At 73.8% G+C, this 230,686-nt stretch carries 182 protein-coding genes, 6 tRNA genes, 3 pseudogenes and 1 riboswitch (1 of these 192 running past the window's edge); of the genes and pseudogenes, 87 read left to right on the forward strand and 104 right to left on the reverse strand.

All coding sequences use genetic code 11. The features are described from left to right. The 8 genes from folB to dacB form a co-directional block, all read right to left on the reverse strand. On the reverse strand, positions 1–199 hold the 5' portion of the coding sequence (gene folB, locus IEY37_RS12620) for a dihydroneopterin aldolase (protein ID WP_188941964.1). It extends 194 nt beyond the left edge of the window; 199 of the gene's 393 nt are visible here — the first part of the coding sequence; the start codon lies at positions 197–199; its stop codon lies off the left edge, out of view. After that, a complete protein-coding gene (gene folP, locus IEY37_RS12625) occupies positions 184–1,086 on the reverse strand; it encodes a dihydropteroate synthase (RefSeq protein ID WP_188942388.1) in 903 nt (300 codons plus the stop codon). Before folP ends, folB begins: the two co-directional genes overlap by 16 nt. 53 nt (positions 1,087–1,139) lie before the next feature. Next, positions 1,140–1,748, reverse strand: a complete 609-nt coding sequence (folE, locus tag IEY37_RS12630; RefSeq protein ID WP_373298336.1) for a GTP cyclohydrolase I FolE — start codon at positions 1,746–1,748, stop codon at positions 1,140–1,142. Between the two features lie 26 nt (positions 1,749–1,774). After that, positions 1,775–4,351, reverse strand: coding sequence for an ATP-dependent zinc metalloprotease FtsH (gene ftsH / locus IEY37_RS12635; RefSeq protein ID WP_229674360.1), 2,577 nt, complete (start codon positions 4,349–4,351; stop codon positions 1,775–1,777). 283 nt (positions 4,352–4,634) lie between these two features. Then, positions 4,635–5,192, reverse strand: coding sequence for a hypoxanthine phosphoribosyltransferase (gene hpt, locus IEY37_RS12640; RefSeq protein ID WP_188942392.1), 558 nt, complete (start codon positions 5,190–5,192; stop codon positions 4,635–4,637). Between the two features lie 136 nt (positions 5,193–5,328). Beyond that, a complete protein-coding gene (gene tilS, locus IEY37_RS12645) occupies positions 5,329–6,390 on the reverse strand; it encodes a tRNA lysidine(34) synthetase TilS (RefSeq protein ID WP_229674362.1) in 1,062 nt (353 codons plus the stop codon). Positions 6,391–6,487: 97 nt separating this feature from the next. Beyond that, complete coding sequence (locus tag IEY37_RS12650) at positions 6,488–7,537, reverse strand: Rv3626c family coenzyme F420 biosynthesis-associated protein (protein WP_188941965.1); 1,050 nt, start codon at positions 7,535–7,537, stop codon at positions 6,488–6,490. A 41-nt stretch (positions 7,538–7,578) separates the two neighbouring features. Next, positions 7,579–9,012 (reverse strand): D-alanyl-D-alanine carboxypeptidase/D-alanyl-D-alanine endopeptidase, encoded by a 1,434-nt coding sequence (gene dacB, locus IEY37_RS12655; RefSeq protein ID WP_188941967.1) that lies wholly within the window; start codon positions 9,010–9,012, stop codon positions 7,579–7,581. Positions 9,013–9,270: 258 nt separating this feature from the next. Between dacB and IEY37_RS12660 the strand changes: the two genes are divergently transcribed. After that, a complete protein-coding gene (locus tag IEY37_RS12660) occupies positions 9,271–9,801 on the forward strand; it encodes an inorganic diphosphatase (RefSeq protein WP_188941969.1) in 531 nt (176 codons plus the stop codon). Between the two features lie 25 nt (positions 9,802–9,826). On the opposite strand, the gene IEY37_RS12665 is transcribed toward IEY37_RS12660, so the two are convergent. The 7 genes from IEY37_RS12665 to IEY37_RS12695 all read right to left on the reverse strand — a co-directional run bounded on the left by IEY37_RS12665 (position 9,827) and on the right by IEY37_RS12695 (position 16,304). Beyond that, positions 9,827–10,156, reverse strand: a complete 330-nt coding sequence (locus tag IEY37_RS12665) for a DUF2516 family protein (RefSeq protein WP_229674363.1) — start codon at positions 10,154–10,156, stop codon at positions 9,827–9,829. Positions 10,157–10,205: 49 nt separating this feature from the next. Next, positions 10,206–11,048 carry a hypothetical protein gene (locus IEY37_RS12670; protein WP_188941971.1) on the reverse strand — a complete coding sequence of 281 codons (843 nt, stop codon included), beginning with the start codon at positions 11,046–11,048 and terminating at the stop codon, positions 10,206–10,208. A gap of 149 nt (positions 11,049–11,197) precedes the next feature. Next, positions 11,198–11,656 (reverse strand): helix-turn-helix domain-containing protein, encoded by a 459-nt coding sequence (locus IEY37_RS22670; protein ID WP_188941973.1) that lies wholly within the window; start codon positions 11,654–11,656, stop codon positions 11,198–11,200. A 123-nt stretch (positions 11,657–11,779) separates the two neighbouring features. Next, positions 11,780–12,844 (reverse strand): isopenicillin N synthase family dioxygenase, encoded by a 1,065-nt coding sequence (locus IEY37_RS12680; protein WP_188941975.1) that lies wholly within the window; start codon positions 12,842–12,844, stop codon positions 11,780–11,782. A gap of 110 nt (positions 12,845–12,954) precedes the next feature. Next, the gene (locus IEY37_RS12685; protein WP_188941977.1) at positions 12,955–13,638 is read right to left on the reverse strand and encodes a nucleoside/nucleotide kinase family protein; all 684 of its coding nucleotides are present in this window, start codon (positions 13,636–13,638) and stop codon (positions 12,955–12,957) included. 76 nt (positions 13,639–13,714) lie between these two features. After that, positions 13,715–14,902 (reverse strand): xylose isomerase, encoded by a 1,188-nt coding sequence (gene xylA / locus IEY37_RS12690; RefSeq protein ID WP_188941979.1) that lies wholly within the window; start codon positions 14,900–14,902, stop codon positions 13,715–13,717. 127 nt (positions 14,903–15,029) lie between these two features. Further along, positions 15,030–16,304 (reverse strand): DUF445 domain-containing protein, encoded by a 1,275-nt coding sequence (locus tag IEY37_RS12695; RefSeq protein WP_229674364.1) that lies wholly within the window; start codon positions 16,302–16,304, stop codon positions 15,030–15,032. 80 nt (positions 16,305–16,384) lie between these two features. On the opposite strand from IEY37_RS12695, the gene IEY37_RS12700 reads away from it, so the two are divergent. The 4 genes from IEY37_RS12700 (at position 16,385) to IEY37_RS12715 (ending at position 21,700) form a co-directional block, all read left to right on the forward strand. Next, entirely contained in the window at positions 16,385–17,551 is a 1,167-nt protein-coding gene (locus tag IEY37_RS12700) for a pyridoxal phosphate-dependent aminotransferase (protein ID WP_188941981.1), read from the forward strand. Positions 17,552–17,671: 120 nt separating this feature from the next. Further along, entirely contained in the window at positions 17,672–18,874 is a 1,203-nt protein-coding gene (locus tag IEY37_RS12705) for a dipeptidase (RefSeq protein WP_188941983.1), read from the forward strand. A gap of 63 nt (positions 18,875–18,937) precedes the next feature. After that, on the forward strand, positions 18,938–19,441 hold the full coding sequence (locus IEY37_RS12710; RefSeq protein ID WP_188941985.1) for a GtrA family protein: 504 nt from the start codon (positions 18,938–18,940) through the stop codon (positions 19,439–19,441). Between the two features lie 813 nt (positions 19,442–20,254). After that, positions 20,255–21,700: a neutral zinc metallopeptidase gene (locus tag IEY37_RS12715; RefSeq protein ID WP_188941987.1), complete on the forward strand. Its 1,446-nt coding sequence runs from the start codon at positions 20,255–20,257 to the stop codon at positions 21,698–21,700. A gap of 58 nt (positions 21,701–21,758) precedes the next feature. On the opposite strand, the gene IEY37_RS12720 is transcribed toward IEY37_RS12715, so the two are convergent. Continuing rightward, positions 21,759–22,502, reverse strand: a complete 744-nt coding sequence (locus IEY37_RS12720; protein ID WP_188941989.1) for a TetR/AcrR family transcriptional regulator — start codon at positions 22,500–22,502, stop codon at positions 21,759–21,761. Positions 22,503–23,029: 527 nt separating this feature from the next. Here IEY37_RS12720 and IEY37_RS12725 point away from each other — a divergent pair. Together IEY37_RS12725 and IEY37_RS12730 are read left to right on the forward strand one after the other, a co-directional pair. Further along, entirely contained in the window at positions 23,030–23,473 is a 444-nt protein-coding gene (locus IEY37_RS12725) for a hypothetical protein (protein ID WP_188941991.1), read from the forward strand. Between the two features lie 12 nt (positions 23,474–23,485). Further along, positions 23,486–23,707, forward strand: a pseudogene (locus IEY37_RS12730) (M15 family metallopeptidase); the annotation flags it as partial. Between the two features lie 48 nt (positions 23,708–23,755). Here IEY37_RS12730 and IEY37_RS12735 read toward each other — a convergent pair. Genes IEY37_RS12735 through IEY37_RS12745 form a run of 3 tightly spaced genes read right to left on the reverse strand, consistent with a single transcriptional unit; the run spans position 23,756 to position 26,915 of the window. Further along, a complete protein-coding gene (locus IEY37_RS12735) occupies positions 23,756–25,156 on the reverse strand; it encodes a threonine/serine exporter family protein (RefSeq protein ID WP_188941993.1) in 1,401 nt (466 codons plus the stop codon). Between the two features lie 49 nt (positions 25,157–25,205). Continuing rightward, positions 25,206–26,300, reverse strand: coding sequence for an ATP-dependent DNA ligase (locus IEY37_RS12740; protein WP_188941995.1), 1,095 nt, complete (start codon positions 26,298–26,300; stop codon positions 25,206–25,208). A gap of 57 nt (positions 26,301–26,357) precedes the next feature. Then, complete coding sequence (locus tag IEY37_RS12745) at positions 26,358–26,915, reverse strand: dihydrofolate reductase family protein (protein ID WP_188941997.1); 558 nt, start codon at positions 26,913–26,915, stop codon at positions 26,358–26,360. Positions 26,916–27,039: 124 nt separating this feature from the next. Between IEY37_RS12745 and IEY37_RS12750 the strand changes: the two genes are divergently transcribed. From IEY37_RS12750 to IEY37_RS12780, 7 genes are all read left to right on the forward strand, one after another. Then, a complete protein-coding gene (locus IEY37_RS12750) occupies positions 27,040–27,882 on the forward strand; it encodes a DUF1684 domain-containing protein (RefSeq protein WP_188941999.1) in 843 nt (280 codons plus the stop codon). A gap of 148 nt (positions 27,883–28,030) precedes the next feature. After that, positions 28,031–29,380, forward strand: a complete 1,350-nt coding sequence (locus IEY37_RS12755; RefSeq protein ID WP_188942001.1) for a purine-cytosine permease family protein — start codon at positions 28,031–28,033, stop codon at positions 29,378–29,380. Between the two features lie 78 nt (positions 29,381–29,458). After that, positions 29,459–31,021 carry a hydantoinase/oxoprolinase N-terminal domain-containing protein gene (locus IEY37_RS12760; protein WP_188942003.1) on the forward strand — a complete coding sequence of 521 codons (1,563 nt, stop codon included), beginning with the start codon at positions 29,459–29,461 and terminating at the stop codon, positions 31,019–31,021. Next, a complete protein-coding gene (locus IEY37_RS12765; protein ID WP_188942005.1) occupies positions 31,021–32,118 on the forward strand; it encodes an S-methyl thiohydantoin desulfurase family protein in 1,098 nt (365 codons plus the stop codon). The genes IEY37_RS12760 and IEY37_RS12765 overlap by 1 nt, the downstream gene beginning before the upstream one ends. Next, a complete protein-coding gene (locus tag IEY37_RS12770; protein WP_188942007.1) occupies positions 32,115–33,239 on the forward strand; it encodes an S-methyl thiohydantoin desulfurase family protein in 1,125 nt (374 codons plus the stop codon). The genes IEY37_RS12765 and IEY37_RS12770 overlap by 4 nt, the downstream gene beginning before the upstream one ends. Positions 33,240–33,299: 60 nt before the next feature. Continuing rightward, positions 33,300–34,334 carry an S-methyl thiohydantoin desulfurase domain-containing protein gene (locus IEY37_RS12775; protein ID WP_188942009.1) on the forward strand — a complete coding sequence of 345 codons (1,035 nt, stop codon included), beginning with the start codon at positions 33,300–33,302 and terminating at the stop codon, positions 34,332–34,334. Beyond that, positions 34,331–35,848, forward strand: a complete 1,518-nt coding sequence (locus IEY37_RS12780; protein WP_188942011.1) for a helix-turn-helix domain-containing protein — start codon at positions 34,331–34,333, stop codon at positions 35,846–35,848. Before IEY37_RS12775 ends, IEY37_RS12780 begins: the two co-directional genes overlap by 4 nt. A 43-nt stretch (positions 35,849–35,891) precedes the next feature. Here IEY37_RS12780 and IEY37_RS12785 read toward each other — a convergent pair whose 3' ends face one another. After that, the gene (locus tag IEY37_RS12785) at positions 35,892–36,395 is read right to left on the reverse strand and encodes a MarR family winged helix-turn-helix transcriptional regulator (RefSeq protein ID WP_229674365.1); all 504 of its coding nucleotides are present in this window, start codon (positions 36,393–36,395) and stop codon (positions 35,892–35,894) included. Between the two features lie 202 nt (positions 36,396–36,597). Between IEY37_RS12785 and IEY37_RS12790 the strand changes: the two genes are divergently transcribed. After that, the gene (locus IEY37_RS12790; protein WP_188942404.1) at positions 36,598–37,347 is read left to right on the forward strand and encodes an SDR family oxidoreductase; all 750 of its coding nucleotides are present in this window, start codon (positions 36,598–36,600) and stop codon (positions 37,345–37,347) included. A gap of 208 nt (positions 37,348–37,555) precedes the next feature. Here the strand turns inward: IEY37_RS12790 and IEY37_RS12795 are convergent, their stop codons facing one another. Beyond that, complete coding sequence (locus tag IEY37_RS12795) at positions 37,556–37,957, reverse strand: GNAT family N-acetyltransferase (protein WP_188942406.1); 402 nt, start codon at positions 37,955–37,957, stop codon at positions 37,556–37,558. Positions 37,958–38,153: 196 nt separating this feature from the next. Continuing rightward, positions 38,154–38,741, reverse strand: coding sequence for a TetR family transcriptional regulator (locus tag IEY37_RS12800; RefSeq protein ID WP_188942013.1), 588 nt, complete (start codon positions 38,739–38,741; stop codon positions 38,154–38,156). A 143-nt stretch (positions 38,742–38,884) separates the two neighbouring features. Between IEY37_RS12800 and IEY37_RS12805 the strand changes: the two genes are divergently transcribed. The 13 genes from IEY37_RS12805 to IEY37_RS12865 all read left to right on the forward strand — a co-directional run bounded on the left by IEY37_RS12805 (position 38,885) and on the right by IEY37_RS12865 (position 54,995). After that, positions 38,885–39,538, forward strand: coding sequence for an ATP-binding protein (locus IEY37_RS12805; protein ID WP_188942015.1), 654 nt, complete (start codon positions 38,885–38,887; stop codon positions 39,536–39,538). Next, positions 39,531–40,901 carry a glutamine synthetase family protein gene (locus tag IEY37_RS12810; protein ID WP_188942017.1) on the forward strand — a complete coding sequence of 457 codons (1,371 nt, stop codon included), beginning with the start codon at positions 39,531–39,533 and terminating at the stop codon, positions 40,899–40,901. The genes IEY37_RS12805 and IEY37_RS12810 overlap by 8 nt, the downstream gene beginning before the upstream one ends. Further along, positions 40,901–42,007 carry a Zn-dependent alcohol dehydrogenase gene (locus IEY37_RS12815; protein ID WP_188942020.1) on the forward strand — a complete coding sequence of 369 codons (1,107 nt, stop codon included), beginning with the start codon at positions 40,901–40,903 and terminating at the stop codon, positions 42,005–42,007. Before IEY37_RS12810 ends, IEY37_RS12815 begins: the two co-directional genes overlap by 1 nt. Next, complete coding sequence (locus tag IEY37_RS12820) at positions 42,004–42,771, forward strand: gamma-glutamyl-gamma-aminobutyrate hydrolase family protein (protein WP_188942022.1); 768 nt, start codon at positions 42,004–42,006, stop codon at positions 42,769–42,771. The genes IEY37_RS12815 and IEY37_RS12820 overlap by 4 nt, the downstream gene beginning before the upstream one ends. Further along, complete coding sequence (locus IEY37_RS12825; protein WP_229674368.1) at positions 42,768–44,258, forward strand: aldehyde dehydrogenase family protein; 1,491 nt, start codon at positions 42,768–42,770, stop codon at positions 44,256–44,258. The genes IEY37_RS12820 and IEY37_RS12825 overlap by 4 nt, the downstream gene beginning before the upstream one ends. 208 nt (positions 44,259–44,466) lie before the next feature. Then, positions 44,467–45,960 (forward strand): APC family permease, encoded by a 1,494-nt coding sequence (locus tag IEY37_RS12830; protein ID WP_188942024.1) that lies wholly within the window; start codon positions 44,467–44,469, stop codon positions 45,958–45,960. Continuing rightward, positions 45,957–48,209: a propanediol/glycerol family dehydratase large subunit gene (locus IEY37_RS12835; RefSeq protein ID WP_188942026.1), complete on the forward strand. Its 2,253-nt coding sequence runs from the start codon at positions 45,957–45,959 to the stop codon at positions 48,207–48,209. The genes IEY37_RS12830 and IEY37_RS12835 overlap by 4 nt, the downstream gene beginning before the upstream one ends. Positions 48,210–48,277: 68 nt before the next feature. Continuing rightward, a complete protein-coding gene (locus IEY37_RS12840) occupies positions 48,278–48,547 on the forward strand; it encodes a diol dehydratase small subunit (RefSeq protein ID WP_373298338.1) in 270 nt (89 codons plus the stop codon). Then, a complete protein-coding gene (locus IEY37_RS12845) occupies positions 48,544–50,253 on the forward strand; it encodes a diol dehydratase reactivase ATPase-like domain-containing protein (RefSeq protein WP_188942030.1) in 1,710 nt (569 codons plus the stop codon). The genes IEY37_RS12840 and IEY37_RS12845 overlap by 4 nt, the downstream gene beginning before the upstream one ends. After that, a complete protein-coding gene (locus tag IEY37_RS12850; RefSeq protein ID WP_188942032.1) occupies positions 50,250–50,987 on the forward strand; it encodes an SDR family NAD(P)-dependent oxidoreductase in 738 nt (245 codons plus the stop codon). The genes IEY37_RS12845 and IEY37_RS12850 overlap by 4 nt, the downstream gene beginning before the upstream one ends. 570 nt (positions 50,988–51,557) lie before the next feature. Continuing rightward, positions 51,558–52,793 carry an NACHT domain-containing protein gene (locus tag IEY37_RS12855; protein WP_229674419.1) on the forward strand — a complete coding sequence of 412 codons (1,236 nt, stop codon included), beginning with the start codon at positions 51,558–51,560 and terminating at the stop codon, positions 52,791–52,793. Further along, positions 52,794–53,492, forward strand: coding sequence for a hypothetical protein (locus IEY37_RS12860; RefSeq protein ID WP_188942036.1), 699 nt, complete (start codon positions 52,794–52,796; stop codon positions 53,490–53,492). A 1,182-nt stretch (positions 53,493–54,674) separates the two neighbouring features. Then, on the forward strand, positions 54,675–54,995 hold the full coding sequence (locus IEY37_RS12865; RefSeq protein WP_188942038.1) for a hypothetical protein: 321 nt from the start codon (positions 54,675–54,677) through the stop codon (positions 54,993–54,995). Positions 54,996–55,014: 19 nt separating this feature from the next. Here the strand turns inward: IEY37_RS12865 and IEY37_RS12870 are convergent, their stop codons facing one another. The 8 genes from IEY37_RS12870 to IEY37_RS12905 form a co-directional block, all read right to left on the reverse strand. Continuing rightward, complete coding sequence (locus IEY37_RS12870) at positions 55,015–55,809, reverse strand: Ntn hydrolase family protein (protein ID WP_188942040.1); 795 nt, start codon at positions 55,807–55,809, stop codon at positions 55,015–55,017. Further along, on the reverse strand, positions 55,809–56,168 hold the full coding sequence (locus IEY37_RS12875) for a hypothetical protein (RefSeq protein WP_188942042.1): 360 nt from the start codon (positions 56,166–56,168) through the stop codon (positions 55,809–55,811). Before IEY37_RS12875 ends, IEY37_RS12870 begins: the two co-directional genes overlap by 1 nt. Before the next feature lie 1,937 nt (positions 56,169–58,105). Further along, positions 58,106–58,300, reverse strand: a complete 195-nt coding sequence (locus IEY37_RS12880; protein ID WP_229674420.1) for a hypothetical protein — start codon at positions 58,298–58,300, stop codon at positions 58,106–58,108. Between the two features lie 5 nt (positions 58,301–58,305). Further along, positions 58,306–58,629, reverse strand: coding sequence for a site-specific integrase (locus tag IEY37_RS12885; protein WP_188942046.1), 324 nt, complete (start codon positions 58,627–58,629; stop codon positions 58,306–58,308). 142 nt (positions 58,630–58,771) lie between these two features. Further along, entirely contained in the window at positions 58,772–59,848 is a 1,077-nt protein-coding gene (locus tag IEY37_RS12890) for a DNA polymerase domain-containing protein (protein ID WP_188942048.1), read from the reverse strand. A gap of 20 nt (positions 59,849–59,868) precedes the next feature. Further along, a complete protein-coding gene (locus tag IEY37_RS12895; protein ID WP_188942050.1) occupies positions 59,869–60,828 on the reverse strand; it encodes a DNA-formamidopyrimidine glycosylase family protein in 960 nt (319 codons plus the stop codon). A gap of 111 nt (positions 60,829–60,939) precedes the next feature. Next, entirely contained in the window at positions 60,940–65,886 is a 4,947-nt protein-coding gene (locus IEY37_RS12900) for an Lhr family helicase (RefSeq protein WP_188942052.1), read from the reverse strand. Between the two features lie 61 nt (positions 65,887–65,947). Then, the gene (locus IEY37_RS12905) at positions 65,948–66,178 is read right to left on the reverse strand and encodes a DUF3072 domain-containing protein (RefSeq protein ID WP_188942054.1); all 231 of its coding nucleotides are present in this window, start codon (positions 66,176–66,178) and stop codon (positions 65,948–65,950) included. A gap of 252 nt (positions 66,179–66,430) precedes the next feature. On the opposite strand from IEY37_RS12905, the gene IEY37_RS12910 reads away from it, so the two are divergent. The 4 genes from IEY37_RS12910 to IEY37_RS12925 all read left to right on the forward strand — a co-directional run bounded on the left by IEY37_RS12910 (position 66,431) and on the right by IEY37_RS12925 (position 73,078). Beyond that, positions 66,431–67,105, forward strand: a complete 675-nt coding sequence (locus IEY37_RS12910; RefSeq protein WP_188942056.1) for a TetR/AcrR family transcriptional regulator — start codon at positions 66,431–66,433, stop codon at positions 67,103–67,105. A gap of 203 nt (positions 67,106–67,308) precedes the next feature. Further along, the gene (locus IEY37_RS12915; protein ID WP_188942057.1) at positions 67,309–69,042 is read left to right on the forward strand and encodes an ABC transporter ATP-binding protein; all 1,734 of its coding nucleotides are present in this window, start codon (positions 67,309–67,311) and stop codon (positions 69,040–69,042) included. Beyond that, the gene (locus tag IEY37_RS12920) at positions 69,039–71,048 is read left to right on the forward strand and encodes an ABC transporter ATP-binding protein (RefSeq protein ID WP_308426380.1); all 2,010 of its coding nucleotides are present in this window, start codon (positions 69,039–69,041) and stop codon (positions 71,046–71,048) included. The genes IEY37_RS12915 and IEY37_RS12920 overlap by 4 nt, the downstream gene beginning before the upstream one ends. Before the next feature lie 320 nt (positions 71,049–71,368). Then, on the forward strand, positions 71,369–73,078 hold the full coding sequence (locus IEY37_RS12925; RefSeq protein ID WP_229674370.1) for a DEAD/DEAH box helicase: 1,710 nt from the start codon (positions 71,369–71,371) through the stop codon (positions 73,076–73,078). 36 nt (positions 73,079–73,114) lie between these two features. Here the strand turns inward: IEY37_RS12925 and IEY37_RS12930 are convergent, their stop codons facing one another. From IEY37_RS12930 to IEY37_RS12940, 3 genes are all read right to left on the reverse strand, one after another. Further along, entirely contained in the window at positions 73,115–74,170 is a 1,056-nt protein-coding gene (locus tag IEY37_RS12930) for an enoyl-CoA hydratase/isomerase family protein (RefSeq protein WP_188942058.1), read from the reverse strand. Next, on the reverse strand, positions 74,167–74,733 hold the full coding sequence (locus IEY37_RS12935) for a DUF421 domain-containing protein (RefSeq protein WP_188942059.1): 567 nt from the start codon (positions 74,731–74,733) through the stop codon (positions 74,167–74,169). The genes IEY37_RS12930 and IEY37_RS12935 overlap by 4 nt, the downstream gene beginning before the upstream one ends. A gap of 96 nt (positions 74,734–74,829) precedes the next feature. Next, positions 74,830–75,168, reverse strand: coding sequence for a PASTA domain-containing protein (locus tag IEY37_RS12940; protein ID WP_188942061.1), 339 nt, complete (start codon positions 75,166–75,168; stop codon positions 74,830–74,832). 182 nt (positions 75,169–75,350) lie between these two features. On the opposite strand from IEY37_RS12940, the gene IEY37_RS12945 reads away from it, so the two are divergent. Beyond that, positions 75,351–76,838, forward strand: coding sequence for a sugar porter family MFS transporter (locus IEY37_RS12945; protein WP_188942063.1), 1,488 nt, complete (start codon positions 75,351–75,353; stop codon positions 76,836–76,838). An 87-nt stretch (positions 76,839–76,925) separates the two neighbouring features. Beyond that, entirely contained in the window at positions 76,926–77,423 is a 498-nt protein-coding gene (locus IEY37_RS12950; RefSeq protein WP_188942065.1) for a tRNA (cytidine(34)-2'-O)-methyltransferase, read from the forward strand. Between the two features lie 28 nt (positions 77,424–77,451). Here the strand turns inward: IEY37_RS12950 and IEY37_RS12955 are convergent, their stop codons facing one another. Then, positions 77,452–77,961, reverse strand: a complete 510-nt coding sequence (locus IEY37_RS12955; protein ID WP_188942067.1) for a DUF427 domain-containing protein — start codon at positions 77,959–77,961, stop codon at positions 77,452–77,454. Between the two features lie 308 nt (positions 77,962–78,269). Here IEY37_RS12955 and IEY37_RS12960 point away from each other — a divergent pair, with 308 nt between their 5' ends. Next, entirely contained in the window at positions 78,270–88,553 is a 10,284-nt protein-coding gene (locus IEY37_RS12960; protein ID WP_188942069.1) for an isopeptide-forming domain-containing fimbrial protein, read from the forward strand. 139 nt (positions 88,554–88,692) lie between these two features. Here the strand turns inward: IEY37_RS12960 and IEY37_RS12965 are convergent, their stop codons facing one another. The 4 genes from IEY37_RS12965 to IEY37_RS12980 form a co-directional block, all read right to left on the reverse strand. Then, positions 88,693–89,760: a methyltransferase domain-containing protein gene (locus tag IEY37_RS12965; RefSeq protein ID WP_188942071.1), complete on the reverse strand. Its 1,068-nt coding sequence runs from the start codon at positions 89,758–89,760 to the stop codon at positions 88,693–88,695. A gap of 309 nt (positions 89,761–90,069) precedes the next feature. Next, positions 90,070–90,146: transfer RNA gene (locus IEY37_RS12970), tRNA-Phe, on the reverse strand. Positions 90,147–90,185: 39 nt separating this feature from the next. After that, positions 90,186–90,262, reverse strand: a tRNA-Asp gene (locus IEY37_RS12975). Between the two features lie 62 nt (positions 90,263–90,324). Next, a tRNA-Glu gene (locus IEY37_RS12980) sits at positions 90,325–90,397 on the reverse strand. Between the two features lie 218 nt (positions 90,398–90,615). Continuing rightward, a riboswitch (SAM riboswitch) is annotated at positions 90,616–90,730 on the forward strand. A gap of 30 nt (positions 90,731–90,760) precedes the next feature. Here IEY37_RS12980 and IEY37_RS12985 point away from each other — a divergent pair. Then, entirely contained in the window at positions 90,761–92,251 is a 1,491-nt protein-coding gene (locus IEY37_RS12985; RefSeq protein WP_188942073.1) for an aminotransferase class V-fold PLP-dependent enzyme, read from the forward strand. Between the two features lie 207 nt (positions 92,252–92,458). Here the strand turns inward: IEY37_RS12985 and IEY37_RS12990 are convergent, their stop codons facing one another. The 4 genes from IEY37_RS12990 to IEY37_RS13005 form a co-directional block, all read right to left on the reverse strand. After that, positions 92,459–94,540, reverse strand: a complete 2,082-nt coding sequence (locus IEY37_RS12990; protein ID WP_188942075.1) for an MDR family MFS transporter — start codon at positions 94,538–94,540, stop codon at positions 92,459–92,461. Then, positions 94,540–95,244 (reverse strand): MarR family winged helix-turn-helix transcriptional regulator, encoded by a 705-nt coding sequence (locus tag IEY37_RS22145; protein ID WP_229674372.1) that lies wholly within the window; start codon positions 95,242–95,244, stop codon positions 94,540–94,542. The genes IEY37_RS12990 and IEY37_RS22145 overlap by 1 nt, the downstream gene beginning before the upstream one ends. 365 nt (positions 95,245–95,609) lie before the next feature. After that, positions 95,610–96,638, reverse strand: coding sequence for a ketopantoate reductase family protein (locus tag IEY37_RS13000; protein WP_188942077.1), 1,029 nt, complete (start codon positions 96,636–96,638; stop codon positions 95,610–95,612). 184 nt (positions 96,639–96,822) lie between these two features. Continuing rightward, positions 96,823–98,277: an MFS transporter gene (locus IEY37_RS13005; RefSeq protein ID WP_229674373.1), complete on the reverse strand. Its 1,455-nt coding sequence runs from the start codon at positions 98,275–98,277 to the stop codon at positions 96,823–96,825. Between the two features lie 281 nt (positions 98,278–98,558). Here IEY37_RS13005 and IEY37_RS13010 point away from each other — a divergent pair, with 281 nt between their 5' ends. From IEY37_RS13010 to IEY37_RS13020, 3 genes are all read left to right on the forward strand, one after another. Next, positions 98,559–98,744, forward strand: a complete 186-nt coding sequence (locus IEY37_RS13010) for a CsbD family protein (RefSeq protein ID WP_188942079.1) — start codon at positions 98,559–98,561, stop codon at positions 98,742–98,744. A 135-nt stretch (positions 98,745–98,879) separates the two neighbouring features. Further along, positions 98,880–100,718 (forward strand): glycoside hydrolase family 15 protein, encoded by a 1,839-nt coding sequence (locus tag IEY37_RS13015; protein ID WP_188942081.1) that lies wholly within the window; start codon positions 98,880–98,882, stop codon positions 100,716–100,718. A gap of 74 nt (positions 100,719–100,792) precedes the next feature. Further along, positions 100,793–101,581, forward strand: a complete 789-nt coding sequence (locus IEY37_RS13020; RefSeq protein ID WP_188942083.1) for an SDR family NAD(P)-dependent oxidoreductase — start codon at positions 100,793–100,795, stop codon at positions 101,579–101,581. A 152-nt stretch (positions 101,582–101,733) separates the two neighbouring features. Here the strand turns inward: IEY37_RS13020 and IEY37_RS13025 are convergent, their stop codons facing one another. The 7 genes from IEY37_RS13025 to hisD (IEY37_RS13055) form a co-directional block, all read right to left on the reverse strand. Beyond that, entirely contained in the window at positions 101,734–103,440 is a 1,707-nt protein-coding gene (locus tag IEY37_RS13025) for a RecQ family ATP-dependent DNA helicase (RefSeq protein ID WP_188942085.1), read from the reverse strand. Between the two features lie 67 nt (positions 103,441–103,507). Beyond that, positions 103,508–104,410: a nitrilase-related carbon-nitrogen hydrolase gene (locus IEY37_RS13030; protein ID WP_188942086.1), complete on the reverse strand. Its 903-nt coding sequence runs from the start codon at positions 104,408–104,410 to the stop codon at positions 103,508–103,510. A 32-nt stretch (positions 104,411–104,442) separates the two neighbouring features. Continuing rightward, positions 104,443–105,753, reverse strand: coding sequence for a nuclear transport factor 2 family protein (locus IEY37_RS13035; RefSeq protein WP_229674374.1), 1,311 nt, complete (start codon positions 105,751–105,753; stop codon positions 104,443–104,445). Positions 105,754–105,878: 125 nt separating this feature from the next. Beyond that, positions 105,879–107,087 carry an ABC transporter substrate-binding protein gene (locus IEY37_RS13040; protein WP_188942088.1) on the reverse strand — a complete coding sequence of 403 codons (1,209 nt, stop codon included), beginning with the start codon at positions 107,085–107,087 and terminating at the stop codon, positions 105,879–105,881. Between the two features lie 108 nt (positions 107,088–107,195). Beyond that, positions 107,196–108,329, reverse strand: coding sequence for an ABC transporter permease (locus tag IEY37_RS13045; RefSeq protein WP_188942090.1), 1,134 nt, complete (start codon positions 108,327–108,329; stop codon positions 107,196–107,198). Next, entirely contained in the window at positions 108,326–109,081 is a 756-nt protein-coding gene (locus IEY37_RS13050) for an ATP-binding cassette domain-containing protein (RefSeq protein WP_188942091.1), read from the reverse strand. The genes IEY37_RS13045 and IEY37_RS13050 overlap by 4 nt, the downstream gene beginning before the upstream one ends. Positions 109,082–109,208: 127 nt before the next feature. Beyond that, positions 109,209–110,531 (reverse strand): histidinol dehydrogenase, encoded by a 1,323-nt coding sequence (hisD, locus tag IEY37_RS13055; RefSeq protein ID WP_188942092.1) that lies wholly within the window; start codon positions 110,529–110,531, stop codon positions 109,209–109,211. 72 nt (positions 110,532–110,603) lie between these two features. On the opposite strand from hisD (IEY37_RS13055), the gene IEY37_RS13060 reads away from it, so the two are divergent. After that, a complete protein-coding gene (locus tag IEY37_RS13060; RefSeq protein WP_188942093.1) occupies positions 110,604–111,545 on the forward strand; it encodes a LysR family transcriptional regulator in 942 nt (313 codons plus the stop codon). Here IEY37_RS13060 and IEY37_RS13065 read toward each other — a convergent pair. The 5 genes from IEY37_RS13065 to IEY37_RS13085 form a co-directional block, all read right to left on the reverse strand. Next, positions 111,514–113,067, reverse strand: coding sequence for an aldolase/citrate lyase family protein (locus IEY37_RS13065; protein WP_188942094.1), 1,554 nt, complete (start codon positions 113,065–113,067; stop codon positions 111,514–111,516). The two genes, IEY37_RS13060 and IEY37_RS13065, sit on opposite strands and share 32 nt — an antisense overlap. Next, a complete protein-coding gene (locus tag IEY37_RS13070; RefSeq protein WP_188942418.1) occupies positions 113,064–113,831 on the reverse strand; it encodes an SDR family NAD(P)-dependent oxidoreductase in 768 nt (255 codons plus the stop codon). Before IEY37_RS13070 ends, IEY37_RS13065 begins: the two co-directional genes overlap by 4 nt. A gap of 86 nt (positions 113,832–113,917) precedes the next feature. Then, positions 113,918–115,258, reverse strand: coding sequence for a histidinol dehydrogenase (gene hisD / locus IEY37_RS13075; RefSeq protein WP_188942096.1), 1,341 nt, complete (start codon positions 115,256–115,258; stop codon positions 113,918–113,920). Between the two features lie 10 nt (positions 115,259–115,268). Continuing rightward, a complete protein-coding gene (locus IEY37_RS13080) occupies positions 115,269–116,441 on the reverse strand; it encodes a cupin domain-containing protein (protein WP_188942097.1) in 1,173 nt (390 codons plus the stop codon). A 111-nt stretch (positions 116,442–116,552) separates the two neighbouring features. Then, complete coding sequence (locus tag IEY37_RS13085) at positions 116,553–117,536, reverse strand: LacI family DNA-binding transcriptional regulator (protein WP_229674376.1); 984 nt, start codon at positions 117,534–117,536, stop codon at positions 116,553–116,555. Between the two features lie 282 nt (positions 117,537–117,818). On the opposite strand from IEY37_RS13085, the gene IEY37_RS13090 reads away from it, so the two are divergent. The 4 genes from IEY37_RS13090 (at position 117,819) to IEY37_RS13105 (ending at position 122,100) form a co-directional block, all read left to right on the forward strand. Continuing rightward, positions 117,819–119,267 (forward strand): FGGY family carbohydrate kinase, encoded by a 1,449-nt coding sequence (locus IEY37_RS13090; RefSeq protein ID WP_188942101.1) that lies wholly within the window; start codon positions 117,819–117,821, stop codon positions 119,265–119,267. Beyond that, positions 119,264–120,688, forward strand: a complete 1,425-nt coding sequence (locus tag IEY37_RS13095; RefSeq protein ID WP_188942103.1) for an NAD(P)/FAD-dependent oxidoreductase — start codon at positions 119,264–119,266, stop codon at positions 120,686–120,688. Before IEY37_RS13090 ends, IEY37_RS13095 begins: the two co-directional genes overlap by 4 nt. Beyond that, positions 120,685–121,932 carry an NAD(P)/FAD-dependent oxidoreductase gene (locus IEY37_RS13100; protein ID WP_188942105.1) on the forward strand — a complete coding sequence of 416 codons (1,248 nt, stop codon included), beginning with the start codon at positions 120,685–120,687 and terminating at the stop codon, positions 121,930–121,932. The genes IEY37_RS13095 and IEY37_RS13100 overlap by 4 nt, the downstream gene beginning before the upstream one ends. A gap of 95 nt (positions 121,933–122,027) precedes the next feature. Then, positions 122,028–122,100 (forward strand) — tRNA-Lys (locus IEY37_RS13105). Positions 122,101–122,478: 378 nt separating this feature from the next. On the opposite strand, the gene IEY37_RS13110 is transcribed toward IEY37_RS13105, so the two are convergent. Together IEY37_RS13110 and IEY37_RS13115 are read right to left on the reverse strand one after the other, a co-directional pair. Continuing rightward, complete coding sequence (locus IEY37_RS13110; RefSeq protein ID WP_188942107.1) at positions 122,479–123,291, reverse strand: GIY-YIG nuclease family protein; 813 nt, start codon at positions 123,289–123,291, stop codon at positions 122,479–122,481. A 191-nt stretch (positions 123,292–123,482) separates the two neighbouring features. Beyond that, positions 123,483–123,850, reverse strand: a pseudogene (locus IEY37_RS13115) (integrase core domain-containing protein); the annotation flags it as partial. A gap of 139 nt (positions 123,851–123,989) precedes the next feature. Here IEY37_RS13115 and IEY37_RS13120 point away from each other — a divergent pair. Continuing rightward, positions 123,990–128,120: a PDDEXK-like endonuclease domain-containing protein gene (locus IEY37_RS13120; protein ID WP_188942111.1), complete on the forward strand. Its 4,131-nt coding sequence runs from the start codon at positions 123,990–123,992 to the stop codon at positions 128,118–128,120. Positions 128,121–128,476: 356 nt separating this feature from the next. Here IEY37_RS13120 and IEY37_RS13125 read toward each other — a convergent pair whose 3' ends face one another. After that, entirely contained in the window at positions 128,477–129,370 is an 894-nt protein-coding gene (locus IEY37_RS13125; RefSeq protein ID WP_188942113.1) for an oxidoreductase, read from the reverse strand. A 128-nt stretch (positions 129,371–129,498) separates the two neighbouring features. On the opposite strand from IEY37_RS13125, the gene IEY37_RS13130 reads away from it, so the two are divergent. Beyond that, positions 129,499–130,347, forward strand: coding sequence for a helix-turn-helix domain-containing protein (locus IEY37_RS13130; RefSeq protein ID WP_188942114.1), 849 nt, complete (start codon positions 129,499–129,501; stop codon positions 130,345–130,347). 10 nt (positions 130,348–130,357) lie between these two features. On the opposite strand, the gene IEY37_RS13135 is transcribed toward IEY37_RS13130, so the two are convergent. Together IEY37_RS13135 and IEY37_RS13140 are read right to left on the reverse strand one after the other, a co-directional pair. Continuing rightward, complete coding sequence (locus tag IEY37_RS13135; protein ID WP_229674378.1) at positions 130,358–131,023, reverse strand: phosphoribosyltransferase; 666 nt, start codon at positions 131,021–131,023, stop codon at positions 130,358–130,360. A 109-nt stretch (positions 131,024–131,132) separates the two neighbouring features. After that, a complete protein-coding gene (locus tag IEY37_RS13140) occupies positions 131,133–132,104 on the reverse strand; it encodes a sugar-binding transcriptional regulator (protein WP_188942118.1) in 972 nt (323 codons plus the stop codon). Between the two features lie 199 nt (positions 132,105–132,303). Between IEY37_RS13140 and IEY37_RS13145 the strand changes: the two genes are divergently transcribed. The 14 genes from IEY37_RS13145 (at position 132,304) to IEY37_RS13210 (ending at position 148,461) form a co-directional block, all read left to right on the forward strand. Further along, a complete protein-coding gene (locus tag IEY37_RS13145) occupies positions 132,304–133,464 on the forward strand; it encodes a substrate-binding domain-containing protein (protein ID WP_188942120.1) in 1,161 nt (386 codons plus the stop codon). A gap of 130 nt (positions 133,465–133,594) precedes the next feature. Beyond that, positions 133,595–135,133, forward strand: coding sequence for a sugar ABC transporter ATP-binding protein (locus tag IEY37_RS13150; RefSeq protein ID WP_188942121.1), 1,539 nt, complete (start codon positions 133,595–133,597; stop codon positions 135,131–135,133). A 68-nt stretch (positions 135,134–135,201) separates the two neighbouring features. Continuing rightward, on the forward strand, positions 135,202–136,242 hold the full coding sequence (locus IEY37_RS13155) for an ABC transporter permease (protein WP_188942123.1): 1,041 nt from the start codon (positions 135,202–135,204) through the stop codon (positions 136,240–136,242). A 76-nt stretch (positions 136,243–136,318) separates the two neighbouring features. Continuing rightward, on the forward strand, positions 136,319–137,329 hold the full coding sequence (locus IEY37_RS13160) for a thiamine pyrophosphate-dependent dehydrogenase E1 component subunit alpha (protein ID WP_188942125.1): 1,011 nt from the start codon (positions 136,319–136,321) through the stop codon (positions 137,327–137,329). Continuing rightward, on the forward strand, positions 137,326–138,405 hold the full coding sequence (locus IEY37_RS13165) for an alpha-ketoacid dehydrogenase subunit beta (protein ID WP_188942127.1): 1,080 nt from the start codon (positions 137,326–137,328) through the stop codon (positions 138,403–138,405). Before IEY37_RS13160 ends, IEY37_RS13165 begins: the two co-directional genes overlap by 4 nt. Then, a complete protein-coding gene (locus IEY37_RS13170) occupies positions 138,402–138,647 on the forward strand; it encodes a biotin/lipoyl-containing protein (RefSeq protein WP_188942129.1) in 246 nt (81 codons plus the stop codon). Before IEY37_RS13165 ends, IEY37_RS13170 begins: the two co-directional genes overlap by 4 nt. A 181-nt stretch (positions 138,648–138,828) precedes the next feature. Next, positions 138,829–140,535: a glycerol-3-phosphate dehydrogenase/oxidase gene (locus IEY37_RS13175; RefSeq protein WP_229674379.1), complete on the forward strand. Its 1,707-nt coding sequence runs from the start codon at positions 138,829–138,831 to the stop codon at positions 140,533–140,535. A gap of 1 nt (position 140,536) precedes the next feature. Then, positions 140,537–142,051 carry an FGGY family carbohydrate kinase gene (locus IEY37_RS13180; RefSeq protein ID WP_188942131.1) on the forward strand — a complete coding sequence of 505 codons (1,515 nt, stop codon included), beginning with the start codon at positions 140,537–140,539 and terminating at the stop codon, positions 142,049–142,051. 32 nt (positions 142,052–142,083) lie between these two features. Further along, positions 142,084–142,974, forward strand: coding sequence for a class II fructose-bisphosphate aldolase (locus tag IEY37_RS13185; RefSeq protein ID WP_188942133.1), 891 nt, complete (start codon positions 142,084–142,086; stop codon positions 142,972–142,974). Further along, positions 142,971–143,705 carry a 2-oxo acid dehydrogenase subunit E2 gene (locus IEY37_RS13190; protein ID WP_188942135.1) on the forward strand — a complete coding sequence of 245 codons (735 nt, stop codon included), beginning with the start codon at positions 142,971–142,973 and terminating at the stop codon, positions 143,703–143,705. The genes IEY37_RS13185 and IEY37_RS13190 overlap by 4 nt, the downstream gene beginning before the upstream one ends. After that, a complete protein-coding gene (locus tag IEY37_RS13195; RefSeq protein WP_188942137.1) occupies positions 143,702–144,544 on the forward strand; it encodes a lipoate--protein ligase family protein in 843 nt (280 codons plus the stop codon). The genes IEY37_RS13190 and IEY37_RS13195 overlap by 4 nt, the downstream gene beginning before the upstream one ends. 68 nt (positions 144,545–144,612) lie before the next feature. Further along, positions 144,613–146,091 (forward strand): iron-containing alcohol dehydrogenase, encoded by a 1,479-nt coding sequence (locus IEY37_RS13200; RefSeq protein ID WP_188942139.1) that lies wholly within the window; start codon positions 144,613–144,615, stop codon positions 146,089–146,091. Beyond that, a complete protein-coding gene (locus IEY37_RS13205; protein WP_229674380.1) occupies positions 146,084–147,598 on the forward strand; it encodes a xylulokinase in 1,515 nt (504 codons plus the stop codon). The genes IEY37_RS13200 and IEY37_RS13205 overlap by 8 nt, the downstream gene beginning before the upstream one ends. 32 nt (positions 147,599–147,630) lie before the next feature. Then, complete coding sequence (locus IEY37_RS13210) at positions 147,631–148,461, forward strand: HAD-IIA family hydrolase (protein ID WP_229674381.1); 831 nt, start codon at positions 147,631–147,633, stop codon at positions 148,459–148,461. Here IEY37_RS13210 and ribD read toward each other — a convergent pair. Both ribD and IEY37_RS13220 read right to left on the reverse strand, forming a co-directional pair. After that, the gene (gene ribD / locus IEY37_RS13215; protein ID WP_188942141.1) at positions 148,458–149,579 is read right to left on the reverse strand and encodes a bifunctional diaminohydroxyphosphoribosylaminopyrimidine deaminase/5-amino-6-(5-phosphoribosylamino)uracil reductase RibD; all 1,122 of its coding nucleotides are present in this window, start codon (positions 149,577–149,579) and stop codon (positions 148,458–148,460) included. The two genes, IEY37_RS13210 and ribD, sit on opposite strands and share 4 nt — an antisense overlap. 17 nt (positions 149,580–149,596) lie before the next feature. Beyond that, a complete protein-coding gene (locus tag IEY37_RS13220; RefSeq protein ID WP_188942143.1) occupies positions 149,597–150,385 on the reverse strand; it encodes a dioxygenase family protein in 789 nt (262 codons plus the stop codon). A gap of 87 nt (positions 150,386–150,472) precedes the next feature. On the opposite strand from IEY37_RS13220, the gene IEY37_RS13225 reads away from it, so the two are divergent. Then, positions 150,473–150,988, forward strand: a complete 516-nt coding sequence (locus tag IEY37_RS13225; protein ID WP_188942145.1) for a MarR family winged helix-turn-helix transcriptional regulator — start codon at positions 150,473–150,475, stop codon at positions 150,986–150,988. A 230-nt stretch (positions 150,989–151,218) separates the two neighbouring features. Here the strand turns inward: IEY37_RS13225 and IEY37_RS13230 are convergent. Then, positions 151,219–151,294, reverse strand: a tRNA-Thr gene (locus IEY37_RS13230). A gap of 161 nt (positions 151,295–151,455) precedes the next feature. On the opposite strand from IEY37_RS13230, the gene IEY37_RS13235 reads away from it, so the two are divergent. Continuing rightward, positions 151,456–152,214 carry an SDR family oxidoreductase gene (locus IEY37_RS13235; RefSeq protein ID WP_188942147.1) on the forward strand — a complete coding sequence of 253 codons (759 nt, stop codon included), beginning with the start codon at positions 151,456–151,458 and terminating at the stop codon, positions 152,212–152,214. A 168-nt stretch (positions 152,215–152,382) separates the two neighbouring features. Here the strand turns inward: IEY37_RS13235 and IEY37_RS13240 are convergent, their stop codons facing one another. The 8 genes from IEY37_RS13240 to IEY37_RS13275 all read right to left on the reverse strand — a co-directional run bounded on the left by IEY37_RS13240 (position 152,383) and on the right by IEY37_RS13275 (position 163,901). Beyond that, positions 152,383–153,204 (reverse strand): PSP1 domain-containing protein, encoded by an 822-nt coding sequence (locus IEY37_RS13240; RefSeq protein ID WP_188942149.1) that lies wholly within the window; start codon positions 153,202–153,204, stop codon positions 152,383–152,385. Between the two features lie 40 nt (positions 153,205–153,244). After that, positions 153,245–154,426 (reverse strand): DNA polymerase III subunit delta', encoded by a 1,182-nt coding sequence (locus IEY37_RS13245; protein ID WP_188942151.1) that lies wholly within the window; start codon positions 154,424–154,426, stop codon positions 153,245–153,247. Between the two features lie 103 nt (positions 154,427–154,529). Beyond that, complete coding sequence (locus IEY37_RS13250) at positions 154,530–155,324, reverse strand: hypothetical protein (protein ID WP_188942153.1); 795 nt, start codon at positions 155,322–155,324, stop codon at positions 154,530–154,532. A gap of 45 nt (positions 155,325–155,369) precedes the next feature. Beyond that, the gene (gene topA / locus IEY37_RS13255) at positions 155,370–158,195 is read right to left on the reverse strand and encodes a type I DNA topoisomerase (protein ID WP_188942155.1); all 2,826 of its coding nucleotides are present in this window, start codon (positions 158,193–158,195) and stop codon (positions 155,370–155,372) included. 433 nt (positions 158,196–158,628) lie between these two features. Then, positions 158,629–159,324, reverse strand: a complete 696-nt coding sequence (locus tag IEY37_RS13260; RefSeq protein ID WP_188942157.1) for a hypothetical protein — start codon at positions 159,322–159,324, stop codon at positions 158,629–158,631. Between the two features lie 98 nt (positions 159,325–159,422). Next, positions 159,423–160,403: a hypothetical protein gene (locus tag IEY37_RS13265; protein WP_188942159.1), complete on the reverse strand. Its 981-nt coding sequence runs from the start codon at positions 160,401–160,403 to the stop codon at positions 159,423–159,425. 137 nt (positions 160,404–160,540) lie between these two features. Then, positions 160,541–161,377 (reverse strand): hypothetical protein, encoded by an 837-nt coding sequence (locus tag IEY37_RS13270; protein WP_188942160.1) that lies wholly within the window; start codon positions 161,375–161,377, stop codon positions 160,541–160,543. A 262-nt stretch (positions 161,378–161,639) separates the two neighbouring features. Continuing rightward, a complete protein-coding gene (locus IEY37_RS13275; protein ID WP_188942162.1) occupies positions 161,640–163,901 on the reverse strand; it encodes a sodium-translocating pyrophosphatase in 2,262 nt (753 codons plus the stop codon). 426 nt (positions 163,902–164,327) lie between these two features. Here IEY37_RS13275 and sftH point away from each other — a divergent pair, with 426 nt between their 5' ends. Further along, positions 164,328–166,790: a DEAD/DEAH box helicase gene (sftH, locus tag IEY37_RS13280; RefSeq protein ID WP_188942425.1), complete on the forward strand. Its 2,463-nt coding sequence runs from the start codon at positions 164,328–164,330 to the stop codon at positions 166,788–166,790. 88 nt (positions 166,791–166,878) lie between these two features. Here sftH and IEY37_RS13285 read toward each other — a convergent pair whose 3' ends face one another. The 8 genes and pseudogenes from IEY37_RS13285 to IEY37_RS13315 form a co-directional block, all read right to left on the reverse strand. Beyond that, positions 166,879–167,268: an Rv3654c family TadE-like protein gene (locus IEY37_RS13285; RefSeq protein ID WP_188942164.1), complete on the reverse strand. Its 390-nt coding sequence runs from the start codon at positions 167,266–167,268 to the stop codon at positions 166,879–166,881. Next, complete coding sequence (locus tag IEY37_RS13290; RefSeq protein ID WP_188942166.1) at positions 167,265–167,648, reverse strand: TadE family type IV pilus minor pilin; 384 nt, start codon at positions 167,646–167,648, stop codon at positions 167,265–167,267. Before IEY37_RS13290 ends, IEY37_RS13285 begins: the two co-directional genes overlap by 4 nt. Further along, positions 167,645–167,797: pseudogene (locus tag IEY37_RS22805) on the reverse strand (DUF4244 domain-containing protein); the annotation flags it as partial. The pseudogene IEY37_RS22805 and the gene IEY37_RS13290, both read right to left, overlap by 4 nt. A gap of 649 nt (positions 167,798–168,446) precedes the next feature. Further along, complete coding sequence (locus IEY37_RS13300) at positions 168,447–169,457, reverse strand: type II secretion system F family protein (RefSeq protein WP_188942168.1); 1,011 nt, start codon at positions 169,455–169,457, stop codon at positions 168,447–168,449. Continuing rightward, positions 169,454–170,413: a type II secretion system F family protein gene (locus tag IEY37_RS13305; RefSeq protein ID WP_188942170.1), complete on the reverse strand. Its 960-nt coding sequence runs from the start codon at positions 170,411–170,413 to the stop codon at positions 169,454–169,456. Before IEY37_RS13305 ends, IEY37_RS13300 begins: the two co-directional genes overlap by 4 nt. Next, entirely contained in the window at positions 170,407–171,579 is a 1,173-nt protein-coding gene (locus IEY37_RS13310) for a TadA family conjugal transfer-associated ATPase (RefSeq protein WP_229674384.1), read from the reverse strand. The genes IEY37_RS13305 and IEY37_RS13310 overlap by 7 nt, the downstream gene beginning before the upstream one ends. Continuing rightward, positions 171,576–172,640, reverse strand: a complete 1,065-nt coding sequence (gene ssd, locus IEY37_RS22155) for a septum site-determining protein Ssd (RefSeq protein ID WP_229674385.1) — start codon at positions 172,638–172,640, stop codon at positions 171,576–171,578. The genes IEY37_RS13310 and ssd overlap by 4 nt, the downstream gene beginning before the upstream one ends. Positions 172,641–173,645: 1,005 nt before the next feature. Continuing rightward, entirely contained in the window at positions 173,646–174,476 is an 831-nt protein-coding gene (locus tag IEY37_RS13315) for a Fic family protein (protein WP_229674386.1), read from the reverse strand. A 142-nt stretch (positions 174,477–174,618) separates the two neighbouring features. On the opposite strand from IEY37_RS13315, the gene acs reads away from it, so the two are divergent. The 3 genes from acs to IEY37_RS13330 all read left to right on the forward strand — a co-directional run bounded on the left by acs (position 174,619) and on the right by IEY37_RS13330 (position 179,324). Continuing rightward, positions 174,619–176,616 (forward strand): acetate--CoA ligase, encoded by a 1,998-nt coding sequence (gene acs, locus IEY37_RS13320; RefSeq protein WP_188942174.1) that lies wholly within the window; start codon positions 174,619–174,621, stop codon positions 176,614–176,616. A gap of 724 nt (positions 176,617–177,340) precedes the next feature. Then, a complete protein-coding gene (locus IEY37_RS13325) occupies positions 177,341–177,835 on the forward strand; it encodes a phage holin family protein (RefSeq protein ID WP_188942176.1) in 495 nt (164 codons plus the stop codon). 16 nt (positions 177,836–177,851) lie between these two features. Continuing rightward, on the forward strand, positions 177,852–179,324 hold the full coding sequence (locus IEY37_RS13330) for an alpha/beta fold hydrolase (protein ID WP_229674387.1): 1,473 nt from the start codon (positions 177,852–177,854) through the stop codon (positions 179,322–179,324). Between the two features lie 36 nt (positions 179,325–179,360). On the opposite strand, the gene IEY37_RS13335 is transcribed toward IEY37_RS13330, so the two are convergent. Genes IEY37_RS13335 through nth form a run of 3 tightly spaced genes read right to left on the reverse strand, consistent with a single transcriptional unit; the run spans position 179,361 to position 182,182 of the window. After that, positions 179,361–180,551, reverse strand: coding sequence for a MarP family serine protease (locus IEY37_RS13335; RefSeq protein WP_188942178.1), 1,191 nt, complete (start codon positions 180,549–180,551; stop codon positions 179,361–179,363). A 3-nt stretch (positions 180,552–180,554) separates the two neighbouring features. Then, positions 180,555–181,295: an NUDIX hydrolase gene (locus IEY37_RS13340; RefSeq protein ID WP_229674388.1), complete on the reverse strand. Its 741-nt coding sequence runs from the start codon at positions 181,293–181,295 to the stop codon at positions 180,555–180,557. Next, complete coding sequence (nth, locus tag IEY37_RS13345; protein WP_188942180.1) at positions 181,292–182,182, reverse strand: endonuclease III; 891 nt, start codon at positions 182,180–182,182, stop codon at positions 181,292–181,294. The genes IEY37_RS13340 and nth overlap by 4 nt, the downstream gene beginning before the upstream one ends. A gap of 195 nt (positions 182,183–182,377) precedes the next feature. Between nth and IEY37_RS13350 the strand changes: the two genes are divergently transcribed. Together IEY37_RS13350 and IEY37_RS13355 are read left to right on the forward strand one after the other, a co-directional pair. Then, on the forward strand, positions 182,378–182,620 hold the full coding sequence (locus tag IEY37_RS13350; protein ID WP_188942182.1) for a hypothetical protein: 243 nt from the start codon (positions 182,378–182,380) through the stop codon (positions 182,618–182,620). A gap of 154 nt (positions 182,621–182,774) precedes the next feature. Then, positions 182,775–183,449, forward strand: a complete 675-nt coding sequence (locus IEY37_RS13355) for a Crp/Fnr family transcriptional regulator (RefSeq protein ID WP_188942184.1) — start codon at positions 182,775–182,777, stop codon at positions 183,447–183,449. Between the two features lie 63 nt (positions 183,450–183,512). On the opposite strand, the gene IEY37_RS13360 is transcribed toward IEY37_RS13355, so the two are convergent. From IEY37_RS13360 to sp36, 4 genes are read right to left on the reverse strand one after another with little or no spacing between them, the layout of a single operon-like run. Then, on the reverse strand, positions 183,513–184,424 hold the full coding sequence (locus IEY37_RS13360) for a methyltransferase domain-containing protein (RefSeq protein ID WP_188942186.1): 912 nt from the start codon (positions 184,422–184,424) through the stop codon (positions 183,513–183,515). Next, on the reverse strand, positions 184,421–185,983 hold the full coding sequence (locus IEY37_RS13365) for an MBL fold metallo-hydrolase (RefSeq protein ID WP_188942188.1): 1,563 nt from the start codon (positions 185,981–185,983) through the stop codon (positions 184,421–184,423). The genes IEY37_RS13360 and IEY37_RS13365 overlap by 4 nt, the downstream gene beginning before the upstream one ends. A 43-nt stretch (positions 185,984–186,026) precedes the next feature. Further along, positions 186,027–186,485 carry a RidA family protein gene (locus IEY37_RS13370; protein ID WP_188942190.1) on the reverse strand — a complete coding sequence of 153 codons (459 nt, stop codon included), beginning with the start codon at positions 186,483–186,485 and terminating at the stop codon, positions 186,027–186,029. Continuing rightward, positions 186,482–186,658, reverse strand: coding sequence for a Sp36 family protein (gene sp36 / locus IEY37_RS13375; RefSeq protein ID WP_188942192.1), 177 nt, complete (start codon positions 186,656–186,658; stop codon positions 186,482–186,484). The genes IEY37_RS13370 and sp36 overlap by 4 nt, the downstream gene beginning before the upstream one ends. Positions 186,659–186,734: 76 nt before the next feature. Here sp36 and IEY37_RS13380 point away from each other — a divergent pair, with 76 nt between their 5' ends. The 3 genes from IEY37_RS13380 to bagB are packed head-to-tail and all read left to right on the forward strand — an operon-like array spanning position 186,735 to position 189,126. Continuing rightward, a complete protein-coding gene (locus IEY37_RS13380; protein ID WP_188942194.1) occupies positions 186,735–186,983 on the forward strand; it encodes a hypothetical protein in 249 nt (82 codons plus the stop codon). Between the two features lie 5 nt (positions 186,984–186,988). Continuing rightward, positions 186,989–188,014: an ATPase BagA gene (gene bagA, locus IEY37_RS13385; RefSeq protein WP_188942196.1), complete on the forward strand. Its 1,026-nt coding sequence runs from the start codon at positions 186,989–186,991 to the stop codon at positions 188,012–188,014. Next, complete coding sequence (bagB, locus tag IEY37_RS13390; RefSeq protein ID WP_188942198.1) at positions 188,011–189,126, forward strand: ArsA family ATPase; 1,116 nt, start codon at positions 188,011–188,013, stop codon at positions 189,124–189,126. The genes bagA and bagB overlap by 4 nt, the downstream gene beginning before the upstream one ends. A gap of 36 nt (positions 189,127–189,162) precedes the next feature. On the opposite strand, the gene IEY37_RS22675 is transcribed toward bagB, so the two are convergent. Then, positions 189,163–189,468, reverse strand: coding sequence for a WhiB family transcriptional regulator (locus IEY37_RS22675; protein WP_373298340.1), 306 nt, complete (start codon positions 189,466–189,468; stop codon positions 189,163–189,165). A gap of 410 nt (positions 189,469–189,878) precedes the next feature. Between IEY37_RS22675 and IEY37_RS13400 the strand changes: the two genes are divergently transcribed. The 3 genes from IEY37_RS13400 to IEY37_RS13410 all read left to right on the forward strand — a co-directional run bounded on the left by IEY37_RS13400 (position 189,879) and on the right by IEY37_RS13410 (position 193,282). Then, positions 189,879–192,227: a penicillin-binding protein gene (locus IEY37_RS13400; RefSeq protein WP_188942203.1), complete on the forward strand. Its 2,349-nt coding sequence runs from the start codon at positions 189,879–189,881 to the stop codon at positions 192,225–192,227. After that, complete coding sequence (locus IEY37_RS13405) at positions 192,220–193,134, forward strand: metallophosphoesterase (protein ID WP_229674389.1); 915 nt, start codon at positions 192,220–192,222, stop codon at positions 193,132–193,134. Before IEY37_RS13400 ends, IEY37_RS13405 begins: the two co-directional genes overlap by 8 nt. Positions 193,135–193,205: 71 nt before the next feature. Beyond that, a tRNA-Pro gene (locus IEY37_RS13410) sits at positions 193,206–193,282 on the forward strand. 88 nt (positions 193,283–193,370) lie between these two features. Here IEY37_RS13410 and IEY37_RS13415 read toward each other — a convergent pair. Beyond that, entirely contained in the window at positions 193,371–193,751 is a 381-nt protein-coding gene (locus IEY37_RS13415; RefSeq protein ID WP_229674390.1) for a VOC family protein, read from the reverse strand. 266 nt (positions 193,752–194,017) lie between these two features. Between IEY37_RS13415 and IEY37_RS13420 the strand changes: the two genes are divergently transcribed. The 4 genes from IEY37_RS13420 (at position 194,018) to IEY37_RS13435 (ending at position 198,591) form a co-directional block, all read left to right on the forward strand. Next, complete coding sequence (locus tag IEY37_RS13420; protein ID WP_188942204.1) at positions 194,018–194,224, forward strand: cold-shock protein; 207 nt, start codon at positions 194,018–194,020, stop codon at positions 194,222–194,224. 249 nt (positions 194,225–194,473) lie between these two features. Continuing rightward, the gene (locus IEY37_RS13425) at positions 194,474–195,568 is read left to right on the forward strand and encodes a fatty acid desaturase family protein (protein WP_188942205.1); all 1,095 of its coding nucleotides are present in this window, start codon (positions 194,474–194,476) and stop codon (positions 195,566–195,568) included. A 124-nt stretch (positions 195,569–195,692) separates the two neighbouring features. Continuing rightward, positions 195,693–196,481, forward strand: coding sequence for a VOC family protein (locus IEY37_RS13430; protein WP_188942206.1), 789 nt, complete (start codon positions 195,693–195,695; stop codon positions 196,479–196,481). Between the two features lie 73 nt (positions 196,482–196,554). Continuing rightward, positions 196,555–198,591, forward strand: coding sequence for a S9 family peptidase (locus tag IEY37_RS13435; RefSeq protein WP_188942207.1), 2,037 nt, complete (start codon positions 196,555–196,557; stop codon positions 198,589–198,591). A gap of 179 nt (positions 198,592–198,770) precedes the next feature. Here the strand turns inward: IEY37_RS13435 and IEY37_RS13440 are convergent, their stop codons facing one another. The 3 genes from IEY37_RS13440 to IEY37_RS13450 form a co-directional block, all read right to left on the reverse strand. Continuing rightward, on the reverse strand, positions 198,771–200,477 hold the full coding sequence (locus tag IEY37_RS13440; RefSeq protein WP_188942208.1) for an AMP-binding protein: 1,707 nt from the start codon (positions 200,475–200,477) through the stop codon (positions 198,771–198,773). Between the two features lie 96 nt (positions 200,478–200,573). Beyond that, positions 200,574–201,125 (reverse strand): NADPH-dependent FMN reductase, encoded by a 552-nt coding sequence (locus tag IEY37_RS13445; protein WP_188942209.1) that lies wholly within the window; start codon positions 201,123–201,125, stop codon positions 200,574–200,576. 100 nt (positions 201,126–201,225) lie between these two features. After that, complete coding sequence (locus IEY37_RS13450; RefSeq protein WP_188942210.1) at positions 201,226–202,518, reverse strand: hypothetical protein; 1,293 nt, start codon at positions 202,516–202,518, stop codon at positions 201,226–201,228. Positions 202,519–202,564: 46 nt separating this feature from the next. On the opposite strand from IEY37_RS13450, the gene IEY37_RS13455 reads away from it, so the two are divergent. Next, entirely contained in the window at positions 202,565–203,800 is a 1,236-nt protein-coding gene (locus tag IEY37_RS13455; protein WP_188942211.1) for a hypothetical protein, read from the forward strand. A gap of 78 nt (positions 203,801–203,878) precedes the next feature. Here the strand turns inward: IEY37_RS13455 and IEY37_RS13460 are convergent, their stop codons facing one another. Both IEY37_RS13460 and IEY37_RS13465 read right to left on the reverse strand, forming a co-directional pair. Continuing rightward, a complete protein-coding gene (locus IEY37_RS13460; RefSeq protein WP_188942212.1) occupies positions 203,879–204,940 on the reverse strand; it encodes an aspartate-semialdehyde dehydrogenase in 1,062 nt (353 codons plus the stop codon). Beyond that, positions 204,937–206,199 (reverse strand): aspartate kinase, encoded by a 1,263-nt coding sequence (locus tag IEY37_RS13465; RefSeq protein ID WP_188942214.1) that lies wholly within the window; start codon positions 206,197–206,199, stop codon positions 204,937–204,939. The genes IEY37_RS13460 and IEY37_RS13465 overlap by 4 nt, the downstream gene beginning before the upstream one ends. A gap of 434 nt (positions 206,200–206,633) precedes the next feature. Between IEY37_RS13465 and IEY37_RS13470 the strand changes: the two genes are divergently transcribed. Further along, positions 206,634–208,130 carry a pyridoxal phosphate-dependent decarboxylase family protein gene (locus tag IEY37_RS13470; protein ID WP_188942215.1) on the forward strand — a complete coding sequence of 499 codons (1,497 nt, stop codon included), beginning with the start codon at positions 206,634–206,636 and terminating at the stop codon, positions 208,128–208,130. On the opposite strand, the gene IEY37_RS13475 is transcribed toward IEY37_RS13470, so the two are convergent. Continuing rightward, positions 208,100–208,705 (reverse strand): deaminase, encoded by a 606-nt coding sequence (locus tag IEY37_RS13475; RefSeq protein ID WP_188942217.1) that lies wholly within the window; start codon positions 208,703–208,705, stop codon positions 208,100–208,102. The genes IEY37_RS13470 and IEY37_RS13475 overlap by 31 nt on opposite strands. 111 nt (positions 208,706–208,816) lie before the next feature. Here IEY37_RS13475 and IEY37_RS13480 point away from each other — a divergent pair, with 111 nt between their 5' ends. The 3 genes from IEY37_RS13480 (at position 208,817) to IEY37_RS13490 (ending at position 215,573) form a co-directional block, all read left to right on the forward strand. Next, entirely contained in the window at positions 208,817–209,572 is a 756-nt protein-coding gene (locus IEY37_RS13480) for a DNA alkylation repair protein (protein WP_188942219.1), read from the forward strand. 243 nt (positions 209,573–209,815) lie between these two features. Next, entirely contained in the window at positions 209,816–211,606 is a 1,791-nt protein-coding gene (gene leuA / locus IEY37_RS13485; RefSeq protein WP_188942222.1) for a 2-isopropylmalate synthase, read from the forward strand. 310 nt (positions 211,607–211,916) lie between these two features. Further along, positions 211,917–215,573, forward strand: coding sequence for a S8 family serine peptidase (locus IEY37_RS13490; protein WP_229674425.1), 3,657 nt, complete (start codon positions 211,917–211,919; stop codon positions 215,571–215,573). Positions 215,574–215,606: 33 nt separating this feature from the next. Here the strand turns inward: IEY37_RS13490 and IEY37_RS13495 are convergent, their stop codons facing one another. Next, positions 215,607–216,359, reverse strand: a complete 753-nt coding sequence (locus IEY37_RS13495) for an SDR family NAD(P)-dependent oxidoreductase (RefSeq protein WP_229674391.1) — start codon at positions 216,357–216,359, stop codon at positions 215,607–215,609. A 157-nt stretch (positions 216,360–216,516) separates the two neighbouring features. Next, positions 216,517–217,410, reverse strand: coding sequence for an oxygenase MpaB family protein (locus IEY37_RS13500; protein ID WP_188942228.1), 894 nt, complete (start codon positions 217,408–217,410; stop codon positions 216,517–216,519). A gap of 354 nt (positions 217,411–217,764) precedes the next feature. Here IEY37_RS13500 and IEY37_RS13505 point away from each other — a divergent pair, with 354 nt between their 5' ends. Beyond that, entirely contained in the window at positions 217,765–218,892 is a 1,128-nt protein-coding gene (locus IEY37_RS13505) for a hypothetical protein (RefSeq protein WP_188942230.1), read from the forward strand. 42 nt (positions 218,893–218,934) lie between these two features. After that, complete coding sequence (locus tag IEY37_RS13510) at positions 218,935–219,993, forward strand: PHP domain-containing protein (RefSeq protein ID WP_188942231.1); 1,059 nt, start codon at positions 218,935–218,937, stop codon at positions 219,991–219,993. Positions 219,994–220,050: 57 nt separating this feature from the next. Here IEY37_RS13510 and IEY37_RS13515 read toward each other — a convergent pair whose 3' ends face one another. After that, positions 220,051–221,403 carry an MFS transporter gene (locus IEY37_RS13515; protein WP_188942232.1) on the reverse strand — a complete coding sequence of 451 codons (1,353 nt, stop codon included), beginning with the start codon at positions 221,401–221,403 and terminating at the stop codon, positions 220,051–220,053. Positions 221,404–221,564: 161 nt separating this feature from the next. Between IEY37_RS13515 and IEY37_RS13520 the strand changes: the two genes are divergently transcribed. After that, a complete protein-coding gene (locus IEY37_RS13520; protein ID WP_188942233.1) occupies positions 221,565–222,104 on the forward strand; it encodes a TetR/AcrR family transcriptional regulator in 540 nt (179 codons plus the stop codon). Positions 222,105–222,123: 19 nt separating this feature from the next. On the opposite strand, the gene IEY37_RS13525 is transcribed toward IEY37_RS13520, so the two are convergent. From IEY37_RS13525 to IEY37_RS13545, 5 genes are all read right to left on the reverse strand, one after another. Continuing rightward, positions 222,124–223,176, reverse strand: a complete 1,053-nt coding sequence (locus tag IEY37_RS13525) for an ABC transporter ATP-binding protein (protein ID WP_188942439.1) — start codon at positions 223,174–223,176, stop codon at positions 222,124–222,126. Between the two features lie 146 nt (positions 223,177–223,322). After that, a complete protein-coding gene (locus tag IEY37_RS13530; protein ID WP_188942441.1) occupies positions 223,323–224,414 on the reverse strand; it encodes an ABC transporter ATP-binding protein in 1,092 nt (363 codons plus the stop codon). 92 nt (positions 224,415–224,506) lie between these two features. Then, the gene (locus IEY37_RS13535; protein WP_188942234.1) at positions 224,507–225,538 is read right to left on the reverse strand and encodes an ABC transporter permease; all 1,032 of its coding nucleotides are present in this window, start codon (positions 225,536–225,538) and stop codon (positions 224,507–224,509) included. Continuing rightward, positions 225,538–226,548 (reverse strand): ABC transporter permease, encoded by a 1,011-nt coding sequence (locus IEY37_RS13540; RefSeq protein ID WP_188942235.1) that lies wholly within the window; start codon positions 226,546–226,548, stop codon positions 225,538–225,540. Before IEY37_RS13540 ends, IEY37_RS13535 begins: the two co-directional genes overlap by 1 nt. 165 nt (positions 226,549–226,713) lie before the next feature. Next, positions 226,714–228,228, reverse strand: a complete 1,515-nt coding sequence (locus IEY37_RS13545) for an ABC transporter substrate-binding protein (RefSeq protein WP_229674394.1) — start codon at positions 228,226–228,228, stop codon at positions 226,714–226,716. On the opposite strand from IEY37_RS13545, the gene IEY37_RS22165 reads away from it, so the two are divergent. Then, the gene (locus IEY37_RS22165; RefSeq protein ID WP_229674395.1) at positions 228,206–228,565 is read left to right on the forward strand and encodes a hypothetical protein; all 360 of its coding nucleotides are present in this window, start codon (positions 228,206–228,208) and stop codon (positions 228,563–228,565) included. The genes IEY37_RS13545 and IEY37_RS22165 overlap by 23 nt on opposite strands. Before the next feature lie 206 nt (positions 228,566–228,771). On the opposite strand, the gene IEY37_RS13550 is transcribed toward IEY37_RS22165, so the two are convergent. Genes IEY37_RS13550 through IEY37_RS13560 form a run of 3 tightly spaced genes read right to left on the reverse strand, consistent with a single transcriptional unit; the run spans position 228,772 to position 230,479 of the window. Continuing rightward, entirely contained in the window at positions 228,772–229,380 is a 609-nt protein-coding gene (locus tag IEY37_RS13550) for a uridine kinase family protein (RefSeq protein ID WP_229674396.1), read from the reverse strand. Positions 229,381–229,414: 34 nt separating this feature from the next. Continuing rightward, on the reverse strand, positions 229,415–230,017 hold the full coding sequence (gene recR, locus IEY37_RS13555) for a recombination mediator RecR (RefSeq protein WP_188942237.1): 603 nt from the start codon (positions 230,015–230,017) through the stop codon (positions 229,415–229,417). A gap of 6 nt (positions 230,018–230,023) precedes the next feature. Then, positions 230,024–230,479 carry a YbaB/EbfC family nucleoid-associated protein gene (locus IEY37_RS13560; protein WP_188942239.1) on the reverse strand — a complete coding sequence of 152 codons (456 nt, stop codon included), beginning with the start codon at positions 230,477–230,479 and terminating at the stop codon, positions 230,024–230,026. Between the last annotated feature and the right edge of the window lie 207 nt (positions 230,480–230,686).

Below are 230,686 nucleotides of genomic sequence, written 5' to 3' on the forward strand. Positions count from 1 at the left end.
CGGCCACCACGCCGGCGGCCAGCTGCGCCACCTCGCCGTAGTGCACGGTGTCGGCCACGTCGTCCGACCGGGAGGCGGCCGTGGCGTCGAGCCACAGCGTGACGTCCACGACGAACGGCTGACCGTCGCGGCGTTCGTGGTCGTGGACGCCGTGGTATCCGATCACCCGGAGCCCGGTGAGGGTCACCCGATCCGCCACGACGCTCCTCCGATCCGTGCGGGCCGGGTGGGATGCCCGGCGGCGTCCCGCGGGGCGAGCGGCGCGGTGACCCTCCGGCGCGGGTCCCCGCCGGGCAGCGGGGCGAGCGCCGCGTGCACCGCCAGGGCGTCCCGGCTCGGCCCCGGCTCGTGCACCCGCACCCCCCACACGCCGTGCCGGGCAGCGTCCGCCGACAGCACCGCGGTCGCCACCTCGCGGCCGGACGGTGGCCGCGGGGTCCCGTCCGGTGCCGCCAGCAGGCCGCCGAGGAACCGCTTGCGCGAGGCGCCGACCAGCACCGGGAAGCCCAGCGTGGTCAGGCTGTCCAGCCGCCGCAGCAGGGCCCAGTTGTGCTCGCCGTCCTTGGCGAACCCCAGGCCGGGATCCAGCACCAGCGACCCCTCGTCGACACCCGCGGCGACGGCGGCCTCCACCCGCTGCAGCAGCTCGGCCCGGACCTCGGCGACCACGTCGCGGTAGACCGCCAGCCTGCCCATCACCTCGCTGGGTCCCCGCCAGTGCATGAGCACCCACGGCAGGCCGCGGTCCGCCACCAGCGCGGCCATCCCGGGGTCGGCCAGCCCTCCGGAGACGTCGTTCACCAGCACCGCTCCGGCGTCCACCGCGGCCGCGGCGACCGCCGCCCGGGTGGTGTCCACCGAGCAGCGGATGCCGTCCGCGGTCAGCGCGGCGACGACCGGCACGACGCGGTCGCGCTCCACCTCGACGGCGACCCGCTGCGCGCCGGGCCGGGTGGACTCGCCGCCGACGTCCACCAGGTCGGCGCCGTCCGCGACCAGCTGCCGGCCGCGGGCGACGGCGCGCTCGGTGGTGTCCCAGCGGCCGCCGTCCGAGAACGAGTCCGGCGTGACGTTGACGATGCCCATCACCCACGGACGGGCGCCGAAGACCGGCACCCCGGCCGCCGGTGTCACGGACGTCACCGTCCCATGATCAGGCTCATCGCCTCGGCCCGCGTGCTCGCACCGGTCTGGAAGACACCGCGGACGGCGGACGTGGTGGTGCGCGACCCCGGCTTGCGCACGCCGCGCATCGACATGCACAGGTGCTCGGCCTCCAGCACGACGATGACCCCGGCCGGATCCAGCCGGCGCATCAGCGCATCGGCGATCTGGGTGGTCAGCCGCTCCTGCACCTGCGGCCGGCGGGCGTACCCGTCGACCAGCCGGGCCAGCTTGGACAACCCGGTCACCCGACCGTCGCGGCCCGGGATGTACCCGACGTGGGCCTGGCCGAAGAACGGCAGCAGGTGGTGCTCGCACGTCGAGAACATCGGGATGTCCTTGACGAGCACCAGCTCCGCGTGGTTCTCGTCGAAGACGGTGTCCAGCACGCTGTCCGGCTCCTGGTGGAGCCCGGCGAACTGCTCCGCGAAGGACCGCGCGACCCGCGCCGGGGTCTGCCGCAGGCCCTCGCGGTCGACGTCCTCGCCGCAGGCGAGGAGCAACTCGCGCACGGCCGCCTCGGCGCGAGTGGCGTCGAACGTGCGGGGGCGGCCCGGCACCGCACCGTCCACCGGACCGGACACCTGCGCGGACCGGCTGCCGTCCACGGTCACCGCCGGCGGTCCCCCTCCGCGGGCGGCGCCCACGGATCCGCGGGCCCGCCGTCCTGGCCGTCGCCCGCTCGGTGCTGGCCACCCGGCCGGTACCCGCCCGTCGCCGGGCCGGACTGCTGGGTGCCGGGATGACCGGAAGGACCGCCGTCGGGGGCGGCCGGCGGGTTGATCCCCGGCGGGATCCACCCGTTGGCGTGCCCGTTGCCCGGCTGCCCGCTGCCCGGATGCCCGTTGGCGGGCTGCCCGAAGCCCGGCTGACCGTTGGCCGGCTGCCCGTACCCTGGCTGCCCGTACCCCGGCTGACCGTTGGCCGGCTGCCCGTACCCCGGCTGACCGTTGGCCGGCTGCCCGTACCCCGGCTGACCGTTCGCCGGCTGCTGGCCGCGGCCGTCCGCGCCGGGCCAGGAGCCCGGCAGCGGCGCGAGCGGGCCGGGGAGGACGCCGCCGGACCAGTTCGGCGGGGCGACGTAGCCGGCCGGGTTCGGCCCGGGGTAGCCGCCGGGCGGGGACGGCGGCTGGTAGCCCCACGGGCTGGCACCGTTGTGGCCGTTGGGGGCGCCGTTCACCGGGGCGCCCGGAGCACCGGCGCCGACCGGCACCGGAGCACCCTTGGTCAGCTGCGGCGGGGTGACCGGCTCCGGCGGCCACGGCTCGCCGCGCTCGATGGCCAGCTCGCCGGGGGTCTTGATCGGCGGCCGGTCGGACGGCGTGCGGCCGCCGAAGTCGTCGAATGTGGTGATCTTGGGACGCTTGTGGACCGAGGCGAAGACGACCTCGAGGTCGCGGCGCTCCAGCGTCTCCTTCTCCAGCAGCTGCCGGGCGAGCTCGTCCAGCGCGTCGCGGTTCTCGTTCAGCACGGCCCACGCCTCGGTGTGCGCCGCCTCGATGAGCGCGCGCACCTCGCCGTCGATCTCCGCACCGACCTCGATCGAGTAGTCCGGGTTGTGCCCGTAGGTCCGCCCCAGGAACGGCTCGTCGTCGCCGGTGCCGTACTTGACGGCGCCGAGCTTGGCCGACATGCCGTACTCGGTGACCATCGCCCTGGCGATCTTGGTCGCCTGCGCGATGTCGCTGGAGGCGCCGGTCGTCGGCTCGGCGAAGACCAGTTCCTCGGCGGCGCGGCCGCCCATCGCCATGACCAGCCGGGCGATCATCTCGCTGCGGGTCATCAGCTGCTTGTCGTCCTCGGGCACCACCAGTGCGTGCCCGCCGGTGCGGCCGCGCGGCATGATCGTCACCTTGTAGACCGGCTCCAGCCCGGGCATCGCCCAGGCGGCCAGCGCGTGCCCGCCCTCGTGGTAGGCGGTGATCTTCTTCTCCTGCTCGGAGATGATCCGGCCCTTGCGGGCGGGTCCGCCGACCACCCGGTCCACGGATTCCTCGAGCGCCGCGTTGGTGATCATGGTGCCGTGGGTGCGCGCGGTGAGCAGCGCGGCCTCGTTGATGACGTTGGCCAGGTCGGCGCCGGACATGCCGACGGTCCGCTTGGCCAGCGGCAGCAGTTCCACGTCCGGGGCGAACGGTTTGCCCTTCGCGTGCACCGCGAGGATCGCCTGCCGGCCCTTGAGGTCGGGGGTGCCCACGGGGATCTGCCGGTCGAACCGGCCGGGCCGCAGCAGCGCCGGGTCCAGGATGTCCGGCCGGTTCGTCGCGGCGATCAGGATGATCCCGCCCTTGGCCTCGAAGCCGTCCATCTCCACGAGCAGCTGGTTCAGGGTCTGCTCGCGCTCGTCGTGGCCGCCGCCCATGCCGGCGCCGCGGTGCCGGCCGACGGCGTCGATCTCGTCGATGAAGATGATCGCCGGGGCGTTGGACTTGGCCTGCTCGAACAGGTCGCGGACCCGGCTGGCGCCGACGCCGACGAACATCTCGACGAAGTCCGAGCCGGAGATCGTGTAGAACGGCACGCCGGCCTCGCCCGCCACGGCCCTGGCGAGCAGGGTCTTGCCGGTGCCGGGCGGGCCGTAGAGCAGCACGCCCTTGGGGATCTTGGCGCCGAGCGCCTGGTAGCGCGCCGGGTTCTGCAGGAAGTCGCGGATCTCGTCGAGCTCCTCGACGGCCTCGTCGGCCCCGGCCACGTCGGTGAACTTGGTGGCCGGCATGTCCTTGGACAGCATCTTGGCCTTGGACTTGCCGAACGAGAGGACCTTGTTGCCGCCGCCCTGGGCGTTGTTGAGCATCCAGAGCATGAACAGGATGATCAGCCCGATGGGGATGATGTAGATGAGCAGCGAGAACAGCGGCGACTCGCTGGTCACCTGGACGTTGTAGTTCTCCGTCGGCTTGGCGTTCTGCACGGCCTGGAAGACCTGCGCCGCGGCGGCGTCCGGGTACTGCGCGTAGATCTGCGTGGTGCCGTCGACGGGGGTCTTCAGCGTCAGGCGCAGACGCTGTTCCTTGTCGTCGATGATCGCCGAGGCGACGTTGCTGTTGGTCAGCTGGGTGATCGCGACCGACGTCGGCTCCTGCTTGTACCCCCGGGTGTCGTCGGACAGGTACGAGTAGAGGAGGTACGCGGCGAAGACCACCACGACCCACAGCAGTGGGGAGCGGAGCAGGCGTTTACGGTCCATATGGAGTTCGGCCGCCGGGCGGCCACAACCCTCCCTGGGAGCACACGGTGGCAACCGAGCCGGCGCAGGTGCCGGCTCGGGCTGGCCGCGTGTCCGCCTGGCCGACGCCTGACACGGACTGTGGACGCCGGGTCCCGCGTGCGCGACCAGTCACTTGAGCGTACCGCGCGACCGATTGGTTCCCGGGCGGTCCGACGGACCCCGATCCGGGCCCCGATCCGGGGCGTGATCTGCGTCCCAGGACCGCCGGGCGGCACCGCCGCAGCACCGTGGGCCGGTCCGGTCAGCGGTACATGTGCTCGCCGAGCAGCCCGACGAACGGCAGGTCGCGGTAGCGCTCGTTGAAGTCCAGCCCGTACCCGACGACGAAGTCGGTCGGGATGTCGAAGCCGACGTAGCGGACGTCCACGTCGACCTTGACGGCGGCCGGCTTGCGCAGCAGGGCCACGATGTCGATGGCCGCCGGGCCGCGGCTGGCGAGGTTCTTGTGCAGCCAGCTCAGGGTCAGCCCGGAGTCGATGATGTCCTCGACGATCACCACCCGGCGCCCGGTGATGTCCCGGTCCAGGTCCTTGAGGATCCGCACCACCCCGGAGCTCGAGGTCGCCGAGCCGTACGAGCTGACCGCCATGAACTCCAGCTCGGCCGGGATGGGCAGGCTGCGGGCGAAGTCGGTGACGAACATGACCGCACCCTTGAGCACGCACACCAGCAGCGGCGGCTGCTCGTGCCGGTGGTCGGCGGCGACGGCCGCGGCCAGCTGCGCCACCTTGCTCCGGACCGCGTCCTCGTCGATCAGGGTGGCGGCCAGCTCGCCGGGATAGCCGTACGGGGCGCCGATGTCCGGGTCGCCGGGGCCGGGCCGGACGGCGTCGGAAGAGGTGAGGGTGGTGGTGAGCGGAGCGGCCGCCCCGGCGGGGAGGGTCGTCGCGGAGGTCGACAGGTCGCTGGTCACGTGGCTCCTCGGTGCGTGGACGTCAGGTTCCCCGCTCGGGCGGCACTGCGCTCGCCTCCCCCGGCGTCGCGACGCCGGCTCCGGCGGCCTGGTCGACCACCGGCGAGCCCCCGTGCCCCAGCCTGCCATCCGGCCCAGCCGGCGCGCCCGCCGGGCGGCACCACAGCCGGTCCGCGGACAGCACGGCGTCCGACCCGCCGGGCAGCCGGACGGCCGCGCCGGGGCGGCCGGACCGGACCTGCCGGTCCAGCCGGGCCAGGTGGTCGGCGGTCAGCGGGCCGGCTCCGGCCGCGGCCACCCAGGTCCGCAGCACTCGCCGGCGCACCGCGGTGGGCAGCGCCCGCAGGGGTGCCCGGGACAGCCCGCCGGCGCCGTCGCCGCAGCGTCGGGCGGCCTCGGCGGCCAGCTCGTCCAGCGCGGCCAGGTCGTCGGCGAGCTGGTCGGCGGTGCGGGCCAGCGCCTCCGCGGCCCCGCCGTGCAGCACGTCCTCGAGCAACGGCAGCACCTCCCGGCGCAGCCGCACCCGGGTGTACCGGGGATCGCCGTTGTGCGGGTCCTCCCACCACGCCAGGCCGGCCGCGCGGCACGCCGCCTCGGTCTGCGCGCGGCGCACGGCCAGCAGCGGCCGGCCGAACGGCTCGCGCCACTCCCGCATCCCGGCCACCGACCGCGGCCCGGAGCCGCGCGCGAGCCCCAGCAGCACGGTCTCGGCCTGGTCGTCGAGGGTGTGGCCGAGCAGCACCGCCGCCGGCGGGCCGTCCGGCGCTGTGACCTCGGCCGCCGCCCCGGCCAGCGCCCGGTAGCGCGCCGACCGGGCGGCCGCCTCCGGTCCCCCGCCGCCGGAGACGGTGACGGCCCGGACCAGGACCCGGCGGTAGCCCAGGCCCGCCAGCTGCGCGGCCGTGGCGGCGGCGCGGTCGGCCGACCCCGGCTGCAGCCCGTGGTCGACGGTCACCGCCGACGCCCGCTCCGGGCCGGCGACCGCCAGCACGGCCACCGCCAGGGCGAGGGAATCGGCGCCGCCCGAGCAGGCGACCAGCACCGGGCGGTCGGCGGCGACGTGGCCGGCCAGCGTCCCGGCCACGGCGCGCCGGACGGCAGCCGCCGCAGCCCTGTCACCGGCCCTGTCGCCGGCCCTGTCGCCGGCCGGGTCCGTCGGCGCGTGCAGCACTGGCCCCGGCTCAGCCGACCCGGGCCAGCCAGGCGTCCGGGTCGGTGGTCTCGGCGCGGGTCGGCAGCGTCTCCGGGGACGTCCAGACCCGGTTGAAGCCGTCGACGCCGAGGCGGTCGACGACCGCCGCGACGAAGGCGGCGCCGTGGACGTACTGGGCCAGCTTGACGTCCATGCCGAGCAGGGACCGCAGCAGCCGGTCGAGCGGGCCGCGACCGCGGCGCCGGCGCTCGCCGAACCGCGACCTGATCGCGGCGACGGACGGCACGACGGACGGTCCGACCGCGTCCATCACCCAGTCCGCGTGGCCCTCGAGCAGCGTCATCAGGCCCATCAGCCGGTCGAACACCGCCCGCTGCTCCGCGGTCTGCATGGTCTCGATCCAGGAGCGCCCCTCCCGGCGGGCGGACACCGCCCGGGCCGCGCGGCGCAGCATCTCCCCGGGGTCGATGTCGGAGACCTCGGCGTACTCGGCGACCAGGCCGCGGAAGTGGTCCCGCAGCCAGGGCACGGCGGTGAACTGCAGCCGGTGGGTGCTCTCGTGCAGGCAGACCCACATGCGGAAGTCCAGCGGGTCGGCGCGCAGCTCCCGCTCGACCTTGACGATGTTGGGTGCGACGAGCAGCAACCGGCCGGGCGACGGCGCGGCGTGCCGGCCGACGGGGCCGTCGGCGTCCACCAGGGGGTCGAACTGGCCGAGCACCCGCCCGGACAGAAAGGCCAGGACGGCACCCAGCTGGGTCCCGGCGAGCGCGCCGGCGCGGGCCGGAACCCGGCTGGCCTGCGCGGTCAGCCGGCGGACGACCGGCTCGGTGAGCAGCTCCATGCCCTCCGCGGTCGCCGCGATCCAGGCCGGACGGTCGACGACGACGGCGTCCGCGACCGGCAGCCCCTGCCCCAGCCGGGCGGTGTCGCGGACCACCAGCTCGGCCCGCGCGGACAGCGACCGCAGGTCCGCGACGGCCTGCCGGGCGTCGGCCGGGGTGACCGCCGGTCCGGTGGGCGCGAGACGCCGGCCGGCGCGGACGGCGGCCTCCCAGTCGATCACGGAGTCGGCCATCCGTCCACGGTAGAGGACCCTCCCGCGGACCCGGCCGGGCCTCAGCTGCAGCCGCAGCCGCGCAGTGCCGCGGCCACCGCGTCCTGCGCGAATCGGCCCTGGTCGCCGCCCACGCCGAGCGAGTTGAACGAGAACACCAGCATCCGGCCGTCCACGTCGGGGACGTAGCCGGTGAGGGCGTAGGTCACCCCCAGGGACCCGGTCTTGGCGCGCACCCAGCCGGCGCCGGCCTTGGAGGCGGCGCTGCGGAACCGGCCGCTGTCCGGGCCGAGCGTGCCGGAGACGCCGGCCACCGGCAGGCCGGCGAGCATGCCGCCGAGGGCGGGCACCCGGCCGGACACGGCGAGCGCCATCACGTCCGCCTCGAGCGAGGCGGACACCTGGTCGCCGGGCGACAGGCCGGAGGCGTCCTCCATGACCAGGCCGACGGTGTCCAGCTTGAGGTCCTCGAGCGCCTGCACCACGGCGGCCTCGACGCCCTCGAAGGTCGTCGGCGCCCCCCGCTTGAGGGCCACCGTCCGGCCGAGTGCCTCGGCCAGCACGTTGTCCGAGTTGAGCAGGGCCTGCGACAGCAGGATCGACACCGGCTGCGACTGCACCTTCGCCAGCACCGTCGCGTCCGGCGCCGCCTGGCTGCCGGTGACCACCGGCACGTCGGGGACGCCGAGCGCGCGGGCCAGCGCCTTGGCGGCGGTCTTCGCGGGGGCTCCGGTGCGCGGCGAGTCCTCGTCGGCCGGGTCGGTGCGGTCGCCGTCGACCATCAGGGGCTGCATCCGGGTGATGTAGCCCTGGCGGGCCGCCGCGGTGCCGGTGATGTCGTCGGTGAGCCAGCCGTCGGCGAGGTCGTCGTCGGACCAGTAGGTGGTGTCGGTGAGGATCCGGGTGACCTTGACCTTCTTGGCCTTGATCTGGGCGGCCAGGTCGGCCACCGTCGGCGCGCCGTCGTAGACGGTGCCGACGCCCTCTTGCCGCGCGGACAGCGTGACGTCGCCACCGCCCACCAGGACGACGTCCCCGGGACGGCTGCCGCTGACGACCGTGGTGGTCAGCCGGGTGTCCGGGCTCATCGACGTCAGGACGGCAGCCGCGGTGAGCAGCTTCAGCGTGGAGCCGGGGATGACCGGGGTGCCCTGGTCGCGCTTCCACAGCACCGTCCCGGTGGCGGCGTCCTCGACGATGCCGCTGAACTGTGCCAGCGCCCGGTTCGAGAGCGGACCGGCCAGCCGGGCGGCCACCTTGTCCGGTTGCGGGACGCGACCCGCGGTGGCCGACAGCGGCTTCACCGCGGCGGCCGCGGGCTGGACGGGCGGGTCCACGACGTCCGCGGACGACGACGTCGTCGTCGAGGTCGTCGGGCCGGCGCTGCCCTGGTCGGACCGCGGCCACCAGACGAAGCCGGCCATCACCGCGGCCGCGACCACCAGGACGGCGACCACGACGACCACCGCCGTCCGCGACGACCTGCCCCTGCGCACCCCTGGTCCTCCCACCGCACGTCGTCCTCGGGCGCCCACCGATGCCGGAGGACGCGGGCGCGCGACGCCGGGCCCTAGGTCGGCCCGAGGACCGGTCGCGTCCCGGTCCGGCGCGCTGCCCGCCCAGACTAGAGTCCGCCGGGTCGGGCCGGCGTGTGCTGCGAACCGCACTCACCGGGCGGGTTTTGCCGCTGACCGGCCGATACGATCGCCAGGCACCGCGGGTAACGGGCGTGCAGTGCGGAAAGGGTGCAGACCGTGGAGTTCGACGTCCTCATCGAGATCCCCAAGGGCAGCCGGAACAAGTACGAGGTCGACCACGAGACGGGTCGGATCCGCCTCGACCGGACCCTGTTCACCGCCACGCAGTACCCCGCGGACTACGGGTACATCGAGAACACCCTGGGCCAGGACGGCGACCCCTTGGACGCGCTGGTGCTGCTCACCGAGCCGACCTTCCCGGGGTGCCTGGTGCTGGCCCGCGCCATCGGCATGTTCCGGATGACGGACGAGAAGGGTCCCGACGACAAGGTGCTCTGCGTCGCGGCGAACGACCCGCGGCAGGCGCACCTGCAGGACATCGGCGACATGGCGATCTTCGAGCGGCTGGAGATCCAGCACTTCTTCGAGGTCTACAAGGACCTGGAGCCCGGCAAGAGCGTCGAGGGCGCGAACTGGGTGGGTCGCGGCGACGCCGAGACGGAGATCCGGATCTCGCTCAACCGCGAGAAGAAGCGGCTGGCGGCGCTGGACGCCGCGCGGGCCGACGGGGCGGCACCCGCCCACTGACCCGCGGGTCGGCGATCCGCCGGGATCACCACCGCGAGCCGCGCTGCGCCTCCCGCAGCCGGGGCCGCACGTCCAGCAGGTAGACCAGCGTGCCGACGACCGCCGCCAGCCACAGCAGCTGCTGCGGGCCGAACGGGCTGCCCGGGTTGAGCGCACCCAGGACCGCGACGACCGCGCTGGCGACGGTGATGCCGGCCCAGACGCCCTTGCTCTGCTTGTCGGCGGCCGTGTAGGCGTCGGGCCGGCGCGCCGACGCGTCCACCGCGGCGAACACGGCGGCCAGCGCCCCCGCGATGGCCAGCACCCAGGTGATGGCCGTGATGACCGGCACCACGAGGGACAGCGGGTTCTCCACGGTTCCACGATACGGGTGCCGGATGCGGACCCGGGCGGGCCCGACCGGCTCAGCCCGCCGTCGTCCCCCGCGGCTTCGGCGTGCGCCGCGGCGTGGTCGCCGGAGATGTGGCGCGGCGCGTCGCGGCCGCGCCGGTCGCCGTCCGGCCGGCGCGGGTTGCGCGGGCCCGGGCGGTGGCCTCGACCTCGGCGGCGGCGACCCGGGCGCGCGCCTTCGAGGCGCGCGCCGATTGCGCGGAGGTGGTCGGCGTCGTGGTGGCGGCGGCGATCGCCTCGGCGACGTCGTCGGCGGCCGGCACGGGCGGTGCGGACTCGGCGACCGGCGGCTCCGCGTCCGCGGCCGGGACGGTCCCGGACGCGGCCGGTGCGGCGGAGCCGCCGTCCACGACGGTGCCGGGGCGCAGGTCGCCGGCGCGGACGTCGTGCCAGGCGCGGTCGCCGCGCTTGGCGAGGTTGCCGTAGATGATGCCGGCCAGGTGCGTGTACGCCTCGACGGTCGACCGGACGCTCGTCCCGGACACCGCCTGGCCGAACTCGGCCAGCTTGGCGGGCAGCTCCCCGATCAGCTCCTGCGCCTTGCCCGGCGCCTCGGCGGCGAACTGCTCCACGGACTGGGCCACGTCCGCGGCGATGCGCTGGGCGCGGGCGGGCAGGTCGGCGGCCGCACGCTGGGCCCGACCGGGCAGGTCGGCCGCGGCGGCCCGGACGTCGCCGGCCTCGGGTGCGGACGGCAGGGTCTCCCGCAGCGACTCGCGCAGCTCGGCGAGCCGGCGGACGGCGATGTCACCGGCACCGATCGCGGCGAGCAGCGGGCGGGGCAGGTCGGGGAACCGGGCGGCGAGCTGGTCGACGGCGCTCTCGGACACCGAGCGCAGGTCGGTGAGCAGGGACATGACGGTCTCCCTTCCGGCGGCCTGGGCCGCCGCTGTGTCGCGGGACGGGTGGTGGTGCGGTCGGTGCGGGAGTGGCGGGCTGTGGCGGGCTGCGGTCCTGGGGGGTGCGGTCGGCAGGTTCGGTGCGGGGAGCCGGTGGGTCCCGCGGGTCAGCCGGCGGTGCCGGGTTGGCGGAGGGCGGTGTAGAGGTCGATCAGTGCGGACCGGTGCCGGCCGCTGAGCGCCGGGTCCGCCCGCAGCGCAGCGACGACGGCCCGGTGCGCGGTGTCGCCGGGCGCCGTGTCGACCGGGACGGTGCCGCCGGGCAGGGTGTCGCCCGGCACGGTGCCGGTCCCGGCCGTGTGGTCGGCGGCCGGCGGCGGGGTGGGCGGGTCCAGCACGCCGGCGCGGGCGAGCAGGGACTCGGCCGAGATCGACAGCCCGCGGGCGATCTGGGCCAGGATATCGGCGCTGGGCCGCCGCAGGCCGCGTTCCACCTGTGACAGGTAGGGGTTGGACACGCCCGCCCTGGCGGCCAGCGCCCGGAGCGAGATCTGCGCCTCGGTGCGTTGTTCCCGGATGAAGGCGCCGAGATCCTTCACCGGGGTGAGCACCTCGGTCAGGTCCATGCGACGTCCCCTCGGCCGGGCCGGCGGTCGATCCGCCGGTGCACGTCCTCCACGCTAGCAGGACTGCTTGCTCCTGCAAGCAAAACCGTGAGGGCGGTGTCGAGGCCCGCCGGACGACGCGGCTCAGCGGGCGGTGATCACCCGTTGCGCCTCGCGCTCGGCGCGGGTGTTGCGGACCAGCTGTCGCGAACCGGCGAGCTTGCCGGCGATGTGCTCGGCGACGGTCACCGGCGGGTAGAGCGGCTCCTCGCCCGGGGGGACGGTGCCGGGCAGCGCCGACACCACCGCGTCGATGTTGCCGTCGTGGAAGTACGCCGCCGACCGGCGGCGTTCGATGCGCCCGTCGACAACCGGCGGCTTCACCCGGTGCAGCGTCGACCGCCACACCTCGTTCGTCCACCGGGCGGTGAGGTCGCCCAGGTTCACCAGCAGCGCGCCCGGCTCGGGCAGCACGTCGTGCCAGCGCCCGTCGTCGTCGAGCACCTGCAGCCCGGCGACCCGGTCGGCCCAGAGCACGGTGACGATCCCGTAGTCGGTGTGCTCGCCCATCCCGGTCAGGTCGGCGTCGAGCTCGATGTCGCCCGGCGGCAGGGCGTAGTTGTTCATCCGCAGCACGTCCAGCGAGTGGTCGGTGAAGGCGTCGAACCATCCCGCGGGCAGGCCCAGCGCGTCGGCGAAGATCGTGGTCAGCACCCGCGCCACCCGGCCGGCCTCGGCGAACCAGGCCAGGGTGCGCGCGGCGAACGGGCCGGCGCCGTCGGGCCAGATGTTGTCGGCGTAGTCGCCGGCGGGCAGGTCCAGCCCGGGGTGGTCGGCGGCGGTGACGCCGATGTTGAAGGCCTCGAAGAAGTCGTTCATCCGGTTCGCCGCGGCGACGCCCAGGCTGAGGCTCAGCTGCTCGGACTTCGGTGCGGTGTACCCGCGGTTGATCCCCGGCGGCGCGATCCACTGCTTCTTGACCTCCAGGGGGAGGTCGAAGAAGTCGTCGATGGCGGCGGCGAGCCCCTCGGCGACGGTGGGATCGATGCCGTGGCCGGTGATCTGGATGAAGCCGACCGTCCGGCAGGCCCGGTCCACCGCCGCCGCGGTGCGGGCCCGCGCGGCCGGGGAGCCGTCCCCGACGTACGGCGAGATGTCGACCAGCGGCACCTGGAACCTCGGCCGCTCGGTGTCGGTGGTGGGCTGCACGGGTCACTCCTGGGGGTCGGGCCGCGGGGGCCGGTGGCGCGCCGACCCGGCGCGTCGTGCCGGGCCCGCGGCGCTGCGGCCGTCGTGGGCTGCACTGTGCCCGGTCCGGATCACCGGCGCGAACCGTCCCCGTGTCGGGCATGTGACGCCGCGGCGCCGGCGGGCTGTCGGGGCCCTGCCACGGCCGGGCTGCGCGGGTGGTCGTAGGACACCACGGCCAGGGCGTCGGCCTCCGGGTCCCGCTCCGCCAGGTACCGGGCGAACGCGGGGCGCCACCACTGCCGCTCCGGTGGCAGCGCCCTGGCCAGCGTCCCGTCGGACACCCGCAGCACGACGGTGACGTCCGGCCGCACGGCGCCGGCGGTCAGCAGTGGCCCGTGCAGCACGAGCACCTCGGTGGCGCCGGCCTGCCGGTACGGCTCGCGGACCGACCGGTCGGTGGCCGGGTCCCGCAGCCGGGCCAGGAAGCGGCCGCTGCCGTCGGCGGCCCACGGATCGAGCAACTCGCGACGCAGCGCGTCGTCGTCCACCCAGGCGGTGAGCAGGCTGTCGACGTCGGTACGGCCGTGCTCCAGGCGCAGCGCGGCCGCCCGCCACCACCAGCCGGTGGACACGACGGTGGCCGGCCGACCGGAGTCCTGGAACGCCTCCGCCAGCCGCTGTGCCAGATCGGCGGTGCCGACGGCGTCGTCGCCGTCCAGGCCCACCCGGACCCGGCCGCCCGGGGCCGCGTCGGCGACCCGGTCCGCCAGCAGGGCCGGCAGCGCGGCCGGGTCGACGGGACGGAACCTCACCGTCCCAGCCTGCCAGCCGGGCCCGTCCCGACCGCCGCGGGACCGGTCCCGCCCGGAACCGGTCCCGCCGCGGACGTCAGCGCACGCCGAGCAGGTGCTCCAGCGCCAGCCGCTGCAACCGGGCGTAGCCGTAGCCCTGGTTGCGGGCGGTCTCCAGGTCGTACTCCTCGAAGGAGGACCGGTCGGCGAGCAGGTCGTCGTAGCTCTCGCCCTCGCCCAGGGTCGGCTGGGCGAGGTCGGCGACCCGCGCCGCCTCGAGCGCCTCCTGCACCTCCGGGTCGGCCCGGAAGTTGCGGGAGCGGTCGCGCAGGGTGATGTACAGCTCCATGTTCGCCCGCGCCGACTCCCAGACGCCCTCGATGCTCTCGGTGCGCAGCGGCTTGTAGTCGAAGTGCCGGTCGCCGTCGTAGGTCGGCCCGCCGCCGGGGGCGCCGTTCTCCAGGAGGTCCACGGTCGAGAACGCCTGCAGCAGGTCGCCGTAGCCGAACACCAGGTCCTGGTCGTACCGCGGGCCCTTCTGCCCGTTCAGGTCGATGTGGAAGAGCTTGCCCTGCCACAACGCCTGCGCGATGCCGTGCGTGTAGTTCAGCGAGGCCATCTGCTCGTGGCCGGTCTCCGGGTTGATGCCGATCATGTCGGCGTGCTCGCACTGCTCGATGAACGCCAGCGCGTGGCCGATGGAGGGCAGCAGGATGTCGCCCCGCGGCTCGTTCGGCTTGGGCTCGATCGCGAACCGCATGCCGTAGCCCTTGTCGATCGAGTACTGGGCCAGCATGTCGATGCCCTCGCGGTAGCGGTCCAGCGCCGACCGGACGTCCTTGGCGAAGTCGACCTCGGAGCCCTCACGACCGCCCCAGAAGACGTAGATCTGCGCACCGAGCTCGGCGGCCAGGTCCATGTTGCGCATGACCTTGCGCAGCGCGTACCGGCGCACCGACCGGTCGTTGCTGGTGAAACCGCCGTCCTTGAACACCGGGTCGCCGAACAGGTTGGTGGTGACCATCGGCACCACCAGGCCGGTGTCGGCCAGCGCCTTGCGGAACTCGTCGATGATCCGCTCACGCTCGGCCGGCAAGCTGTCCGGCGGGATGAGGTCGTCGTCGTGGAAGGTGATGCCGTAGGCGCCCATCTCGGACAGCTTGTGCACGGCCTCGGTCGCGGCCAGCACCGGCCGGGTCGCCTCGCCGAACAGGTCGCGGGCCTGCCAGCCGACCGTCCAGAGCCCGAAGCTGAACTTGTCCTCGCGGGTGGGTTGTGGCGTCATCGTGTGTGCTCCCGAGTAGTGGTTGGTGTCCGGGCCGGCCACGGCCGGCGGCGGAAGCCCGGCAGGTCCTCCGGATCGTCCCAGTCAACAGACCCCTCCGCCGGCCGTCGACCGCGGGGTCGGCCGTTCACAGGAACAGCCGGGCCAGCGAGTAGATCACCAGGCCGGCGAGGGCGCCGACGACGGTGCCGTTGATCCGGATGAACTGCAGGTCGCGCCCCACCTGGAGCTCGATCTTGCGGCTGGTGGCCTCGCCATCCCAGCGGGCCACGGTCTCGTCGATGATCCCGGTGATGGCCCTGGCGTGGTTGCGGGCCAGGTACCCAGCGGCGTCGGCCACCCAGCGGTCGATCTTGCCGGCGGTCTCCGGGTCGTCCCGCAGCCGCTCGCCGAACGACATGAGCCCGCGCACGACGGTGCGGCGCAGCTCGGAGTCCGGGTCGGCGGCGGCGGCCAGCAGGGCCTCCTTGGCCGAGCCCCAGGCGCTGGCCGCCAGCGAGCGGACCTGCGCGTTGTCGACGATGCGTTCCTTGACGGCGTCCGCCCGGTCCATCGTCACCGGGTCGTGCTGCAGGTCCTCGGCGAACTCCAGCAGGAAGCGGTCCAGGGCCTGCCGGAGCTGGTGGTCCGGGTCCTCCTTGACCGCCAGGGCGAAGGCCTCCACCTCGCGGTAGAGGCGGTCGGCCAGCAGGTCGTCGACGAACCGCGGCGTCCAGGTCGGGGCCCGCTGCGTCACCACCCGGTTCACCAGGTCGTAGTTGTCCCGGATCCACGCGTGCACCCGGTCCACGACGAAGTCCACCAAGGGGTGGTGGTCGCCGCGGGCGAACACGTCCGACGCGATCCGGCCGAGCGGCGGGCCGACCCGGGTCTCGGCGATCCGGCGGCGGGCCAGGTCCTCCAGCAGCCCGGCCACGGTGTCGTCGGACAGCACGGTGGACAGCCCGCGCACCGCGCTGGCCAGCTCGGCGGCGATCCGCTCCGCCGCCTCCGGCCGGGCCAGAAAGGCCCCGGCCCGCGAGGCCACCGAGAACCGGGCCAGCTTGTCCCGGACCACCTGCTCGGACAGGAAGTTGGCCGCCACGAACTCCGACAGCGAGGCGCCGATGTCGTCCTTGCGGGTCGGGATGATCGCGGTGTGCGGGATCGGCAGCCCCATCGGCCGGCGGAACAGGGCGGTGACCGCGAACCAGTCGGCGAGCGCGCCGACCATGCCGGCCTCGGCGGCCGCGCGCACCCAGCCGGCCCAGGGGTGGTCCTTCTCCAGCAGCCAGGCCACCACGAAGACGACCGCCATCAGCACGAGCAGGGCGGTGGCGAAGGCCTTCATGCGGACGAGCCGGCGCCGCCGCTCGACGTCCGCAGGGGTGGGCGGCAGCGAGGCACTCCAGGCGGCGGTCACCGGGTCATTGTCGGGGTCGCCGCCGCCCGGCCGGCGCGGGCGCGGCACCCAGGGGTGCCTGCGGTTGGTAGGAAGGGCGCATGCACCTGGTCCCGAGGCTGCGACCGTTCACCACGACGATCTTCGCGGAGATGTCCGCGCTGGCCGTCGCCACCGGGGCGGTGAACCTGGGACAGGGCTTCCCGGACACCGACGGCCCGGCCGGGATGCTCGAGGCCGCGCGCGACGCGATCGCCGGCGGCGTGAACCAGTACCCGCCGGGGCCGGGCATGCCGGTGCTGCGCGAGGCCGTCGCCCGCGCCCGGCTGCGCGACCGGGGGCAGCGGTTCGACCCGGACACCGAGGTGCTGGTCACCGTCGGCGCCACCGAGGCCATCACCGCCGCGGTGCTGGCGCTGGTCGAGGCGGGCGACGAGGTGGTGATGCTGGAGCCCTACTACGACTCCTACCCGGCGGCGGTCGCGATGGCCGGGGCGCGCCACGTGTCCGTCCCGCTGCGTCCGGACGCCACGGGCCGCTGGTCGCTGGACCCGGACCGGCTGGCGGCCGCGATCACCCCGGCCACCCGGCTGCTGCTGCTGAACAGCCCGCACAACCCGACCGGCACCGTGCTGACCCGCGAGGAGCTGTCGGCGATCGCCGAGCTCGCCGTCCGGCACGACCTGGTGGTGGTCACCGACGAGGTGTACGAGTACCTGACCTACGACGACGCCGTGCACGTCCCGATCGGCTCGCTGCCCGGCATGGCCGGGCGCACGCTCACCGTGTCCAGCGCCGGCAAGACGTTCAACGCCACCGGCTGGAAGATCGGCTGGGTGTGCGGGCCGGCGGAGCTGGTCGCCGCGGTGCGGGCCGCCAAGCAGTTCCTGACCTTCGTCGGCGGCGCTCCGTTCCAGCCGGCCGTCGCGCACGCCCTCGAGCACGAGATGGGCTGGGTCGACGGGCTGCGCAAGGACCTGCAGGACAAGCGGGACCGGCTGTGCGAGGGGCTGGCCGCCGCCGGTTTCGGGGTGCAGCGCCCGCAGGGCACGTACTTCGTCCCGACCGACATCCGCCCGCTGACGCCGCCGGGCACGGAGGCCGACGGGCTGCGCTTCTGCCTCGAGCTGCCCGGCCGCGCGGGGGTGGTGGCCGTGCCGCAGCAGGTGTTCCACGACGATCCCGCCGCCGGCCGGCCCTACGTCCGGTGGGCGTTCTGCAAGCGCGACGAGGTGATCGACGAGGCGGTGCGCCGGCTCGCGGGCTGAACCGGCGGGCCCGACCGGTTCGCCCGGTGGTCCCGCGGCCGGGGCCGGCGCGGTGGCACGGCCGTGGGCCGGCGCGGTGGCGCTGCCCGGCCCGTCGGCGACGGTGCGAGGATCGCCGGCATGACCGCTCCCCAGCCGACCGACGTCGCCGCCGTGCACGCGCAGGCACCGGTGTTCGACGGGCACAACGACGTCGCGTGGGCGCTCCGCAAGCAGGTCCGCTACGACCTCGACCGGCGCGACCTGGCGGTCGACCAGCCGTCCCTGCACACCGACATCCCGCGACTGCGGCGCGGCGGGGTCGGCGCGCAGTTCTTCTCCGTCTACGTGCCCGGCACCCTGCCGCCCGGCGACGCCGTCGTGGCAACCCTCGAGCAGATCGACTGCGTGGCGGCCGTCGTCGCCCGGTATCCGGACACGTTCCGCGCCTGCCGCACGGCCGCCGACGTCCGCGCCGCGATGGCCGACCGCCGCATCGCCGCCCTGATGGGCGCGGAGGGCGGTCACAGCATCGCCGGGTCGCTGGCCGTGCTGCGCACGCTGCACCGGCTCGGCGTCGGCTACCTGACGCTCACCCACAACCAGAACGTGCCGTGGGCGGATGCGGCCACCGACGTGCCGGCCGCCGGCGGTCTCACCGCGTTCGGGCGCGAGGTCGTCGCCGAGATGAACCGGCTCGGCATGCTCGTCGATCTCTCGCACGTCGCCGAGAGCACGATGAACGACGCGCTCGACGCGTCGCGGGCGCCGGTGATCTTCTCCCACTCCTCCTGCCGGGCACTCGCCGGCCACGTCCGGGACGTGCCGGACGCGGTCCTCGGCCGGCTGCCCGGCAACGGCGGCGTGGTGATGCTGACCTTCGTCCCGCAGTTCGTCTCCCGCGAGTGCGCCCGGTACGACGCCGAGCTCGAGGCCGTCCGGGAGCGGCTGGACCTGCGCACCGTGGGCGGGTACACCGCGGACGCCGGGGAGGAGCCGACGGCCGAGGCGGCGGACCCCGCGGCCGCGGCGGCGAGGGTCGCGGCGACGGCCGAGCTGGAGCGGTGGCAGCGCGAGCACCCCGCGCCGGTGGCGACGCTGGCCCAGGTCGCCGACCACGTCGAGCACGCCCGGGAGGTCGCCGGCGTGGACCACCTGGGCCTGGGCGGCGACTACGACGGCGTCGACCGGCTGCCCCAGGGGCTGGCCGACGTCTCCTGCTACCCGGCGCTGCTCACCGAGCTGGCCACCCGCGGCTGGTCGGCCGCCGACCTGAGGGCGTTGACCAGCGGCAACATCCTGCGGGTGATGGCCGACGCCGAGGCGGTCGCCGCGTCGCTGTAGGTACACAGCGACGACACAGGCTCTCGGCAGCGTGCGCACGGCCCGCGGGACCACGGTGGGGCCATGACCGTCGCCGTGACCGCCGCCAGCGGGCCCGTCCTCGCCCACCGGCACGCGCGGCGGGACGGCGCGGCGCTCGGCGCACCGGTCCGGCGACCCGCGACCACGCTGCCGCCCGCGTGGCGGGCACTGGCCGGCCAGGCGGCACGGTTCGCCGCCGTCGGCACGGCCGGCACCGTCCTGCAGCTCGTGCTGTACCTGGCCCTGGAGCGGCCGGTCGGCAGCACCGTCGCCGCGGTGCTGTCGTGGTGCGCGGCGACCGTGGTGACCAACGCCGTCCACCGGGCCGTGACCTTCGGGGTGCACGACACCGCCCGGCGGACCGGCGACCAGGTCGTCGCGGCGGGTACCTGCCTGGTCGGGCTGGTGCTGACCACCGTCGCGCTGGACCTGTCACCGGTCACCGGCGTGGCAGCAGCCGCGGCGGTGCTGGCGGTCAACGCCGGCGTCGGCGCCGGGCGGTTCGCCGTGCTGCGCTGGTGGTGGGGGCACCGGACCGGGCACTGACCGGCAGCCCCGCGGATCCGTGGACGTCCGCGAGCCGCGCAGGTGGCGGCACCGGGTTGCGGCACCGGGTTGCGGCGCCGGGTTGCGGCGCCAGGCCGGGATCGTGACCCGGTCGTGACGGCCGTGCCGTCGCTGCCTGTTGCCACCGACGGGGGCCAGGAGTATGACTGGCGTCACACGGGCGGGGTGGCCCACGCCGACGGCAATGCCGCCGGTTGGTGTCGGTCCTCCGCCCGTGAGCCGAAGGTCGGGGTACCGGACGGTCGGCGTGCGGTGGTCCCGATCGGGCCCCCGCCCGCTCCCCCGGGTGACGCCGGATGTGGGTCCGGCCCGCGACGTTCGGCGCGGTGCGCGGACGTGCACGCCGCCAGGGACAGCGTCCCGCGGCGTCCCGGCCCGGTGTCGACCGGGCCGTCCCGCGGGCCGGGCGTGCGGACGCTCCGCCGCGCCCCCCGCCGGGGCCGCCGCCGCTCGGGCCCCGGCCGGCCGCCTGCCGGCCGGGGCCCCATGACCCCAGCGCCCCGGATGCGGTGCTGTGCCGTGGCCCGGGCGTCCTGCCACAGCGAGCCGCAGCGCTCGTGGCCTGCCGGCGCACCGCACCCGGCCGGGCACGCCGTGCCGGCCGACGGCGTCCCGCCCGGGCGCCGGTCGTGAGCCCGTCCCGGTGCGCGTCCAACAGCCGGCGGAGCCGGGGAACGCAGGGCAGCCCGGCGCCGTCCGATAGGCCGACGGACCGACGCGCCAGCAGGTAGCGTCCCTTTTCCCCCGGAATGGCCGGCTCGCCGACCGGGCGCAGGATCGAGAGGATGACCCGTGTCCCCCACCCTCGGGCGCGTGCTGCGCAGCGTGGTCGCCGTGGCCGCCGCCGGCGCGCTGCTGGCCGGTTGCACCACCGCCGTCTCCGGACAGGCGGCCAAGATCGGAACGGCCACCGTGCCGTCGCAGCCGGTCGACGTCGGGCCGAGCGGGCCCAAGAACGACGTGGCACCGGCGACCGTCGCCGTCACCGCGGACGGTCACACGAAGTGGGACACGCAGGCGAAGAACACCATCGCCGACCTGTACGTCTTCTACGGCGAAGTCTTCCCCGAGAGCTTCAAGGAGCGGTTCACGCCGGCCAAGGAACTCAAGTCCTACGACTCCAACGACCCCAAGGCCACCGTCTGCGGCCGCTCGCTCTACCACTCGGTCAACGCGTCGTACAACCCCGGCTGCGACACCATCGTCTGGGACCGCGGCGTCCTGCTCCCGCGGATGGGCAAGGACGTCGGGGACCTCGGCGCGCCGACGATCCTCGCCCACGAGATGGGCCACCTGGTCCAGGCCCGCCTCGACGAGGACATGAGCGACTCGGATGACGTGATCATGCTCGAGCAGCAGGCGGACTGCTACGCCGGCGCGTACTGGCGCTGGGTCGCCGACGGCCATTCCACCTACTACGACCTCAACCGCACCTCCGGGGTCAAGGAGGTGCTGGCCGCGATGATGTCCACCGGCGACCCGGTCGGCCTGTCCCCGAAGGCCGCCCAGGCCCACGGCAGCGGCTTCGACCGCAGCTTCGCCTTCTCCCTCGGCTTCACCAACGGCGCAGTCCGGTGCAGCAAGATCGACCAGGCCGAGGTGGACGCGCGCATCAAGGAGACGGGCTTCACCGTGAAGCCTCAGAACTACGGCAACGTCAAGATCACCGACGGGTTCCTGCAGCAGATCGTCGCGGTCACCAACAGCTACTTCGCGGGCAAGGTCCCCGGGTACAAGGCGCCGACGCTCGCGCCCTACACCGGCGGCGCGCCGCCGGCCTGCGCCAGCAACGCCATGTCGACGCCGGTCGGCTTCTGCGCCGCCACCAACACGGTGGCGTACAACCTCGCCGAGCTGCAGCGGATCGGCACCCCGACGGCGGGCTGGAACTCCAGGAACGGCGACATGTCGGCGGTGATCCTGCTGGTCAGCCGCTACGCGCTGGCCGCGGCAGCGGCCACCGGCGCCCCCACCACCGGGGACCAGGCCGGCCTGCGGGCGCTCTGCTACGCCGGGTCGTGGGCGAACTGGATGCGCACGCCGCAGGGCACCGGCGACCGGAAGCTCACGCTGTCGCCGAACGACCTGGACAAGGCCGTGTACGAGGTCATGGCCTCGTCGCTGCCCGCCGCCGACGCCTCGGGCGGCACCTCCACCGGCGCCATCGACCAGGTGCAGGCGCTGTACGTCGGCGTGGTGCTGGGCCTGCAGCGGTGCACCGACTTCTACGCCGGCTGAGCCGGTCCGGTGGCTCGCGACGAGCCGCGCGGTGCACCCGGCCCGGGTGTGCTGCCGGTCAGCCGACGGACGGCGCGGCCGCCGCCGGCGCCGGCGGCAGCACGATGTCCAGGCCGGCGGCGCCGGCGGTGACCGCCACCAGCAGGTCGAACAGCCGGTCGCGGGCGCCGTCCAGGTGCTCCATCTGGTTGAAGACGTCGGAGGCCAGGATCCCCAGCAGCGACGTGTACAGCGAGATCGAGCGGACGGGCAGGTCGGCGAACGGTTCCTGCGGTACTCCGCTCGAGGCGAACCGCTGCATGTCGAAGACGCCCGCGATGTCGTAGGCGCCCGCCGCCGGTGGCCGGATGGCCCCGGCCGCGCGGCCGGCGTGGATGATCCGGCCCATCGTGGGCCAGATACCGGTGACCCGGAAGTGGCCGGGGCGGGCAGGGTCCTCCGGGGCGGCCGTGGTGCACAGCAGACCGAACAGGTGCGGGTGCGCCCTCGCCCAGTCGCGCAGGGCTCGGGCCACCGCCAGCCAGCGTTCGGCCGCGTCCCCGCCCTCCACCGCGCACGCCCGGTCCGCCGCCTCGGCGACGTCCCGGACCTCGTCGTTGACGTCCGACGACAGCAGGGCCAGCAGGGCGTCCCGGTTGGCCACGTGGCGGTACACCGTCGAGTTCGCCCAGCCGAGTCCCTTCGCCACCGCGCGCAGCGACAGCTCGACGACGCCGTCCGCCTCCAGCGCCGCGCGGGCGGCGCCCAGCAACCGTCCCAGCGCCTCGTCCCGACGGCCGGTCCGCCCCCGCCCCTGAGCCATCCTGACCTCCCCCCTGGTCGTGCGCACATGTGACCAGTCAACGACCGGCCTGCGCAAGACGGCCCGCGGGGGCGGTTTGCGCCGGGGGCATCCGTGGCCGGATCCCAGGACGTGGCCGGTGCAATGCTGGCGCGGTGACCCGGGACGGTGCTGCCCGCCCTCGCTCCGGCCGGCGCGGCGCCGTCGCCGCGGTACTGGTGACCGCGGTCCTCGCCACCGCCGGGTGCTCGGCGGCGCCGGACGCCTCCGGAACGCCGGACCGGTCCGCACCAGCCGGCACGGGTGCCGTCGCCCCGCGGTCCGCCGGCGCGGCGAGTGCGGTCGCAGCGTCGTCCTTGTCGCCGTCCGCAGCGTCGTCCGGCGGGGTGCGGGCCGGGCCGTCGCCGGCGACACCCGCGACGTCGCCCCTGTCGGGGCGGGCCGCACGCAGCCCCCTGTCGGCGCCGGATCCGCCCGTCCCGACAGGCGCCACCGGGGCGGTGCCGACGGTCGGTGCCCGGCCCTCGACGCCGACCGCTCCGTCGCCCGTGCCGGAGGTCCGCAGGAGACCTTTCGCCGGCAGCACGACCGCGAGCACGACGACCGCCCGCAGCACGACGGCCAGCACCACGACGGCAACAGTCCCGCCGGACCTGCCGCCCTATCGCTGGCGGGCCACCGGCATCGACGCCGCGCTGGCCGGCCGGATGCGGACCAGCTGGCACACCGGCTGTCCGGTGCCGCTCGACGAGCTGCGCTACCTGCGTCTGTCCTACGTGGGTTTCGACGGCCGGGCGCACCAGGGCGAGCTGGTGGTCGACCGCGCCGTGGTGGACGACGTCGTCACGGCCTTCGGCCGGCTGTACCGGCAGGGCTTCCCGATCAGGTCCCTGCGGCTGGTGGACGACTTCGGCGGCAGCGACGACGCGTCGATGGCCGCGGACAACACCTCGGCGTTCAACTGCCGGCGGACCACGTCCGGCGCCCGCTGATCCGAGCACTCCTACGGGCGCGCGGTCGACATCGACCCGGTCGAGAACCCCTACGTCAGCGGCGACCAGGTGCTGCCGCCGGGCGGTACCGCGTTCGCCGGCCGACCCGCGGCCCCGGGAGTCCTGCACGCCGGCGACGCGGCGGTCCGGGCGTGGACGTCGCTCGGCTGGACCTGGGGCGGATCGTGGACCGACCCGCGGGACACCCAGCACTTCTCCGCCGACGGCGGCTGACCTGTTCGCGCGACTGTGGCAGCCGAGCGGCGTCGGCCCCGAGTGGCGTCAGGGCACCCGCAGCCGCCACCGGGCCGGCGCCCAGCGGTAGAGCGACCGGTAGACGCCGGTCCCGGCCAGCACCCCGAGGCCGATCGCCAGCACCGTGCCGGCAAAGGCGGCCAGGCCGACGTTCGGCGAGAGGTCGGCGCCGGCGCTCTGCGTGAGCCCGATCAGTCCCGCGGCGCCGGGGGCCAGCACCCAGAACGCGGGCAGGAACGTCACGGTGGCCGGCGGCGCGCCCGGCAGGACCTGCACCACGGACGACGTCGTGGTCAGCAGCATGGCACCGAGGAAACCGCCGAACAGCGCGCCGAGTGCCTCGTTGCCCAGCACCTGCCCGGCGTAGCCGACGTAGAGCACCGCGATCAGGTACGGCAGGCAGCGCGGCGGGCCGCAGAAGTAGAAGTAGTTCCCGACGGCGAACAGCAGCACCGCCACCCACGGCGACCAGGCGCCGATGGGGCTCTGCGCGACGATCAGCGCCTGCAGCGAGTCCAGCCCGACGGCGGCGTACCCGGCGACGATGCCGAACGCCAGCAGCGCGAACTGCAGCAGCCCCGACATCATCCGGCTCGCGCCGGCGATCATGTCCCCGGCCGCGAGCTCGATGATCGCGACGGCCAGCGTCGACCCGGGCAGCAGCGAGATCAACGCGGGCACCAGCATCACCAGCGGGTTCTGCCCCCACCCGTGGGCCGCCGCGAAGAAGACCACCACCGACACGGCGAACGCTGAGGTCACCGGCAGCAGCACCGCGCTGATGGTGCCGGCCCTGGTCAGCAGCTTCAGGCCGCCGACCGCGGTGCCCAGCAGCAGCGCCACCGCCAGCTCGCCGAGCGAGGTGTGCAGCAGCACGGCGATGGCCGCGGCGCTGAGCCCGTGGCCGGTCATCCGCACCCACCACGGGAACCGCGGCGGGCGCCGCTCGAGCCGCTCCAGCTCCGCCAGGGCGTCCTCGACCCCGATCTCGGCACGACTGGCCCGGTCGACCAGGCCGAGCAGCGCCGCGGTGCGGTCGAAGCGGGCTTCCCCGGCGACGGACGAGCCCAGCGCGATCCTGGTCTCGTCCTGCCCGGGCACGGCGACGATGAGCGCGTTCGGGAAGACCAGGAGCTCGGCCGACGGGGCGCCCAGCGACACGGCCACCCGGGTGAGCGTCCGGACGACGTCCGACACCGGCAGGCCGCTGCCCACCAGGGACGCGCCCAGCGCCACCAGCAGCTGCTGCAGCCGGGCCGACGGCTCGTCGACCCGGGGCACCGGGTCCAGCGACCGGGGCGCCGGCAACCGCGGCAGCACCGCGAGCCGGCGGACGGCCCGCCGGGACCGGGCCGGCGACGCCCGGCCGCGCGCCCCCGGCTGCCCCTGCCCGCTCCCCCGGCGCTCCGGCCGTCGCGGCGTGCTCACGGCGACGCCGGGTCGGCGCGACGGCCGGCGCAGGTCGGGGCCGTCACGGTCAGCGCAGGCCGGGGACGATGTCGTCCAGGTCGTACCGCACCGGCGTCTCGAGCTGCTCGTAGGTGCAGGACGCCGGCTCGCGGTCGGGGCGCCACCGGACGAACTGCGCGGTGTGCCGGAACCGGCTGCCCTCCATGTGGTCGTACCGGACCTCGAGCACCCGTTCCGGGCGCAGCGGGACGAAGGACAGGTCCTTGCCGTTGTTCCACCGGGAGAACTCCGAGTTGCGCGGGGTGCGTCCGCCGTCGGCGCGGATCTGCTCGGCCATCGACCAGTTCCACGGGTGGTCCTCGAACGTGGTGACCAGCGGCTGCAGCTCGGTGAACAGCGCCCGCCGCTGCGCCATCGGCAGCGCGCCGACGACGCCGACGGACGCCAGGTCACCTGAGGCGTCGTACAAGCCGAGCATCAGCGACCCGACGGCGTCCGGCCCGGACTTGTGCACCCGGTAGCCGCCGACCACGCAGTCCGCGGTGCGCTCGTGCTTGATCTTGAACATGGCCCGCTTGTCCGGCTGGTACGGCGCCGACAGCGGCTTGGCGACGACCCCGTCCAGGCCCGCGCCCTCGAACTCGGAGAACCAGCGTTCGGCGACGGCGCGGTCGCCGGTGGCCGGGGTGACGTGCACCGGCGGCCGCGCGCCGCCCAGCGCCTCCAGCAGCGCGGCGCGGCGCTCGCCGAACGGCCGGTCCATCAGGTCGGTGTCGCCGACGGCCAGCAGGTCGAAGGCGATAAAGGAGGCCGGCGTCTTCTCGGCGAGCATCCGGACCCGGGAGTCGGCGGGATGGATGCGCTGCTGCAGGGCCTCGAAGTCCAGGCCGTCGGCGGTGGCGATGACGATCTCGCCGTCGACGACGCACCGCGGCGGCAGCTGGGACCGGAAGGCCTGCACCAGCTCCGGGAAGTACCGCGTCATCGGCCGCTCGTTGCGGCTGCCGATCTCCACCTCGTCGCCGTCGCGGAAGACGATCGACCGGAAGCCGTCCCACTTGGGTTCGAACAGCCCGCCGCCGCCCAGCTGCGCGTCGGTGGGCAGGCCGGGCACGGACTTGGCCAGCATCGGCGCGACGGGCGGCAGGACCGGCAGCTGCATGGGTGCATTGTGGGGGCCCGCACCGACAGCGGGCGAGGGGCGTGCCGGGCCGGCCGGTCACCGCACCCGGTAGTGGAGCCGGACGACGCCGCCGGCGAACCGGTGCTCGTCCCGCAGCTCAAGGTCCAGGCGCCGGCCGGCGGGCAGGGCGGGCAGGCGGCCGCCGAGGACGATCGGCCAGACCCACAGGACGATCTCGTCGACGAGCCCGGCGTCCAGTGCCTGGGCGGCCAGGGTGGGGCCGCCGACCAGCAGGTCGCGGTCGGCCCGCGCCTTGAGGTCGCGGACGGCGCCGGCATCGAACCGGCGTTCCAGGCGGGTCCTCGCGGTGACCGGGGCGGCGAGCGACGACGAGTGGACGATCTTGTCGGCGGCCTGCCAGGCCGCGGCGTACCGGGCGAAGGCCTCGGAGCGGCCCGCGAGCGCCGGATCGGTCTCCCAGACGGCCAGCGCCTCGTACATCCGGCGGCCGTAGAGATAGGTGCCGACCGAGGCCATGAAACCGGAGATGTCGGCGAAGACGTCCGGGTCCGGGGGCGCCCAGTCCAGGGCCCCGGCGGCATCCTGGGTCCAGCCGTCGAGCGACATGTTCGACGCGTAGATCAGCGTGGCCATGGGCGACCTCCCGGTGGGCGCGGTCCCGGGGTCCACACGGACCTCCGGACGGGACGTCCCGATCGTCGCCCGGGTCGCGACCGCCCGCGCGTCGGGCGTCGGCGGGATGACCCAGGATGACCCCATGGCCGACGCGCAGCCCGACTCCCCCACCGACCCGGTCGCCGCCCACCACGCGTGGCAGCAGGAGCGACTGGCGCAGGTGTCGGGCCCGGTCGGCAACACGGCACTGGTCGACTACCAGCCGGTCGGCGCCGAGGACGAACCCGTGCGCGGCCTGCCGGCCACCGTGCGGCGGGTGCCCGGTGAGGCCGGCGTCCGGCTCACCCCCACCGGACCGGTGGAGCTGGTCACCGCGGAAGGATCCCGTCCGGTGGACGGGGAGACCGTCGTCGGTTTCCTCGGGGCGGACGGCTTCCCCCTGCTGCGGTCCGACGACATCACCGTCGACGTGTTCAGCCTGGACGGCTCGGACGTCGAGCTGCGGGTGTACGACGCCGCGGCCCCCACCCGGCTGGCCTTCGCCGGGATCGAGGTCGCCGGGTACGACCCGCGGTGGGTGGTGCCGGCCGTGTTCCGGTCCACCGGCGAGGTGCGCCGCACACCGTGGACCTTCACCCGCACGTCGGACGACGGCCACACCAAGGCGGTGCCCGGCACGGTCGAGACCACGATCGACGGCCGGGACCACCGGTTCACCGTGTTCGCCGACGGCGCCCACCTGGTGCTCGTCTTCGCCGACGCCACCACCGGCCGCACCAGCTACGCCCCCGGACGCTTCCTTCGGTTTCCCGCCGTGCCCGACGGGGCCCGGCTGGAGCTGGACTTCAACCGCGCGATCGTCCCGCCCTGCGGCTTCAGCGACTTCTACTCGTGCCCGGTGCCGCCGGCCGAGAACCGCATCGCCGTCCCCGTCGTCGCCGGGGAGCTGCGCGCGCGGCGCCCGGAGGGCGACGCCGGCCACTGACTCGGCCTCGCGCCGCACGAGCCGGCCAAGACCTGGCACCTGTGCAGCCCGCACAGTCATGGCAATGAGACCGGCAGTCTGCACATGGTCGACGGCGCGATGTCGTCCTAGCGTGGACCGGACCGTTGCGACCACACGAGGAGCGGGCATGGCCGGCAGCGCCGCGAACAGCGCACACATCGACGACTACACCCTCGCCCGGGTGCCGACGTCGGCCCGCAACCACTGGTTCGGCATCGCCGTGCAGCGGTTCGGACAGATCTCGGCGCTCTCCCAGTTCCTGCTGGGCGCGACGCTCGGCTACGGGATGAGCTTCGCCCACGCCTTCTGGGCGATCCTGCTCGGCTCGATCATCGTCGAGGTGATCATGTGCCTGGTCGGGATCATCGCCCAGCGCGAGGGCCTCAACACCGCCCTGCTGGCCCGGTGGACCGGCTTCGGCGAGATCGGCGCCTCGATCGTCGGGCTGGCGGTCGGCATCAGCCTGATCGGCTGGTTCGGGATCCAGTCGGCCATCGCCGCCGACTCCCTGGACGCCCTGATGCCCGGTGCACTGCCGGGCTGGCTGTGGAGCCTGATCTGCGGCCTGGCCGTCACCGCCATCGTCGCGTTCGGCTTCAAGGGCATGCAGTGGCTGGCCAACGTGACCGTGCCGCTGTTCCTGGTCCTGGTCGGTTGGTCGGTGATCGCCGAGCTGTCCCGCCACGACCTCGGCAGCCTGCTCACCAGCGCCCCTGCCGGACCGCAGATCTCGGTGCTGGCCGGCTCCGGCATCGTGGCCGGCGGCGTGATCGTCGGCGCGATCATCACCGGCGACATGACCCGGTTCAACCGCACGCCCGCCGACGTGGTGAAGCAGACGGCCCTGGGCGTCAGCCTCGGCGAGTTCGTCATCGGCCTGGCCGGCGTGCTGCTGGCCCACGCGGCCCGCAGCGGCGACATCGTCTCGATCGTCACGTCGTCCATCGGGTTCGTCGGCCTGCTGATCGTCATCACCGGCACCCTCAAGATCAACGACTGGAACCTGTACTCGGCGTCGCTGGGCCTGGTGAACTTCGTGTCGGTGACCTTCCGCCGGCAGCTGCACCGCGTCTCGACCACGCTGGTCCTCGGTGTCGCCGGCACCGTGCTGGCCGCGGTCGGCATCCTGTCCAACTTCATCGAGTTCCTCACCGTGCTGTCGGTGGTGTTCCCGCCGATCGCCGGGATCATGGTCGCCGAGTACTTCGTCGTGCGGCGCTGGCGCGGCGACCTGGAGTCGAGCCGGCAGGCGAATGCGCTGCCGGTGAGCGCGCCGCGGCTGGTGCCGGCCACGCTGATCGTCTGGGCGATCTCGTCGGTCGTGGGCTACTTCGTCACCTGGGGCATCCCGTCGGTGCTCAGCCTGGTGCTGTCGATGGTGCTGTACGTCGTCGCGGGCCGGCTGGGCCTGGTCGGTGGGGTGGGCGAGACCCGCACCCCCGAGGAAGCCGCGGTCCGGACGCCGGCCACCGCCTGACCCGACCTGCCGACCCCCCCGTCGGCACCCCGCGGGCCGCATCGGCGACACCCCCACCGAGCACAGGAGATCCACCGGATGCACATCGGCATCGACGTCGGCGGCACGAACACCGACGCCGTCCTCATGGAGGGCGTCACCACCCTGGCCGGGGTCAAGCACTCGACCACCCCGGACGTGACCACCGGCATCGTGCGGGCCATCGAGGACCTGCGGGCGCAGCACCACTTCACCGGCGCGCAGGTGCAGGCGGTGATGATCGGGACCACGCACTTCATCAACGCGCTGGTCGAGGCCCAGCGGCTGGCCCCGACGGCGGCGCTCCGGCTGGGGCTCCCGGCGACGAAGTCGCTGCCGCCGCTGATCGACTGGCCGCAGCCGCTGGTCGAGGCGCTGTCCGCGCGAACCTATCTGGCGCACGGCGGCTACGAGTTCGACGGCCGGCCGATCTCCCCGCTGGACCCCGACGAGTTGCGCGCCCACGCCCGCGACATGGCCGCGCACGGCATCCGTTCCGTCGCAATCTCCAGCGTGTTCAGCCCGGTCAACCACGACCTCGAGGACCAGGCGGCGGCCATCGTCCGGGACGAGTTCGCCACCGCCGACGGCGGCGCCGAGGTGGCCGTCTCGCTCAGCCACGAGATCGGCCGCATCGGGCTGCTGGAGCGGGAGAACGCGACGATCATCAACGCGGCGCTGCGCGAGCTCGCCGGCGAGATCGTCGACGGGCTGACCTCGGCCGCCCGGGCGCAGGGCATCGAGGCGCCGATCTACCTGAGCCAGAACGACGGCACGCTGATGGACGAGGACTTCGTCCGCAGCTACCCGGTGGCCACCTTCGCCTCCGGGCCGACCAACTCCATGCGCGGGGCCGCGGTCACCAGCGGCCTGACCACCTGCGCCGTGGTCGACGTCGGCGGCACCACAACCGACATCGGGCTGCTGGTCGGCGGTTTCCCGCGCGAGACGGCCGGCGAGGTCAAGGTCGCCGGCGTGCGGACCAACTTCCGCATGCCCGACGTGCTGTCCATCGGCATCGGCGGCGGCAGCCTGGTCGACCTGGAGACGGCCGAGGTGGGACCGGGATCCGTCGGGTACCGGCTGACCACCGAGGCCCTGGTGTTCGGCGGCTCCACGCTCACCGCCACCGACATCGCCGTCGCGGCCGGGCGCGCGGACATCGGCGACGCCAGCAGGGTCGCGCACCTGGACCCCGCGTTCGTCCAGCGGGTGCTGGACCGCATCGCCGAGCGGGTCAGCGAGGCGGTGGACCGCATGCGGACGTCGCCGGACCCGATCCCGGTCGTCGCGGTGGGCGGCGGGTCGATCCTGCTGCCCGACGAGCTGCCGCTGTTCGGTGCGGCGCACCGCCCGGAGAACTACTCGGTCGCCAACGCCATCGGCGCCTCCATCGCGCAGGTCGGCGGCGAGATCGACAAGGTCGTCGCCATCGAGCCGAGCCGGCGCGAGGAGAGCATCGCCGCCGTCAAGCAGGAGGCGGTCGAGAAGGCGATCGCGGCAGGCGCGCGGCCGGAATCGGTCGACGTCGTCGACTTCGACGAGGTGCCGATCCCGTACCTGCCCGGCAACGCCACCCGCATCCGGGTCAAGGCCGTCGGCGATCTCGAGATGGGCCGCTGATGGCCTGGTCCATCGGCACCGACGCGATCGGCGACCTGGCTCGCGGGGCCGCGGTTCTCGGCACCGGCGGCGGCGGTGACCCGTACATCGGGGCGCTGCTGGCCCGGCAGGCCGTCGCCGAGCACGGCCCCGTCACCGCCGTGACCCTCGACGAGCTGGCCGACGACGCCCTGGTGATCACCGTGGCGATGATGGGCGCACCGACCGTCATGGTCGAGAAGCTGCCCACCCTCGACGAGATCATGGAGCCCGTCGCGGCTCTCGGCACCTACCTGGGACGGCCCGCGACCCACGTGGCGTGCGCCGAGATCGGCGGGGTCAACTCGACCATCCCGATCGCGGCCGCGGCGGCCCTGGGCCTGCCGCTGCTCGACGCGGACGGGATGGGCCGCGCGTTCCCCGAACTGCAGATGGTGCTGCCCACCCTGTACGGCATCAGCGCCTCTCCGCTGGCGTTCGCCGACGAGAAGGGCAACGTCGGCGTGCTGCAGACCGTCGACAACTCCTGGACCGAGCGCATCGCCCGGGTCGCCGCCGTCGAGATGGGCTGCTCGGTGATGATCTGCGGCTTTGCGATGAGCGGTGCGCAGGCCCGCGAGTCGCTGGTCCGGGACTCGCTGCAGCGCTGCATCGGCCTGGGATCCGGCATCGCGCAGGCCCGCACCGGGAAGGTCGACCCGGTGGACCGGGTGGTCGAGCTGCTCGAGGGCCGGGAGTTGTTCGCCGGCAAGGTGGTCGACGTGCAGCGCGCCACCACCACCGGGTTCGCCCGCGGTACGGCCACCGTCCGCGGTGACGACGGGGACCTGACGCTCCGATTCCAGAACGAGCACCTCATCGCCTCCGTGGCGGATGCCGCGGGCGACGAGACGGTGCTCGCCACCACCCCGGACCTCATCGTCGTGCTCGAGCACGACACCGGCGAGCCGGTCACCACCGAAGGCCTGCGCTACGGCCAGCGCGTCCGGGTGGTCGCCGCGCCGAGCGACCCGCGCTGGCACTCGCCGGAAGCCCTGGCGATGGTCGGACCGGGCTACTTCGGCTACGACGTCCCGGCCCGCCGCTTCGACGGCCGGGTCACGGAGGTGCCCGCATGAGCTGGCAGTTGACCGCGGCCGACCTGCCGGACCTGGCCCGCGGCGCGACGCTGCTGGGCACCGGCGGCGGCGGCGACCCCTACATCGGTTCCAAGCTGGTCGAGCAGGTGCTGGGGTCCGGCTCGATCACCGTGCTCGACCCGGGCGACCGGGACGACCTGCCGGACGACGCGTTCGTCATCCCGACGGCCCAGATGGGCGCCCCCACCGTCATGATCGAGAAGCTTCCCGCGGGAACCGAGCCCACGCTGGCCCTCCGGACGCTCGAGAAGCACCTGGGTCGGCGAGCGGACGCCACGATGCCGATCGAGTGCGGCGGCGTGAACTCGATGATCCCGTTCGTGGTGGCCGCCGAGACCGGCCTGCCGGTGGTGGACGCCGACGGCATGGGCCGCGCCTTCCCGGAGCTGTCGATGGAGACCTTCGCCGTCTACGGCGTGCCGGGGTCGCCGCTGGCGCTGGCCGGCGAGCGTGGCGAGCAGGTCGTCATCGACACCGGCGCGGACAACCGGCAGCTCGAGTGGCTCGCCCGGGCCGTGACGATCCGCCTCGGCGGTGTCGGGCACATCGCCGAGTACTCGATGAGCGGCGCCGACGTCCGGCGCACCGCGGTCCCCCGCACCATCTCGATGGCGCTGTCCCTCGGGCGGGCGATCCGGCTGGCCCGCGAGGCCAAGCGGTCGCCGTTCGAGGCCCTCGCGCAGGCCCTGGCGCCGACGCTGTACTCGCACGTGGTCGACCTGTTCGACGGCAAGATCGTCGACGTGGAACGCCGGACCACCGAGGGCTTCGCCCGCGGCCGGGTGCGGATCGCCCCGGTGGCGCCCGGTTCCGAGCTGGTGGTCGACTTCCAGAACGAGAACCTGACCGCCCACCGGGACGGCGAGCTGCTGGCGATCGTGCCCGACCTGATCTGCGTGCTCGACCACGAGTCGGCCGAACCGATCACCACCGAAGGGCTCCGGTACGGCCAGCGGGTGCGGGTGCTGGGCATCTCGACGCCGGACCTGATGCGCACGCCCGAGGCCCTGGCCACCTTCGGCCCGGTCGCCTTCGGACTCACCGAGACCTTCGCGCCGGTCGAGCAGCGGACCGCGGGGAGCCTGACCGCCGCCGGGTAGCCGGGTGCGGTCGGCTCGCTCGGGGCCCGGGTGGCTCCGCCGCGGCTAGGCTCTCGGCCCGTGATCCGCGTCGAGCGTGAGGACCTCGGCGCGCTCGCGCTCGGCTGCGCCCTGCTCGGCTCCGGCGGGGGCGGCGCCACCACCCAGCTCGAGCTGCTGGCGGCCGGTGGCGCCTGGCCGGTGGACGTCCACGCGGTCGACGCCGTGGACCCCGCCACCCCGTGCCTGGCGGTGGCCCTGGCCGGTTCCACCATGGTGATGACCGAGCGGCTGCCCGGTACCGACCGGCTCTCCGCGGCGGTCGCCGCCGCGGAGCGGTGGCTGGGGTGCGAGGTCCCCGCCGTCTGCACGCTGGAGATCGGCGGTCTGAACGGGCTCACCGCGCTGGTCGCGGCCGGCGGCCGCGCCGTCGTCGACGCCGACTGCATGGGCCGGGCGCTGCCCGGCATCGACCAGGTGTCGCTGCTGGTCGACGGACTGCCCGGGCTGGTGGTGGCCACCACCACCGGCGACGGCGTGGGCGTCGTCGACCGGCCCCGGCCGGCCGACGCGGAGGCCGTCGTCCGCGCGGCGCTGCGGCTGTCCGGCGGCACCGGCGCCGTCGTGGTCGCCGGGTTCACCGTCGGCGACCTGGCCGAGCACGCCGTGGTCGGCACGACGTCCCGGGCGCTGTCCCTGGGCCGGGGCTTCCTGGCCGCCCGGGAGAGCGCCATCGGCGAGCTGGCCGCCGCGGTCGGCGGGCGGCTGCTGGCGCAGGGCCGGATCCAGGCGGTGCTGACCGATCCGGTGGACCCGCAGGTGCAGGCGTTCGACCTGGTCGACCCGGGCGGTGCCGTGCACCGGCTGGTCACCCGCACCGAGACTCTGGCGCTGATGACCGACGGCGTCCTGGTCAGCGCCGCCCCGACGGTGCTGGCGGTCCTGGACGTGCGGACCCGTGCGGTGCTGCAGATCTCCGACCTGTCGCCGGCCCACCACATCGCGGTCGTCGAGCTGGCCGCCCCGACGTGGTGGACGGCACGGCCCGACCGGCTCCGGCGGGTCACGCCCGCCGCCTACGGCGTCGCCGACCTGGAACCGGACCTCGCCCGGTGACCGGCCTGGACCTCACCGCCCTGCTGGCGGAGCCGGCGAACGGTGCGCTGCGGCACGTCGCCGGGCCGGACGAGGGCGACTGGCCGACCGCGCTGCTGGCCCTCACCGAGGAGCTGCTGGAGACCGCCGGCGCAGGTCGGCTGGCCGTCGTCGCCACGCCGCTCCCCCGGGAGCCCTGGCGGGTGGACGCGCTGCTGCGTCGTGTGCACGAGCGCGGCTACTCGGCACTGGCCGTGCCCGGCGCCGAGCGGCTCGACGCCGGGGCCCGCCGGCTCGCCGCCCGCATCGGGCTGGCCGTGCTCGCGGTGGAGCGCCCGGTGGAACTGGCGGAGACCAGCTGGCGGCTCGCCGTGGCCCGCGACGCCCTGGTGCTCGACCTGGTGCGGCGGTTGACGGTGGCGTTCCGTCACCCGGCCAGGGACCTGGCCGACCTGCTGTCGCACCTGGCCGCCGCGGCGGGCGCCGGCGTCGCGCTGCTCGATGCGACGGGGGTGGTGGAGGAGCACGGCGGCGAGCTGGCGCCGTGGCTGGGCGGCCACGCCGACCTGGTGCGCTGGGACCGGTGGACGGACATCGTGGCGTCCCCGGAGATGTCCGTGGCCACCGTCCGGGTGGACAGCCCGTCGCGGCCGGGGTTGCGGTTGGCGTTCTTCGCACCGGGCATCCGCGACGCCCAGGTCGACGCGCTGGCGGTGGCCGCGGAGATCGCGATGCCCGCGGTCGCCGCCCGGATCCTGATCGACGAGGTCAACACGGTCACCGACGCATCGGTGTCGTCGGACCTGCTGCACGACTTCCTGGTCTCCGGCGACGCCCACCACGAGGACGTCGACCGCCGGATGACGGAGCGGGGGTGGCGGACGACCGGCTACCACCTGGGCTTCCGGGTCATCGGCCGGACGCGCGTCGACACCCTCGCGCTGCTGCGCGCGGTGAGCGGAGCGCTCGGACCGCTCGGCATCGAGTCGCACGCCGCCGCGCACGGCCAGGGCGTGACGGCCTGGCTGCGCTGGGTCCGGATCCCGGCCCGGCGGGACCTGGAACGACACGTCCACGAACTGCGCGCCGTGCACGAGACCCTGCGCCGTTCCTTCAACGTCGCGAGCGGCGTCGGGTCGCTGCAGGCGGAGCGGGCCGGCCTGGCCGCCACGATCGGCGAGGCCGGCGACGCCGCCCGCATCGCCGCGCAACGGTCGGCCACCAACTGGTTCGTCCGGGTCGACGGGCTGGGTCTCGAGCAACTGTTGCTGGCCCGGACCGAGAACGACACCTTCCTGCCCGCCGCCGAATCGCTGCTGGCACCGCTGCGCGGCGACGACGACGTCCTGCTCACCACTCTCACCAGCTACCTGGACCACGAGTCCGGCATCGCCGCCACCGCCGACGCTCTGGGCGTCCACCGCAACACCGTTACCGGTCGGATCCAGCGGATCCAGGAGACGCTCGGGGTCGACATGCACGACCCGAGCGTGCGTCTCGCGCTGCACCTGGCGTGCCGGGCGGTGCTGCGGTGAGTCGCGGTGGGACACCGCCGTCCGCACGTCACGTCCGGGACCGTCACCCCCGCGGCGGTTCGCGGATCGACCCGTGCTTGATCAGCTGGCCGTAGACCTTGCCGAGCGCCCGCGCGAGGTCGTCGGTGTCCCGCTCGTCCAGGACGTCGAACACCAGCCGCCGCACCAGGTCCGCGTGGCGGGGTGCGGCGGCCCGGACCGCCCGGAGCCCGTCGGGCGTCAGCACCGCGTCGGTGGCCCGCCGGTCCCGAGTCGACGGCCGCCGTTCCACCAGGTCCCTGGCGGCCATGCGGGCCAGGTGGTGCGAGAGCCGACTGCGTTCCCAGCCGATGGTCGCCGCCAGCGCGGTGAGCTGCAGGCGATGCCCGTCGGCGCCGGACAGCGCGACCAGGACGTGGTAGTCGCCGATCGACAGTCCGCTGTCCTCCTGGAGCTGGCGGTTCATCTCGTGGTCCAGGCGCAGCGTGACGGCCATCCACGCGCGCCACACCCGCTCCTGGGCGGGGCTCAGCCAGCGGTCGGTCGCGGTGCTCCGCCGTGCGGCCACGGTCACCTCCTCGCTCGCGCCGATTGTCGTCGCACCGCCGGTCCTGCGGCGCGGCGGGCCGGTTGCGTCCGGTCCGGTCCGGGTCCGCGTGACGCGGCTCACCCCGCGACCGGAATAGCGCACGTGCGGTCCCCCGGTTACGTGACATGTCATGCAAATGGCGAGCGGGCCGGACGCGGCGGATCGAAGGGACGTGGACGCCATGGGGCAGCTCGAGGGCAGGACAGCATTGGTGACCGGCGGGACGTCGGGCATCGGCTTGGCGACCGCGGTGCGCTTCGCCGCGGAGGGCGCCCGGGTGTTCGTCACCGGGCGGCGCCAGCCGGAACTCGATGCGGCCGTCGCGACGATCGGCGAGGCGGCGATCGGGATTCGCAGCGACGTCTCCGATCTCGACGACCTCGACCAGCTCTTCGCCGAGATCGCAGACCACGGGCACGGTTTGGACGTGCTGTTCGCCAACGCCGGCGGCGGCGCCTTCGGCACGCTGCAGGACATGACACCGGAGGACTTCAACCGGACCTTCGCCACCAACGTGCGCGGCACCGCCTTCACCGTGCAGAAGGCACTTCCCGTTCTCAACCGCGGGGCGTCGGTGGTCCTGACCGGGTCGACCGCCGCCACCAGCGGCACGCCGGCGTTCGGCGTCTACGGGGCGAGCAAGGCGGCGGTCCGGCAGTTCGCCCGGACCTGGGCGTCCGAGCTCGCCGACCGCGAGATCCGGGTGAACGTGATCGTCCCCGGACCGACGGACACCACCGGCCTCCGCGGGCTCGCCGGCGATCCTGCGAGTGCGTCGGCACTGGTCGATCAGCTCGGCGCGGGGGTGACGATGCGCCGGGTGGGCCGCCCGGAGGAGATCGCAGCGGCGGTGCTGTTCCTGGCATCCGATGAGAGCAGCTTCATGACCGGCAGCGAGCTGTACGCCGACGGAGGCGAGCGGCAGCAGTGACAGGGGCCGCCGCCGATCGACGGTCGTCGGCGCAGGACGACGACCACCACCGGCGGCTGCCTGCGCGCCGCGGGGCGAAGCGCACAGGAGGACGGCAGCGCGTCCATGGAACCGACCGGACCGCCGGGCCTCACGAGACATCGCGGAGCCGGCGGTCCGGGCAGCCTCACGACGACGAACGATCGGCCGCTGTCACGTGGGAACGTCGTTAGAGGTAGAGCTTGAACCCCTCGTGGGATGCCGTGAAGCCCAGTCGCGCGTAGAAGCGGTGAGCCGCGCCCCGGCGCTTGTCGGAGGTCAGCTGCACCAGCGCGCAGCCCCGACGTCGCGACTCCGCCAGCGCCCAGGTGACCATGGCGCTGCCCAGTCCGCCGGACCGGTGATCGGCGCGGACGCGCACGGCCTCGATCTGGGCACGCAGGGCGCCCCGGCGGGCCAGGCCGGGCAGGAAGCTCAGTTGCAGGGTCCCGACGACGTCATCGGAGTGCGCGGCGACGAGCAGCACGTGCGCGGGGTCGGCGTCGATCGCCGCGAAGGCGTCCAGGTACGGCTGCACGTCGTCGGGACCGGCCACCCCGTCGCGTGCGGCGCCGAGCTGGTCGTCGGCCATCAACCGCACGACGGCGGGGACGTCGCCGGCGGTGGCCCGACGCAGTGTCACGGTGCGACCGGCGGTCTCGAGCTCGGCCGGCAGGTCCACGCCGGGAGTATGCCCGGCATCCGGACGCCGATGACGGTCGGGGTCGCGCGCGCGGACGCGTCGTCCCCCGACCCGCCCGGGTGCGGGACGCCGCGCGCCGGAGCGGCTACGGACGCCGCGCCTGCGTGAAGGCGGCCAGCGCCACCTGCGCCGCGTCGATGTCGGCGGCCAGCCGGTCCGGGTCGCGGTAGCAGAACCACTGCACCGAGATCCCGTCCGCCAGCGCCACGATCAGGCGCGCCAGCGCCCCGATGCGGTCCTCCGGCTCGTCCGCCAGCCGGCCGGCACGCAGCGCCGCCTCCATGAGACCGACGTGCAGGTCGTACGTCCCGACACCCAGGGCCGCGTCCCTCCGCAGCGCCCAGAAGGTGATCTCCAGCTGGACCTGTGCGAACTCCTGGTCGGACTCGAACCAGTCGAACGTCTGCCGCAGCAGCCGGGCGGCCGTCGGCGCCAGGCCGTCCCGGTGCGCGTCGGCCTCGGCGCGTTCCTTGAGCGCACGCACCTGTTCCTCCCAGATCGCGAAGAACAGGGCCTCCTTGGACTCGAACAGGTAGTGCAGGCTGGCCAGCGACATCTCCGCCGCGGCTGCGATCCGCCGCGTGGTCGCCCCCTCCACCCCGTGCGCGGCGATCACCCGGACGGCGGCGTCGATCAACCGCGCCCGCCGCTCCGCGGGTGTGCGCCGCGCCAAACCGTCCACCTCCACGCTCTCCGCGCCCCGGCGGCCACGGACCTGCGGTCACTGTAGGGGTCGGCCCCTCGGCTGCACGGAGCCGCACACCGGCGCCGTTTGCCTCTGGACGGCACCGGACCCGTGTGCCAACATCTGGTCGCATGACCCAGTCAAATGACTCAACGCCGGTGGGGGTCGCTGCGCCGGCCGGGTCGACGGCCTACGACGTCCACGTCGAGACCGACCCGACCCCGCTGGTGTCGTGGATCGGACGGCTGCTCCGGGACGCCGCCGGGACGGCACGCGGCCGGGCCGGGCTCGCGGAGCTGGCCGGCTGCTGCGTGGGAGTGCGGCAGCGGCAGGGCCGGCAGAGCGTGACGGCGACCTTCACCTCGGACGGGTGCGCCGTCGTCCACGGCGTCCGGCCGGCCGTCACCGACGTGGTGGAGGTGGACCTGGACGACGAGCTGCGGGTCGTCGTCACCGACCAGGGCCCGTCCCGGGTACTGCAAGCCCTGCTCTGCCCGCCCCTGCCGGACTGGAGATCGGCCGCGGAAGGTTTCTGGTCACGGGTCCGTACCGATCCGGGGATGCCGGCCACCGTGCAGGTCCGCTGCCGGGACGAGTCACTCGTCCTGGGCGACGGCCTGCCGCGGTACGAGATCCTGGGCGAGGCCGATGATCTGGCGAAGTTCTTCACCGGGCGTACCCAGCTGCTGTCCGCGCTGAAGAACGGGCGGCTGAGCGTGCGCGGAACCTTTCCGCAGCTGTCGGTGATGGTCGGCGCATCCTGGAAGGCCCGCTGGAATGGCTGAGTCCGTGACGCCGGAATCGCTGCACCGGTGGCTCGAGGAGCACGCGATCACCTCGATCCGGCTGCAGGCCACCAATCTCGAGGGATCGTTCATCGGCAAGGTGCTCGCGCCGGCCCGGTTCCTGTCCGGGCTGTCGTCGGGGTTCGCCTTCTCGGACGTCTCGTTCGGCCTGGACCTGGGCAACAACCCGGTGTTCGGGTTCGCCCTGCCGTCGTGGCGCGGCGAGCTCGGCGACATCTTCCTGCACCCCGACCTGGCCACCCTGGTGGTCTGGGAGCCGGGGGTGGCCGCGGTGATCGGCGACTTCCGCACCGCCGACGGTGCGCCCCTGCCCGTCTGTCCCCGCAGCGCCGCACGTACCCAGCAGGACCGGTTGCGCGAGCTCGGTTTCGAGACGGTCGTCGCCGTCGAGATGGAGGCGTCGGTGTTCGCGACGCCCATCCAGGAGGCGCGCGACCGCAACTACCGGGACCTCGTCCCGCTCGGCGGCACCGCCGGGTCGCTGTTCCACCTGGCCAAGACGCCGGACTGGTACTCCTACATGGGCGCGGTGACCGCCCGGTTGGACGCGCTGGGCATCGAGTGGGAGGCCTGGAACGACGAAGCCGCCTGGGGTCAGGTCGAACTCAACCTGGCGCCGTGCGACCCGGTCACGGCGGGCGACAACTGGGCCAGGGCCCGCCAAGTCATGCGGGAGGTCGCCTTCGAGCGGGACTGCTGCGTCACCTTCATGGCCAAGTGGTCGGACGAGTACGGCCAGGGATCACACCTGAACCTGTCCCTGCAGCGGGACGGCGCCAACGCCTTCTTCGCCGACGGTGGCCCGTCCGACGTGATGACGCACTTCCTCGGCGGCGTCATGGCGACCCTGCGCCCGGCGACCTCGCTCATGCTGCCGTTCGTCACCTCGTACCGGCGACTGCACGACCTGGACGGGCCGCCCACCACCCTGACCTGGGGGGTGGACAACAAGACGGCGGCCGTCCGGGCCATCGCGGGTCAGTCGCGCACCAGCCGGCTGGAGTACCGCATGCCCGGCGCCGACGCCAACGTCTACCTGGCGCTGGCCACCGTGCTCGCTGCCGGGCACCTCGGTCTCACGCAGCACCTCGCGCCACCGCCCGCCACCGACGACATGGCCTGGTGCCTGCCCGAGGAGGACCTGTACATCCCCCGCACGATCAGCTCCGCCGCGGCAGCACTGCGCGAGGACACCCTGCTGTCCGGCGCTCTCGGCCGCGACCTGGTCGACTACTGGTTGGGCACCAAGCAGTGGGAGTGGCTGCAGTTCCACACGACCGGCGGTGAGCCCGATGTCGGCCTGACCGACTGGGAACTGCAACGCTACTTCGAGCTGGCCTGATGGACGCCACCATCACCGCAGCGGTGCTGAACACCGCTCCCGGACCGCTCCGGCTGGAGGAGCTCCGGCTCGACGAGCCCACCGATCGCGAGGTCCGGGTCCGCGTCGCGGCAGCCGGGATCTGCCACTCGGACCTGCACGAGATCGACGGGACCTTCCCCACGCAGACGCCCATCGTGCTGGGTCACGAGGCCGCCGGCGTCGTGGAGGCGGTCGGCAGCGCGGTCACCGGCTTCCGGCCCGGCGACCACGTCGTGAGCTGCCTGTCCGTGTTCTGCGGGGAGTGCCGCTACTGCACCAACGGCCAGCTCGTGCTCTGCACGAAGCGGGGGGACCTGTCCCACCGCCGCCCGCGCCCACGGCTGCGCAACGCCGCCGGGCAGGCGGTGCGGCCGACGGCCGGCATCGGCGCCTTCGCCACCTCGATGCTCGTCCACGAGAACGCTCTCGTCGGCGTCCCCGCGGACATCCCGCCGGCCACCGCCAGCATCCTGGGCTGCGCGGTGACGACCGGGCTGGGCGCGGTGCTCCGCACCGCGGCGGTGCGGCCGGGCCAGGACGTCGTCGTCCTCGGGGCCGGGGGTATCGGGTTGGCGGCGGTGCAGGGCGCCCGGCTGGCGGGCGCGGCGCGGATCATCGCCGTCGACATCCACGCCGCGAAGCTGGATGCCGCGCGGCACTGCGGGGCGACGGCCGGGGTCGACGCCCGGCACGTCGATCCGGTCGCCGCGGTCCGGGAGCTCACCGACGGGGGCGCCGACCACGTGCTGGAGGCCGTGGGCACGAGCCGGACCGTCATGCAGGCCCTCGAGATGCTGCGCCCGGGCGGGACGGCCACCGTCATCGGGATGGTCCCCGGCGGACGCCCCGTCGAGATCCAGGGCACCGACTTCTTCCTCCAGGAGAAGCGACTGCAGGGGTCCTTCATGGGTTCCAACCAGTTCAAGGTCGACATCCCCCGCTACATCGAGCTCAACAGACAGGGCCGGCTCATGCTCGACGAACTCGTCACCCACACCGTGACGCTGGAGACCATCAACGAGGGCGTGGCCATCCTGGCCGCCGGGGAAGCCACCCGCGTGGTCACCGTGCTGGACGCGGCATGAGCGCTCCCCTCGTCGGTATCACCGGTCGGCGGCTGTCGGCCTCGGTGATCGCCGGCATGGACGCCCGCTTCGGCGGGCGGCACATCGACATGTTCTTCTCCGACTACGCCCGCTGCATCGCCGCCGCCGGCGGCATCCCGGTCGAGCTGCCGTTCGAGACGGCCGCGACAGCAGTCGTCGAGCGCCTCGACGCCCTGGTCGTCACCGGCGGTCAGGACGTGCACCCTGCCGCCTGGGGCGGGAACCTCGACGTCGTCGACGACGCCGCGGACCCCCGGGCGGACTACTCGGTGCACGACCGGGAGCGCGACGCTTACGAGACCGCTCTGGTGCGAGCGGCCGTGGACTGCGGCATCCCGCTGCTGGCCGTCTGCCGCGGGATCCAGCTGCTCAACGTGGCCTTCGGCGGCACCCTCGTCGCCGACCTGCCGCAGGGACCCGTCGAGCACCTCGTCACCGGTGGCGCCCTGCACGACGGAGCGCCCGACCACGTCGTCACCCTCGAGCCCGGCTCCCTCGCCGAAGCGGTGTTCGGTCCCCGGCTGCAGGTCAACTCGTGGCACCACCAGGCGGTCGACCGGTGCGCCGGGGCGCTCACCGTGTCGGGACGGGCGTCCGACGGCGTCGTGGAGACCGTCGAGATCGCCGACCGCCAGGTTCTGGGCCTCCAGTGGCACCCGGAGTGGCAGTCCGCACCCGACCTGGCGTTCACCTGGCTCACCGGCGCCGCGGCGACGGCCATGACCGTGTCGAGCCGGGCATGACCGCGCCGGTCATGCCGTCCGGTGCGGCGCACTGGGACGAGCTGCGGCGCCGCACCGCGGTGCCCACCGACCTGTGGATCGACGGGCGCTGGTCCGCGGCGGCCGGGCGGACACCCCTGGTCAGCCCGCGGGACGCCGCCTGGCTGACCGACATGGCCGCCGCCGACGCCGCCGACGTCGACCGGGCCGTCGCCGGCGCCCGCCGGGCCTTCACGGAGTGGTCCGCGCTGCCCCCGCGCCGCCGCGGCGAGATCCTCTGCCGCTGGGCGGATCTGTTGGAGCAGCACCGCGACGAGCTGGCGTTGCTGATCTCGCTGGAGATGGGCAAGCCGATCAGCGACGCCTGGCGCATCGAGATGCGCACCACCATCGGGCTGGTCCGCTGGTACGGCGAGCTCGCCGACAAGCTGCTGGACGAGTCGCCCCGCGGCCGTCCGGGTGCCACCGCCCTGGTCACCCGCGAGCCGGTCGGCGTGGTCGGTGCCATCACCCCGTGGAACTTCCCGATGACGCTGAGCGCCTTCAAGGTCCCGGCCGCCCTGGCCGCCGGCAACGCCGTCGTGGTGAAACCCGCGGAGCAGTCGCCGCTGTCGATCCTCCGGGCCGCCGAGCTCGGCAGCGAGGCCGGGCTGCCGGACGGGGTCCTGCAGGTGGTGTGCGGCGCCGGGCCCGTCGTCGGCAGCGCGCTGGCCCGGCACCCCGGGGTGGACACCCTGACCTTCACCGGGTCGACCGCCGTCGGACGCCAGCTGCTCGCCGACGCCGGCGCGTCGAACGTCAAGCCGGTCTGGTTGGAGCTCGGCGGCAAGTCCGCGAACATCCTCTTCCCGGACGCGCCGGACCGGGCCGAGGCCGTCCGCACCGCCGCCTGGGCCATTGCCTTCAACGCCGGGCAGATGTGCACCGCCGGCTCGCGGCTGCTGGTGCACCGGTCCATCCACGACGAGGTCGTGGACGGCGTCGTGGAGCACCTGCGGGCGCTCCGCGCCGGGGACCCTCTCGACCCGGCCACCGAGCTCGGACCGATGGCCGGTGAGCGGCACCGTCGCGGCGTCCTGGACGAGATCGGCCGCGGCAAGGCGGACGGCGCCCGGCTGGTCACCGGGTCCGACACGGCACCGGAGGGACCGGGATTCTTCGTGGAGCCCGCCGTCTTCACCGGCGTGGACCCGGACAGCCGGCTGGCCCAGCACGAGATCTTCGGGCCGGTGCTGTCCGTCCTGCCCTTCGACGACGAGGACGAGGCCGTCCGGATCGCCAACAACAGCGTCTACGGGCTGGGCGCCGCCGTCTGGACGGCCGACCTGTCGCGGGCGCAACGCATGTCGCGTGCACTGGCCGCCGGCCTGGTGTGGGTCAACTGCTACGAGGAGGGCGACCAGTCGGTGCCCTTCGGTGGACGCAAGCTGTCGGGCTTCGGCACCGACAAGGGTGTCCACGGCCTGGAGAAGTTCACCCAGCTCAAGACGACCTGGATCGCGTTCTGACGTCCCACCCGCACGTCGCACCTCGGCTGTCCCGCACCGGCTCTGCACTGCTCCGCACCGGCTCCGTCCCGCAGTGACCCGCTTCGCGCAGTGAACCTTGTTCGCGCAGTGACTTTCGCAGTGACCTGTCCCCGCACCGCTGCCGACGCGCACGGTCCTGCACCGCAGTCCCCGTCCCCGTACCGAACTTCCGAGCCCAGGAGGACCCGTGACCGTCTCCGAGGAAGACGCACGACTCGCCGAATTCGGATACACCCAGAAACTCGACCGGTCGGTGGGGCGCCTGGCGTCGTTCTGCATCGGTTTCTCGGTCATCAGCGCCACGACCGCCGTCTACTCGAGTTTCGGGTTCGGCCTGAGCCACGCCGGACCCGCCTTCGTGTGGACGTTCCCGATCGCGGCGGCGGTCTTCTTCGTCTGGGCGGTCATCGCCGGCGACCTGGCCGCGAAGATCCCCCTCGCCGGGTACGCCTACCAGTGGACCAGCCGGCTCGTCGGCCCGACCCTGGGCTGGTTCACCGGCTTCGCCGGACTCGTCGGGTTCATCAGCGGCTTCACCGGGGTCGCCTACATCATGTCCAGTTACCTGGGCGGGCTGTTCGGCTGGGAACTCTCGGACGCCGGCCTGATCTGGGTGACGATCGCCATCGTCCTGGTCTGCGTCGTCATCAACGCCTACGGCGTCCGGTTGGCCACCCTGCTCAACAACATCGGCGTCACGCTGGAACTGGTGGTGACGCTCGCCGGGACGCTGATCGTCGCCGCCATCGTCTTCTTCGTCTCGACCCACCACCAGACCGTGTCGTTCCTGTTCACCAAGGGCGACACCGTCTCCGAGCCGTACCTGTTCGCCTGGTTGACCTCCAGCCTGGGCTGTATCTTCGGCCTGCTGGGAGTCGAGGCCTCCGCAGACGTCGCCGAGGAGACCAAGGCCGCGCGCCGCACCATCCCCCGCACGATGCTCTACGCGCTCGGGGTGTCCTCGGCCATCGAGTTCCTGATGTACATCGTGTTCCTGCTCGGCATCGACGACCCGGCAGCGGTCAGCGCCAGCGGCGCGCCCATCGCCGACATCATGAGCCGCCAGGTGGCACCGTGGTTCTCGAAGGCGGTCGTCGCCGTCGCCCTGACCAACATCCTGGTCTGCGTGCTCAGCAACATGCTGGTCGCCACCCGGCTGATGTACTCGATCTCGCGGGACAATATGGTCCCCGGAGCGCGGTTCCTGAGCCACGTTTCGCCCGGCCGCCGGACGCCGTCCGCGGCCGTGTGGTCCACCGGGATCCTGTCCATCCTGATCCTGCTGTCCGCGTTGGTGAACGCCCAGGCGTTCGCGTACATCATCGGCCTGTCGGCGCTGGGCTACTTCACCGTCTACGTGCTGACCACCGGAGGCCTGGTGCTGTCCCGCAGGCGCGGTAACCTGCCCGCCGCGGAGCCGGGCACCTTCGACCTGGGTCGGATGCGGACCCCCGTGTACACCGTCGGGCTCGTGGTCTTCGCCGCGGTGCTGGCGGCGTTGCTGCTGCTGCCCGAGTTCCGCGCCAACGGCCGGATCTTCCTCTACGTGATGATCGGAGCCGGGGTGTGGTGGGCGCTCGGTCTGCGGCCCCGGCTGCGGCGCGGCGACGCCGGACCGGCCTACTCGCTGCGCAATCGCACCGATCCGGCTCCGGACAGCATCCCGTCACGCCCGTCATGACCGGTCCGTCCCCGCGCGTGCTGGGCCGGCTGCGCGTCCTGGACGGCCGGCCGGTCAACCTGGACGGGTTCTCGGTGCCCGACGCGGAGAACGGGCTCGTCGCACTGGCCAGCCCGGACGATCCCGAACCCTCGCTGGTGGTGCGGGACGGTCGCGTCGTCGAGCTGGACGGCGTCCCGGAGGCCGACTTCGACGTCCTGGACGCCTTTCTCGCCGAGTACGGGTTGGACCTGGCGGTGGCGGACGAGGCCATGGCCGTGGACGACGTCGAGTTCGCCCGTCGGACGTGCGACTTCACCGTGCCGCGCGACGAGATCGTCCGGCTGGTCGCCGGTATGACCCCGGCCAAGCTGGCCCGCATCGTGGCCCTGATGACCCCGGTCGAGCTGCAGCTGGCCGTGGCGAAGATGCGGGTCCGCCGCACGCCGTCGATCCAGGCGCACGTGACGAACCAGCTCGACGATCCGCTGCTGCTGGCCGCGGACGCGGCCAGCGCGGTGGCGTACGGGTTCCGGGAGGTCGAGACGACCGTGCCGGTGCTCGCCGACGCGCCCTCCAACGCGGTGGCCGTGCTCATCGGCAGCCAGGTCGGCGTGCCGGGTGCGCTGGCCCAGTGCTCCATCGAGGAGGCCCTGGAGCTGCGGCTGGGCCTGCGCGGGCTGACCACCTACGCCGAGACGGTGTCGATCTACGGGACCGAGCAGGTCTTCGTCGACGGTGACGACACCCCGTTCTCCAAGGCCCTGCTCACCTCGGCCTACGCCAGCCGGGGTCTGAAGATGCGGGTCACCAGCGGCGCCGGTTCGGAAGTCCTGATGGGCGCCGCGGAGCGCCGGTCGATGCTGTTCCTGGAGTCCCGTTGCGTCCTGCTGGCCCGGGCGATGGGCAGCCAGGGCGTGCAGAACGGCGGCATCGACGGGGCGGCCATCGTCGCCTCGGTGCCCGAGGGCATGAAGGAACTGCTCGCCGAGAACCTGATGGTGATGATGCGGGACCTGGAGTCGTGCTCCGGGAACGACACTCTCGTCTCCGAGTCGGACATCCGGCGGGCCGCCCACACGGTCCCGCTGTTCCTGGCCGGTTCCGACTACATCTTCTCCGGGTACGGCTCGATCCCCCGTTACGACAACACCTTCGCCATCTCGAACTTCAACTCCGAGGACATCGACGACTACCTGGTGCTGCAGCGCGACTGGGGCGTCGACGGTGGGCTGCGCAGCGTGTCGGCCGCGCACCTGGAGCAGGTGCGCCGGCGGGCTGCCCGGGCGGCGCAAGCCGTGTACCGCGACCTGGGGCTGGCCGACTACGACGACAGCCGGGTCGAGGACGTCGTGTTCGCCAACGGTTCCCGGGACCTGCCGCCGGTCCACCCGATGCTGGTGGCGGAGGCGGCCCGGGCGATCGAGGCCCGCAGGCTCTCGGTGGTCGACGTCATCGCCTCGCTGGGTCGCACGGGTTTCACCGAGGAGGCCGAGCACATCGCCGCGCTGACCCGCTGCCGGCTGACCGGGGACCACCTGCAGACCGCCGCGATCTACACCGAGGATCTGACGGTGCTGTCCAAGATCACCGACCCCAACGACTACCGCGGCCCCGGAACGGGATACCGCATGTCGGAGTCGCGGCGGGCGGAAGTGGACGGCATCCGCACCGCCAGGACCATCGCCCAGCTGACGGCCGACCAGGTCCCAGGGCCGGGCGCCGTCGACCTCGTCGAGGTCGGCGCCGCGGACACCGGGCACGACCCCCGCGAGGTGGTCGTCGGGGTCTCCCCGGCGTTCGCCCGCACCGTGTGGCTCGCCATGTCGGGGCTGACGATCGGCGAGGTGCTGCGGCAGATCTCGGCCGGTCTGGAGGAGGAGAGCTGCCTGCTCCGGATCGTCCGCGTGCCCGCGACCATCGACCTCGGGATGATCGGCCTGACCGCGGCACGGCTGGCCGGTTCCGGTGTCTCGATCGGCCTGCAGGGCAAGGGCACCGCGCTGATCCACCGGCGGGACCTGGCTCCGCTGGCCAACCTCGAGCTGTTCAGCGTCGCCCCGCTGGCCACCGCGCGGATGTACCGGCTGATGGGTCAGAACGCCGCCCGCCACGCCAAGGGCATGCGGCCCGTGCCGATCCTGTCCGGCGGGACCGAGCAGGCCATCACCGCCCGCTACCACGCGCGGTCGGTCGCCCTCACCACGCTGGAACGACGAGCATGCGAGCCCGGCGCCGCGCCGGTCGAGCTGCGCTGGGTGCGGCCGTGACCCCCGACGGCGACACGGTGACCGTGGCGGCGGCCGTCGACGGCACGCTGACCCTGGACGACGTCCGCATGGACCCGGCCGTGCTGCGCCACCAGGGCGAGGTCGCGCAGCGGCACGGCAACCCGCAGCTGGCCGAGAACCTCTTCCGCGCCGCGGAACTCGCCGTCCTCGAGGACGCCCGGGTGCTGGCGCTGTACGAGTCGCTGCGGCCCCACCGGTCCACCGGGGAGGAGCTCGACCGGCTGGCGGCCGGCCTGCGCGCCGACGGCGCCACCCGCTGCGCCGCCCTGGTGGAGTCGGCCGCGACCTGGTACCGCCGCCGCGGCCTGCTGCGGTGACCGGCAGCGGCCGGTTGCTCGCCGGCCTGGACATCGGCAACGCCACGACCGAACTGGTGCTCGCCGTCCCGTCGGGCTCCGGTCTGGAACCGGTGTGGCACGGCCAGGTACCGACCGCCGGCCGCAAGGGGGCGGAACCGTCGCTCCGGGCGGCGGCCACGCTGCTGGCGCAGGCCGAACGCGAGCTGCAGCGCAGCTGCTCGCTGGTGGCCCTGGCAGAGCTGCGTCCCGTCGACACCCGCATCGTCGCCGTCCGCCGGCGATCCCCGGCCGCCGCCGTGGTCAACGCGGTCCGTCCCGGCGCCAGCACGCCGGCGGGGACCGGGACGGCCGCCGGCCGCCACGTCCCGCTCGCCGACGTCGGGGCGTCCTGGGCCGCCGGGTCGGGCGAGGTCATCGTGTCGGTGCCGCCGGGCACGGACTTCGAGGACGCCGCCGCCCGGATCAGCGCGGCCATGAGCGCCGGGCTCGCGGTCGTCGGGGTGCTGGTCGCCGAGGACGACGCCGTGCTCGTCCACAACCGGTTGCCGCGCCCGCTGCCGGTGGTCGACGAGGTCGACACCGACGGCATCCCGGCCGGCGTGCGGGTCGCCGTCGAGGTCGTCCCGGTGGGCAGCACCCGCCGGGTCCTCGCCGACCCCTTGGCGGTCGCGGCCGCGCTGGAGCTCCCGCCCGGCACGCACCACCGGGTGGCGGCCGCGACGCGCGAATTCGCGGACCTTCCGGCACTGGCGCTGGTGGCCGGGGACGTCGACCGGGTGGTGCCGCCGCCTCGGCCGGATCTCCCCGACGTCCCGGAGGTCGCGGTGATCACCGCGGACGGGCGGCGGATCCCCGTCCCCGGGCCGGACCGGCCGGCCGTAGGCAGCGTGACGGGGCTGGCCGTCGGCGACCAGATCGAAGCGGTGTCCGACGTGTTCGCCGTCGACCTGGCCACCGTCGACGACGGGGCGTGGCTGCGCCGGGGCGTCGCCCGGCTCGACACCACCGTGGTCGCCGCACTGGGCACCTTCGCGACGGCGGACACGGCGCGGCTGCTGGCGGACCTGACCGGCCGGCCGGTGCGCGTCGTCGCGGCGGAACACCACGCCGCCGCCGTCGGCGCCGCCAGCACTCCCGCCCTGCCGCCGGGCGCGGCCGTCTGCGACATCGGCGGCGGGACCGTCGATGTCGTCGACGGCGCGAAGGCCGTGGTTGCCGCCGGGGCCGGCGAGTTGATCACCCTCGCGGTGGCCTCGGCGCTGGACGTCCCGCGCGCCCTGGCCGAGCGGGTCAAGCGGACGGCGGCCGTCCACGTCGAGGCCCCGCACCTGGCCCACGAGGAGGACGGGCGCCGCACCTTTCTGGCGACCCAGGCCCCGCCCGCGGCGATCGGGCGGCTCTGCCACCGGCTCGACGGCGAGCTGCTGCCCTTCTCCGAACGGCTCGCGGCCGAGGAGTGGCGCAGCCTCCGGCTCGCCGTGAAGCGGGAGACGGTCGGCGTGAACATCTCCCGGTGCCTGACGGCGCTCGGCGGGACGTCGGCGGTGCTGGTGCTGGCCGGCGGTGGGGCGCTGGACGACGAGCTGGTCCGGACGGTCACCGACTCGCTGCGCGGCGCGGTGACGGTCGGGCGCGCGAACGTGGCCGGACGGTTCGGGCCCCGGTACGCGGTGGCCTGGGGCCTGGCGCAGATCGCGTCGGCGGGAGCGGAGGAGCGGACATGAGCAGGATCGTCGTCATCGGCGCGGCCAGCGGCATCGGTGCGGCCGGGGCCGCCGCCCTCGCCCGCGCCGGATGGGACGTGGCCGTCATCGACCGCGACGCCGAGGCGCTCGAGCGGACGGCCGCCGCCGTCGGCGCGACGGCCAGCGCCGTGGCGGACGTCGCGGACGACGCGGGGCTGCGGTCGGCGTTGGACCGGTGCGCCGATCGGCTCGACGGTGTCGACGCGGTGTGGAGCAACGCCGGCGTGCAGGTCAACGGGACCGTCGAGACCGCGACCGTCGCGGAGTTCGACCTGTGCTGGACGGTCAACGTGCGCGCGCACTTCCTCGTCGCGCAGTGGGCGGTCCCCCGACTCCGGACCGCGGGCGGCGGCTCCTTGCTCGTCACCGCCTCGAACGCGGGGCTCCAGCCGGAGAGCGGCATGGTGGCCTACTCGACGACCAAGGCAGCCGCCGTGCAGCTGGTCAAGCTGCTGGCCCGCGACCACGCCCGCGACGGCATCCGGGTCAACGCGCTCTGCCCCGGCTACGTCGACACCCCGTTCAACGCGCCGGTCTGGGAGAGCTACGGCGGCCGGGAGAGCTTCCTGTCCCAGGTGGGCGCCACCATCCCGCTCGGTCGGATGTCCACACCCGACGAGGTGGCCGGCCACGTGCGCTTCCTGCTCTCGCCGGAAGCGTCGTTCGTCACCGGTCAGGCGTTCGTCGCCGACGGGGGTGAGCTGGTCGGCTGAGCCGCCGCCATCGGAGTGGGCCAGCGAGCGTTACACACGCTCGAGGACTCGTGCGCGTTGGACGTCGATGCAGCCGGTTCCCGGTTCGGACGACCCACTTAAGTGCAGTCAGCCCCACCGTGCGGACCATCCCCCCGCTCGACCAAGGTGCAGTGGATACCACGCCACCGGAGCTAGGACGCGAAAGGGCCGTGGCGATCGAGATCCCGCGGCCCGCGCGTCTGCCGAGGATCTGGGTTCTCGCACCGGCCTGACGACCTGAAACGGTCTACCCCTGCAGGGCGCTCCCCTGCATGTACACTCCGGACGAAACGGATAGCGGTGTTGCGCTTGCGCCACCGCAGGAGGACGACCAACGTGGCTGATGCTCGACTGGAATTGCGGGACGGACTGACGGTCATAGCGTCGGTACTTGCAGTCGCGGCAGGCATAGCTCTAAACGTCTTTACTGGCGTGTCAAATAGGGCTTCCTTCTGGGCCCTTCTGTCCATCATTCTCGCGGTCACTGGTGCAGCGCTCGCATATCGGAGCCTCACGGCAGCGAAGCGTCAGGGGTATGTACGAATAGAGATGTCTAATAGGCGTGCCGCCATTCACCTTGTGCGGGCGCAACTGACCCATGGCGGCGTTGTGAGTATCAAGTTGCCGGGCTTGCTTGAGCGGCATCGGTCCCTTCTCGTGGAGAAGGCGTCAGGTGCGAACACCGAGTCGACACACGCAAGCGCGCTCATCGCATCGCTTGCCAACGATCCCAAGAGTACGTTTGTTGTGGGGTACGCAGGAGCCGGTAAATCAACACTGTTGAGGTACCTCGCTACCACCATGTGCAGCTTGGCTGAAGCCGATGATGGCGACATGCGGCGCAAGTTGCCTCTCCTGCTGTCGTGTAGCGATTGGTCCGGTACTAGTCCGTTACCGACCTGGACTTGTCATCAGGCGGCCAGAACTTACCGCCTAAGCGAGCACACTGTTGAGAGGTGGATGTCGAACGGTTCTGTTATGTTGTTGTTCGATGCTATTGATCAATTGCCAGAAGCGGCCTCGCGGGCGTTCGTTGAACAGATGAATTCATGGCTGGAGCGTGTCGCCACCCTAAGGGTAGTTTTGGCGTGTCGAGACGACGCCTACAGGATGGTATTTTCTCAAATCCATCACGACCGAGTCGCACACCTTGAACCGTTGACACAAGAAGACGCAAAGGAGTATCTCGGGCAAACTTTGCAACAAACCACCGGCAACTCTGGAATGACCCGAAAAGCGAATGGAATCGTCGATGCCCTGGCTCGACGAGGCGAACTTACTCCCGCGGCCGTCGCACTCTTGGAGGCTTCGCTTAAACAAGAACCGAACGAACAATCGACAATCTCTCTTGCCGCTACCGAGCCTAAGGCTGCCACCACCATCTCCGAGAATTCGGTCCAGGTTCCGGAGGTTGTTGGACATGTTAGTCGCCAGGCGTCGCCACCCCGGGTCGAGTGGGCGACCCTGGCCGTGACTCAAGCGGCAACACCGGAAGATGCCGCCATCAAGTTGCATGAAATAGTGAGTACCGAGCTCCTCGAACCAAGGTCTTACGGTGACGATTCAAAGCCGGTGGTGCTAACTGCTGACGAGCAGGAAGTGCTGGATGAGTTACGCAAGTCGATAGCGGCTCTCGACGAGTATCGCATAAGCTCGCTATCCGCCGTACCCCTTCACCGCTGTCGAGAGGCAATTGACGGCTTGCGGTCTAAAGGCATCATTGAGCTTGTACTGACGCACGGCGTAACCCGCTATTCGGTATCCGCTGTCGTAAGTACACGATAGATGGCACTTGCAGCAGCTATTGCCAGCACCATTGGTGCAGGGCTATCGGCAATTGAAGCGACCAACGCCTTGCGCCAAATTCCACCGCTTAATGCAGTCATCTGGCTAGTGGTGCTAAGCTGTTTCGACGCTGCCGGCAGCCTCGTTGCGTTCGCCCTGCTTAACGAGGCTTTCGGAGAGGTAGAATGGTTTACGGCGCCTATTGCCGTGATGGCCGCCGGTTTGAGCGGGCCGGCACTATTGCGTGCCCAATTGGCGCTCATTGGTAGCGGTCAAGAGGCTGCTTATTGGGGTCCGGCTAATCGATATCGCAACTTGCGAGCACGGTTAGAGAGCCGCATTGCGGACAACATCGCGGTCTCCAAAAGCTCCTGGATGACGAATAAGGCTATGCCGTGTATAGCCTTTGTTCTACTGTTCGAACTATCAACACAAGTACACACCTATCTCAACAATAGTGATTCGCTCCTGCCGGACGATCGGGCGCGACTCGAGCTTTACTTGATGGAAACGATCAATGGCAATGCAAGAGGCCTTGACAAGAAGCGTGCAATCGCGCAATATCTTGATGACAACGGATGTTACTCGTGCCTAAAAGCCGTTGTGCGCAAGGGGCGACTTCGTCAGAAAGCTGACCGAACCGGGGCTTTGGATCGACGGCTGGTTGACGACCTAATAGCTGAGAACAGCCGCCACTAAAGTCGCATTAGTGCTCTTCGTCGGGATTTCCGCCAACACCTCGCGGTAGGCGCACTGGCGACGCAGATGCCGTCTTGAGCGCTTAGATCTGACGAGTCGTAGCGCCATGGGCCTTCCACCCAATGCCCGGACCGACGCGGCAGTCAAGATCCTTGTCGCTCCTCCGGCGGGGCAAATATAGCGAAGGACCGGTGCCGAGCGCTGCCGCACGCGCACCAGGGCGGTTGATGTACTCAGCACTAGTGCCGCCCGCCGCAATCTCCGATAGGCAACAGTCTCTAGATGCGCGTCTATACGCCGTCTCGCTTGGCCGTGAAGGATCATACTAATCCGAGGACGGCTACCTGTTGGTTCACCGGACGCATCCGGGGGACCGGCCAATTCCTGCTCTTCTTAAGCGCTGGTGTGGTCGGCCCTCGCGATCTGGTCGCTGGTGCGCGTCGTGCGGATCGAGCTGCGGCTCCGGCGACGCCGCGCCGTTGCAGCCGGCCACCCGCGAGGCCGGTGGCTCGCTTCCACACCCGCGCCTGTATCGGCGGCTCGCGTTCGACAGGCCCACCGAGCGTGTGAAGTGGTCTCATACGCCTGCGGTCGGTATGGTGCGGGAAGCGCCCGAGATCCAGGTCGAGGGGGAGTGGGTCGGACGGCGGACGGGTACGACGACTGCGTGACCGGCGTAGCCACGCTAACCCTCGAGCAGCCGCGGACAAACTGCCGGCGGCACTTTAAGCAGTGTTGACCGACGCCTAGGCGGCCGCGGTGCAGGCGCAGGTCGACGAGCTGCTGGCCGCGTACGGCGCGGCCCTCACTCCGGTTGATGGCACCTGTGGCTTTGCCGCTTGATGCGACGGCACCTGCCCCTAGACGACCGACGAGTTCCACGCCAGGGTCGCCCGCACCCGCACGCACCGACGGTCCTGGCCGTCGGGCTTCCAGCTGTCTCAGTGCGAAGGCAAAGCCGGCGGCCGCCGCAAGCAGGTGGCGGACTTCTACGTCCACGGCAATAGAGCGCCGGGTCCCGATCTCACGATTGCCCAGACAGCTCAGTTGCAGCGGGACCTGGCCGAGGCGCTGGCCCTGCTGGCGTCCTGAGCATCACCGTCTACACACTTCCGAGCGACTGCACCTGACTGGCCCGTCACGCATATTGTCCGAATCGTCCGCTCATCTAGGGAGCCACCAGTGGGTCTGATCCGCAAAGCCGCCAGCCTGAGCACGCTCGGCGCTGTTAACTACCGTTCGAAGGATGACCGCAAGGTCAAGGTCATGGAGGCGAACAGCAAGGCGGAGATCAAGGCGGAGAAGGAACGGCTGGCCATCGAGCGCCAGCGGGCGTCTGCCGCAGCGGTGGAGGCGCAGGCGTATGCCGCGGCGCAGGCTGCCGCAGACGAAGGGAACTCCGTGGCCGGACGTCTCCGTCAGCTCGACGCGCTGATGCAACAGGGACTCATCACGGCTGACGATCATGCCGCTCGAAAGGTGCAGATCCTGGCGGAGATCTAGTAGCTCCGACGCGACAGTCTCAGGCGTCAAGTTCCGGGAGGTCGTTCGAGACAGAATCCGGCGTGCCGTCATCCTGCCCGATCAACAGCGTCTCTCGCTCGAGTTCCTTCCAACGGTCAACTCCTATGCGCACCTGTTCAACCTCGTCCGAGGACAACACTCGAGCGCCCCCTGCGTCACAGATTGCCATCTGCACGGGTGGTCCCACACCAAACGTTGACACTTCGATCGTGGTGTCAATCGTTCGGTAGGCGAGCAACATGCCCTGCTCAAGGCTTAGGTCACTGGTCACGTGGTGCCGCATCAGACTCAGGGCCACCGTCGCGAATGAACCGCCACTTCCAGTGGCGTAGAAGGAATGCTCCGTGTGCCAGTTGACGACTCCAGTTTGATCGAACTCGAGGAACCACGGCACACTGGCACTGTAGCCAAGGACCAGGAGATTGGCGCCGAATCCAGGGAGTATCTGATTTTGCCCCTGAGCGTTCGGATTCGTCGTTAGGGCGGTCCCGTAAGCTCGCTTCATGCCCTTGTGGATCAAGCCCTGGAGCTTAGCGCGGACGGCAGAAAGGTTGGGTTCGGTGAAGGACTTAACTGGTTGACCACCGGACCCGGAGGATGCCTCTAGCGTTTGCAGCTCGGCGGCAACTTCCTCGAGTGTGTAGACCGAGCCAGCGCCAGTCCAAATGATCGGATAGCCGGCCACGCAACGGACCTTGACGGACCGCATCGCAACTTGTTGTGAGTCGGTCGCCATACTGTCAGACGCAACCAGCACGCCGTCGCGGCAGACAAGTCCGACAGCGACGGTCATCAGCCGGTGAAGTGACTCTTGGATGCGTAATCGGGGAAGGCAGCGTACACCTCGCGCAGCAGCTTCTGGAAGGACGTATTAGTAACGTAGCGCTTAACGGCCTTCACGAATTGACGCTCTTGTGGTGCTAGCTGCGACCAAACCGCTTCGGCCTTCTGCTCTCCCGACGGCGTCGTCCTGTGCTCACCGTAGGCGCTGCCAGGAAAGGGTCGCGTCTCAAGATCCCCACGGTTTGTAAGTCCGCGGATCGCCGCAGTCAACGACGACGAGTAGGGTCCCCAGTTGTACGGCTCGTAATCGAATAACTCGGACCATGACTTAGCACCGCGCTTGCATATGAGGAAGACGGCCTTCTGCATGCGGATTCGGTCCAGCGGGTAGGAACTGGATTCCGGGTCGCTGACCGAGCTCGCCAAAAGCAGTGGCAGGTCAGCGGAGCGCAAGGCTGCCCCTCCAATCGGTCGTTCGGTGCGTGCGGTCGGCGGTGGGTGCTCCCTCGAACCGTACCGCCGCTGCCAGCAGCTCGCTGAGCGACCCGCCGGTTACCGCGGGTAGCAGGTGACGGACGTGTCGTTGCATCGGGTCCTTCACCACCGAGTCACCGACCCCAGGATCCCGACGATGATTTACGCCCCGTTGACGTCGGCGACCAGCGCAGTCTTACCCGCAGAGTAGCTCTGTCCGCCGTTAGCGAGGACGTCCTCCAGCACGTACTGCAGGGCGCCGACGTCGCACGATGTGCCGTCCCGAACTCCACTGACGGTCGGTAGGCCTCGTTGGCGCCGGCTTACACGAAGGACCAGCGGGCGTCGACGCCCACCGATAGGCGGTGCGCCGTGAGAAGCGCCGCCCGAACGGCGATGCCGATGGCCTGGGCGACATTCTGGGTGGTGCGCATCGATACTGGCTCTCGGCCTTGGCGTAAGCGTGGACGAGCTAGGTGTTGTTGTTGTCGATCTCAACTCGGACGATGTTGGTGATCTGACGGTCGCCGACGTAGTCCTTGCTGTCTCCGAGGTTGATCTGCGGCCGGGCGCAGTAGCCGCCGCCGCCGTTGCCTGCGACCTGCGGGGATAGACACGAGGTTGTTCACGGCCAGGCGGACGCCCAGCTCGTGGAAGACGCGGGATGGGCTGTGGATCTTGAGGGCGACGTCATCGGCCGACGATGGTGCCGGCGAGCCGGCGCGCCATGGCCTCGATCGAGCCCCCTTGGACCGCACTTGGCCAGGCGGCGGCGCTGTTGCCGGCGGCTAACATAGAGTTGGCGACTTGGGCGCCGAGGGCGGGGCGGTGCGGTTGGTCGTGTCGACTGTGCCGTTGATGGCTCTGGGGCGGCCGTGGCGGCATGTAGCGCTGCCGCCGTGGCCCCACAGCCGTCGACACCCGCGGAGGCGATCTGGTCGATCAGGGCCGCGCTGAGGCCCTTCGTCTGCAGTGCGCCGATCAGCTTGCAGAAGGGTCACCACCTGCGCGTTGTCGTACTGCAGACCCTTGCTAACGCATCCGGGTCTCCCGCAACGGAAGACAGCTCAGCGTCCGCCTGGTCTGCTTCGGCGGTCAGCGATCGAGCCCGACGCCGGGCCTGCGCTGACTTCAGAGAGAAGCGAGCGAAGTGCGCCTTGCCGCCGGTATTCCCCTCGACTACTGCTCGCGTCCGGTGCAAGTACGCCGTCGGGATCGACCTTGGCCTCGAATGAAGCCATCCGTGCCGCGCACGCTTTCGCGGTGCGCGCCGGTCGGTTGGTAGTACGTGCACAGGATTCAGGCGCCGGGATGGTCGCAGCCAGCCTCCGGTCAGTTACGGGCATGACCGTGAGTCACCTCTCGGGTCTCACCGGGTGCCCACTGCTGTGCGGTGACCTCAGAGTGACCGCCCGAGTTCGCCATCTCCATGGCGGGCGCTGTAAGTCCAGCCTAACGCACAGGGCTAGGTGGGCCGGTTAAAGGAGGATAGGTCTCTTAGGACGACCGTCCTCTGCCCGCTGGCCAGGTCCTCATCTATCCGGTGTAACTCGACCACGGTGGCTGAGACCCTGCGTAGCGACTGCGCTGCTCGTCTCGCTCGCGAACCGGAGGCCGAGGCTCCATACCGCTCCAACATCACGTCAGAGGTCCAACCGGCGAGTCGTTTGAGATCAGGTTCCTGACCGCCGGCCATCAGGAGGTCGTGCGCGAGGTGTGCCGGAACATGCGCGGGTGGAAGGCTTTGATCCCGGCCCGTTGGCCCGAGCAGCCGTACTCGCTCGCGGGCGCCATCAGGTAGTAGCGGTCCGCGCTGGGTGAGAAACAGGAAGTCAAACGACGACCAGCGATGTGCACCGCGGCGTCGCAGGTAATAGATCGCCGGCGGCGGCGGTGCGGTGCCCGAAGTAGACCGCCCGGACTTTGTTGCCCTTCCCGTTGACGAGCGCCATTTGATTGGCCGGGTTCACGTCGGCGACGCGCAGCCCGCAGAGTCCGAAGACGCGCAGCCCGCAGTCCAGCAGCATCCGGATCACGGCCTCGTCCCGACGTGCCGTGAAGTCAGCGCGCCCTTGCATGCTTTGAGCACCCGGCCGAGACCATCGTCGGACAGCACCGGTACCGGCGTCACCTTGGGCACCGGCTGCGCCATGCCCTTCATCGGGTGGTCGGTGAGCTCGCCCTTGCCCACCAGCCAGGCGCCGAAGCGGTACATGCCGCGGTGCCGCGTCTTGACGGTGGACGGCTCGAGCCGGTCGGCGTGGGTGGCCAGCCACTCGCGGATCGCTGCCCGGTCCAGCTCGTCGATGGTGGCGGACCTGCCCTGCACCTTGAGCCGGCCTGAGAAGAATCGCACGGCCCGCCGTAGATGACGGCGGTGCGGTCACTACGGCCCTCGGCGCGCAGATGGCGCGCGCAAGACCGGTGCAGGTCTTGCATACGGGACGCCACGCGTATGGGTGATCCGGTGAGTGAGCGTTGTGCCACTCGCAACTTTGCTAGGCACGAGGGATTCTGGCTGGTCGGGACGCATCCCGGCTCGGCTGCACCCGCTTGGGCTCGCCGGGCATCTTCGGGTACTCCGGCGGGTAGGGCGCGTCACCCAGGCCCAAGTCGCGCTCGTGCCGCTCGGCCAGCTCCAGCAAGCCGTCCAGCGCGAAGGCCTGGTCGGTGATGCCGGCGTGGCGGTCGCCGACCTCGGCGAACCGGGCCGGCATCGAGACCACGTCGAAGTCCTCCGGTGTCACGTCGGGCAGCTCGTCCCACAGCAGCGGCGCGGAGACGGTGGCGCGGGCGTTCGGCCGCACCGAGTAGGCGCTGGCCATGGTGCGGTCGCGCGCCATCTGGTTGAAGTCGACGAAGATGCGCTCGCCGCGCTCCTCCTTCCACCAGCTGGTCGTCACCCGGTCCGGCAGCCGCCGCTCCAGCTCCCGGCCGAAGGCCAGCACCGCTCGCCGCGCCTGGGTGAACGTCCAGCGCGGCTCGATCGGCACGTACAGGTGCACGCCGCGGCCACCGGACGTCTTGGGCCAGCCCTGCAGACCCAGCTCCTCCAGCAGCTCCCGCGCCTGCAACGCCACGAAGGCGGCGTCGGAGAAGTCGGTGCCGGGCTGCGGGTCCAGGTCGATGCGGAGCTGGTCGGGCTCGTCGACGAGCGGCCGGCGCACCGGCCACGGGTGGAACCGCAGCGTCCCCAGGTTCGCCGCCCAGACCACCACCGCCAGCTCCGACGGGCACACCTCCTCCGCGGTCCGGCCGGACGGGAAGGTGATCTCGACGGGTTCCACCCAGTCCGGGGCGCTCGTGGGCACGCGCTTGGAGTAGAAGGCGTCGCCGCGGTTGTCCTGCCGGGTGGACAGCGTCGCCCCTTCGAACCAGCCGCTCGGCCAGCGCTCCAGGGTCGTCGGCCGGTCGCGCAGCGCCGTCATGATCCCGTCGCCGACGGCCACGAAGTACTGCAGCACGTCGAGCTTCGTCAGCCCGCGCTCGGCGAAGTAGACCTTGTCGGGGCTGGTCACCCGGACCGGGCGGCCGGCGACGTCCAGCTCGATCGCGGGCGTGCGCGACGGGGACATGCGGGGAACCTACCGCCGGGTCAGCGCCGCGGCCGGTAGCCGGCGGGATTGCGGTTGTTTCCGAACGCCGGGTTCGACCCGAGCGGCGCCGGCACCCGCTCGGCGCCGGCGGGGGCCGGCCCGGGCTGGCACACCGGGCAGAAGAACGCCGTCCGCTCCTTCGGCGGCTGGCCGACCATCGCCACCCGCACCGTGGTGCCGCAGCGGTGGCACGGCTTGCCGGACCGGGCGTGCACCCACACCTCGCGGCCCTTGACCGTGCTGCCGGTGGTCGTCGGGATGGCGCTGCGGGCACCGTGCAGCAGCAGTGTCCTGGCCCGCTGCAGCACGGCCGGGACGTCGACCTCACGGACCGGCGTCCACGGCGAGATCCGTTCCAGGAACAGGGTCTCGGCCATGTACATGGTGCCGATGCCGGCGACGCCGGTCTGGTCCAGCAGCGCCGCGCCGATGGTCCGGTCCGGCCACTGGCGGACCCGCCGGACGCCCTCGGCGGCGCTCCCGGGCAAGGGGTCGCCGGGGTCGCCGGGATCGCCGCTCTGCCAGGCGTCGGCCATGATGTCCGGCCCGAGGTGGCCGATCAGCAGCGGCTCGTCGGCCGTCGGGACCAGGTCGAGCAATCCGAGCCAGTAGCCGACGGCCGTCCAGTCCGGCCCGGCGAGCACGGCGCGCACCCGGGCGCCGCCTCCGCGCGGCCAGAACCCGCGGTCGACGATCTGCCAGCGGCCGTCCATCCGCAGGTGCGAGCGCAGGGTGAGCGGACCGTCCGGCGCGGTCGGCACCCGGGCAGCACCGCGCGGCGCGGCTCCGAGCCGGGTCAGGATGTGCTTGCCGTAGGACACCGTCTCCAGCACCGGCCGGCCGGCGAGGTCGACGCCGCCCAGCGACGGCCAGCGCAGGTCGGTGCGCAGCAGCTCCCGGCCGGACAGCGCCTGGTCCATCCGGCGCGCGGTGCGCAGCACCGTGTCACCCTCGGGCACGGGCACCACCGGCGAGCGCCCAGCCGTCGGCCGGAGTCGTGGCCGCGGAGCGGTGCAGGTCAGCGAAGGCGGACGACGCCGCGGACCGCCGTCGCCCCCGCGGACGGCCGCTCACCGATGCGGTCCCGGCGACGCGCCCGGCCCGGACCGCAGCCGCAGGCCGCGCGGCGTCACCGACCACCCGGCCTCGAGCAGGGCGTCGACCACCGGACCGCCGGCGGCCAGCGCCTCGACACCGTCCACCCGCGCGACCGTCAGCCCGCGCAGCGCCGAGCGGGTGACCACGGCGGCCAGCGCGTCGGCGGCGGCCTTGAGGACCTGCCGGTCGGTGTCGAAGGACAGCAGGCTGCGGCCACCACGCTCGGTGTAGAGCACCGCCGCACCGTCCACCAGCGCCACCATGGCTCCGGCCCGGCGGGCCGGCCGGTGCCGCTCCCCCTCCGCGGTGACCGCCGGCCACGGCAGGGCGGCGCCGTACGGGTTCGCCGGGTCGGCGGCGGCAAGTACGACCGCGTCCAGCGTCCCGCCGCCGCGCGGCTCCTCGGACGGCTCCGGCGCGAAGGCCCGCAGCCGGTCGACCGCACCGGCGGTGGCGAACTGCGCCGCGCCCAGCCCTTCGATGAAGTAGCCGCGACGCACCCGCCCGGCCTCCTCGAACGCCGACAGCACCCGGTAGGCGGCGGCGAAGCCGCCCGGGGTGCCCTCGGCGACCACGGCGCCGCGGGTGACGACGCCGTGCCGGTCCAGCAGGACCTCGGCCGCCGCGTGCGCTCGGACCGTGGGGTCCGTCTCGACCTCCGGCAGCAGCGACCACCGCCCGGCCGCCGACGGCGGCCCGTTCCGCCGCACCGCGGGCCCGGTGCGCCCGCCGCGGCCGGTGCGCCCGGCGGACAGCAGCGCCAGGCCCGACATCCCCGGCCGGCGGGTCCGCGGCGAGCCGGCCGACTGCCGGTGCGTCGTCCGCCCGCCGGCCAGCCGCGCCCGCAGCGGCGCCAGGGTGTCGCCGGTGACCAGCCCGGCGAACACCAGGTCCCACAGCACCTCGACCAGCGCGGCGTCGGCCACGGGGCCGTCCCGGCCCACCTCCTCGGCCAGCGCGCCGTAGAAGAACGCCCCGCCGCGGGCCAGCACCGCCAGCAGCCGCCGGTGCAGCTCACCGGACACCGCCGGTGGGGCCGCGCCGGCGACCCCGTCGGGTTCCGCACTCGCCCCGGTACCGGGCGAGGTGGCCTCCGGGAGGTCGGGACGGTCGGCACCGGCCGGGTCGACCAGATCGGCGTCCGCCGAGGGCAACGGCAGGGTGAGCGCCGCGGAGTCCGCCAGGTGCAGCGACACCCAGCCGTCGTCGCCGGCGAGCGCGCCGTGCCCGGTCCACAGCACCTCGCCGGCCGCCATCAGTTCGTCCAGCATCGCCGGCTGGTACCCCGGCACCCGCGCCGACAGGATGAGCGGCTCCAGCGCGGACGCCGGGACCACCGCGCCGGCGAGTTGCTCGACCGCGCGCAGCACGGCGTCGGAGCCGCGGCCGCGCCGGTCGCTGCGGCCGGCGCCGATACCGTTCCAGGCGGGCAGGAAACGGGCCAGCGCCACCGGCGGCACCGGCTCGACCTCGGCCCGCAGCGCCGCCAGCGAGCGCCGGCGCAGCAGCCGCAGCACCTCGGCGTCGACGAACTCGCGGCCGGACGCCGACTCGCCCGCCGCGACCGGATCCCAGCTCGCGGCACTGCCCACCCGCGCGGCCCCCAGCGGGCGGAACTCGCCCTCGGCGACCCGCCCGGTCCCGGCCAGCCGGCGCAGCGCGTCGGTGACCACCGCGACACCCAGGCCGAACACCGCGGCCGGTTCCGCGGCGGTGAACGGGCCGTGACACCGGGCGTACCGGGCGAGCAGCCGGCCGAGCGGGTCGGGCGCCGGCTCGAGGAACGACTCCGCGATGCCCGGCGGCAGCGCCGTGCCGAGGGCGTCGCGCAGCAGGCCGGCGTCCACCGGATCGGCCCAGCGGGGCACGCCGCCGATGCGCACGCCGATCGCTCGGCGGGCCGCGACCAGCGACGCGACGGCCGCCGCTGGATCCTCCACGGAGGTGCGGGCCGCGATCTCGTCGTCGGTCAGCGGACCGAGGATCCGGAGCAGGTCGGCGATCTCGTCGACCGTGCGGGCCCGGCGCGGCTCGGACAACCGCTGCAGGTCGGCCTCGGTCGCGGTGACCGCGGCCGGGTCGAGCAGGTCGCGCAGGGACAGACCGTCGCCGCCGCCGAGCAGCTCGGCCAGCAGCGCCGGGTCCACGGTCAGCGCGGCGGCACGCCGCTCGGCCAGCGGGCTGTCGCCCTCGTAGAGGAACTGGGCGACGTAGCCGAACAGCAGCGACCGGGCGAACGGCGACGGCGCCTCCGTCGAGACCTCGACCAGCTGCACCGACCGTTGCGCCATCCGCCGCATCAGCTCGGCGAGGGCGCCGACGTCGAACACGTCCTGCAGGCACTCGCGGACCGCCTCGGCGACGATCGGGAACGTCGGGTACCCGGCCGCCACCTCGAGCAGCTGCGCCGCCCGCTGCCGCTGCTGCCACAGCGGCTGACGCTTGCCGATCTGCCGGCGCGGCAGCAGCAGCGCGCGCCCGGCGCACTCCCGGAAGCGGGAGGCGAACACGGCGGAGCCGCCGATCTCGCGCGTGACGTCCGCGGTGACGGTGTCCGGGTCCAGCGCGATGAGGTCCGCGAGCTGCGGCTCGTCGCCGCCCTCGTACTCCACGTCCGGCAACCGCAGCACGATGCCGTCGTCGGCGTGCATGGCCTGCACGTCCACCCCGTACCGCTCCCGCATGCGGGCCGCGATGATCAAGGCCCACGGCGCGTGCACCGCGGCGCCCCACGGCGAGTGGACGACCAGCCGCCAGTCGCCCAGCTCGTCGCGGAACCGCTCGACGACGATCGTCCGCTCGTCCGGCAGCACGCCGGTCGCCGCGGTCTGCTCGGCCAGGTAGGTCAAGAGGTTCTCCGAGGCCCAGGCGTCGAGCCCGGACGCCGCGAGCCGCTCGCGCGCGGCGGGCGGGGGCAGCGCGGTGAGTTCCCGGACGAACTCGCCGTGGGCGGCGCCCAGCTCCGCGGGCCGACCGAGCGCGTCGCCCTTCCAGAACGGCAGCCGGCCCGGCAGCCCGGGGGCGGGCACGACGAGCACCTGCTCGTGGGTGATCTCGACGATCCGCCACGAGCTCGAGCCCAGGGCGAACACGTCGCCGACGCGCGACTCGTAGACCATCTCCTCGTCGAGCTCGCCCACCCGCCGGCCGGGGCTGCCGGCCTCGGCGCCGGCCAGGAAGACGCCGAACAGGCCGCGGTCCGGGATGGTGCCGCCGGAGGTGACGGCCAGCCGCTGCGCCCCGGGCCGGGCGGTGAGCCGGCCGGTGACCCGATCCCAGGTGAGCCGCGGCCGCAGCTCGGCGAACTGCTCGCTGGGGTAGCGACCGGACAGCATGTCCAGCACCGACTCGAGCGCCCCGCGGCCCAGCGCCGCGTACGGGGCCGACCGGCGGACCAGCGCGTGCAACTCGTCGACGGTGATCTCGTCCATCGCGCAGATGGCGACGACCTGCTGGGCCAGCACGTCCAGCGGGTTGCCCGGCACCGCCAGCGACTCGATGCGGCCGTCCCGCATGCGGTCCGCGACGACGGCGGAGGACACCAGATCGCCGCGGTACTTCGGGAACATCACGCCGTGGCTGGGCGCACCGACCTGGTGGCCGGCCCGGCCGATGCGCTGCAGGCCGCTGGACACCGACGGCGGCGACTCCACCTGGATCACCAGGTCGACGGCGCCCATGTCGACGCCGAGTTCGAGCGACGAGGTGGCGACGACCGCGGGCAGCAGACCCGTCTTGAGCTGTTCCTCGATGAGCGACCGCTGCTCGCGGGACACCGAGCCGTGGTGGGCCCGGGCGAGCACCGGTGCCGCGCCGGAACTGGCTCCGGACTGCGCCATCAGCTGCGCCGGCGCCCCGGCCGGCCGGGACGCCGCGGTCCCCCCGCCGGCAGCGACAGCGGCCACAGCACCGCCCGCGCCACCGGCGGCACCGGTCGTGTCCTCGTCGGGGTCCCGGACGGCGAGCCGCTCGGCATGGATCTCGTTGAGGCGGGCGGTCAGCCGCTCGGCGAGCCGCCGGGAGTTGGCGAAGACGATGGTCGACCGGTGGCCCTCGATCAGGTCGACGACGCGCTCCTCGACGTGCGGCCAGATGCTGCTGCGGGCCACCTCCCCGGCGGCCGGGCCGGACAGGTCGTCGGTGGGCTGGCCGAGCTGCGACATGTCCTCGACCGGGACGACGACGTCGACGTCGATCTGCTTGGTCGACGGCGGCCGCACCACGGTGACCGGGCGGCCGCCGGTGAGGAACCGGCCGACCTCCTCGAGGGGGCGGACCGTCGCCGAGAGGCCGATCCGCTGCGCGGGCGACTCGAGCAGGGCGTCCAGCCGGTCCAGCGAGACGGCCAGGTGGGCGCCGCGCTTGGTGCCGGCGACGGCGTGCACCTCGTCGACGATCACCGTCGTGATCCCGGTCAGCATCTCCCGGGCCCGGCTGGTGAGCAGCAGGAACAGCGACTCCGGCGTGGTGATCAGGATGTCCGCGCCCTCGCGGCCGAAGGACCGCCGGTCGACCGCGGACGTGTCCCCGGAGCGGACCGCCACGCTGATCTCCGGCAGCGCGACGCCCGTGCGGGCGGCGAGTGCGCCGATCCCGATGAGCGGGGACCGCAGGTTGCGCTCGACGTCGACGGCCAGGGCCTTCAGCGGCGACAGGTACAGCACCGAGCAGCGACCGGCACCGGCGGGACGCCCGGTCGTCGACGCCAGACGGTCGATGGCGGACAGGAACGCGGCCAAGGTCTTGCCGGACCCGGTCGGCGCCACCACCAGGGTGTGCTCGCCGCGCCCGATGGCGTCCCAGGCGCCGGCCTGCGCGGCCGTGGGTGCCGCGAAGCTCGCGGTGAACCAGTCACGGACGACCGGCGAGAAGCGCAGCAGCGCTTCCGCCGGGTCGGCCGGAGCTGGCGGGGTGGTCACCCGGTCATTGTGCGGCGGACCACCGACAGTGGCTCGATCCCGCAGCGGGGAACCGCGAGGGTCACTGGCCCCGACCGGTCTCCTCCTGCAGCCGCTCGATCTGCTCGGAGGCCTGCGCCTTGGTCAGGTCCGCGGGCAGCTCCTCGCCGGCCTGGCGGGCCAGGGTGTCCAGGTAACTGCGCTGCGGGCCGGTCATCGGCTCGTCGCCGGTGACCCAGTCGGACGGGTCCTTGCTGGCGGTGTTGTCCGGGTCGGGCCGGGTGCCGCCGATGGTGTCGTCGGAGTCGCTCATGGCCACGACGATAGACACCACCCCCGACAGTCCCCTGCCGGCGGCCGGCGACGGGTGCCAGCCGCCGGCCGCCGGCCGCTCGGGCCGCCGGCCAGGGTCCGCACCGGGCGGGTGCCGGCGACCGTCCGCCGGTGACGGGTACGGACGCCGGACCTCCCCGCCCCGGCCCCGCCGTGCCCGGACCCAGGGCAGCTCATCGGCTGTCGGCGAAACCACTTGTGAGTGAGTACTCACTCAGTTAGTGTCCCTGCCATGCCCCCCACCGCCGACCCGGACGCCGGTCACGCCGCCGGTAGGTCCGGTGCGGGACGGGTCCGGGGCGGCGCCGCGCGCACCACCGGCGGCCGCGCCGCGCCGATGCCCCCCGAGGAGCGGCGCGCGGCGATCGTCGCGGCCGCCATCCCGCTCGTCGCCCAGCACGGCCCCGCCGTCACGACGCGGCAGATCGCCGACGCCGCGGGCGTTGCGGAGGGCACGATCTTCCGGGTCTTCACCGACAAGCAGGCAGTGCTCGACGAGGTCGTCCGGACCGTCACCGACCCCGCCCCGGACCTGGCGATGCTGGAGGCACTGGATCCCTCCCGACCGCTGCGGGAGCTGCTCACCGCCGCCGCCGACATCGCCACCGGCCGGCTGCGGCAGGTGTGGTCCGTGCTCGGTGCCCTGCGCACCTTCGAGAGCGGGCCGCCGCCCGGCGCCGGACGCCGGCCGCCGTCGTTGCCGCTCGAGGATCCGCTGCTGGTCCGGATGTGCCGGCTGCTGGAACCGCACGCCGACGAGCTGCGGCTGCCACCGACCGAGGTGGCGCGGCTGCTGCGCGCCCTGGTGGTGGCGGGCACGCACCCGCGCCTGGCCGGCGGCCACGCGATGGAGACCGGACAGATCGTGGCCGTGCTGCTCGACGGGGTCCGCCGGCACGGCCCCTGAGCCCGCGGCGGTGGACCCGCGCCGGACGCGTCGGCGGAGGCAGCGGCCCGGCGCCCGCGCACCGGACGTGCCCGCAGGGCCGTCCCCCAGCCTCGCGCACACCTGCGACCACAACGGTTCTCGCGCCACCCGAACGCGCCGGCCCCGTCGCGCCGCCGGCCGCACGCCGTTCCACCTCGCCCGTTCCCGCCCACGGAGGGTCCATGCTGCTCCGCCTGCTCCGCACACGGCTGCGCCCGTACACCGGGCCGCTGGCCGCCGTCCTGCTGTTCCAGCTCATCGGCACGATCGCCTCGCTGTACCTGCCGAGCCTGAACGCCGAACTGATCGACAACGGCGTCGCGCGCGGCGACACCGGCTACATCCTCGACCGCGGCGCCGTCATGCTCGGTGTCACCCTGATCCAGATCGCCTGCTCCGTCACCGCCGTGTACTTCGGGGCCAGGACGGCGATGTCCTTCGGCCGCGACGTGCGCGGCGCGCTGTTCCACCGGGTCGGCGAGTTCTCCGACCGCGAGGTGCAGCAGTTCGGCGCGCCGTCGCTGATCACCCGCACGACCAACGACGTGCAGCAGGTGCAGGTCCTGGTCCTGATGAGCTGCACACTGCTGGTGGCGGCGCCGATCTCGTGCATCGGCGGAGTGATCATGGCGCTGCGCCAGGACGCCCAGCTGTCCTGGTTGCTGCTGGTCTCGGTGCCCGTTCTGGTGGTGCTGATCTCGCTGATCGTCACGCGGATGGTGCCGCAGTTCCGGCTCATGCAGACCCGCATCGACAGCATCAACCGCATCCTGCGCGAGCAGATCACCGGCATCCGGGTGGTCCGGGCGTTCGTCCGGGAGCCGCAGGAGACACGCCGCTTCGGCGAGGCCAACGACGCGGTCACCGCGACCGCCCTGCGTGCAGGACGCCTGATGGCGCTGATGTTCCCGACGGTCATGCTGGTGCTCAACGTGTCGTCGGTGGCCGTGCTGTGGTTCGGCGGGCACCGGGTGGACGCCGGCCGGATGGAGGTCGGCTCGCTGATGGCGTTCCTGAGCTACCTGCTGCAGATCCTGATGTCGGTGATGATGGCGACCTTCATGGCGGTGATAATCCCGCGGGCGTCGGTGTCCGCGGACCGGATCATGGCCGTGCTGACCACCGAGAGCTCGGTGCGGCCGCCGGCGCAACCCGTCACCCCCGCGACCCGGGCCGGGCTGCTCGAGTTCGACGCGGTGCAGTACGGCTACCCGGGTGCGCCGGAACCGGTGCTGCGGGACGTCACCCTGCGCGCCGAGCCCGGGCGGACGACGGCCGTCATCGGCTCCACCGGCGCCGGCAAGACCACACTGCTGTCCCTGGTGCCGCGGCTGTTCGACGTCACCGCCGGCAGTGTCCGGGTGGACGGCGTGGACGTGCGCGACCACGACCCCCAGGATCTCTGGAGCCGCATCGGTCTCGTCCCGCAGCGGCCGTTCCTGTTCTCCGGCACGGTCGCCAGCAACCTGCGCTACGGCAACCCGGACGCCACCGACGACGAGTTGTGGCGGGCGCTGGAGATCGCCCAGGCCAGGGACTTCGTCGAGGCCATGCCCGGCGGGCTCGAGGCGCCGGTGTCCCAGGGCGGGACCAGCGTGTCCGGCGGCCAGCGGCAACGGCTGGCCATCGCCCGGGCGCTGGTGCGCCGACCGCAGATCTACCTGTTCGACGACTCGTTCTCGGCGCTCGACCTGGCCACCGACGCGCGGCTGCGCGCGGCGCTGCGCCCGGTGACCGCCGACGCCACGGTCGTCGTGGTGGCCCAGCGGGTGTCGACCGTGCTGGATGCGGACGAGATCCTGGTGCTGGAGGACGGCCGGGTGGTCGGCCGCGGCCGCCACGAGGAACTGCTCACCACCTGCGAGACCTACGCCGAGATCGTCCGCTCGCAGCAGATGTCGGAGGTGGCGGCATGACCGCGCCGCAGATCCGGACGCCGGGCGCCCACCGCCGCGGCGGCGGCCAGTCCGAGGAGGACCGGGCCACGATCCGTTCCGCCGGCGGGCAGCGCCGCGGCGGTGGCCCGTGGGGCGGCATGGGCATGCCGGCCGAGAAGTCGTTGGACTTCGGGCCTTCCGCCCGCCGCCTGCTCGGCCGGCTGGCCCCGGAGCGGGCGGTGGTCGCCGCCGTCGTCGCGCTGGGTGTGGTCAGCGTCGTGCTGTCCGTGCTGGGACCGAAGATCCTCGGTCACGCCACCGACCTGATCTTCGCCGGGGTGCTGGCCCGGCAGCTGCCACCCGGCATCACCCAGGCCGAGGCGGTCGCGCAGGCCCGCGCCCAGGGCCGGGACACGTTCGCGGACGTGCTGTCCGGCACGACCCTGGTGCCCGGCCAGGGTGTGGACTTCCCGGCGCTCGGCCGCGTCCTGCTGGTGGTGCTCGGGCTGTACGTCGCCTCGTCGGTGTTCGGCTGGCTGCAGGGCTACCTGCTCAACGGGGCCGTGCAGCGCACCGTCCGGGCGCTGCGCGGCGACGTCGAGGCCAAGCTGAACCGCCTGCCGCTGGCCTACTTCGACGGCCGGCAGCGCGGCGAGGTGCTCAGCCGGGTCACGAACGACATCGACAACGTCGCGCAGTCGCTGCAGCAGACCATGAGCCAGCTGCTCACCTCGGTGCTCACCGTCGTCGGCGTGCTGGTGATGATGATCGTCGTCTCGCCGCTGCTCGCCCTGATCGCCGTCGTCGCCGTGCCGCTGACCATGCTGGTCACCGCCACGATCGCCAAGCGCTCGCAGAAGCTGTTCGTCACCCAGTGGCGGACCACCGGCGTGCTCAACGGGCACATCGAGGAGACGTTCACCGGCCACAGCCTGGTCAAGGTGTTCGGGCGGCAGCCGGACGTCGAGCAGGTGTTCGCCGACCGCAACGACGAGCTGTTCCGGGCCTCGTTCGGCGCCCAGTTCATCAGCGGCATCATCATGCCGGCGACGATGTTCATCGGGAACCTGACGTACGTCCTGGTCGCCGTGGTCGGCGGGCTGCGGGTGGCCTCCGGTGCGCTGACCCTGGGCGACGTGCAGGCGTTCATCCAGTACTCCCGGCAGTTCACCCAGCCGCTCAGCCAGGTGGCGTCGATGGCCAACGTGCTGCAGTCCGGCGTCGCCTCCGCCGAGCGCGTCTTCGAGCTGCTGGACGAGGAGGAGCAGGTCCCGGACCCGGAGCCGGCGGTGTCCCCCCGGGGCACCAGCGGCCGCGTCGAGTTCGAGGACGTCTCGTTCCGGTACCGCCCGGAGCAGCCGCTCATCGAGGACCTGTCCCTGGTGGCCGCTCCGGGGCAGACCGTGGCGATCGTCGGCCCCACCGGCGCCGGCAAGACCACGCTGGTGAACCTCGTCCTGCGGTTCTACGAGATCGACGGTGGTCGCATCACTCTCGACGGCGTCGACATCCGTGACATGACGCGGGCGGATTTGCGCTCGCGCATCGGCATGGTGCTGCAGGACACCTGGCTGTTCGGCGGGACGATCGCGGACAACATCGGGTACGGGCGGCCGGGCGCCACCCGCGACGAGATCCGCGCCGCCGCCACCGCCACCTACGTCGACCGGTTCGTGCACAGCCTGCCGGACGGCTACGACACGGTGATCGACGAGGAGGGCAACAACGTCAGCGCGGGCGAGAAGCAGCTGATCACCATCGCCCGCGCGTTCCTCGCCGACCCGGCGCTGCTGATCCTGGACGAGGCCACCAGTTCCGTCGACACCCGCACGGAAGTGCTGGTGCAGCAGGCGATGGCCGCGCTGCGCAGCGACCGCACCAGCTTCGTCATCGCGCACCGGCTGTCCACGATCCGTGATGCCGACCTGATCCTGGTCATGGAGGACGGGCAGATCGTGGAGCAGGGCACCCACGAGGAGCTGCTGCAGCTCGGCGGCGCCTACGACCGGCTGTACCGGGCGCAGTTCGCCGGCGCGGAGGTCTGAGCCGCAGGCCGGCCGGCCTCGTGGGCCAGGGCGCGACGCTGGGAAGGGGTCACCGACCCGGGCTGGCAGGAGCGCACGGGCGGACCGGCCGGCATGGCGCACGCGACACCCCGCTGCGCACCGACAGGTCCGGGGCCCCGGTACCCTGGACCTGTCGGTGGCGGTCCGTCGGACCACCCCGAGGTCGTTGCTGAAGGTCGCGCACCGCATCGCTGCGGTGTCCCGCCGCACGTAGCCTGTGCCCCGTCGCAGGGTCGGCCAGCACCACGGCCACCCTCTCGACGTCGCGCCTGGCTCCGGCCTGCGCAGCAAGGATCTCTGTGACCTCCCCCAGCCATTCCGACCGTCCCACCCAGCAGCGCCGCGGTGCCGGCCGCGGCGGGCAGCGTTCCGGCCCGGCCGCCCGCACCGCGCCCGCCGCCGGCCGCGGCGCCGCCCCGCGGACCTCGTCCGCCTTCGGCGTGCGGTCGTTCGTCGACGGCGCCCCCACCGCCGCCGTGCACCAGCCCGCCGGGCGCGGGCAGCGGCCGGCGACCACCGGCCCCGTCACCGGCTCCGTCACCGGCTCTGCCGCGACCACCGACGGCCGCCCGGCCGGCGGCGAACGCCGCGGACCGCGCGACGCCGCCGCATCCCCGCAGGCCGCCGGCACCAGCCGACCGCGCCGCCGCCGGTCCGGCCGCGGACGCGGCGCCGCTGCGGCCACCGGCGCCGCGACCCCGCCGAGCACCACCCCCACCAGCACGACCCGCACCGCCGGGTCTTCCACCGCTGCGCCGGCCACCGCTGCGCCGGCCGGTCAGCCGGCAGCGGCCACCGCGCCGTTCAGCACGGCGGCGCGCAGCACCACCGCTGCCGGCGCCGCAGGAGCGGCGCTCGCCGACGTCCCGTCGTTCGCGGAGCTCGGCGTGCCGGCGACGCTGCTGGAGCCGCTGACCCGGCTCGGCGCCGTCAGCCCGTTCCCGATCCAGGCCGCCACCCTGCCCAGCACGCTGGCCGGCCGGGACGTCCTGGGTCGCGGCCGCACCGGCTCGGGCAAGACCATCGCGTTCGCCGTCCCGCTCGCCGCCCGGCTGGCCGGCCGCCGCAGCGCGCCGCGGCGCCCGCGTGGCCTGGTCCTGCTGCCCACCCGGGAACTGGCCCTGCAGGTGCACCGCACGCTGCAGCCGCTGGCCGCCGCCGTCGGCCTGCGCACCACCACCGTCTTCGGCGGCGTGGGCTTCGGTCCGCAGGTCTCGGCCTTGCAGGCCGGCGTGGACATCGTCGTGGCGTGCCCCGGGCGGCTGGAGGACCTGATCGCCCGCGGCGACTGCGATCTCGGCGCCGTGGAGATCACCGTGCTCGACGAGGCCGACCACATGGCCGATCTCGGGTTCCTGCCCGGCGTCCGCCGGCTGCTGCGGGCCACCCCGCGGAACGGCCAGCGGCTGCTGTTCTCCGCCACGCTGGACAACGGGATCTCCGTCCTGGTCGACGATTTCCTCACCGACGCGGTGACGCACGCGGTCGACGAGGACACCTCGCCGGTCGAGACCATGACCCACCACGTCTTCGCCATCGACAAGGACGACCGCACCCAGGTCATCCGCGAGCTGGCGGCCGGCGGCGGCCGGCGGATGCTGTTCACCCGCACCAAGTACGGCGCCAAGAAGTGGGCCGCGGCACTGAGCAAGTACGGCATCCCGGCCGTGGACCTGCACGGCAACCTCGCCCAGAACGCCCGCGAGCGCAACCTCGCCGCGTTCGCCTCGGGCGCCGCCAAGGTGCTGGTCGCCACCGACATCGCCGCCCGCGGCATCCACGTCGACGACGTGGAGCTGGTGGTCCACCTGGACCCGCCGGCCGAGCACAAGGCGTACCTGCACCGCTCGGGACGCACCGCGCGGGCCGGTGCCGGCGGCACGGTCGTCACCCTGATGCTGCCCGAGCAGGCCGACGACGTCCGGACGCTGATGAAGCGGGCCGGGATCACCGCGCGCCCGGTGCCCGTCCGCCCGGGCGACGCCGCACTGTCGCGACTGGCCGGCTGACCGGCCCCGACGCACCGCTGCCCGACGGCCCCGGTCTCAGCCCCTCGGGGCCGGGCCCGGGGCCGCTGCGTCGACCGGATCGAAGAACGACAGCACCCGGTCCCGGTCCACCGCGTCGAGCGTGGCCGGCCGCCAGTGCGGGTCGCGGTCCTTGTCGACGATCACCGCGCGGACCCCTTCGGCGAAGTCCGGCTCGTGGAAGAGCCGGCTGCACACCGCGAGGTCCTGGGCCAGCACCTCGTCCAGCGTCAGCGTCGCCGCCCGCCGGAGCGCCTCCAGCGTGGCGACGCAGGCGGTCGGCGACATGGCCGCCAGCGTGCGGGCGGCCTCCGCCGCAGCCGGGTCCGGGTGCGCGCGCAGCCGGTCGAGCACCCCGGCGACCGTGTCCGCGGCATAGCACTCGTCGATCCACGACGGGTGCGGCGACGGCGGCGGCACGGGCAGCTCCGGCACCACGCCGTCCCGCAACCGGGCCGTCACCGAGGCCAGATCCCCGCTGGTCACCAGGTGGTCGGCCAGCCCCGCGTGCACGGCGCCCGGCCCGTCGAGCCGCGCGCCGGTCAACGCCAGGTGGGCGCCCAGCCGGCCGGGCGCCCGGGCGAGCAGGTGGAGCGAGCCGACGTCGGGACAGATGCCGATGGCGGTCTCCGGCATGCCGACCACGGAGCGCTCGGTCACCACGCGTACCCCGCAGTGCGCCGAGATGCCGACGCCGCCGCCCAGCACGATGCCGTCCATGAACGCCACCACCGGCGTGCGGTAGTGCGCCAACCGCGCGTTCATCCGGTACTCGACGGCCAGGAAGTCCTCCGCCCGCGGCCCGTCGCCGGACAGCCCGGACGCCATCGCGCGCAGGTCCCCGCCGGCGCACAGCCCGCGGTCGCCGGCGCCGTCGACCAGCACCACGGCCACCGTCGGGTCGTCCTCCCAGGCGTCCAGCGCCTGCAGCACCGCCCGGACCGTCGGGATGTCCAGCGCGTTGATGCGGCTCGGCCGGTTCAACGTCAGGTGCCCGAGCCGGCCCTCGACGCGGGCCAGCACCGGAGGTGCCGCCGGAGTCGCAGTGCCGCCCGCCCCGTCCCGATCGCTCACCCCCGGACTGTGTCACGGAGCAGCCGCTCGATGCGATCGAGCCGCTCGGCCAGCGCGGCGACGTCGCCGTGGTCGGCGCCCTGCTTCTCCTGCCGAAGGGTCAGCACGAACTGCCCGGTCGGTTCCAGCACCCCGGCCCAGACGTCGGAGATGTCGTTGCCGTTCTGGATCCGCACCGCGTGGTCCACCTCGGCCTGCCGGATGCCGACGCGGCGCAGCGTGCGGCGCTGCACGTGCCCGTGGTCGACGATCGTCGTCGGGGTGCCCTCGATCCAGCGCCGCCACCACGGCGAGACGTACGCCAGCCGGTCGACGGCGACGTTGGCCAGCACCAGGGTGACGGCGCCGATCACCCCGCCGGTGACCGAGTTGTCGTTGCCAATGATCGCGTTCTGGACCACGTTGGACAGCAGGAACATCACGACGAAGTCCAGGGTGTTCAACGACGCGATCATGCGCTTGCCGGTGAGCCGGAACAGCACGACGATCACCAGGTAGACCAGCACCGTCCGGAGGATCTTCTCGGCGACGGGCACGTCCAGGTGCAGCAGGTCATTCCACATGCGGCGCTCCACGGGTCGGCCGGCTGCGGGCGGCCGGGCTCGGCAGAGCATGCGCCCGGCACCGGCGCCGGCGGGACCGCCCCTCGACCGGACCGCTCAGGCGGGGACGAGATCCGGATCGTCGTCGGGATCGGTGCGCTCGGCGGGCGGGTCCGTGGGGACGCCGTGGCCGGTGTGCGTCAGCGGGTCCGGGTCCCGGGGTTCGCGGTCGCCCCCGGGCGGCCGGCCGACCCGCAGCTGCAGCGTGTCGCCGGCGCGGAGCGCCTCGCCCGGCAGCGGGTCCTGCTCGACGACCAGGCCGGCCGAGTCGTCGGGGACCGGCGTGCCGTCGGGGGCGACCCCGACGACCAGCAGACCGGCGGCCACGGCCACCCGGCGGGCGTCCGCGTACCCGGCGCCGACGACGTCGGGCACCGTCACGACGGTGCGACTCATCCACCGATCGTAGGGCCGCGGCGCCCGGCCGGCAGGTCCGTGCGCTCGCACCGTCGACTCCGCGCGGCGCGCGGCCCCCGAAGAGCGCAGACCCGGTGACGGGCATACCGTGGTCACCGACGGTGGCGGCCCGCCACCGACACGTCGATCGCCGGCGTCGCGCCGGAGGATGAGGCCGGCAGATGAGCGAGCAGCGGTTGGACCGGGAGGGCCGGTTCGTCGATCCGGCGGACACCCACCCGGCCAGGGCGACCGGCATCTCGATCGCGGCGGCGGTCGGCGGCTTCCTCTTCGGCTTCGACACCTCGGTGATCAACGGCGCGGTCGACTCCATCGAGTCGCGGTTCGCGCTCGGCTCCGGGATCACCGGCCTGGTCGTGGCCATCGCCCTGATCGGGTCCGCGGTGGGCGCCTGGTTCGCCGGCGCGCTCGCCGACCGCTGGGGGCGGCCGAAAGTCATGCTGCTGGGCGCCGTCCTGTTCGTCATCTCGTCCATCGGCTCCGGCGTCGCCTTCTCCGCCTGGGACCTCGGGATCTGGCGGTTCGTCGGCGGCCTGGGCATCGGCATCGCCTCGGTGATCGGGCCGACCTACATCTCCGAGGTGGCACCGGCCTCGCTGCGCGGCCGGCTGGCGTCGCTGCAGCAGATGGCCATCGTGCTGGGCATCTTCGTCGCGCTGCTGTCCGACGCGTGGCTGGCCGGCGGGTCGGGCGGGGCCGGCGGCGACCGGTGGTTCGGCCTGGAGGCGTGGCGCTGGATGTTCCTGGTCGGCGTCATCCCGTCGGTCATCTACGGCCTGCTGTCGATCACCATCCCGGAGTCGCCGCGCTACCTGGTCGCCCGCGGCAAGGACCAGTCCGCTGCAGCGGTGCTGAGGCGGGTCCTCGGCGAGACGGAGGAACAGGTCCGCCAGCGCGTGGTGGACATCCGCGACTCGCTGCACCGCGAACGCCGTTCGAGCTTCGCGGACCTGCGCGGCAAGGCCCTCGGGCTGCACCCGATCGTCTGGGTCGGCATCCTGCTCGCCGTCTTCCAGCAGTTCGTCGGCATCAACGTGATCTTCTACTACTCGACGTCGCTGTGGCAGTCGGTCGGCTTCGACAAGTCCTTCTCCTACACAGCTTCCGTCATCAGCTCGATCACCAACGTGGTGGTGACCGTCATCGCGATCCTGCTGATCGACAACCTCGGCCGTCGCAAGCTGCTGCTGATCGGCTCGCTCGGCATGTTCGTCACCCTGGCGATCATGGCCGCCGGATTCGCGCAGGCGACGCTGGTGCCCGGCGACGACGGAGTGCTCCAGCCGCAGCTCAGCGGGTTCTGGGGCGTCGCCACGCTGGTCGCCGCCAACGGCTTCGTGGTGTTCTTCGGAGTCTCCTGGGGCCCGGTGATGTGGGTGCTGCTCGGCGAGATGTTCCCGAACCGCATCCGGGCCAAGGCCATGGCGCTGGCCACCGCCGCCAACTGGCTGGCGAACTTCGCGGTCACCGTGACGTTCCCGCCGCTGCGCGACGTCTCGCTCGGCCTGACCTACGGGATCTACGCGTTCTTCGCGCTGGTGTCGTTCTTCTTCGTGCTCTCCCGGATCCCGGAGACCAAGGGCATGGAGCTCGAGGATATGCAGATGGACTCCGTGGCCCGGCGACCGCGGCGGGCGGTCGCCGGCTGACCGCCCCGGCCACGACGCGCTGACCGGCCGGCCGTCCACCTGCCCGGGTGGGCGGCCGGCCGTCGACCGCCTGGCAGAGTGTCCGGCGTGCTGCGCCTGGCGTTCCTGGAACCGCGGATCCCGCCGAACACCGGCAACGCGATCCGGACCGCCGCGGCGACGGGGTGCCAGCTGCACCTGATCGGACCGCTCGGGTTCGACCTGTCGGACGCCAAGCTGCGCCGGGCCGGCCTGGACTACCACGATTTGGCCTCGGTCACCGTGCACCGGGATCTCGAGACGGCGTGGGCGGCACTGCTGCCGGCGCGGGTGTGGGCCTTCACCGCGCACGCCGAGCTCGTGCACAGCGACGTCCGGTACGCCGACGGCGACGTGCTGCTGTTCGGGACCGAACCGACGGGCCTGCCGGCGGCGGTGCTGGCCGACCCGCGGGTGACCGGTCGCGTGCGGATCCCGATGCTGCCCGGCCGCCGCTCGCTGAACCTGTCGAACGCGGCCGCCGTCGCGGTCTACGAGGCGTGGCGTCAACGGGGGTACCCGGGAGCCGGCCCGGCCGCCGCGGTCCCGGCGGCCACGGAGGGCTGACCGACCCGCACGCCGGGCGTCGCCGGCGTCACCAGCCCCAGGACCCGGGGCCGCCCTTGAACGGCCCGACGACGTCGCCGGTGATCCAGCCGCCGTAGAAGCCGCCGTCCTGCGGCCGCACCGGCTCCCCGTCGACGGTGCACTCGAGCAGCGCGGGCAGGAACGACATGTACCCGGTGATCGAGGCGAACCCCGGCGTCGGCTCCTGGTAGCTCCAGGCCGCCGCAGCCAGCGGCGGGACGTCGGGTCGCAGGACGTCCCAGTACGTGGCCAGGCCCTTCCACTCGCAGACCGTCCCGGCGGCGGCCGACCGCCGCAGGACACCGGGAACGACGTCCTCGACCGGCAGGTACCAGGTCGGCGGGTGGCTGGTCTCGAGCACCCGCACCGCCCGCCGGGAGTCGGCCACCAGCAGGCCGCCGGCGGCGACCCGGACGTGCCTGCTGCTGGGCGACAACCGGGGCGGGCGCGGGTAGTCCCACACGGACTCCTGTCCTGGACCGGGCTGTTCGGGGACGACGGGCGGACGGCGGGCCATGCCCCATGGTGCCGCGCCCGCCGGCCGCCCCGCCGGGTCCTGCGCCGCGGGCGGGGAGCGCGGACGGGGGCGAAACCACCACTTGGCGGCATCCGTCCTGTCGTCTACTCTGCGTAATTGGTCGATCACGACATGCGTTGACGGCCGTGCCCATCCCACACCGTGTCGGGGGACATGCCGTGACTGCTCGCGCCCGTCGTACGCACCGCACCGGCCTCCGGCCGGATGGCGGCCGACCCCGGCTCCACCGGATCGGAACCGTCTGCCTGGTCGGCGCGCTGCTGGCCGGGCTGGCGACCGTCGCGCCGGTGGCGCCGGAGACCGCGGCGGCCGCATCGCCGTCCACGATCGGGCTGAGCAAGACCGGTCCGGGATCGGTCCTGGCCGGGCTGGCCGCCGGCTTCACGCTGCGCGCGACCAACCCCGCGGGCGGCACGGCGGCGCCGGAGTACAACACCTCGTTCCGCGACGTGCTGGCGCCGGGCGTGACCTACCGCGCCGGCTCCACCGTGCCCGCGGACGCCGGTGATCCCACGGTGGTGACCCGGCAGGTCGAGTTCCCCGCGAACAGCGGCCGGACCGTGCCCCAGCAGACCCTGATCTGGTCCAACGTCGCCGACCTCCCGGTCAACGGCGAGCTGACGCTGCGGTACCAGGCGGTGCCGGACGCCGACCTGTACCCGGTCGGCGCGACGTTCGCCAACACCGCCCAGGACTGGGCGTCCACCGATCCCCGCCTGGTGCCCAAGTTCACCAGCGCCGGCGCCCCGGTCGACGGGGCCACCATCGCCGCCGGCCCGGCCCGCACGGTCGAGACGTCCGTCACCGCCATCACCATCGCCAAGTCCGACGACGCCAGCCCGGAGGGCAAGCTGCTGCGCGGCGTCCACGACGACGTCTCGGTCTACTCGCTGCTGGTCACCAACAACGGCGTCGACCCGACGACGGGCATCCAGGTCGTCGACCTGGTGCCCGCCGACGAGGAGTTCCTGGCCTGCGGCGACGTCGACAACTCCGCGGACGTCGAGTACCCGGGCGCACCGACGCTGGGTCAGGGTCGCCGGCCGGCGGACGGCTGCCTGCAGCCGGACCGCGTCGAGACGGTCACCGACCCGGCCCCGCTGACCGGCGTCTGGACCAGGGTCACCTGGACGATCCCGGACCTGCCGGCCAAGGCCACCTACACCCTGCGCTACGCCGCGGCCGTGCCGCTGCGGGCGCAGACCACCGACTTCGGCGGCCCGACGCCGGGCACCGGCGGCGCCCAGGCGGCCGACCTGGACAACAACGGCGGAGCCTCGACCCGGCAGGTCGGCGGCGGGCAGGCCGTGCCGAACACCGCGTCGGTCAGCGGCACCTACACCGGCGCGACGACCGGTGACCCGACCGGCGCCACCGGCACGCCGGTCTCGGACAGCGACACCCTGACCGTCACCGCCAAGGACGTCCGCGTCCTCAAGACCGTGCGCACCGACGGCACCGGCTGGGCCAAGCAGGACCGGTTCGTCGAGGGCGACCTGGCCACCTACCGGCTCGAGGTCGACACCTCCGAGTACACGTCCGCCTCCGACATCGTGCTGACCGACGTGCTGCCCAACGGTGTCTGCCCCGTCGTCACCGCCGACCAGTGGTCAGCCCTGGTGGCCGACCACCCGGTGCTGGCGGGCGTCCAGGGCTGTACCGCGGGCGAGGGCCAGGGCCCGCAGATCGACGACGGCAGCACGATCGGCTACTCGTCCGTCGCCTACGACGAGGCCTCCGGCTCGTTCACCACGACGTTCACGCCGATCGCCGCGCTCGCCGCGCAGTCCACCGTGCTCGTCACCTACCCGGTGCGGATGCTGGTCACCTACCCCGGCGGCTCCGTCGCCGGTACCGACACCAGCTCCGGCGACACCTTCGCCAACACCGCCTCGCTGACCGCCACCACCACGCCCGTCGAGGGCAGCCCGGAGTCCGGCCCGGCCACCGTCACCGACAGCTCGTCGGCCTCGCTGGTCACCGGCGGCCCGCAGATCGCCAAGCTGCTCGAACCGCTGCCGGTCACCCCGGCCACCGACTACTCCTGCGCCGCCGGCGGCTACGTCGACCCGACCGACCCGCAACTGCCCGCCGCCCGCACCACGTTCGCGCTCGGCGACCTGGCCTGCTTCGAGCTGCGCGTGCAGTTCGCCGCCGGCGCCCGGACCCGCAACGCCACGGTCACCGACTTCCTGCCGGCCGGCACCAGCTACGTCGCCGGATCCGCGACGCTGGGACCGGACAACACCGTCCCCGCCGGGGACGTCGCCCTGGACGAGTCCGCAGCCGGGTCCGGCACGCTCACCTGGACCCTGGGCCGCACCGCCGCCGGCGTCCGCCTCATCGACCCCGGTCGGACGTTCGTCGTCCGGATCGCGGTCCGGATCACCGACCCGGCCGACCCGGGCAAGGTCGACATCACCGGCAACCTGATGAAGCTGCGGCAGGAGAACTCCGCCGGCGCGGCCACCTCGCTGCGCGACCGCGTCGACTTCTCGATCGCCCCGGCCATCCCGCTGTCGGTGACCAAGGGTGTGGCCTCCGTCGACGGCAGTCCGGCCGGCGACAATCCCGCGGACACCGACCACCGGCAGGTCCGTCAGGGGTCCGTGGTCGACTTCCGGGTGGACGTCCGGCACGGCGGCACCGCCGCGACGGGCACCGACCGGCCGGTGTCGGACATCGCCGTGTGGGACGTGCTGCCCGCGCCGTTCACCTGCGCCGACGTCCAGGCGCAGGCCGGCCTGGAGTGCCGGGACGCCGGCGCCCTGGGCGACTGGCACCCCGCGGTCACCGGCCGGTCCGTGCTGCGCACCACGCTCGCCGGGCCGGTCGCCGCCGGCGGCACGCTGCGCTGGGACTACCGGGTGACCGTGCCCGAGATCGGGCCGTCGCTCGACCCGGTGAACACCACCTACCTGTCCAGCTGGGTCAGCGACGCCGACGACGGCGCCGCGGGCACCACCTACTACGCCGCCGGCAACATCGACACCGACGTCCCGGCCGCGGACCAGCTCGCCCCGGCCGCGGCCGACAGCTCCGACGTGTTCACCGCCGCGGTGGCCGCCGGCAAGTCGGTCACCAGCGCGATCGCCGAGACCGGCAACAACGGCGCGGGCCAGGCAGCCATCGGCGAGCTGCTGACGTTCACGCTCTCCGCGCGCATCCCCGCGGGGCTGACCGTCCGGTCGGCGAGCCTGTCGGACGTGCTGCCCGCCGGTGTCGAGCTGCGCACCGGCGCGGTGCCGCCGACCGCGGCGCTCGCCCCGGACGCCGCCGACCCGGCCACCACCGAGTCGCTGCCGGACGGCTTCGAGCTCGACCCCGCGACCGGGGTGCTGACGTTCCCGGCGTCGTACACCAACACCACCGCGACCGACCAGCTGGTGCTGGTGTCGCTGGCCGGCCGGTTCACCACCGCGGCCGGCACGCAGGGCAGCACGGTGACCAACCGCGCCCGGCTGACCTGGACGCCGGTCGGCGGCACCGCCACCTCCGTCGACGGAACGGCCACCGCCACCGTCGTCGAGCCGCTGCCCACCCTGGCCAAGACGGTCAGCGCCGGCCCGTACACGGCCGGCCAGACCGTCACCTACCAGCTGACCGCCGGCAACACGGCGGGACGGCCCACCGCCTACGACACCTGGGTCGTCGACTGCGTGCCGGCCGGCCTGACCGTCACCGGGTACGTGGCCGGCAGCCCGTCCCGGGGCACCGCCGACGACCCGGTCGCCGGAACCGGCACGGGCGCCGGCGGCAACGGCTGTGCCGCCGGCACCACCCGCGTCGGGTGGCACACCGGCGACCTGCCGGGCGGCGTCAGCGGCTCGCTCTCCTACACCGCCGTCATCAGCCCCAGCGCGGCCGGCGGCCAGTCGTACGTCAACACCGCCTCGCTGTCGGCCGTGTCGATCCCCGGCACCCCGCGCACCGGCCCGTCGGACGCGGTGCCGGACGGTGCGCGCACCTCCACGGCGAGCTCCGGCAGGACCGTCCGGGTCACCGTCCCGGCGCTGACGAAGACCGCCAGCCCGACGCAGAGCAACGTCGGCGGCACGGTGACCTACACGGTGACCACGACCGTCCCGGCACAGGTGAACCTGTACAACGCCGTGCTGCGTGACCTGCTGCCGGCCGGCCTGGACGCCACCCGGCTGACCACCGTCTCGCTCACCTGCACGCAGACCCCGGGCAGCTGCACCGTGCCGCAGAACGCGCCGACCACCGCGGCCAACGGCAGCTCCGTGCTCGCCACCTGGTCGCTGGGCGATCTCACCGCGCAGCCCGCCGCCCGCACCCTCACGCTCGTCTACACCGTGCCCGTCGCGGACGCCGCGGCGGCCGTCCGCGGCGCCGGCCTGACCAACGGCGCGGCCATCGAGTGGAACACCACCGCCGGGGGCGGCCTGCCGCCGTTCTCCGCCGCCGACATCCCGGCCGCCGGCAAGGTCCGGGTGACGGTCACCGAGCCGGTCGTCCGGGTCGCCAAGACCGTCGACGACACCACCCCCGACCCCGGCCAGGTCTTCCGGTACACCCTGACCGCCGCCAACGGCGGCCAGGCCGGCGACACCAACGTCGGTCCCGCGTACTCGGTCACCGTCCGCGACGCCGTCCCCGCCGGGGTCGTCATCGACCCGACCGGGCTGCCGGCCGGGACCACGCTCACCGGCACCGCCGCCAACGGCTCCGGCGGCACGCTGACCTGGACGATCCCCGGTCCGCTGGCGGCCGGGTCGGCCAACGCGGTGAGCGTCGGCTACCCGGCGCGGCTCGCCCCGTCGGCCACCCTCACCGACGCCGGCCAGCGGAACACCGCCACCGTCACCGACGTCTACAGCCAGCCGTCCGCCGGCGGCCGGCACAGCACGCCGCTGACCACCGCCAGCACCACGGTGACCCCGCAGTTCCCGCGGATCGTCCCGGCCAAGGAGGCCGTCAGCACCGGGCCGGCCTACGCCGGCAGCGCCTTCACCTGGCGCCTCACCCTGACCAACTCCGGCACCGCCCGCGGCTACGGCGTCACCGCCACCGACGTGCTGCCCCAGCACTGGACGTACCGCACCGGCTCGGCCCAGGTGGTCGTCGCCGGGGCCGCGCCGGTGGCGACGGAGCCCTCCGTCACGGCGGCCGCCGGCTCCGACGGTCCCACGCTGAGCTGGAGCGGCCTGGCGCCGCTGGGCGCCGATCCCACGACGTCCGGCCTGGCCCCGGGCCAGAGCGTCGTCGTCACCTTCGACGCCGTGCCCGACGCCGACGCGCCGACCTCGGCCGGCACCGCCGCGGCGAACACCAACCGGGTCACCGCGACCGTCGCGGACGCCACCGGCGCCACCGCGAACGGCTCGGCCGACTACGCCGCCGGCACCGGCACGGCCGTCGCCCGCATCGCCGCCGCCGACCTGCGCCTGGTCAAGACGGCCGGCACCTTCACCGCCGGCGGCACCGGCAGCTGGACCCTGACCGCCAGCAACCGCGGACCGGATCCCGCGGTGGGTCCGTTCAACCTCACCGACACCGTCCCGGCGACGCTGACCCTGCCGGGCGGCGGCACCGGCGCCGCGCTGACCGTGCTCTCGGCGACCGGCACCGGCTGGTCCTGCACCGTCGACCAGGGCACCCGGCGGGTGGCCTGCGGCCGCATCGCCGGCGGCGAGACGCTGGCCTCGGGAAGCTCGTTCCCCGCGGTGACCGTCACCGTCTCGGTGCCGGCCGACGCAGTGTCCGGCTCGACGGCCACCAACGGCGGTGCCGTCGCCGCCCGGACCTTCGACCCGGACACCACCAACAACGCGGCCACCGCGACCGGGACCGTGGCGACCCAGGCCGACCTGCGGATCACCAAGGAGGCGACCGGGACCCTGGTCGCCGGGCGCGACGCCGGCTACCGGCTGCAGGTGACCAACCTCGGCCCGTCCGTCTCGCTCGCCTCGGCCGGCACCCCGGTCACCGTCACCGACACGCTGCCGGCCGGCACCACGTTCGTCTCCGCCGAGGGCACCGGCTGGAGCTGCGCGCCGCCCGCCGGACGCGTGCTGACCTGCACCTGGACCGCGACGCTCGAGGTCAACGCCGCCACCGACCCGCTGCAGGTGACCGTCGCGGTCCCGGCGGCCCGCACCGCCGACGTGGTGAACCAGGCCGCGGTGACGCCCGGCGGCACCCCGGACACCGACGGCCGCGGCGGCGCGAACACCGCGACCGTCACCGGCACGCCGGCCCAGCTCGCCGACCTCGGCGCCGGCAAGGTGCTCGTCGACAAGGCCGGCACCCCGGTCGTCGCCGGCACCGTGCGGCAGTACGCGCTGTCGGTGACCAACCACGGCCCGTCCGACGCCACCGGCGTCACGCTCACCGACGCCCTGCCCGCGCCGCTGACCTACGCCGGCAGCTACACCTCCACCACCGGCAGCTGGACCTGCACCGTCGCCGGGCGCACGGTGACCTGCGCCCTGGACGGCTCGCTGCCCGGACCCGTCGACGGCGTCCCGCAGACCCGCACGGTCACCGTGTCGGTGCGGGTGCCGGCCGGCTACGACACCACCCAGCCGCTGGTGAACACGGTCACCGCCGCGTCGGCCACCACCGACCCGGGACCGACGCCGAACACCGACACCGACAACTCGTCGGTCAGCGCGGAGGCCGACCTCGCGCTGGACAAGACGATCACCGTCGACGCCGTCGCCGGCCGGTCGATGACCTACCGGCTGCAGGCCCACAACCGCGGGCCGTCGGTGGCCGCCGGCCCGACCGTCGTCCGCGACACCCTCCCGGCCGGGCTGTCGTTCGACCCGGCCGCACCGCCCACCGGGGCCGGCTGGACCTGCACGGTCGATACCGCCGACCGGACCGTCGAGTGCCGGCACCCCGACCCGGTGGCCGTCGACGAGGGCGACACCCCGGACGCGGCGCCGATCGACGTGCCGGTGCTGGTCGCCGAGGGCACCCGGGGCCCGGTCGTGAACCGCGCCGCCATCAGCGGCCCGCTCACCGACCCGGACCCCTCGAACGACGCCGTCGAGCGGTCCACCCCGGTCGCCGAACTGGCCGAGGTCTCGATCACCAAGACCGCCGCTGCCGCGACGGTGGTGGCCGGCCGGGACACGACGTACACGCTGACGGTCACCGACGCCGGCCCGTCGACCGCCCGCGGGCTGACCGTCGTGGACACCCCGGATCCGGGCCTGACGGTGACCGCCCTGTCCGGCGACGGCTGGGACTGCGACGTGCCGACCCGCACCTGCACCCGGGACGCGCTGGCCGTCGCCGACGGCCCGTCCGCGATCACCGTCACGGCCAGGGCCGGGGCGGCGGTGCCGGACGGCACGCGGCTGGTCAACCGGGCCGACCTGACGGTGGGCACCCCGCACCCGGCCGGCGACCCGGCCTGGCACGACGAGGCCACGGTCACGGTGGACACCGTGGCCGGGGTGTCGCTGACCAAGACCCACGACGCCGACGCCGACCCGGTGCTGGCCGGTACCACGCTGACGTTCCGGCTCACCGCGGCCAACCGCGGGCCGTCGGACGCGGTCGGGCCGGTCACCGTCACGGACACGCTGCCCGCCGGCATGACCTACCTGAGCAGCAGCGGGCCGTGGACCTGCACCGCCGGCGCCGCCTTGACCTGCACGCTCGACGGCCCGGACGCCCGGATCGCCGCCGGCGGCAGCGCACCGGAGCTGGACCTGCTGGTCCGGGTCGACCCGGCGGTCCGTGACGGTTCGCTGACCAACCGGGCCGACGTGCGGACCGGCACGGCGCAGGACCCGGACGTGCCGACCGGCGCCGAGGACTCCGTCCCCGTCGAGACCCGGGCGGACCTGGCGGTCACCAAGACGCACACCGGCACCGCCGCCGCCGGGCGACCGTTCACCTGGACGGTCACCGTCGCCGACCTCGGGCCGTCGGTGTCCGCGGCCGACGACGACCACCCGATCACCGTCACCGACACCCTGCCGGCCGGCACCACCCTGGTCTCCGGCGGCGGCAACGGCTTCCGCTGCGCCGTCGCGGACGACGACGCCCAGCAGGTGGTCTGCCGGCGCGCCGCCGACCTGGCGGTGGACACCGCGGACACCCCCGCCGCGGTCGCCTTCCCCGTCACCGTGGCCGTCGCGCCGTCGGTCACCGCGCCGCTGACCAACACGGTCACCGTCGCCCCCGGCGCGACGCCGCAGCCCGACGGCACGGAGGCCAACGACACGGCCACCGACACCGCGGAGATCGACGAGGTCGCCGACCTGTCGGTGACCAAGACGCACCCGGCGGGCGAGACGGCCGTCGCCGGCCGGCCGTTCAGCTGGACGATCACGGTCACGAACGCCGGCCCGGCGTGGTCGGCGGCGAGCGCGGCGACGCCCGTCGTGCTGACCGACACCTTGCCGGACGGGGTGACGTTCTCCGGGTCCCGGTCGGACGACTGGACGTGCGCCGTCGACGAGAACGACCCGGCGCAGGTGCGCTGCGTCGCCACGGCGCCGCTGACGCTCGGCGACCACGCGCTGACCCTCACCGGCACGGTCGACCCGGCCGCGCTGGGCGACCCGGGCGACCCGGACGCGGCGGGCACCCTGACCAACGCGGTCGAGATCACCGGCTGGACCACCCCGGACCCGTCGACCGACGACCACTGGGCCACCGACCAGGTGCCGCTCGGCACCTCCGCGGACCTGTCCGTGGTCAAGAGCCACGATGCGGCGGCCGAGCCGGCCGTCCCGGGCCAGCAGTTCACCTGGACGCTGCAGGTCACCAACCGCGGCCCGTCGGTGTCCCGGGCCGACGCGGACCACCTGGTCACGGTGACCGACACGCTCCCCGACGGGGTCGACTTCGTCTCCGGCACCGGCCAGGGCTGGACCTGCACCGCCGACGGGCCGGACGTCACCTGCACCTGGGGCAGCACCGACGACCCGACCGACCTGCCGGTCGGGGACGCCCCGCCGATCACCCTGGTCGCATCGGTCGACGCCGGCACGACGGGCGAGCTGGTCAACTCCGCGACCGTGCACACCGGGCTGACCACCGACCCGGAGCCCGCGAACGACACCTCGCGGGACGCGGCGGTGCCGGTCGGGCCGCAGGCCGACCTGTCCATCACCAAGACCCACGACCCGGCGGCGGTGGTGATCGGCAACCCGCTCGACTTCACCCTCACCGTGACCAACCTGGGCCCGTCGACGGCGACCGGGGTCGTCGTCACCGACACGCTGCCGGTCGGCCTGTTCGACGCCCCGGCCGGCTCGGCCGCGGCGCCCTCGGTCGACGCGCCCGACGGGTGGACCTGCACGGTCGACGCGCCGACGCCGACCGGGCAGGAGCTCCGGTGCACCCTGGCGGGCGGCCTGTCGCCGGTGACCGTGTCCAGCGGCAGCGCCCAGGTGTTCACCGTGCACGCCGCGGTGACCGCTGACGCCTACCCCGAGGTCGCCAACACGGCCACGGTGGACGCCACCACCGCCGACCCCGTCACGGAGAACGACACGGCCACCGACACGGTGACCGTGCCGGCGGTGGCCGACCTCGCCCTCGCCAAGACCTTGACCGGCGGGCTGACCGTCGGCAAGCAGGCGCAGTACCGGCTGACCGTCACCAACGGGGGCCCGACCGCCGATCCGGGGCCGATCGTGGTGACCGACGAGCTGCCGGCCGGGCTGACCGCGGTGGCCGCGGCGGGCACCGGTCCGGCTGCGGACGCGCTCTGCGAACTGGGCGGCACGGTCACCTGCGTGCTGCCGGACGCCCTGGCGGTGGACGACTCGCTCACCGTGGTGGTGACGGTCGACGTCGGCCCGACGGCCTACCCGACGGTGGTCAACACCGCGACGGTCGACTCCCCGGCCGACGACCGCAACCCGTCGAACGACACGGCCACGCTCACCTCGCCGGTCACCCCGGCGGTCGGGCTGGCCCTGGCGAAGACCCTGCGGTCGTCGACGCCGGACGCGGCGGGCCTGCTGCACTGGGACCTGACCGTCACGAACGCCGGGCCCAACGTGTCCGACCGGCCCTTCACGGTCGGCGACACCCTGCCCGACGGCCTGACGTACCGGGGCGCCGAGGCGGGACCGGGCTGGACCTGCTCCGCGGCGGGACAGGCGGTGACCTGCACCTTCGACGGCACGCTCAAGGTCGGGTCAGACGCGACGGTGACCGTCGACACCGCGGTGACCGCGCCGGCCGGGACGGTGCTGACCAACCGGGCGCGGCTGTCCGGTACGGGCGTCACCGTGCAGGTCGCCGGGGCCGCCTACACCGTCCCGCAGACTGCGCCGCCGACACCGCCGACCACGCCGCCCACCACCCCACCCAGCACGACACCGCCCGGCACCACACCGCCCGGCACGACACCGCCCGACTCGGGTACCACGACGCCGGCGCCGGGCACCACCGTCACCACGGTGACCACCGTGCCGCCGGGCGGACCGACCGACACCGGCAGTCCGTCGGCCGGTGGCGAGCTGCCGAACACCGGCTTCGACCTGTGGCCCAAGCTGCTGCTGGCGTTGACGCTGATCGGCGTGGGCCTGGTGGTGACGGCGACCGGACGACGGCGGCCGCGCCGGCACTGAGCCGGCAACAGCCAATATCGAGCTTGCGCCGGGCCGGCACCAGTCGGCGAGCCGGCGCCGATCCGGCGGTGGGCCGGCGCTGGCTCGGCGCCGAGCGTGCGGTGCGGGCCGGTCCGCCGGCCTGCACCGCTCGACCGGCTCAGTCCAGCGGCCGGCGCGGTGACGGTGCCGCGCGGCGCCGCCCCACCGTGACGGCCGGGGCGCCGGCCGCCGCCGGCAGGTCCGCGACATCGCTGAGGTCGGCGTCGGCCAGCAGCCGGTGGGCCTCGTCCCGGTCGATGACGGCGTCGGCCGACGCCGCCGCCTTGAACCCGGAGATGGCGTCGTCCCGATCGTCACCGGCGTCGGGCGCCGGCTCGGTGTGACCGAGCGCCAGCCAGCCGCCGGGGCGCACCACCCGCGCGGCGCGCTGCAGCGCGGCACGGACCGCCTCCCGCGACCCCGCCGGAGGGCGGAACCAGACCAGGTCGAAGGCCTGGCCGGCGATCGGGGACGCCGCCACACCGTCGCCCGCGGCGCCCGCGGCCGGTGTCGCCGCACCGCCGGCACGGAGGACACCGTCGGCGTTGTAAGCACCGTCGGCGCTGTGCGCACCGTCGACAGCGTGCACACCGTCGGCACCGTGAGCACTACCCGTCGCACCGTCCCGCGACGCCGCGACCGCACCCGCCGGCACCCGCGCCGGCCGCGGCTGCGACACCGACTCCTGGGGCACCGACTCCTGGGGCACCGACTCCACGGACATCGCCGTCAGCCGCGGCCACCGCGCGACCAGCTCGGCGGCGAGGTCGCCGACTCCGGCCCCCACCTCGAGCACCCTCGCGCCGGGCCCGGACAGCGACTCGGCGAGCCCGCGCATGACGGGCAGGCCCCGGTCGAGCAGCACGCGGGCGACGTCGCGGGTTGCGCCGGCGTACCCGGCCACCGCACCGTCCCAGTCCTGCGCGGTCCGGCCGGTGCTCTCGCCGAGCAGGCGTGCGGCCTGGCGGACCGACCCGGCGAGCCGCCGGGCCAGGCCCGTCCGGTCCAGCTGTCCGAGGTCGGCGCGCAGGTCGATGCCCAGCTCCCCCAGCACCCGGTGGGCCGCAGCGCGGACCGGTGGGGTGGCGACGTCGCGGAGAGCCACTGCCAGCGCGGTCATCGACCAGATCGCCCGCTCGCCCTCGCGCGCGACGTCCTGGATCCACCTCGCTGCGCCCGTGGCCACGGGCAGAGCCTGCGGTTCCGGGCCGGCCGTGTCAACAGGATCCGGGCAACCGGGACGAACCACTGCGCAGCGTCGCAGAGCGGACACCGCGTGGTCACCGGGTCCGAGGAGGCCGCTATCGGACGGATGTCGCCGCAGTAGCCGGGACCGGTCGACGCGGAGGCTCCAGCCGGCGGTGCACCGGCGGCCACGGCGGCGGGCTGGATGGGGTTCCGAAGGCGCTGCGGGCACTGAGGTCGTCCGCCCCGTCACCGGTTGCCGGTGCGGGCGTGACGCGGCGGCCCGTCCGGCAGGGGCCGGACGACCGCGTGGTGGCCAGGGCCGGGATCGAACCGGCGACCTTTCACTTTTCAGGCGAACGCTCGTACCAACTGAGCTACCTGGCCGTGCAGTTCGGGCCGGGTCCGAAAACGGACCCGGCCCGGTGGCGACCCCGACGGGACTTGAACCCGCGACCTCCGCCGTGACAGGGCGGCGCGCTAACCAACTGCGCCACGGGGCCTGGAGTACTGCTGCCGTGCTGCGGTCGCCGTCCGGCCGGCCGAGGCCGACGGGCGACGCCCGTACCCCCAACGGGATTCGAACCCGTGCTACCGCCGTGAAAGGGCGGGGTCCTAGGCCGCTAGACGATGGGGGCTGGGTCCTGGAAGGGCCCACCCTCAACGGCTGTCCGTTGGGAGCCAGTCGAGCATACGGGATGCCCAGGTGCGGTCCAAAACCGCGCCGGCACCGCCACCGGTGGCGCCGATCGACCCCCGCGGGCGACGCCTGGGCGGGTGGAGTCCGCGGCGGGTGAGGTCCGTGGCGCCGCGCACGGCTTCCCCGGACCGCTGCCGCTCTGTTACGGTCCCTCCAGGTTACGAGTGCCAGCGCGTAGCCCCGGCTTGCTGGCCGGCAACCCTCCTCCGCGGTGGGGTGCCCCGGGTGAGGACCTGGTCCGGCGCGCGGTGCGCCCGGGCAAGCGCGGACCCGTCGAGGTCCCTGTCGGACAGGACGCTCGATGACCGTCGCACTCCACCGGCCCGACTGGCAGATCCATCTCGCCGGGCTGGCGACCGACCGAACCACCCTCCCGCCGCCGGCGGACGCCCGGTCGCGGGCCGCCGCGCTGCCCGGGCCCGGCCGGCCGCACGCCCCGGGCCTCGAGGTGGTCGGTGCGGCGGCCCGGGTGCCGCTGGCCACCGGTGGGCACGTCGAGTACGCCAACCTGGACCACGCCGCCTCGGCACCGGCCCTGCGGGTGGTGCGCGACGCCGTCGACACCGTGCTGGACCGGTACGCGAGCGTGCACCGCGGCGCCGGCTGGCACTCGCGGCTGTGCACGTCGCTGTACGAGGGCGCCCGCGAGCCGGTCCGCCGCTTCGTGGGCGGGCGCCCGGACGACGCCGTGGTGTTCACCCGGAACACCACCGACGCCTTCGCGCTGCTGGCGCACTGCCTGCCGCCCCGGACCACCGTGGTCGTGTTCGAGACCGAGCACCACGCGGCGCTGCTGCCGTGGGAGCGGACCGCGACCGTCGTCCGCCTCGCCGCGCCGGCCGACGCCGACGACGCCGTGGCCGCCGCCGAGGCGGCCCTCCGGCGGCGGAGTCCGGGGCCGGCCCTGCTGGTGGTGACGGGCGCGTCGAACGTGACGGGCGAGGTCTGGCCGGTGGCCAGGCTCGCCGCGGTGGCCCGGGCGCGCGGCGCCCGGGTGGTGCTGGACGCGGCGCAGCTGGCCCCGCACCGGTCGCTGTCCGTTGCCGAGCTCGGCGTCGACTACGTGGCCGTGTCCGGTCACAAGTTGTACGCGCCGTACGGCGCCGGCGCGCTGGTCGGCCGGTCCGACTGGCTGTCGGCCGCTCCGCCCTACCTGCTGGGCGGCGGCGCCTGCGCGCTGGTCGGCGACCGGGAGACCCGCTACGCCCCGGTCCCGGCCCGCCACGAGGGCGGCACGCCGAACGTCGTCGGTGCGGTGGCGCTGGCCACCGCCTGCCACGCGCTCGGCGGCGTGGACCGCTCCCGGCTGACCGCTGTCGAAGCCGCGTTGACGGCCCGGCTCGCGGACGGCCTGGCCGCCGTGCCGGGTGTCACCGTGCACCGGCTGTGGCCGTCGGCGGACGCGATCGGCGTGGTGACGTTCACGGTCGCCGGCCAGCCGGCGGCGGTGGTGGCCGCAGCGCTGTCCGCCGAGCACGGCATCGGCGTGCGGGACGGGGCGTTCTGCGCCCACCCGCTGGTGCGCCGGCTGCTCGGCGCGGCCGGCGACGGCGACGGTGGCTGCGGGACACCCGGCGACGTCGGACAGGCCATCCGGGCGTCCGCCGGGCTGGGCACGTCGACCGAGCACGTGGACCGGCTGCTGCGGGCCGTCCGGTCGATCGCCGCGCACGGGCCGCGGCTGGCGTACGTGGACGTCGACGGGCGACCGGCGCCGGCCGTGGACGTCGACGGGCGACCGGCGCCGGCCGTGGACGGCCGTCCCGTACCGGCGCTGGTGCCCTGGCTGTAGCGGCCGGCCACAGGGCTGCGGCCGCCGCGCCGGACGCGGGACGGACGCCGGAGCCAGGTTCCACCACCCGACCGGGAATCGACCGTCCGGGGGCGGCACCCCGTCCCGGAACGCGCAGCGGCGCCGACCGCTGGTCGGCGCCGCTGTCGTCCCGGTGACCGGGCCATCGCGCTCCGTCCCGGCGACGGGACCGAGCCGGTGGGGGGCTCAGAGCTGGTGGGCTCCGTCGGTCCGGCTGAGCCGGTCCTCGTCGGCCCGGAAGCGATCGAGGAGCTCCTGGACGCTCACCTTGCGGCCGTCGGTGACGGCCAGCGAGTGGGCGCCCTCCCGCTGCGCGACCTCGTCCGCCGGCGACGCGGCCGGCCGGCCGGTGCCCCCGTCGACGGCGCTGCCGTCGACCCGCGGCGATCCCGCCGGCGACGCGGCCGTTCCGTCGGCCCGCGGCGCGTCCTTCACCGGCGTGGCGGTGCCGACCGCCGCCGGGGCCGTCGCGGCCGGGTGTTCCGCCGTGGCGACCGGTGAGCCGGCTGCCGCCGCTTCCCGGTCGGTGGCCTCCGCGCCGGTCGGCGCGCCGACGCCGGCACTGAGTTCGCTGCCCGGGCCGGCCTGCCCGGCCGGCAGCGTCTCGGCCTCCAGGGAGGCCTCCTCCATCTGCCGCTCCTGCAGCGCCGACATCGTCCGCAGCGGCGTCTCCTTGATCAGCAGCACCAGCGCGAAGGCGATCGCGGCACAGATCGCGACGACCAGGAAGACGATGTGCGTCGAGTCGGCGAAGCCGGTCTGGTACGGCCGCGCGATGAGCGGGTCGACCTTCTGCAGGAACGAGGAGTCGGCGTTCAGCTGCGCACCGAGCCCGGCCAGGTACTGGCGGATGACGCCGGGGTCCTGCGAGCCGGCGGCCTTGGCCGCCGCCGCCTGGAACGCAGGGTTCCCCGACGCGGCCTGCACGGCGGCCGGCGCCTTGTCGGCCAGGGTGTTGAACAGCAGCGAGATGAACACCGCGACACCGACGGTGCCGCCGACCTGGCGGAAGAACGTCGCGGACGAGGTCGCGACGCCGATGTCCTTGGCCGGCACGACGTTCTGCACCGCGATGAGCAGGGTCTGCATGCACAGGCCCAGGCCGAACCCGATGCCCAGGAAGAAGCCGAACAACGCCCAGATCGAGGTGTCCGCACTGAGCACCTGCAGAGCGACCATCATGACCGCGAGGAGCGCCGTGCCGATCACCGGGAAGATCTTGTAGCGGCCGGTGCGCGAGGTCAGCTGGCCGGAGACCACCGAGCCGGACATGATGCCCAGGGTCAGCGGGAGCAGGAGCAGGCCGGCCTTGGTCGGGGATGCACCCTTGACCAGCTGCAGGTACAGCGGCAGCACCAGGATGGCGCCGAACATGACCATGCCGATCACGGCGTTGGCGCCCATGCCGAGCGAGAAGTTGCCCGCCCGGAACAGCCGCATCGGGATGAGCGCCTCGTCCTTCATGCGGATCTCGACCAGGACGAACGCGATCAGGCCCACGACGCCCAGCGCGATCAGCCCGAGCACCCGGGCGGAGCCCCAGCCCCACTCCTGGCCCTGCTCCGCCACGATCAGCAGCGGCACCAGGCCGACGATCAGCGCCACGGCGCCCCACCAGTCGATCCGGTGGTCCCGGCGGACGTGCGGGATGTGCAGCACCTTCATCACCACGGCCAGGGCGATGATGCCGATCGGCACGTTGACCAGGAACACCCAGCGCCAGCCGGCGAGCCACAGGATGGTGTCAGCACCGGCGAGCGAGCCGCCGACGACCGGGCCGAGCACCGACGAGGTGCCGAAGACGGCGAGGAAGTAGCCCTGGTACTTGGCCCGCTCCCGCGGCGGCACGATGTCCGCCAGGATGGCCAGCGCCAGCGAGAACAGGCCGCCGGCGCCGAGCCCCTGGAAGGCGCGGAAGGCCGCCAGCTCGTACATCGAGGTCGAGAAGCTGCAGGCGAACGAGCCCACCACGAAGATCGAGATCGCGGTGATGAACAGCGGCCGGCGGCCGTAGATGTCCGAGAGCTTGCCGTACAGCGGCGTGGTCACCGTGGAGGTGATCAGGTAGGCGGTGGTGACCCAGGCCTGGATCTCCAGGCCGTGCAGGTCGTCGGCGATGGTCCTGATCGAGGTGGACACGATCGTCTGGTCCAGGGCGGCCAGGAACATGCCCGCCATCAGGCCGAACAGGATCGTCCGGATCTGGGCGTGGGTCAGCGACACGCCGGAGGACGCGTCAGGCGGCGCCGTGGTGGAAGTGCTGGACATCAGTGCGCCCTCTCGGTGGCTGCGTCGTCGGTGGTGGTCGGCGCGGGGGTCGGACGGGTGGGGTCTGCGGCGGCCGGGTCGGCCCCCGCGGGCGGGCCGACGGCCGGCGGCGCTGCCGGGGCGGCGGTCGTGCCGTGGCCGGCGGGCTCGGGCCCGCGGCTCGGAGCGACCTCGTGCAGGATGCGGTCGCGGTGCTGCTCGAGACCGTCGGCGTACAGGTCGAGCAACCGGACGAAGGTGGCGCGGTCATCGGGCGACCAGCCCTGGACGACCGGGGTCAGCGCCGCGCCGCGCCGCCGGGTGTGCTCCAGGGCCTGGGCCCGTCCCGCCTTGGTGACCCACAGGATCGAGGCCCGCCCGTCGTCGGGATCGGCCCGCCGCTCCAGCAGCCCCGCCTTGACCAGGCCGGACACCTGACGGGAGACGGTCGACGGATCGGCGCACAGGTCGGCGGCGAGCTCGCTGGCCCGCCGGGGACCTTCCTTGTAGAGCTTGACCAGCAGCACGGTGGCGTTGAAGTCCTCGGTGCCGGTCGACAGCCTGGCCTTGAGCCGGCCGTGGGCGCGGAGCACGGCGATCATCCGCTCGGCGATCTCGATCGAGTCCTGCACGGCAGCGGCGTCGTGGTCCGGTGCGCCATCCCCGGCAGTCCGACCGCCGCCGGCCGCGCCGGCGGCGTCGGTCGGGAGGTCCACCGCGGTCACCGGACCACCTTTCCGTGCAGTGCACAACTTGTTGCTTAGACCATCTAGTTGCCGCCGGCAATCATGCTCCCGGGTGCCTGCTTGCTGCAAACACAATTCGCGCACCGTGAGCCAGGCCACGGAGCAGCCTGGCAGTGACCACCGACAGCGGGTCGCGAGCAGGCACGCGAGCCGACCGGGTCCGGACATCGGAAAGGGACGGCCGCGGCGTCCTCGGTCGACGCCGGTGCACGTCCTCCGGTCGACGCCGATGCGCAGGCCTCGACTGCTGGCTCGACATCGGCGGCGTCCGGTCCCCGCGCCGGCAACCGGCCGCTCCGGTCACACGCAGCGGACCCCCGACGGCAGATCCCGCCCGCCAGGCGTCAGTGCGCGGTCCGCGCCCGGTGCAGAAGCTCGCGGGGATCCATCCGGCCCGGGCCGGTGCCGGCCCGGGACGCCGCGGTGGCCAGCGTGCGCACCAGGTGGTTCACCGGGGCGGCGAGACCGTGCAACCGCGCCTCGAGGACGATCTCGCCGTTGAGGTAGTCGGCCTCGATGGTGCCGGTCCCCCGCGCCAGGCTCTGCCGCGACGACGACCCGCCGGTGGACCCGGCGGACGGGTCGACCTCGACCTGACCGCCGCGGTGGGCGTCCCATTCGGCGTCGGGGACCCACGGGATGCCGGCCGCGTCGAGCACCTGCTCGGCCTCGGCCCGCAGCAGGCCGACCAGCTCGCGGAACGCGGCGCGGGACTCCGGTTCGTCGCCCGGCTGCGCCACCGCGTCGAGCGAGTTGACCAGGTTCCGCAGCAGCTTGGCGTACTTCCACGGCATGACGCCGGCGCGGGCGGAACCGCCCAGCCCGGCCGCGGTGAAGTCCGCGCAGATCCGTCGCAGCACCGGGTCGTCGTCCACCGGGCCGGCCGGGTAGGGGCCGATCTCGAACATCGCGGTGAGCGGAGCGCCCGGGGCCACCACCACCCCCGGCGCCTCAATGGCGGAGGGCAGGATGACGCAGGCGCCGTACACGGTGGCCCAGCGGCGGAGCGCGGCCCGCTCGTTCCGGACGCCGTTCTGCAGGCAGACCACGGGCAGCGCATCCGCGGCCACCGTCCCGTCCGGCGCGCCGGCGACGGGCAGTCCCGCGACCGCGTCGAGCAGCCCGACGGTGTCCTGGCTCTTGGTGGCGAGCAGCAGCACGTCGTCGTGGCGCAGGTCCAGCGCACCGGCGTCGACCGCGATCCCGGGCCGGACGTGCAGCTCCCGACCGGGCAGCCGCACCCGGAGCCCGTGCTCGGACACGGCACGGGCGTGCGCGCCGCGGGCCAGCAGCAGGACGTCGGCACCCTGCTCGGCCAGCCGCCCACCGACCGTCGACCCGACCGCACCGGCGCCAAGCACCACGTACCGCATGATCACCTCCGTCGACCGTGCCCGACAGTGCCCGACAGTGCCCGACCGTGCCCGACAGTGCCCGACCGTGCCCGACCGTGCCCTGTCCGGTCCCCTGCCCTGTCCGCGGCGAGGGTAGCGAGCGGCCGCCGGCCCGCCCGCACCGGCGGTGGGCCGGCGGGACGGGCCGCGGACCGGCGGCGGCTCAGCCGTGTTCCTCGACCGACCGGGAGTCGGTGAGGGTCAGTGCGCCCAACCCGGCCACCGCGCCGACGATGACGGCGAGCACCACGAACAGGACCCGTTCGCCGTGGAAGAAGCTCTCGACCAGGCTGCTGGTCCAGACGCCGGAGGGCAGCACCTTGATGACCAGGGTGGCGACGAGGGTGCCGACGACGGCGGTGCCCACGCTGGTGCCGACCTCCTGGGCGGCGTCGTTCAGGGCGGTGCCGAGCGACGTGCGGTTCTCCGGCATGGCATCGACCAGGGCGATCGCGCAGGTGGTCATCACGGTGCGCAGGCCGACGGTGAAGGCGACCATCGCGACGGCGATCGCCAGGTACCCGTGTTCGACGCCCCAGGCCAGGCCGGCCAGCGAGCCGGTCAGGAACACCGCGCCGACCAGGCAGGCCATCCGGTGGCCGAACCGCTTGACCAGCAACTCCGAGATCGGCGTCGCCGCCAGCATGGTCACGATCAGCGGCAGGTTCGCCAGGCCGGCCCGGACCGGACTCCAGCCGTAGGCGTACTGGAAGTGCAGGATCAGCGCGAACATCAGACCGGCCATGGCGATGGCGGTGCCGACCTGGGCGATGACGGAGCCGCGGACCGTGCCGCTGGAGAAGATGCGCAGGTCGAGCATCGGCTGCGGCGTGCGGCGCTCGTGCCACAGGAACGCGACCAGTGCCACCACCGCACCCGACGCCGACAGCCAGGTCAGCGCCGACGACCAGCCGTTGTCGACGCCGCTGGTCGCCGTGTAGCAGGCGAGCCCGATGGTGGCGGTGCTGAGCACCGCCCCGGGCACGTCGAGCCGGTCGCGGGTGAGCCCGGCCGGGTCGTCGGCGGGCACGCCGAACCGGACACCGAGGAACGCGATCAGGGCGATCGGCGCGTTGACCACCAGCAGCCACTCCCAGCGCACGTGCGCCAGCGCGGAGCCGCCGAGGATCGGGCCGAGCACGAAGCCGGCCATGCCGACGGTGATCATCACCGTCATCGCCCGCATCCGCAGCGACTGGTCGGCGAACAGCCGGAACACCAGCGAGTTGGTGATCGGGGCCATCATCGCCGCGCACACGCCCAGGGCGGCGCGCAGCAGGATCAGCTGGCCGATGCCGTCCACCCAGATCACCCCGAGACTGATCACCCCGAACAGCGCGAGGCCGATCAGCAGCACCCGGCGACGACCGAGCCGGTCCGCCGCCGATCCTGCCGTCAACAGCAGCCCGCCGAAGGTCAGCGAGTACGCGCCGGTCACCCACTGCAGCGCGGTGGTGCTGCCACCCAGATCGCGCCCGATCGTCGGCAACGCGATGCTCAGCAGGGTGTTGTCCACCATCTCGACGAAGAACGCCAGGCACAGCGCCAGCAACGGGATCCAGGCCGCTCGCAGCGACGTGTACGACCGGTCGGGGCGCATCGCGACACCGATGCTCATGGAGGTACCTCTTCCGCATCAGGCGGGGCGGACCACCCGGCCCCGACATCTGCGATCACCGTGCGCCGCGCCGCTGACAGCCGGCGCACACGCCGCCGTCAGCTGCTGTCAGGCGCCTGACAGCGGCTGACAGCGCCGGACGGGCGTCGCCCTGTCCCCCGTCCGGCGGGCGTGGAACGCCGTCGAGCGGGATACTGGGCAACGCAGCGGAGCGGTCCACCGCTCCGGGGCGTGCGCCGGGCCACCGTCCGGCGGACCCGAGGTCGAGAGGAGACACCGACATGACCATGGGCGACAAGATCAAGCACGGCGCCGAGGAGCTGGCCGGCAAGGCCAAGGAGGCGACGGGACGCGCCACCGACAATCCTGACCTGCAGGCCGAGGGCCAAGGCGACCAGGCGTCGGCCAACCTCAAGCAGGCCGGCGACAAGGCCAAGGACGCCGCGAACGACGTCTTCGGGCGCTGATCCCGGTACCACCCACGACGCCGCGGTCCCACGGGGCCGCGGCGTCGTGCTGTCCGGACACACCCCGCGGTGGTGGCAGCTGCCCCTGCGGTTTGCGATGCTCGACCCCCGCCCGGCGGCAGAGAGGTGCAGACGATGGCGTTGCTGATCGAGGACTACGCCCTGCTCGGAGACACCCAGACCGCCGCGCTGGTCGGGCGGAACGGGTCGATCGACTGGCTGTGCTTCCCGCGGTTCGACAGCGGAGCGGTGTTCGCGGCGCTGCTGGGTACCGAGGACCACGGCCGGTGGCTGATCGCCCCGGAGGCCGAGGTGCGGGCCACTCGCCGCGGGTACGAGGACGGCACGCTCATTCTGGTCACCGAGTTCGACACCGACGAGGGCACCGTCCGTCTCGTCGACTTCATGCCCCCGCGCGGCCAGGCGCCCGACGTCGTCCGCATCGTCGAGGGCGTCTCCGGCCGGGTCCGCATGCGGATGGACCTCAAGCTCCGCTTCGACTACGGCCGGATCGTGCCCTGGGTGCGCCGGCAGGACGGCGCCCTCGTCGCCGTCGCCGGGCCGGACTCGTGCTGGCTGCGGTCACCGGTGGAAACCTTCGGCCGCGACATGGCCACGCTGGCCGAGTTCACCGTCGAACCCGGGGACCGGGTGCCGTTCGTGCTGACCTGGCGGGAGTCGCACCTGTCGGCGCCGAAGCCGGTGCGGGCCGACCACGCGTTGGCGCAGACGCGCGACTACTGGCGGACCTGGCTCGCCTCCTGCACCTACGACGGTGACTGGCCGGAGGCGGTGATCCGGTCGCTGATCACGCTCAAGGCCCTGACCTACGCCCCCACCGGCGGCATCGTGGCGGCGCCGACGACGTCGCTGCCCGAGCAGCTGGGTGGCGTTCGAAATTGGGACTACCGGTTCTGCTGGCTGCGGGACGCGACGATGACCCTGCAGGCGCTGATGTACGCCGGCTTCGAGGAGGAGGCGCGGGACTGGCGGCGCTGGCTGCTGCGGGCCATCGCCGGGGACCCGGCCGAGGTGCAGATCATGTACGGCGTCGCGGGCGAGCGGCGGTTGACCGAGTACATCGCCGACTGGCTGCCCGGCTACGACGGCAATCCGGTGCGGATCGGCAACGAGGCCGTCGACCAGTTCCAGCTCGACGTCTACGGCGAAGTGATGGACGCGCTCTACCAGGCGCGCACCACCGGCGTCGGGTCCGGCGTCAGCACCTGGGCGTTGCAGCGGGCCCTGATGCACGAGGTGACCGAGCGCTGGCGGGAGCCGGACGAGGGTCTCTGGGAGGTGCGTGGCGGGCGCAAGCACTTCACGCACTCCAAGCTGATGGCCTGGGTGGCGGCCGACCGCGCCGTCCGCAGCGTCGAGAAGTTCGGCCTGCAGGGCCCGGTCGACGAGTGGCGCACGCTGCGCGACGACATCCGCGCCGACATCCTGGAGCACGGCTACGACCCCGAGCGGCGGACGTTCACCCAGTACTACGGGTCGCGGGAGCTCGACGCGGCGCTGCTGATGGTGCCGCTGGTCGGGTTCCTGCCCGCGGACGACGAGCGCGTCGTCGGCACGGTGGCGGCCATCGAGCGGGAGCTGCTGGTCGACGGTTTCGTCCAGCGCTACACGCAGGACTCGCGCAGCACCACCGACGGCCTGCCGGCGGGCGAGGGCGCCTTTCTGGCCTGCACCTTCTGGCTCGCCGACAACTACTCCTTGATGGGTCGCCGCGACGAGGCGGTCGAGGTGTTCGAGCGACTGCTGGCGCTGCGCAACGACCTCGGCCTGCTGTCCGAGGAGTACGACCAGCAGGCGCACCGGTTGGTCGGCAACTTCCCGCAGGCGTTCAGCCACGTGCCGTTGATCAACACGGCTCGCAACCTGTCCCGCGACGGCGGCCCCTCGCACGCCCGGGAGCAGACCACCGCGGAGGGCAAGCGGTCCGCGGACACGGCCTCGTCCTCGGCCTGACCGGCCGCCCGGGCGGGTTTGTCCGGATGGCCGCGGGGGCACCGGTCCGAATACACGGACTTCAGGAGGCTTCCATGGAATCCCAGCGACAGTTGGCCGTCGTCACCGGCGCCTCGAGCGGCATCGGGTTCGAGCTCGCCCGGCAGTTCGCCCGCAACGGCTTCGACGTGGTGATGTGCGCCGAGACGGACGCCTTGACCGACGCGGCCGCGGCGGTCACCGGAGAGGCCGGGGCGGCGACGGTGACGGTGCAGGCGGACCTGGCCACGTTCGAGGGCGTGGAGCAGCTGGTGAGCGAGGTCGAGGCGCTCGGCCGGCCGGTCGACGCGGCCGCACTCAACGCCGGCGTGGGCAACGGCGGCCGGTTCGTCGAGATCCCGCTGGCCGACGAGATGCGGCTCATCGCACTGAACGTCGCCTCGACGGTGCACCTGGCCAAGCGGCTGGTGCCGGCCATGGTGCAGCGCGGCGAAGGCCGGCTGCTGTTCACGTCGTCGATCGCGGCGACCATGCCGGGCCCGTACTACGCCACCTACGCGGCGTCCAAGTCGTTCGTGCAGTCGTTCGCCGAGGCGCTGCGCCACGAGCTCGAGGACACCGGCGTCACGGTCACCGCGCTGATGCCGGGGCCCACGGACACCGACTTCTTCGAGCGCGGCGGGATGCAGGACACCCCGGTCGACTCCATGCACAAGGACGACCCGGCCGACGTGGCCGAGGACGGCTTCAAGGCCCTCATGAAGGGCCAGGACCACGTCGTCGCCGGTTCCATCCGGAACAAGGTGCAGGCGGCCGGCTCCGGGATGCTGCCGGACAAGGCCAAGGCGGCCATGCATGCCGGGATGACCAAGCCGCAGAACTGATCCCTGCCGGTCCCGGCGGCACGCGCCGCCGGGACCCGTGCCCCGGAGCCCGCTCCCGCTCGAGCGCCGCCCGGCGCCCCCGCGCCCACACCGCGCTCCGCGGCATTCCTCGGGCACGGTCGCGGCGCGGGGCGCCGGCGCCGTCCGTGCCCCTACCCGACGTGCGAGGTGTCCGCGGCGGCCTCGTCCGCGGCGACCAGCAGGCCCCGCTCGACGACCTGCTCGATCGACAGGCTCCGGTAGCCCTCGTCGTCGAACAGCACCACCACGGCCGGTCCCTCGAAGCGCAGCACGGTGCCCACCCCGAAGCGCTCGTGCCGCACCCGCTCCCCCACCTCGAACGGCGAGTCGACCCGCCGCTCCAGTTGTTCCCGGGCCACCCCGGACTCGCAGTTGTCGCAGTTGCCGCACAGGTCCGGCGCGGCCTGCCCGAAGTAGGACAGCAGCTGCTGGCGACGGCACCCGCGGGTCTCGGCGTAGTGCCGCATCATCTCCAGCCGCGTCGTGTCGAACAGCCGGCGCTGCTCGTCCAGCTCGGCGACCTCCTCGCGCACCACCCGCACCGGCTCGTCACCCTCCGGTTCGATCCGGCCGTGCTCGTCGGTGTCGACGGCGCCCACCTCGGCCAGGGCGGTGACCACCCTGGTCACCCGTCGGGCCGGCAGGTCCGTCGCCTCGGCGATCTCGGCCGGGGTGGTGGGCTCGTCGGCCCGCCGGACCTGGCGCAACACCTGGGAGACGGCGTCCTCGTCGACGGACCCGGACCCGAAGAACCGCCGGATCCCGAGGTCGGCCTCGCGGTAGAACAGCACGATGCTGCTCGGGTCGCCGTCCCGGCCGGCCCGGCCGATCTCCTGGTAGTAGGAGTCCAGCGAGTCCGCCACGGCCGCGTGCAGCACCCACCGCACGTCCGGCTTGTCGATCCCCATGCCGAACGCCGTGGTGGCCGTCACCACGTCGAGACCACCGTCGATGAAACGGTCCTGGACGTCGCCGCGCTCGCGCTTGGGCAGGCCGGCGTGGTAGGCGGCCACCCGCCGCCCGCGGGCCGCGACGGCCTCGGCCAGCTCCTCGGCCTGCCGGCGGGTGGCCGTGTACACGATGCCCGAGCCGTCCAGCCCGGCCGCGGCCGCGACGACGTCCTCGATCTGGTCGTCGGCCTCGGTGAACGTCCGGACGGCCAGGTGGAGGTTGGGTCGGTCGAAACCCGCGCTGCGGACGGAGGGCTCGCGCAGGTGCAGCGCGGTCACGATCTGCTCGCGGATGGGCGGCGACGCGGTGGCCGTCAGCGCGGCGATCCTGGGGTGGCCCAGCCGGTCCACGACGTCGCCGAGACGTGCGTAGTCGGGCCGGAAGTCGTGTCCCCAGGAGACCACGCAGTGCGCCTCGTCGACGACGAACAGCCGCGGCTCCGCGGCCCGCACGGTGTCGACGACCTCTTCGTTAGCCAGCTGCTCCGGCGCCAGGAACAGGAAGTCGACGGCCCCGTCGGAGATCTCGCCGAGCAGGTCCTCGCGGGCGCCGGCCGACAGCTCGCTGTTCAGCGTGCGCACCACCACCGGCCGGTCACCGGCCCGCGAGTCCTCGAGCGCCTCGGCCTGGTCGCGCTGCAGCGAGATCAGCGGCGACACCACCACGGTCAGCCCACCCAGGTACTGGGCGGCCAGCCGGTAGACCGCCGACTTCCCCCAGCCCGTCGGCATGACGACCAGGAGGTCCTCGCCGGCGAGCAGGTCGCCGACGGCCTCGGCCTGGCCGGGACGCAGCTCCGCCCATCCGAAGGACTCCCGCGCCAGCCGCGCGATGTCCGCAGCGTCCGGAGCGTCCGCCGTGTCCGGGACGTCCCGCGACTTCGCCATCGACATGACCTCTCTCGACCCGCGACCGGGTGGCCGCGCCCCCCACCGGTCCCCGGCGGGCCGAAGGTCAAACCGAGGGCTGTACGACGCCCGGACCGGCAGGCTCGTCCGGACCGGACGCCTCCCGCCGGGTCAGCGCCGCGACCTCGGCGTACAGCTCGGGTCGCCGGTCGTCGAACAGGTGGGCCAGCGGCGTGAGGGTCTTGTCCCGCGCCAAGGTGAGATCGACCTCCGCCACGGCGACGTCGTCCTCGCCCGGCAGGGCGGCCACCCACCCGTCCGGGCCGATGACCACGGTGCCGCCCGTCCAGTCCTGGCCGCGGGTGCTGCCGGTGCGGTCGCAGGTCGCGATCGCCATCCGGTTCACCCGGGCCGCCGCCTTGGCGATCACCACCTCCGGTGTCGGCTCGTCCGCCGGATGCGGCACCACCGGCCAGGCGGTGGGGACGGCCAGCACGTCGGCGCCCGCGAGCGCCATCGACCGGGTCAGCTCCGGGAACTCGATGTCGTAGCAGATCGCGACACCGATGCGGCCGAGCGCCGTGTCGAACACCGGCGGCGGCTGCGAACCCGGGGCGAAGAACAGCTTCTCCTGATCCCACAGGTGCGTCTTGCGGTAGATCCCACGCAGGCCGCTGCCGTCGAAGAGCGCCGCCGAGTTGAAGATCGGCCGGTCCCCCGCCGGATCCGCGTCGCTGCCGCCGAGTTCCGCGAACCCGACCACCAGCACGGCGTCCCGACCCCGGACGACCTCGGCCCACCGGTCCAGCAGCGGGTCGTCCGGCCGGAGCGCGCTGGCCAGCGCCTCGGCGCGGTCGGCGAACGGCAGCCCCGAGGTGGCCGTCTCCGGCAGCACCACCAGCTGCGCCCCGGCCGCCACGGCCGCCGACGCGGCGGCCGTGGCCCGGGCGCCGTTGCCGGCGGGATCGGCCGGCTGCACGGTGAGCTGGCAGCATGCGATCCGGGTCACCGCTGTCCCCTCTCCCCTGGCCGCGCCTCGGCTCAGCCCAGCAGGTTCGGCGCGTCGTCGCGCAGGATCTGCGACAGGACGTCGAACTCGTTGAACAGCATCCAGTCCTCGACGATCCGCCCGCCTGCGAAGTACAGCTGGTTGATCCCCCACAGCAGCACCCGACGGCCGGTCGGGGCGCCGTACAGGCCGTAGCCGCGGTGGGTGCCGGTGGCCGTCCACCGGACCGACACCGCGTAGCCGTCGGTGTCGTTGCCCATCCAGTACACCTCGTCCACGTGCAGGCCGAGGTCCGGGAAGGTCGACAGCAGGTTCCGCGCCATGGCCCGTACCTCACCGCGGCCGTAGCCGGTGCGGTTGGTGGGCCCGTTCCAGCGCACGTTCTGCGCGTAGACGTCGTCGACGGCGGACAGGTTCCGGCGGTTGTAGACGTTGTGGAACAGCGCCCGGACGACGTAGTCGACGTCGAGACCGTCGGTGCGTCGGGCGTTCGCCGGGTACGGCTGCGGCACGCGGCCGCCGATCAGCCGTTCGACCTCGGTGGCCTGCACCTCGGGCAGCGAGCCGGGCACCTTCTCGTTGCCGGCGATGCGGGCGGCCTCGACGATGTTGATGCCGCACTGGGCAAGCCGGGCGCCGGTGTTGTAGAGCACCCACTCCTCGAAGATGGCGTTGTCCCGGGTGACGCAGTTGGCGATCACCCACAGGTTCACCTTGCGGCCGGACGGCGGACCCCACCGCCACGGACCGGTCTGGTGGCCCACGTTGATCGCCCGGTGCGAGGTGGCGAAGCCCTGGTCCTCGTCGCCGGCCCAGATGACGTCGTCGGCGTAGTGCCGGGTGTCGGGAAAGGCGTTGATGGACTGCATGGTCTCGTAGACCACGCGCTCCACGCCGTACTTCATGCCGTTGTCGTCGTAGACCCGGCAGCCCGGCGCGTACGTGTCGTAGATGTAGCCGACGTCCTGGTCGTCCCAGATCCGCGAGGTGTCGCGGAGGATGTAGTCGACGATGTCGACGTAGGTGTCGTCGAAGCCGCGCATGGGCTGCCGGCGCGGGCCGCGGTCCTCGACGGGGTGGTTGGTGCCGTAGCCGCTGCGCATCGAGATCGAGAAGTCCGGCGGCATGAAGCGGGCGTGCGTGCCGCCCGGCTCGGCCCTGGCCGACAGCGGGACGGTGCCGCGGGCGGCCTGCAGCACCGGCTGACCCTCCTCCAGGCTGCCGACCCGGCCGGAGCCGTCGCGCATGGCCACGGCGCCGGCGTCCGCGCCGTCGCTCCCGGTGGCGTCCTTGCTGCCGCTGCTGCTGGTGTTCGACGAAGAGGTGGAGCGCTGCTCGGCCATGGTGTCCTCGTACTCGGTGGCATGCGGGTGGGGCGTACTGCTGGTGGGACGTGCGGCGGGTGGGACGTGCGGCGGCGGGGCCGGCTGCACGGGCAGCCGGCCCCGCCGCGACGGGTGGTGCAGGGTCAGCAGTCGACCTTGTAGATGTACTTCTGCGCCTCGGCGGAGTCGACGTTGTCCGGGGTGACCATCAGGAACGGCGTCTCCTGGTCGCGCGGCACGGAGCCGCCGTTGAGCAGGGTGATCGCCGAGTCCACGCCGAGAGTGCCCTCACCGAGCGGGAACTGCGCCACGGTGCCGTCGACCTGCTTGGCCTTGATGGCCGCGATGATCGGGTCGGAGGTGTCGTACCCGACGATGTGCACCTGACCGGACTTGCCGGACTGCTGCACGCCGGTGGCGGCACCCTGGGTGTTCAGGGTCTCCAGCGTGTAGACACCGGTGACGGTGCTGTCGTTGGCGATCGACGCCTTGACGATCGACGCCGCCTTGTCGGCCGAGTTGCCGGAGAACTGCCGGTCGAGCACCTTGACGTTCGGGTACTTCTTGGTCATCTCGTCCTTGAACCCGTTGAACCGGTCGTCCGAGATGTGCGAGCCGGCCTGGTTGTCCACGGTGATCACAGTGCCCTTGCCACCGATCACCTCGCCCAGCCGGTCGGCCGCGAGCGCCCCGCCCTTGAGGTTGTCGGACTGGATGTTGGTGCTCATGACGCTCTTGTCGTCCAGGTCGCCGTCGATACCGATGATCTTGATGCCGGCGTTCTTGGCCTTGAGCAGCGGCGCGATCATGGCCTTGGGGTCGGTGATCGAGATCATGATGGCGTCCGGCTTGGTGGCCACGACGGCGTTCAGCACGGCGGTCTGCTTGTCCACGGCGAACGTCGGGTCGCCCTGGGTCTCGAAGCTCGCCCCGAGGCGCTTGGCCTCGGCGTCGGCGCCGCAGGACACCGACGAGTAGAACGCCACGCCGGTCAGGCCGGGGATGTAGACGATCTTCTTGCCGTTCCCGGCACCGTCGGCCAGCGACGGCAGCCCGGAGGAGCTCTGCGCGGACGAGGCACCCGAAGATCCGCTCGACGCGCCGGACGAATCGCTGCTGCCCGACGACATGGCCGAGCTGCCCGATGACATGGCCGAGCTGGACTCCGTCATCGCCGAGCTGGAGCCGGTCATGGCCGACGACGACGCGGTGTCCGCCGCCGACGAGGACGAGCTGGACGAGGAGCTCGAGCTCGACGAGCTACCGGAATCGGACGAGCTGCCGCAGGCGGCAAGGGTGAGTGCCGCGACCGCGGCACCCGCGGCGACGACGACCCGGATGTTGGTCTTCACTTCGTCGTTCTCTCCTTGGCGGTGGGGCCGGATCGGCCGGGTGGCCGGTCCGGGGTCGTGCGGTGGTGCGGAGGGGGAATGCTGGTCGGCCCGGCCGGCCCAGCCGACTCACACCCGGTCGCGCCGGCGGCGCTTGAACTGGTCGAGGTAGACGGCGAGCACGAGGATGAAGCCGGTGGCCACCTGCTGCCAGAACGGCTGCACGTGGATGCTGATCAGGCCGTTGGACAGCACCGTGGGCACGAACATGCCGATCACCGTGCCGACCATCAGGCCGCTGCCGCCGAACAGGCTGACCCCGCCGAGGGCGACACCCGTGACCACGGTGAGGCTGTCGGTGCTGTGCCCGCCGACCGTGGTCGTGGTGTTGTTGATCAGCGCCATCATGCCGGCCAGTCCGGCCAGCGCGGCCGAGATGACGTACAGCTTGACGACGTGCCGCTTGACGTTGATGCCCGAGCGGCGGGCGGCCTCCTCGTTGGAGCCGATCACGAACGTCCGCCGCCCGAACCGGGTCAGGTGCAGGTACAGACCCGCCACCACGGCCACCAGCAGCGCCACCCACACCCGCCACGACATGCCCCACGGCAGTTGGGCGGAGAGCGTGGTGAGGGCGGCGGGCGTGGGGGTGTTGTCCTGGCCCTGCGTGAGCAGGTTGGCCACACCGAGCGCGGCACCGAGCGATCCCAGCGTGGTGATCAGCGGCGGCACCCGCAGCCGGGTGATCACCAGGCCGTTGAACACGCCCCAGACGGCCCCGCCCAGGATGGCCGCCACGAACCCGACCGCGACGGTCCAGCCGCCCTGACCACCCACCGCGACCATCACCTTGGCGGCGATCACCTGGCCGAAGACCAGGACCGAACCCTGCGACAGGTCGAAGCCGGCGGCGATCATCACGAAGGTGAAGCCGACGCCCATGATCAGGTACAGCGAGGTGTCGTCGATCATGTTCCGGACGTTGCCGAACGCCGGGAACGTGCCCGGATGCGCCACCGTGAAGACCAGGAAGATCAGGATCAGCACCCCGGCCATCAGCAGCGGCGTGCTGCCGAACAGCCGGCGCCGCAGCCGCGCGCGTTGCGCGGCCCGCAGTTCCGGGGACTCCGGCTCCACCGGACCGGTGGTCAGGGTGTTCGCCTGCGTCGACAGCGACGGCAGGCCGGTCGTCGTGGTGGACTCGTCGTCGGGCGGCACCGGCGCGTTCACGTCGACGCCCCGGGCGTCCGGGCTGACCGTCATCGGACGGTGTCCAGCGCGCCGGTCATGGCTCCGACCAATCTCTCCACGTCGGCCTCCCCGCGTCCGTACTCCACGACGCGCCGCCCCAGCCGGAGCACCTGGATCCGGTCCGAGACCTGCAGCACGTCCGGCATGTTGTGACTGATCAGCACCACCGCGACGCCCTGGTCGGCGACCCGGCGGATCATGTCGAGCACCTTGCGGGTCTGCCGGACGCCCAGCGCCGCGGTCGGCTCGTCCATGAACACCAGGCCCTTGGCCCACATGACGGAGCGGCAGATCGCCACGCTCTGCCGCTGGCCACCGGACAGCGCGGCCACCGGCGCGTCCATGTCCTTGACGTCGGTGCCCATGGACACGAAGGCCTCGCGGGCCTTCTCCCGCATGGTCTTCTTGTCGATGACCCCGAGCCAGCCGAGCAGTCCGGGCTTGAGGATCTCGCGGCCGACATAGGCGTTCTCGGCCGGGCCCAGGTCGGGGGCGAGGGCGAGGTCCTGGTAGACCGTCTCGATGCCGAGTTCCCGCGCGTGCAGCGGGGACTCGAACTGCACCGGTTCGCCGCGCAGGCGCAGCTCGCCGCGGTCGGGCGGCATGACGCCGGACAGGATCTTCACCAGCGTCGACTTGCCGGCGCCGTTGTCGCCGATCAGCGACACCACCTCACCGGCGCGGACGTCGAAGTCCACGCCGCGCAGCACCTCGACGTGGCCGTAGTTCTTGTAGATCCCGTGGGCCTCGAGCAGGGCGGTCACCGCCGGGCCTCCTTGGCGATCGGGCCGCTGCGGCCGCGTGGCGACGCCCAGGCCGGGTCCACTGCACCGTGTTCCATCGGTGACGCCGCCTCTCGTGTGTGCCGGGGACAAGGGGATCCGGAGCCGCTCACTGCTCCGGGTACAGCTCCTGGCGCAGGGTCGCGGTGGCCCGGTGGGCCGCCATGGTCTCGTAGGACGAGATGACGTCGACCGGGTCCGCCAGGGCGGGCGTGGCCTGGCGGGAGACCTTCTGGTAGGTCAGCGGCTTCAGGAACCGCGACACCGACAGCCCGGCGCTGTGCCGGGCACCGCCGGCCGTCGGCAGCACGTGGTTGGTGCCGGCCATGCCCTTGTCCGAGTAGGCCACCGTGCTCCACTGCCCGATGAAGAGCGAGCCGTAGTTCCGCAGCCGGCGGAAGTACTCGTCGTCGTCCCGGGTCTGGATCTCCAGGTGCTCGGGTGCGAAGTCGTCCATCAGCGCCACGGCGGTGTCGAGATCCTGCGCCCAGGTGACGCTGCCGTAGTCGTGCCACGCCGGGCCGGCGATCTCCGCGGTCGACAGTCCGGCCAGCTGCCGGTCGACCTCCTCGATCACCGCCAGGCCGAAGGTCTCCGAGGTGGTCACCAGGCCCGCCGGCGAGGTCGGCCCGTGCTCGGCCTGGCCGAGCAGGTCGGCCGCGACGAGCCGGACGTCGGCACTGTCGTCGGCGATGACCGCCACCTCGGACGGGCCGGCCAGCAGGTCGATGCTGACCCGGCCGAACAGCTGCCGCTTGGCCTCGGCGACGTAGGCGTTGCCGGCGCCGACCAGCATGTCGACGGGCTGCTCGCCCAGCAGGCCGAAGGCCATGGCGGCCAGTGCCTGCACGCCGCCGAGCAGGTAGACGCGGTCGGCGCCGGAGATGGCGGCCGCGTACAGCACTGCCGGATCCGCCTGCCCGTCGCGCTGCGGCGGCGTGCAGGCAAGGACCGTCTCCACCCCCGCCACCTTGGCGACGTTGACCGTCATGAAGGCGCTGGCCAGCAAGGGGAACCGGCCGGCCGGCAGGTAGGCGCCGACGCGTTCCACCGGCAGGTACCGGCACCCGGTGACCAGGCCCGGGATCAGTTCGGTCTCGAAGTCGGACAGGTGCGCCCGCTGCTCCCGCGCGAACGCCCTGGTGCGCTCGGCACCCACCTCGAGGGCCGCCCGCAGCTCCGGCGACAGGCGGTCGCCGGCGGCGTCGATCGTCGCGCGGTCCAGCTCCACGACGCCGCCGGTCGGGTGGTCGAGCGTGCGCGCGTACTCCAGGACGGCGTCCATGCCGCCGCGTTCGATGGTGGACAGCATCTCGGACACCGCGGCGATCACGGCCGGCTCGCGCTGCGCGGGCGGGCCGGAGGCGGCCGGCGTCTTGAGGAACTTGTACCGGCCGGCGAGTTCGGTCAGCACCGTGGGGCTCAGCTGCATACGTATGAAGCTAGGGCCTGGCACCGCAAAGGACAAGTACCGCCGGGCCTGTGGTTCTCATAGGCTCGCCCTATGACCCTGAACCAACTGGCGGCGTTCCTCGCCACCGCGCGGACCGGGTCGTTCACCGCCGCCGCGGGCGACCTCGCGATCTCGCAGGCCTCGGTGTCCGAGTCGATCCGCCGGCTCGAGGAGGAACTCGGCATGCCGCTGTTCACCCGCGGGCCCCGCCGGGTGGTGCTGACCGCGGCCGGCACGGCACTGCTCCCCTACGCCGAGCAGGCCACCGCCGCGGCCGACGGCGGGCGGCAGGCCGTGCAGGCGTTGGCGACGCTGGGCACCGGGGTGGCGACCTTCGGCATGCTGCGCAACGCCGACTTCTACCTGCTGTCCGACCTGGTCGAGCAGTTCCTCGACCGGCATCCCGACCTCCGCGTGCGGATGGTGGGTCTGAACTCGGTGGAGACGGCCGCGGCGGTCGCCGAGGGCGAGCTGGAGGCCGGCCTCGTCGTGCTGCCCATCGACGACGACGGGCTGACGGTCACCCCGCTGCTGCGGGACGAGGTGCGGTACGTCAGCGCGGATCCCGCCCGCACCCGGCGTCCGGTGAGCCTGGAGGACTTCAGCCGGGCCCGGCTCGTGCTCTACGACGCGCACTACGGCTGGCGAGACCCGACGCGACGACAGCTGTTGGAGCGCGCGCAGTTGGCCGGGCTCAAGCTGGCTCCGTGGATCGAGGTCGAGCACGTCGAGTCCGCACTGCACCTGGTGTCCCGCGGCGTCGGCGACACCGTCGTCAGCGGCGCGGTGATCGCCAGCAACCGGTTCCCCGCAGAGCTGACGTCCGTCCGCTTCGCGGACCCGCTGTACGACACGATCGCCCTGGTGCAGCGCGAGAACGCCGTGCTGTCCCCGGCGACCAGCGAGTTCGCGCAGCTGGCCCGGCGGATGCTGCTGGCGCGGCGGCGCTCGACCGGCGGGGTCAGCGGCCGCCGGTCGGCGCGGCGCGGCTGACCGGCGGGGCTCCGACGCCCAGCAGGTCGCGGATCGCAGCGGCCAGCTCGTCGGGCGCCTGCCCGGGGAGGTGGTGACCGGCGCCGGGCAGCACGACGAGCCGGGCGCCGGGGATGCCGTCGGCCAGTTCCCGCTGGCGGTCGGGCGGGCAGACGTCGTCGTCCGCCCCGCCGACGACGAGCACCGGCAGCGCCATGCCCGGCAGCAGCGGCAGGCTGTCCGGTCGCGTCGCCTGGGCGGCCAGCTGGCGGCGCAGTCCCGCCGGGCCGACGCGGCGGGCGCCCTCGACGCACCGGCGCACCAGGTCCGGGTCCCCGGCCGCGGGACCCAGGTTGTCCCGCACGAGATCGTCGACCACGCCGTCGAAGTCGCCGCCGTCCAGCCGGTCGAGCAGACCGCGCCAGGCGGCGCGCTGGTCGTCCGTCGCCGCCCGACCGCTGGCGTTCACCAGGACCAGGGCCCGCACCCGGTCCGGGGCGCGCCGGGCCACCTCGAGGGCGACGACGCCGCCGAGCGAGTGGCCGGCGAGCGAGAAGCGCGGCGGCGCAGCGGCCAGCACGCTCTCCGCCATACCGGCAACCGAGTCGTCGAGGTCGATGCGTCCCTGGATGCACGGCACGCCGAGCAGCGGCGCGACGGCGTCCCAGGTTCCCGGCCCGCCGAGCATGCCGGGCAGCAGCACCACCGGGTCGGTCAGCGGCACCCGCGGATCGGCCGCCGGACCGGATGCACGGGTGTCGTTACCGGTGTCGCTGCCGGGGTCGGCCGCCGCTCCGGCCGCGGCCAGATCGGTCCACAACGTTCCCAGCGCCGCGAGCGCGTTGAAGATGACCACGTCCGCTCCGCCGTCGTACAGCGCCCGGGCGCCGTCGGCGGTGCCGGTGATCGCCACGACGGCCTTGCCCGCCGCCCGGGCGGCCTGGTGCACGGCGGCGATGGCCGAGGTCACCTCGGGGTGCGTGACGGCGCCCGGCAACCCGAGGGCGACGGACAGGTCGGCCGGCCCCACGAACAACCCGTCGATGCCGTCCACGGCGGCGATCTCCGCCGCGGCGGCCACCCCGGCGGCGTCCTCGATCATGGCCACGACCAGGGTGTCGGCCGACCCGGTCAGGTGCTCGGCGGCGCCGGCCAGGCCGTGCCGGCCGCGGCGGGTGTAGGTGGCGAAGCCTCGATCACCGCGCGGCGGGTAGTGCGCCGCGCGGACCGCCGCCCGGGCCTGGTCGGCGTCGGACACGTGGGGCACGACGATGCCGGCCGCCCCCTGGTCGAGGACGCGGAGCACCTCGCCGAGCGCGCCCACCCGGACCAGCGCCGGGACACCGGCGCCGTCGGCCGCCATCAGGTGGTGGCCGAGCGGGATCTGGTCGCCCGGGCCGTGTTCGGTGTCGACGACGACGAAATCCATGCCCACGGCGCCGCTGAGCTCGATCAGGGTCTCGTTCGGCATGCGCAGCAGGGGGCCGCGCAGCCGCTGCCCCGCCCGCCACCGCGCGGCGAGTGACTCGTGGAGATCCGTCACCGGGCGACCATCCCGGCCGACAGGTCGATGTCGGCCGCATGCAGCCCCGGCATCGACAGCATGGCCACCACGGCTCGTCCCACCTCGTCCTCCTCGACCAGCCGGTGCAGCAGGGCGCGACCGGCGAACTCGGCCTCGGCCGCCTCGACCGTCCTGCCGGTCCGCTCCGCCTCCAAGCGGAAGTTGCGCTCCATCCGCGGGCCGCGCACCGGACCGGGCGACAAGGTGTTCACCGTGACGCCCAGCGGACCGACCTCGGCCGCGAGCGTCGTGGACAGCCCGATGACCGCGGTCTTCGACGCGCAGTACGGGGTGCGCCCGGCCAGCGGCCGCTTGCCGCTGACCGAGGCCAGGTTGATCACGTCGCCCCAGCCGCGCCGCACCATCGCCGGCAGGAACGCCCGGCACACCAGGAACACCCCGCGGACGTTGACCGCGAAGACGTCGTCCCAGTCGTCGACGCCGATCTCGGTCAGCGGTGCCACCGGGCCGGGCACGCCGGCGTTGTTCACCAGCACCGACACGGTCTCGTCGGCCAGCTCGGCGGCCAATGCCGCGACCGACCGCTCGTCCGCCACGTCCACCGTCGCCACCCGCGCGGCGGGTGCGCCGGTCACCCGGGCCACCAGGCCGGCCGTCTCGTGCAACGCGTCGGCGCGCCGCCCGGTGAGCAGCACCCGGACCCCGGCGGCGGCCAGCGCGAGCGAGATCGCCCGTCCCAGGCCGTTCCCGGCACCGGTCACCAGCGCGGTGCGGCCGCGCAGCTCCGCGGGCCGCCCGGCACCGTCGGGCGCCGGGCCGGCACCGTCGGATGCCGGCCCGGCCCCGCCGGGCGTCGCGGGCGACGCCGTCACACGTCCGCGGCGACGCCGCGCACGTCGTGCCGGGTCCACGGCAGCTCCGCGGTCCCGTACTTGGCGGCCCGCACGTCGCCGGACCGGGCGTGCCCCTCGAAGGACTCGACCCGGGCCGCCCGCCCGCACAGCTCACCGAGGGCGGCACTGGCCGCGGTGTCGGTCACCTCCTGGTAGGTGACAGTCTTCAGGTACTTGCCGACCCACAGACCGCCGGTGTACCGGGCCGCACCGCGGGTGGGCAGCACGTGATTCGTGCCGATCACCTTGTCGCCGTACGAGACACACGTGCCCTCGCCGAGGAACAGCGCGCCGTAGTTGCGCATGCTCTCCAGAGCCTGCCGGGGCTCCCGGGTCAGGATCTGCACGTGCTCGGACGCGAACGTGTCGGCGAGCCGGTAGGCGTCGTCGAGGTTCTCGACGACGTGCACCTGGCCGTGGTCGCGCCAGGCCGGCCCGGCGAAGTCGCGGGTCGGCATGTCGACGAGCAGCTCGTCGATGTGCGCCATGGCCTGCCGCGCCACCGCCTCGCTGGTGGTGATCAGCACGGCCGGCGAGTCGGGGCCGTGCTCGGCCTGGCTCAGGAGGTCGACCGCGACCACGAACGGATCGGCGTCGTCGTCGGCCACCACCAGGATCTCGGTGGGCCCGGCGAACAGGTCGATGCCGACCTCGCCGAACAGCTGCCGCTTGGCCTCGGCGACGTAGGCGTTGCCCGGGCCGGCGATGAGGTCGACGCGACCGATGGTCTCGGTGCCCAGCGCCAGCGCCACGACCGCCTGGACACCGCCCAGCACGTAGATCTCGTCCGCACCGGCGAGCGACATGGCGGCGATGGTCGCGGCCGGGACGACGCCCCGGATGGGCGGGGTGCACGCGGCGACCCGCTCCACCCCGGCGACCTTGGCGGTCACGATGGTCATGTGGGCGGACGCGGTGAGCGGGTACCGCCCGCCGGGGATGTAGGCGCCGCTGGCGCCGATCGGGATGTTCCGCTGCCCGAGGTGCACGCCGGGCTGGGTCTCGACCTCGAAGTCGGTCAGCGACTCGCGCTGCCGGCGGGCGAAGGTGCGGACGTTGTCCTGCACGGTGACGATGTCCTGCAGCGTCTGCTCCGGCACCGTGGCGACGATGTCGGCGACCTGCCCGGCGTCGAGCCGGAACTGCTCCGGCGACCACCGGTCGAACCGGTCGGAGTACTCGCGGACGGCGGCGTCGCCGCGCTGCCGGATGTCGGCGATGATGTCGCGGACCGTGCCGGCCACCGCCTCCCGGGCGGAGAGCACGCCGGCGGCGGGCACCGCGGACTTGAGGGTGGTGTGCGCTGGTGTCGTCATGGCGGCGGCCTCAGTCGTCCAGGACCGAGGTGCGGACGACGGACCACGGGGCCACGTACCCGGCGGCGTCCTGCGCCCAGCCCTTCTCCTTGGCGTACCACCGCACCTCGTCCCCCCACTCCAGGTGCACCCGGCCGTCCCCGCCGTTGATCACGGCCAGCTGGCCGGGCTCGTCCGAGACCACCTCGAACCGGCGCCAGGCGCCGGCCGGCACGGACAGGGTGTCCTCGGGACCGATCTCGGTGGCGACCTCCTGGTCGCCGGTGTTCACCGTGACGCGCCAGCGGCCCTGGTACACGATGACCGCCTGGGTGGCGTCGTGCCGGTGGGTCAGCATGCCCTCGCCGGTGTCCGCCCGCAGCCAGGACAGGTTGAAGTTGTGCGGGTAGTGCACGGGCGGCACCTGGTCGCGGTCCTCGGTCATGCCGTAGCCGACGACCAGCGCCAGCTGCGCCCCGCCGCCGGGCAGCTCGGTGCACAGGAACGGGTGGGCGGACCAGTCGAGGTCGTCCTGGGTGACCACCCGGGAGCGCATCTGCTCGACCGACCAGTGGCGCAGCTTGGCGATCTCGTCCTGCGGCATGGGCTCGATGAGCTCGGTCTCCGGCGTCACCACGTCGCCGGCCTGGGTGTCGATCAGCTGGTTGTCGGCCGACAGGTACAGGCCCTGCTCACGCGCGCCGGTGACGATCGACGGTCCCCAGATGATGCCGCCGGTGACGTCGAAGCCCAGTGCGGTGAAGAGCCAGCCGTGTTCCTCGCCGACGTTGGTGAAGCCGCGGAAGATCCACGTGGGCACGGTGACGATGTCGCCGGGGCCCATGGGCAGCTCGCCGTCGGTGCCGTCGGCACCCCAGCGCAGCAGCCACTTCCCGCGGAAGTTCAGGAATACCTCGGCGGTGAAGTGCAGGTGCAGGTTGTTCGTCACGCCGGCCGGCATGGCCGCGGCGCCGACGTTGAAGCCGTGCGGCTCCTGCAGGTTGACGATCTGGTCGGGGTTCTGGGTGACCCCGGCGCCGATGATCGAGTAGTTCTCCTTGAGATCGCTGCCCGGCATCCGGCAGTCGATGAAAGCCGTGTTGCAGCTGACGTACTCGGAGCTGCGGATGGTCCGCAGGTCCAGTTCGGCAGACGTGACCGGCGTGGCGGCGCCGCCGGTGGCGCGGGGGTGGACCTGGGTCATGGGCCCGACGGTATACGTATGCAACCCCGCGCGCCAGAGCCCGTCGGCGTGTCGCGACCGTTGCGCGGTCGTGACCCGGCGGTGACTCGGTGCCCGGCCGGGGTGCGCGGGTCAGCGCTCCGCGTGCGTGCGGCGCAGCACGGGCTCCACCGGGAAGCGCTCGTGCACCGGTGCGGCGTCCGGACTGCCCAGTCGCCGCAGCAGCAGTTCGGCCGCCCGCCGCGCCATCGCGGCGAAGTCGATCCGGACGGTGGTCAGGTCGAACACCGGCCACGAGGCGATGTCCAGGTCGTCGAACCCGACGACGGTCAGGTCGCCCGGGACGGCGAGGCCACGCTCCCGGGCCGCGTTCAACGCGCCGACGGCGACGATGTCGTTGATGCAGAAGACCGCCGTGGGCGGCTCCGGTGCGGACAGCAGCCGGTGCAGGCCGTCGTAGCCGACCGCGTAGCTGAACCATCCCCGCACCACCTGCCGGGCGGGCAGCGTGATGCCGGCCGCCCGCAGGCCGGCCCGGAAGCCCCGCTCGCGTTCCCGGGCGCTGCTGGTCTCCCGCGGGCCCAGCACGGCGCCGATCGTGCGGTGGCCAGCGCCGGCCAGCAGCGCGGCGACGGCCCGCCCACCGGCGGCGTTGTCGGCGGTGACGCTGTCCGCCTCGACCAGCTCGGAGACCCGGTTCAGCTGCACGAACGGGATGCCCCGGCGCTGCAGCTCGCCCGGCAGCGGGCTGAGCAGCTGGGAGGTGGTGAGCACGGCGCCGTCGACGGAGCCGTCGAACAGCCGGGTCACCTCGTCCAGCCGCTCCTCGCGCTCGGCGAGCAGCACCATGCGGAAACCCTCGGCGGCGAAGGCGTCGTGCAGCGGCCCGACCAGCCGCGGGTACAGCGGGTTCTCCAGGTCGGCCACCATGGCGATCTGCCGGGTGGACCGGGTGGCCAGGCTCCGCCCCAGCTCGCTCGGGACGTACCCGAGGGTCTCGGCGGCCTTGCGCACCCGCTCCCGGGTACGGGCGGACACCGGGCTGTCCGGTCGCAACGCCCGCGACACCGTCGGCTGCGACACCCCGGCGAGCCGGGCGACGTCGTGACTGGTCACCGCCACGGTCGACGCCCCACCGTGCGGTCGATGCGCGGAACCCGGGCGGCGATCGAACGGGGCACGACACCGGCGACCGGCCAGAGGCCGCCGGACCGGTGGCGCGGACGCCGCCGGCACCTGGCTCGGGCGACGTCCACCCGCATACGTATACCCGGTCGGGCCGTGATGGTGCATCATCGGCGGGCGCGCGATTGGTTGCCGGGAGCGGCGCGACCGGACGTCGGGAGGTGCCGTGCAGGCAGGGCCAGCGGACCCGGGCGTGGCCGTGCGGGGGCGCGCATGATCGTCCTCGCCATCGACCAGGGCACGTCGGGGACCAAGGCGCTGGTCGTCGACCACGACGGGACGGTCGCCGCGGCGGCGGAGGTCCCGATCCGGCCCGACTACCTGGCCGACGGCGGCGTCGAGCAGTCCCCCGACGAGTTGCTCGCCTCGGTGCTGGCCGCCGGTCGGCAGGCGGTGCAGGAGGCGGGCCGGCCGGTGGACGCGGTGGCGCTGGCCAACCAGGGCGAGACCGTCCTGGCCTGGGACCCGCGGTCGGGTGAGCCGCTCACCGCCGCCTGCGTCTGGCAGGACCGGCGGTCGGCGGAGCTGTGTCTCGAGCTGGAGCCGGAGCGCGGGTGGATCGAGCAGCGCACCGGTCTGGCGCTGGACCCGTACTTCTCGGCGCCGAAGATGGCCTGGCTGCGCCGGCACCGCACCCGGGACGGCGTCGTCACCACCACCGACACCTGGCTGCTGCACCGGCTCACCGGCGCCTTCGTCACCGACGCCAGCACCGCCAGCCGCTCGCTGCTGCTGGACGTCGACCGGGTCGACTGGGACCTCGAGCTGCTGTCGGCGTTCGGGTTGTCCGGTGAACCGCTGCCCGCCGTGCTGTCCAACGACGAGGTCGTCGGGACCACCGCGGCTTTCGGCCGTCCCGCTCCCGTCGCCGGCATCGTGGTCGACCAGCAGGCGGCGCTACTGGCCCAGTCCGGGTACGAGCCGGGCAGCGCCAAGTCCACCTTCGGCACCGGCGCGTTCCTGCTCGCCAACGCCGGCGCCTGCGCGCCGCGGTCGTCCAGCGGGCTGACCACCTCGGTGGCGTGGCGGCTGCGCGAGGCCACGACGTACTGCACCGACGGGCAGGTCTACACGGCCGGGTCCGCGGTGCGGTGGTTGCGCGAGCTCGGGCTGATCGCCGACGCCCGCGAGCTGGACCGGGTGGCGGCCGAGGACGCCGGCGGCGTGCTGTGCGTGCCGGCGCTGGCGGGCCTCGCGGCGCCGTGGTGGCGGGCCGACGCCCGGGCGGCGCTCGTCGGGATGACGTTGTCCACCGGCCGGGGCGAGGTGGTCCGGGCTGTCCTGGAGGGCATCGCCGCGCAGGTGGCCGAGCTGGTTTCGGCCGTCGAGCGGGACGGGGCGCCGCTGTCCCGCCTGCGGGTGGACGGCGGGCTCACCCACTCCGCGACCCTGCTGCAGGTGCTGGCCGACCTGGTGCAGCTGCCGGTCGAGGTCTACCCGTCGGCGCACGCGACAGCGGTGGGTGCAGCCGCGTGCGCCCGGTTGGCGCTCGACCCTCGGTGCACGGTGGCCGACGCCGTGCCCGCGTGGACGCCGGCGGCCCGCTTCATACCGCGCTGGACGGCCGACCGGGCCGCGGCCTTCCGGGAACGCTGGCGCCGGACGCTGGCGGCCACGACCGACGACGGGGCACCGGGCACGGAAGCGGGAGGCACAGCGTGAACCACCAGCCGGGTGGCGCCGGGCAACCGTGGGACGTCGCCGTCATCGGCGGCGGCATCGTCGGCTGCGCCATCGCCCGCGAGCTGTCCGGTCGGGAGCTGTCGGTCGTGCTGATCGAGGCCCGCGACGACGTCGGGGACGGCACCAGCAAGGCCAACACCGCCATCCTGCACACGGGTTTCGACGCCACCCCGGGGACGCTGGAGTCCCGCCTGGTGCGCCGCGGGCACGAGCTGCTGGGCGACTACGCCGCCCGCACCGGCATCCCCGTGGAGCGCACCGGGGCGCTGCTGGTGGCGTGGGACGCCGAGCAGCTGGCCGCCCTGCCCGCCCTGCGGGACAAGGCCCTGCACAACGGCTACCAGCACTGCAGGCTGGTCGACGCCGCCGAGGTGTACCGGCTGGAGCCCCATCTGGGCCCGGGTGCGCTGGGCGGGCTGACGGTGCCGGACGAGTCGATCATCTGCACCTGGACCACGAACCTGGCGCTGGCCACCGACGCGGTGCGTCGCGGCACCCGGCTGGAACTCGGATTTTCGGTCGACACCGTCCATCGTGACGGTGATGTCACCGTGCTGGGTGCGGCGGGCGGCGCAACCGTCCGGGCTCGCTGGGTGGTCAACGCCGCGGGGCTCGGCGCCGACCGGGTCGACGCGCTGTTCGGCCACCACCGGTTCACGGTGACCCCCCGGCGCGGCGAGCTGATCGTGTACGACAAGCTGGCCCGGCCGCTGGTGCAGCGCATCGTGCTGCCGGTGCCGACCGCGCGCGGCAAGGGGGTGCTGGTCAGCCCGACGATCTACGGCAACGTCATGCTGGGACCGACGTCGGAGAACATCGACGATCGCACGGCGACCGGCACCACCGAGCAGGGGCTGGAGTTCCTGCTCGGCCGGGGACGCGCCCTGCTGCCGGCGCTGCTGGACGAGGAGGTCACCGCCACGTACGCGGGTCTGCGCGCGGCGACCGAGAACAGTGACTACGTGGTGCACGTCGACGCCGCGCAGCGCTACCTGCTGGCCGGGGGAATCCGCTCGACGGGGCTGACGGCCGGCATGGCCATCGCCGAGCACGTCCGCGAGCTGCTCGCCGAGGCCGGGCTCGACGCGCCGGCCCGGACCGACGTGCCGCCACCGCCCCGGATGCCGAACCTGGGTGAGGCGTTCGTCCGGCCCTACCAGGACGCAGAGCTGATCGCCCGGGACCCGGAGTACGGCCGGGTGGTGTGCTTCTGCGAGCGGGTCACCGTCGGCGAGATCCGGGACGCGTTATGCAGCACAGTCCCTCCCCGGACGCTCGACGGGTTGCGGCGCCGCACCCGGGCTGTCAACGGCCGCTGCCAGGGCTTCTTCTGCAGCGCGGAGGTCGGGGAACTGCTGGCTGCCGGTACCCGCGGCGACGCAACCGGTGCCGCGCGATGACCGCGCCGGTGCTCACCCCCGACGTGCTGGTGGTCGGCGCCGGACCGGCCGGGCTCACCGCTGCCACCGCGCTGGCCGCCCGGGTCGGGCAGGTGCTGGTGCTGGACCGCGAGGCCACCGCCGGCGGCATCCCCCGACACAGCGACCATCCCGGGTACGGCATCCGGGACCTGCACCGGTTCCTGTCCGGGCCGGAGTACGCGCGGCGGCTGGTGGACCGGGCGGGCGCCGCCGGCGTCGAGGTGCGGACCGCGGCCACCGTCACGGACTGGTCCGGCGACCGGTCGGTCGAGGTGACGTCGCCGCAGGGCCGGTTCCGGGTGGACGCCGGCGCCGTGGTGCTGGCCACCGGCGCGCGGGAGCGGCCCCGCCCGGCACGGCTGGTCCCCGGCGACCGCCCGGCCGGCGTGTACACGACCGGTGCGCTGCAGAACCTGGTGCACCTGCACGGCGGCCGGCTCGGCGGACGCGCGGTGGTGGTGGGCGCGGAGCTGGTGAGCTGGTCGGCGGTGCTGACCCTGCGGCACGCCGGTGCCCGCACCGTGCTGATGACCACGACGCAGCGGCACCCGGAGTCGTACGCGGCGTTCATCGTGCCGGGTCGGGCGGTGCTGCGGGTGCCGGTGGCGACGCGGACCCGGCTCACCCGAATCGTCGGGCGTGGTCGGTTGACCGCCGTCGAGGTGGAGGACCTGGATACTGGCCGGCGGCGGACCGTCGAGTGCGACACCCTGGTGCTGACCGGCGACTGGATCCCCGACCACGAGCTCGCCCGGTCCGCGGGGCTCGAGATTGATCGTGGCAGCCGAGGTCCCGTCGTCGACACGGAGCTGCGGACCGGCCGGCCGGGCGTTTTCGCCGTGGGCAACCTCGTGCACCCGGTGGACACGGCGGACTGCGCCGCGCTGGACGGCCGGCACGTCGCCGACCCAGTCCGCCGGTGGCTGGACTCGCCCGATCACTGGGACGACGCCGGGGTCGCCGTCCAGGTCGACGAGCCCCTGCTGTGGGCCGCGCCGGGCCGGTTCCGCCCCGGCGGCCCCACCCCGGCCCGCGGGCGGCTGCTGTTCTGGTGCCGCGACGAGATCCGCAGCCCCCGGCTCACGGTCCGGCAGGACGGCCGCACCCTGGCCGACCGCCGGATGCCCTGGCCGGCCTCGCCCGGGCGCATCTTCCGCGCCCCGTGGTCGGTGCTGTCCGGTGCCCGGGCCGACGCCGGGCCGGTGACGGTGTCGGTCCGCTGACCGCCGGCGTCCTGGTGCACGAGCTGCCCCGCGACCGCCGGAGTGGCTGCAGTCCGCTCCGGTACGGTCGTCCCAGCAGCGGCTCCGAGCCCTGCGGGCCTCTAGCTCAACTGGCAGAGCAGCGGACTTTTAATCCGCGGGTTGTGGGTTCGATCCCCACGGGGCCCACCGCCGAGCCAATCGCGTATGGACGAGCCCGATCCGGGCTCATCAGGTCAATGCTGTCACCATGCTGTTACGCAGACCCATTCGGCCCACTGCTGCGAGCGCCGTTGGTGGCTCATCCTCACCCCTGGTGCTGGGTTGGGAGATGCCCTCCAGCGCCACGGCAACCAACTCATCGAAGACTCGTCGAGCCGCCAGCCAGGAGCGCCCTCCCTCCAACAGCGGTCCTTGTCCATCGGGGAGCGTGCAGCCCGATCGCATAGAGGTCTCATGTCCGGCGCGCAGTCGAAACGACCGCCGCCCTCTTAGGCTGTCGTCCGGCCCAGCCGATGGTGGTCGTTGTAGTAATGAGTCGCGCGGCATCTGCTAGCGCCGCCGCGATCAGTTCCGGTTCAGTCCGTGCTTCCGCGTGTCCAGAGCGAGTTTGAAGTGGCTCTCCGCCTCGTCGATCACCCTTGTGGGCGTCGCCGGGTCGAACACCCGTAAAATCGAGAAACGGAAGTTGGTCGGGTCCACGCGGCGCAGCTCGACGTTGCCGCCGTGCCCGTTGGTCGCATAGGCGCTCCAGCGCTGACAGATGCTTTCCACGCCGTCGGCTTTGCCCACGTACTGGCGGCCGTCACGGGTGTCGGTGATGAGGTAGACCCCGGCCACCGATGAGAGCGCAGTCCGCCAGGCGGCGTACCTGTGTTCGCGCATGACGGCCTGGAGCTGCGCGTGATCGAGGACGAGCCGGTCGAAGCCCGGGAAGGGCATCGGCTGAGCATCTGCGATCTCCATCACCGGGTAACCGGCAGCGGTCGGGCCGTTGAGCCGCCAGGTGCGCGGAGACCTCCAGCCAATGACGAGCCGGTCGTTGAGATCTGACAGAAGTCTCGAGGCGACCAGGTCGAAGGTGCGCTGCGTGCCGTCGTTCGAGGACTCCCCGCGGTTCTCGAGTACCGACCAGAGTCGAGCCCTGTCGCCGCCCTCGCGGATGAACACGACCCAGATCGGAGACGGGTTGCTGGGGAAGATCCGCGGCTTCGCCGACTGCCGGCTCGTGTAGGCGAGGATCTGGTCGTCCGTGGAGTCGGCGTGGATGCCAGGCAGACCCGTGTCCGCGTGCTCCTGCACGAACGCGTGGCGGATCGCCTGGGCGTCGGTCGGGTCGATCCCGGCACTGATCAGGATCGGGCCGAGTGTCAGAGTCATCGTCCATCAACTCCTTTCTGCTGTGCAGGCTGAGGTAGCCAGACGCGGTCCTGCAGCTCGGGGTGAGCCCGTCGGGATCGATCACACCGCGTCTGACACCGTTCAGCGACCATCGCGGCGCGCGATTGGATCACTCTGGGTGGCTGGCATCACCGAGTACAAGTGACGGGATCCCAGGAGTTGGTCCAGGGCTAGCGAGAGCCGACTGGTTGGTGGGTGCAGTCTGAGCGTATCGAGCCGGGGCTTGGTAGCCGAGGGCTGAATGGCGTCGGTGCTGGTTGTACTCGTTCTTCCAGTCGCTGATGGTGACGCGCGCGTCGGCCAGGGACCAGAACAGGTTGATGTTGAGGCGTTCGTCGCGGAGCCGAATGTTGAAGGACTCGACGTAGCCGTTCCGCCACGGCTCACCGGGCGGGATGAACCATCGCCCAACACGATCGCCGGTCCGGTCCGCCGTCGCCGCGCAGGCCAGCTCGGAGCCGTTGTCGCGGCGCAGCATGGCCGGGTAGCCGCGCTGCTCGGCCAGCCGGCCGAGCTCGTCGATCAGTCGGTCCCCGGTGCTCGGTCCGGATCAAGCAGGAGGGGCCAGCTCACTATCACCGCCTCGAGGGCGAGGTCCTCCACCCGCAACACCGGTGTCGCTGCCGTCTGCTTCTCTTATGCTGCCGAAGCGATCTGTCCCTCCGAGATTGGCGACCATGAGCACGAGTCTGTCCAGCGGCCCTTCCACTGCCCTCTCTCCCGATCGGCAGCGGCGGGTCGGTGAGGCGATCCGCCACTGGACGGATCAGCTGTTGGACGTCAGCGGACGCAACCAGCTGCTCTTCTACCGCGACCTCAAGGTCGGAACCCTCGATCTCGGCGACGCTGACCCAGACGCGCTGGACGCTCTCCTGAGGGGGCGCAAATCCTCGATCAGCCGGCTGTTCAGTCCCTCCGTCGTGCCCGACCGGTTGAAGCGTGCGCGGGCGATCCGGAACAAGTCGGTCGAGTCGCTGGAGGAGCGCGGGATCGTAACGTGCTATCTCACCTCCGGGATGGCGACCTGGCAGCCCCAGCAAGGCAAGCCAACACCGAACGCACCGGTGCTGCTGAGAGCAGTCACGTTCACGGCGAGTGACGCCGCCGAGTCAGACTTCGACCTGGTCGCTGACCCCGAGATCCAGATAAACCCGGTACTGCTCCAGTTGTTGAGCTCCGAGCACAAGGTCTCGCTCAACCCCGACGAGCTCATCGAGTTCCTGCCCGAAGGTTCATTCGAGCCGGATGCACTGTTCGAAAGACTCGGCAAGGAGGCGTGGCGGGTTCCGGGCTTCGCCGTGGGGTCCCGTGAGCTCATCGGTACCTTCAGCTACGCGAAGCTGCCGATGGTGGCCGATCTGAAGGCCAACGCTCAGGCCCTCGCCGCGCATGACGTGGTGGCTGCCATCGCTGGCGACGCCGAGGCACGCCAAGGCCTAACCCAGTCAGGTCAGGAGGTCGACCTGACCGACCCTGACCGTCGGCCGCCGTCCAACGAGTTCCTGGTCCTTGACGCCGACTCGTCGCAGAGCTTCGCAATCAACGCGGTGACGGCAGGCCAGTCGATTGTCATCTCAGGGCCCCCAGGCACGGGCAAGAGCCAAACCATCACCAACTTGGTCGCGAGCCTCGTCGCGCGAGGGTCGAGCGTGCTCTTCGTTGCTGAGAAGCGTGCGGCGATCGCGGCGGTCGTGGATCGGCTGGAGAGGGTAGGCCTGTCCGACCTCGTGCTCGATCTGCACGAGGGAGTGCGCTCGCGCCGCGTCCTCGCGGGAAGCCTAGCCGCTGGTCTGCGCGGAGCGTCAGCGGTCGCGCGACCGGAGCAACGTGCTCTCCACGAGCGGCTCGTGCAGCGCCGTGACCAGCTGAACGCACACGACGCCGCCATGCACGGCAAGCGGAGCCCATGGAACCTCAGCGCCTTTGAGGTCCAGACGGCGTTGATCGATCTGGACGAGAGGTACGGACCGGCAGCGGGAACCCGTGTACGTCTCCGAGGCGCTCAGCTCGCAGCAATCGACGACTCGACCTACCGTCGACTGCTGGAGCAGGTCCAAGAGTTCGCAGCTCTCGGCGGCTTCCGACTCACCAGAGCCGACAGTCCGTGGGCGGATGCGCAGATCCGGTCCGCGGATCAGGCGGAGGCCGCGCTCGACTCCGCCAACCGGTTGGCGTCCCGGACGGTGCCCGAGGCCACACGGGCTCTCGAGAGCCTCATCGGCGAGGCAGGTCTCACGCAACCCCGAGACCTCGCCGAATGGACCCAGGCGCTCGCCCTTCTCGAACGCGTCAGCGAGCTGCTCCGGGTCCTCGACCCCGCGGTCTTCGGGCCGGAGCTGCCCGAGCGAGTGGCGGCGGCTGCCCCGCCGAGCTGGCGAAAGGTGCATCCCGCGTGGCCTGGCAGCGATGCTGGGTGGGGAGTCCGTCGGAGGCGGGTGAAATCCGTGCGCGCCCTTTGGCGCGGGTCGACCAGCCCGTCGAAGCAGCAGCTCCACCAGGTCCTTCTGGAGGCGCATGCCTTGGAGCACGCCTGGCGAGGCGCTGCTGTGGACCGACGAGGGCCGCACCAGCCGGCGTCGATGCTCGCTGCGAAAGGTAGCTTCGACCAGCTGCGGCTAGAGCTCGCGGCCCTGGGCGCGTACGTCGTCGGCATGGACTTCGAGCATCTGGACAAGGCCGGGCTGCAGTCGACGATCGATTCGCTGCAAAGTGATGCGCAGGTCCTGTTCAAGATGCCCAGAATCAACGAGCTGAACGATGAGTTCCTTCGGTCGGGCCTCGGCCCTCTCGTCGAGGAGATGAAGAGCCGGCGACTCGACGTCGACCTCGCCGGAGCTGTGTTTAAGAGGTGCTGGCACAGCTCTGTGCTTCATCGGATCACCTTCGAGGACCAAGCGCTCGCCAACTTCCAGGGGATCCGGCATCACGAGCTGGTCAGGACTTTCCGAGAGGCCGACCACGAGCATGTGACCCAGACCGCACACAGGGTACGTCGGGCAGCTGCCGAGCGCCTGGTCCGCGTCCGGGACGCGCACGAGGAGCAGAGCACACTCGTCCAGGCACAGGCCCAGCGGAAGCGTGGACACCTCCCGCTCCGAGAGCTGTTCCGAGCAGCGCCCGACGTGATGACAGCCCTGAAGCCGTGCTGGGCGATGAGCCCTCTGGTCGTCAGTCAGCTCCTCCCGGGCGACCGCCCCTACTTCGACGTCGTCATCTTCGATGAAGCGAGCCAGGTCCTGCCGGCGGACGCAATTCCGGCGATCCTGCGCGGCCGCCGGCTCGTCGTGGCCGGGGATGCCCACCAGCTCCCGCCCACGAGCTTCTTCAGCTCGGCGTCGGACGGAGACTCCGACGAGCAGCAGGCGATCCTCGACGACGGCACGATCAACCTGGCATTGACGACCGGCTACGAGTCCATTCTCGATGTGTTGACAGCAGGGCTCGGGCCCGCCCGGACTCGTTCGCTGACCTGGCACTACCGCAGCCGCGACGAGAGGCTGATCGCCTTCTCCAACAGTTGGATCTACGACCGCTCTCTGACGACCTTCCCAGGCGTGCTCGGCCAGGACTGCCTGACGCACGAGCTGGTCGAGCAGGGCGAACAGGTCGCCGGGCAGGAGGACAGCGTCACCGCGGAGGTCGAGCGCGTCGTGGACCTCGTGCTCGCCCACGCCGAGCAGCGACCCCACGAGTCGCTCGGCGTCATCACCATGGGGATCAAGCACGCGGAGCGCATCGACGTCCGGCTCCGGGACCGATTGTCACAGCTGCCCCACCTTCACGCCTACTTCGACGACACCGGGGTCGACGAGCGCTTCTTCGTCAAGAACCTCGAGCGGGTGCAGGGGGACGAGCGCGACGCCATCATCCTGTCGATCGGCTACGGCAAGTCGGGCGACGGGCGGCTCCTGTACCGGTTCGGACCGCTGCTCCAGCAAGGTGGGCACCGACGGCTCAACGTCGCCGTGACTCGAGCGCGATCGCGGATGACTCTGGTCAGCGCCTTCAGCCATCAGGACATGGATCCCAACCGTCCGATGCCCGACGGCGTCAGAATGCTGCGGGCGTACCTGCAGTTCGCCTCGACGCGCGGTGCGAGCCTCGGTGACATCGCCATGGAAAAGCCCGCGCTCAACCCGTTCGAGATCTCGGTGCGGGACCGGCTCGTGGCAGCCGGCATCCCACTCACGGCCCAGTACGGTGTCGCCGGCTACTGGATCGACTTCGCTGCTGGGCACCCGAAACAGCCCGGGCGCATGGTCTTGGCGATCGAAGCCGACGGCGCGACCTACCACTCCTCGCCGACCGCGCGCGACCGCGACCGCCTACGGCAGGAGCAGCTCGAACGGCTCGGGTGGTCGTTTCACCGCATCTGGTCAACGGACTGGTTCGCCGACCCTGACAAGTGCGTGAGCCGAGCGACCATGGCCTACGAGCGCGCGGTCGAAGCCGCTGACGCCGACGACCGGAAGCGCGCGTATGCGCAGGAGACGAAGGGCGATGCCGTGTTCGCGCCGCGGCAGCCCCCCAGGAGTGCAACAGCACCGATCTCCACGCTTGCGCCACTCCGTCGGTCAGGTGCGAGGCCTTCAATCATCCCCGGAACGCCGATCACCGAGTACTCCGACCAGACCCTCGTGGAGCTCATCCGGTGGATCGAGTCCGACACCCTGCTGCGCACCGAGGACGAGGTGTTCGACCAGTTCGTGTTAGCCCTGGGTTACAAGCGTCGCGGCTCGAGAATCAGAGCTGCCTTCGACCGGGTGCTCCCGCTCGCTCGCCGCGAGCGTCGATTCCCGTCAGCATAGGTCTGTGCCGGACCAGTAGAGGAGATGCTCGTCCTCGCTACCGGCAACGCCTGGCCCTTCTATCGCTGGCGACCCATGCCTATGTCTGTCAAACAGAACGCTCCTGTCGTTGAGGTTCAAGACGGGCCGTGACGGCTTCCCCTAGTATCACAGGTCTGCACTGTAACGGCGCTGTCACGCACCGCTCGGCTCTGCTGGGGAAGGGCAGTCACTGACCCAACATTCGCACGCTCGGCACTGCTGGTCCGATGTGCTCGTTTGGTGCTTCCGCTCTCTCGGCGGGTTGTGGGTTCGATCCCCACGGGGCCCACCGCCGAGCCACGACACCGTCGAGACGGCTGCTGGCACAACGGACCTCACAGGCCGATCGCGTCCAGCTCCCCCACCACGTCCGCCGGGAGCTCCAGCCCGGCCCCCGCGACGTTCTCGCGCAGGTGCGCCACCGACGAGGTGCCGGGGATGAGCAGCATGTTCGGCGAGCGCTGCAGCAGCCAGGAGAGCGCGACCGCCAGCGGGGTCGCGGACAGCCGGGCGGCGACGTCGTCGAGCGCGGCGGACTGCAGTGGGGAGAAGCCGCCGAGCGGGAAGTACGGCACGTACGCGATGCCCTGTGCGGCGGTCAGGTCGACGAGGGCGTCGTCCTCGCGGTGCGCGATGTTGTAGCGGTTCTGCACGCACACCACCGGGGCGATGCCCTGCGCCTCCGCCAGCTGCTCGGCGTCGACGGTGCTCAGACCCAGGTGCCGGATCAGACCCTGATGCTGCAGCTCCGCCAGCGCCTCGAACTGCTCGGCGAGCGAACCGGGCTCCGGCGTGTCGAAGCCGCCCACCCGCAGGTTCACGACGTCCAGCACGTCCAGGCCGAGGTGGCGCAGGTTGTCGTGCACCTGCTCGCGCAGCTCGGCCGGCGTCCGGGCGTGCGGCCAGCCGCCCTGCTCGTCGCGGCGGGCACCGACCTTGGTGACGATGTGCAGGTCGTCCGGGTAGGGCGCCAGCGCCTCGCGGATCAGCTCGTTGGTGACGGTCGGGCCGTAGAAGTCCGCGGTGTCGATGTGCCGGATGCCCAGCTCGACGGCCGTGCGCAGCACCCGCACGGCCTCGGCGCGGTCGCGCGGCGGCCCGAACACCCCGGGGCCGGCCAGCTGCATGGCGCCGTAGCCGACGCGAGTGAGTTCGAGATCGCCGACGCGATACCGGCCGCCGGGCAGCGCACCGGGCCCGGTTGCTGCTGTCGGTGCTGTGGAAGACATGGTGGTCCCTTCTGCCCGGGCCGTCCGCCCGTGCAGGATCCACCGTGCCGCCGCCGCGTGTGGGCGGCCAGGTCCCCCACATCCTGGGAGTGCCGGGACCAGGCTGCGCCGACCGTGGCCTGCCTACAGTGGCATCCGTGACCAGGACCAACGCGCTCGGCGAGTTCCTGCGGGCGCGCCGCGAGCTGCTGGACCCGGCCGACGAGGGACTGCGGGTGCTCGGCGTCCGGCGGACGCCGGGGCTGCGCCGCGAGGAGGTCGCGACGCTCGCCGGCATCAGCGCCGACTACTACCTGCGGCTCGAGCAGGGCCGGGACCGCAACCCGTCGGCGCAGGTCGTCCAGGCCTTGGCGCGTGTCCTCCGGCTGGACGCGGCGGCCACCGACTACCTGTCGGACCTGGCGACCGCCCGGCGGCCCCCACCGCGGCGGCGGGAGACGGTGCCCGCGGGCATCCGCCAGCTCCTGGAGGTGGTCGGCCTGCCCGCCTTCGTGGAGAGCCGGATGTTCGACGTGCTCGCCGCGAACCACCTGGCATCCGTCCTGTCGCCGGCCATCCGGATCGGCGAGAACCGGCTGCGGTCCGTCTTCCTCGACCCGGCGGAGCAGGCGCTGTACCCGGACTGGGCGGACGCCTCGGCCGGCATGGTGGCGTCCTTCCGGGCGTCCCTGGGCACCGACGTCGACGACCCGCGGATCGCCCAACTCGTCGGCGAACTGTCCCTGGCCAGCGACCGGTTCCGGCGGTTGTGGGCGCGGCACGACGTGCGGGCCCTGGCCGGCGGGGCGATGCGCATGGACCATCCCGTGGCCGGCCGGTTGGACCTGCGCCGCGAGAAGCTCCCGGTCGGTGGCACGGACGGGCAGCTGCTCGTGCTCTACCACGCCGAGCCGGGGTCGCCGAGCGCCGAGGCGCTGGCCACGTTGTCGGCAGGGACGGACGCTGCAGAGGTCGCACGGCCAGCGGCGCAGACCTGAACCCGGCCGGTCAGCCGCCGGTCCGGGCGACCGCCTCACGCAGCAGCGCCTCCACCTCGACGTCCGTCGTGGGCCGGAAGTCGCGGTAGTGGTCGCCGACGGCCCGGAACCGGCGGATCAGCGCCGGGCAGACCACCCCGTCCGCCGCGTCGAACCTCCGCAGCGCGGACTCCGGACCGACCGGCACCGCCAGCACCACCCATCGGGCGCCGTGCGCCCGGGCTACCCGGCACGCCGCGCGGGCCGTGGCACCGGTGGCCAGGCCGTCGTCGACGACGACGGCCACCCGGTCCTGCAGGTCGACGCGGGCCCGCACCGCCCGCAGCCGTGCCGCCCGCGTCTCGAGTTCCACCCGTGCCCGTTGCTCCGCCGCCGCGTAGGCAGCCTCGTCGGTCCCGGAGCGCAGGCGGATCGCGTCCTCGACCACCCGCACCCCGTCTTCGCCGACCGCGCCCATCGCCAGCTCGGGCTGGCCCGGCACCCCGACCTTGCGGACGACGATCACGTCCAGCGGCGCGGCCAGCGCCGCGGCGACCGCCGCGGCCACCGGCACGCCGCCGCGCGGAAGCCCGAGCACGACGACCGGCCGGTCACGCAGGTGACCGAGACACTCGGCCAGCGCGCGCCCGGCATCGGCACGGTCCGACCACGGGAGCCTGCTGCCGTCCCCAGCCACGGGCACCTCCATGGGAGCCGTCGCCGCGACGCGGGAGTGCCCCGGCCGCCGCGGATGACCGGATGCTGGCCCGTCGACCGGACGACCGCAACCCCGTCCGACGCCGGTGTCAGCGGTGCTCGATCAGGTACCGCGCCGTCCTGGAGTCGGTCACCAGACAGTTGACCCACCCGCCGAGCAGGGCCGCGCGGATCGACCGGTACTTGGCCGGACCACCGGCGACACCCAGTCGGCGCTCGGCCCGGCGCACCTGCTCCAGGGTCGCCCCGACCACCAGCTCGTCCAGCTCGGTCACCACCGGCGAACCGTCCTCGGCGATGAACCGCAGGTTGATCTCGGCGACCGCGCCGGCCGCCCGCGCCCGCTCGAACTGCTCGGCGGTGAAGAAGTTCTCGCCGCCCTGCAGCGGGGGGACGATCCGCCCGGCACCGATCCCGACGAGCGCCAGCTCGACCTGGTCGAGCATCCGCAGCGCTTCCCGCGCGTGCGGGTTGTGCTCGAGCAGCGTCCGCCGCACCTCGGGGCTCGGGGTCACCCCGGGAATGCGCAGGAACATCGGCGAGGCACCCGTCAGGTGCGCCAGCTGCTGAGTCACCTGCGCCGCCTCGTGCTGCAGTCGCGGCGGGCCGACGTCGCCGAGCATCTCCACCACGGTGCGCGCCGTCGACGTCCGCACCGGCTGCAGGCTGCGGACGGTCTCGCCCAGCGAGCGGCTCCACGAGGTCAACCCGATGACCTCGGCGTCCAGCGGCGACGACTGCAGGTGCAGCGCCAGCAGCTGGCCGAGCTCCCGCACCAGCTGCGCGTCGTCGGCGGTGTCCCCGAGGTCGTAGACGTGCGCCTCGCGCAGGCCGTAGGCGGACTCGAGCTCGCTCTCCAGGACCGAATGCGCCGAGTCCGGCAGCACCACGATGGTGCGCACGATGCCCATGGACACGGCCTGGTCGAGCAGGCGGGACACCCGCGACTGGGAGATCCCCAGCCGCTCCGCGATCGCGCTCTGCCGCATGTTCTTCGTGTGGTACAGCCAGGCCACCGTCGTGACCAGCCGCTCCACCTCGGTGTCGCGGACCCGAGCCACCGGCCCACCCCTTCCGTCGCCGACCTGCACGCCGCCCCACCGGGATGGTGGGCGCACCGCGGTCCGACTGTCCAGTTCCCGCAGGGCTTGACACTCCGGCCACATCCGCCATACTTCTCAGCGAGCAGGTAGACATGCTAGCTCTGCATATCTATTCCCCACAAGCGTCGCACCGCAGCGGCGCACCCGAGGAGAGGCAATGGCAGCCTTCAGGACCCGCCGGTGGACTGCGACGATCGCCGCCGTCGCGGCGCTGGCCGTGACGGTGACCGGATGTGGAAGCTCGAGCTCGAGCGGCGGATCCTCCTCGTCGTCGTCGAGCAGCTCGACTAGCTCGAGCTCGGCCGCCAGCAGTTCCGCCGGCGAGTCGGGCGCAGCCACGGCCAGCTCCGCGAGCGCCGGCGCCTCGTCGGGCAGCGGCTCCACCAGCGGCTCGGGAGCCGCCGGTGGCCCGGACCTGACCCTGCCGACCGGCGACTTCTCCAAGTACACAATCGGAATCTCTGTCGCGGACCAGAAGTCGCTGTTCTACATCGCAGCCGTGGACGGCATGAAGAAGGCGGCCGACGCCGCCGGCGTCAAGGTGGTCGTCGAGTCCGCGGACAACGACGCAAAGAAGCAGGTGAACCAGGTCAACGACCTGATCACCCAGAACGTCAACGCGCTGATCTTCATCGCGCAGGACGCCACCTCGGCGCTGGCCGGGGTCAAGGCGGCCAACAACGCCAACATCCCGGTGATCGCCGTGGACGAGAAGCCCGAGAGCGGCGACGGCAAGCTGGCCACGTACATCGCCACCGACAGTGTCAAGGCCTCCCACGACCTCGCCACGTGGATGTTCAAGCAGATCGGCGGCTCGGGCGAGATCGGCCTGCTGACCGGCGTGCTCGGCGCCACCGCACAGGTGCAACGAACCCAGGGCTTCGAGGACGCGCTGAAGGAGAACCCGGGCATCAAGGTGGTTGCCACCGAGACCGCCAACTGGGACGAGACCCAGGCGTACAAGAAGGTGCAGACCATGCTGCAGGGCAACCCCGACATCAAGGCGGTCTTCGGCGAGTCCGACGCCATGGGTCTGGGTGCGGCCAAGGCCGCCAAGGACCAGGGCAAGACCATCGTCTCGGTCGGCATCGACGGGTTCCCGACGATGGTCGCCGCCATCAAGTCCGGCCTGACGCAGGCCACGCAGGCCCAGATCCCCTACCAGATGGGCCAGCTGGCGGTGAAGGACTCCCTGCTGATCGTCACCGGCCAGGCCTCACAGGTTCCGGCGGAGCAGTACCAGAACACCGTGCTGGTCACGAAGGACAACGCGGCGACCGTGGACACCACGCTCTTCTACGGCCCGAACGTCCGCTGACGACCCCGGCCGTCCGGCGCGTGACACGCACCGGGCGGCCGGGAACCCCGGGGGACACCGTTGCCGGCGCCCATCCGCGGGCAGGCGGACCGCCCTGCTCCCGACTGATTCTCGACGAGGAGAAGCGACGATGGCCGATCTGGGGTCGACCGCCGGACGGGCGCTGGTCTGCAGCGACGTCACCAAGGACTACGCGGGGATCGTCGTCCTGCGCGGGGTGTCCTTCGACGTCCCGGCAGGCGGCGTGGTCGGCCTGATCGGCGAGAACGGTGCCGGGAAGTCCACTCTGTGCAACATCATCGCCGGGACCGTGCCACCCAGCAGCGGAACCATGACCTTGGACGGCGAGACCTACGTGCCGAGCAACCCGCACGACGCGTTGACGCAGGGGGTCGCACTCATCCACCAGGAGATCCGGATGGTGCCGAGCTTGACCGTGGCGGAGAACATCTTCTTGGGCCGGCTGCCCATGAAGGGCGGTCGAGTCGACCGGCGGCGCATGAACGACGAGGCCGGTGACGTGCTGCGCGGGCTGGGCATCGGTCTCGATCCACGCCGTCAGGTGGTCGGCCTGTCCATGGCGTCCCAGCAGAGCATCGAGATCGCGAAGGCGATCTCGCGCCGGCCCCGCTACGTGATCTTCGATGAGCCGTCGGCCTCGCTGACGCAGCACGAGACCGACCGGGTCCTGGAACAGATCGGGCGGATGCGCTCGACGGGAGTTGGGGTCATCTACATCTCGCACCGGCTCGACGAGGTGCAGGCAGTCTGCACGAAGATCGTCTGCCTGCGCGATGGCAACCTCGTCCGGTCCTGGGACGGCGACCCTGCGGTCGCCGGCGGCGTCGCTCGGGTACCGTCCGGCGAGCTGGTCAGTGCCATGGTCGGCCGGGACTTCACGTTCGAACACCACGCACCGGCGGCGCACACCGAGGACGTCGTCCTCCAGGTGCAGGGGTTGGGACGCAAGGGAGCGTTCGCGGACGTCAACTTTACGGTGTCCCGCGGCGAGATCCTCGGCATCGCCGGGCTCGTCGGAGCCGGACGGACGGAGGTCGTGCGCACCATCGCCGGTGCCGACCGGGCCGACACCGGCACCATCACGCTGCACGGTGCGCCGCTGACCGTCCGGCGGCCCGCCGACGCCATCCGGGCGGGCATCGTGATGGTCCCCGAGGACCGCAAGGGCCAGGGTCTCAACCTGGGCCTGACCTCTGCGGAGAACGTGGTGGGGCCGTGGGAGGCCGACATGGCCAGGACGGCCCCGCTGATCACCCGCCGGATGGTGGGACGTACCGCGGCCAAGGCCCGGCAGGACTTCGACATCCGCGGCCGCATGGACGGTCCCGTCGTCCGGCTTTCCGGCGGCAACCAGCAGAAGGTGCTGCTGGCGAAGTGGCTGGTCAAGGAGCCGCAGGTGCTCATCCTCGACGAGCCCACCCGCGGGGTGGACGTCGGCGCGAAGATGGCGATCTACGAGATCATCCGCTCGGCGGCCGCTCGCGGCGTCGCCGTCATCGTGGTCTCGTCCGAACTCGAAGAGGTGCTGGGACTCTCGCACCGCGTGCTCGTGATGTCGAACGGGCGGCAACGCGGGATCCTGCCCCGCGCACAGGCCGACGCCCGAACCGTCATGGAGCTCGCGGTGCCGGTCGGTAGCCGGGTCTGACACATGCCCCCAGCGACCGCCCTGCGGCCCCGTCCCGACCACTCGATCCGCCGGAGGAGTACACCGGAATGAGCACACCGGATCTGCGCAAGTCCGACAGCACCACGTCCAGCCCGGTACCTGCACCGTCGCCGGTCGACGCCCCGGCCCGCACCCGTGCGGGCACACTCGTCCTGGGTCGGCTGCGCGCGCTGGGCGGCCCGCTGGCCGGCCTGATCCTGCTCGTCATCCTGCTGAGCGTCCTGTCGCCGTACTTCCTTCGGGCCCAGAACCTGTCGAACATCATCTCGCAGGTGTCCGACATCGGCATCATGGCGGCGGGTGCCACGTTGGTCATCCTGGTCGGCGGCATCGACCTGTCGGTGGCAGCCGTTCTGGCACTGACCATGATGTTCAGCGCCTGGCTCTTCGCGAACGTGCACCTGCCGTGGGGGTTGTCGATGATCCTCGGCCTGGCCATGGGAGCGCTCATCGGCCTGATCAACGGCATCCTCACCACCTACGGCCGGGTCCAGGCCTTCGTGGCCACCCTGGCCACCATGTCGGCGGCGTCCGGGTTCACGCTGTTCATCACCGACGGGAACACCATCAACGGCTTCCCGAGCTGGTTCGACAAGTTCTTCAATCTCAAGCCGGGCGGCATCCCGCTCGTCGGGATCCTCTTGGTGGTCGTCTACCTGGTCATCGGATTCTGGCTCAAGTACCGGCCCGGGGGTCGGGCGTTGTACGCCATCGGCGGCAACGAGGAGGTCGCGCGGCTCTCGGGTCTGCCGGTGAAGTGGTCCAAGACTCGCGTCTACATGATCGCCGGCGCGCTGGCGGCGGTCGCCGGATGGATCGACATCGCCCAGCTGGATTCCGCGGCCCCGACGGCCGGCACCGGCTACCTGCTCAACGTCATCGCCGTGGTGGTCATCGGCGGCGCGAGCCTGGCCGGTGGCGTCGGCACCATGGGCGGCACCTTCATCGGCCTGTTGATCATCGGTGTACTCAACAACGGCCTGTCCCTGCTGCACGTCAACTCCAACCTGCAGCCGGTGGTCGTCGGCATCGTCATCCTCGCCGCGGTGCTGTCCGACCGCGGCGGCATCCGAGCCCGCGGCGCCTGACCGGCAGCCGTCACCCGTTCCCGCCGGCGGCCGGCCCGAGCCGTCCCGCCCCCACGCAAGCCTGGAGGAGTCCGAGATGACCGATGTCCCCGACCGGGACGTGCTGCTGGAGATGCAGCGGCGCATGATCCGCATCCGGCGGTTCGACGAGCGCGCGTCCAAGATGGTCAAGCGCGGCCAGATCCCCGGCACGGTGCACACCAGCATCGGCCAGGAGGCGCAGGTCGTCGGCGCCACCATGGCGCTGGGCACCCAGGACTACATGACCGGGAACCACCGCAGCCACGGGCACCCGATCGGCAAGGGCGCTCCGCTCGGCCCGCTGATGGCCGAGCTGGTCGGCAAGGGCACCGGAGTCTGCAAGGGCAAGGGCGGCTCGCTGCACCTGGCCGACTTCGCCGTCGGCAGCCTGGGCGAGTCCGGCATCGTCGGCTCGTCGATCCCGATCGCCACCGGCGCCGGCCTGTCGGCGAAGGTGCTGGGCAACGGCCGCGTCGCGCTGGCCTTCTTCGGTGACGGCGCCGCCAACCAGGGCTGCCTGTACGAGGCCATGAACATCGCCGGCGTCTGGAAGCTCCCGGTGATCTTCCTCTGCGAGAACAACCAGTACGCGCTGTCCACTCCCGCGCACACCGTCACCTCGGGCGTGATCGCCGACCGCGCCGCGGGTTTCGGCATGCCGGGCGTCCGGGTCGAGAACGGCCAGGACGTGTTGGCCGTGTACGACGCGGTGAGCACGGCGGTGGCGCGGGCCCGCGCCGACGAGGGCCCCACCCTCGTCGAGGTGGTCACCTACCGGTTCAACGAGCACTCCGAGGGCCTGCGCCTGGGCGTGGACTACCGGAACGCCGACGAGAAGGCGGAGTGGGTCGCCAAGGACCCGATCGAGCTGTTCAAGGCCGAGCTGGTCCGACGGGGCGTGGCCACCGAACAGGAGCTGGACCAGCTCGCCGCCGACGTGCTCGCCGAGGTGGACGAGGCCGTCCGGTTCACCGACGAGAGCCCCTACCCGGACCCGTCCGTCGCGTTCGAGGACCTCTACACCGACCAGCCGCAGCAGCCCGCCCTGGCAGGAGCCCACCAGTGACCGTCATGAGCTACCTCGGCGCCATCGGTGCCGCGCAGCGCGAGGCCATGCAGGCCGACGAGCGCGTGATCATCATCGGCGAGGACGTCGAGGCCAACGTCTACGGGACCACCGGCGGCAGCGGCAAGTCCCGGGCACAGCAGGGCGACTTCCTGCAGATGTTCGGCAAGAACCGCATCCGCAACACCCCGATCTCCGAGGAGGTCATCGTCGGCGCGGCCGCCGGTGCCGCGATGACCGGCCTGCGGCCCATCGTCGACCTGTCCTACTCGTCGTTCCTCTACATGGCGATGGACCAGTTCGTGAACCAGGTGGCCAAGAACCGCTACATGTTCGGCGGCCAGGCCAGCATGCCGGTGGTGTTCCGGTCCGCCATGTTCTACGGGCTCAACACCGGAGCGCACCACTCGGACCGGCCGTACCCGATGTTCATGAACGTGCCCGGGCTGAAGATCGTCGCGCCGTCCAGCCCGAGCGACGCCAAGGGCCTGCTGCGCGCGGCCGTCGACAGCGACGACCCCGTCCTGATCTTCGAGGCGTGCATCCTCTGGGGCACCAAGGAGGACGTGGACGAGAACGAGTACCGCACGCCGCTGGGCGTCGGTCGGACGCTGCGCACCGGAACCGACGCGACGATCGTGGCGGTGTCCGGCGCCGTCCCCGAGGCCGTCGCCGCCGCCGACGCACTGGCGCAGGAGGGCATCTCGGTCGAGGTCTTCGACCCGCGGACGCTGGTGCCGCTGGACGTCGACGGCATCCTGCAGGCCGCCGCCAAGACCGGACGATTGGTCGTCGCGGACCCGGCGCACCGCACGTGCAGTGCGTCCAGCGAGATCTCGGCGCTGGCCGCCGAGCACATCTTCGACCAGCTCAAGGGACCGATCCGCCGGGTGACCACGCCGGACACCCAGATCCCGTTCAGCCCTGCGCTGGAGAAGCAGCTGTACCCGAACCGCAGCACCATCGCCGACGCCGTCCGGGCCTCCCTGGGCGAGCGCCGGCACGGCACCGACGGTGCCAACGGCAGGACCATCGCCGACGACTCCATCGACGTGAAAGAGGTTCCGGCATCATGAGCAGGATCGAAGTGCTGCTGCCGCAGTGGGGCATGGGCATGAGCGAGGGCACCATCACCACCTGGCTGAAGTCCGTCGGCGACACCGTCGCCGAGGACGAGCCGCTGGCCGAGGTGGAGGCCGAGAAGGTCGAGGAGACCCTCGAGTCCCCGGCCGCCGGCACCCTCACCGAGATCGTGGTCCCCGAGGGCGAGACGGTCGAGGTGCGCACGCTGGTCGCGGTCATCGAATCCGAGGACTGAATCAGCCGGACAAGTCTCGCCGCCTGGCGGTGGCGGTCGCGGCGGGCACGCCGGCCGACCGGACCGCGCGGGCAGAGCGCGGCCGGCGGTGACCGCCCGCGACACCGGCGCGGACACAGGGCCCGAGCGGCCACCGACCCTGCACCGACCCCTGCACCGACCGACACACTGGAGTGATCAGGTGACACGTCCGGAACTGACCGGAGCGCCGTTCGACGTCGTCGTCATCGGCGCCGGCATCAACGGTTTGGGCATCGCCCAGGACGCCGCGCTGCGCGGGCTGCGCGTCGCGCTGCTCGAGCAGGAGGACCTGTGCAGCGGCGTCTCCGCGTGGTCGGGTCGGCTGGTGCACGGCGGACTGCGGTACCTGGAGCAGTACGACGTCCGGCTGGTCCGGGAGTCGCTGCAGGAACGCGAGCGGCTGTTCACGCTCGCCCCGCACCTGTGCCACCCGGTGCCGCTGATGATCCCGCTGTTCAAGCACAACCGCCGTCCGGGCTGGATGGTGGAGCTCGGCATGGTGGCCTACGACGCGCTGTCGGTCGGCAAGACTCCGCCGATGCACCGGGTGCTGACCAAGGGCCGGGCCGCGAAGCGGTTCACGGGCATCTCGCACGACGGGCTGCAGGGTGCCGTGGTCTTCTACGACGGGCAGCTGGAGCTGGCCGAGCGCCTGTGCGTGGAACTCGCCGTCGACGCCCGCACCAACGGCGCCGTGATCGCCACCCACGTGCGGGTCGACGCGCCGATCCTCGCCGACGGCCGGGTCCGCGGCGTCCGCTGGACCGACCGGCTCACCGGCGAGACGGGTGAGACCCACGCCGATCTCGTCTACAACGTCGCGGGTCCGTGGATCGACCGGGCCCTGGCCGCCGAGGGGGTGCCCGTCCAGCCGCGACTGAACGGCGGCACCAAGGGCAGCCACCTCATCGTCGATCCGTTCCCCGGCGCCCCTACCGACGTCGTGTACTACGAGTCCCGGCGGGACGGCCGGCTGGTGCTGATCATCCCGTGGATGGGCCGGTACCTCATCGGCACGACGGACATCCGGTTCGAGGACGACCCGTCCACGGCGCGCTGCGACATCGGCGAGGCCGAGTACCTGCTCGGCGAGGTCAACGCGCTGATCCCGGAGGCGCACCTGTCCCTGGACGACGTGCTGTTCACCTACAGCGGCGTCCGCCCCCTGCCGTACGTGCCGGACACCGCCGAGTCCTCGGTGCCGCGCTCGCACGTGCTGCACGACCACGCCGACACCGGCATCCGGGGACTGGTCACCGTGGTCGGCGGAAAGCTGACCACCTACCGGCAGCTGGCGCAGGACGCCGTGGACGACATCTTCCGCCGGCGCGAGCGTCCCGCTCCCCCGTGCCCCACCCGGCGGCGGCTGCTGCCCGGGGCGCAGGTGGCGGACCTGGCGGCGCTCCGCCGGTCGCTGGCCGCCCGCAGCAGCCTGCCGGCCGACGTGGTCGACCGGCTGGTCCGCCTCTACGGCAGCCGCGCCGTCCAGGTGGTCGACCTGGTCGGCGCCGACCCGGCGCTGGCCGAGGTGGTCGACCCCCGGTCCCGGCTGATCGCGGCGGAGCTGCTCTTCGCCGTCGACACAGACCTGGCGTGCACGCTGACCGACGTGCTGGCCCGCCGGGTGCTGGTGGCCTTCCAGCCGGGTCACGGTCTCGAGTCCGTCGACCGGGCCGTACAGGTCCTGGGCGACCACCTGGGCTGGGACGAGGACCGCCGCCGGCGCGAGGTCGACGGCTACCGCACCTGGCTGCAGGTGCTCGCCGTCCCCGACCCGGCGGGACCGCGCTCGGAGAGCTTCGGCGCCGGCGCGACGGTCACCACCGCCGCGAGGTCGGCCACCGCCGCCGCGGGGGCCAGGGCCTGACATGTCCGGCACCGCACCGTACGTGCTGGCCCTGGACGAGGGATCCAGCAGCGCCCGCAGTGTCGTCGTCGACAGCACCGGCGCCATCGTCGGCGAGGCCAGGGCGGCCGTGGAGTGGAGCCGGCCGCGCCCGGGTTGGGTGGAGCTGGACCCGCGGTACCTGTGGCGCACCCAGCTCGACACCGTGCACCGCGTCATGGCGCAGACCGGCGTCCACGCCTCGGATCTCGCCGCGGTGGCCGTCACCTCGCACCGCGAGACGGTGATGATCTGGGACCGCCGCACCGGTGAGCCGGTGCACGACGCGGTGGTCTGGATCTCCCACCAGACGGACGACATCGTCCGGCGCTGGCAGGCGGCCGGGCTCGACGCGGAGTTCCGCCGGCGCACCGGCCTGCGCAACGACTCGTTCTTCTCCGCCGCCAAGGTGGCCTGGCTGCTGGCGGAGGTGCCGGGCGTCCGGGAACGTGCGGAAGCCGGCGAGCTGGCCTGCGGCACGGTCGACACTTGGCTGGTCTGGAACCTGACCGGCGGTCGGGTGCACCGCACCGACCACTCCTGCGCGTCCCGCACCGCGCTGTTCGACCTGGAGAACCTGCGCTGGGACACCGAGCTCTGCGCGATGCTCGGCATCCCGACCTCGCTGCTGGCCGAGACCGTCGCTTCTGACGACGATTTCGGGAAGACCGACCCGTCCGTGCTGGGTCTGCCGGTCCCCATCCGCGGGGTGCTCGCCGACCAGCAGGCAGGCATGTACGGGCAGGCGTGCTTCGGCGCCGGGTCCGCGAAGAACACCTTCGGCACGGCGGGCGTGCTCACCGTCAACTCCGGCGTCCGGCCGCAGCTCGTGGACGGGCTGACCAGCAGCGTGGGCTGGACGGTCGGCGGCCGGACCGCCTACGAGCTCGAGGGCGTGGTGTTCCACAGCGGACAGACGCTGCAGTGGCTGCGCGACAACCTGCGACTGTTCGACGACGCGACGGACATCGAGACCCTGGCCTCGTCCGTCCCCGACGCCGGCGGCGTGTACCTGGTCCCGGCCTTCGGCGGCATGTGCGCGCCACACTGGGACCGCCAGGCCCGGGCCTCCGTCGTCGGTCTGACGCTGGAGACCAACCACGCGCACCTGGTGCGCGCCGCCCTGGAGGCCATGGCCTTCCAGACCTGCGACGTCATCACCGAACTCGACCGCGGCGGAGTCCCGGTCACCGAACTGAAGGTCGACGGCGGCGCAGCCCGCAACGATCTGCTCTGCCAGTTCCTCGCGGACATCAGCGGGCGGGTCATCCGGCGTCCGCGCGCGCTGGAGCGGACGGCGCTCGGCGTCGCCTACGTCGCCGGCCTGGCCACGGGTGTGTGGTCCTCGGCCGACGAGATCGAACGCTCGTGGAGCTGCGACCGCGAGTTCGAGCCCCGGATGTCCCCGGACGAGCGCGCAGCCCGGCGGAGCGGCTGGCAGGAGGCGGTCGACCGCACCCTGCCCAGCCGGTTCGACCCCGCCCTGCGCGGCGCGTGACCACGACCCCCACCACGAGAGGTGCTGCCGACATGACGGAGTCCAAGCCGCTGCAGTGGTTGCAGCAGGCGCGCGACGGCGGGTACGCCGTGGGCGCGTTCAACGTCCACAACGACGAGACCACCCAGGCCCTGCTGCTCGCGGCGGAGCAGGCGCAGTCGCCGGTCTTCCTGCAGATCGGGCGCGCGGTGGTGCCGCACATGGGCCTGCGCAAGGCCTGGGAGATGACCGTCCGGAACGCCCGGGAGTCCGACGCCGACTACGTCGTCCACCTCGACCACGGCCCCTACGACGAGGTCCTCGAGGCCATCCGGCTCGGCTTCGACTCGATCATGTACGACGGCGCGCACCTGCCGTTCGAGGAGAACATCGCCACCACCCGCAAGGTCGTGCAGCTCGCGCACGAGTACGGCATCCCGGTCGAGGCCGAGCTGGGTCGCATCCCGGACGCCGACGAGCACATCGAGTGGGGCTCGTACTACACCGACGTGGACGAGGCCGAGCGGTTCGTCGCGGAGACCGGCGTCGACATGCTCGCCATCTCGGCCGGTGTCATGCACGGCACCACGGCCGGTGAGCCGCAGCCGCTGGCGATCGACCTGATCGCGCGGATCCGCGACGTGGTCCCGGTGCCGCTGGTGCTGCACGGTGCCTCCGGCGTCCCGGACGCCCAGATGCACGCCGCCATCGGTGTCGGCGTCCACAAGCTCAACGCCGACACCGATCTGCGGCTGGCCTTCCGCGGCGGCCTCGAGGAGGCGTTCGGCGAGGGCGACCGGCAGCTCGAGTACGCCCTGCTGCGGGGCCGGGACCGGATGGCGGCGGCCACGGTGGCCAAGATGCGCGCCTACGGCTGCGCCGGCGCGACCGCCGGTCGCGCCGTGGGCGTGCCGGCGGTCGACGGTGCGGCGGTCTCGGCATGACGGCCGACGGTCAGCAGCTGGCCGCCGTGCCCGCCGCCGGCGCCCCCGCGACGACCGCACCGGCCCTGCCGTCCGCGCCGGTCAGCACGCCGCTCGCCGGGGTACGCAAGGTGGCCGCCCGCCGCATGGTGGAGGCCTGGGCGGCGCCGGTGTTCCACCTCGGCGTGGACGTCGACATGACGAGGCTGCTCGGCGCGGACCTCAGGTCCCGCGGGGCCACCGTCACCGACGCCATCGTGCTGGCCTGCGTCCGGGCACTGCAGGCCCATCCGCAGCTGAACGCCCACTTCGCCGACAACGTCGTCACCGTGTTCCCGTCGATCAACGTCGGGCTGGCCGTGGCCACCGACGCCGGCCTCACCGTGCCGGTGCTCGCCGACCTCGGCGGCGAGGCGCTCCCGGGCATCGCGGCCAAGCGCAAGGACGTGGTGGCGCGGGCCCGGGCCGGCAAGCTGGCGATGAAGGACATCACCGGCGGCACCTTCACGGTGTCCAACCTCGGCATGCTCGGCATCGACCGGTTCGACGCGATCCTCAACCCGCCGCAGATCGCCATCCTGGCCGTGGGCAGCACCGTGCAGACGCCGGTCGTCCGGGACGGCGCGGTCACCGTGGCGCCGCTGGCGTCGTTCACCCTGACCTGCGACCACCGGGCCGTGGACGGCGCGACCGGGGCGGGCCTGCTCGCCGACATCCGGGCCGCGCTGGAACGCGGGGACGGACTGGAGTGACGACGCCGGCGCCCACCGTCCCGTCCGCACCGCCGGTGCTGTCGGTGCCGGACGCCGTGCGCACCCTGGTCGGCGCGCACCGGCGGCTCGCGGTGGCCACCGGGCCGGCGGGGGCCGACGCGGCCGCACACGCCGGCCTGGGCCCGGCGTTGCTGCGGTGGGTCGCGGATGCCCGGGACGGTGCCTGGCTGCGGCTCTACAGCCCGCCGCCGACCGCGGCGTTCAGCGCCCTGGACCTGCTCTCCCCGCATCGGGACGCCAGCCTCGCCGCGGCGCGGCAGGCCGGCTGGACGCCGGTGCGCCGGGCGCCCGGCGGCCGGATGGCGGCCTACCACCGCGGCGCCCTGTGCCTGGACCTGGTGGTCGCGGACCGGCCCGGTGACCCGGACCCCTGGCAGCGGCTGGCGGCGCTGGGTCACCTGCTGGTCGCGGTGCTGCGGTCCGCCGGTGTCGACGCCCGGCTGGGCGCCGTGCCGGACGAGTACTGCCCCGGCCGGTACAGCGTCAACGCCGGCGGGACGACGAAGCTGGCCGGTACCGCGGCGCGACGCACGTCGGCGGCGACGCTGGTCAGCGGCGTGCTGGTGGTGCAGGACCCGGCGCCGGTGCGGGAGGTGGTCACCGCCGTCTACCGTCGCCTCGACATGCCGCTCGACCCGAGCACCGTCGGGGCGGTCGCGGACCACCGGCCCGGTCTCGACGTGGCGGAGGTGCGCCGGCTGCTGGTCGACGCCGTCGCCTCGGGCGTGACCGTGACGGAGGCCGCCCTGCCCGCGCTGACACCTGCCGCCGTGGATCCCGGTCCCGGCGCGCCGCCCGCCCCGACCGGGACGGGCTGACCGGCCACGTCCCACCCGACCACCGCACCACCACCGAGCGCAGCGCACCGACCGGAGGATGCCCACCCGTGACCGACACCGACGTCGTCCGACGAGCCAGGGACGTCCTGGCCCGGCACGATCCCGACGGCCGCCTGCCGCACTGCCGGCTCCGCCGCACCGCCATCGGCGCCGACCAGCTGGACGCCGTGGCTGCCACCGTCGCCGAGCTGCTGGCCGACGGCGCCGGATCCTCGCCCGGCACGGACGGCGAGCGGCGACCCGAGGTGGCGCTGCTGGTCGACCCCGTCCGCATCCTGCGCGACGGCACGGACGTCAAGCAGCGGGTCGCGGACGCGCTGTCCGGCAGCTTCCGCGTGCGGCGGGTGGTCCTGGACGACGGGCACGCCGAGCTGCACGCCGACGAGGACGCCATCGCCCGCGCCACCGCGGGTGTGCAGGGCGTGGCCGCCGTGGTCTCGGTCGGCGGCGGGACCATCACCGACATCGGCAAGCTGGCCTCGCGCGACGCCGGCGGGGTCCCGTTCGTCGTGGTCCAGACCGCGGCGTCCGTCGACGGTTTCACCGACGACGTGTCGGTCGTGCTGCGCAGCGGCGTCAAGCGGACGATCCCGTCCCGCTGGCCGGACGTGGTGATCTCGGACGTCGGCACGATCGCGCAGGCACCCCCGGCGATGAACCGCGCCGGCTACGGCGAGATCAACTCGATGTTCACCGCGCCCGCCGACTGGCGGCTGGCGAACCTGCTCGGCATCGACCCCTCCTTCCACCCCGCGCCGATCCGGCTGCTCGAGGCGGTCGGCGAGGGCATCGAGGAGTGGTCCGCCGGGCTGGGCACCGACCCGTCGGCGACCGAGCGGCTCACCCGGGCGCTGGCCATGCGCGGCATCGTCACCGGGGTCTCCGGCTCCACCGCCTCGCTGTCCGGCGTGGAGCACCTGGTCAGCCACATGTTCGACCTGTGGAACGGCCAGCGCCGCCAACCGATCGGCCTGCACGGCGCCCAGGTCGGTGTCGCCTCGGTGGCCGCGGCCGCGGCCTGGGAGCTGCTCTTCGAGCGCGCGGCTTCGGCCGGCGCCGCGCTGCCCGACCTCCTCCGCGTCCCCGATCCCGACCGACTCCGCGACCGGGTGCGCCTGGCGTTCGACCCGGCCGACCCGTCCGGGGTGATCGGCGCGGAGTGCTGGAACGACGTGTCCCGCAAGCTCTCCGCCGTCACCGCCGCGGGGGACACCGTCCGGGACGTGCTGGCGCGCTGGGAGCAGCACACGGCCGAGCTGCGCACGCTGGTCCGGACGCCGGACGACATCGCCCGCGGACTGGTCGCCGCGGGCGCCGCCGCGACGTTCGAGGACCTGCGTCCCGCGGTGGAGCCGGACGTCGTCCGGTGGGCGGTCACGAACTGCGCGCTGATGCGCAACCGGTTCACCGTCGTGGACCTGCTGTCCCTGCTGGGCTGGTGGGAACCCGACGACGTGACAGCGGTTCTCGACCGTGCCCGGTCGGCGGCGACGACAGCGGCGGTGGCGGTGGTGGACCGTGGCTGAGCGGGATCTGGTCATCGGGGTCGACTGCTCGACGACAGCGGCCAAGGCGGTGGTCTGGAACGCCGCCGGCACGGCGTTGTCGATGGCGCGGTGCGACTTCGACCTCGTGCACCCGCAGCCGTCCTACGCCGAGCAGAACGCCGAGGACTGGTGGGCCGCGACGGGTGCGGCGATCCGCCGCGCGGTGCAGACCGTGGACGCGGCCAGGATCGCCGCGATCTGCGTGACGCACCAGCGGGAGACCTTCGCCTGTCTGGACGCCGACGGTCGCCCGTTGCGACCGGCGATGCTGTGGGCCGACACCCGGGCCACCGCGGAGGTCGAGAAGTACGGCACCGACGAGGTCCACCGGCTCACCGGCAAGCCGCCGAACCCGACACCTGCGTGGTACAAGCTGCTCTGGCTGGCCGAGCACGAGCCCGAGACGCTCAGTCGCACCGCCAAGGTGGTCGACGTGCAGGCGTTCCTCGTGCACAAGCTTACCGGGCAGTGGCGGACCAGCTGGGCCAGCGCCGACCCGCTCGGTCTGGTCGACCTCTCCACCTTCGACTACCACGACGGCCTGCTCGGCCAGGTCGGGCTGACCCGGGACCAGGTGTGCGAGCTGTCGGCACCCGGGGCGTTGCTGGGCACCGTCACCGCCGACGTGGCCCGCGAGCTCGGCCTGCCCGGCGCCCTGCCGGTGGTGGCCGGTGTCGGCGACGGCCAGTCCGCGCAGCTGGGCTGCGGGATCGCCGCGCCCGGTACCGCGTACCTGAACCTGGGCACCGGCGTCGTCTCCGGCACGTACAGCGGCCAGTACGCGCACGGCGTCGAGTTCCGCACCCTGGCGGCCGGGATCCCCGGTGGCTACACCCTGGAGACGTTCATCGGCGGCGGCACCTACAACGTCAAGTGGTTCGTCGAAAGGTTCGCCGGTGTCGACACCCGCGCGCTGGGGCTGGAACTCACCCCGGAGCAGGTGCTCGAGGCGGCCGCGGCGCAGCTCCCACCGGGCGCGCAGGGACTGCTGGCGCTGCCGTACTGGACCGGTGCGCTGACGCCGTACTGGGACCACCACGCCCGCGGCGCGCTGATCGGGTTGAACGGCATGCACGGCAAGGCGCACGTCTACCGGGCGCTGCTGGAGAGCATCGCGTTCGAGCAGCGGCTGCTCACCACCGGCGCCGAGAAGGCCACCGGGACACCGATCACCCGCATGATCGCCCTGGGCGGCGGTTCGCGGAGCCGGGTCTGGTGCCAGATCATCGCCGACGTGTTGCAGCGCAGGGTGGACGTGGTCGCGGAGCCCGAGAGCACCTGCCTGGGCTCCGGGATGCTGGCGGCGGCCGCCGTCGGGATCCACGACGGCATCGAGCAGGCCGTCGCCGGGATGAGCGCCACCGGCCGGCACACCGACCCGGATCCCGCCGAGGCCCAGCTGTACGACGGCCTGTACGCGGTCTACCGCGACATCTACCCGTCCCTGCGCGGCCTGTTCGGTCGGCTCGCCGCGGTGACGGGATGAGTGACGGGATGAGTGACGGCAGGAGTGCCGGCGTGAGCACCGGCACCGGGCTGCCGGAGCCGTACCGGCTCCCGGACCGCAACTACGACGGGTACGTCTTCGACCTGGACGGGACCATCTACCTCGGCGACGACCTGCTGCCGGGTGCCCGCGAACTCGTCGCCGGACTGCGGCAGCGCGGCGCCAAGGTGCTGTTCGTGTCGAACAACCCCACCAAGGACCCGGAGCTCTACGCCGCCAAGCTCACCCGGCTGGGCATCCCGGCCGACCCGGCCGAGGCGCTCAACACCGTGGTGACCATGTCGGCGTGGCTGGCGGCCCACCGCCGCGACTCCGGCGTGTACGTCATCGGGGAGGCGGTGCTGCAGGACGCGATCGCCGCGGCGGGGATCCGGCTGACCGAGGATCCGGCCGAGATCGACGTCGTGGTGGCCAGTTACGACCGCGGGTTCGTGTACCGCAAGCTGCAGATCGCGTTCGACGCGCTGGCGGTGCACCGGCGCGCCGAGCTGGTGACGACGAACCCGGACGTCTACTGCCCGTTCCCGGGCGGCCGCGGCGAACCGGATGCCGGCGCCATCGTGGCCGCGATCGAGGCGTGCACCAAGGTGCGCTGCACGGTGAACACCGGCAAGCCGGACCCGATCATGCTCGACACCGCGATGGACCTGCTCGGGCTGCGGCCGGACCAGTGCGTGATGGTCGGCGACCGGCTGTCCACGGACATCGCCATGGCGGTGTCGGCGGGCATGGACTCGGCCCTGGTGCTCACCGGCGAGGCGACGCCCGACTCGCTGGCGTCCGCCCCGGCGGACAGCCGGCCGACGTGGGTGCTCGACCGGATCGACGGCCTGCTGGTCTAGGTCGAGGTGCCGGCGGCGTCGGTACGCGCCGCCCCGGGGCCGAGATGCGCGGGCACCCGGTAGCGCAGCCGCACGTCCGCACCGACCCGGTCGACGGTGCACAGCTCGAGACGGTGCGCCTCGCCGAGGGTGTGCACGGCCGTGCCCTCGACGACGGTCCGGCCGGCGCCCAGCAGCAGCGGTGCGACGTACAGCAGGACCTCGTCGACCAGGCCGCCGTCCACCATTGACGCCACCAGCCGCGGGCCGCCCTCGAGCAGCACGTGGCGGCGGCCCCGGCGGTACAGCTCGGCCAGCAGCGCGCCCAGGTCCACCCCACCGGGGCCGGGGAACTCGGCCGCGGTCGCCACGACGGTCTCGGCCGCCCCGTCGCGGACCCGGGCGGTCGGCGGTGTGCGGCCGTGGGAGTCGACGACGACCCGTAGCGGCTGGCGTCCGGTGACGGTGCCGTCCGGGTCCCTGGCCGTCAGCTGCGGGTCGTCGGCCAGCACGGTGCCGACGCCGACCAGCATTGTGTCGACCTCGGCGCGCAGCCGGTGCACGTCGGTTCGGGCGGGCACCGAGGTGATCCACCGGCTGGTGCCGTCCGGCGCCGCCACCCGGCCGTCGGCCGTCATGCCGGCCTTGAACGTGACGAACGGCCGGCGCAGCCGCGTCGCGGCCAGCCACACGCGGTTGACGTCCTCCGCGCGGTCCACCAGGTGCGGTTCGTCGTCGGGACCGAGCACCCGGACGTCGACCCCGGCGGCGCGGAGCGCCTCGGTGCCGCCGGCCGCGGTCGGCCACGGGTCTCGGACCGCGACGACGACCCGGCGGACGCCGGCCGCGAGCAGCGCCTGGCTGCACGGCCCGGTGCGGCCGGTGTGGTTGCACGGCTCCAGGGTCACGACCGCGGTGGCGCCGGCCGCGCGGGCACCCGCCGCGCGCAGCGCGACCACCTCGGCATGCGGGCCGCCGGCCCGCTCGTGCCAGCCCTCCCCCACCGTCACGCCGGCGTCGTCGACGATCACGCAGCCCACCACCGGGTTCGGCAGCACGGTCCCGGCGCCCCGGGCGGCCAGGTCGACGGCACGGAGCAGGGCGGCCGATTCCGCCGCCCGGCGGGCTGCTGGGTCCACCGGGTCAGTGTGCGCCGTCAGGCCAGTTCGAAGGACCGCTTGGCCATGCCGTACCAGAACCCGTCGATCGCGGTGCGCGCCGAGCCGGCGGTGTCCGCCGTGGCGCCCAGCGAGACGAACAGCGGGGCGAAGTGCTCGGTGCGCGGATGGGCGATGCGGGCCGCCGGTGCGGTGTGCTCGAAGTCCAGGACGCTGTCGACGTCGCCGCTCTCGACGGTCTCCTGGAGCCAGGCGTCGAACTCGCGGCCCCACTCCGGTGCCGTGCCGGCGGTGTCGCCGAAGTTCGCGAGCCGCAGGTTGTGCGTCGCGAACCCCGACCCGATGATCAGCACGCCCTCGTCGCGCAGCGGCGCCAGGGTGCGGCCCAGCTCGAACAGCTCACGCGGGTCCAGCGTCGGCATCGAGATCTGCAGGACCGGGACGTCGGCGTCCGGGAACATCTCGACCAGCGGCACGTAGGCGCCGTGGTCCAGGCCGCGGCCGGGATCCTGGTGGACCGGCCGACCGGGCGCGGCGACCAGGCCACGCACGGCACGGGCCAGCGCGGGCGCGCCGGGCGCCGGATAGCGGACCTGGTAGTACCGCTCGGGGAAGCCCCAGAAGTCGTAGGTGAGCGGGACGGTGTCGGTGGCGCCGACCGTCAGCGGCGCCGACTCCCAGTGCGCGGACACCACCAGCACGGCCGACGGCCGCGGCAGGTCGGCACTCCACCGCTGCAACTCGCCCGTCCAGCGGGCGTCGTCCGCGAGCGGCGGCGCGCCGTGGGACAGGTAAAGAACCGGCATCGCTTCGGTCGTGGCGGACATGGCCTGCACCCGTCTCGTGGTAGCAACTCTGTGAAGTAACCTACCTCAATATTTGAGGGTTCAACAACTGTTCGAGTGGAGTCTGTGGTGCGCGGCGATCCCTGGCTGTCCGACGACCAGCAGCGCGTCTGGCGGTCCTACCTGGCGCTGCACGCCCTGCTCAACGAGCGCATCGAGCGGGACATGCAGCAGGCGTCGGGGATGCCGCACGCCTACTACCTGGTGCTGGCCATGCTGTCCGAGGCGCCGGAGCGGACGCTGCGGATGAGCCAGCTCGCGGACCTCGCGCAGATGTCGCAGTCCCGGCTGTCGCACGCGGTGGCCCGGCTCGAGGAGAAGGGGTGGGTCCGGCGGACGCCGGCTCCGGACGACCGCCGTGGACAGCTCGCCACCCTGACCGCCGCCGGGTACGACCAGCTGGTCGAGGTGGCGCCGAGCCACGCCGACACGGTCCGCTCCTTCATGTTCGACCCGCTCAGCGACCAGCAGCTGGCCGCCCTCGGCGAGATCTGCCAGGTGATCCTCGACCGGGCCGGCCATGGGTCCGCGACGGACGAGGACGCCGACGAGCACGACGAGGACGCCGAGGTCGGGACGGCCTGAACGGCCGCCGGAGCCGGCCGAGAGGACGCGGCTCCAGGGTGCCGGACGGGCCGGTGCCGGTCGACCGCACCGGCTGTCGCCGGGGTCGTGTCGAGGTCGGCGCGGTGCCGCGCCGGGTCCGGACGGCTGGGCCGCCACCGTCGCGGCGCCCCGGACCGGGCGACGCCCGGCGCTCGTCCGGTCCGGGAACGACTGCGGCCGCCCACCGGGAAGGGTGAACGGCCGCCGCGTGGAGCCCCTTTACGGAATCGAACCGTAGACCTTCTCATTACGAGTGAGACGCTCTACCGACTGAGCTAAAGGGGCAGCGCAGCAGAGTCTAGCCGGACCCGCGGGCCGAGCGGACACGTCCGGGCACGCCGATGCCGGCCGGTGCCGGTTGGTGCTCGATCGGTGCCGGCTGGTGCTGGGGTCGGCGCGGGCTGGTGCGGCCGCCGGCCCGGGGCGCCGGGTCCTACGCTGCGGCCATGGCCGACGAGCAGACGACGCGACCGCTGGCCGGACGGCGGGCCTGGGTGACCGGCGCGGCGTCCGGGATCGGCTCGGCGGTGGCGGAACGGCTGGCCGCCGACGGCGCCACGGTGACTTGCGTCGACGTCGACGGGCCGGCGGTGGGAGCCGTGGCGGAACGGATCGGCGGCACCGCGCTGACCGTCGACCTGTCGGACACCGACGCGGTCGCCGAGCTGGCGGTGGACACCGACATCCTGGTGTCCGGCGCCGGGATCCAGCACGTCGCGCCGATCGACAGCTTCCCGGTGCAGCGGTTCGAGCTGATCATGCGGCTGATGCTGCACACCCCGTTCCTGCTGGTCCGGGCGGCGCTGCCGGGCATGTACCGGCGCGGCTGGGGTCGGGTGGTGCACATCTCGTCCGCCCACGGCCTGCGCGCCTCCGAGTACAAGAGCGCGTACGTGATGGCCAAGCACGGCATCGAGGGGCTGTCCAAGGTCACCGCCCTGGAGGGCGCGCCGCACGGTGTGACCAGCAACTGCGTCAATCCCGGCTACGTCCGGACGCCGCTGGTGGAGCGGCAGATCGCGGACCAGGCCAGGGCGCACGGGTTGTCCGAGGACGAGGTGATCGACACGGTGATCCTGGCCAAGTCGGCGATCAAGCGGCTGCTGCGGCCCGACGAGGTGGCGGCGGCGGTGGCGTTCGTCCTCGGCCAGGACCTGATGACCGGCACCGCCCTGTCGCTGGACGGCGGCTGGACGGCGCGGTGACCGACCTCGGGCGCGGGTCCGGTTCCACCGCGCGACCTCGCGGCCGGTCGCCGGCCGCCGGATGCCGCCGGGAACGGGCGTGCCCTGGGCCGCTGGACGGCGACGTCGCGACGGGTGTCCATCGACGGTGACCCGGCCGGGGCCGGCCCCCCACAGGGGGCCGGCGGGTTACGACTGGCGCGAGTCGTAGGCCTTGCGGGCCGAGCACACCGACGCGCGGGAGCAGACCTGCGTGGAGCCGTCGGCGGCGAGCTTGAGCACGACCGAGTCCGCCGGCACCGAGTGGGCGACCACCGTGCCCGGCCCGGCCGGCGAGTCGACCTTCTCACCGACGGCCGGAGTGGTGGCCTTGAAGTCCTGGTACAGCGGGTGCTCGTACTTCAGGCAGCACATCAACCGCCCGCACGCGCCGGAGATGCGGAGCGGGTTGGCGGGCAGGTCCTGGTCGCGGGCCATGGCCAGGGTGACCGGCTCGTAGTCGCGCAGGAACGTCGAGCAGCAGGTGTCGAGGCCGCAGGAGCCGATGGCGCCGGAGACCCGCACCGAATCGCGGGCGGACAGCTGCAGCAGCTCGATCCGGGTGCCGAGGGTGGCGGACAGGTCGCGCAGCAGCGAACGGAAGTCGACGGTCTCCGGGGACGAGTAGTAGATGACCGTCTTGTCCGCGGCCGGCTGCGGGTCCACCGCCAGGACCTTCATCGGCAGGCCGTGCTCGCGGATCAGCCGGCGGCTGGCCACCAGGGCCCGCGCCTTCGCAGCCCGCTGGCGCTCGGTGGCCGCCAGGTCCTCCGCCGTCGCCGGCCCGAGCAGCCGCGGGAAACCCTCGGTGTCCTCGGAGCTGTACTCGGCGGCCCAGACCACCTGCGCCGTGACGGGACCGCGGTCGGTCGGCACCAGCACGTGGTCCCCGACCTCGGGGCGCAGGTCACCGGGGTCGGCGTAGTGCAACTGACCGTTCCGGACGAACGACACGGCGCACAGCATCCCCACCCGCCCGAGGCTACCGGCCGCCCGGCCCGGCCGGGAGGTGTCAGCCCCGCCAGAGCCGGACCATGAGGGCCTCCACGGCGATCTGCGGCTTGACGTTCTGCTCGATCGCGAGCCGGCACTCGAGCACGGCGTCCAACCGCCGCAGGGCCCCCTCCGCCCCGAAGCGACCGGCCGCGACCTCGAGTTCCGGCAGCACGTCCGGGTTTGTCAACGACTGCCGGGCACCGAAGGCGACGGCGATGACGTCCCGGTAGAAGCCCGACAGGTCGACCAGCGCGCGGTCCAGCGCATCCCGCTCGGTCCGGGTGGCGCGGGACTTCTGCCGGCGTTCCAGGTCCCGCACGACGCCCGCCGATCCGCGCGCGGCCCCGACGGCGCCGCGGCCGGTGCCCCCGGCGCCGAGCGCGGTGCGGAGTTCCTCGAGCTCGGCCGAGTCGCGTCGCTCGGAGACGGCCTTGGCCTGCGCCTTGGCGTCCGCCAGCAGCTCGGCGGCGTGCCCGAACACCGCGCCGAAGGAGCGCAGATCCGCCGGCGCGGACAGGATCCGTTCACGCTCGGCGCGGGCGTCCTGGTCGGTGGCCAGGCGCCGGGCCCGGCCGACGTGGCCGCCGGCGACGGACGCGGCCCAGTCCGCGGTGTCCGGGTCGATGCCGTCGCGCCGGACGAGGACCTCGGCGATCGCCGACGGCGGCGGGATGCGCAACGACAGCACCCGGCACCGGGACCGGATGGTGACGGACACGTCGTCGGGATGGGTCGACGGCGCGCACAGCAGGAAGACGGTGTGCGACGGCGGCTCCTCCACGGCCTTGAGCAGGGCGTTGGACGCCGCCTCGGACAGGCGGTCGGCGTCCTCGATCAGCACGATCTGCCACGGGCCGGTGACCGGACGGCGCGCCGCGAGCTGCACGACGGCCCGCATCTCCCGCACGGCGATGGTCAGTCCCTCCGGGGTGACGGTGCGGACGTCGGCGTGGGTGCCGGCCATGGCGGTCCGGCAGTGCACGCAGTGGCCGCAGCCCCGGTCCGGGCACTCCAGGGCGGCGGCGAAGGCGCGGGCGGCGACGGACCGTCCGGAACCGGGCGGTCCGGTGAACAGCCAGGCGTGCGTCATGGCCGCCGGCGGGACGGACGGGTCCCCGTGGGCCGCGGCGACGGCGGTGCGGAGCACGGCGACGGCCTCGGGCTGGCCGATCACGTCGGCGAAGACGTCCTGCGTCACGCCGGCCTCCCCGACCCGGTCCCGCCGGTCCGCAGCGGGCCGGCCTGCCGGCGGGCCGGCGGCAGGGCGAGCACCGGCAGCCGCCGGTCCTGTCCGGTGCGCCTCATCGGTGCAGCCAGTGCGTCACGGCGTCGACGATCCGTTGGCCGGTCCCGCTGGAGAACAGCACGATCAGCAGCACGACGAGAAAGCCCCAGGCCGTCGCGATCCGGTTGCCGCTGCCGCGCCGATCGGTGGACGGACGGGCGGGTGGACGCGGGACCGCCGGCCGGGCCGGTGCGGCCGGCGCCGTCCGCCGGTCGGCCGTCGGGCGCGGACCGGCCGTCGAGCGGCCGGTGCCGGAAGTGGACGGACCGGTCGCGGTCCGTGCGGGCGTCGTGGCGGAGCCGCCGCCACCGGAGCGGGCGGCGAGGGCCGCGGCCGCCTGGTAGCCGGCCCGGCGGACCCGGTCGGACAGTCCCGCGGCGGGGGCCGTCGCCGGGGGCGCCGCGGCGCGCGGCGGTGCGCTGCGCGCGGCAGGCGCGGTGACCGGCCGAGCAGGGGCGGCCGGGGGTCGGGAGGGCGCAGGAGCGGGACGCGACAGGGCGGACCCGGGCGCCGCGGCGGCGGCGGTGCGTGAGCGGGCGGACCAGCCCGCGGACGGCGAGGCGGCGGTCCCCGCCGGCGCGGCCGGGACGACGACCGCACCGCCGACCCGGACGGCCCGGGCCGCGCCCCTGGCGAGGTCCGCGGACCCGGCGGGCCCCGCAGACCGCGGCGGCCCGGTCCAGGACCGCTCGGCCAACGGGTCCGCCCACACCTCGACGGAGGGGACGACGGCCGGCGGCTCCGCCGTGCCGTCGACTCCGGACAGCGCGTCGACGAAGCCGCCCGACCCGTCCGACAGCGCCCTGCTCACAGGCCGATGGTAAGACGCAGCACCGACAGTGCCCCGACGTCCGGGCTACTCGGCGGCCTTCTTCGCCGCCCGCCCGGCGCCGGTCCTGGCGGCGGCCGGCTTCGCTGCGCTCTTGGCCGGTGCCTTGCGGGTGGTCCTGGTCGCCCGCTTCGGCGCCGGGCCACGCGCGCGCCGCTCGGCCAGCAGCTCGGCGGCCCGCTCCACGGTCAGCGTCTCGACCTCGTCGCCCTTGCGCAGCGAGGCGTTGGTCTCGCCGTCGGTGACGTACGCACCGAACCGGCCGTCCTTGACCACCATCGGCTTGCCGGACACCGGGTCGGTGCCCACCTCGCGCAGCGGCGGCGCCGCCGCGGCGGTCCGGCCGCGGGTCTTGGGCTGCGCGTACAGCGCCAGCGCTTGGTCCAGCGTGACGGTGAACATCTCCTCCTCGCTGCCCAGCGACCGCGAGTCGGTGCCCTTGCGCAGGTACGGGCCGTACCGGCCGTTCTGCGCGGTGATCTCCTCGCCGGTCGCCGGGTCGACCCCGACCACGCGGGGCAGGGTGAGCAGCCGCAGCGCGTCGTCCAGGGTGACGGACTCGACACTCATCGACTTCAGCAGCGAGGCCGTCCGCGGCTTGACCGCGTTCTTGCCGGTCGTCGGGACGTCCTCCGGCAGCACCTCGGTGACGTACGGCCCGTACCGGCCGTCCTTGGCGACCACGGGGTAGCCGCTCTGCGGGTGCGCACCGAGCACCCGGTCGCCGACCTCCGCTTGGCTGAACAGCTCCTCGGCCCGGTCCACGGTCAGCTCGTCCGGCGCCAGGTCCTCGGGCAGGTTCGCCCGCTCCAGCACCGGCGTGCCGTCGGCGGCCACCTCGTCGGTCGCCCGCTCCAGGTAGGGCCCGTACCGGCCGACCCGGACGACGATCTGCCGGTCGCGTTCGTCGGTCAGCAAGGGCAGCGAGTTCACCGACCGGGCGTCGATGGTCTCCAGCCGCTCCCCCACCAGCTTCTTCAGGCCGCCGGACCCTGCCACGGACCCGGCCTTGACCCGGTCGCCGCTGGCCCCGAAGTAGAAGTCGGTCAGCCAGTCCGTCCGGCCGAGGCGGCCGTCGGCGATGGCGTCGAGCTCGTCCTCCATCGCGGCGGTGAAGTCGTAGTCGACCAGCCGGGAGAAGTGCTGTTCGAGCAGGCCGATCACGGCGAACGCGATCCACGACGGGACCAACGCCTGGCCCTTCTTCCACACGTAGCCGCGCTCGGTGATGGTCCGGATGATCGACGCGTAGGTCGACGGCCGGCCGATGCCCAGCTCCTCCAGCGCCTTGATCAGCGACGGCTCGGTGTAGCGGGCGGGCGGCGTGGTGGTGTGCCCGCCCGGCGTGACCTCCCGCGTCTCCAGCCGCTGGTCGACCCGCAGGTCCGGCAGCCGCGACTCGGCGTCGTCGGCCTCGCCGCCGGCCTCGGCGTCGACGGTCTCGACGTAGGCCCGCAAGAAGCCGGGGAAGGTGATGGTGCGGCCGGACGCGCCGAACAGGCACGCGACGTCCGGCTGCGCCGCGCCGGCGCCGGTGCGGGCCTCGATCCGCACGGTCAGGGTGCGGCCGCGGGCGTCGACCATCTGGCTGGCGATGGTGCGCTGCCAGATCAGCTCGTACAGCCGGAACTCGTCGCTGCCCAGGCTCCCGGCGACCTGGCCGGGGGTGCGGAAGTGGTCACCGGCCGGCCGGATGGCCTCGTGGGCCTCCTGCGCGTTCTTGACCTTGCGGGTGTACTGCCGCGGCGCGTCCGGGACGTACTCGGGGCCGTACAGCTCGCGCGCCTGGCTGCGGGCCGCGTCCAGCGCCGTCTGGCTCAGCGTCGTCGAGTCGGTCCGCATGTAGGTGATGTAGCCCGACTCGTACAGCCGCTGGGCGGTGCGCATGGTGCGCTCCGAGGTGAAGCCGAGCTTGCGCCCGGCCTCCTGCTGCAGCGTCGAGGTCATGAACGGCGCGTACGGCCGTCGGGTGTACGGCTTGTCCTCCACCGACGTGACCCGGGCCGGACCGCCGGTGAGCCCCTCGGCCAGGGACCGGGCTGCCTGCTCGTCGAGCAGCAGCACGTCGGCGCCGGCCTTGAGGGCGCCGGTGGCGTCGTCGAAGTCGCGGCCGGTGGCCAGTCGACGGCCGTCGACGGTGTTCAACGCGGCGCTGAACGGCACGGCGGAGCTCTCGCCCGGCACCGCGAACAGGGCGTCCAGCCCCCAGTAGGTGCCCGCCCGGAACGCCATCCGGGCGCGCTCCCGCTGCACCACGATCCGGGTCGCCACCGACTGCACCCGGCCCGCCGACAGCTTCGGCATGACCTTCTTCCACAGCACGGGCGAGACCTCGTAGCCGTAGAGCCGGTCGAGGATGCGCCGCGTCTCCTGGGCGTCGACGAGGTTGTCGTCCAGCTCGCGCGGCGACTCGGCGGCCGCCCGGATGGCCGACGGCGTGATCTCGTGGAACACCATTCGCTTGACCGGGACGGTCGGCTTCAGGGTCTCCAGCAGGTGCCAGGCGATGGCCTCGCCCTCGCGGTCCTCGTCCGTGGCCAGGTAGAGCTCGTCGGCGTCGGCCAGCAGCGACTTCAGCTTGGCGACCTGGGCCTTCTTCTCCGGCGAGACGACGTAGAGCGGCTCGAAGTTGTTGTCGGTGTTGACGCCCAGCCGCGCCCAGGGCTCGCCCTTGTACTTGGCGGGCACGTCGGCGGCGCCGCGCGGCAGGTCGCGGATGTGCCCGACGGACGACTCGACGACGTAGCCGTCGCCCAGGTACCCCGAGATGGTCTTGGCCTTGGACGGCGACTCGACGACGACCAGGCGCACGCCGGTGCCCGGCGACCTGCTGCTGGTCTTGCGTGATGCCATGGTGCTTGTCTCCTTCGTCGACGCCGCTGATCAGGCGCCGCCCCGCTCGCCGCGGGCGAATGGGCCGGTCCGGTCGGGACACGGCCCTTCCGGCACCGCCGCCCGTCACGTCCGGTGTCCGGTCGGGAGCCGCCCGTGCGCTGACGGTGTCGAGGTGCAGGATGCCACGGACTGTCAAGCCGGTCGGCACCGCTCCTGCCGGGGCTGCGGTGATCGGGAGCGCACGTGGACAGGGGCCCACGGGTCCGACGCCGGGTCAACGCGGCGGGGGGCGGCGGTGTTCCGCGATCTGCGCCGGGGCCGGTCCCCGCGGTCCGTGCCGGGGCTCCCGCGGCCCCGCCGAGACGCTCCGCTGCCGCCCCGATCCCGGGCTGTCCTGGTCGCGCCGCGCGGGTCTGCAGGCCGCGGCCGACGCACCGGACCGACGCCGGAGTCAGCGGTCCAGCTGCGGGAACAGCCCGGCCGGCACCTCCGGCGGCGGCGAGCCGACCAGCTCGGCGAGCCGGGTGCGGCGACGGTGACCGGTGATCCGGACGCCTGGACCGCCGGCGCGCACCCCGAGCAGCGACCCGGCCAGTCCGGCGGCGGCCAGTGCAGCGGCCAGCGGCTCGTGGGTGTCCGGGGCGCGCGGGTCGAGGCCGAGGAACCATCCGGCCTCGTCGGGCCGGCCGGCGGCCAGCACCCAGCAGCGCAGCAGACCCGCCTCCGCCCGCAGCGCGACCGGCACGGACTTGACCGCACCGCGCGTCCACTCCACCGCGAGCGCGTCGAGCCGGCCGGTGCGCCCGGACCGCAGCAGCACGGCAGCGTCCGCGCCGGACCCGGGCGGCAGCGGGAGCGGCACGTCGGCCGTCGACATCGGTGCACCGGCGGACGCCGACGCGCCCACCGGCACCGCGGCGTCGGTCCACTCGTCGCCGGCGGCCGCGCGGTCCAGGACCTCCCCGTCGACGTCCCGGACCTGGAACTCGCGAAGCAGCGCCCGCGCGCGCCACGCCGCGGAGAGCAGGATGGACAACCGGACGCCGTGCTCGTCGCGGGCGACCTGGCCGTGCGCCGCCAGCAACCCGCCGAGGTCCGCGCTGCGCGGCGCGGTCAGGTCGGCGGAGAACAGCGACAGCTGGCTCACGGCGTTCAACGTAACGGCCGGTACCGGCCAGGGCGCCGCCCGGCACGACCTCGCCCCGGCGCGCCCGGGCACCCCTGCGAGTGCCGGACGCGAGCCGGTCAGGTCAGACCGTTGCAGTCCGGGATCGACTGCACGGCCAGTTGCACCGCGGCCGGGACCGGGGGCGAACCGGCCAGCGCCCGGGTGACCCGCTCCCGCACCGAGCTCTCGACGGAGCGCACCGCGGCCGACAGCTGGTCGACGGTCCTGACGGTGGGTGCGGTGACGGTCCGCACGCCGGCGCGGTAGCCGGCCGCGATGCCCCGGAAGGCCGCGATCTGGCGGGTCTTGGCCGTGGCCCCGCCGGTGTAGCCGGGGGGCGCCAGCGCGTTCAGCGTCCCCGCCGTGTCACCGGCGACGGTGGCGAGCTGGCGGTAACTGGCCGCCACGGCGTCGCGTTGCGCAGCCAACCCGGAACCACCGATCCGGGGGCCGAGCGTCCGCAGCCGGCGTTGGGCGCCGCACACCGTGCCGAACCACGCGGCCGTCGCGGTGTCCAGCCCGGCGGCACCGGACGACGGGTCGACCGGGGCGCCCGAGGTGGGCGGGATGGGCGGGGAGGCCGAGGTGCTGCCCGGCTCGCCGGAGCCTACGGTGCCGGGCGGCGGGGGCTCCCCGCCGGACGTGCCCGGGTCGACCGTGCCGCCGGCGGACGGTGTGGGCGGTGCCCCCGGGCCTGCGGTCGCCGTGCCGGGATCGGCCGGGGTGGAACCGTCCTGCCCGGAGGTGCCGTCCGTGCCGGACGCGCCGGGGACCCCGGTCGACGACCCCAGCGGCACCGACGGCGTCCCCGTGCCCGGGGTCGCCGGTACGGCCGCGCTGCTGGTGATCGGCGGCGGCGCGGACGTCCCGGCCGGCGCCGTACCGCCCGGCGCCGTGCCCCCCGGCGCCGTATCTCCCGTGCCGGTACCGGTCGCGGCGGCGCCCGCGGTCGACGCGGAGACGGCCTCGGACGCGCCGCTGGTGCAGCCGGTGACGGCGAGCAGCACCGCGAGCCCGACGGTGGCCAGTGGGGACGGCAGCCACCGCGTGCGCCGCACGGGCGGGGTCCCGACGGCCGGGCCGGGTGACCGGCGGTCCGCCGCGGGTCGTCCGGTACCCGGCAGGGACGCCGACGCCCCGGCCGGCGTCCCGGGGCACGGGACGTCGACCGGGGCGCTGGTCGCTGCGGGCGTGGTCAGCCCTGGAGCTTGGCGCACGAAGGGATCTTCTGGATGGCCTGCTCGGTCTCCGGCGTCAGCTGGATGGCGGTGGAGGCCGACTGCAGGTCGGTCCCCAGGGAGCCGATCGAGCTGGTGATCTTGGAGGCCGGCTCGGAGGCGACCTTCTTGGCGGTGGCCGTGAACTTCGGGCCCAGCTCGGTGAAGGTCTTGATGATCTGCTCGGCGAACTTGTCCCCGCCCTGGAAGGTGGGCGGCGGCAGGTCGCGGACGGCGTCGGCGGTCTCGGTCATCGTGGCGCCGAGACCCTGGTACAGCTTGACGACCGCGGCCTTGGCCGTCTCCGGGCTGGAACCGCTGCCGCCCAGGTCGGACGCGGACTTGATCTGCTCGACGAACGGCGCCGCGGTGGTGCAGAACTTGTCGAACCAGGCGGTGCTCTGCTCGTCGAGCTGACCCGACGTGTCACCGGCGGTGGACTCGCTGGTGGACGACTCGTCGGTGCGGTCCGAAGTGCTGTCCTCGCTGCTGGTGTCCGAGTCCTCGCTGCTGGAGTCGGTGCTCTCGCTGCTCTCGCTGCTGGAGTCGGTGCTCTCGCTGCTGGAGTCGGTGCTCTCCGTGCTCTCCGTGCTCTCCGTGCTCTCGGTGCTCTCGGTGCTCGAGTCGGTGCTCTCGGTGCTCTCGGTGGACGAGTCGCTGCTGGACGTGCCGGCCGCCGTGCTGCTGTCGCTGCTGGACGCCACCGTCGACGTGGTGCTGGAGGCGATGGTGGGACTGCCGGCCGAGTTCGACCCACAGCCCACGAGCAGGACGGCGGCGCCCGCGAGGGCGACGGCGATGCTGGTGCGCTTCATGGAGGGGATTCCCTTTCGATTGGTGCAGTCGGCCGGCCGGTGCGGCGCCGACCCTGTGGACCTGTCGGGCCCAGGTTCGACGTCGGCCTCGGCCCTCCGGATCCCGTGCCGGCGGACTTTCTCGATCTCGCTCGAGGTCTCCGGCGGCGACACGGTAGCAAGCGATCCGGACGGCGCGGGAGCTGTCGGACGAACCGCGACAGCAAAGGCCACCGGCGTTCGCCGGTGGCCTTCGCTGTCGACCGCTGCCGCGGGGCCTCCCTCAGGCCTCGAGCCGGGAGGCGCGTCGCTTGGACACGATCACCGCGGCCGCGATGATCGCGACGGCGACCAGCGCGATGACGATCCGCACCGCGGTGTTGGAGCTGCTGCCCACCGTCAGCGTGACGACGGCCGGAGCGATGAGCACGGAGACCAGGTTCATCACCTTGATCAGCGGGTTGATGGCCGGGCCGGCGGTGTCCTTGAACGGGTCGCCCACGGTGTCGCCGATGACCGTCGCCGCGTGCGCGTCCGACCCCTTGCCGCCGTAGTTGCCGTCCTCGACGAGCTTCTTGGCGTTGTCCCAGGAGCCGCCGGAGTTCGCCAGGAAGACGGCCATCAGGGTTCCGGTGCCGATGGCACCGGCCAGGTACCCGGCGAGGGCGCCGGTCCCGAGGCCGAAGCCGACCGCGATCGGCGCGAACACCGCCAGCAGGCCCGGGGTGGCGAGTTCCCGCAGCGAGTCGCGGGTCACGATGTCGACGACCCGGCCGTACTCGGGACGCGCGGTGCCCTCCATGATCCCGGCAATCTCCCGGAACTGCCGGCGCACCTCGTACACGACGGCGCCCGCCGCGCGGGACACCGCGTTGACCGCGAGACCGGAGAACAGGAACACCACCGCGGCGCCGAGCAGCACACCGACGAGGGTGTTGGGGCTGACGATGTTGCTGACGAAGGACGCCATGCCGTCCGCAGCGTCGGCCGCGGCCTCGCCGGCGGAGGCCAGCGCGTTGGCGATCGCGTTCGAGTACGAGCCGAACAGGGCCGTGGCGGCCAGCACCGCGGTGGCGATGGCGATGCCCTTGGTGATGGCCTTGGTGGTGTTGCCCACCGCGTCGAGGTCGGTGAGGATCTGCGCGCCCTGCGGCGAGACCTCGCCGCTCATCTCGGCGACGCCCTGGGCGTTGTCCGAGATCGGCCCGAAGGTGTCCATCGCGACGATGACGCCGACGGTGGTCAGCAGGCCGCAGCCGGCCAGGGCGATGCAGAACAGCGCCACGAACAGCGACCCGGACAGCAGGAACGCGCCGTAGACCGCGGCCGCGATCACCAGCGCGGTGTAGACGGCGGATTCGAACCCGACGGAGATACCGGACAGGATGACCGTCGCCGCGCCGGTGAGCGAGGTGCGGGCGACGTCCTGGGTGGGCTTCTTGTTGGTGTCGGTGAAGTAGCCGGTCAGCCACAGGATGACGGCGGCCAGCACGATGCCGATGATCACGGACACGAAGGCGATGACGGCGGGGTTGCCCGCGATGCCGGCGAAGTTGTCGCCGAAGTCCGCGAAGTTCGACGGCAGGTAGGTAAAGGCGGCGATGGCGCACAGCACCGCGGAGATGCCGGCGGAGATGTAGAAGGAGCGGTTGATCGTCGCCAGGCCGCTCTCGTTCGCCCTAGCGCGGGTGATGTAGACGCCGATGATGGCGGTGAGGATGCCGATGGCCGGGACGATCAGCGGGAAGACCAGGCCCTTGGCGCCGAACGCGGCGCTGCCGAGGATCAGCGAGGCCACCAGCGTCACCGCGTACGACTCGAACAGGTCCGCGGCCATGCCGGCGCAGTCGCCGACGTTGTCCCCGACGTTGTCCGCGATGGTGGCGGCGTTGCGGGGATCGTCCTCGGGGATGTTCTGCTCGACCTTGCCGACCAGGTCCGCCCCGACATCGGCGGCCTTGGTGAAGATGCCGCCGCCGACCCGCATGAACATGGCGAGCATCGCGGCGCCGAAGCCGAAGCCCTCGAGCACCCGCGGCGCGCCACCCACGTAGACCAGGACGACGAACGACGCGCCCAGCAGTCCGAGCCCGGTGGTCGCCAGACCGACCGTGCCGCCGGTACGAAAGGCGATCTGCATCGCCCGCTCCCGGCCCTCGGTGTTGGCCGCGGCCGCGACGCGCACGTTGGCCCGGGTCGCCAGCCACATGCCCGTGTAGCCGATGGCCGCCGAGAACGCCGCGCCGACCAGGAAGAAAATGGAACGCCCGATGCGCTCGCCGGCGCTGTCCGCCGGCAGCACGAACAGGAGCGCGAAGACCACGACGACGAAGACGGCCAGCGTCCGGAACTGTCGTCCCAGGTAGGCGGAGGCGCCCTCCTGGACGGCCGCGGAGATCTCCTGCATCCGCGGTGTACCGGTCCCGGCCGCCAGCACCTGTGCTCGCAGGACCATGGCGATCGCCAGTGCGACGAGGGCGACGACACCGACGACGATGACGATCGTCCTGTCCGTCCCGGTGAAGGTGGGCACGAACGTGTCCATGGAGCTCCTGATCTGTGCAGAGGCCTCCGGCCTCGCTGGGCACGGACCGGCGCTGGTTCGGGCGAGCATCACGGCCGGGTGATCAGGCCGTGATGCGGCACACTCTAAAGGACGCGGTGAGCCCGAAGTCACACTGGGTTGCGACGCTCCGCGGAGAGTCGCGACACACCTCGATTCCGTCGTCCGGGGCGATGTTCGGACAAGCGTTCGGGTGAAGTCGCTGCGCGGTGGCCCGGAGATGTCGGTCCGCGGGCATCGGGGCACCACACTGTTGCCGTGACATCCGGTCCCGTCTCCCGCGCCGCCGCGACGGCGGCGGCCGCGGCCGGCGGGAGCACGTCCGACGCCGGGCGGCGCCGTCCCGGGCCTGCGGGTGCGGTCGGGGCGGGCGGCGACGTCGGGACGGACCCCCGGGTGGGCCCGGTCGTGCCGGATGCCCGCGCCTCGGCCCCGCCGGACACCCCGCTGGACCGCCTGTTGCGGCGGCTCCCCACGGGCGACGGGTCGCCGGTCACCCATGTCGAGCGGCTCCCGGCCCGCGAGGGGCGCACGGCGGACTGGCCGGCGTGGGTACCCGTCGAGCTGCGGACCGCGCTGCGGGAACGGCACGTGCTGCAGCCGTGGACGCACCAGGTCGAGACGGCCGACCTGGCCCACGCCGGTGTGCACGTGGTGGTCTCGACCGGGACGGCGTCGGGCAAGTCGCTGAGCTACCAGCTGCCCGTGCTGAGCGAGCTGCTGACCGACGACCGGGCCACCGCCCTCTACCTGGCGCCGACCAAGGCGCTCGGCGTCGACCAGCTCGGGTCGGTGGAGAGCCTGGGCCTGCCGGGCATCCGTGCGGCGCGGTACGACGGTGACACCCCGCAGGGCGAGCGCGACTGGGCCAGGGAGCACGCCCGGCTGCTGGTCACCAACCCGGACATGCTGCACCGGCGGCTGCTCCCCGGCCACGACCGGTGGCTGCGGCTGCTGCGCAATCTGCGGTTCGTGGTGGTCGACGAGTGCCATGCCTACCGCGGCGTCTTCGGTTCGCACGTCGCGTTGGTGCTGCGCCGGCTGCGACGAGTGGCCGCCCGGTACGGCTCCGCCCCGGTGTTCGTCCTCGCGTCCGCGACGGTGGCGGATCCGGCCGGCGCCGCCGGACGGCTCGTCGGTGCGCCGGTCCGGGCGGTGACCGAGGACGGCTCGCCGTCCGCCGGCGCCGACTTCGTCCTGTGGGAACCGCCGGTGGTGCCGGACCTCGCCGGCGAGGTCGGGGCGCCGGTGCGCCGGTCCGCTCCCGCGGAGGCGGCGCACCTGCTGGCCGACCTCGTCGCGGACGGCGCCCGCACGCTGGCCTTCGTCCGGTCCCGGCACGGGGTCGAGCAGACCGCGCTGACCGCCGCCCGCCGGCTGACCCAGTCGCGCCCGGACCTGGCCGGATCCGTCGCCGCGTACCGGGGCGGATACCTGCCCGAGGAGCGACGCCAGCTCGAGCGGTCGCTGGTGCGGGGCGAGCTGCTGGGTCTGGCCACCACCAACGCGCTCGAGCTGGGTGTGGACATCGCCGGCCTGGACGCGGCGGTGCTGGCCGGCTATCCGGGGACGCTGGCATCGGTGTGGCAGCAGGCCGGCCGGGCAGGACGTGGCCGGTCGCGGGCGCTGGTGGTCTTCGTCGCCCGCGAGGACCCGCTGGACACCTACCTGGTGCACCACCCCGGCGCGCTGTTCGGGCGGCCGGTGGAGGCCACGGTCATCGACCCGACGAACCCGGTCGTCCTGGCCGGCCAGTTGAGCTGCGCCGCCGCCGAGCACCACCTCGACGAGGCGGACGTCGACCTGTTCGGCGGCTCGGAGGTGGTGCTGCCGGTGCTCGAGGACCTGGTGCGGTCGAAGGTGCTCCGGCAGCGGCCCACCGGTTGGTACCGGGTCGACCCGCGGCCGCCGGCCGAGCGGGTCGACCTGCGCGGATCGGGCGGCGGCCAGGTGTCCGTGGTCGACGCGGACACCGCCCGACTCCTCGGCACTGTCGACCACGGGCGTGCGCCGTCGGCCGTCCACCCCGGCGCGGTGCACCTGCACCGTGGCGAGCCGTACACCGTCCTGGATCTCGACCTCGAGGACGGGGTGGCGCTGGTGCGGGCCGACCGGCCCGACTGGACGACGCTCGCCCGCTCGGTGTCGACGGTGTCGCTGACCGGGGTACATCGGGCGAACAGCCTGGGCGGCGGCGTGACCGTGGGCCTCGGTCCGGTGCGGGTGACCGAGCAGGTCGTCGGCTACCTGCGCCGGCGGCCCACCGGGGAGGTGATCGACGTCCTCGGTCTCGACATGCCCGAGCACGAGCTCTCCAGCAGGGCGGTCTGGTACGCGATCGAACCGCAGTCGCTCACCCGGGCTGGCCTGTCCGAGGCGCGCATCCCCGGCGCGCTGCACGCCGCCGAGCACGCAGCCATCGGCCTGCTGCCGCTGTTCGCCGGCTGTGACCGGTGGGACATCGGCGGGCTGTCGACCCGGGTCCATCCCGACACCGGCCAACCCACCGTCATCGTCTACGACGGCGTCCAGGGCGGCGCGGGCTTCGCGGCCCGCGGCTTCGACGTGCTCTACCAGTGGCTGTCCGCGGTGCGGGCGGCGGTGGCCGGGTGCGGCTGCGCCGCCGGCTGCCCGTCCTGCGTGCAGTCGCCCAAGTGCGGGAACGGGAACCACCCCCTCGACAAGTCCGGTGCGGTGACGGTGCTGCAACTGGTCCTCTCGGCCCTGGAGACCTCGGCCGTCGAGGCGCCACCGGACCCGACCGACGACGTCCTGGCCGCGGGTGGCCTCGGGACGGCGGCGACCGACCTGCATCCCGAGGCCGGGGACGGCGAGGACGGGACGAGCGCTGCGGGAGGCAGCGCCGCCTGACGCCGGGACGGCGCCCGGTGTGCCCGGTGCGGCGAGGAGCCCGCGCGGGGTTCGCGACGGCGACCGCCGCTGCGGCCGTGGCCGGCGCTCACGGGGCGGTCACCGGACCTGCCCGGGCGCGCCCGACGACCGTCGCACTCAGCACGCCGACCGCGGCGGCAGCCTCCGCCCGGACGACCACGTCCCAGCCCTGCAGGTCGCACTCGACCAACCGGGCGCCGTTGCGGGCCACCAGGGCCGACGCGGCGCTGCAGGCCGCGGCCGCTCCGTCCAGGACCTTCGCCGCACCGGCCAGCGCCCCGAGGTCCGCGGCCGCCTCCGCCCGGTGCCGGGCGATGGCGGCAGCCCCGAGGTGCACGAGCACCCCGGTCAGGGCGATCAGCACCGTCATCGCCACCGCGGCCGGGATGGTGGCGACGCCGGCGTCGGAGGGCAGGCACCGGTCGGACCGCACGCGGACGGCAGCGCTGCGGGTCACGACGGGGCACCGTCGTCGACGGCGTCCTCCCGGGCGGCCACGGCCGCGGCCCGGAGCCGGACGCCGGGCAGCAGCCCACCGACCGCCCCCACCGAGACGTCCGCTGTCACCAGATCACCGGTCACCGAGAGGCCGAGCACCGCGCCGGACGGCGCCAGCTGAGCGACGGCCTGCCGCGCTGCCGCCTCGTCGCCGCGACCGGCCAGGCGAGCAGCCTCGCGCGCCGCGTCGGTGCACCGCAGCTGCCCGAGGACACAGGCGAGGCCGGCCAGGCAGCCGGCCAGCACGACGACCAGCGCCGCCAGCGCGACGGCGGCCTCGACCGTCACACCGCCCCGGTCACCGACCCGCCCGTCCGCACCGACCGGCGCCCCGCTCACAGCGAGGTGTGCAGGGCCGAGTTGATCAGGCTGGTCAGCCCGGACACCACCGAGTCACCGGTGACGATCTTGTACAGCACCGCGGCGAAGGCTGCGGCCACGATGGTCCCCACCGCGTACTCGACCGTGCTCATGCCCGCGTCGCCCGCCGGGGTCCCGCCGTCCTGGTCCGAGCCCTGGTCCCGAGCCGGAGTCGCAGCGCCTGCGCCCGTGTCGTCACCGTGGCCCAGGTCCAGCACGGCGGGCCCGGCGGGCGGCACCGGAGCCCGGCGCACCGGGACGCGTTCGCGGGACGCCGGGACCACGACGGCCCGCACCACCGGGGACCTGCGTTGTACTGCCACCATCTCGACTCCTCCTGTCCGGCACCGGCCGATCGGCCGGTCGTGGACCCAGCGTCGGCGCGGGCGCCGAGGCGGGCGAGCGCCCCCGACTCCGGTGTGGATGGCGGCAGCAGGTGGGGACAGGGGCGTGCGGGCACGTGCCCGGAGTGCCCGAACCGGCCGACGTCCGCACCTGCTCTGCGGTAGGGGTCGCCGACACAGGAAGCTCGTGGACACGGAGAGCTCTGGACACAGAGAAGAGGTCGGGTCGTCGACCGGTAGCCTCGGCCGCGACGGGGCGTCGGGGACCGCCGCGGAGGCAACCAGGCGTCCCGCCGGCGCTACCCGCTCAGCTCCGCCCGCCCGCACCGGAAGCGGCCGATGACGGCGGCCAGGAACGGCCGACAGCCGCGGCCGGCGGTGACCGGCGTCGCTGCGAGCCGGCGGGCCGGCGGGTCGGCGCGTCGGACTCGGGTCAGCCGATGCCCAGCGTGCCCAGCAGCCCGACCACCACCGGCGCGAGACCCAGGCACAGGAAGGCAGGGAGGAAGCAGACGGCCAGCGGGCCGGTCATGGCGATGGCGCCCCGGGCGGCCGCCTGCTCGGCGTCCTGGCGCATCCGGCGGCGCAGTTCCGCAGCGTGCTCGCGCACCGCGTCGGCGAGCACGGTGCCACCGGCGGCCGACCGCCGTGCCGCCGCGGCGAGTCCGGCCAGCTCGGCGTCTACGTCGGCCGGTGTCCACGCCACGGCGGCCGAAGCTCCCAACGCGTAGAGCGAGCCGACGGCGGACAGCGCGACCACCGGTGCGTCGCGGTCGGGCGCCGCCCACCGCCGGAGCAACGCCGCCGGCCGCGCGAGCCCACCGGCCGCTGCGGATGGACTGGCCCGTGCCCGCCACCGGACCCCTCGCGCGTCCGGTCGCCGACCGTGTCGCGGCTCGCGTTGCCTGCCGTGTCGCCGGTGGGCTGCCCGGTCGGCGGCCACGAGGCCGGACCCGTCGGGGCGCGGGACCCGGTCGAGTTCCGGGGAGCCACCCGACGGCGACGAGCCGGACCGCCGATCACCCGGATCGGAGACGGTGCCCCGTCCCGCCGGACCGACCTGCTCTGCGATGGCCAGCAGCGCCGGCCCGACCGCCATGCCGGCGTCCAGGCAGGCGGCCAGCAGGTCGGCGTGCACGGCGAGTTCCGCGCGCTCGTGGTTGCGCTGCACCCGCCCGGGTCGGACCGGCATCCGCAGCAGGACGCCGGCGACCGCGACCGCCGCCGTGGCGACCAGGAGCGCCGGCAACCCGGTCACCAACCCGGCCCCCAGCAACCCCGCCCCGCACCAGGCAGCCCGGCGCGCGGCGACCGGCAGGGCGGGATGTCGGGACGACGCCACCCTCCGGCGCGCCACGGCCGCCGGACCCGGCCACGCCCACAGCCCGAGCGCCCCCAGGAGCAGCGCGGCGCAGCCGGCGATCTGCCCCGGGTCGCCGGTCACCGGCGCACGATCCGGGCCGTCCAGGCCAGGCCCGCGCAGGTGAGCGCGGTCCCGGCCAGGAGCAGCACACCGCCGATCGGCGTCCGCAGCAGGACGTGCACCGGGTCGGCTCCCATCCCGGCCCCGAGCAGCAGCCCCAGCGCCGGCAGGACGGCGAGCACGTACCCGGACATCCGGGGACCCGCGGACTGGGCCCGCGCCGCGTCCTCCGACCGGACGGCCTCCTCGAGGTCGTCCGCTGTGGTCTCGACGAGCCGGCTCCACGGGACGCCGTGCCGGGCGGCCAGGACCCACGCGCCGGTCAGCCGGGCAGCCGCCGTCGTCACCGGATCGACGGCCCCCGTCGCCCGTCCGGTACGGCGGCGATCCGCGCCGGACGCCCGCGCCCCAACGCCGGGTGGTCGCCGATCCCCCAGCGGGCGGTCGCCGACGGCGATCGCCGCCGACACCGCGAGCAGGGCCTGCTCCCCCGGACCGGGGTGGGCCTGGGCCGCCGCCAGGACCGCCCGGTCGGGCGGCGCACCCGCGTGCAGCTCCCGGGCCAGCGTCCGCACCGCCAGCAGCACCGCGGCCCGGGCACGCCGGGTTCGGACCTGCGCTGCTTCGACCCGCACCAGCGTGCCCACCGTGCCGGCGACCAGCCCTGCGGCCACAGCGACGGACGTACCGAGGGCAGCGGCGGCACCGGCTGCGCCGCCGGCCGCGGCGAGCGGCCACCACCGCACGACGCCGCCGGTGCGGAGCCGTCGCTCCGTCCGGCGCGGGCGGCCCACCCGCCCGGTCGCGGACTCCACCCGCCGCAGCGTCCCGACTCCCCGCGCTGCCGGCCAGACCGCGGCCGCGAGGGCCAGCAGGACCAGGGCCGCCGCGGCCGACCGCGCAGGGACGGCCCCGGACGGCGGCGCCGGCGCTGCGGCGAGCGGCGCTCCCACGGCGCAGAGGACGGAGGTCACCACGGGCGCTCGACCCCGGCCACCCGCAGCCGCTCGGCGAGCACCGATGCGCCCGGCTCGACGGGCCGGCCGTCCACCACCGCGGACCGCACCACGGCCGTTCCGTCCGGACCGGCGGTCAGCACCGCCACCTCCGACACCCGACGACGGCCGAGGTCGCGGCTGAGGTGGACCACCACCTGCACGGCGCCGACGAGCTGGGCGTGCAACGCCGTCCGGTCGAGCCCGCCGAGCGCACCCAGCGCCTCGAGCCGGGCCGGCACCTCCGCTGCGGCGTTGGCGTGGACCGTGCCGGCGCCGCCGTGGTGGCCGGTGTTCAGTGCCATCAGCATGTCCACCACCTCCGCGCCCCGGACCTCGCCGAGGACGATCCGATCGGGACGCATCCGCAGCGCCTGCCGCACGAGCTCCCGCAGCGGGATGGCACCGGCGCCCTCGACGTTGGCCGGCCGCGCCAGCAACCGGACCAGGTGCGGGTGCGGCGGCCGGAGTTCCTCGGCGTCCTCGACCGTCACCAGGCGCTCGGCGGGGTCCACGGCCGCCAGCAGCGCGCCCAGCAGCGTCGTCTTGCCCGACCCGGTGCCTCCGGAGATCAACACGGCCAGCCGGGCACGCACCACGGCCTCGACCACCGCCCGGGTCACTGCCGGCAGGCTGCCGGCCGCGGCCAGCGCAGGCAGGTCGTACAGCCGCGCCCGCAGGACCCGGAGCGACAGGGAGGTCCCGGACGCCGCCACGGGTGCCAGTACGGCATGCAACCGGGTCCCGTCGGGCAGCCTGGCGTCGACGAAGGGGTGGGCGTCGTCGAGCCGGCGTCCGGCCGCCGTCGCCAGCCGGCGCGCGAGCCGCTGCACGGCCGCGTCGTCGGCGAAACGGACACCGGCGTCCTCCCAGCCCCGCCCGCGGTCCACCCGCACGTCCGCGCACCCGTTCACGACCACGTCGGTCGTCGCCGGATCGGCGAGCAGCTCTGCCAGCGGCCCGGCGCCGACCAGCTCGCGGCGCAGCCCCCGCACCAGGCGGAGCATCTCGGCATCGCTGACGACGGCGCCCGTCTCGGCACGGACCGCCCGGACGAGCGCCGCGCCCGTCGGGTCGCTGCGTTCCTGCGCCAGGCGGCGCTGCACGGACTCGACCAGCGCCGCGGGGATGTCCGGGAGCACGCTCACCCCCGGCCGTCCAGCCTGTCCAGGACGGTGCCCGCGGCCCGCGCCAACGGTCCCCTGCGGTCGGTCCCCGGCGGCCGGCCCTGCTCGAGGTCCCTGGCCAGTCCCGGCTGCGGTCGCATCCGTGCCAGCACCGGCAGTCCGACGGCGCGCTCGACGTCGTCGGCGCCGAGCCCGCCCGGCGACGGACCGCGGACCACCAGCACCGGACGGCATCCCAGGACGTCCAGCCGGGCGGCCATGCGGGCGGCTCCGTAGCAGCCCCGCACGTCCGCCGGGACGACCAGGACCACCAGGTCCGCCCGGTCGACCGCCACGTCCACCACGGCGTCGGAGTGCCGCGGCAGGTCGGCGACCACCAGGTCGCCGGCCCGCCGGCCGGATCGCAGGACGACGTCGAGGACGTCCGGGCCCACCGGACCCGTCCGGTCGCGGTCGTGGCACAGCAGCGAGATCCGCCGATTGCCCACCGGCAGGACCGGCAGGGCGTGCCGCAGGTCGTGCATCGACAGCCGGCCCGACGGCGCGGCGAAGTCCTGCCAGTGGAACGCACCGCCGTCCTCGACGCCCAGCACGACGTCCAGTCCTGCTCCCCACCCGTCACAGTCGGCGAGCAGGGTCCGCCGCTGCCGGACATCGGCCGCGACCGCCAACCCGGTCGCGAAGACCGAGGCCCCGGCGCCGCCGCAGGCACCCAGCACCGCGACCACGCGACCTTCCCCGCCGCCGGCCGTCACGGCGTCGGCGAGCAGCGCGATCAGCGCCTCGTCCGACTCGCCGATCCGCACCGTGCTGTCCACACCGAGCCGGATGCAGGCGTCCCAGGGCACGGGATCCAGGTCCGGCCCGCAGACCGCGACGACCTGGGGGCGGCGCGGCAGCCCGGCGGCGGCCACCGCCGGCACCGCGGCGGCGTCGACCAGCACGAGCGACGCCGCGCGCCACACGCTGCGGGCCACGGCGGCCGGGGCGTGCGCCACCTCGACCTGGGCGGCGGCGGCGATCCGCAGCACCTCGTCTAACACCGCATCGTCGTCGGTGACGACCAGCGGTCGTTCCCCCATGGCTGCTCCTCGTGCCGTCCGGAAGGTGCGGCACCAGTGGACCGGCGGTCGCTGCGTACCCGCGCGGCTCGCGCCCGGCCTGTGGATGACCCCGCGGGGTGGGGATGACGGGACCGTGACGGCCCCGACCCGAGAAGGGAAGCGGACGGTGCAGTGGTGCGGGGGCGCGCAGTTCGGCGAAGTGCGGAGTGGCGCGGGCACCACCGGCTCGACGGGCAGTGCCGCCGTGCGGCGTCGCCACGGCACGATCCGGCCGCGCGGATGGATCCCATCGACACCGCGTCGGGGACGGCGTAGGGCGGAAGGGCCGGAGATAAGGTGCGGCCCCCGCCAGGGGGGAGGGCGGGGGCCGCAGGGGGTTCAGCTCCGGGGGGTTGAGCTGAACCCGGGGCCGATCCCCGGGGGGATGGGGACCGACGGCAACGATCGTAGCCTCACGGGCCGGCACCGTCACCCTTCCCCGACCCACCGCCGGGTGATGCAACCCTCGGACGCCGAAAACTACCCGTTCGGGCTAAGGACGCCTGAATCGATACGGCGTCCGGCCTGCCGGTGCAGTGGTTGCCGGACCCTGGAGACCGCGGTATCACTGAACCAGGGAGTCCCGTCCGGCCAGGGTCTGTCGTGGAGGAGAAACGGCAGGCCACCCGGCTCGGAGCTCCTGCCGGAGATCCCGGTACCCACCCGCCGCTACGCGCCGCGAAGGTAGGTCGTGTGTCTCCCGGACGAGGGTCCGGGAGCAGCAGTCCACGACGAGCACGGCGGGCCTGGTAGTCGGACCGTCACCGGTGGACGGCGCCCTGCCCGCACGGCAGGGCGCCGTTCCGGTGTCCGCGAGGATCTCCCGGACGGTCACAGGGCGTTCGATCTGTTGGCCATGACCGCGCCGTCCGTGTGGTGGTGGCGCCGACCGGCGGCACGTTCCTCGTCTCCCCGGGCGGTCCGGTGGTGGCCGTCGATGCCGATTCATCGATCCGGCTGACCGCCGTCCACTCCTTCGCGGGCTCAATCCGCCGACGCCGTGGCATCCGTCGACGACCGTCCCTCCCGCGCACCGGCGATCATGGCGGCGCAGGCGTGCAGCAGCCATCGCCGCCGGCCGTCCGGCGTGCCCGCCGACCACGCCCGTGCCGCCGCCGCGTACTCCTGGCGCTCCCGCAGGTGTCCGGCCTCCGGCACGGTCAGGCCGCGCGGGTCGAGCCCGGTGGTGGTCATCGTCAGCCGCGCCGCTGCCCGGGCCACCACGCCGTCGGCCGCACCGAACGGTCGGAGGCGCAGCAGTTCGGCGTGCACCACCGCCACCGTGAGGACCGCCGGCCACGGTGACCCGAGCACCAGCCCGCTCAGCGCCGCGAGCCCGGCTGGCACCGCTGTCGCCGGTGGAGCGAAGGCGTCGGCCACCGCGGCCGGCAGGGGCAGGGCGGCCGGCTCGCCCGTCCTCGGCCGCCCCAGCTCCGCCGCCGGCACCAGACCCGCGGCGGCCAGGACGTGCAGCCGGGCCAGGGCCTGAGCGGGCGCACGTCGCCACACCGCTTCGAGCGCGGGCAGGGCCGCGGCGACCCGCAGGGCGCCGGCCAGGACGGGATCGTCGACGGTGACCGGCGTCCCGGCCGACCGCCCGTCGTCGTCGCCCGGCCGGACCGCGGCACCGGCGGAGGCACCGTCGAGCAGGGCGGAGCAGCGGGCCGCCCGGCCCGCCGCGGCTGCGGCCGCGGCGTCGGCGTTCCGCAGGTTGCCCGGCAGCCGGTGGACCGCCACGACGGCGCGTCCGGCCCGTTCCGCTGCCGCCAGGACCTCGTCGTCGGCGAAGGGGTCGGTCGGCGCCCCGCTGATCACCGCGCCGAGCCTACGGACGGGGCCTGCACATGACATGTCGGTGGGCCGGCGTTAACTTGCACGGGTCGGACAGGGGCGACCGGTGCGGTGCCGGTGCGTCCGTCTGCCGACCCGCCGCCCGCCGCCGCAGCAGAGGAGCCCGATGACCACCAGCGAGCCGGCCGCGACCCTGGACAACCTGCTCGCGGAGGACCGGACGTTCCCGCCGCCGGACGGTTTCGCCGCCACGGCCAACGTCACCGCGGAGGCCTACCGCCGGGCGACCGAGGACCCGGAGGCGTACTGGGCGGAGCAGGCCCGCCGGCTGTCCTGGGCGACGGAGTGGACGGACGTGCTCGACTGGACCGACGCACCGCACGCCCGCTGGTTCGTCGGCGGGGAGCTGAACGTCGCCTACAACTGCGTCGACCGGCACGTCGAATCAGGGAACGGCGAGCGGGTGGCCATCCACTGGGAGGGCGAGCCCGGCGACACCAGGACCATCACCTACGCCCAGCTGCAGGACGAGGTCTGCCGGACCGCCAACGCACTGACCTCCCTCGGGCTGCAGGCCGGCGACCGCGTGGCGATCTACCTGCCGATGGTCCCCGAGGCCGTGTTCGCCATGCTGGCCTGCGCCCGGCTCGGCCTGCCGCACTCGGTGGTGTTCGGCGGCTTCTCGGCCGAGGCCCTGCGCACCCGGATCGCCGACGCGCAGGCGCAGGTGGTGATCACGGCGGACGGCCAGTACCGGCGGGGCTCCGCAGCGCCGCTGAAGTCTGCCGTGGACGAGGCCGTCGCCGATCGGGACTCGCCGGTGCGCTCGGTCGTCGTGGTGCGCCGCACCGGGATCGACGTGTCGTGGACCGACAAGGACGTCTGGTGGCACGATCTCGTCGACGGGCAGTCGACCGAGCACACTCTGCAGGCGTTCCCGTCCGAGCATCCGTTGTTCATCCTGTACACCTCGGGCACCACCGGGAAGCCCAAGGGCATCCTGCACACCTCGGGCGGGTACCTGACGCAGGCCGCCTACACCCACTGGGCCGTCTTCGATCTCAAGCCGGAGACCGACGTCTACTGGTGCACCGCCGACATCGGCTGGGTGACGGGGCACTCGTACATCGTCTACGGTCCGCTGGCCAACGGGGCCACCGAGGTGATCTACGAGGGCACGCCGAACACCCCGCACGAGGGCCGGCACTGGGACATCGTCGACAAGTACGGCGTGTCCATCTATTACACGGCGCCCACGCTGATCCGGACCTTCATGAAGTGGGGCTCCGAGATCCCTGGCCGGTACCGGCTCGACTCCCTCCGGGTGCTGGGTAGCGTCGGCGAGCCGATCAACCCCGAGGCCTGGATGTGGTACCGGCAGACCATCGGCCGGGACCGCTGCCCGATCGTCGACACCTGGTGGCAGACGGAGACCGGGGCGATCATGATCTCGCCGTTGCCCGGTGTCACGGCCACCAAGCCCGGCTCGGCGATGACGCCGCTGCCCGGCATCTCGGCGGCGGTGGTGAACGACGACGGTGTCCGGGTCGGCCCCGGCGGTGGCGGCTACCTGGTGCTCGATCGGCCCTGGCCCGGGATGCTCCGCACCATCTGGGGTGACGACCAGCGGTTCGTCGACACCTACTGGTCCCGGTTCGCCGCGCAGGGCTACTACTTCGCCGGCGACGGTGCCAAGTACGACACCGACGGCGCACTGTGGCTGCTCGGCCGGGTGGACGACGTGATGAACGTGTCCGGACACCGGATCTCGACGACCGAGGTGGAGTCCGCGCTCGTCGCCCACCCGTCGGTGGCCGAGGCGGCGGTGGTCGGGGCGTCCGACGAGATGACCGGCCAGGGCATCGTCGCCTTCGTCATCCTCCGCGGCGACGCGGCGGCGAAGGTGCAGACCGACGGGCAGAGCGGTGCGGACCTGGTCTCCGAGTTGCGCAAGCACGTCGGCACCCAGATCGGTCCGATCGCCCGACCGCGCCAGATCATGATCGTGCAGGAGCTGCCGAAGACCCGCTCGGGCAAGATCATGCGCCGGCTGCTCCGCGACGTGGCCGAGCACCGCGACCTGGGCGACGTGACGACCCTGCAGGACTCGTCGGTGATGGAGCTGATCACCACCGGCCTGGCGAGCGGCAAGGGCGACGGCTGACGGTCGCCGCAGTCACCAGCCGCGGTGACGGGCCCGGGGTCACCGGGGAGGCCGGGCTGCGGCCGGGCAGGTCGGCTCCCGATCCGGCTCGCCGGCCGGTTCCGGCCACCCGCCACCCCGCCCGGGCGGCCGTCGCCGGCCCGAGCCGCGCGTGACCGAGCGCACACCGTCGGCGCGGCCGGCGGGAAATACTGCCTGCTCGGGAGCCGTTCTTGTCTGTGCCGGCCCTGGATGCGACGGTGAGAACCAGCAGACGGTGTCCTTGCGGACACGGCAGTCGAGCACGGGCGATGCGGTGGGTTCGATTCCCGCCGACGGCACCATCCACGGACACGTGACAGCGACGGCCCGCCGGCGACGGCGGGCCGTCGGTGTCTCCGGACCCCGCGCCGGACGCCTCCGACAACGGACCACCGGCACCCGAGCTGCCGCCGCACTCGGACTGCAGCCGCCGCCCCGTCCACCCGCGCGCGCCGGCGCCGGGCCTGCGCGCGGGTCGGCCCGTGCCCGAGCCGCTCGCGCGGTTGCCACCCGGCGGGTGCACCGGGCGTCCGTGGGACGCGCACACCGCCGCGGGTGGCCGACGGCCAGGGGTGGCGGGTGCGCCGGACCCCCCGTGGCACGATGATGGGCGCCGTCGACCAGACGTCCGGGGCGTCGAGAGCGACCGCCCGGGTACCGTCCGCCTGACAGCCGCACCGCGCGGCGAGAAAGGGGCCCTCAGATGCCCGGTGTTCCGCAACGGCCGGCGTCGTCCGTCCCCGCCACCGGCGCCCGGCCGGTCATCCCGTTGACCGCGGAGCCCATCGTGGACCCCTCGGAGTCGATCGGTGCGCTCGTCAAGGACGCCACCGTCCACATGTCGACGCTGGTCCGCTCGGAGATCGAGCTGGCCAAGCTGGAGATCACCGAGTCGGTGAAGACCGGCGTCCGGGGCGCGGTGTTCTTCATCGGCGCCGCCGTGATCGGGCTGTTCAGCATGTTCTTCTTCTGGTTCATGGTCGGCGAGATCCTGGCGATCTGGCTGCCGCGGTGGCTGGCGTTCACGATCGTGTTCGTGGCCATGCTGCTGATGGCGGGGCTGCTGGCGCTGCTGGGCCTGCGCAAGGTCAAGCAGATCCGCAAGCCGGAACGCACCATCTCGTCCCTGACAGAGACGGCCGCGACGCTGAAGTCCGCCGCCACCCACAGCAGCGATCCCAGCGCCGCCGCGCGCTGAGGAGACCTGCTCCCGGGTGACCACGGTGCCCGCCCCGACGGGACCTGACGCCGACCGCACCGCGCGCGGCGAGGGCGCGGCCGCCCGCCCGCACGACCCGGTGGACCGGTCCGTGAACGCCAACGGCATCCGCTTCCACCTCGTCGAGGCCGGGTCGGGGCCGCTCGTCCTCTTGCTGCCCGGGTTCGGCCAGACCGCGGGCAGCTGGCGCCACCAGCTCCGCGATCTCGCCGCCGCCGGGTACCGCGCCGCGGCGCCCGACCTGCGGGGCACCGGCGAGTCCGACAAGACCCCCCGCGGGTACGACGCGTTCACCCTGGCCGAGGACGTCGCCGGCCTGGTCGGCGCCCTGGGCGAGCGATCCGCCGTGCTGGTCGGCCAGGGCTACGGCGGCACGCTGGCCTTCGACGTGGCGACCATGCACCCGGACCGGGTCCGCGGCGTGGTGGCGATCGCCGCGCCGCATCCCGCCCGGCTCGCCGCACCCCGGCTGCCGTCCCGCACCCCGTACCGCCGCCTGCTCCGCTTCGCTGCCGCTCCGCTGTTCCCGGACCGGCGGCTCGCCGCGGGCAACGGCGCCCGCCTGGAACGGATCGTGCACGCCGCGGCCGGCCCGCAGTGGACGTCGACGGCGGAGTACACGTCGGCCGTCGCGGACATGCGGCGGTCCATCACCATTCCGGGGGCGGCCAAGGGCGCCGTCGAGCAGCTCCGCTGGGTCGCACGGTCCCCGTGGCGGACGGACGGCCGCCGCCACCGCGAGGCGCTGCAGAGCGGCGTGCACGTGCCGGTCCTGCACCTGGCCGGGGACGCCGACCGGTTCGTCCCGCTGGAGGAACTGACCGACGCGGCCCGGCACTGCCACGGCGCCTACCGCCTCCGGGTGGTGCCGGGTGCCGGGCACTACCCGCCCGAGGAAGCACCGGAGGTCGTCGACCGGCTGGTCGTGGAGTTCCTGCGGGCCCTGGACGGCGGCCCGACCCCAGCGACGCAGGACCGACCCGTCCGGCGGGGCCGCCACGCCGTGCCGGCCGCGCCGGACGGCACGACCGCCGGCGCACCACGACGCGGCCGGCACGAGCGCGCCGCACCCGCGGACGGCGGTGCAGCTGCCGCTGCGGACGGCGTTGCACCTCACGCTGCGGACGGCGGTGCAGCCGCAGCTGCAGACGGCGCCGGGACGGACACCGGCGGCCGGGCGCCGGTGCGTCCGCAGATGACTCTGGACGCGGCCCTGCGGGACGAACCGGGCACCGCCGGCGCCCGGGTCGACGGCCGCGACCTCTCCGCTCCGGCGGCCGCGCTCAGGACCGACCTCGCCGCAGCCGCGGTGCAGCGCGCCGCGGCGGCCGGCGACCCGCGCCCGGTGGACGACGCCGGTGCGCCGGCGGTCGATCGCCGGCAGGCCCGTCGGTCGGTCGGTCCGGTCACCGTCCGCGCCACGGACGGACCGGCGCCGGCCGGGGTCACCAGCCGGCCGGTCCGCTGAGCCGAGCGACACCTGCCGTCGGGCCCGGTCGGCCCGTCACTCGACCGCGCAGGCTCCGGTGCCGACCGCCGTGTCCGGCGCCGCCAGACCCTCGGCCAGCACCGGGGCCACCTCGGTGGCCGTGAGGGCGAACCCGACGTCCGGCTTGTCGATCGAGGCGCCGAAGACGACACCGAGGACGCGCCCGTCGGTGCCCAGCAACGGGCCGCCGGAGTTGCCGGAGCGGATCTTGATCCGCAGCGTGTACACCTGCCGGGACACGGTCGACGCCTGGTAGATGTCCGGGCCGCGCAGCGTCAGCTCCGACTGCACCCGACCGGGGCTGACCGTGTACGGCCCGTCCAGCGGGTAGCCCGCGGCCACCGCCGGGATGCCGGTGTCGGCCAGGGCCGTGTCCCAGCGCAGCCCGTCACCCCGCAGGCCCGGCACGTCCAGCACCGCGACGTCCCGCTCGGGGTCGTAGACGACGACCGTCGCCGGCAGCAGCCGGCCGCCCTGCTCGACGCCGACGGTGGTGGTGCCGGCCACCACGTGGGCGTTGGTCATCAACCGCTCGGGACCGATGACGAACCCCGATCCCTCGATCCCCCGCTGGCATGACGGCGCCTGTCCCCGCACCTTGAGCACCGACCGGCCGGCCGCCCGGACACCGGCCGTGGCGGCATCCGCCGGGTCGGGTGCGGCGACCGCGGTGTCCGGCGTCGGCGCCAACGGATCGAGGATCGCCGGGAACCCGGACTGGTCGAACAGCGCGCGCATCCGGTCGGAGATGGCGGTGGCACCGTCCGGCATGACCGCGTCGATCCGCTGCAACACCGCCGACGAGCGCACCGACGACGCCAGCCACGGGAACTGGGTGATCGAGGCCAGCGGGACGGCCACCAGCCACACCACCACGGTGACCGCGACGGTGTGGCCGACCAGCCCCAGGCCGCGGTCCAGCGCCTGCGCGGGGCGCCAGGTGATGCGGTCCGCCAGCGCCCGGCCGACCACGGTCCCGGCCCACTCACCGACCCCGACACCCAGGATCACGCAGGCGATGCCGACCGCCACCTTGGCGGCAGCGTCGTCGACCCGGTCCATCGCCAGTGGCGCGAGCCGGATGGCGACGACGGCGCCGCCGACCGCGCCGACCAGCGACACGGTCGAGCTGATGAACCCGCGGCGCAGGCCCGACCAGGCAGCACCGAGCAGCAGTGCCACCACGACGGCGTCGACCCAGGTCACGGTTCAGCCGGCGGCGGTGCGGTCGGGACCGGCGACGCCGTCCGCCTCGGCCAGGTGGCCGGCCTCCGGGTCCGGCAGCGCCCGACCCAGCGGCGGGAGCTCGAGGAACCGGCCGCGGTCCCACGGCCGGTGCCAGCCGCCCGCGCGCAGCACCGCGTCCACCAGGCCGCCGGTGAAGCCCCAGACGATCAGCCCGGCGACGTCGAACGCGGGCCCGACGTAGCCGCTGGAGTGCCGGACGCGCCCGCGGTGCGCCGGGTCGGCGAGCACGGACAGCGGCACCCGCGCCACCACCGCGGTCTCGGCGGGATCGACCGCGCGCACCGGCCCGGGCGTGTGCCAGTGCGCGACGACCGGCGTCACCAGGTACGACGACGCCCCCAGGTACAGGTCCGGCATGGTCGCGACCGGGCGGACGGAGGACGGGTCGAGCCCGGTCTCCTCCTCGGCCTCACGGACGGCCGTCGCCACGGCGTCCTCGCCGGGATCCCGACCGCCACCCGGGAAGGCGGGCTGGCCGGCGTGCGAGCGCAACGTGCCGGCCCGGCCGGTGAGCAGCACGTCCGGCCCGTCCGGCCCGTCGCCCAGCAGGATCAGCACGGACGCCCGGCGGGCCGCCGACGGCGCCGGCGGCACGCCGCCGGGGATCAGGTCGGTCAGCACCGCGCCGTCGATCCGGCCGACCAGGGGTCGCAACCACCCGGGCAGCTCCGTGTCGTCGACCAGGCGGGCGCCGACGCTCACGACGAGCCCGTCCCCGCCGACCCCCCGACCGCTGCGGCGACCTCGACGGCGTCCCCCGCCCGCGGCGCTCCGCCACCGTCCGCCCCGATCCCCTCGGCGATGTCCGCGCCGGCCACCGCGGGAGCCGGCGGGTCCCCTGCCAGGTCACCGACCCCCGCCATGGCCAGCAGGTGCGGCCGTTCCGCGCCGGTGACCAGCGGAGCCGCCAGCACCGGGTCCGTCGGCCCGGCGCCGTAGGACGGGCACAGGTCGGCCAGCACGCAGACGCCGCAGGCCGGCTTGCGGGCATGGCAGACCCGGCGCCCGTGGTAGATCGTCCGGTGGGAGAACATCGTCCACTCGGCCGGCCGCAGCATGCCGTTCAGCGCCATCTCGACCTTGACCGGATCGGACTCCTCGGTCAGTCCCCAGCGCCGGACCAGCCGCCCGACGTGGGTGTCGACGGTGATGCCCGGGACGCTGAAGGCGTTGCCGAGCACGACGTTCGCGGTCTTGCGCCCGAAGCCCGGCAGGGTGACCAGCTCGGCGAGCGTGTCGGGCAACCGGCCGTCGTACCGCTCGACGACCGCCTGGCCGAGGCCGATGAGGTTGGTCGCCTTGTTCCGGAAGAAGCCGGTGGTCCGGATCATCTCCTCGAGCTCGGTGCGGTCCGCGGCCGCGTAGTCGGCGGCCGTGCGGTACCGCGCGAACAGGGCGGGCGTGACCATGTTGACCCGCGCGTCGGTGCACTGGGCGGACAGGATGGTCGCCACCGCGAGCTCGAGCGGCGTGCTGAAGTCCAGTTCGCAGCGGGCGGCCGGGAAGGCCTCCGTCAGCCGCCCGTCGATCCGCCGCGCGCGTCGCGTCCGGGCGAGCGGCGTGGCGGGGGCGGAGGGACGGCGCGGCACCGGATCAGGTTGCCACAGCCCACCGACGGCCGCCCCGAAGATCAGCCCGCGCGGCCGCCGGCCGGCCACACGGCACCGTCGCACGGCCGTTGACCTGCGGTGGGGCCGGCAGCTCCGGCGCCGCGGGTACCTCCGACAAGCCGGTCGTGGCGTTCGCGCACCGCCGCGGACGCCATGGGGGATGATGAGCCCACCATGGCTGCGTTCCTCGTGCTCCTGTTCCCCTTGCTGCTGATGGTGTTCGCGCTGCTGATGTCCCGCGTCGAGGACCGGTTGCGCGTGGCCACCACCACGGTGACCGAGAACGAGGTCGAGGAGTTCTTCGACCAGGCCGGCCCGGACGACGTCAACGTCCTGATCCGCGAGGGCTGGGCGGGGGCACTGGACCGCTTCCGGCTGCGCCGCCGGCCGCGGGCCCGCAGGGCCCGGCGCGGCTGACCGACGGCCCCGTCCCGCCGCAGCACCCGGTCGTCCCTCGCGGGTGGCCGACCGCGGCCCGCGTCGCCGGACCGGCGCCGGAAGCCCACACTGGGGAAGTCACCACTGCGCGTGGTGAAATGTGACACACGTTTGTGGCTCGTCAGGAGGACAGGTGGAGGAAACCCTTGCCCGCGCCGGCATCTTCCAGGGCGTCGACCCGGATTCGGCGTTGGCCCTGGGGTCGCAGCTGGAGTCGGCCGATTACCCGCGCGGCAGCTCCATCTTCCAGGTCGGCGAGCTGGGCGACCGGCTCTACATCATCCTGTCCGGCAAGGTGAAGCTGGGCCGGAACAGCCCGGACGGCCGGGAGAACCTCCTGGCGATCATGGGTCCGTCGGACATGTTCGGGGAGCTGTCGGTGTTCGACCCGGGGCCCCGGACGTCCAGCGCCACCGCCGTCACCGACGTCCGGTTGGCCACCATGGACCGCGCCGCGCTCCGCGAGTGGATCACCAAGCGTCCGGAGATCGCCGAGCAGCTCCTGCGGGTGCTGGCCCGGCGGCTGCGCCGGACCAACAACAACCTGGCGGACCTGATCTTCACCGACGTGCCGGGCCGCGTCGCCAAGGCGCTGCTGCAGCTGGCGCGCCAGTTCGGTCAGCAGGAGGGGTCGACGCTGCGGGTCACCCACGACCTGACCCAGGAGGAGTTGGCCCAGCTGGTCGGCGCCTCGCGGGAGACGGTGAACAAGGCGCTGGCCGACTTCGCCCATCGCGGGTGGATCCGGCTCGAGGGCAAGACCGTCGTGATCATGGACGCCGACCGGCTGTCCCGCCGGGCGCGCTGACCGCGCGGATGGGCAGGCCGTCCGCGCGGGTCGGCCCGCTGACCGCCCGCGGTCGGACCGCTCTCAGCGGTCCGCGACGAGCACGCTGACGGATACGTCGAGGGTGGCCTCGACCGGTTCGTCGAGCGCCGCGACCCGGCGCGCCAGGTCGGCAGGATCCAGGTGCCGGGCCGCCGGACCCATCCGGACCAGCGCCGCGACGGCGGCGCGGGTGAGTCGGAGCCGGCTGCGGACCTCGGTGCGCTCGGTCGGCCGGAGCCCGGCCCGCCGCGCCCGCTGCTCGAGCGCATCGGCCTTGTCGGGGTCGATCGACAGCAGCCCGACGCGCTCCCGCAGCTCGACCAGGTGCCCCGGGCGTGGGGTGACGGCGACGAGGCTGCCGCCCGGCCGCAGCACCCGCGCCACCTCGGCCAGGTCGCGCGGAGCGAAGACGCTGAGCACGACGTCCGCGGCCTGGTCGACCAGCGGGAGCCGGGACCAGGCATCGGCCAGCACCGAGCAGGTCCGCGGGTCGGTCGCGGCGCGCCGGGCGGCGTACCGGGAGCTGTCCAGCCCCACCCCGGCGGCCCCGGGGATCCGGTCCAGCGCCGCGGACAGGTAGTGGCCGGTGCCCGCGCCGATCTCTAGCAGCACCGGCTCCCCCGTGCCCGCCGCGGAGGTCGCGGCGCCGGACCGGGACGCCCCAGCGGCGTCGGCGACGGCCACGCTGATCGGCGCGTAGTGCCCGGCACCGAGGAACTCCACCCGGGCCGCCACCATGTCCGCGCTGTCGCCGGTGTCGGTCCGCGACCGCGGTCCGAGCAGGGCGACGTAGCCCTGCCGGGCCACGTCGAAGCGATGGCCGAGCGGGCAGCCGAGCACCCTGGGCCGGCGTCCAGCGACGCCGGCGGGCCCGTCGGGGTCACCGGACAGCGGCGCACCGCAGTGCGGGCAGGCCAGCACCCGCCAGCCCGCCGACGGTCCGGGACCCGTCACGCCCGCAGGTACTCCAACTGCGCCTGGACGGACAGCACCGCCGCGTACCGCACCGCGGGGTCGACGTCCGGGTACACCGCCGCCACCACGGCGTCGGCGTCCGCCGCGGGTCCGAGGCTGTCGAGCGCCGCGCGGACCTGGTCCAGCCGCTCCCGGCGGTGCCGGGCGTACCGCCGGCACGCGGCGGCGAGATCCGGCAGCACCGGGCCGTGCGCCGGGAGGGCCGGGCCGGCGTCGAGGGCCGCGAGCCGGTCGAGCGAGGCCAGGTAGTCGGCCACCCGCCCGTCCGGGTGGGCCAGCACGGTCGTACCGCGGCCGAGCACGGTGTCGCCGGTGAGCACCGACCCGGCGCGGGCGTCGGCGCCGGTCGCGCCGCCGCCGGGCCACAGCACGTCGTGGGGCAGCAGGAAGCAGGCGGAGTCGTCCGTGTGTCCCGGCGTGGCCACCACCTCGATCACCGTCCCGGCGACCTGCAGCAGCTCGCCGTGGCGCAGCGGGTCGGATCGCCGGCACCAGGCCGGGTCGACCGCGCGGACCGGGGCTCCGGTCCGGGCGACCAGGTCGTCGACGCCGGCGGTGTGGTCCGGGTGCCGGTGCGTGATCAGCACCAGCTCGATCCGACCGCCGGCGCCCTCCACGAGCCGGTCCAGGTGTCCGGCGTCGTCGGGCCCGGGATCGACGACGACCGCGGTGGCGGCCCCGGGCGCCCGCACCAGGTAGCTGTTCGTGCCGTCGAGGGTCATCGGCCCGGGGTTCGGCGCGAGCACCCGGGTGGCCAGGGCGGTCACCCGGCGGGCGCCCGGTGGAACCGGGCCGTCCCCGTCGTCGCCGTCGGGAGCGCCGGGTCCGACCGGCACGGCGCGCTGCACCGCCAGCAGGTCCGCGAGCGACGACGTCCCGGCCAGCTCCAGCAGCACGGCCCTGGTGGGGGGCAGCAGCCGGATGCCGCCGGACGCGGCTTCGGCGAGCAGGTCGACGGGGCGCGCCCAGCGTCCCTGGTCGGCCTCCGTGGTCAGCACCCGGGCGTCCTGCCCCGCCGGCAGCCGGGCCAGCAAGAAGGCCGTGTCGTAGCGCCGGGGTGGACCGGGCGGGGTGATCCAGCGGGCCAGTGGCCGGAGCAGGTCGGTCCGCAACCACCGCTCCGCGGCGGCCAGCACGTCGGGCAGGCCGGTCCGATGCGTGGCCAGCCCGTCCCGCACGGCGTCCGCGCCGGCCGGCAGCCCGGTCACCGGGCCGTCGGCGGCCGCGCCGGCGAGCAGCACGCCGGTCTCCTCGAACAGCTCGCGCACCGCGGCCACCAGGAGTGCCGCGGCATCGGCGGCGTCGGCCGCGCCGAGCGCGTCGCGCCACCAGGACGGTGGCGGGCCGGCCCACCGGCGCACCGGCAGACGGTCGGTGGGATCCACGGCGCCGCCGGGGAAGACGGTGGTGCCCGGGGCGAACACCATCGACGGCACCCGCCGCAGCACGAACACCTCGAGCCCGGCGGACCCGTCCCGGGTCAGCACGACGGTGGCGGCCGGCCGGACGGCGTCCGGCGGCGCGCCGGCCGGGGTCATCGGTCTCGGGTGATCACCGGCGGGACCGGGACCGGTCGCCGGCTCACCGCACCCGGAGCACGGCCTCGACCTCGACCGGCGCGCCGAGCGGCAGCTCGGCCACGCCGACGGCCGACCGGGCGTGCCGGCCCTGCTCTCCGAAGACCTCGACGAGCAGGTCCGAGGCGCCGTTGATGACGCCGGGCTGCCCGTTGAACCCCTCGGCGGACGCGACGAAGCCGACGACCTTGACGACCTGCTCGACGGCGTCCAGGCCGACGGCCGCGTGCACCGCGGCCAGCAGGTTGACCGCGGCCTGGCGGGCGAAGTCCTTGGCGTCCTCGGCGGACACCTCGGCACCGACGCGCCCGGTGGCCGGCAGTGCACCGTCGACGAACGGCAGCTGGCCGGCCGTGAACAGCAGGTCGCCCGAGCGCTGCACCGGCAGGTACGAGCCGGCTGCGCGCGGCGCCTCCGGCAACGTGATGCCGAGCTCGGCGAGCCGATCCAGGGGGCCGCTCACGAGCGCTCCCGCTTGAGGTAGGCCACCAGCTGCTCGGGGTTCGGGCCGGGCACGACCTGCACCAGCTCCCAGCCGTCCTCGCCCCAGCTGTCCAGGATCGCCTTGGTGGCGTGGACCAGCAGGGGCACGGTGGCGTACTCGAAGGCCCGGCGCGGCGTGGGCGGTGTGGTCATGGACGTCACTGTAGGGCGCACCCCCGACCCTGGCGTCCGGTGCCCGCGGCGCCGTTCCCGGCCCTACTCTTGCGCGGTGGAATGGTGGCGCTGGGTCGCCGCGGCCGTACAGGCCGTGCTGCTGCTCGTCCTGGTGCTGCTGTGGTGGGACACCCTGCGGGACCGGCGCGGATGGACCTCCGGCCGGGCGGCCCGCACCGCCGCGGCCGGGTCGGTGGTGATCCCGGTCGGCGTCGTCCCGGTGCTCCTCACCCCGCCGGTCGTGGTGCTGGTGCTGTTGGCGGTCCCGGCCGTCGCCGTCGCCGTGATGGCCCTGGCAAGCTGACGCCGATGACCGGGATCGAGGGTGGGCCGGCCGCCACGGCGACGCCGTGGCCGACGGCGGGCCGGCGCGCCCGGCTGCACGTGGTGAGCGGCAAGGGCGGGACCGGCAAGACCACCGTCGCGGCCGCCCTGGCGCTGGCGCTGGCCACCGACGGCCGCCGGGTGCTGCTGGTGGAGGTCGAGGAGCGGCAGGGCATCGCCCGGCTGTTCGACGTGCCGCCGCTGCCCTACGAGGAACGCAAGATCGCCGTGGCGCCCGGCGGCGGCGAGGTGCGGGCGCTGGCGGTGGACGTCGAGGCCGCCCTGCTGGAGTACTTCGAGCTGTTCTACAACCTGGGCTTCGCCGGGCGGACCTTGAAGCGGATGGGGGCCGTCGAGTTCGCCACCACGCTGGCCCCGGGGCTGCGCGACGTGCTGCTCACCGGCAAGACCAAGGAGACCGTCACCCGGCTCGGCGGGGACAACCGCCCGGTGTACGACTCCGTCGTCATGGACGCCCCGCCGACCGGTCGGATCACCACGTTCCTCAACGTGACGGTGGCGATGGCCGACCTGGCGCGGCGCGGACCCATCCGCAACCAGGCCGACGGCGTGGTGGGCCTGCTGCACTCCGACGACACGCTGGTGCACCTGGTGACCCTGCTGGAGGACATGCCGGTCACCGAGACGATCGAGGCCGTGGACCAGCTGCGCGCGGCCGGGCTGCCGGTCGGCACGGTGATCGTCAACGCGGCGACGGACCCGAAGCTGGCGGCGGCGTCCCTCGCGGCGGCCGCGGAGGGCCGGCTGGACCTGGACCGGCTCGCCGTCGGGCTGGTGGAGGCCGGCATCGACCCCGAGCCCGCGCTGCTGGCCGGGTTGGCCCGGCAGGCCGAGGACCACGCGGTGCGGGTGCTCGCCGAGCGCGAGTGCCGGGAGCGGCTCGCCGCCACCGGCGTCCCCTTGCTGCAGCTGCCGCGGCTGGTCGACGGCGCCGACCTGGGCGGCGTCTACGAGCTGGCCGATCGGTTGGCGGAGCAGGGGGTCCGGTGAGGCAGCAACTGCGGCTGGGCGCCCTGCTGACGGACCCGCAGACCTCCGTCGTGGTCACCTGCGGCTCCGGCGGCGTCGGCAAGACGACCACCGCAGCCGCCATGGCGCTGTTCGCCGCCGACGCCGGGCGCCGGGTGGCGGTGCTGACCATCGACCCGGCCCGCCGGCTGGCCCAGTCGCTGGGGTTGGACGAGCTGGACAACGAGCCGCGCCGGGTGGAGCTCGACGGGCCGGCCGCCGAGTCCGGCGGCGAGCTGTGGGCGATGATGCTGGACACCCGCCGCACGTTCGACGAGATGATCAGCGCACACAGCTCCCCGGACCGGGCTGCGCAGATCTTCGCCAACCCCTTCTACCGGACCATCTCCACGTCCTTCTCGGGGACGCAGGAGTACATGGCCATGGAGAAGCTGAGCCAGCTGGCCGGTCGGCGCGAGTACGACCTGATCGTCGTGGACACCCCGCCCAGCAGGTCGGCGCTGGACTTCCTGGACGCGCCGCAGCGGCTGGGCTCGTTCCTGGACGGGCGGATGATCCGGCTGCTGTCCGCGCCGGGGCGGGGCGTCATGAAGGTCGTCGGCGCCGGTTTCAACGTCTTCGCGCGGGCGGTCACCTCGGTCATCGGCGGCCAGATGCTGGCCGACGCCGGCGCGTTCGTGCAGCTCTTCGAGTCCATGTTCGGCGGCTTCCGGGAGCGCGCGCAGACGACCTACGACCTGTTGCGGTCCTCGGGCACGGCGTTCGTCGTGGTGGCCATCCCGGAGCCGGAGGCGCTGCGGGAGGCGTCGTACTTCGCGGACCGGCTGCGCGCGGACCGCATGCCGCTGGCCGGGCTGGTGCTCAACCGCACCCACCCGCCACTGGCCGACCTGCCGCTGGGCACGGCCACCTCCGCCGCGGAGGAGCTAACGCGGGAGGCGCCGCTGGCGGCCGGGGTGCTGACCGTGCACGCGGACCGGCTCACCGTCCGCGCGCAGGAGCTGCGGATGCGGTCACGGTTGAGCCGGGCGCACCCCGACCTGGACGTCGTCGAGGTCCCGGCGCTGCCGTTCGACGCGCACGATCTCCCGCAGCTGCGGGAGATCGGCGAGCAGCTGACCGCGCACGGCTGACCCGGGCGACCGGTCCGGGCCCGGGCGTCGGGGTCGTCAGCTGGCGACGGGGGCGAGCACGCTGGTGCGGGCGCCCTCGAGGACCTCGCGCCAGCTGGTCACCTCCGGGGACTTCTTCAGCAGGGCGCGGCGCTGGCGCTCGGTCATGCCGCCCCAGACGCCGTACTCGACCTGGTTGTCCAGGGCGTCGGCCAGGCACTCGAGCTTGACCGGGCAGCCGGCGCACATCTTCGCGGCCTCGCGCTGCGCGGCCCCGGTGACGAACAGCGCGTCGGGGTCACTGCCCGAGCACACCGCCCGCACCGACCAGTCGTTGTCACTCGTTGCACCCGGCCGACCCAGCAGCGGCAGGGCCGGCACGGGCCCACCGGTGGTGCTGGTGGCGACGCGCGTCCCGTCCTTGACCAGGCGGCGCTGGTTCGTCGGAACGATCCGCAGGCTGACGGTCGTCATGGTTCGATCACCTTTCCCCAACAGTGACATCGACGGGCGGGCCCGCTCGTTACATCGACGGCGCACCCGTGCCGCCACGGGCGCACCGACGGTGTCGACGAACCCGAACGGCAGTCAGACGTCCGGGGTACGAGGAGCGTTCCCCTCGAAAGAGGGACAATTTCGGCCCTCGATACGTCACTCGATGCGGTGATATCCCGTCACGACGGGTGGGCGACGGTCCCCTGTCACCACCCGTTCGCCGATAGGCACCGTACGAGCTCACAGGGACCGTCGGGGGTCCCCAGTACCCTTGCCGCGTGCGAGTCGTGGGCGGTCTGGGCAAGTTGCTGGTGGCGACCCTGGTGGCGGGTGTGCTGGTGGCCGGCCTGCTGCTGCCCTACGCCGTCGGCGTCGGGCTGGCGTCCAACAAGGTCACTGACGCGATTGCCGAGACCCCGCTGACCGACATGGACCAGCCGTTCCCGGAGCGCACCACGATCACGGACAGTCGCGGGGCGCCCATCGCGTACGTCTACGAGCAGAACCGGGTCCCGGTCCCGCTGTCCAAGATCTCGCCGCTGCTGGTGCAGGCGATCGTCTCCACGGAGGACCGCCGCTACTACATCCACCCGGGCGTCGACTGGCGCGGCACCATCCGCGCACTGCTGAAGAACTCGTCCGGGACGACGGGCCAGCAGGGCGGCTCGACGCTCACCCAGCAGTTCGTCAAGAACTACCGGTTCCTGGTCGAGGCACGGACCGACCAGGAGAAGGCCGCCGCGATCGCCGCCACCCCGCTGCGCAAGCTGCAGGAGGCCAAGATCGCGCTGACCCTGGAGCTGCCCGGACACCTGTCCAAGGACGACATCATGGAGCGCTACCTGAACCTGGTGGCGTTCGCACCGAGCGTCTACGGCGCCCAGGCCGCCGCGCAGTACTTCTTCGGCATCGACGCCGACAAGCTCAACCTGCAACAGGCGGCACTGCTGGCCGGGATGGTCAACAACCCGAACAAGTACAACCCGTTCGACCCCGACCACTACCAGGACGCCGTCGACCGCAAGAACCTGGTGTTGAACCTGATGGCGCAGAACGGGGCGGCCACCGGCGTCACCCAGGCGCAGGCCACCGCCGCCAAGAAGAAGAGCCTGGGGCTCAACCGCACGCCGACCCCCAACGGCTGCCTGTCCGCCGACAACCACGCCACCTACGGGTACTTCTGCCAGTACGTGCTGGACTACCTGGAGAACCAGGGCATGTCCTCGGACGACATCGCCCGCGGCGGCTACACCATCCGGACCACGCTCGACCCGGCCGCGATGAAGAACGCCAAGGCGGCCGTGGACGGCAACGCCAACCCGAGCGTGGCGGCGAACAAGCGGGTGGCCGACGTGCTGGCCGTCGTCCAGCCCAACGCCGGCATCCGCAAGGTCCTCGCCCTCGCGGCCAACCGCCCGTACGGCCTGGACAAGGCCAAGGGCGAGACGGTGCAGCGCCTGGTCACCACCTTCGCCCCGCTGGGCGCCGGGTCGACCTTCAAGATCTTCACCGCCGCCGAGGCGCTCAAGGAGGGGCTCGGCACCCAGTCCATCCTGGATTCCCCGGCGAGCTACACCAGCCCGAACGCGCCGGCGCACGCCTTCAACAACTCGGGCACCTTCCCGAGCCAGATGACCATGCAACAGGCCCTGGCCACCTCGCCGAACACGGCGTTCGTCTCGCTCGAGGACCAGATCGGCCTGCAGAAGGTCGTGCAGATGGCCGTCGCGATGGGGATGAAGGGCTACTCGCTCGACGCTGGCCAGGTCGACCGGTCGTTCACCGGCTCCGGGCGCAGCTACGCCCAGGAGGTGGTGGCGCAGAACATCGTCTCCTTCACCCTGGGGGTGTCGCCGGTGAGCCCGCTGGAGCTGGCCAACGTCGGCGCCACGCTCGCCTCGGACGGTCTGTGGTGCCCGCCCACGCCGGTGGACACCGTGTTCGACCGGGACGGCAACCCGGTCCAGCAGAAGCAGCAGGCCTGCGCGCAGGCCGTCGACCCGGAGCTGGCCAGGACGCTCAGCCACGCCATGCAGGACGACCTGACGGCGGACAACGGCACCGCGCACGCCGCTGCCGTCGCGGCCAAGTGGACCAGGGTCGCCGCCAGCAAGACGGGCACGACCGAGGACTACAAGTCGTCGGCGTTCCTGGGTTTCACCCCGTTCTACAGCGGCGCCTCGGTCGTCTGGGACTACCTGGACCGCCCCCAGTCGATCTGCATCAACAGCCAGACCCGCCAGCTGTCCGGCAGCTGCTCGACGCCACAGGCGATGGGCCAGACGCCGGACCGGTCGACGACCGGGATGAGCGGCGGATCCGTGCCGGCCGCGACCTGGCTGTCGGCGATGACCCCGCTGCACGCCGGCCTGGTGGACGACCAGTTCGGGCCGGAGGCCGGGCGGTACAAGACCGGCTCGGACAACGCGCAGGTGCCCAACGTCATCGGGTACGACCTGGACACCGCGCGCAGCCAGCTGTCGGCCAAGGGCTTCAAGGCGGTGGTCGTGGTGTCCGCGGCGCCGTCCGGTGCGGCGGCGAACGTCGTCATCGACCAGTCGCCGAAGATCAACGCGCTGCCGGGGTCCAACGTGACCATCACCATCTCGGCCGGCACCAGTGGCTGACCCCACGCGGGGGCGCGGGCCCGGCCCGGTGGTCGGGACGCTGTCCGGGCTGGCCGGTGCCGGCGCGGCCGTCGGCCTGTACGCGACGCTGGTCGAGCGGCAGCTGTTCGTGCTCCGGCGCGTCGAGGTTCCGGTGCTGCGGCCCGGGTCCTGGCCGGTCCGCGTGCTGCACCTGTCGGACCTGCACGTCACCCCGGACCAGCAGCGCAAGGTGGCCTGGGTTCGGGCACTGTCGGACCTGCGGCCGGACCTGGTCATCGACACCGGGGACACGCTCTCCCACCAGCGGTCGGTACCGGTGGCGGTGCACGCGTTCGGCGGGCTGCTCGACGTCCCCGGCGCCTTCGTCTTCGGCAACAACGACTACTTCGCTCCCCGGCCCAAGTCGCCGCACCGGTACTTCGTCCGGGCGCCCCGGCTGCCGACCAGCCCGCCGCTGCCGTGGCGGGACCTGCGGGCGGCGCTGACCGAGCGCGGCTGGGTCGACCTGTCGAACCGGACGCAGGCGCTGGAGATCCGCGGCCAGCGCATCGCGCTGGCCGGTGTGGACGACCCGCACCTGCACCGCGACCGGTACGCCGACATCGCCGGGCCCGCAGATCCCGACGCGGTGGTGCGGATCGGCGTCGCGCACTCCCCCGAACCCCGCGTGCTCGACGCCTTCGCCGGAGACGGGTACGACCTGGTGCTGGCCGGGCACACCCACGGTGGCCAGGTGCGGCTGCCCGGCATCGGGGCTCTGGTCACCAACTGCGGGATCGACCGGTCCCGGGCCCGCGGGCTGTCCCGGTGGGGCGAGACGACCTGGCTCAACGTGTCCGCCGGGCTGGGCAGCTCGCCCTACATGCCCGTGCGGTTCTGCTGCCGGCCGGAGGCGACGCTGCTCACCCTCACGCCGCGCGGCTGACCGGGCCGGACGCCAGGCGGTGGAAGCGGTACGGACCACCGCCGGCGGTCGGATAGACTTGTCGGGCTCCACGGGGTGTGGCGCAGCTTGGTAGCGCGCTTCGTTCGGGACGAAGAGGTCGCAGGTTCAAATCCTGTCACCCCGACCAGTGGTGCGTCGTGGGGTCGCCGGCACGGCCCGGCCCCACGACGGCAACCCGGCCCCGCCGGCGTTCCGGACGTCCTGCAGCGTCCGTGTCACCCGTCGTCCCGGCACAGGCAGAACGGGTGACCGACCGGGTCGAACAGCACCCGCACGGCCGGCGGCTGGTGGTCGGCGAGCCGGGCGCCCAGGGCCACCGCGTCCGTCACCGCAGCGTCCAGGTCCTCGACCTGGACGTCGAGGTGCGCCATCGGACGCTGCTCCCCCGGCGCCGGCGGCCACACCGGCGGCGTGTAGCCGTCGGACTGCTGGTCGACCACGAACACGCCCGGTTGCGGCGGCTGCAGCACCGCCTGCCCCGGCTCACGATGCACGACGGGCCAGTCGAGCAGCACCGAGTAGAACCGCGCCAGGGTCTCCGGGTCCGGCGTCTCGAGCGCCAGACCCCACCACATCCGTCCCGTCCGGCCCCGCATGACGGCGATCGTGGCACCCGCCGGGCGGTCCCCTACGGCACCCCGGCGGCCCTGTCCACGCGTGTCGGCCGTCACCGCGCCCGACGCCCGGCCGGGATCTGTGCCAGACTGGCACGGTAAGCCCAGAAGGCTTCGAGGTTCTCTTCGCTGATGTACGCGCCGTCCGACCGGACGTCGTGACGAGATGTGGCGTGGACATCGGGATCATCTGTCTTCACGTCCCGTCACGTCCGTGACCGGACTCACCGCATCATGCAGGAGCATCAATGTCGCAGGGCACCGTCAAGTGGTTCAACGCCGAGAAGGGCTTCGGCTTCATCACGCCGTCCGAGCCCGGCCCGGACGTCTTCGTCCACTACTCGGAGATCCAGGCCGGTGGCTACCGGTCACTCGAGGAGAACCAGCGCGTCGAGTACACCGTGACCTCGGGCGCCAAGGGCCCGCAGGCCACGGGCGTCACGGTCCTCTCCTGACCGGATCCCCCGTGCCGTCGAGCTTCTGACGGCACGAGCGCCGACCTGACCGGTCGCGCACCACATTCCACCCGGGTCCACCGGCGGGGTCCTACCGCCGGTGGACCCGTAGCGTCTAACGTCCGGCTGCCGCGTCCTCGCGGACGCCCGCGCCACACCGGTGCTGCCGCCGGCAGCAGTCCACACCAGGTCCCCCTGCTGCCGTGTCGACGTCCCGGTATCGAGACAGACCATCAGCGAAGGGTCCTCGTGACCACAGTTGCATCCACGCCCGGCGGAACCCGCGCCCGGACGCCCCGTCCCGCCCATCGGACCGCCAGCGAGTACACCGAGGTGCTGGCCGCCGTCCGGGAACAGGGCCTGCTGCGCCGGCGATACGGCCACTACGCCACCAAGATCGGCCTGGCGCTCCTGGCGCTCGCCGGGGTCTGGACGGGCGTCGCACTCCTCGGCGACCACTGGGCCCAGCTGGCCCTGGCCGCCGCCCTGGCCGTCGTGCTGACGCAGATCATCTTCATCAGCCACGAGGCCGCGCACCGGCAGATCCTGACCTCGAACGCTTGGAATGAGCGCGTGGCGCTCGTCCTGGGCACCCTGCTGGGCGGCATCAGCCTGTCCTGGTGGCAGAACAAGCACACCCGCCACCACGCCGCGCCGAACCAGGTCGGCAAGGACCCCGACATCGACGCCGCCGTCGTGCACTTCTTCCCGCCGGAACGGACGCCGTTCCCGTCCCGCATCGGCCGGTACCTGCACGCCCGGCAGGGCTGGTGGTTCTTCCCCGTCCTGGTGGTCGAGGCGCTCAACCTGCACGTGCAGAGCGCCCAGTGGCAGTTCGGCCGCACCCGGCGCAACCGCGGGCGCGTCGAGACGGCGCTGCTCGCCGGCAGGCTGGCCCTGTACCCGGCGCTGGTGTTCACCCTGCTGCCGCCCGGCAAGGCCGGCGCGTTCCTGGGCGTCCAGCTGGCCGTGACGGGCGTCTACCTGGGCGTGGCCTTCGCCGCCAGCCACATCGGCATGCCGGTGCTGCCGCGCGAGGCCCGGGTCGACTTCTTCCGCCGGCAGGTGGTCACCTCGCGCAACGTCGCCGGCGGCCGCGTGGCCTCGCTCGCCATGGGCGGGCTCAACTACCAGATCGAGCACCACCTGTTCCCGAGCATGCCGGGACCGGCGCTGCGCAAGGCTCGCCGCATCGTGAGGCAGTACTGCGCCGATCGCGGCGTGACCTACCACGAGGTGCCGATCCACCGGGCCTGGCAGCTGGTGGCCGCCCACCTGAACCGGGTCGGGCTGCGGGCCCCGTCGTTCGCCTGCCCGGTCGCCGCGTCCCTCCGCACCGTCTGAGCGGATGGTCCGGCGGGACGGAACAGGACAGCCCGGGTCAGCCCTCGTCGTCAGCGGAGCCGTTGTCGGCGTGGCTGACTAGCGTCCTCGGTGACACCGCGACCGACGACCGGAAGGCCCCGCCGTGACGACCAGAGACACCGCCTTCGCCGCCGGCACACCGTGCTGGGTCGAGCTGCTGACGTCGGACCCGGAGGGCGCCGCGGCCTTCTACGGGCAGGTCCTCGGCTGGACGGCGCGGCCACCGGCCCCCGAGCACGGCGGCTACGTCGACTTCGTGCTCGGCGACCGCCCCGTCGCGGGCATGGTGACCAACACCGGTGAGTCCGGCGCACCGGACGGCTGGTCGACGTACCTGGCCACCCCGGACGCCGCCGCGACGGTGGCCGCCGCGCAGCGGGCCGGGGCCACCGTCGCGGTGCCCGCGGTGACCGTCGGCACGCTCGGCGCCATGGCGGTCCTCACCGACCCGTCGGGCGCCGCCGTGGGGCTGTGGCAGGCCGCCGAGCTCCCGGGCTTCACCCGGTACAACGAGCCCGGCTCGGTCGTGTGGGACGAGCTGCACACCCGCGACTTCGACGCCGCCACCGCCTTCTACCGGGACGTCCTGGGATGGGGACTGCAGCCGCTGTCGGACAGCGCGGAGTTCCGGTACTCGCAGGGCCAGGTCGACGGGCGCACCGTCGCCGGCGTGCTCGACCTGACCCGGTCGCCGTCGACGGCCGGACTCTCCCGGTGGGTCGTCTACTTCGCCGTCGCGGACGTCGACGCCGCGGCGGAGACCGCGGTCGGTGCCGGTGGCCGGATCCTGCAACCGCCGCGGGACACGCCGTTCGGCCGAATCACCGAGATCGAGGACGCGACCGGCGCCACCGCGATGCTGTCCGTCCCCACCGCCGACGGCGGCGAGTGACGCGACCGGCGGCGGTGCGCGCGGCGCTCCGGGCGCCCGCCGCACCCGGATCGCCGCCCGGCAGGATGGGCCGATGACCTCCGCAGCGTCCCCCGCCGGTGCACCCGAGCCCGACGCCCGCGCCGGCGCACCGGACACCCGGCCGGGCGGGGCGCCGTCCGTGGCGCCGTCCGAGGCGCCGTCCGTGGACGGGGTTGCCACGGCCGCCCCGGCGCTCGCGCCCGCACCGGACGGCACGCCGGCGGACGGCCCCGCCACCCGGCATCCCCGGGCGCGCGTCCCCGAGCGGCTGTTCGACGACCCGGATCGCGAGGACCGCTGGCGTCGCCGGTTCTCCGCCGTGCGGATCAGCCTCCCCGACCCGGCCCGCGACGCCCCGGACCGGACCGTGGTGCTGTCCAACGCGACCGGCACCTACGAGCTGTACTGCTGGGACGCCGCCACGGGCCGGCAGACCCAGGCCACCCAGCGCCCCGACGGCACGGTGCACGGCCAGCTGTCCGCGGACGGCGAGGCCCTGTTCTGGTTCCACGACGAGGCGGGCGACGAGTTCGGGTCCTGGCAGTGGCAGCCGTTCGGCGGCGGACCCGGCTCCGCGTCGCCGGCGATGCCGGACGTGGCGCCCGGCTACCCGGCCGGGCTGGCGGTGGGCCGGTCCGTGGTGCTGGCCGGCTTCTCCGATGACGACGGCAGCCGGGTGCACCGGGTCGCCACCCACGGCACCGCGACCGAGGTCTACCGCAGCGACTGCGACGCCGGCGTGGGGGCGCTGTCCACCGACGAGACCCTCTGGGTGCTGTCCCACTCCGAGCACGGCGACTCGCGCTACCCGGCGCTGCGGGCGTTGCGCGTCGACGACGGGTCGGTGGTCGGCGAACTCGACGATTCACCCGGCCGCGGGCTCGAGGCGGTCGTCTTCTCGCCCGTGCCGGGCGACCAGCGGCTGCTGGTCGGCCACGAACGCGGCGGCCGGGACGAGCTGCTGCTGTGGGACCTGGCCACCGGTGACGTGCGCGAACTGGCCATCGACCTGCCCGGCGACCTGGCCGGGGACTTCTACCCGGACGCCCAGGCGCTGCTGGTGGCGCACACCCGGGCCGGCCGCACCACCCTGCACCGCTACGACCTGGCCACCGAGGAGCTGACCGACCTGCCGGCGGCCCGCGGCGTCGTGTCCGGGGCGATCGCCCGGCCGGACGGCAGCGTCTGGTACCGCTGGTCGAACGCGGCGGAGCCGGCGCGGTTGCGGCGGCTGGACGCGGCGGGCGCCGACACGGTGCTGCTGCCGACGCCGGGTCGCCCGGCGCCGTGGTCGGAGCCGGTGCACGACGTCTGGGTGGACGGTCCGGGCGGCCGGATCCACGCCCTGCTGGCACGACCCGCGGAACTCGGCGCGCCGGCGGGCCCCGGCCGGACCCAGCAGGCCGGGCCGGCGGTGTTCTACCTGCACGGCGGACCCGCCGACGCCGACGAGGACGTCTACGACGCCACCCGGGCGGCGTGGCTGGACGCCGGCTTCGTCGTCGTGCAGGTCAACTACCGGGGGTCCACCGGGTACGGATCGGCCTGGCGGGACGCGCTGACCGAGCGGGTCGGGCACACCGAGCTGGCCGACATCGCCGCCGTCCACGACGCGCTCGTCGTCGCCGGCATGGTGGACGTCGGCCGCTCGGTCCTCGCCGGGGCCTCCTGGGGCGGGTTCCTGACCCTGCTCGGTGTCGGCGCGCAGCCCGGACGCTGGGCCGCCGCCATCGCCGGGGTCCCGGTGGCCGACTACGTGCAGGCCTACGAGGACGAGATGGAGCAGCTGCGCGCCTACGACCGTGCACTGTTCGGCGGCGCACCCGACGACCGGCCGGCGGCCTACACCGACTCCAGCCCGCTGACCTGGGTCGACCAGGTCCGCACCCCGCTGCTGGTGCTGGCCGGCGAGAACGACCCGCGCTGCCCCATCCGCCAGGTCGACACCTACCTGGACGCGCTGGCGGACCGCGGTGCCCGGTACGAGGTGTACCGCTTCGACGCCGGCCACGGGTCGATGGTCGTCGAGGAGCGGTTGCGGCAGGTGGCGTGCGACATCGACTTCGCCCGCCGAGTGCTCGCCGGCTGAGCGCGGGCGAGCATACGGCGGCGGCAGGCGGACCGGGATCGCCGAGGGCTGCGGCCGGACGCCGTCGCTCCCGGCCGGCATCGCAGCCCCGGACTGTCCGCTGCACCGGCGCCGGTGCGCGGGCGACCTCACCGCCCTGGAGTCCTCACCGCCGGGGCGCGCTCACCCCCCGGGCGTGCTCACCGCCCGGGGGTCTCCTCGCGGTACTCGCCGTCCGGGCGGGCGTCCGCGTCGACGTGGATCTCCTCCTCGCGGCCCCGCAGCTCGACCCGGCGGATCTTGCCCGAGATCGTCTTCGGCAGCTCGGCGAACTCCAGCCGGCGGATGCGCTTGTACGGCGCCAGGTGCTCGCGGGAGTGGGCGAAGATCGCCGCGGCGGTCTCCGGACCGGGCTGGACGCCGGCCGCCAGCACCACGTACGCCTTGGGCACCGCGAGCCGCAGCGGATCCGGCGACGGCACGACGGCCGCCTCGACCACCCACTCGTGCTCGATCAGCACCGACTCCAGCTCGAACGGCGAGATCCGGTAGTCCGAGGCCTTGAACACGTCGTCGGCGCGGCCCACGTAGCTGATGTAGCCGTCGTCGTCGACCGAGCCGACGTCGCCGGTGTGGTAGACGCCGCCGGACATGGCCTCGGCCGTGCGCTCGTCGTCGCCGTGATAGCCGGTCAGCAGGGACACCGGGCGGTCGGCCAGGTCGATGCAGATCTCCCCCTCCCTGGCCGGGCCTCCGGTGGCCGGATCCACCAGCACCACCTCGAAGCCCGGCATCGGGCGGCCCATCGACCCCGGCTTCACCGGCTGCCCCGGTGAGTTACCGACCGCCAGGGTCGTCTCGGTCTGCCCGAAGCCGTCCCGGATCGTCAGCCCCCAGGCGGCCCGCACCTGCTCGATCACCTCGGGGTTCAGGGGCTCGCCCGCCCCGACCAGCTCGCGCGGCGGGGTCCGCAGCGCCGACAGGTCGGCCTGGATGAGCATGCGCCAGACCGTCGGCGGGGCGCAGAACGTGGTGACGCCGTGCTCCTGCATGACCCGCAGCAGGGCCGGCGCGTCGAACCGGCCGTAGTTGTAGAGGAAGACGGTGGCCCCGGCCAGCCACGGCGCGAAGACGTTGGACCAGGCGTGCTTGGCCCAGCCGGGCGAGGAGATGTTCAGGTGGACGTCGCCCTCGCGCAGGCCGACCCAGTACAGGGTCGTCAGGTGGCCGACCGGGTACGACAGGTGACTGTGCTCCACCAGCTTGGGCACCGCCGTCGTGCCGGACGTGAAGTACAGCAGCAGGGTGTCGGTGGACCGGGTGACCCCGTCCGGGGTCCAGTCGGCCGGCGCGGCCAGGCTGTCGGCGTACCGGATCCACCCGGGCGTCGCGTCGCCGACGGCCACGCGGACGAAGTCGCCCCCGACGTCGGCGTACTTGCCGGTGTCCGCGGAGCGGGCGACGACGAACCGGGCCCGGCCCCGCTCGACCCGGTCGCGCAGGTCCGCCGCGGCCAGCAGGGTGGACGCCGGGATGAGCACCGCACCGAGCTTGATGCAGGCCAGGATCACCTCCCACAGCTCGACCTGGTTGCCCAACGCCAGGATGACCCGGTCGCCGCGCCGCACCCCGATCCGCTGCAGCCACCCGGCCACCTGGTCCGACCGGGCGGAAAGCTCGGCGTAGGTCCAGCTGCCGACGGTGCCGTCCTCCTCGACGATGGTCAGCGCAGGCCGGTCGGGGTGCTCGGTGGCCAGCACGTCGAACCACTCCAGTGCCCAGTTGAACGTCTCCGGCCGCGGCCAGCGGAAGCCCGCGCGGGCCCCGGCGTAGTCCTCCCGGTGCTCGACCAGGAAGCGGCGGGCGGCGCGGAGCTGTTCGGTGGCCTCCGTGGGCTGCGCGGGCATGAGTGGTCCCTTCCGGCTGCGTCGCCTGGGCCGCCGGCGGTCCACCGCCGGGCGTGTGCGGGTTCGAGGATGCCACCGCCGGAGCGGGCGGACGTCTCAGCCGGGCGGGCGGAAGTCCAGCAGCTGGCGCGTCAGCAGGCCGACGGCCGTGCGCACCGCGCCGTCCTCGGTGGCGCCGGTGGCGTCGAACCGGGTCACGGCGCTGTTGACCGCCATGCCCAGCGGCGTCGGCCAGCCGCGCAGCGCGTGGGTCACCTGCCGGAGCGTGGTCAGCGTGGTCACCGCCGCCTGCCAGCCCCGGGCGACGGCGATCAGGCCGACGGCCCGCCCGTGGAGGTAGGGGCGGTCGTCGGTGCGCAGCTCCTCGAGGTAGTCGAGGGCGTTCTTGACCAGCCCGGAGACGGTCCCGTGATACCCGGGCGACGAGATCACCACCGCGTCGGCCGCGCGCACCGCCTCGACGTAGTCCCGCGCGGTGGGCGGCGGCTGGGCGCCGCTGTGGTACGGCGGGAAGTCCAACCCGCGCCCGGTGAAGCTGGACACCTCCGCGCCGCCGTCCCGCGCCCGTGCGAGCACCGCCTCGAGCGCGTACCCGGACTGGGAGCCCGGGTCGACCGATCCCCCGATGCCGACGATGCGTGTGCTCACGCCCCGATCGTGCCCCGCCCCGCCCGGCCGGCCCGCGGCAGGGCACCGGCAGGGGACGGCCGACCCGGCCGCACGCCGCCGCCGGGCGGCACCGGGCCGATCAGCCGCGCAGCACCCACGCCGGCGGGGCGGCTCCCGGCCCCGTCGTTGCGGCGGACCCGGGCGGCGCCCCGCACACCGCGACGACCTGCACCGGGGACCAGCACAGCCGCGCGCCGCTGCGCACCTGGCCGACCGTGCCGGCGACGCCCCGACCGCGGCTGCCGTCCGTGCCGGCCAGCCACAACTGCACCGGGGCCGTGCCGCCGGCGGTGACCGCCGCCACCGCGGTGCCGTCCGGGGCGTACCCGCCGGCGACGAAGGTGCCGGTCAGTCCGGGGATCGCGGTCAGCCGGCCGGTCGACAGGTCGAGCAGCCCCGGCGGGCCGGACGGTGCCAGCCCGGCGGAACCGACGAGCGCGGTGCGCCCGTCCGGTGCGACGTCGTAGGGAACGGCGGTGGTGTCCGGCGACCCGATCTGGCCGAGGTCGCGGACCGCTCCGGAGGCCAGGTCGACGGTGGCCAGGTCCGGCCGGGTCCGGTCGGCCACGTACACCTGCACGAGCAGCGTGTCGCCGCGCACGGCCATGACCGGGCCGACCCCCTGGTTGGCGCGGGTGACCGTGCCCAGCAGCCGCGGCACCGCGGTGACCGGGTCGAGGTCCACGACGCGGACGGACGGGCCGGCGTCGGACACCAGCAGGTTGAGCAGCACCAGATGGCCGTCGGCGACGTTCCACGCCATGGCCACCCATGCGGCACCCGAGCGGTAGGCGTCCGCGGGCGTGCCGGCCGGTGGAGCGGCGGACGTCGGTCGCGGAGCCGTCGACGTCCCGGCGACCGCGGACCCGCGGGGCGTCGCGGACGGTGCGGCGGTCGTGCGGCGCGCCGCCACCCCGGCGACCGCCGGCACGGGGGTGACGGCACCGGTGCCGGTGTCCACCGTCCACACCCGCCCGGCCGCCGCACCGGTCAGGTCGAGCCCGACGGCCAGCGTCCGGCTGTCCGGCGAGAACGCGGCCGACAGCCTCCCCGGCGACGCCCCGGTGGGCACGCAGCCCACGGACCCGCCGTGCACCCGCCGGACGCAGACCGCCCCGCCGGCGTCGACGACCGCCCGCCCGGTGCCGTCCGGTGAGACGGCGAGCAGCGCGGTACCGGCGGCGAGGGCCGTGCCGGGCGCCACCACGGCGTGCACGGCCGACAGCGGGCCGAGACGCAACGGCGCTGCCGCCGGTGTCCCGCCGGTCGTGCAGCCGGCCAGGATTAGTCCGGACGCCAGCCAGGACGCCAGCCTGGATGCCCGCCGGGCCGCGGCCGACCCGGCCCGCTCCCGCCGCCGCGACCAGCCCATGGTCCGGCCACCCTACGTCGGCCCGCCGCCCCTCTACCCTCGTCCGGTGCCCCCCCGCCCGTCCCGGCCGCCGGCCGCCGTGCGCGGACGCCGCGCCCGGCGCCTCGCGCTGCTCGTCGCGCTGCTGCTCGGCGCGGTGGCCTGCACCCCGGCGGCGGGCGCACCGGTCGCGGCCGGCACGACGGGCGGCGCGGGTACACCGGCGCCGGCGGGCAGCCGGGCGCCGACCACCGGCGAACCCAGCGCGTCGACCGGATCCGCCGTCGCGACACGGGCGACGCCGGACACCCGGAGCGGCGGCGCGGGACCGGGGACGACGACCGGATCCACAGCGTCCGGCCCCACCGCGTCCGGATCCGCGTCCGGATCCGGAGAGTCGACCGGGTCCCCGTCGCCCACGGCCCGGCCCGCCGGCACGTCGCCGGACTGCCCACTGAGCTGCTACCGGCGGGCCGACCCCGTCGACCTGCCCGCCGGGGTCGCGCCGGAGGCCAGCGGGGTGGTCGCCGCGACCGGCGGCCGGGCGTACTTCCTGCTGGACGACGCGACCGGGGTGTCGGACCTGCCGGTGGTGGACGCCCGCGGGGCGCTGCTCGGCCGGGTCCGGGTCGCAGGCCTGTCGGCGCGCAACGGCGAGGCGTTGGCCGGCGGCAGCTGTGGACCGGCCGCGGGACGGTGCCTGTTCGTCGGGGACATCGGCGACAACGCCGAGCGGCGCGACGACATCGTCGTCCACCGGCTCCGGGAACCGTCGGTGCGTCCCGTCCCGTCGGCGCCGGTCCCGGCCGACGACCTCCACTTCCGCTACCCGGACGGCCCGCACAACGCCGAGGCGCTGGTCGTCGCCGCGGACGGCTCCGTCGTCGTGATCACCAAGCCGGGCGCCCGGCCCGGTCAGGACCCGGCACACCGCATCTACCGGGGACCCGCGGCAGGCGGCGACCTGGCGCTGGTGCGGACGTTCGTGCCGCCCCGGCCGGCCTCGCCGCTGCAATCCCTGCTGACCGGCACCGTCGTGACGGACGCGAGCTGGTCCCGCGGCCGGCTGCTGCTGCTGACCTACGACGAGGTCGTCGAGTACCGCGCGCCGTCACCGACCGCCGACCCGGCGTCCTTCCCGGACTGGCCGCACCGCGAGCTCGTCGACCCCGGGCTGCCCCAGCAGGAGGGCATCACCGCCACGGACCGCGGGCCGGCCGACTGCGGCTACCTGGCCGTGTCCGAGGAGGGACCCGGCGGCTCCCGCGGGTCGATGGTGACCGTGGACTGCGCCGCGCCCTGAGCGGCCGCCGCCGCCGAGTCGTGCGGTCCGGCGGGGACACCGGCCGGCCCGGACCGGTCCGGGTGCCGGGCCGGGCCGTCAGAGCAGGCCGGCCACGACCTCGGCGACCTGCACGGCGTTCAGCGCCGCGCCCTTGCGCAGGTTGTCGTTCGAGATGAACAGCGCCAACCCACGGTCACCGGGGACGCCCGGATCCTGCCGGATGCGGCCGACGAACGACGGGTCCGCTCCCGCCGCCTGCAACGGGTTCGGGACGTCGGCCAGCTCGACGCCGGGCGCGTCCGACAGCAGCTCGACCGCGCGGCGCACCGTCACCGGCCGGGCGAACTCGGCGTTGAGCGACAGCGAGTGCCCGGTGAAGACCGGCACCCGGACGCACGTGCCGGACACCAGCAGGTCGGGGATGCCGAGGATCTTGCGGGACTCGTTGCGGAGCTTCTGCTCCTCGTCGGTCTCCAGGCTGCCGTCGTCGACCAGGTTGCCGGCCAACGGCAGCACGTTGAAAGCGATCGGGCGCACGTACTTCTTGGGCGCCGGGAACTCCACCGCACGGCCGTCGTGCACCAGCGCGGTGGCTTGGTCGGCGACCGCGCGGACCTGGCCGTCCAGCTCGGCGACGCCGTCCAGCCCGGAGCCGGACACCGCCTGGTAGGTGCTGGCGACCAGCCGGGTCAGCCCCGCGAACTCGTGCAGCGGCTTGAGCACCGGCATCGCGGCCATGGTCGTGCAGTTCGGGTTGGCGATCACGGCACCCCGGCCCGGCCGGACCACCTCGGCGACGGTCTCCGGGTTGACCTCGGACACCACCAGCGGCACCGACGGGTCCATCCGCCACGCGGACGAGTTGTCGATCACCACGGCGCCGGCGTCGGCGAACCGCGGCGCCAGCACCCGGGAACTCGCCGCGCCGGCGGAGAACAGCGCGATGTCCAGCCCCGACGGGTCGGCACCGGCGGCGTCCTCGACGGTGACCTCGGTTCCCTGCCAGTCCAACGTCCGGCCGGCGGAGCGGGCGGAGGCGAAGAACCGGATCGACGACACCGGGAACCCGCGCTGCGCCAGGATCTCCCGCATCACCGATCCGACCTGCCCGGTGGCGCCAACGACGCCGACCCGCAGTCCGTCGCGCGGGGCGCTCATCGGCCGGTACCGGCGTAGACGACGGCCTCGGTGTCGGCGCCGAGGTCGAACGCGGCGTGCAGCGCCCGCACCGCGGTGTCCAGCTCGGTGTCGGCGACCAGCACCGAGATGCGGATCTCCGAGGTCGAGATGATGTCGATGTTGACGCCGGCGTCGGCCAAGGCCTCGCAGAAGGTGGCGGTGACCCCGGGGTGGGACCGCATCCCGGCGCCGATGAGCGACACCTTGCCGACCCGGTCGTTGTAGACGATCGACTCGAAGCCGATGTCGGCGCGCCGGGCCTCGAGCGCGTCGACCGCACGGGGGCCGTCCGCCTTGGGCAGCGTGAAGGTGATGTCGGTCCGGCCCTCGGCGCGGGAGATGTTCTGCACCACCATGTCGATGTCCACCTCGGCGTCGGCGATGGCCCGGAAGATCCGTGCGGCCACGCCGGGGTGGTCCGGGACGGCGGCGACCGTCACCTTCGCCTCGCCACGCTCGTGCGCGACGCCGGTGATCAGTGCCTGTTCCACGGTCGACTCCTCGATGCTGCCGGTGACGATGGTGCCGGGCCGGTCCGAGTAGGACGAGCGGACGTGCACCGGGACGTTGTAGCGCCGGGCGTACTCGACACAGCGCAGCATGAGCACCTTCGCGCCGGCCGCCGCCATCTCGAGCATCTCCTCGTAGGTGATGCGGTCCAGCCGGGCGGCGTCCGGGACGATCCGCGGGTCGGCGCTGAACACCCCGTCGACGTCGGTGTAGATCTCGCAGACGTCCGCGTGCAGCGCCGCGGCCAGCGCCACGGCGGTGGTGTCCGAGCCGCCCCGGCCGAGCGTGGTGATGTCCTTGGTGTCCTGCGAGACGCCCTGGAAGCCCGCGACGAGCGCGATGGCGCCCTCGTCCAGCGCGGCGCGGATGCGGCCGGGGGTGACGTCGATGATCCGGGCCTTGCCGTGCGCGGCGGTGGTGATCACGCCGGCCTGCGAGCCGGTGAACGACCGTGCGTGCGCACCCTGCGCGCTGATCGCCATGGCCACGAGGGCGTTGGAGATCCGCTCGCCCGACGTCAGCAGCATGTCCAGCTCGCGGGCGGGCGGGTCCTGGGCGACCTGCGTCGCCAGGTCGAGTAGCTCGTCCGTGGTGTCCCCCATGGCGGACACGACGACCACCACGTCGTCGCCCGCATTGCGCGTGGCGACGATGCGCTCGGCCACCTTCTTGATGCGCTCGGCCGTCGCCACCGACGACCCGCCGTACTTCTGCACCACCAGGCCCACCGAGCTGCTCCTGCCCTTCGCTCCCGCTCCGCCACCGCGCCGGCGGCGGGGCACGGACCGCCGCACCGGGCGTCCGCGGCTGCGTGCAGGTCTGCCACCTGCGGCCGGGCGCCGCCGGCGAGCGGGCCGGGGTCCACAGTACCGGCCGCCACCCCGCCCACCGACCGCCCGACCTGCAGGGATGTCGCCCCGGCCGTAGCACCGGACCCCCGACCGGAGTTCCTCCCGCCCGGCCAGTGGTGGGCCGCAGGGGCTCCGCCGGCGCCCGGACGCCGGGCGCAAGATCGCCGCCCTTGAGGCTCTTCCCCGCCGTGGCGCCGGGCGGGAGGATCGCCGGACGGCAGTGCCGGTGTCCGCGGACGCCGTCGCGCCACCGCTGCACCGACGCGCGGGCGGGGCCGGCGCGGTGACCCGATGCGAGCCCTGGAGGTCCCATGTCCCCCCGACCCGGCTCCTACGATCCGGCCCTCTCCCGGGCCGCGGAGCACGCCCGACGCTGGCTCGATGCGCTCGACGCGCGACCGGTGCCGGCGCAGGCCGCTGCCGACGGGCTGCTGGCGCAGGTGGGCGGCGCGCTGCCGGAGGTCGGTCTGCCTCCCGACGAGGTGGTCGACCGGCTCGCCGACCTCGCCGACCCGGGGCTGATGGCGATCGGGTCCGGCCGGTTCTTCGGGTGGGTGATGGGCGGGGTGCTGCCGGCGGCCCTGGCCGCCGACTGGCTGGTCAGCGCGTGGGACCAGAACGCCGGCATGCGGCCCGCGACCCCGGCCGCCGCGGCGCTGGAGGAGGCGGCCGCCGGCTGGTTGCTGGACGCGCTCGGGCTGCCCGCCACGGCCGGGGTCGGCTTCACCACGGGCGCCACGATGGCCAACTTCACCTGTCTGGCCGCGGGACGGGGACGGGTGCTGCAGGCCGCCGGATGGGACGTGCATCGTGACGGCCTCGCCGGCGTCCCGCGGGTGCACGTGCTGGTCGGGGCGGAGCGCCACGACACCGTCGATCTCACGCTGCGGTACCTGGGGCTGGGCGCCCCGACCCCGGTGGCCGCGGACGAGCAGGGCCGGATCCGGGTCGACGCGCTGGCGGCGGCGCTGGCGGAGGTCCCCGCCGGCGCCCCGACCCTGGTCTGCCTGCAGGCCGGCAACGTGCACTCCGGTGCGTTCGACCCGTTCGCCGACGCCGTGGAGGTGGCGCACCGGCACGGCGCCTGGGTGCACGTGGACGGGGCGTTCGGACTCTGGGCGGCCGCCTGCCCGGAGTTCGCCGACCGCATCCGCGGCCTGGCCGCCGCCGACTCCTGGGCGACCGACGCGCACAAGACGCTCAATGTCCCCTACGACTGCGGGATCGCCGTCGTCGCCGACGACCTCGCGCTCCGGGCGGCGCTCGGCGTGCACGCCAGCTACCTGGTCCGCGAGGACGCCGGTCCCGGCAACCCGTACGAGCGGGTCCCGGAGCTGTCGCGGCGAGCCCGCGGCATCCCGGTGTGGGCGGCGCTGCGGTCGCTGGGCCGATCCGGCCTGGTCGAGCTGGTGTCCGGGCTTGCGGCCGCCGCGCGGTCGATCGCCGCCGGACTGGGCGAGGTCGACGGCGTCGAGGTGCTCCACGAGGTCGCGTTCACCCAGGTGTGCTTCGCGGTGCGCGGCGCTGGAAACACTGCCGGCACCGACCGCACCGTCGAGATCGGCCGCGCGCTGGCCGCTGACGGCGGCATCCTGCTGTCGGGTTCCCGGTGGCACGAACGCGATGTGCTGCGGATCTCGGTGAGCAACTGGTCCACCGGCCCGGACGAGGTGGCCGCCGCGGTGGCGGCCGTGCGCAGGGCCGTCGGGTCCGTCGGCGGCTCCCCCGGCGTAGAGGCGGCCGGTCGGTCGGGACCGGATGGTGACCGGCTGGTCGGTCAGCCGGTCGTGGAGCGCCGGGCGTTGTAGACCAGCGCCCGCCCCGTCCCGTAGGCCGTGTAGGTCGCCAGGGCACCCTCGCGCAGCACGTCCTGCTCCACGTCGATGCCGCGGGCGGCGAGCTGGTCCGCCCAGTCGGCGACGACCGGACCCTCGTCGAAGCCGGTCAGCGCCTCCAGCTCCGGCCCGTCACCGGCGACGACCAGGCGCTGCACGCCCGACCACAGCACCGCGCCGAAACACATCGCGCACGGCCGCCAGTTCACGACAAGCTCGAGCCCGGGCCGGGCGGCGGCCAGGTCCCAGGTGCCCAGCGCCCGCTGCGCAAGGCAGATGGCCGTCACCTCGGCGTGCGCGGAGCTGAGTCCGCTGGACAGCACGACGTTGACGCCGACGGACACCACCTCCCCGGTCGAGGGGTCGGCGACCACCGCGGCGAACGGCCCGCCGTTGCCCGCCGGCCAGTTCCGGTCCGCCAGCGCGTGCACCAGCGCCATCCGGTCCCGGGAGGTGGCCGTCGGGCCGTCGTAGCCCTGCAGGAACGGCGCCACCCACGCCGGCAGCTCGGCAGCGAACGACGTGGCCAGGCGGGTCGGGTCGGTCATGCGGGCTCCGGTTCCGGCGGCGGGACGGGTCGCCGGTCAGCATGCCGCAGCCGCCGGCCGTGCTCCGCATGTCGGGACGTCCCCGCGCCGGACGGCCGCCGAGCCGGCACCATGACCACCGTGCCCCCGGACAGCGGTCCCCCGCGGCCGGCCGCACCGGTCGTCGATGCCGTTGCGGGCGGTCCCCGGACGGACGGCGACCCGCTCGTGGACGGGATCCGTGCCGGGCTGGTCGCCCTCGCCGAGCCCGCGCTCGCTCCCGGCATGCAGTCCTACATGCGGTCCGCACTGCCGTTCCTCGGCGTGCGGGTCCCCGAGGTCCGGCGCACCGTCCGCGAGCAGGCGCGGCTGCACCCGCCGGACGACGTGGCCGCGCTCGGGGCGGCCGCCGCCCGGCTCTGGCGCGAGGCTTCGTACCGCGAGGAGCGGTACGCCGCCACCGCACTGACCGGGCTGCGTGCGGCCGCCGGACGGCTCGAGCTGCTGGACCTGTACCGCGAGATGGTGGTCACCGGGGCGTGGTGGGACCACGTCGACGAGATCGCCCATCGCGTCGGCGCCCTGCTGCAGGCCGACCCGGGCCGGATGCGGCCGCTGCTGCGGGCGTGGGCGCGGGAGCCCGACCGCTGGCTGCGGCGGGTCGCCGTCCTGGCCCAGCTGGACGCCCGCGGCCGGACCGACGTCGACCTGCTGACCGACGTGGTGCTCGTCAACGCCGACCACCCGGACTTCTTCGTCCGCAAGGCCATCGGCTGGGCGCTGCGCCAGTACGCGCGCACGGACCCGGCGTGGGTCCGCGGCTTCCTGTCCCGGCACGGCGCCGCGCTCAGCCCGCTGTCCGTCCGCGAGGCGGCCAAGCACCTGTGACGGGCACTCCCGCCGGGCCGACGGGACGCCGGCACCGGGTCGGCACCGCCGGCCGGGGGGAGTAGGGTCCGACCCGTGGTGCGCACCGCAGTCGACCGCCTGTCGCAGGCGTCGCTGCTCCTTAGCCGCCGCGACGGGGCCTGATCAGCGGACCGGCTCCTCCGTCGCGGGACGGTGTGCTGCCGGTCGACCCTCCGCCCGCGTGCGTGACACGCCGCCGGCCCTCCCCGTCAGGACATCCCCATGAGCACCCCCGCCGTCTCCCGCATCCGCCGTCCCGAAGGCCCGGCGCTGCCGGGGCAGCCCGGCTGGAACCGCCAGCGCGGCAGCGAGATGCCGTTCGGCCGCTACACCCCGTTCACCCCGATCGACCTGCCGGACCGCACCTGGCCGTCGACCGTGATCACCCGCGCACCGCTGTGGTGCGCCGTCGACCTGCGCGACGGCAACCAGGCGCTGATCGACCCGATGACGCCGGCCCGCAAGCGACGCATGTTCGACCTGCTGGTCGCCATGGGCTACAAGGAGATCGAGGTCGGCTTCCCCGCCGCCAGCCAGACCGACTTCGACTTCGTCCGCGAGATCATCGAGCAGGACGCGATCCCCGACGACGTCCGCATCCAGGTGCTGACGCAGGCCCGGCCGGAACTGATCGCCCGCACCTTCGAGTCCGTCGAGGGCTCCCACTCGGCCGTCGTGCACCTGTACAACTCGACCTCGACGCTGCAGCGGCGGGTGGTGTTCGGCCTGGACCGCGCCGGCATCAGCCGGATCGCCACCGACGGCGCCGAGGAGGTGGCCCGCTGGGCCGACAAGTACCCGGAGACCGACTGGCGCTTCGAGTACTCGCCGGAGTCGTACACCGGCACGGAGCTGGAGTACGCGGTCGAGGTCTGCAACGCCGTGTCGGCGATCTGGCAGCCGACCCCGGACCGGCCGATGATCGTCAACCTGCCGGCCACCGTCGAGATGGCCACCCCGAACGTCTACGCGGACTCCATCGAGTGGATGCACCGCAACCTGGAACGCCGCGACTCGCTGGTGCTGTCGCTGCACCCGCACAACGACCGCGGCACGGCGGTGGCGGCGGCCGAACTGGGCTACATGGCGGGCGCCGACCGGATCGAGGGCTGCCTGTTCGGCAACGGCGAGCGCACCGGCAACGTCTGCCTGGTCACCCTGGGCTTGAACATGTTCAGCCAGGGCATCGACCCGCAGATCGACTTCTCCGACATCGACGAGATCCGGCGCACCGTCGAGTACTGCAACCAGCTGGCCGTCCCGGAACGCCACCCCTACGGCGGTGACCTGGTGTACACGGCGTTCTCCGGCTCGCACCAGGACGCCATCAAGAAGGGCTTCGACCACCTGAACCGGGACGCCACCGCCGCGGGCGTGCCCGTCGACCGGTTCACCTGGCAGGTGCCGTACCTGCCGATCGACCCCAAGGACGTCGGCCGCTCCTACGAGGCGGTGATCCGGGTCAACTCGCAGTCCGGCAAGGGCGGCGTCGCGTACATCATGAAGACCGAGCACGGGCTGGACCTGCCCCGCCGGTTGCAGATCGAGTTCTCGCGGGTCGTGCAGGCGCACACCGACAGCGAGGGCGGCGAGGTGTCGCCGTCGGCGATGTGGCGGCACTTCGCCGACGAGTACCTCGACCGCACCAGCCCGGTGCAGTTCGTCGGCGCCCGGATCGAGCCGGACACCGACGGCGCGGCGCAGGACGAGCGCGACATCCTCGCCGCCCGGATCGTCGTGGACGGCACCGAGCAGGTCCTCCGCGGCACGGGCAACGGCCCCGTCGCCGCGTTCTGCGACGTGCTGTCCCAGGTGGGCTACGACGTGCGGGTCCTGGACTACGTCGAGCACGCGCTGTCCGCCGGCGGCGATGCGCGCGCCGCGGCGTACCTCGAGTGCGCCATCGGCTCGGAGGTGCTCTGGGGCGTCGGGGTCGACAGCTCGATCGCCCGGGCCTCGCTCCGCGCCATCGTCTCGGCGGTCAACCGGGCGGCCGCCCGCACCGCCGGCTGACCCCGTCCGTCCCGGCCGCCGCCGCCCGCGACCTCCCGGGGACGGCGGCGACCCGGGACGGCGCCACCGGGCCCGCCCCGAGAACGGTGCTGGGGCAGACGCGCTCGCGCATAGGGGAGGTCGCGCAGCAACCTCGGCGCTGCCTGGACCGTCCACGGATCGACGCCGCCGGGCTGCCCGGAACCGCGGTCCTCGGGTAGCCGTTCCATTACCCTCTGTATCAGGCATTCCGGCCACCCCGGTCGAGGCGGGCAGCACCACCGGTCCGCACCCGGAACCACCCACTCGATCGAGGAGCCCTGTGCGCCCGATGTCCGCCGCCCGCCGCCCGTCCCGCCGCCCGTCCGTCCGCACCGCGGCGACGCTGGGCGCCGTGCTGGCCGCGACGACGCTGCTGGCGACCGCGCCGGCCGCGGAGGCGGGCCCGGCCCGTCCGTCCGCCTCGGCCGGGACCCCGGCGGCTGCGGCGTCGGCGGGCACCGCCACGCCGCTGGCCCGGGCACCCCGGTTCGGTGGTCGGGCCGGGCAGCGCACCACGGTCTTCGTCCGGACCACCGGACCGGGCGCGCTGGCCGTCGACGTCGCCGCCAAGGCCGGCGCGCCCACCACCCGCCGCACCTCCACCCAGGCGCTGCAACGTGCCGCCGCGGTGACCAGGACGACCAGCGCCATCGCCGCGGCCGCGCGCTCCGTCGACCCGTCCGCGCGCACGGTCTACACCACCGAGTACACGGTGCCCGGCGTGGCGCTGCAGCTGGACGCCGCCGCCGTCGACGCGCTGTCCCGCCGGCCCGACGTGGTGAGCGTGACACCGGTCGTCCGCAAGCACGTGGTGGACCCGGTGACCGCCCCGGCTGGCGGCGCGGTGCCGGCGAACGCGGCGTCCGACGTCTACAGCCGCGCCCTGGACGCCTGGCGGCAGACCGGCCGCACCGGCAGCGGCGTGTCCGTGGCGATCATCGACACCGGGCTGGACTACACCCACGTCGACTTCGGCGGCCCGGGCACCAGCGCGCAGTACGACCAGGCCCGCGGCACCCGCGGCGCGCCTGCCCGGGAGCTGTACGACGCCGCCAAGTTCAAGGGCGGGACCGACTTCGCCGGGCCCGTGTACAACGCCGACCCGGACGCCGACGACTACGACCCGATCCCCAGCCCGGACGCCAACCCGATCGACGGGTCGGCCAACGGCCACGGCACCCACGTCGCCGGCACCCTCGCCGGGTACGGCGTCACGGCCGACGGTGCCACGTTCCGCGGCGACTACGGCGCGCTCACCGCCGCCGCCGTGGCCGGCCTGCGGATCGGCCCCGGCTCGGCGCCGCAGGCCGGGCTGTACGGCCTCAAGGTGTTCGGCGACAACGGCGGGTCGACCGACCTGACCGGCGAGGCCCTGGACTGGGTCGGGCAGCAGCTGACCCGCGGCACCCGCATCGACATCGTCAACATGTCCCTGGGCTCGGACTTCGCCCCGCCGGACGACCCGGACAACGCCAAGCTGGCCGCCCTCGTGGCGCAGGGCGTGCTGCCGGTGGTCGCTGCGGGCAACGCCGGGGACGTCACCGATGTCGGCGGCAGCCCGGGCAACGCCGCGGCGGCCCTCACCGTCGCCGCCGCGGACCGCGGCGCCGGCCGCCTCGACGGCGTCGCCGTCACCGAGCCGGCCGCGCTCGCCGGCGCCTCGCCGTACGCCGCGCAGTACTCCACCGACTGGGTCGCCCCGCTGGCGGTCGACGCCCCGGTCGCCGTCCCCGCGGCGAACCCCACGGGTTGCTCGGCCTTCTCGACCGCCGACCGCGCCCGGTTGCGCGGCAGGGTGGCCTGGTTGACCTACGACGACGCCGCCCCGGCCTGCCCGTCGGCCACCGCCTTCGCCAACGCCCGCAGCGCCGGCGCGGTCGGCGTGCTGCTGGCCGGCACCGCCGACAACCCCGACTACGGCATCTCCGGCACCGCGACGTTGCCCGGCGCCGAGCTGACCCGGCGCAGCGCCGTCGCGCTCCGGCCCGCCGCGACGGCCGGGACGTTGCGGGTGTCGTTCCGCGACGACCTGCGGAACGCCGTCGACGCCGGCGACCCCACCGCCACCGACACGCTCGCGGACTTCTCGTCGCGCGGCACCCACGGCTCCTACGCCGGCATCGTCAAGCCGGACGTGGCCGCGCCCGGCGTGGACATCACGTCGGCGGCGTCCGGATCGGGCACCGGGTCGCTGCGGATGAGCGGCACCTCGATGGCCACCCCGCACGTCGCCGGCATCGCGGCGCTCGTCCGGCAGGCCCATCCTGACTGGGGTCCGCTGCAGATCAAGACCGTCGTGATGAACACCGCGTCCCGCGACCTGCACGACGCCGCGGGACACAGCTACGGGCCGCTGCGCCAGGGCACCGGGCTGGTCGACGCGCTGGCCGCGGTGCGCGACACCGTCACCGTCGCCTCGCCGGTCGACGGGGCGCTGGTCACCGCGTCGTTCGGCATCGTCCCGGTCGGCACCAGCCGCGTCGAGCAGGTGCGGACGCTGACCGTGCGCAACACCGGCAGCACCGCCCAGCGCTACGTCGTGCGGTACTCGCCCCGCGTGGTGGTCCCGGGGGTGGAGATCCGGCTGGACCGCTCGGTGATCGACGTCCCGGCGCGCGGCACGGCGGCCGTCCGGGTGGTGCTGCGCATCCCGTCCCAGGCCGGGCTGCGGCGCACCATCGACCCGACGCAGCAGGCCGTGCAGGAGGGCGTCGCGCGGGACTACGTCACCGCGGCCACCGGCGTGGTCACGCTGACCCCGACGGCGCCGTCCACCGCCGCCACCCCGCCCCTGCGGCTGTCCGTGGTCGCCGTCCCGCAGCCGTACTCGCAGATGCACGGGACACCCGTCACCTTCCCGAACGAGTCGGCCGCCACGACGCTGCTGCGGCTCACCGGCAGCACGCTCGCGGTGGGCAGCGGGCCGGCGCGCTACCGCTCGCAGGTCGTGCCGTTCGTCCTCGGTGCCGCCAGCCCGCGGCTCGACCTCCCCGCGGGGTCGGCGGTGCAGACCGCCCGGAGCCTGGACCTCAAGGCGGTCGGTGCGGTGAGCACCGCGCCGCTGCAGCGCCGCCGCTCCACCGGCATGCTGGCGTTCGGGATCCAGACCTGGGGCGCGACCGCCAGTCCCGGCACCGCCGGCACCCCGTGGGTGTTCATCGACGTCGACGGCGACGACATGCCCGACTACGCCACCACGGTGCAGAAGTACGGGACCGCCGACATCGCGGTGGCCGCGACCTACACCTTCGAGACCGGTGACCTGGTGGACGTCCAGCGGCTGGACGCCAACGGCACCGGCCTGGACGCCAACCTGTTCGACTCCGGGGTGATGGTGCTGCCGGTGTCCCTGTCCCGGCTCGGGTTCACCGACACCAGCACGCGGACCCGGATCACCTACCAGGTGGTGACGGCCTCGGCGTACTCGTCGTCGGACCCGCAGTCCGGGCTCGAGGTGGACGAGACGCCGCCGGTCTCCTTCGACGTCTACCGGCCGGCCCTGTGGTTCGGCCAGACCGGCAGTCCGGCCGGTGCCCTGGTGCTGGGCGACACCAGCCGCGGCATCCAGGTGCACCGGTCCACGATGGCCACGCTGCAGGCGCTGCTGCTGCACCTGCAGAACCGCACCGGCGACCAGGCCGACATCGTCACCGTGCGCACCACCCGGTCCGTCCGGCCGGCCGTGGGCCACCGCCCGTCGGTGTCCGGCAAGCCCGTCGTCGGGCGCACGCTGACCGCGGTGCCCGGCCCGTGGACGCCGCCGGGCACGTCGTTCGCCTACTCGTGGCTGCGGGACGGGGTCACCATCGGCGGCCAGCACGGCTCCCGGTACGTGGTCCGGCCTGCGGACGTGGGCCACCGCCTCTCGGTGAAGGTGGTCGGCCGCAAGGCCGGGTACAACACCGGCGTCGCGGTGTCCGGGGCGCTGCCGCGCGCGATCGGCTGAACCGCGGGGCGGCCCGTCCCGGCCGCCCGGCGGTCAGGACGTGCGGTGCACCTTGTGCTGCGCCGCCTGGGCCCGCGGCCGCAGCACCAGGAGGTCGACGTTGACGTGCGCCGGCCGGGTGACCGCCCAGACGACGGTGTCCGCGACGTCCTCGGCGGTCAACGGTTCGTCGACACCGCGGTAGACGGCCGCCGCCCGGTCGGCGTCGCCGTGGAAGCGGTTCAGGCTGAACTCGTCGGTCCGCACCATGCCCGGTGCGATCTCGACGACCCGCACCGGCTGGTCGAACAGCTCCAGCCGCAGCGTCGCGGTCAGCGCGTGGGTGCCGTGCTTGGCCGCCACGTAGCCGCCGCCGCCCTCGTACGCCGCGAATCCGGCGGTCGAGGACAGCACGACCACCGTGCCGGCCCCGGACACGATCAGCGCCGGGAGCAGCGCCTGGGTCACCTGGAGCACGCCCAGGACGTTGACCTCGTACATGGCGCGCCAGTCCGCCGGGTCGCCGGTGGCGACCGGATCCGCGCCGATCGCCCCGCCGGCGTTGTTGACCAGCACGTCGACCCGGTCGAGCGACGCGGCGAAGTCCTGGACCGCGGCACGGTCGGTGACGTCCAGCGGCCGCGCGAGGCCGCCGATCTCCTCGGCCAGCGCGGCCAGCCGGTCGGCCCGTCGCGCGGCGAGCACCACCCGGTAGCCGGCGGCCGCCAGCCCGCGGGCCGTCGCCGCACCGATCCCGCTGCTGGCGCCGGTCACCACGGCCACCGGCGCCCCGTACGACTCGGTCACGATCACTCCTCCCGGCCCGGCCGTCCCGGGCAGAGGACCACCGTGCCACCCGCCGGGGGCGCGGGCGGGAGCGGGTCCGGTGCGGACCTCGGCGCCGGCCCGACGGTGCGGAGGTGCGGCGTCGACCCGGGCTTCCGGCCCCGTCCGGACCGGGCGGTCAGGCTGCCGGGTCGTCGGCGAGCCGCGCCTTGGCCTCCCGGATGACCGGGCCCTCGCGGAGTCCGGCGGGCAGCACCAGGGCGCCGCGCCGGACTGCGCGCAGCGCCGCGGTGGCGGCGACGTCGGTGAGCCCGAGCCCGGGCAGCCGGTACATCCGCCGGGCCCACTGGGGCAGCAGCCCGAACGCCAGGGCGGCGAGGCCGCCCCACGCCGGCCGCGCCGGGGTGAGGAACTCGACCCAGCGGGCCATCGGCGGGACCAGCAGCACCCGCGCGCCCTGCTCGGCCTCCGGCAGCAGGTGCAGCCGGGGACGGACCTCGGCGAAGTAGTCGGCCAGCGCCGCCTCGGTGGCGGGCACGTCGCCGGCCGGCAGGCCGACCAGTTCGGCGGCGCGGACCTGCTCGGCCAGGTAGCGGTCGGCGTCGCCCGGATCCAGCCGGACCCCGCCGCGACGGGCGGCGTCCAGCAGCGAGTCGACCTCGGTGCAGTGCACCCAGAGCAACAGGTCCGGCTCGTCGACCCGGAACTCCTCGCCGGTGAACGGGTCGGTGGCGCGGAGCCGGCGGTGGATGCCGCGGACCCGGGCCCCGGCCCGCTCGGCGTCCCGGGTGGATCCCCAGGTGATCGCGGCCAGGTACTCCGTCGTCCGGGTCAGCCGGCCCCAGTAGTCGGCGGCGAACCCGCCCTGCTGCGCCACCGCCGCCATCGCCCGCGGGTGCAGCGCCTGCAGCAGCAGCGCGCGCAGCCCGCCCACGCTGAAGGCCGGGTCGCCGTGGATCCGCCAGGTGACGCTGCCCGGCCCGAACAGACCCGGATCCCGGGCGTCGTCGCCGGACGGCGCGGGCACCGGGCGCACGGTGACCGGCGGCGCGCCGGACGCGGAGCGTTCCATATGTCCACGGTACGTGCGGCCACCGACACCCGGGCCGGGCCGCGAGCCCACCGGATCCCGAGCGGCCTGCCTCGGCCGCGGCGCCGGATCGGCGTCCGCCGGGACTCCGCGCCCGGGAACCCCGGTCCGGGCCTCTCCGCGCGGGACGACGCCGGCGTCGCGAGGACCGGCCGCCCGGCTCCTCCAGGTGCGAGGATGCGGCCATGCACGCAATGCGCAGGGCTGCCCGGTGCGTCTCCCGTCGGTGAGCCGCCTCCCGTCCTTCCGCAGACCGTTGGCGACGGCGTCGGTCGTCGCCGTAGCCCTCGTCCTGGTCGGGTGCGCCGCGCCACCACCGCGCGGAGCGGGCACCGGATGGGGACCGTCGAGCGCGGGCGGGCCGGCCGGCGCGTCGTCCGCGGGCCCGGCGTCCCGGGAGTCGGTGTTCCGCGGGTCGGCGGCAGCGCGGTCCGCATCCTCGAGCCCGGCGTCGGCCGTCCCGACGAGCCGCACCGGGCCGTCGACCCCGGTCCCCGACCGCCGTCCGCACCCTCCGCCCGGACGTCGACCCCGCCCACGCCGGGCTCCGGCACCGCGTCCCGCGGCGCTACCGCCGGGACGACCGCAGCTGGGACCCTGCCGGAAACCCGGGCCACCGCCGGCACGGCCCTGGGGACCGGCAGCCCCGGCCGGTTCGGGACGCCGGCCGCGCCGATCGAGGTCGCGGTCACCGGGATGGTGCTGATCGATCGGGCAGGGGCCGCGGTGCTGTGCCGCCCGTACGTCGACGGCGGGGGGGCGATCGTGGGCGGCCCGCCGAATCCGACCCCGCGGTGCGACCGGCCGATCCCGCTGACCGGGCTGCACGCGGATCACCTGGCAGGGGCCTCGCACAACGCAGACCACCGGTGGGCGAGGACGCACCTGGTGGGCCGATGGGACGGACGGGGGCTCGCGGTCGAGCAGCAGGGCCCGCCGACGGCGGACGACGTGCCGGAGCGGGACGTGGACACCGAGGTCCCCTGCCGGCCGCCCGCCGGGGGCTGGACCCGCGGTGCCACGCAGGAGTTGCCCGGCATCGACCGCATCGCCGCGGCCGTCGGCCCCGCCTTCGGCGCCCTGGCTCTCGGCTATCCCGAGGGGCACTCGACCGGGTCCGACGGGGATCTCAGCGACGCCGTGCAGGTCGTCGTTGTCGGCACCACCGGGGACGTCGCGCCCGCCCGGGCGGCCGCCCGGTCCGTCTTCGCCGGCAACCTGTGCGTCGTGCGGGCGGCGCACACCGACCGCGAGATCCAGCGGCAGCACGCGGCGCTGCGCTCGGCGCTCGAGGACCGGTGGCAGGCCTTGGGCGTGTGGGCGTTCGGCAGCAGGCAGGTGCCGCTGGGCACGCCGTCGTCCTCGATCGAGGTCGACGTCGACACGCCGCAACTGGAGGCCGTGCTGTCGCGCATCCCCGGGCCGCCCGTCACCGTGCACGCCTGGCTGGCACCGGTGGGCTGATACGGCAGGGGCGCACGGAGCACCCGCCGCTACCCTGCTGCGGTGGACCCGCTGGCCGCCCTGCGCCGCATCGCCTTCCTGCTGGAGCGACAGCAGGCGCCGACGTACCGGGTGAAGGCGTTCCGCGGCGCCGCGCTCGCCGCGGCCCGCCTCCCCGCGGGGGACCTCGAGCGTCGGGCGGCGGCCGGGTCCCTGGCAGACGTCAAGGGCATCGGCCCGAAGACCGCCGCGGTGATCGAGCAGGCGCTGGCCGGGCAGGTCCCGGCGTACCTGGTCGATCTCGAGGACCGCAGCGGCGAGCTCGCGCCGGCCGGGCAGGAGCTGCGGGCGGCGCTGCGCGGCGACCTGCACGTGCACAGCGACTGGTCCGACGGCGGCAGCCCGGTCGAGGAGATGGTGGTGACGGCCGCCGAGCTCGGGCACGAGTACGTCGCCGTGACCGATCACTCCCCGCGGCTGACCGTCGCCAACGGGCTCGCTCCCGACCGGCTGCGCCGGCAGCTCGACCTGGTGGCCCGGCTCGACGCCCGGATGCCCGGGCTCCGGGTGCTCAGCGGCATCGAGTGCGACATCAACGAGGACGGCACGCTCGACCAGGAGGACGAGCTGCTGGGGCGGCTGGACCTGGTGGTGGCGTCGGTGCACTCCAAGCTGCGCTCGCCGGCGCCGGTGATGACCGAGCGGATGCTGGCTGCGGTGAACGATCCGCACACCGACGTGCTCGGGCACTGCACCGGTCGGCTCGTCGCGTCCGGCCCGGACCGCGGACGGCCGGATCGACGGCCGGAGAGCGTGTTCGACGCCGCCGCCGTCTTCGCCGCCTGCGCCGAGCGCGGGGTGGCGGTGGAGATCAACAGCCGGCCGGAGCGGCTGGACCCCCCGCTGCGGCTGCTGCGGCAGGCCGTCGAGGCCGGCTGCCTGTTCAGCATCGACACCGACGCGCACGCCCCCGGGCAGCTCGACTGGCAGCTCTTCGGGTGCGAGCGCGCGCAGGAGTGCGGCGTGCCGGTGGACCGGATCGTCAACACCTGGCCGGTGGAGCGCCTCCTGGAGTGGACCCACCGGGACCGCGGGAACCCGCCGGGCGCCGCCGGCGCCTGACGGCAGCGACGACACCACGACGCACCGGACGGCGCGGCCGGCGCCGTCCGGTGCGGGTCAGCGGGAACCCGCCGGTTCCGCCGCGGACACCGCGGCCGGGACGTCGGCCAGCGCCGGGATCACCTCGCCGGTCCCGGCGGTGTCGGCGGTGGTGCCGCCGGCCGGCCGGTCCAGGACCAGGGACGGCTGCCGCGCCGGACGCCGGGACGCCGCGGACGCCGCCCGCCGGAGCGAACCGAGCACCACCAGCGCGATGGCGGCACACGCCAGCGCGCTGCCCGAGGTGACCCAGTAGGACGTGGAGGCACCGGCCGCGTCGATCACCGTACCGGCCAGCGGGGTGGCGACGGCGATGCCGACGGCCATGCCCGAGTTGGTCCACGAGATGGCCTCGGTCAACCGGTGACCCGGCACGATCTCCTCGACCAGCGCCGTGCCGGTGATCAGCACCGGCGAGCACGCCAGCCCGGCCACGAACAGCCCGACACCGACGAGCGTGACCGTGCCCAGGAACGGCATCGGCAACGTCACCACGGCCAGCGCCAGGGTGCCGGTGACGAACTGCCGCAGCAGCGAGGCGCGCAGCGACAGCACGCCGAACACCAGTCCGCCGAACAGCGAGCCCGCCGCGTACAGCGCGAGCAGCAACCCGGCCACCCCACCGACGCCGGCCTCCTTGGCGTAGGCGACGGTGGTCACCTCGAACGAGCCGAAGATGCCTCCGAGCAGCACGAAGATGGCCGTCACCCCGGCCACGCCGGGCAGCAGGATCGCCGGCCGGCCGCCCTTGGCGCGGGCTCGGCCCGACGGGATCGGCTCGGTGCGCCGCTGCGACAGCAGCAGGATGGTGCCGGTCGTGAGCAGGACCGAGCCCAGCAGCAGCGCGGCCGCCGGGAACAGCTGCAGCGCGGCGACGGTGGCCAGCGGGGGCCCGACGATGAACACCACCTCGTCCAGCAGCGACTCCCAGGCGAAGGCCGTGCGCAGCTGCGGCGATCCGGTCAGCTGCGCGGACCAGCGGGTCCGCACCAGCGAGCCGATGCTGGGCTGGGCGGCGCCGGCGACCAGCGCCAGCGCGAAGATCGGCCAGGTCAGCGGGGTCAGCACGGCGACCAGGACCATCGCGACGACGGCCGGGACGTGCACGGACAGCTGCCACGGCACCACCCGGCGCTGGCCGTGGACGTCGATCAACCGGGACAGCTGCGGGCCGATGGCGGCCGCGGACAGCGCGTAGATGGCCGAGACGGTGCCGGCGACGGCGTAGGAGCCGCGCTCGACCGACAGCAGCAGGACGGCTCCGAGGCCCGCCATCGACAGCTGCAGGCGGGCCAGCAGGCCGGCGGCCGAGAACCGGGCCGCTCCCGGGCGACGCAACACCTGCAGGTACGGGCCGAACACCGCTCTCATCTCCTCCACCTCGACACGGACGCCGTGGCCCGGCACGTCGACGGCGGCCGTCGTGACGGGGGTCGGGGTGAGGCCGGCGGAGACCCGTCCGGCGGCAGGCGTCACCTGCTCGTCACGTCGCGACACATGCTGTAAACCGTCCAGCCGGTACAGTTTATTCCATGGCCGGTGACACGCGCGACCGGATTCTCCGGGCCCTGCGCGACCTGCTCGCGGAGGGCGGCACCGATGCGGTCACCCTCGACGCGGTGGCGGCCCGGGCCGGCGTGTCCAAGGGCGGCCTGCTGTACCACTTCCCGTCCAAGTCGGCCCTGTACCTGGGCCTGCTCGCCGCGGTCCGGGACACCGTGGTCCGCGAGATGGCCGAGGTGACGCAGCGCGCGGGCGCCGCCCGCGGCTTCCTGGAGTACTCCGAGCCCACCGCGCCGGACGAGCCCGGGTTCTTCACCTCGCTGATCGCGGCCGTGCGCACCGGGCAGAGCGGCGACACGGCGGCGGCCGACCGGGAGGCCGCCGCGCTGCTCGCGGACATCTTCCGGGTCTGGGAGGAGCCGATGCGGGCGGCCGTCACCGACCCGGTCCGCGCCGAGACCATCCGCCTGGTCGGGTACGGGCTGTACCTGGCGGCGCTCGCGGGTCTGCCGCCCGTCGACCCCGCCGTGCTGGCGCAGGTGTTCGACCGGTTGCTGGCCGACGGCTGACCGGCCGACCGCCCCGCGCTCAGAGCACGTCGACGCTCTCAGCCCGCGGCTGCAGCGCGCCGGAGGCGATCTCGTCGGCCCAGTGGCAGGCGACGCGGTGTCCCGGCCGCGTCTCGAGCAGCACCGGGCGCTCGGTGTCGCAGCGCGTCGGCTGGCGCCACGGGCAGCGGGTGTGGAACCGGCAACCGGCCGGCGGGTTCGCCGGCGACGGCAGGTCGCCGGTCAGCAGGATCCGCTCGCGGCGGTCCTCGACCGCCGGGTCGGGCACCGGGACGGCGGACAGCAGGGCCCGGCTGTAGGGGTGCAGCGGGTCGGCGTAGAGCTGCTCCGACGGCGCCTCCTCGACCAGCGACCCCAGGTACATGACGCCGACGCGGTCGGAGATGTGCCGCACCACGGCCAGGTCGTGTGCGATGACGATGTACGTCAGGCCGAGCCGCGCCTGCAGGTCCTCCAGCAGGTTGACCACCTGCGCCTGCACCGAGACGTCCAGCGCCGACACCGGCTCGTCCGCGACGATCAGCTCGGGGTCGACCGTCAGCGCCCTGGCGATGCCGATCCGCTGCCGCTGGCCCCCGGAGAACTCGTGCGGGAACTTGCGCAGCGAGCTGGCCGGCAGCCCGACCGCGTCGAGCAACTCGCGCAGCCGGGCCGCGACGGCGGTGGTGGAGTCCGCGAGGCCGTGCGCCCGCATGCCCTCGACGAGGATCGACTGCACCGACTGCCGGGGGTCCAGGGACGAGAGCGGGTCCTGGAACACCATCTGCATCCGCCTGCGGGACCGGCGCAGCTCCTCGCCCTGGAGCGGGGCGATGTCCTGCCCGTCGAAGCGCACCGAGCCGGACGTCGGCTCCACCAGCCGCAGGATGCCCCGGCCCAGCGTCGACTTGCCGCAGCCGGACTCGCCGACCAGCCCGTACGTCTCGCCCCGCTTGACCGCCAGCGACACCCCGTCGACGGCGTAGACGTAGCCGACCGTGCGGTCGACCAGCACGCCGCGCCGGATCGGGAAGTGCACCTTGAGGTCGTCGACCTCGAGCAGCACGTCGGCGTCCGCGGTGGCGGCGGACAGCTCCCGCGCCGGCCCCGCCGGCACAGCCTCCTGCGCCCCGTGCTCCTCCGCCTGGTGCAGCACGCCGCCGTCGACGGAGCCGGAGAAGACCCGCTCGGGCTGGTGGACGCCTGCGGCCTGCAGCGGGTCGAGCCCGCCGGCCTGGCTCACCGGGTCCCGCCCGCGGTGTCGGCCGGACCGGTCGCCGCCCGGTCCAGGACAGCCGCCTCGTGCCCCGCCCTGGCGACGTGCCCGGGCCCGGCCAGGCCCTCGGCCACCACCTGGTCCAGCGGCACCGAGTTGTGGCACCGCAGCAGGTGGTCGCCGCGGCGCTCGTCGTGCGGCACCAGCTCCGGGGTCCGCTGCCGGCAGGTGTCGATCTCCCGCTCGCACCGCGGTGCGAACGCGCAGCCGTGGGTCCACGGGATGTTGTCGGACACCGACCCGCGGATGGGCGTCAGCCGCTCCCCCGCCGCGGCGTCGAGCCGCGGGATCGAGGCCAGCAGCCCGTGTGTGTAGGGATGCGCCGGCCGCTCGAAGAGCTCGTGCCGCTCGGCCCGCTCCACCACCCGTCCCGCGTAGAGCACGTTGACCTCGTCGCAGAGCCCGGCGACGACGCCGAGGTCGTGGGTGATCATGATCAACGCGGTGCCGTGGTCGCTGACCAGGCTGCGCAGCAGGGACAGGATCTGCGCCTGGATGGTGACGTCCAGCGCCGTGGTCGGCTCGTCGGCGATCAGCAGCCGCGGCCGGCAGGCCAGCGCCATGGCGATGAGCGCCCGTTGCCGCATGCCGCCGGACAGCTGGTGGGCGTACTCCTTGATCCGCCGCCCGGGATCGGGGATGCCGACCTGGTCGAGCAGGTCCGCCGCCTCGCGCAGGGCGGCCGAGCGCCGCATGCCGCGGTGCCGCTGCAGCACCTCGCCGACCTGGACGCCCAGCGGCACGACCGGGTTCAGGCTGGACAGCGGGTCCTGGAAGATCATCGCCAGGTCCCGGCCGCGCCGGTCCCGCATCTCGCCGCGGGACAGCGACAGCAGGTCGGTGCCCTCGAAGTCGACCCGTCCGGTGACCCGGGTGGTCCGCCCGGCGAGCAGCCGCATGATGGCCAGCGAGGTCACCGACTTGCCGCAGCCGGACTCGCCGACCAGGCCGACCGTCTGCCCGGGCGCGACGTCGAAGCTCACCCCGTCGACCGCGTCGAACGGCTCGACGCCGCGCCGACGGAACTGCACGTGCAGGTCCTGCACGGACAGCAACGGTCCGGCGCCGCGGCTGCCGGAGGACCCCGGCGCACCGGGGCCGGCGAACAGGTCGGGGGTCGCCGCGGAAGAAGTCCGGGTCACCGTGGTCACCGCCGGTTCTTGGGGTCGAGGGCCTCGCGCAGGGACTCGCCGAGCAGGGTGAAGCCCAGGGCGACGACGATGATGCAGCCCGCCGGCCAGAACGCCAGCCCAGGGTGGGAGTCGATCCGGTCCTGGGCCTCGCCGAGCATCTGCCCCCACTCCGGACTCGCGGTGTCCTGCGAGCCCAGGCCGAGGAAGGACAGCGCGGCGGCGTCGATGATCGACGTCGCCACCACCAGCGTGGCCTGGACGATCACCGGGGACAGCGAGTTGGGCAGCATGTGCCGGAACACGATGGGCGCCCTGCGCACGCCGAGCGCGCGGGCGGCGAGCACGTGGTCGGACCCGCGCTGGGCCAGCATCTGCCCGCGCAGCAGCCGGGCGAAGACCGGTATCTGCACCACCGACACCGCGATGATCACGCTCGTCAGGTTGGGGTTGGTGAAGAGCACCGCGATCGAGATGGCCAGCAGCAGCGACGGGATCGACAGCATGACGTCGACGATCCGCATGACGACGGTGTCCGCCCACCCGCCGAAGGCGCCGGCCAGCACGCCGAGGACCAGCCCGCCGGCCAGGCCGATCAGGGTGGCGAAGACGCCGACCAGCAGGGTCTGCCGGCTGCCCAGGATCAGCCGGGAGAACAGGTCCCGGCCGAAGGTGTCGCCGCCGAGCGGGTAGCCGGCCTGCGGCGGCGCGATGGAGTTGCGGGCCCTCGACGTCTGGCCGATGAGCAGCTGGGCGCCCGGGTCGTGCGGGGCGATCCACGGCGCCACGACGGCCAGCAGCACGAACAGCGCGATGATCACCGCGCCGACCCAGAACACCGGTGTCACCCGCAGCCGCCGCCAGGCGTCGCGCAGCAGCGAGACGCCGACGTCCGCGGTGTCCTCGTCGGTCGCGGCCGGGGTGCCCGGTGCCCCCGGTGCCCCGGACCGGCCGCCGACGGTGGCCAACCGGTCGATGCGGGCCTTGCGGGCGGCGCCCGGTCGGCGCAGCCGCCCGGACCCCGGCAGGGCGGACGTGCCGTCGGTCATCAGCTGGTCCTGATCCGCGGGTCGATGACCGCGTACGACAGGTCGACGAGCATGTTGACCAGCACGAACGTGGTCGCGGAGGCCAGGATCAACACCTGCAGCACGGGGTAGTCCTTCTTGGTGAAGGCGATGGACAGCGCCTCCCCCAGGCCGGGGAAGGCGAACACCTTCTCGGTGAGCACCGCACCGGCCAGCAGCGCGCCGACCTGCAGCCCGGTCACCGTGACCACCGGCAGCAGGGCGTTGCGCAGGATGTGCCGGCTGCGGATGGTGCGGTTGGTCAGGCCCTTGGCCTCCGCGGTCCGGATGAAGTCCTCGTTCTGCACGTCGAGCACCGAGGACCGGGTGATCCGGAAGATGACCGCGAACGGGATGGTGCCGAGCGCGATGGACGGCAGGATCAGGTGTTTCACGGCGTCCCAGGAGGCGTCCCACTCCCGGGTCAGCAGCCCGTCGAGGACGAAGAACCCGGTGACCCGGGTGGCGTCGATGTCCGGCGACTGCCGGCCGGACGGCGGGAGCCAGCCGAGCTTCACCGCGAAGATGTACTTGAGCAGGAAGGCCAGGAAGAACACCGGCACGGCGACGCCGAGCAGCGACGTGACCACGCCGGCGTTGTCCAGCCAGCCGCCGCGGCGCCGGGCGGCCAGGTAGCCCAGCGGGATGCCGAAGACCAGGGCGAACAGCAGGGCGCCGATGGCCAGCTCGACGGTGGCCGGGAAGCGGTCGGCGAACACCCCGATCGCGCTGTCGCCGGGCGCGACGCCGGTGGACTGGCCGAAGTTGCCGTGCGCCACCCGGCCGAGGAACTTGCCGTACTGCACCATCAACGGCTGGTCCAGGCCGAGCACCGACGTCAGCTCCGCACGCTTGTCCGGCGTGGAGCGGTCACCGAGCATCGCGGTGACGGGACCGCCCGGCAGGCTGCGCAGCCAGAGGAACAGCAGCAGCGACAGCACGACGAGCACCAGGACCAGCTGCAGCAGCCGGCGGACCGTGTACCTCAGCACACCGGCTCACCCCCAGGGTCGGGCCGCCGCCGGCGCGGCCGCCGAGGACGGGCGGACCGCGCCGGGCGGCGGGACGGACGGGTTGTACGGGCCGGGCGCGGAGGCCGCGGCCCGTCCGGCCGGGTGGGCGGGGACCCGCGGTCCCCGCCCGCCCGGCCGACGGCGTCAGGACGTCTTGGACACCGGGGCGAACTTCTCGTCCGTCAGCGGGCTGGGCACCAAGCCCTGCACCTTGGACGAGACCACGATGGCCGGCGGCGAGTGCGAGATCGGCACCGCCGGCAGGTACTCGCCGAGCAGCTGCTTGTTCAGCGCGACGTACTCGGCGTTGCGCTTGGCGTCGTCCGGCTCGGAGTCCGCCGCCGCCAGCGCCTTGGACAGCGTGGCACCCCACGGCGCGTTCTCCGTGGAGAACCGGCTCGTCGGGTCGCTGAAGAACGTCCCGATGAAGTTGTCCGGGGTGTTGTAGTCGCCGGTCCAGCCGAGCAGGAACAGGTCCGGCTTGCGGGCGTCGACGCCGTCGAGGTAGCCGCCGTTCCACGGCTTGGACGACTCGTTGACCTTGATGCCGACGGCCTCCAGGTCCGCCTTGAACGCGGTGAAGACGGCCTTGGGGTCCGGCATGTACGGCCGCGAGACCTCGGTGGGCCACCAGAAGTTCAGGGTGAGGTTGCTGGCGCCCGCCTCGGCGAGCAGCTGCTTGGCCTTGTCCGGGTCGTACGGGTACTTGGTGACGTCCGGGGTGTACCCGTCGACCGTGTCCGGGTAGAACTCCTCGGCCACCTTCGCACCCTCGGGCAGCTGCGAGCTGACGAACTGCTCGCGGTTGAGGGCGTACGCGATGGCCTGCCGGACCTTGAGGTCCCGCAGCGCCGGGTGATTCTTCTGGTCGAAGCCCAGGTACAGGATGTTGAACGCCGGGCGGACCAGCACGTCGAACCCGGCGCTCTTCAGGTCGTCCCAGTCCGCCGGGTTGGGCAGGTCGTAGCCGTCGATGGTGCCCGCCTGCAGCTCCTGCTTGCGCGCCGTCTCGTCCGGGATGATCTTGAAGATCAAGGTCTTCGACTTGGCCTTCTCCCCCCAGTAGTTCTCGTTCCGGGTGAGCGTGACGGTGTTGTTGTCCTTGTCGTACTTGGTCAGCACGAACGGACCGGTCCCGGTGGGGTGGTCGGTGGCGTACGCCGGGTAGACGAACGAGTCGCCCTCGGCCTTGACGTCGTTGGCGTCGTACTTGGCCAGCGCGGTGGGCGACTGGATCGAGAACGACGGCAACCCGAGGATGGCCGGGAACTTCGACGTGAACCGGGTCAGCGTGACGACCGCGTCCGACGCGCCCTTGGCGGTGCAGGACTTGTAGACCGACGGGGTCTTGGTGTCGCCCTTGAAGCCGCCCATGGTGTCCGACCAGTACTGCGCCTGTGTCGCGCCGGCACCGGTCTGGGAGTACATGCGGTCCAGGTTGAAGCAGACCGCCTTGGCGTCCAGCGGCGTGCCGTCGCTGAACGTGACACCCGACCGGACCTTGAAGTCCCAGGTCAGGCCGTCCTTGCTGGTCGTCCACGACTCGGCGAGCGCCGGCTCGACGTCCGCCGTGCCCGGCTTGAAGGTGACCAGGCCCTCGGTCATCTGCCGGGTGATCCGGAACGTCTCGCCGTCGGTGGCGTACAGCGGGTCGAACATGCTCGGGGCGCCGGCGGCGCCGAAGATGAACGTCCCGTCGGTCTCGCCGCCCCCGCCGCCGCTGCTGGTGGCAGACCCGGAGGAGCCGGTCGCCGCGCCGCCGGACGACGTCGACCCGCCCGACGACGGCGCCGCACCGGTGTCCGCGGAGCTGGTGGCGCCGGTCGCGCCGGTGGCGGCGCCGCCGGTCTGGCTCGAGGACGACGAGCTGCTGTTCTGGTCACGGTTGGAGTTGGCGCAGGCGGCCAGCGTCACGGCCACCGCCGCGGCCAGGCCCGCCTGGAGCGCTCTGGAGCGCGTGCGTCCGTACCTCAATCTGCATCGACCTTTCGCCTGAGCTGGGAGGACCCGGAACGGCAGGCGCGCCTCCCGCTCCGGTACGGCATCCGAGGAACCTAGAGCGCCCCTGCGGCGGCTGCCCACAACCTTGACCGCATCGTTACCGTCCCGTCCGCGGACGGGGACAGCCGAGATCCTCACCCGGACAGATGACCGCCGCATTTCCGGCCGGTTCCGCACCGGGTGCCGCCGGCCGGCGACCGGTCACGCAGGATCTGCGTCGCCGGTCGGGTCGAGCCGGAGATCCGCGCGTGCAGCGGTGTCCTCGCCGGCGAAGTGTCCGGCCTCGGCGCGCTGCCAGCGGGCGAGCTCGCCCCGCAGCTGCTCGCCGTCGCGGGCGACGGCCCGGTCCAGCCGCCGGGCGGCGTCCGGCACCTCCACCCACACCAGGACGCCGGCCCGGCCGGCGACGGCGCGGCGCCCGGCCGAGACGCCCTCCAGCACGAGCACGTCGGGGACCGGCACCACCAGGGGGCGGCCGGGCCGGGGGACGCCGTCGACCCACTCGTTGACCACCAGCCGTCCCGGCCGGCCGGCCGCGAGCGGCTCGAACAGCTGCTGTTCGAGGCGGTCCCACCAGTCGAACGGGCAAGCCCACGTCGCCAGCGCGTCGGTACCGACCCGCCGCACGACCCGGGTCCGGTCGGCCGACCGGGCGCGGTGTACCAGCCGCCGGGCGAAGGTGGTCTTGCCGGAGCCGCTGGGTCCGTCCACGCAGACCAGCCGGACCGGCCCCAGCCCGGCCGGCCGCCGGGCGAGCAGGTCGAGGGTGGCGGCGGCGACACGGTCGACCGCACCGGGCCCGCGGTCCACGCCCGCCGGGCGGTGCGCCTCCGGAGGCCGGGCGTCAGGCGTCGACGGCACGGCGGCCGGAGAACGCCCGGCCCAGGGTGACCTCGTCGGCGTACTCGAGGTCGCCGCCGACGGGCAGGCCGCTGGCCAGCCGGGTCACCGACAGGTCGGGGAAGGTGCGGAGCAACCGCACCAGGTAGGTGGCGGTCGCCTCGCCCTCGAGATTCGGGTCCATGGCGAGGATGACCTCGCGGACGCCGGGTTCGGCGATCCGGCGGAGCAGCGGCGCGATCCGCAGCTGGTCCGGGCCGATGCCGTCGATCGGCGAGATCGCGCCGCCGAGCACGTGGTAGCGGCCGCGGAACTCGCGGGTCCGCTCCACCGCGGCGACGTCCTTGGGCTCCTCCACCACGCAGATCGAGGCGGCGTCCCGCCGCGGGTCGGCGCAGATGCGGCACAGCTCGCCCTCGGCGACGTTGCCGCACTCGATGCAGAACCGCACCTCGTCCTTGACCCGCTGCAGCGCCTGCTGCAGCCGGGTGATGTCCGCGGCGTCCGTCGTGAGCAGGTGGAAGGCCAGCCGCTGCGCGGACTTCGGCCCGATCCCGGGCAACCGGCCGAGCTCGTCGATCAGGTCCTGGACGGGGCCCTCGTACACCTGCGGTCAGGCCCCGCCGGCCCGGCCGGTGTCCGGCCCGGCGCCCGGCCGGTCGTCGGGCGTCCCGGTGTCCGGGACCGCCGGCGACGCGTCGACGACACCGCCCGGCCCGGGCCCGAAGCCGGGCAGGCCCAGCGCGGACAGGTCGAACTCGCCGGCCAGGTCGCCGGTGACGGCGCCCATGGCGTCCTCCCGCAGCTCGGCGGCCTGCCGGGTGGCGTCCCGGACCGCCGCCACCACCAGGTCGCCCAGCGTCTCGACGTCCGACGGATCAACCACCGACGGGTCGATCCGGACCTGCCGCAGCTCGCCCTCGCCGCTGACGGTGGCGGTGACCAGGCCCCCGCCCGCGTGGCCGGTCACCTCGGCGTCGGCCAGCGCGGCCTGCGTCCGTTCGACCTCGGCCTGCATCTGCTGGGCCTTGAGGACGATCCGCCGCAGGTCGGGGATTCCTGGTTGCATGGTGCTCCCTCCGAGGCAGGTGCCTCCAGGTCGTCCAGGGTAGTGGCCGGGCCCGACAGCCCGTCCTGACCGCCGGGCCGCCGGGCGTCCCGGGTTGGCGGGCGGGGTGTCCGCCCTGCCGGCCGGGTCCGCGGGCGGACGACGGCGGCACCCTTGCGCCCGAGTCAACATCTGTCACTCTGTTCACATGGATCACAGAGCGCGCTC

It is taken from the genome of Nakamurella endophytica (genome assembly GCF_014646215.1).
Lineage (GTDB): Bacteria > Actinomycetota > Actinomycetes > Mycobacteriales > Nakamurellaceae > Nakamurella > Nakamurella endophytica.

What these genes read in the sequence shown, in the direction of transcription:
- folP (WP_188942388.1), bottom strand. Translation starts at nt 1,086, where the DNA reads ATGGGCATCGTCAACGTCACGCCGGACTCGTTCTCGGACGGCGGCCGC.
- ftsH (WP_229674360.1), bottom strand. Translation starts at nt 4,351, where the DNA reads ATGGACCGTAAACGCCTGCTCCGCTCCCCACTGCTGTGGGTCGTGGTG.
- IEY37_RS12650 (WP_188941965.1), bottom strand. Translation starts at nt 7,537, where the DNA reads ATGGCCGACTCCGTGATCGACTGGGAGGCCGCCGTCCGCGCCGGCCGG.
- IEY37_RS12670 (WP_188941971.1), bottom strand. Translation starts at nt 11,048, where the DNA reads ATGTCCCTGCTCACCGACCTGCGCTCGGTGTCCGAGAGCGCCGTCGAC.
- IEY37_RS22670 (WP_188941973.1), bottom strand. Translation starts at nt 11,656, where the DNA reads ATGGACCTGACCGAGGTGCTCACCCCGGTGAAGGATCTCGGCGCCTTC.
- xylA (WP_188941979.1), bottom strand. Translation starts at nt 14,902, where the DNA reads ATGACGCCACAACCCACCCGCGAGGACAAGTTCAGCTTCGGGCTCTGG.
- IEY37_RS12700 (WP_188941981.1), top strand. Translation starts at nt 16,385, where the DNA reads ATGCACCTGGTCCCGAGGCTGCGACCGTTCACCACGACGATCTTCGCG.
- IEY37_RS12705 (WP_188941983.1), top strand. Translation starts at nt 17,672, where the DNA reads ATGACCGCTCCCCAGCCGACCGACGTCGCCGCCGTGCACGCGCAGGCA.
- IEY37_RS12710 (WP_188941985.1), top strand. Translation starts at nt 18,938, where the DNA reads ATGACCGTCGCCGTGACCGCCGCCAGCGGGCCCGTCCTCGCCCACCGG.
- IEY37_RS12720 (WP_188941989.1), bottom strand. Translation starts at nt 22,502, where the DNA reads ATGGCTCAGGGGCGGGGGCGGACCGGCCGTCGGGACGAGGCGCTGGGA.
- IEY37_RS12740 (WP_188941995.1), bottom strand. Translation starts at nt 26,300, where the DNA reads ATGCAGCTGCCGGTCCTGCCGCCCGTCGCGCCGATGCTGGCCAAGTCC.
- IEY37_RS12745 (WP_188941997.1), bottom strand. Translation starts at nt 26,915, where the DNA reads ATGGCCACGCTGATCTACGCGTCGAACATGTCGCTCGACGGCTGGACC.
- IEY37_RS12750 (WP_188941999.1), top strand. Translation starts at nt 27,040, where the DNA reads ATGGCCGACGCGCAGCCCGACTCCCCCACCGACCCGGTCGCCGCCCAC.
- IEY37_RS12755 (WP_188942001.1), top strand. Translation starts at nt 28,031, where the DNA reads ATGGCCGGCAGCGCCGCGAACAGCGCACACATCGACGACTACACCCTC.
- IEY37_RS12760 (WP_188942003.1), top strand. Translation starts at nt 29,459, where the DNA reads ATGCACATCGGCATCGACGTCGGCGGCACGAACACCGACGCCGTCCTC.
- IEY37_RS12765 (WP_188942005.1), top strand. Translation starts at nt 31,021, where the DNA reads ATGGCCTGGTCCATCGGCACCGACGCGATCGGCGACCTGGCTCGCGGG.
- IEY37_RS12770 (WP_188942007.1), top strand. Translation starts at nt 32,115, where the DNA reads ATGAGCTGGCAGTTGACCGCGGCCGACCTGCCGGACCTGGCCCGCGGC.
- IEY37_RS12790 (WP_188942404.1), top strand. Translation starts at nt 36,598, where the DNA reads ATGGGGCAGCTCGAGGGCAGGACAGCATTGGTGACCGGCGGGACGTCG.
- IEY37_RS12795 (WP_188942406.1), bottom strand. Translation starts at nt 37,957, where the DNA reads ATGGCCGACGACCAGCTCGGCGCCGCACGCGACGGGGTGGCCGGTCCC.
- IEY37_RS12805 (WP_188942015.1), top strand. Translation starts at nt 38,885, where the DNA reads ATGACCCAGTCAAATGACTCAACGCCGGTGGGGGTCGCTGCGCCGGCC.
- IEY37_RS12810 (WP_188942017.1), top strand. Translation starts at nt 39,531, where the DNA reads ATGGCTGAGTCCGTGACGCCGGAATCGCTGCACCGGTGGCTCGAGGAG.
- IEY37_RS12815 (WP_188942020.1), top strand. Translation starts at nt 40,901, where the DNA reads ATGGACGCCACCATCACCGCAGCGGTGCTGAACACCGCTCCCGGACCG.
- IEY37_RS12820 (WP_188942022.1), top strand. Translation starts at nt 42,004, where the DNA reads ATGAGCGCTCCCCTCGTCGGTATCACCGGTCGGCGGCTGTCGGCCTCG.
- IEY37_RS12825 (WP_229674368.1), top strand. Translation starts at nt 42,768, where the DNA reads ATGACCGCGCCGGTCATGCCGTCCGGTGCGGCGCACTGGGACGAGCTG.
- IEY37_RS12835 (WP_188942026.1), top strand. Translation starts at nt 45,957, where the DNA reads ATGACCGGTCCGTCCCCGCGCGTGCTGGGCCGGCTGCGCGTCCTGGAC.
- IEY37_RS12840 (WP_373298338.1), top strand. Translation starts at nt 48,278, where the DNA reads ATGGACCCGGCCGTGCTGCGCCACCAGGGCGAGGTCGCGCAGCGGCAC.
- IEY37_RS12850 (WP_188942032.1), top strand. Translation starts at nt 50,250, where the DNA reads ATGAGCAGGATCGTCGTCATCGGCGCGGCCAGCGGCATCGGTGCGGCC.
- IEY37_RS12855 (WP_229674419.1), top strand. Translation starts at nt 51,558, where the DNA reads ATGTCTAATAGGCGTGCCGCCATTCACCTTGTGCGGGCGCAACTGACC.
- IEY37_RS12860 (WP_188942036.1), top strand. Translation starts at nt 52,794, where the DNA reads ATGGCACTTGCAGCAGCTATTGCCAGCACCATTGGTGCAGGGCTATCG.
- IEY37_RS12870 (WP_188942040.1), bottom strand. Translation starts at nt 55,809, where the DNA reads ATGACCGTCGCTGTCGGACTTGTCTGCCGCGACGGCGTGCTGGTTGCG.
- IEY37_RS12875 (WP_188942042.1), bottom strand. Translation starts at nt 56,168, where the DNA reads ATGCAGAAGGCCGTCTTCCTCATATGCAAGCGCGGTGCTAAGTCATGG.
- IEY37_RS12880 (WP_229674420.1), bottom strand. Translation starts at nt 58,300, where the DNA reads ATGCTGCTGGACTGCGGGCTGCGCGTCTTCGGACTCTGCGGGCTGCGC.
- IEY37_RS12890 (WP_188942048.1), bottom strand. Translation starts at nt 59,848, where the DNA reads ATGTCCCCGTCGCGCACGCCCGCGATCGAGCTGGACGTCGCCGGCCGC.
- IEY37_RS12905 (WP_188942054.1), bottom strand. Translation starts at nt 66,178, where the DNA reads ATGAGCGACTCCGACGACACCATCGGCGGCACCCGGCCCGACCCGGAC.
- IEY37_RS12910 (WP_188942056.1), top strand. Translation starts at nt 66,431, where the DNA reads ATGCCCCCCACCGCCGACCCGGACGCCGGTCACGCCGCCGGTAGGTCC.
- IEY37_RS12915 (WP_188942057.1), top strand. Translation starts at nt 67,309, where the DNA reads ATGCTGCTCCGCCTGCTCCGCACACGGCTGCGCCCGTACACCGGGCCG.
- IEY37_RS12920 (WP_308426380.1), top strand. Translation starts at nt 69,039, where the DNA reads ATGACCGCGCCGCAGATCCGGACGCCGGGCGCCCACCGCCGCGGCGGC.
- IEY37_RS12935 (WP_188942059.1), bottom strand. Translation starts at nt 74,733, where the DNA reads ATGTGGAATGACCTGCTGCACCTGGACGTGCCCGTCGCCGAGAAGATC.
- IEY37_RS12940 (WP_188942061.1), bottom strand. Translation starts at nt 75,168, where the DNA reads ATGAGTCGCACCGTCGTGACGGTGCCCGACGTCGTCGGCGCCGGGTAC.
- IEY37_RS12945 (WP_188942063.1), top strand. Translation starts at nt 75,351, where the DNA reads ATGAGCGAGCAGCGGTTGGACCGGGAGGGCCGGTTCGTCGATCCGGCG.
- IEY37_RS12955 (WP_188942067.1), bottom strand. Translation starts at nt 77,961, where the DNA reads ATGGCCCGCCGTCCGCCCGTCGTCCCCGAACAGCCCGGTCCAGGACAG.
- IEY37_RS12985 (WP_188942073.1), top strand. Translation starts at nt 90,761, where the DNA reads ATGACCGTCGCACTCCACCGGCCCGACTGGCAGATCCATCTCGCCGGG.
- IEY37_RS12990 (WP_188942075.1), bottom strand. Translation starts at nt 94,540, where the DNA reads ATGTCCAGCACTTCCACCACGGCGCCGCCTGACGCGTCCTCCGGCGTG.
- IEY37_RS13000 (WP_188942077.1), bottom strand. Translation starts at nt 96,638, where the DNA reads ATGCGGTACGTGGTGCTTGGCGCCGGTGCGGTCGGGTCGACGGTCGGT.
- IEY37_RS13005 (WP_229674373.1), bottom strand. Translation starts at nt 98,277, where the DNA reads ATGAGCATCGGTGTCGCGATGCGCCCCGACCGGTCGTACACGTCGCTG.
- IEY37_RS13010 (WP_188942079.1), top strand. Translation starts at nt 98,559, where the DNA reads ATGACCATGGGCGACAAGATCAAGCACGGCGCCGAGGAGCTGGCCGGC.
- IEY37_RS13015 (WP_188942081.1), top strand. Translation starts at nt 98,880, where the DNA reads ATGGCGTTGCTGATCGAGGACTACGCCCTGCTCGGAGACACCCAGACC.
- IEY37_RS13020 (WP_188942083.1), top strand. Translation starts at nt 100,793, where the DNA reads ATGGAATCCCAGCGACAGTTGGCCGTCGTCACCGGCGCCTCGAGCGGC.
- IEY37_RS13025 (WP_188942085.1), bottom strand. Translation starts at nt 103,440, where the DNA reads ATGGCGAAGTCGCGGGACGTCCCGGACACGGCGGACGCTCCGGACGCT.
- IEY37_RS13035 (WP_229674374.1), bottom strand. Translation starts at nt 105,753, where the DNA reads ATGGCCGAGCAGCGCTCCACCTCTTCGTCGAACACCAGCAGCAGCGGC.
- IEY37_RS13045 (WP_188942090.1), bottom strand. Translation starts at nt 108,329, where the DNA reads ATGACGGTCAGCCCGGACGCCCGGGGCGTCGACGTGAACGCGCCGGTG.
- hisD (WP_188942092.1), bottom strand. Translation starts at nt 110,531, where the DNA reads ATGCAGCTGAGCCCCACGGTGCTGACCGAACTCGCCGGCCGGTACAAG.
- IEY37_RS13060 (WP_188942093.1), top strand. Translation starts at nt 110,604, where the DNA reads ATGACCCTGAACCAACTGGCGGCGTTCCTCGCCACCGCGCGGACCGGG.
- hisD (WP_188942096.1), bottom strand. Translation starts at nt 115,258, where the DNA reads ATGACGACACCAGCGCACACCACCCTCAAGTCCGCGGTGCCCGCCGCC.
- IEY37_RS13080 (WP_188942097.1), bottom strand. Translation starts at nt 116,441, where the DNA reads ATGACCCAGGTCCACCCCCGCGCCACCGGCGGCGCCGCCACGCCGGTC.
- IEY37_RS13090 (WP_188942101.1), top strand. Translation starts at nt 117,819, where the DNA reads ATGATCGTCCTCGCCATCGACCAGGGCACGTCGGGGACCAAGGCGCTG.
- IEY37_RS13100 (WP_188942105.1), top strand. Translation starts at nt 120,685, where the DNA reads ATGACCGCGCCGGTGCTCACCCCCGACGTGCTGGTGGTCGGCGCCGGA.
- IEY37_RS13110 (WP_188942107.1), bottom strand. Translation starts at nt 123,291, where the DNA reads ATGACTCTGACACTCGGCCCGATCCTGATCAGTGCCGGGATCGACCCG.
- IEY37_RS13120 (WP_188942111.1), top strand. Translation starts at nt 123,990, where the DNA reads ATGAGCACGAGTCTGTCCAGCGGCCCTTCCACTGCCCTCTCTCCCGAT.
- IEY37_RS13125 (WP_188942113.1), bottom strand. Translation starts at nt 129,370, where the DNA reads ATGTCTTCCACAGCACCGACAGCAGCAACCGGGCCCGGTGCGCTGCCC.
- IEY37_RS13145 (WP_188942120.1), top strand. Translation starts at nt 132,304, where the DNA reads ATGGCAGCCTTCAGGACCCGCCGGTGGACTGCGACGATCGCCGCCGTC.
- IEY37_RS13150 (WP_188942121.1), top strand. Translation starts at nt 133,595, where the DNA reads ATGGCCGATCTGGGGTCGACCGCCGGACGGGCGCTGGTCTGCAGCGAC.
- IEY37_RS13155 (WP_188942123.1), top strand. Translation starts at nt 135,202, where the DNA reads ATGAGCACACCGGATCTGCGCAAGTCCGACAGCACCACGTCCAGCCCG.
- IEY37_RS13160 (WP_188942125.1), top strand. Translation starts at nt 136,319, where the DNA reads ATGACCGATGTCCCCGACCGGGACGTGCTGCTGGAGATGCAGCGGCGC.
- IEY37_RS13170 (WP_188942129.1), top strand. Translation starts at nt 138,402, where the DNA reads ATGAGCAGGATCGAAGTGCTGCTGCCGCAGTGGGGCATGGGCATGAGC.
- IEY37_RS13180 (WP_188942131.1), top strand. Translation starts at nt 140,537, where the DNA reads ATGTCCGGCACCGCACCGTACGTGCTGGCCCTGGACGAGGGATCCAGC.
- IEY37_RS13185 (WP_188942133.1), top strand. Translation starts at nt 142,084, where the DNA reads ATGACGGAGTCCAAGCCGCTGCAGTGGTTGCAGCAGGCGCGCGACGGC.
- IEY37_RS13190 (WP_188942135.1), top strand. Translation starts at nt 142,971, where the DNA reads ATGACGGCCGACGGTCAGCAGCTGGCCGCCGTGCCCGCCGCCGGCGCC.
- IEY37_RS13220 (WP_188942143.1), bottom strand. Translation starts at nt 150,385, where the DNA reads ATGTCCGCCACGACCGAAGCGATGCCGGTTCTTTACCTGTCCCACGGC.
- IEY37_RS13235 (WP_188942147.1), top strand. Translation starts at nt 151,456, where the DNA reads ATGGCCGACGAGCAGACGACGCGACCGCTGGCCGGACGGCGGGCCTGG.
- topA (WP_188942155.1), bottom strand. Translation starts at nt 158,195, where the DNA reads ATGGCATCACGCAAGACCAGCAGCAGGTCGCCGGGCACCGGCGTGCGC.
- IEY37_RS13270 (WP_188942160.1), bottom strand. Translation starts at nt 161,377, where the DNA reads ATGAAGCGCACCAGCATCGCCGTCGCCCTCGCGGGCGCCGCCGTCCTG.
- IEY37_RS13275 (WP_188942162.1), bottom strand. Translation starts at nt 163,901, where the DNA reads ATGGACACGTTCGTGCCCACCTTCACCGGGACGGACAGGACGATCGTC.
- ssd (WP_229674385.1), bottom strand. Translation starts at nt 172,640, where the DNA reads ATGGGGGAACGACCGCTGGTCGTCACCGACGACGATGCGGTGTTAGAC.
- acs (WP_188942174.1), top strand. Translation starts at nt 174,619, where the DNA reads ATGACCACCAGCGAGCCGGCCGCGACCCTGGACAACCTGCTCGCGGAG.
- IEY37_RS13325 (WP_188942176.1), top strand. Translation starts at nt 177,341, where the DNA reads ATGCCCGGTGTTCCGCAACGGCCGGCGTCGTCCGTCCCCGCCACCGGC.
- IEY37_RS13350 (WP_188942182.1), top strand. Translation starts at nt 182,378, where the DNA reads ATGGCTGCGTTCCTCGTGCTCCTGTTCCCCTTGCTGCTGATGGTGTTC.
- IEY37_RS13365 (WP_188942188.1), bottom strand. Translation starts at nt 185,983, where the DNA reads ATGACCCCGGCCGGCGCGCCGCCGGACGCCGTCCGGCCGGCCGCCACC.
- sp36 (WP_188942192.1), bottom strand. Translation starts at nt 186,658, where the DNA reads ATGACCACACCGCCCACGCCGCGCCGGGCCTTCGAGTACGCCACCGTG.
- bagA (WP_188942196.1), top strand. Translation starts at nt 186,989, where the DNA reads ATGACCGGGATCGAGGGTGGGCCGGCCGCCACGGCGACGCCGTGGCCG.
- IEY37_RS13415 (WP_229674390.1), bottom strand. Translation starts at nt 193,751, where the DNA reads ATGCGGGGCCGGACGGGACGGATGTGGTGGGGTCTGGCGCTCGAGACG.
- IEY37_RS13420 (WP_188942204.1), top strand. Translation starts at nt 194,018, where the DNA reads ATGTCGCAGGGCACCGTCAAGTGGTTCAACGCCGAGAAGGGCTTCGGC.
- IEY37_RS13435 (WP_188942207.1), top strand. Translation starts at nt 196,555, where the DNA reads ATGACCTCCGCAGCGTCCCCCGCCGGTGCACCCGAGCCCGACGCCCGC.
- IEY37_RS13440 (WP_188942208.1), bottom strand. Translation starts at nt 200,477, where the DNA reads ATGCCCGCGCAGCCCACGGAGGCCACCGAACAGCTCCGCGCCGCCCGC.
- IEY37_RS13450 (WP_188942210.1), bottom strand. Translation starts at nt 202,518, where the DNA reads ATGGGCTGGTCGCGGCGGCGGGAGCGGGCCGGGTCGGCCGCGGCCCGG.
- IEY37_RS13460 (WP_188942212.1), bottom strand. Translation starts at nt 204,940, where the DNA reads ATGAGCGCCCCGCGCGACGGACTGCGGGTCGGCGTCGTTGGCGCCACC.
- IEY37_RS13470 (WP_188942215.1), top strand. Translation starts at nt 206,634, where the DNA reads ATGTCCCCCCGACCCGGCTCCTACGATCCGGCCCTCTCCCGGGCCGCG.
- IEY37_RS13475 (WP_188942217.1), bottom strand. Translation starts at nt 208,705, where the DNA reads ATGACCGACCCGACCCGCCTGGCCACGTCGTTCGCTGCCGAGCTGCCG.
- IEY37_RS13480 (WP_188942219.1), top strand. Translation starts at nt 208,817, where the DNA reads ATGACCACCGTGCCCCCGGACAGCGGTCCCCCGCGGCCGGCCGCACCG.
- leuA (WP_188942222.1), top strand. Translation starts at nt 209,816, where the DNA reads ATGAGCACCCCCGCCGTCTCCCGCATCCGCCGTCCCGAAGGCCCGGCG.
- IEY37_RS13490 (WP_229674425.1), top strand. Translation starts at nt 211,917, where the DNA reads ATGTCCGCCGCCCGCCGCCCGTCCCGCCGCCCGTCCGTCCGCACCGCG.
- IEY37_RS13500 (WP_188942228.1), bottom strand. Translation starts at nt 217,410, where the DNA reads ATGGAACGCTCCGCGTCCGGCGCGCCGCCGGTCACCGTGCGCCCGGTG.
- IEY37_RS13505 (WP_188942230.1), top strand. Translation starts at nt 217,765, where the DNA reads ATGGGGACCGTCGAGCGCGGGCGGGCCGGCCGGCGCGTCGTCCGCGGG.
- IEY37_RS13515 (WP_188942232.1), bottom strand. Translation starts at nt 221,403, where the DNA reads ATGAGAGCGGTGTTCGGCCCGTACCTGCAGGTGTTGCGTCGCCCGGGA.
- IEY37_RS13520 (WP_188942233.1), top strand. Translation starts at nt 221,565, where the DNA reads ATGGCCGGTGACACGCGCGACCGGATTCTCCGGGCCCTGCGCGACCTG.
- IEY37_RS13535 (WP_188942234.1), bottom strand. Translation starts at nt 225,538, where the DNA reads ATGACCGACGGCACGTCCGCCCTGCCGGGGTCCGGGCGGCTGCGCCGA.
- IEY37_RS13545 (WP_229674394.1), bottom strand. Translation starts at nt 228,228, where the DNA reads ATGTTCGACCCGCTGTACGCCACCGACGGCGAGACGTTCCGGATCACC.
- IEY37_RS13560 (WP_188942239.1), bottom strand. Translation starts at nt 230,479, where the DNA reads ATGCAACCAGGAATCCCCGACCTGCGGCGGATCGTCCTCAAGGCCCAG.